Origin of the sequence: Baekduia sp. (assembly GCF_035685985.1) — a bacterium.
Taxonomy (GTDB): Bacteria; Actinomycetota; Thermoleophilia; order Solirubrobacterales; family Solirubrobacteraceae; genus Baekduia.
The window spans coordinates 1-222,100 of record NZ_DASRZV010000017.1 but is presented as its reverse complement, the minus strand read 5'-3'; the positions used below and the strand labels follow the sequence as shown (position 1 = coordinate 222,100).

Annotated in this window: 217 protein-coding genes, 3 tRNA genes and 2 pseudogenes (1 of these 222 cut by a window edge); 80 read left to right on the top strand and 142 right to left on the bottom strand. The window is 74.0% G+C overall.

Going from position 1 to position 222,100, the window contains the following annotated elements:
* A protein-coding gene (locus tag VFG42_RS10040) for a YhgE/Pip family protein (RefSeq protein ID WP_324907890.1) crosses the window boundary here: on the top strand, positions 1–1,437 show its 3' portion. 303 nt of this gene lie to the left of the window's left edge; 1,437 of the gene's 1,740 nt are visible here — the last part of the coding sequence; the start codon falls outside the window, past its left edge; the stop codon is at positions 1,435–1,437.
* A 108-nt stretch (positions 1,438–1,545) separates the two neighbouring features.
* Positions 1,546–1,812: a MerR family transcriptional regulator gene (locus VFG42_RS10035; protein WP_324907887.1), complete on the top strand. Its 267-nt coding sequence runs from the start codon at positions 1,546–1,548 to the stop codon at positions 1,810–1,812.
* Here the strand turns inward: VFG42_RS10035 and VFG42_RS10030 are convergent.
* Positions 1,809–2,927 carry a chromate transporter gene (locus tag VFG42_RS10030; RefSeq protein ID WP_349260409.1) on the bottom strand — a complete coding sequence of 373 codons (1,119 nt, stop codon included), beginning with the start codon at positions 2,925–2,927 and terminating at the stop codon, positions 1,809–1,811. The two genes, VFG42_RS10035 and VFG42_RS10030, sit on opposite strands and share 4 nt — an antisense overlap.
* Before the next feature lie 44 nt (positions 2,928–2,971).
* Between VFG42_RS10030 and VFG42_RS10025 the strand changes: the two genes are divergently transcribed.
* The gene (locus VFG42_RS10025) at positions 2,972–3,175 is read left to right on the top strand and encodes a hypothetical protein (protein ID WP_324907885.1); all 204 of its coding nucleotides are present in this window, start codon (positions 2,972–2,974) and stop codon (positions 3,173–3,175) included.
* Positions 3,176–3,209: 34 nt separating this feature from the next.
* On the opposite strand, the gene VFG42_RS10020 is transcribed toward VFG42_RS10025, so the two are convergent.
* Positions 3,210–3,512 (bottom strand): hypothetical protein, encoded by a 303-nt coding sequence (locus VFG42_RS10020; RefSeq protein ID WP_324907883.1) that lies wholly within the window; start codon positions 3,510–3,512, stop codon positions 3,210–3,212.
* A 151-nt stretch (positions 3,513–3,663) separates the two neighbouring features.
* On the opposite strand from VFG42_RS10020, the gene VFG42_RS10015 reads away from it, so the two are divergent.
* Together VFG42_RS10015 and VFG42_RS10010 are read left to right on the top strand one after the other, a co-directional pair.
* The gene (locus VFG42_RS10015; RefSeq protein WP_324907881.1) at positions 3,664–4,113 is read left to right on the top strand and encodes a very short patch repair endonuclease; all 450 of its coding nucleotides are present in this window, start codon (positions 3,664–3,666) and stop codon (positions 4,111–4,113) included.
* Between the two features lie 14 nt (positions 4,114–4,127).
* Positions 4,128–5,183 (top strand): DNA cytosine methyltransferase, encoded by a 1,056-nt coding sequence (locus VFG42_RS10010; protein ID WP_324907879.1) that lies wholly within the window; start codon positions 4,128–4,130, stop codon positions 5,181–5,183.
* A gap of 6 nt (positions 5,184–5,189) precedes the next feature.
* Here VFG42_RS10010 and VFG42_RS10005 read toward each other — a convergent pair whose 3' ends face one another.
* Positions 5,190–6,110 carry an HNH endonuclease signature motif containing protein gene (locus tag VFG42_RS10005; protein ID WP_324907877.1) on the bottom strand — a complete coding sequence of 307 codons (921 nt, stop codon included), beginning with the start codon at positions 6,108–6,110 and terminating at the stop codon, positions 5,190–5,192.
* 232 nt (positions 6,111–6,342) lie between these two features.
* On the opposite strand from VFG42_RS10005, the gene VFG42_RS10000 reads away from it, so the two are divergent.
* The 6 genes from VFG42_RS10000 (at position 6,343) to nrfD (ending at position 16,041) form a co-directional block, all read left to right on the top strand.
* Positions 6,343–7,557, top strand: a complete 1,215-nt coding sequence (locus VFG42_RS10000; RefSeq protein ID WP_324907875.1) for a DNA (cytosine-5-)-methyltransferase — start codon at positions 6,343–6,345, stop codon at positions 7,555–7,557.
* A complete protein-coding gene (locus VFG42_RS09995) occupies positions 7,554–9,074 on the top strand; it encodes an AAA family ATPase (protein ID WP_324907873.1) in 1,521 nt (506 codons plus the stop codon). The genes VFG42_RS10000 and VFG42_RS09995 overlap by 4 nt, the downstream gene beginning before the upstream one ends.
* Positions 9,035–10,303, top strand: coding sequence for a hypothetical protein (locus tag VFG42_RS09990; protein WP_324907974.1), 1,269 nt, complete (start codon positions 9,035–9,037; stop codon positions 10,301–10,303). Before VFG42_RS09995 ends, VFG42_RS09990 begins: the two co-directional genes overlap by 40 nt.
* 157 nt (positions 10,304–10,460) lie before the next feature.
* The gene (fdh, locus tag VFG42_RS09985) at positions 10,461–13,667 is read left to right on the top strand and encodes a formate dehydrogenase (RefSeq protein ID WP_324907970.1); all 3,207 of its coding nucleotides are present in this window, start codon (positions 10,461–10,463) and stop codon (positions 13,665–13,667) included.
* Positions 13,664–14,776: a 4Fe-4S dicluster domain-containing protein gene (locus VFG42_RS09980; protein WP_324907871.1), complete on the top strand. Its 1,113-nt coding sequence runs from the start codon at positions 13,664–13,666 to the stop codon at positions 14,774–14,776. Before fdh ends, VFG42_RS09980 begins: the two co-directional genes overlap by 4 nt.
* Positions 14,773–16,041, top strand: coding sequence for an NrfD/PsrC family molybdoenzyme membrane anchor subunit (gene nrfD / locus VFG42_RS09975; RefSeq protein ID WP_324907869.1), 1,269 nt, complete (start codon positions 14,773–14,775; stop codon positions 16,039–16,041). The genes VFG42_RS09980 and nrfD overlap by 4 nt, the downstream gene beginning before the upstream one ends.
* On the opposite strand, the gene selA is transcribed toward nrfD, so the two are convergent.
* The 8 genes from selA to VFG42_RS09935 all read right to left on the bottom strand — a co-directional run bounded on the left by selA (position 16,038) and on the right by VFG42_RS09935 (position 25,977).
* Positions 16,038–17,351, bottom strand: a complete 1,314-nt coding sequence (gene selA / locus VFG42_RS09970) for an L-seryl-tRNA(Sec) selenium transferase (RefSeq protein WP_324907866.1) — start codon at positions 17,349–17,351, stop codon at positions 16,038–16,040. The genes nrfD and selA overlap by 4 nt on opposite strands.
* Positions 17,348–18,895, bottom strand: coding sequence for a selenocysteine-specific translation elongation factor (selB, locus tag VFG42_RS09965; RefSeq protein ID WP_324907864.1), 1,548 nt, complete (start codon positions 18,893–18,895; stop codon positions 17,348–17,350). Before selB ends, selA begins: the two co-directional genes overlap by 4 nt.
* Positions 18,895–18,991, bottom strand: a tRNA-Sec gene (locus VFG42_RS09960). Before VFG42_RS09960 ends, selB begins: the two co-directional genes overlap by 1 nt.
* Before the next feature lie 19 nt (positions 18,992–19,010).
* Entirely contained in the window at positions 19,011–20,036 is a 1,026-nt protein-coding gene (gene selD / locus VFG42_RS09955; RefSeq protein WP_324907862.1) for a selenide, water dikinase SelD, read from the bottom strand.
* A 10-nt stretch (positions 20,037–20,046) separates the two neighbouring features.
* Positions 20,047–21,306, bottom strand: a complete 1,260-nt coding sequence (locus tag VFG42_RS09950; protein ID WP_324907860.1) for a cytochrome d ubiquinol oxidase subunit II — start codon at positions 21,304–21,306, stop codon at positions 20,047–20,049.
* 3 nt (positions 21,307–21,309) lie between these two features.
* A complete protein-coding gene (locus VFG42_RS09945; protein WP_324907857.1) occupies positions 21,310–22,674 on the bottom strand; it encodes a cytochrome ubiquinol oxidase subunit I in 1,365 nt (454 codons plus the stop codon).
* Between the two features lie 286 nt (positions 22,675–22,960).
* Positions 22,961–24,469: a hypothetical protein gene (locus VFG42_RS09940; RefSeq protein WP_324907855.1), complete on the bottom strand. Its 1,509-nt coding sequence runs from the start codon at positions 24,467–24,469 to the stop codon at positions 22,961–22,963.
* Positions 24,470–24,843: 374 nt separating this feature from the next.
* Entirely contained in the window at positions 24,844–25,977 is a 1,134-nt protein-coding gene (locus VFG42_RS09935) for a helix-turn-helix domain-containing protein (RefSeq protein WP_324907853.1), read from the bottom strand.
* Positions 25,978–26,128: 151 nt separating this feature from the next.
* Here VFG42_RS09935 and VFG42_RS09930 point away from each other — a divergent pair, with 151 nt between their 5' ends.
* Positions 26,129–28,681 (top strand): hypothetical protein, encoded by a 2,553-nt coding sequence (locus VFG42_RS09930; RefSeq protein WP_324907852.1) that lies wholly within the window; start codon positions 26,129–26,131, stop codon positions 28,679–28,681.
* 87 nt (positions 28,682–28,768) lie between these two features.
* Here the strand turns inward: VFG42_RS09930 and VFG42_RS09925 are convergent, their stop codons facing one another.
* Positions 28,769–29,521: a Crp/Fnr family transcriptional regulator gene (locus tag VFG42_RS09925; protein WP_324907850.1), complete on the bottom strand. Its 753-nt coding sequence runs from the start codon at positions 29,519–29,521 to the stop codon at positions 28,769–28,771.
* Positions 29,522–29,609: 88 nt separating this feature from the next.
* Here VFG42_RS09925 and VFG42_RS09920 point away from each other — a divergent pair, with 88 nt between their 5' ends.
* On the top strand, positions 29,610–30,563 hold the full coding sequence (locus VFG42_RS09920) for a sensor histidine kinase (protein WP_324907848.1): 954 nt from the start codon (positions 29,610–29,612) through the stop codon (positions 30,561–30,563).
* Positions 30,560–31,207: a response regulator transcription factor gene (locus VFG42_RS09915; RefSeq protein WP_349260407.1), complete on the top strand. Its 648-nt coding sequence runs from the start codon at positions 30,560–30,562 to the stop codon at positions 31,205–31,207. The genes VFG42_RS09920 and VFG42_RS09915 overlap by 4 nt, the downstream gene beginning before the upstream one ends.
* Here VFG42_RS09915 and VFG42_RS09910 read toward each other — a convergent pair.
* From VFG42_RS09910 to VFG42_RS09895, 4 genes are read right to left on the bottom strand one after another with little or no spacing between them, the layout of a single operon-like run.
* Positions 31,204–32,337 carry a sn-glycerol-3-phosphate ABC transporter ATP-binding protein UgpC gene (locus tag VFG42_RS09910; protein WP_324907844.1) on the bottom strand — a complete coding sequence of 378 codons (1,134 nt, stop codon included), beginning with the start codon at positions 32,335–32,337 and terminating at the stop codon, positions 31,204–31,206. The two genes, VFG42_RS09915 and VFG42_RS09910, sit on opposite strands and share 4 nt — an antisense overlap.
* Before the next feature lie 8 nt (positions 32,338–32,345).
* Complete coding sequence (locus VFG42_RS09905) at positions 32,346–33,170, bottom strand: carbohydrate ABC transporter permease (RefSeq protein WP_324907842.1); 825 nt, start codon at positions 33,168–33,170, stop codon at positions 32,346–32,348.
* Complete coding sequence (locus VFG42_RS09900; RefSeq protein WP_324907839.1) at positions 33,167–34,156, bottom strand: sugar ABC transporter permease; 990 nt, start codon at positions 34,154–34,156, stop codon at positions 33,167–33,169. The genes VFG42_RS09905 and VFG42_RS09900 overlap by 4 nt, the downstream gene beginning before the upstream one ends.
* Before the next feature lie 12 nt (positions 34,157–34,168).
* Positions 34,169–35,530, bottom strand: coding sequence for an extracellular solute-binding protein (locus tag VFG42_RS09895; RefSeq protein WP_324907837.1), 1,362 nt, complete (start codon positions 35,528–35,530; stop codon positions 34,169–34,171).
* Positions 35,531–35,844: 314 nt separating this feature from the next.
* Here VFG42_RS09895 and VFG42_RS09890 point away from each other — a divergent pair, with 314 nt between their 5' ends.
* Positions 35,845–36,543 (top strand): GntR family transcriptional regulator, encoded by a 699-nt coding sequence (locus VFG42_RS09890; RefSeq protein ID WP_324907835.1) that lies wholly within the window; start codon positions 35,845–35,847, stop codon positions 36,541–36,543.
* On the opposite strand, the gene VFG42_RS09885 is transcribed toward VFG42_RS09890, so the two are convergent.
* From VFG42_RS09885 to VFG42_RS09845, 9 genes are all read right to left on the bottom strand, one after another.
* On the bottom strand, positions 36,529–38,790 hold the full coding sequence (locus VFG42_RS09885) for an alpha-amylase family glycosyl hydrolase (protein ID WP_324907833.1): 2,262 nt from the start codon (positions 38,788–38,790) through the stop codon (positions 36,529–36,531). The two genes, VFG42_RS09890 and VFG42_RS09885, sit on opposite strands and share 15 nt — an antisense overlap.
* A complete protein-coding gene (locus VFG42_RS09880; RefSeq protein ID WP_324907831.1) occupies positions 38,790–39,926 on the bottom strand; it encodes a mandelate racemase/muconate lactonizing enzyme family protein in 1,137 nt (378 codons plus the stop codon). Before VFG42_RS09880 ends, VFG42_RS09885 begins: the two co-directional genes overlap by 1 nt.
* 189 nt (positions 39,927–40,115) lie before the next feature.
* A complete protein-coding gene (locus VFG42_RS09875) occupies positions 40,116–41,759 on the bottom strand; it encodes an alpha-amylase family glycosyl hydrolase (protein WP_324907829.1) in 1,644 nt (547 codons plus the stop codon).
* Positions 41,760–41,873: 114 nt separating this feature from the next.
* The gene (locus tag VFG42_RS09870; RefSeq protein WP_324907827.1) at positions 41,874–43,040 is read right to left on the bottom strand and encodes a Gfo/Idh/MocA family oxidoreductase; all 1,167 of its coding nucleotides are present in this window, start codon (positions 43,038–43,040) and stop codon (positions 41,874–41,876) included.
* Positions 43,041–43,155: 115 nt separating this feature from the next.
* Entirely contained in the window at positions 43,156–44,406 is a 1,251-nt protein-coding gene (locus VFG42_RS09865; RefSeq protein WP_324907825.1) for an MFS transporter, read from the bottom strand.
* 91 nt (positions 44,407–44,497) lie between these two features.
* Positions 44,498–45,868 (bottom strand): DegT/DnrJ/EryC1/StrS family aminotransferase, encoded by a 1,371-nt coding sequence (locus VFG42_RS09860; RefSeq protein ID WP_324907823.1) that lies wholly within the window; start codon positions 45,866–45,868, stop codon positions 44,498–44,500.
* 151 nt (positions 45,869–46,019) lie between these two features.
* Complete coding sequence (locus VFG42_RS09855; RefSeq protein WP_324907821.1) at positions 46,020–46,436, bottom strand: hypothetical protein; 417 nt, start codon at positions 46,434–46,436, stop codon at positions 46,020–46,022.
* Between the two features lie 181 nt (positions 46,437–46,617).
* Entirely contained in the window at positions 46,618–47,271 is a 654-nt protein-coding gene (locus VFG42_RS09850; RefSeq protein WP_324907819.1) for an HAD family phosphatase, read from the bottom strand.
* A complete protein-coding gene (locus tag VFG42_RS09845) occupies positions 47,268–47,945 on the bottom strand; it encodes a GntR family transcriptional regulator (protein ID WP_324907817.1) in 678 nt (225 codons plus the stop codon). The genes VFG42_RS09850 and VFG42_RS09845 overlap by 4 nt, the downstream gene beginning before the upstream one ends.
* Before the next feature lie 79 nt (positions 47,946–48,024).
* Here VFG42_RS09845 and VFG42_RS09840 point away from each other — a divergent pair, with 79 nt between their 5' ends.
* On the top strand, positions 48,025–48,390 hold the full coding sequence (locus VFG42_RS09840; protein WP_324907815.1) for a sensory rhodopsin transducer: 366 nt from the start codon (positions 48,025–48,027) through the stop codon (positions 48,388–48,390).
* An 8-nt stretch (positions 48,391–48,398) separates the two neighbouring features.
* Here the strand turns inward: VFG42_RS09840 and VFG42_RS09835 are convergent, their stop codons facing one another.
* Entirely contained in the window at positions 48,399–49,187 is a 789-nt protein-coding gene (locus tag VFG42_RS09835) for an SDR family NAD(P)-dependent oxidoreductase (protein ID WP_324907813.1), read from the bottom strand.
* 40 nt (positions 49,188–49,227) lie between these two features.
* On the opposite strand from VFG42_RS09835, the gene VFG42_RS09830 reads away from it, so the two are divergent.
* Positions 49,228–50,142 carry a PfkB family carbohydrate kinase gene (locus VFG42_RS09830; RefSeq protein ID WP_324907811.1) on the top strand — a complete coding sequence of 305 codons (915 nt, stop codon included), beginning with the start codon at positions 49,228–49,230 and terminating at the stop codon, positions 50,140–50,142.
* A complete protein-coding gene (locus VFG42_RS09825; RefSeq protein WP_324907809.1) occupies positions 50,139–50,765 on the top strand; it encodes a bifunctional 4-hydroxy-2-oxoglutarate aldolase/2-dehydro-3-deoxy-phosphogluconate aldolase in 627 nt (208 codons plus the stop codon). The genes VFG42_RS09830 and VFG42_RS09825 overlap by 4 nt, the downstream gene beginning before the upstream one ends.
* Positions 50,766–50,775: 10 nt before the next feature.
* On the opposite strand, the gene VFG42_RS09820 is transcribed toward VFG42_RS09825, so the two are convergent.
* The 18 genes from VFG42_RS09820 to VFG42_RS09735 form a co-directional block, all read right to left on the bottom strand.
* Entirely contained in the window at positions 50,776–51,465 is a 690-nt protein-coding gene (locus tag VFG42_RS09820; protein WP_324907807.1) for a hypothetical protein, read from the bottom strand.
* Positions 51,466–51,514: 49 nt separating this feature from the next.
* Positions 51,515–52,564: a hypothetical protein gene (locus tag VFG42_RS09815; RefSeq protein ID WP_324907805.1), complete on the bottom strand. Its 1,050-nt coding sequence runs from the start codon at positions 52,562–52,564 to the stop codon at positions 51,515–51,517.
* Positions 52,565–52,632: 68 nt separating this feature from the next.
* Positions 52,633–53,283, bottom strand: coding sequence for a hypothetical protein (locus tag VFG42_RS09810; RefSeq protein ID WP_324907803.1), 651 nt, complete (start codon positions 53,281–53,283; stop codon positions 52,633–52,635).
* A gap of 247 nt (positions 53,284–53,530) precedes the next feature.
* On the bottom strand, positions 53,531–57,097 hold the full coding sequence (locus VFG42_RS09805) for a replication-relaxation family protein (protein ID WP_324907801.1): 3,567 nt from the start codon (positions 57,095–57,097) through the stop codon (positions 53,531–53,533).
* The gene (locus VFG42_RS09800; RefSeq protein ID WP_324907799.1) at positions 57,094–57,411 is read right to left on the bottom strand and encodes a hypothetical protein; all 318 of its coding nucleotides are present in this window, start codon (positions 57,409–57,411) and stop codon (positions 57,094–57,096) included. Before VFG42_RS09800 ends, VFG42_RS09805 begins: the two co-directional genes overlap by 4 nt.
* Before the next feature lie 104 nt (positions 57,412–57,515).
* Positions 57,516–58,940 (bottom strand): hypothetical protein, encoded by a 1,425-nt coding sequence (locus VFG42_RS09795; protein WP_324907797.1) that lies wholly within the window; start codon positions 58,938–58,940, stop codon positions 57,516–57,518.
* A gap of 23 nt (positions 58,941–58,963) precedes the next feature.
* Complete coding sequence (locus tag VFG42_RS09790) at positions 58,964–59,692, bottom strand: L,D-transpeptidase (RefSeq protein ID WP_324907795.1); 729 nt, start codon at positions 59,690–59,692, stop codon at positions 58,964–58,966.
* Positions 59,689–60,591 (bottom strand): hypothetical protein, encoded by a 903-nt coding sequence (locus tag VFG42_RS09785; RefSeq protein ID WP_324907793.1) that lies wholly within the window; start codon positions 60,589–60,591, stop codon positions 59,689–59,691. The genes VFG42_RS09790 and VFG42_RS09785 overlap by 4 nt, the downstream gene beginning before the upstream one ends.
* A gap of 37 nt (positions 60,592–60,628) precedes the next feature.
* The gene (locus tag VFG42_RS09780) at positions 60,629–62,884 is read right to left on the bottom strand and encodes a hypothetical protein (protein WP_324907791.1); all 2,256 of its coding nucleotides are present in this window, start codon (positions 62,882–62,884) and stop codon (positions 60,629–60,631) included.
* Between the two features lie 20 nt (positions 62,885–62,904).
* Positions 62,905–63,429 carry a hypothetical protein gene (locus VFG42_RS09775; RefSeq protein ID WP_324907789.1) on the bottom strand — a complete coding sequence of 175 codons (525 nt, stop codon included), beginning with the start codon at positions 63,427–63,429 and terminating at the stop codon, positions 62,905–62,907.
* Positions 63,426–64,205 (bottom strand): hypothetical protein, encoded by a 780-nt coding sequence (locus VFG42_RS09770; protein ID WP_324907787.1) that lies wholly within the window; start codon positions 64,203–64,205, stop codon positions 63,426–63,428. The genes VFG42_RS09775 and VFG42_RS09770 overlap by 4 nt, the downstream gene beginning before the upstream one ends.
* Positions 64,202–64,744, bottom strand: a complete 543-nt coding sequence (locus tag VFG42_RS09765) for a hypothetical protein (RefSeq protein ID WP_324907785.1) — start codon at positions 64,742–64,744, stop codon at positions 64,202–64,204. The genes VFG42_RS09770 and VFG42_RS09765 overlap by 4 nt, the downstream gene beginning before the upstream one ends.
* Entirely contained in the window at positions 64,744–66,063 is a 1,320-nt protein-coding gene (locus VFG42_RS09760; RefSeq protein ID WP_324907783.1) for an NlpC/P60 family protein, read from the bottom strand. The genes VFG42_RS09765 and VFG42_RS09760 overlap by 1 nt, the downstream gene beginning before the upstream one ends.
* Positions 66,064–66,066: 3 nt before the next feature.
* Positions 66,067–68,781, bottom strand: a complete 2,715-nt coding sequence (locus tag VFG42_RS09755; RefSeq protein ID WP_324907781.1) for a hypothetical protein — start codon at positions 68,779–68,781, stop codon at positions 66,067–66,069.
* Between the two features lie 4 nt (positions 68,782–68,785).
* Positions 68,786–69,178 carry a hypothetical protein gene (locus tag VFG42_RS09750; protein WP_324907779.1) on the bottom strand — a complete coding sequence of 131 codons (393 nt, stop codon included), beginning with the start codon at positions 69,176–69,178 and terminating at the stop codon, positions 68,786–68,788.
* Between the two features lie 6 nt (positions 69,179–69,184).
* Entirely contained in the window at positions 69,185–71,392 is a 2,208-nt protein-coding gene (locus VFG42_RS09745) for a hypothetical protein (RefSeq protein ID WP_324907777.1), read from the bottom strand.
* Positions 71,393–71,401: 9 nt separating this feature from the next.
* Entirely contained in the window at positions 71,402–71,785 is a 384-nt protein-coding gene (locus VFG42_RS09740; RefSeq protein ID WP_324907775.1) for a hypothetical protein, read from the bottom strand.
* Between the two features lie 38 nt (positions 71,786–71,823).
* Positions 71,824–72,528: a hypothetical protein gene (locus VFG42_RS09735; protein ID WP_324907773.1), complete on the bottom strand. Its 705-nt coding sequence runs from the start codon at positions 72,526–72,528 to the stop codon at positions 71,824–71,826.
* Positions 72,529–72,594: 66 nt separating this feature from the next.
* Between VFG42_RS09735 and VFG42_RS09730 the strand changes: the two genes are divergently transcribed.
* Positions 72,595–73,299 (top strand): winged helix-turn-helix domain-containing protein, encoded by a 705-nt coding sequence (locus VFG42_RS09730; protein WP_324907771.1) that lies wholly within the window; start codon positions 72,595–72,597, stop codon positions 73,297–73,299.
* Here the strand turns inward: VFG42_RS09730 and VFG42_RS09725 are convergent.
* The 4 genes from VFG42_RS09725 to VFG42_RS09710 form a co-directional block, all read right to left on the bottom strand.
* Positions 73,296–74,978, bottom strand: a complete 1,683-nt coding sequence (locus VFG42_RS09725) for a hypothetical protein (RefSeq protein ID WP_324907768.1) — start codon at positions 74,976–74,978, stop codon at positions 73,296–73,298. The genes VFG42_RS09730 and VFG42_RS09725 overlap by 4 nt on opposite strands.
* Positions 74,979–75,049: 71 nt before the next feature.
* Positions 75,050–76,393 carry a sigma-70 family RNA polymerase sigma factor gene (locus VFG42_RS09720; RefSeq protein WP_324907766.1) on the bottom strand — a complete coding sequence of 448 codons (1,344 nt, stop codon included), beginning with the start codon at positions 76,391–76,393 and terminating at the stop codon, positions 75,050–75,052.
* A gap of 85 nt (positions 76,394–76,478) precedes the next feature.
* Positions 76,479–76,952 carry a hypothetical protein gene (locus VFG42_RS09715; RefSeq protein ID WP_324907764.1) on the bottom strand — a complete coding sequence of 158 codons (474 nt, stop codon included), beginning with the start codon at positions 76,950–76,952 and terminating at the stop codon, positions 76,479–76,481.
* Between the two features lie 92 nt (positions 76,953–77,044).
* Positions 77,045–77,248: a hypothetical protein gene (locus VFG42_RS09710; protein ID WP_324907762.1), complete on the bottom strand. Its 204-nt coding sequence runs from the start codon at positions 77,246–77,248 to the stop codon at positions 77,045–77,047.
* A 129-nt stretch (positions 77,249–77,377) separates the two neighbouring features.
* Here VFG42_RS09710 and VFG42_RS09705 point away from each other — a divergent pair, with 129 nt between their 5' ends.
* The 3 genes from VFG42_RS09705 to VFG42_RS09695 all read left to right on the top strand — a co-directional run bounded on the left by VFG42_RS09705 (position 77,378) and on the right by VFG42_RS09695 (position 80,359).
* The gene (locus VFG42_RS09705) at positions 77,378–78,322 is read left to right on the top strand and encodes a LysR family transcriptional regulator (protein ID WP_324907760.1); all 945 of its coding nucleotides are present in this window, start codon (positions 77,378–77,380) and stop codon (positions 78,320–78,322) included.
* Positions 78,319–79,314, top strand: coding sequence for a LysR family transcriptional regulator (locus tag VFG42_RS09700; protein WP_324907758.1), 996 nt, complete (start codon positions 78,319–78,321; stop codon positions 79,312–79,314). The genes VFG42_RS09705 and VFG42_RS09700 overlap by 4 nt, the downstream gene beginning before the upstream one ends.
* Positions 79,315–79,444: 130 nt before the next feature.
* Entirely contained in the window at positions 79,445–80,359 is a 915-nt protein-coding gene (locus tag VFG42_RS09695) for a LysR family transcriptional regulator (protein WP_324907756.1), read from the top strand.
* 10 nt (positions 80,360–80,369) lie between these two features.
* Here the strand turns inward: VFG42_RS09695 and VFG42_RS09690 are convergent, their stop codons facing one another.
* Positions 80,370–83,777, bottom strand: a complete 3,408-nt coding sequence (locus VFG42_RS09690) for an Ig-like domain-containing protein (protein ID WP_324907754.1) — start codon at positions 83,775–83,777, stop codon at positions 80,370–80,372.
* Between the two features lie 96 nt (positions 83,778–83,873).
* On the opposite strand from VFG42_RS09690, the gene VFG42_RS09685 reads away from it, so the two are divergent.
* A complete protein-coding gene (locus VFG42_RS09685) occupies positions 83,874–84,338 on the top strand; it encodes an adenylate/guanylate cyclase domain-containing protein (RefSeq protein ID WP_324907752.1) in 465 nt (154 codons plus the stop codon).
* A gap of 12 nt (positions 84,339–84,350) precedes the next feature.
* Here the strand turns inward: VFG42_RS09685 and VFG42_RS09680 are convergent, their stop codons facing one another.
* The 3 genes from VFG42_RS09680 to VFG42_RS09670 are packed head-to-tail and all read right to left on the bottom strand — an operon-like array spanning position 84,351 to position 86,952.
* On the bottom strand, positions 84,351–84,860 hold the full coding sequence (locus VFG42_RS09680) for a MarR family transcriptional regulator (RefSeq protein ID WP_324907750.1): 510 nt from the start codon (positions 84,858–84,860) through the stop codon (positions 84,351–84,353).
* Between the two features lie 44 nt (positions 84,861–84,904).
* Positions 84,905–86,068 (bottom strand): acyl-CoA dehydrogenase family protein, encoded by a 1,164-nt coding sequence (locus tag VFG42_RS09675; RefSeq protein WP_324907748.1) that lies wholly within the window; start codon positions 86,066–86,068, stop codon positions 84,905–84,907.
* A complete protein-coding gene (locus VFG42_RS09670; RefSeq protein ID WP_324907746.1) occupies positions 86,065–86,952 on the bottom strand; it encodes a 3-hydroxybutyryl-CoA dehydrogenase in 888 nt (295 codons plus the stop codon). Before VFG42_RS09670 ends, VFG42_RS09675 begins: the two co-directional genes overlap by 4 nt.
* Before the next feature lie 317 nt (positions 86,953–87,269).
* Here VFG42_RS09670 and VFG42_RS09665 point away from each other — a divergent pair, with 317 nt between their 5' ends.
* Complete coding sequence (locus VFG42_RS09665; protein ID WP_324907744.1) at positions 87,270–90,644, top strand: methylmalonyl-CoA mutase family protein; 3,375 nt, start codon at positions 87,270–87,272, stop codon at positions 90,642–90,644.
* A 10-nt stretch (positions 90,645–90,654) separates the two neighbouring features.
* On the top strand, positions 90,655–91,419 hold the full coding sequence (locus VFG42_RS09660; RefSeq protein WP_324907742.1) for a helical backbone metal receptor: 765 nt from the start codon (positions 90,655–90,657) through the stop codon (positions 91,417–91,419).
* On the opposite strand, the gene VFG42_RS09655 is transcribed toward VFG42_RS09660, so the two are convergent.
* The gene (locus VFG42_RS09655) at positions 91,416–92,393 is read right to left on the bottom strand and encodes a zinc-binding dehydrogenase (RefSeq protein WP_324907740.1); all 978 of its coding nucleotides are present in this window, start codon (positions 92,391–92,393) and stop codon (positions 91,416–91,418) included. The two genes, VFG42_RS09660 and VFG42_RS09655, sit on opposite strands and share 4 nt — an antisense overlap.
* Positions 92,394–92,444: 51 nt before the next feature.
* Here VFG42_RS09655 and VFG42_RS09650 point away from each other — a divergent pair, with 51 nt between their 5' ends.
* Positions 92,445–92,846, top strand: a complete 402-nt coding sequence (locus tag VFG42_RS09650) for a hypothetical protein (protein WP_324907738.1) — start codon at positions 92,445–92,447, stop codon at positions 92,844–92,846.
* The gene (locus tag VFG42_RS09645; protein ID WP_324907736.1) at positions 92,843–93,247 is read left to right on the top strand and encodes a hypothetical protein; all 405 of its coding nucleotides are present in this window, start codon (positions 92,843–92,845) and stop codon (positions 93,245–93,247) included. Before VFG42_RS09650 ends, VFG42_RS09645 begins: the two co-directional genes overlap by 4 nt.
* Here the strand turns inward: VFG42_RS09645 and VFG42_RS09640 are convergent.
* Together VFG42_RS09640 and VFG42_RS09635 are read right to left on the bottom strand one after the other, a co-directional pair.
* Positions 93,237–94,037 (bottom strand): SDR family NAD(P)-dependent oxidoreductase, encoded by an 801-nt coding sequence (locus VFG42_RS09640; RefSeq protein WP_324907734.1) that lies wholly within the window; start codon positions 94,035–94,037, stop codon positions 93,237–93,239. The genes VFG42_RS09645 and VFG42_RS09640 overlap by 11 nt on opposite strands.
* A 25-nt stretch (positions 94,038–94,062) precedes the next feature.
* Positions 94,063–95,130, bottom strand: a complete 1,068-nt coding sequence (locus VFG42_RS09635) for an MBL fold metallo-hydrolase (protein WP_324907732.1) — start codon at positions 95,128–95,130, stop codon at positions 94,063–94,065.
* 45 nt (positions 95,131–95,175) lie between these two features.
* On the opposite strand from VFG42_RS09635, the gene VFG42_RS09630 reads away from it, so the two are divergent.
* Genes VFG42_RS09630 through VFG42_RS09620 form a run of 3 tightly spaced genes read left to right on the top strand, consistent with a single transcriptional unit; the run spans position 95,176 to position 97,171 of the window.
* Positions 95,176–95,661: a VOC family protein gene (locus VFG42_RS09630; RefSeq protein ID WP_324907730.1), complete on the top strand. Its 486-nt coding sequence runs from the start codon at positions 95,176–95,178 to the stop codon at positions 95,659–95,661.
* The gene (locus VFG42_RS09625) at positions 95,658–96,689 is read left to right on the top strand and encodes an MBL fold metallo-hydrolase (protein WP_324907728.1); all 1,032 of its coding nucleotides are present in this window, start codon (positions 95,658–95,660) and stop codon (positions 96,687–96,689) included. Before VFG42_RS09630 ends, VFG42_RS09625 begins: the two co-directional genes overlap by 4 nt.
* The gene (locus tag VFG42_RS09620; RefSeq protein WP_324907726.1) at positions 96,689–97,171 is read left to right on the top strand and encodes a VOC family protein; all 483 of its coding nucleotides are present in this window, start codon (positions 96,689–96,691) and stop codon (positions 97,169–97,171) included. Before VFG42_RS09625 ends, VFG42_RS09620 begins: the two co-directional genes overlap by 1 nt.
* Here VFG42_RS09620 and VFG42_RS09615 read toward each other — a convergent pair.
* The 4 genes from VFG42_RS09615 to VFG42_RS09600 are packed head-to-tail and all read right to left on the bottom strand — an operon-like array spanning position 97,168 to position 102,489.
* Positions 97,168–98,406 carry a cytochrome P450 gene (locus tag VFG42_RS09615; RefSeq protein WP_324907724.1) on the bottom strand — a complete coding sequence of 413 codons (1,239 nt, stop codon included), beginning with the start codon at positions 98,404–98,406 and terminating at the stop codon, positions 97,168–97,170. The two genes, VFG42_RS09620 and VFG42_RS09615, sit on opposite strands and share 4 nt — an antisense overlap.
* A gap of 12 nt (positions 98,407–98,418) precedes the next feature.
* The gene (locus VFG42_RS09610) at positions 98,419–99,642 is read right to left on the bottom strand and encodes a CaiB/BaiF CoA-transferase family protein (protein WP_324907721.1); all 1,224 of its coding nucleotides are present in this window, start codon (positions 99,640–99,642) and stop codon (positions 98,419–98,421) included.
* The gene (locus VFG42_RS09605; RefSeq protein WP_324907719.1) at positions 99,642–101,573 is read right to left on the bottom strand and encodes an FAD-dependent oxidoreductase; all 1,932 of its coding nucleotides are present in this window, start codon (positions 101,571–101,573) and stop codon (positions 99,642–99,644) included. The genes VFG42_RS09610 and VFG42_RS09605 overlap by 1 nt, the downstream gene beginning before the upstream one ends.
* A gap of 49 nt (positions 101,574–101,622) precedes the next feature.
* A complete protein-coding gene (locus tag VFG42_RS09600; RefSeq protein ID WP_324907717.1) occupies positions 101,623–102,489 on the bottom strand; it encodes an SDR family oxidoreductase in 867 nt (288 codons plus the stop codon).
* A gap of 138 nt (positions 102,490–102,627) precedes the next feature.
* Between VFG42_RS09600 and VFG42_RS09595 the strand changes: the two genes are divergently transcribed.
* Together VFG42_RS09595 and VFG42_RS09590 are read left to right on the top strand one after the other, a co-directional pair.
* Positions 102,628–103,776, top strand: a complete 1,149-nt coding sequence (locus VFG42_RS09595; protein ID WP_324907715.1) for an LLM class flavin-dependent oxidoreductase — start codon at positions 102,628–102,630, stop codon at positions 103,774–103,776.
* Complete coding sequence (locus VFG42_RS09590) at positions 103,769–104,557, top strand: SDR family NAD(P)-dependent oxidoreductase (RefSeq protein ID WP_324907713.1); 789 nt, start codon at positions 103,769–103,771, stop codon at positions 104,555–104,557. Before VFG42_RS09595 ends, VFG42_RS09590 begins: the two co-directional genes overlap by 8 nt.
* Here the strand turns inward: VFG42_RS09590 and VFG42_RS09585 are convergent.
* A complete protein-coding gene (locus VFG42_RS09585; RefSeq protein WP_324907711.1) occupies positions 104,523–106,157 on the bottom strand; it encodes a class I adenylate-forming enzyme family protein in 1,635 nt (544 codons plus the stop codon). The two genes, VFG42_RS09590 and VFG42_RS09585, sit on opposite strands and share 35 nt — an antisense overlap.
* A gap of 117 nt (positions 106,158–106,274) precedes the next feature.
* Between VFG42_RS09585 and VFG42_RS09580 the strand changes: the two genes are divergently transcribed.
* Both VFG42_RS09580 and VFG42_RS09575 read left to right on the top strand, forming a co-directional pair.
* Entirely contained in the window at positions 106,275–107,765 is a 1,491-nt protein-coding gene (locus VFG42_RS09580) for an FAD-dependent oxidoreductase (RefSeq protein WP_324907710.1), read from the top strand.
* A complete protein-coding gene (locus VFG42_RS09575) occupies positions 107,765–108,397 on the top strand; it encodes a TetR/AcrR family transcriptional regulator (protein ID WP_324907708.1) in 633 nt (210 codons plus the stop codon). The genes VFG42_RS09580 and VFG42_RS09575 overlap by 1 nt, the downstream gene beginning before the upstream one ends.
* Here the strand turns inward: VFG42_RS09575 and VFG42_RS09570 are convergent.
* From VFG42_RS09570 to VFG42_RS09470, 21 genes are all read right to left on the bottom strand, one after another.
* The gene (locus VFG42_RS09570; protein WP_324907968.1) at positions 108,355–109,110 is read right to left on the bottom strand and encodes an SDR family oxidoreductase; all 756 of its coding nucleotides are present in this window, start codon (positions 109,108–109,110) and stop codon (positions 108,355–108,357) included. The genes VFG42_RS09575 and VFG42_RS09570 overlap by 43 nt on opposite strands.
* Positions 109,104–110,183 carry an LLM class flavin-dependent oxidoreductase gene (locus VFG42_RS09565; RefSeq protein ID WP_324907706.1) on the bottom strand — a complete coding sequence of 360 codons (1,080 nt, stop codon included), beginning with the start codon at positions 110,181–110,183 and terminating at the stop codon, positions 109,104–109,106. Before VFG42_RS09565 ends, VFG42_RS09570 begins: the two co-directional genes overlap by 7 nt.
* Before the next feature lie 4 nt (positions 110,184–110,187).
* Positions 110,188–111,942: an AMP-binding protein gene (locus VFG42_RS09560; RefSeq protein WP_324907704.1), complete on the bottom strand. Its 1,755-nt coding sequence runs from the start codon at positions 111,940–111,942 to the stop codon at positions 110,188–110,190.
* The gene (locus tag VFG42_RS09555) at positions 111,939–112,757 is read right to left on the bottom strand and encodes an ABC transporter ATP-binding protein (protein ID WP_324907702.1); all 819 of its coding nucleotides are present in this window, start codon (positions 112,755–112,757) and stop codon (positions 111,939–111,941) included. The genes VFG42_RS09560 and VFG42_RS09555 overlap by 4 nt, the downstream gene beginning before the upstream one ends.
* Positions 112,754–113,599, bottom strand: a complete 846-nt coding sequence (locus VFG42_RS09550) for an ABC transporter ATP-binding protein (protein WP_324907700.1) — start codon at positions 113,597–113,599, stop codon at positions 112,754–112,756. Before VFG42_RS09550 ends, VFG42_RS09555 begins: the two co-directional genes overlap by 4 nt.
* On the bottom strand, positions 113,581–114,675 hold the full coding sequence (locus VFG42_RS09545; protein ID WP_324907698.1) for a branched-chain amino acid ABC transporter permease: 1,095 nt from the start codon (positions 114,673–114,675) through the stop codon (positions 113,581–113,583). Before VFG42_RS09545 ends, VFG42_RS09550 begins: the two co-directional genes overlap by 19 nt.
* A gap of 4 nt (positions 114,676–114,679) precedes the next feature.
* A complete protein-coding gene (locus VFG42_RS09540; RefSeq protein ID WP_324907696.1) occupies positions 114,680–115,552 on the bottom strand; it encodes a branched-chain amino acid ABC transporter permease in 873 nt (290 codons plus the stop codon).
* A 43-nt stretch (positions 115,553–115,595) separates the two neighbouring features.
* On the bottom strand, positions 115,596–116,873 hold the full coding sequence (locus VFG42_RS09535) for an ABC transporter substrate-binding protein (RefSeq protein WP_324907694.1): 1,278 nt from the start codon (positions 116,871–116,873) through the stop codon (positions 115,596–115,598).
* Between the two features lie 105 nt (positions 116,874–116,978).
* Positions 116,979–117,191 (bottom strand): acetyl-CoA carboxylase biotin carboxyl carrier protein subunit, encoded by a 213-nt coding sequence (locus tag VFG42_RS09530; protein ID WP_324907692.1) that lies wholly within the window; start codon positions 117,189–117,191, stop codon positions 116,979–116,981.
* Positions 117,188–118,753 carry an acyl-CoA carboxylase subunit beta gene (locus VFG42_RS09525; RefSeq protein WP_324907690.1) on the bottom strand — a complete coding sequence of 522 codons (1,566 nt, stop codon included), beginning with the start codon at positions 118,751–118,753 and terminating at the stop codon, positions 117,188–117,190. Before VFG42_RS09525 ends, VFG42_RS09530 begins: the two co-directional genes overlap by 4 nt.
* A 25-nt stretch (positions 118,754–118,778) precedes the next feature.
* Entirely contained in the window at positions 118,779–119,561 is a 783-nt protein-coding gene (locus VFG42_RS09520) for an enoyl-CoA hydratase/isomerase family protein (protein WP_324907688.1), read from the bottom strand.
* A gap of 39 nt (positions 119,562–119,600) precedes the next feature.
* Positions 119,601–121,283 carry a class I adenylate-forming enzyme family protein gene (locus VFG42_RS09515; protein WP_324907686.1) on the bottom strand — a complete coding sequence of 561 codons (1,683 nt, stop codon included), beginning with the start codon at positions 121,281–121,283 and terminating at the stop codon, positions 119,601–119,603.
* 37 nt (positions 121,284–121,320) lie between these two features.
* Positions 121,321–122,337, bottom strand: coding sequence for an LLM class flavin-dependent oxidoreductase (locus VFG42_RS09510; RefSeq protein WP_324907683.1), 1,017 nt, complete (start codon positions 122,335–122,337; stop codon positions 121,321–121,323).
* A gap of 3 nt (positions 122,338–122,340) precedes the next feature.
* Positions 122,341–123,216, bottom strand: coding sequence for a 3-hydroxyacyl-CoA dehydrogenase family protein (locus VFG42_RS09505; RefSeq protein ID WP_324907681.1), 876 nt, complete (start codon positions 123,214–123,216; stop codon positions 122,341–122,343).
* 5 nt (positions 123,217–123,221) lie between these two features.
* Positions 123,222–124,361 (bottom strand): acyl-CoA dehydrogenase family protein, encoded by a 1,140-nt coding sequence (locus VFG42_RS09500; protein ID WP_324907679.1) that lies wholly within the window; start codon positions 124,359–124,361, stop codon positions 123,222–123,224.
* A gap of 5 nt (positions 124,362–124,366) precedes the next feature.
* Positions 124,367–125,539, bottom strand: coding sequence for a thiolase family protein (locus tag VFG42_RS09495; RefSeq protein WP_324907677.1), 1,173 nt, complete (start codon positions 125,537–125,539; stop codon positions 124,367–124,369).
* Positions 125,540–125,585: 46 nt separating this feature from the next.
* Positions 125,586–126,776, bottom strand: a complete 1,191-nt coding sequence (locus VFG42_RS09490; RefSeq protein ID WP_324907675.1) for an acyl-CoA dehydrogenase family protein — start codon at positions 126,774–126,776, stop codon at positions 125,586–125,588.
* Positions 126,773–128,404, bottom strand: coding sequence for a class I adenylate-forming enzyme family protein (locus VFG42_RS09485; RefSeq protein WP_324907673.1), 1,632 nt, complete (start codon positions 128,402–128,404; stop codon positions 126,773–126,775). Before VFG42_RS09485 ends, VFG42_RS09490 begins: the two co-directional genes overlap by 4 nt.
* A gap of 3 nt (positions 128,405–128,407) precedes the next feature.
* On the bottom strand, positions 128,408–130,084 hold the full coding sequence (locus VFG42_RS09480) for a class I adenylate-forming enzyme family protein (RefSeq protein WP_324907671.1): 1,677 nt from the start codon (positions 130,082–130,084) through the stop codon (positions 128,408–128,410).
* Between the two features lie 29 nt (positions 130,085–130,113).
* A complete protein-coding gene (locus VFG42_RS09475; RefSeq protein ID WP_324907669.1) occupies positions 130,114–130,872 on the bottom strand; it encodes an enoyl-CoA hydratase/isomerase family protein in 759 nt (252 codons plus the stop codon).
* A complete protein-coding gene (locus VFG42_RS09470; RefSeq protein WP_324907667.1) occupies positions 130,866–131,300 on the bottom strand; it encodes a nuclear transport factor 2 family protein in 435 nt (144 codons plus the stop codon). The genes VFG42_RS09475 and VFG42_RS09470 overlap by 7 nt, the downstream gene beginning before the upstream one ends.
* A gap of 87 nt (positions 131,301–131,387) precedes the next feature.
* Here VFG42_RS09470 and VFG42_RS09465 point away from each other — a divergent pair, with 87 nt between their 5' ends.
* A complete protein-coding gene (locus VFG42_RS09465; protein WP_324907665.1) occupies positions 131,388–132,134 on the top strand; it encodes an enoyl-CoA hydratase/isomerase family protein in 747 nt (248 codons plus the stop codon).
* On the opposite strand, the gene VFG42_RS09460 is transcribed toward VFG42_RS09465, so the two are convergent.
* Together VFG42_RS09460 and VFG42_RS09455 are read right to left on the bottom strand one after the other, a co-directional pair.
* A complete protein-coding gene (locus VFG42_RS09460; protein ID WP_324907663.1) occupies positions 132,118–132,990 on the bottom strand; it encodes an alpha/beta hydrolase in 873 nt (290 codons plus the stop codon). The genes VFG42_RS09465 and VFG42_RS09460 overlap by 17 nt on opposite strands.
* Positions 132,987–134,624 (bottom strand): class I adenylate-forming enzyme family protein, encoded by a 1,638-nt coding sequence (locus VFG42_RS09455; RefSeq protein WP_324907661.1) that lies wholly within the window; start codon positions 134,622–134,624, stop codon positions 132,987–132,989. The genes VFG42_RS09460 and VFG42_RS09455 overlap by 4 nt, the downstream gene beginning before the upstream one ends.
* A 56-nt stretch (positions 134,625–134,680) precedes the next feature.
* Here VFG42_RS09455 and VFG42_RS09450 point away from each other — a divergent pair, with 56 nt between their 5' ends.
* Positions 134,681–135,052 carry an alpha/beta hydrolase gene (locus VFG42_RS09450; protein WP_324907659.1) on the top strand — a complete coding sequence of 124 codons (372 nt, stop codon included), beginning with the start codon at positions 134,681–134,683 and terminating at the stop codon, positions 135,050–135,052.
* Here the strand turns inward: VFG42_RS09450 and VFG42_RS09445 are convergent.
* The 11 genes from VFG42_RS09445 to VFG42_RS09395 all read right to left on the bottom strand — a co-directional run bounded on the left by VFG42_RS09445 (position 135,042) and on the right by VFG42_RS09395 (position 144,502).
* The gene (locus VFG42_RS09445) at positions 135,042–135,863 is read right to left on the bottom strand and encodes an LLM class flavin-dependent oxidoreductase (RefSeq protein ID WP_324907657.1); all 822 of its coding nucleotides are present in this window, start codon (positions 135,861–135,863) and stop codon (positions 135,042–135,044) included. The two genes, VFG42_RS09450 and VFG42_RS09445, sit on opposite strands and share 11 nt — an antisense overlap.
* Positions 135,860–136,807 carry an LLM class flavin-dependent oxidoreductase gene (locus VFG42_RS09440; RefSeq protein ID WP_324907655.1) on the bottom strand — a complete coding sequence of 316 codons (948 nt, stop codon included), beginning with the start codon at positions 136,805–136,807 and terminating at the stop codon, positions 135,860–135,862. The genes VFG42_RS09445 and VFG42_RS09440 overlap by 4 nt, the downstream gene beginning before the upstream one ends.
* A 4-nt stretch (positions 136,808–136,811) precedes the next feature.
* Positions 136,812–137,288: a VOC family protein gene (locus VFG42_RS09435; protein ID WP_324907653.1), complete on the bottom strand. Its 477-nt coding sequence runs from the start codon at positions 137,286–137,288 to the stop codon at positions 136,812–136,814.
* A gap of 19 nt (positions 137,289–137,307) precedes the next feature.
* Positions 137,308–137,724 (bottom strand): MaoC family dehydratase, encoded by a 417-nt coding sequence (locus VFG42_RS09430; protein WP_324907651.1) that lies wholly within the window; start codon positions 137,722–137,724, stop codon positions 137,308–137,310.
* Positions 137,724–138,143, bottom strand: a complete 420-nt coding sequence (locus tag VFG42_RS09425) for a hypothetical protein (RefSeq protein WP_324907649.1) — start codon at positions 138,141–138,143, stop codon at positions 137,724–137,726. Before VFG42_RS09425 ends, VFG42_RS09430 begins: the two co-directional genes overlap by 1 nt.
* A gap of 29 nt (positions 138,144–138,172) precedes the next feature.
* Positions 138,173–138,985: a hypothetical protein gene (locus VFG42_RS09420; protein WP_324907647.1), complete on the bottom strand. Its 813-nt coding sequence runs from the start codon at positions 138,983–138,985 to the stop codon at positions 138,173–138,175.
* Positions 138,982–139,959 (bottom strand): LLM class flavin-dependent oxidoreductase, encoded by a 978-nt coding sequence (locus VFG42_RS09415; protein ID WP_324907645.1) that lies wholly within the window; start codon positions 139,957–139,959, stop codon positions 138,982–138,984. The genes VFG42_RS09420 and VFG42_RS09415 overlap by 4 nt, the downstream gene beginning before the upstream one ends.
* 55 nt (positions 139,960–140,014) lie before the next feature.
* The gene (locus VFG42_RS09410) at positions 140,015–140,638 is read right to left on the bottom strand and encodes a TetR/AcrR family transcriptional regulator (protein ID WP_324907642.1); all 624 of its coding nucleotides are present in this window, start codon (positions 140,636–140,638) and stop codon (positions 140,015–140,017) included.
* A gap of 3 nt (positions 140,639–140,641) precedes the next feature.
* Positions 140,642–141,334, bottom strand: coding sequence for a TetR/AcrR family transcriptional regulator (locus VFG42_RS09405; protein ID WP_324907640.1), 693 nt, complete (start codon positions 141,332–141,334; stop codon positions 140,642–140,644).
* A gap of 139 nt (positions 141,335–141,473) precedes the next feature.
* Entirely contained in the window at positions 141,474–143,117 is a 1,644-nt protein-coding gene (locus tag VFG42_RS09400; RefSeq protein WP_324907638.1) for a class I adenylate-forming enzyme family protein, read from the bottom strand.
* Positions 143,117–144,502 carry a phytoene desaturase family protein gene (locus VFG42_RS09395; RefSeq protein WP_324907636.1) on the bottom strand — a complete coding sequence of 462 codons (1,386 nt, stop codon included), beginning with the start codon at positions 144,500–144,502 and terminating at the stop codon, positions 143,117–143,119. The genes VFG42_RS09400 and VFG42_RS09395 overlap by 1 nt, the downstream gene beginning before the upstream one ends.
* A gap of 65 nt (positions 144,503–144,567) precedes the next feature.
* On the opposite strand from VFG42_RS09395, the gene VFG42_RS09390 reads away from it, so the two are divergent.
* From VFG42_RS09390 to VFG42_RS09380, 3 genes are read left to right on the top strand one after another with little or no spacing between them, the layout of a single operon-like run.
* On the top strand, positions 144,568–145,938 hold the full coding sequence (locus VFG42_RS09390; RefSeq protein WP_324907635.1) for a phytoene desaturase family protein: 1,371 nt from the start codon (positions 144,568–144,570) through the stop codon (positions 145,936–145,938).
* A 1-nt stretch (position 145,939) separates the two neighbouring features.
* Positions 145,940–147,043: a hypothetical protein gene (locus tag VFG42_RS09385; protein ID WP_324907633.1), complete on the top strand. Its 1,104-nt coding sequence runs from the start codon at positions 145,940–145,942 to the stop codon at positions 147,041–147,043.
* Positions 147,040–147,582, top strand: a complete 543-nt coding sequence (locus VFG42_RS09380) for a UGSC family (seleno)protein (RefSeq protein ID WP_324907631.1) — start codon at positions 147,040–147,042, stop codon at positions 147,580–147,582. The genes VFG42_RS09385 and VFG42_RS09380 overlap by 4 nt, the downstream gene beginning before the upstream one ends.
* Here the strand turns inward: VFG42_RS09380 and VFG42_RS09375 are convergent.
* The 6 genes from VFG42_RS09375 to VFG42_RS09350 are packed head-to-tail and all read right to left on the bottom strand — an operon-like array spanning position 147,569 to position 155,832.
* Positions 147,569–149,767, bottom strand: a complete 2,199-nt coding sequence (locus VFG42_RS09375) for a (Fe-S)-binding protein (protein ID WP_324907629.1) — start codon at positions 149,765–149,767, stop codon at positions 147,569–147,571. The two genes, VFG42_RS09380 and VFG42_RS09375, sit on opposite strands and share 14 nt — an antisense overlap.
* A 3-nt stretch (positions 149,768–149,770) precedes the next feature.
* On the bottom strand, positions 149,771–150,745 hold the full coding sequence (locus VFG42_RS09370) for an electron transfer flavoprotein subunit alpha/FixB family protein (protein WP_324907626.1): 975 nt from the start codon (positions 150,743–150,745) through the stop codon (positions 149,771–149,773).
* Between the two features lie 3 nt (positions 150,746–150,748).
* Positions 150,749–151,540, bottom strand: a complete 792-nt coding sequence (locus tag VFG42_RS09365; RefSeq protein WP_324907624.1) for an electron transfer flavoprotein subunit beta/FixA family protein — start codon at positions 151,538–151,540, stop codon at positions 150,749–150,751.
* Positions 151,541–151,567: 27 nt separating this feature from the next.
* On the bottom strand, positions 151,568–152,734 hold the full coding sequence (locus VFG42_RS09360) for an acyl-CoA dehydrogenase family protein (protein ID WP_324907622.1): 1,167 nt from the start codon (positions 152,732–152,734) through the stop codon (positions 151,568–151,570).
* A 58-nt stretch (positions 152,735–152,792) separates the two neighbouring features.
* Positions 152,793–154,481 (bottom strand): AMP-binding protein, encoded by a 1,689-nt coding sequence (locus VFG42_RS09355; protein WP_324907620.1) that lies wholly within the window; start codon positions 154,479–154,481, stop codon positions 152,793–152,795.
* A gap of 13 nt (positions 154,482–154,494) precedes the next feature.
* Complete coding sequence (locus VFG42_RS09350) at positions 154,495–155,832, bottom strand: SDR family oxidoreductase (protein WP_324907617.1); 1,338 nt, start codon at positions 155,830–155,832, stop codon at positions 154,495–154,497.
* A gap of 65 nt (positions 155,833–155,897) precedes the next feature.
* On the opposite strand from VFG42_RS09350, the gene VFG42_RS09345 reads away from it, so the two are divergent.
* Genes VFG42_RS09345 through VFG42_RS09335 form a run of 3 tightly spaced genes read left to right on the top strand, consistent with a single transcriptional unit; the run spans position 155,898 to position 158,161 of the window.
* The gene (locus VFG42_RS09345; RefSeq protein WP_324907615.1) at positions 155,898–156,725 is read left to right on the top strand and encodes a sugar phosphate isomerase/epimerase family protein; all 828 of its coding nucleotides are present in this window, start codon (positions 155,898–155,900) and stop codon (positions 156,723–156,725) included.
* A 3-nt stretch (positions 156,726–156,728) separates the two neighbouring features.
* Positions 156,729–157,142, top strand: coding sequence for a nuclear transport factor 2 family protein (locus VFG42_RS09340; protein ID WP_324907613.1), 414 nt, complete (start codon positions 156,729–156,731; stop codon positions 157,140–157,142).
* Positions 157,139–158,161, top strand: coding sequence for an MBL fold metallo-hydrolase (locus tag VFG42_RS09335; protein ID WP_324907611.1), 1,023 nt, complete (start codon positions 157,139–157,141; stop codon positions 158,159–158,161). The genes VFG42_RS09340 and VFG42_RS09335 overlap by 4 nt, the downstream gene beginning before the upstream one ends.
* Here the strand turns inward: VFG42_RS09335 and VFG42_RS09330 are convergent.
* The gene (locus tag VFG42_RS09330) at positions 158,158–158,361 is read right to left on the bottom strand and encodes a hypothetical protein (protein ID WP_324907609.1); all 204 of its coding nucleotides are present in this window, start codon (positions 158,359–158,361) and stop codon (positions 158,158–158,160) included. The two genes, VFG42_RS09335 and VFG42_RS09330, sit on opposite strands and share 4 nt — an antisense overlap.
* Positions 158,362–158,487: 126 nt before the next feature.
* Here VFG42_RS09330 and VFG42_RS09325 point away from each other — a divergent pair, with 126 nt between their 5' ends.
* Positions 158,488–159,096, top strand: coding sequence for a biotin transporter BioY (locus VFG42_RS09325; protein ID WP_324907607.1), 609 nt, complete (start codon positions 158,488–158,490; stop codon positions 159,094–159,096).
* A gap of 21 nt (positions 159,097–159,117) precedes the next feature.
* Here the strand turns inward: VFG42_RS09325 and VFG42_RS09320 are convergent, their stop codons facing one another.
* Positions 159,118–160,035 carry a nuclease-related domain-containing protein gene (locus VFG42_RS09320; RefSeq protein ID WP_324907605.1) on the bottom strand — a complete coding sequence of 306 codons (918 nt, stop codon included), beginning with the start codon at positions 160,033–160,035 and terminating at the stop codon, positions 159,118–159,120.
* Positions 160,036–160,135: 100 nt separating this feature from the next.
* Entirely contained in the window at positions 160,136–160,744 is a 609-nt protein-coding gene (locus tag VFG42_RS09315) for a helix-turn-helix domain-containing protein (RefSeq protein ID WP_324907603.1), read from the bottom strand.
* A gap of 96 nt (positions 160,745–160,840) precedes the next feature.
* Between VFG42_RS09315 and VFG42_RS09310 the strand changes: the two genes are divergently transcribed.
* A complete protein-coding gene (locus tag VFG42_RS09310) occupies positions 160,841–162,187 on the top strand; it encodes a hypothetical protein (RefSeq protein WP_324907601.1) in 1,347 nt (448 codons plus the stop codon).
* Positions 162,188–162,211: 24 nt separating this feature from the next.
* Here VFG42_RS09310 and VFG42_RS09305 read toward each other — a convergent pair whose 3' ends face one another.
* The 5 genes from VFG42_RS09305 to VFG42_RS09285 all read right to left on the bottom strand — a co-directional run bounded on the left by VFG42_RS09305 (position 162,212) and on the right by VFG42_RS09285 (position 167,313).
* Entirely contained in the window at positions 162,212–163,639 is a 1,428-nt protein-coding gene (locus VFG42_RS09305) for a sigma-70 family RNA polymerase sigma factor (protein WP_324907599.1), read from the bottom strand.
* Positions 163,636–163,965, bottom strand: a complete 330-nt coding sequence (locus VFG42_RS09300; protein WP_324907597.1) for a hypothetical protein — start codon at positions 163,963–163,965, stop codon at positions 163,636–163,638. Before VFG42_RS09300 ends, VFG42_RS09305 begins: the two co-directional genes overlap by 4 nt.
* Before the next feature lie 7 nt (positions 163,966–163,972).
* On the bottom strand, positions 163,973–164,770 hold the full coding sequence (locus VFG42_RS09295; RefSeq protein WP_324907595.1) for a hypothetical protein: 798 nt from the start codon (positions 164,768–164,770) through the stop codon (positions 163,973–163,975).
* A gap of 87 nt (positions 164,771–164,857) precedes the next feature.
* Positions 164,858–167,014: a DUF11 domain-containing protein gene (locus VFG42_RS09290; RefSeq protein WP_324907593.1), complete on the bottom strand. Its 2,157-nt coding sequence runs from the start codon at positions 167,012–167,014 to the stop codon at positions 164,858–164,860.
* A gap of 68 nt (positions 167,015–167,082) precedes the next feature.
* Positions 167,083–167,313 (bottom strand): NAD(P)-binding domain-containing protein, encoded by a 231-nt coding sequence (locus tag VFG42_RS09285; RefSeq protein WP_324907591.1) that lies wholly within the window; start codon positions 167,311–167,313, stop codon positions 167,083–167,085.
* A 132-nt stretch (positions 167,314–167,445) separates the two neighbouring features.
* On the opposite strand from VFG42_RS09285, the gene VFG42_RS09280 reads away from it, so the two are divergent.
* Complete coding sequence (locus tag VFG42_RS09280; protein ID WP_324907589.1) at positions 167,446–168,372, top strand: VOC family protein; 927 nt, start codon at positions 167,446–167,448, stop codon at positions 168,370–168,372.
* A 625-nt stretch (positions 168,373–168,997) separates the two neighbouring features.
* Here the strand turns inward: VFG42_RS09280 and mftD are convergent.
* From mftD to mftA, 4 genes are read right to left on the bottom strand one after another with little or no spacing between them, the layout of a single operon-like run.
* The gene (gene mftD / locus VFG42_RS09275; protein ID WP_324907587.1) at positions 168,998–170,179 is read right to left on the bottom strand and encodes a pre-mycofactocin synthase MftD; all 1,182 of its coding nucleotides are present in this window, start codon (positions 170,177–170,179) and stop codon (positions 168,998–169,000) included.
* Positions 170,180–170,182: 3 nt separating this feature from the next.
* Positions 170,183–171,325, bottom strand: a complete 1,143-nt coding sequence (gene mftC, locus VFG42_RS09270; protein ID WP_324907585.1) for a mycofactocin radical SAM maturase — start codon at positions 171,323–171,325, stop codon at positions 170,183–170,185.
* The gene (mftB, locus tag VFG42_RS09265) at positions 171,322–171,609 is read right to left on the bottom strand and encodes a mycofactocin biosynthesis chaperone MftB (protein WP_324907583.1); all 288 of its coding nucleotides are present in this window, start codon (positions 171,607–171,609) and stop codon (positions 171,322–171,324) included. Before mftB ends, mftC begins: the two co-directional genes overlap by 4 nt.
* A gap of 10 nt (positions 171,610–171,619) precedes the next feature.
* The gene (mftA, locus tag VFG42_RS09260; RefSeq protein ID WP_414642359.1) at positions 171,620–171,739 is read right to left on the bottom strand and encodes a mycofactocin precursor MftA; all 120 of its coding nucleotides are present in this window, start codon (positions 171,737–171,739) and stop codon (positions 171,620–171,622) included.
* A 79-nt stretch (positions 171,740–171,818) separates the two neighbouring features.
* On the opposite strand from mftA, the gene mftR reads away from it, so the two are divergent.
* The 4 genes from mftR to mftF are packed head-to-tail and all read left to right on the top strand — an operon-like array spanning position 171,819 to position 175,516.
* A complete protein-coding gene (gene mftR, locus VFG42_RS09255; protein ID WP_349260404.1) occupies positions 171,819–172,442 on the top strand; it encodes a mycofactocin system transcriptional regulator in 624 nt (207 codons plus the stop codon).
* Between the two features lie 25 nt (positions 172,443–172,467).
* Complete coding sequence (gene mftE, locus VFG42_RS09250) at positions 172,468–173,181, top strand: mycofactocin biosynthesis peptidyl-dipeptidase MftE (RefSeq protein ID WP_324907577.1); 714 nt, start codon at positions 172,468–172,470, stop codon at positions 173,179–173,181.
* Positions 173,178–173,984 (top strand): mycofactocin-coupled SDR family oxidoreductase, encoded by an 807-nt coding sequence (locus tag VFG42_RS09245; protein ID WP_324907575.1) that lies wholly within the window; start codon positions 173,178–173,180, stop codon positions 173,982–173,984. Before mftE ends, VFG42_RS09245 begins: the two co-directional genes overlap by 4 nt.
* A gap of 8 nt (positions 173,985–173,992) precedes the next feature.
* Positions 173,993–175,516 (top strand): mycofactocin biosynthesis glycosyltransferase MftF, encoded by a 1,524-nt coding sequence (gene mftF, locus VFG42_RS09240; RefSeq protein WP_324907573.1) that lies wholly within the window; start codon positions 173,993–173,995, stop codon positions 175,514–175,516.
* On the opposite strand, the gene VFG42_RS09235 is transcribed toward mftF, so the two are convergent.
* The gene (locus tag VFG42_RS09235) at positions 175,440–175,760 is read right to left on the bottom strand and encodes a carboxymuconolactone decarboxylase family protein (RefSeq protein ID WP_324907571.1); all 321 of its coding nucleotides are present in this window, start codon (positions 175,758–175,760) and stop codon (positions 175,440–175,442) included. The genes mftF and VFG42_RS09235 overlap by 77 nt on opposite strands.
* A 17-nt stretch (positions 175,761–175,777) precedes the next feature.
* On the bottom strand, positions 175,778–176,665 hold the full coding sequence (locus VFG42_RS09230; RefSeq protein WP_324907569.1) for a helix-turn-helix transcriptional regulator: 888 nt from the start codon (positions 176,663–176,665) through the stop codon (positions 175,778–175,780).
* 201 nt (positions 176,666–176,866) lie between these two features.
* Between VFG42_RS09230 and VFG42_RS27425 the strand changes: the two are divergent.
* The 5 genes and pseudogenes from VFG42_RS27425 to VFG42_RS09205 form a co-directional block, all read left to right on the top strand.
* Positions 176,867–177,019: pseudogene (locus tag VFG42_RS27425) on the top strand (IMP dehydrogenase); the annotation flags it as partial.
* Positions 177,016–177,399 carry a DUF2255 family protein gene (locus tag VFG42_RS09220; RefSeq protein WP_324907565.1) on the top strand — a complete coding sequence of 128 codons (384 nt, stop codon included), beginning with the start codon at positions 177,016–177,018 and terminating at the stop codon, positions 177,397–177,399. The pseudogene VFG42_RS27425 and the gene VFG42_RS09220, both read left to right, overlap by 4 nt.
* Positions 177,396–177,608, top strand: a complete 213-nt coding sequence (locus VFG42_RS09215; RefSeq protein WP_324907563.1) for a hypothetical protein — start codon at positions 177,396–177,398, stop codon at positions 177,606–177,608. The genes VFG42_RS09220 and VFG42_RS09215 overlap by 4 nt, the downstream gene beginning before the upstream one ends.
* Positions 177,609–177,630: 22 nt before the next feature.
* Positions 177,631–178,026, top strand: coding sequence for a (R)-mandelonitrile lyase (locus VFG42_RS09210; RefSeq protein ID WP_324907561.1), 396 nt, complete (start codon positions 177,631–177,633; stop codon positions 178,024–178,026).
* A gap of 28 nt (positions 178,027–178,054) precedes the next feature.
* Positions 178,055–178,912 carry an aldo/keto reductase gene (locus VFG42_RS09205; RefSeq protein WP_324907559.1) on the top strand — a complete coding sequence of 286 codons (858 nt, stop codon included), beginning with the start codon at positions 178,055–178,057 and terminating at the stop codon, positions 178,910–178,912.
* 262 nt (positions 178,913–179,174) lie between these two features.
* On the opposite strand, the gene VFG42_RS09200 is transcribed toward VFG42_RS09205, so the two are convergent.
* The 3 genes from VFG42_RS09200 to eno form a co-directional block, all read right to left on the bottom strand.
* Entirely contained in the window at positions 179,175–179,903 is a 729-nt protein-coding gene (locus VFG42_RS09200) for a phosphatase PAP2 family protein (RefSeq protein WP_324907557.1), read from the bottom strand.
* Positions 179,900–180,322: an NUDIX hydrolase gene (locus tag VFG42_RS09195; RefSeq protein WP_324907555.1), complete on the bottom strand. Its 423-nt coding sequence runs from the start codon at positions 180,320–180,322 to the stop codon at positions 179,900–179,902. Before VFG42_RS09195 ends, VFG42_RS09200 begins: the two co-directional genes overlap by 4 nt.
* A 212-nt stretch (positions 180,323–180,534) precedes the next feature.
* Positions 180,535–181,824, bottom strand: a complete 1,290-nt coding sequence (eno, locus tag VFG42_RS09190) for a phosphopyruvate hydratase (protein WP_324907553.1) — start codon at positions 181,822–181,824, stop codon at positions 180,535–180,537.
* Between the two features lie 485 nt (positions 181,825–182,309).
* Between eno and crcB (VFG42_RS09185) the strand changes: the two genes are divergently transcribed.
* The 10 genes from crcB (VFG42_RS09185) to VFG42_RS09140 all read left to right on the top strand — a co-directional run bounded on the left by crcB (VFG42_RS09185) (position 182,310) and on the right by VFG42_RS09140 (position 190,317).
* Positions 182,310–182,708, top strand: a complete 399-nt coding sequence (gene crcB, locus VFG42_RS09185; protein ID WP_324907551.1) for a fluoride efflux transporter CrcB — start codon at positions 182,310–182,312, stop codon at positions 182,706–182,708.
* Between the two features lie 8 nt (positions 182,709–182,716).
* Positions 182,717–183,070 carry a fluoride efflux transporter CrcB gene (crcB, locus tag VFG42_RS09180; RefSeq protein ID WP_349260406.1) on the top strand — a complete coding sequence of 118 codons (354 nt, stop codon included), beginning with the start codon at positions 182,717–182,719 and terminating at the stop codon, positions 183,068–183,070.
* Entirely contained in the window at positions 183,067–184,158 is a 1,092-nt protein-coding gene (locus VFG42_RS09175; RefSeq protein WP_324907547.1) for a DUF190 domain-containing protein, read from the top strand. Before crcB (VFG42_RS09180) ends, VFG42_RS09175 begins: the two co-directional genes overlap by 4 nt.
* A 141-nt stretch (positions 184,159–184,299) precedes the next feature.
* Complete coding sequence (locus tag VFG42_RS09170) at positions 184,300–184,674, top strand: hypothetical protein (protein ID WP_324907545.1); 375 nt, start codon at positions 184,300–184,302, stop codon at positions 184,672–184,674.
* Between the two features lie 723 nt (positions 184,675–185,397).
* The gene (locus VFG42_RS09165) at positions 185,398–185,739 is read left to right on the top strand and encodes an AAA family ATPase (protein ID WP_324907543.1); all 342 of its coding nucleotides are present in this window, start codon (positions 185,398–185,400) and stop codon (positions 185,737–185,739) included.
* A gap of 577 nt (positions 185,740–186,316) precedes the next feature.
* Positions 186,317–186,664, top strand: coding sequence for an MIP/aquaporin family protein (locus tag VFG42_RS09160; RefSeq protein WP_324907541.1), 348 nt, complete (start codon positions 186,317–186,319; stop codon positions 186,662–186,664).
* A complete protein-coding gene (locus VFG42_RS09155) occupies positions 186,664–186,846 on the top strand; it encodes a hypothetical protein (protein WP_324907539.1) in 183 nt (60 codons plus the stop codon). The genes VFG42_RS09160 and VFG42_RS09155 overlap by 1 nt, the downstream gene beginning before the upstream one ends.
* Positions 186,847–186,879: 33 nt before the next feature.
* Positions 186,880–187,881: a dihydroxyacetone kinase subunit DhaK gene (dhaK, locus tag VFG42_RS09150; protein ID WP_349260405.1), complete on the top strand. Its 1,002-nt coding sequence runs from the start codon at positions 186,880–186,882 to the stop codon at positions 187,879–187,881.
* Positions 187,882–187,888: 7 nt separating this feature from the next.
* Positions 187,889–188,533 carry a dihydroxyacetone kinase subunit DhaL gene (dhaL, locus tag VFG42_RS09145; protein ID WP_324907535.1) on the top strand — a complete coding sequence of 215 codons (645 nt, stop codon included), beginning with the start codon at positions 187,889–187,891 and terminating at the stop codon, positions 188,531–188,533.
* The gene (locus VFG42_RS09140) at positions 188,533–190,317 is read left to right on the top strand and encodes a putative PEP-binding protein (RefSeq protein ID WP_324907533.1); all 1,785 of its coding nucleotides are present in this window, start codon (positions 188,533–188,535) and stop codon (positions 190,315–190,317) included. Before dhaL ends, VFG42_RS09140 begins: the two co-directional genes overlap by 1 nt.
* Here the strand turns inward: VFG42_RS09140 and VFG42_RS09135 are convergent.
* Together VFG42_RS09135 and dhaM are read right to left on the bottom strand one after the other, a co-directional pair.
* A complete protein-coding gene (locus VFG42_RS09135; protein WP_324907531.1) occupies positions 190,234–190,518 on the bottom strand; it encodes an HPr family phosphocarrier protein in 285 nt (94 codons plus the stop codon). The genes VFG42_RS09140 and VFG42_RS09135 overlap by 84 nt on opposite strands.
* Positions 190,502–190,888 (bottom strand): dihydroxyacetone kinase phosphoryl donor subunit DhaM, encoded by a 387-nt coding sequence (gene dhaM, locus VFG42_RS09130; RefSeq protein WP_324907529.1) that lies wholly within the window; start codon positions 190,886–190,888, stop codon positions 190,502–190,504. Before dhaM ends, VFG42_RS09135 begins: the two co-directional genes overlap by 17 nt.
* A 47-nt stretch (positions 190,889–190,935) precedes the next feature.
* On the opposite strand from dhaM, the gene VFG42_RS09125 reads away from it, so the two are divergent.
* From VFG42_RS09125 to VFG42_RS09100, 6 genes are all read left to right on the top strand, one after another.
* Entirely contained in the window at positions 190,936–191,757 is an 822-nt protein-coding gene (locus tag VFG42_RS09125; RefSeq protein WP_324907527.1) for an IclR family transcriptional regulator, read from the top strand.
* Between the two features lie 470 nt (positions 191,758–192,227).
* Positions 192,228–193,946 carry a PKD domain-containing protein gene (locus VFG42_RS09120; protein WP_324907525.1) on the top strand — a complete coding sequence of 573 codons (1,719 nt, stop codon included), beginning with the start codon at positions 192,228–192,230 and terminating at the stop codon, positions 193,944–193,946.
* Positions 193,947–194,118: 172 nt separating this feature from the next.
* Positions 194,119–194,637, top strand: a complete 519-nt coding sequence (locus tag VFG42_RS09115) for a MarR family transcriptional regulator (RefSeq protein ID WP_324907523.1) — start codon at positions 194,119–194,121, stop codon at positions 194,635–194,637.
* Positions 194,634–194,858 (top strand): hypothetical protein, encoded by a 225-nt coding sequence (locus VFG42_RS09110; protein WP_324907521.1) that lies wholly within the window; start codon positions 194,634–194,636, stop codon positions 194,856–194,858. Before VFG42_RS09115 ends, VFG42_RS09110 begins: the two co-directional genes overlap by 4 nt.
* 298 nt (positions 194,859–195,156) lie before the next feature.
* Complete coding sequence (locus tag VFG42_RS09105) at positions 195,157–195,741, top strand: DUF6036 family nucleotidyltransferase (RefSeq protein ID WP_324907520.1); 585 nt, start codon at positions 195,157–195,159, stop codon at positions 195,739–195,741.
* Entirely contained in the window at positions 195,722–196,735 is a 1,014-nt protein-coding gene (locus VFG42_RS09100; RefSeq protein WP_324907518.1) for a hypothetical protein, read from the top strand. Before VFG42_RS09105 ends, VFG42_RS09100 begins: the two co-directional genes overlap by 20 nt.
* A gap of 95 nt (positions 196,736–196,830) precedes the next feature.
* Here VFG42_RS09100 and VFG42_RS09095 read toward each other — a convergent pair whose 3' ends face one another.
* From VFG42_RS09095 to VFG42_RS09060, 8 genes are all read right to left on the bottom strand, one after another.
* Positions 196,831–197,601 carry a hypothetical protein gene (locus VFG42_RS09095; protein WP_324907516.1) on the bottom strand — a complete coding sequence of 257 codons (771 nt, stop codon included), beginning with the start codon at positions 197,599–197,601 and terminating at the stop codon, positions 196,831–196,833.
* 12 nt (positions 197,602–197,613) lie between these two features.
* Complete coding sequence (locus tag VFG42_RS09090) at positions 197,614–198,186, bottom strand: sigma-70 family RNA polymerase sigma factor (protein WP_324907514.1); 573 nt, start codon at positions 198,184–198,186, stop codon at positions 197,614–197,616.
* A 144-nt stretch (positions 198,187–198,330) separates the two neighbouring features.
* Positions 198,331–199,080, bottom strand: a complete 750-nt coding sequence (locus VFG42_RS09085) for a hypothetical protein (protein ID WP_324907512.1) — start codon at positions 199,078–199,080, stop codon at positions 198,331–198,333.
* Positions 199,081–199,629: 549 nt separating this feature from the next.
* Entirely contained in the window at positions 199,630–200,067 is a 438-nt protein-coding gene (locus VFG42_RS09080; protein ID WP_324907510.1) for a hypothetical protein, read from the bottom strand.
* A complete protein-coding gene (locus VFG42_RS09075) occupies positions 200,064–200,444 on the bottom strand; it encodes a hypothetical protein (protein ID WP_324907508.1) in 381 nt (126 codons plus the stop codon). The genes VFG42_RS09080 and VFG42_RS09075 overlap by 4 nt, the downstream gene beginning before the upstream one ends.
* A gap of 250 nt (positions 200,445–200,694) precedes the next feature.
* Positions 200,695–200,768 (bottom strand) — tRNA-Met (locus VFG42_RS09070).
* Between the two features lie 60 nt (positions 200,769–200,828).
* Positions 200,829–201,137: a hypothetical protein gene (locus VFG42_RS09065; protein WP_324907505.1), complete on the bottom strand. Its 309-nt coding sequence runs from the start codon at positions 201,135–201,137 to the stop codon at positions 200,829–200,831.
* 25 nt (positions 201,138–201,162) lie between these two features.
* Positions 201,163–201,402 carry a hypothetical protein gene (locus VFG42_RS09060; RefSeq protein WP_324907503.1) on the bottom strand — a complete coding sequence of 80 codons (240 nt, stop codon included), beginning with the start codon at positions 201,400–201,402 and terminating at the stop codon, positions 201,163–201,165.
* A gap of 41 nt (positions 201,403–201,443) precedes the next feature.
* Between VFG42_RS09060 and VFG42_RS09055 the strand changes: the two genes are divergently transcribed.
* Together VFG42_RS09055 and VFG42_RS09050 are read left to right on the top strand one after the other, a co-directional pair.
* Positions 201,444–202,373: a D-glycerate dehydrogenase gene (locus tag VFG42_RS09055; protein WP_324907501.1), complete on the top strand. Its 930-nt coding sequence runs from the start codon at positions 201,444–201,446 to the stop codon at positions 202,371–202,373.
* Positions 202,370–203,314: a Ppx/GppA family phosphatase gene (locus tag VFG42_RS09050; RefSeq protein WP_324907499.1), complete on the top strand. Its 945-nt coding sequence runs from the start codon at positions 202,370–202,372 to the stop codon at positions 203,312–203,314. The genes VFG42_RS09055 and VFG42_RS09050 overlap by 4 nt, the downstream gene beginning before the upstream one ends.
* A gap of 567 nt (positions 203,315–203,881) precedes the next feature.
* Here VFG42_RS09050 and VFG42_RS09045 read toward each other — a convergent pair.
* Positions 203,882–205,528, bottom strand: a complete 1,647-nt coding sequence (locus VFG42_RS09045) for an acetolactate synthase (RefSeq protein ID WP_324907497.1) — start codon at positions 205,526–205,528, stop codon at positions 203,882–203,884.
* Positions 205,529–205,681: 153 nt separating this feature from the next.
* Here VFG42_RS09045 and VFG42_RS09040 point away from each other — a divergent pair, with 153 nt between their 5' ends.
* Complete coding sequence (locus tag VFG42_RS09040) at positions 205,682–205,870, top strand: hypothetical protein (RefSeq protein ID WP_324907494.1); 189 nt, start codon at positions 205,682–205,684, stop codon at positions 205,868–205,870.
* A gap of 20 nt (positions 205,871–205,890) precedes the next feature.
* Here VFG42_RS09040 and VFG42_RS09035 read toward each other — a convergent pair whose 3' ends face one another.
* On the bottom strand, positions 205,891–207,447 hold the full coding sequence (locus VFG42_RS09035; protein WP_324907492.1) for an adenylate/guanylate cyclase domain-containing protein: 1,557 nt from the start codon (positions 207,445–207,447) through the stop codon (positions 205,891–205,893).
* A gap of 349 nt (positions 207,448–207,796) precedes the next feature.
* Between VFG42_RS09035 and VFG42_RS09030 the strand changes: the two genes are divergently transcribed.
* Positions 207,797–208,405 carry a helix-turn-helix domain-containing protein gene (locus tag VFG42_RS09030; RefSeq protein ID WP_324907490.1) on the top strand — a complete coding sequence of 203 codons (609 nt, stop codon included), beginning with the start codon at positions 207,797–207,799 and terminating at the stop codon, positions 208,403–208,405.
* Here VFG42_RS09030 and VFG42_RS09025 read toward each other — a convergent pair.
* A complete protein-coding gene (locus VFG42_RS09025; protein WP_324907488.1) occupies positions 208,402–208,680 on the bottom strand; it encodes a DUF167 domain-containing protein in 279 nt (92 codons plus the stop codon). The two genes, VFG42_RS09030 and VFG42_RS09025, sit on opposite strands and share 4 nt — an antisense overlap.
* Position 208,681: 1 nt before the next feature.
* A tRNA-Leu gene (locus tag VFG42_RS09020) sits at positions 208,682–208,766 on the bottom strand.
* A 113-nt stretch (positions 208,767–208,879) separates the two neighbouring features.
* Between VFG42_RS09020 and VFG42_RS09015 the strand changes: the two genes are divergently transcribed.
* Complete coding sequence (locus VFG42_RS09015) at positions 208,880–210,436, top strand: RNA polymerase sigma factor (RefSeq protein ID WP_324907486.1); 1,557 nt, start codon at positions 208,880–208,882, stop codon at positions 210,434–210,436.
* Positions 210,437–210,451: 15 nt separating this feature from the next.
* Here VFG42_RS09015 and VFG42_RS09010 read toward each other — a convergent pair whose 3' ends face one another.
* Both VFG42_RS09010 and VFG42_RS09005 read right to left on the bottom strand, forming a co-directional pair.
* Entirely contained in the window at positions 210,452–210,808 is a 357-nt protein-coding gene (locus tag VFG42_RS09010; protein ID WP_324907484.1) for a tRNA-binding protein, read from the bottom strand.
* Entirely contained in the window at positions 210,805–211,458 is a 654-nt protein-coding gene (locus VFG42_RS09005) for a hypothetical protein (RefSeq protein ID WP_324907482.1), read from the bottom strand. The genes VFG42_RS09010 and VFG42_RS09005 overlap by 4 nt, the downstream gene beginning before the upstream one ends.
* A 25-nt stretch (positions 211,459–211,483) precedes the next feature.
* On the opposite strand from VFG42_RS09005, the pseudogene VFG42_RS27420 reads away from it, so the two are divergent.
* The 3 genes and pseudogenes from VFG42_RS27420 to VFG42_RS08990 all read left to right on the top strand — a co-directional run.
* A pseudogene (locus VFG42_RS27420) lies at positions 211,484–211,633 on the top strand (sigma factor); the annotation flags it as partial.
* Positions 211,634–211,905: 272 nt separating this feature from the next.
* Positions 211,906–212,100: an NAD-dependent epimerase/dehydratase family protein gene (locus VFG42_RS08995; protein ID WP_324907478.1), complete on the top strand. Its 195-nt coding sequence runs from the start codon at positions 211,906–211,908 to the stop codon at positions 212,098–212,100.
* Entirely contained in the window at positions 212,087–212,230 is a 144-nt protein-coding gene (locus VFG42_RS08990; RefSeq protein ID WP_324907476.1) for a hypothetical protein, read from the top strand. The genes VFG42_RS08995 and VFG42_RS08990 overlap by 14 nt, the downstream gene beginning before the upstream one ends.
* On the opposite strand, the gene VFG42_RS08985 is transcribed toward VFG42_RS08990, so the two are convergent.
* The 4 genes from VFG42_RS08985 to hutU are packed head-to-tail and all read right to left on the bottom strand — an operon-like array spanning position 212,207 to position 217,330.
* A complete protein-coding gene (locus VFG42_RS08985; RefSeq protein ID WP_324907474.1) occupies positions 212,207–213,325 on the bottom strand; it encodes a formimidoylglutamate deiminase in 1,119 nt (372 codons plus the stop codon). The two genes, VFG42_RS08990 and VFG42_RS08985, sit on opposite strands and share 24 nt — an antisense overlap.
* Positions 213,322–214,473: a Zn-dependent hydrolase gene (locus VFG42_RS08980; protein WP_324907473.1), complete on the bottom strand. Its 1,152-nt coding sequence runs from the start codon at positions 214,471–214,473 to the stop codon at positions 213,322–213,324. The genes VFG42_RS08985 and VFG42_RS08980 overlap by 4 nt, the downstream gene beginning before the upstream one ends.
* A complete protein-coding gene (gene hutI, locus VFG42_RS08975; RefSeq protein WP_324907471.1) occupies positions 214,470–215,696 on the bottom strand; it encodes an imidazolonepropionase in 1,227 nt (408 codons plus the stop codon). The genes VFG42_RS08980 and hutI overlap by 4 nt, the downstream gene beginning before the upstream one ends.
* A complete protein-coding gene (gene hutU, locus VFG42_RS08970) occupies positions 215,693–217,330 on the bottom strand; it encodes a urocanate hydratase (RefSeq protein WP_324907469.1) in 1,638 nt (545 codons plus the stop codon). Before hutU ends, hutI begins: the two co-directional genes overlap by 4 nt.
* Before the next feature lie 66 nt (positions 217,331–217,396).
* On the opposite strand from hutU, the gene VFG42_RS08965 reads away from it, so the two are divergent.
* On the top strand, positions 217,397–218,194 hold the full coding sequence (locus VFG42_RS08965) for an IclR family transcriptional regulator (protein ID WP_324907467.1): 798 nt from the start codon (positions 217,397–217,399) through the stop codon (positions 218,192–218,194).
* Here the strand turns inward: VFG42_RS08965 and VFG42_RS08960 are convergent.
* The 5 genes from VFG42_RS08960 to VFG42_RS08940 are packed head-to-tail and all read right to left on the bottom strand — an operon-like array spanning position 218,169 to position 220,829.
* Positions 218,169–218,687 carry a hypothetical protein gene (locus tag VFG42_RS08960; RefSeq protein WP_324907465.1) on the bottom strand — a complete coding sequence of 173 codons (519 nt, stop codon included), beginning with the start codon at positions 218,685–218,687 and terminating at the stop codon, positions 218,169–218,171. The genes VFG42_RS08965 and VFG42_RS08960 overlap by 26 nt on opposite strands.
* Before the next feature lie 29 nt (positions 218,688–218,716).
* On the bottom strand, positions 218,717–218,992 hold the full coding sequence (locus VFG42_RS08955; protein WP_324907463.1) for an Lrp/AsnC ligand binding domain-containing protein: 276 nt from the start codon (positions 218,990–218,992) through the stop codon (positions 218,717–218,719).
* Positions 218,989–219,672, bottom strand: a complete 684-nt coding sequence (locus tag VFG42_RS08950; protein ID WP_324907461.1) for a metal-dependent hydrolase — start codon at positions 219,670–219,672, stop codon at positions 218,989–218,991. The genes VFG42_RS08955 and VFG42_RS08950 overlap by 4 nt, the downstream gene beginning before the upstream one ends.
* A gap of 3 nt (positions 219,673–219,675) precedes the next feature.
* Positions 219,676–220,038: a hypothetical protein gene (locus VFG42_RS08945; protein WP_324907459.1), complete on the bottom strand. Its 363-nt coding sequence runs from the start codon at positions 220,036–220,038 to the stop codon at positions 219,676–219,678.
* Positions 220,039–220,064: 26 nt separating this feature from the next.
* Positions 220,065–220,829: a rhomboid family intramembrane serine protease gene (locus tag VFG42_RS08940; RefSeq protein WP_324907457.1), complete on the bottom strand. Its 765-nt coding sequence runs from the start codon at positions 220,827–220,829 to the stop codon at positions 220,065–220,067.
* 61 nt (positions 220,830–220,890) lie between these two features.
* On the opposite strand from VFG42_RS08940, the gene VFG42_RS08935 reads away from it, so the two are divergent.
* On the top strand, positions 220,891–221,520 hold the full coding sequence (locus tag VFG42_RS08935) for a PilZ domain-containing protein (protein ID WP_324907455.1): 630 nt from the start codon (positions 220,891–220,893) through the stop codon (positions 221,518–221,520).
* Positions 221,521–222,100 lie beyond the last annotated feature (580 nt).

The window sequence follows — 222,100 nt, the reverse complement described above, 5'->3', positions numbered from 1 at the left end:
GGCGACTACCTGTTCACGATCACGGTGCCGGAGGACTTCTCCTCGCGGCTGTCCAGCGTGGCGTCCGGCCCCCCGGAGCGGGCGCGGCTGGACATCGAGCTGGACGACGCCAACAACTACATCGTGGGCATCATCGCCGCCACCGCGCGCAGCGAGCTGCAGTCGCAGGTCAACGCGGCGGCGCAGAGCGCGTACGTCGAGGCGACGCTCGGATCGCTGACCGAGCTGCGCTCGCAGCTCAAGGAGGCGGCCGACGGCGCGGGGCAGCTGCGCGACGGCGCCAAGGAGCTGCACACGGGAGCGCGCAAGCTGTCGTCCGGGCTGGCGACGCTGCAATCCGGCGCGGGCGACCTGACCGACGGCGCCGACCAGGTCGCGGGCGGCACGCAGGAGCTGGCCGACACCGCCGACGCCGCGTCGCGGGCGGCCGCCGACGTGCGCTCGCGCGCGAAGGCCGCGGTCGCCGCGCTGCTGGCCGCGCATCCCGACCTGGCCGACGACCCGGCGGTCAGGCGGCTGCGGTCCTCGTCGCAGGCGACCAACCAGCAGCTCGACGCCGCGGTCAAGAAGATCGACCAGCTGAACACGGGCGCCCACCAGGTCGCGAGCGGCGCCAAGAAGCTCGAGTCCGGGATCGGCGACGCGCACGACGGCGCCAAGTCGTTGTCCTCGGGCGCGAGCAGGCTCCAGTCGGGCGCCGGCACGTTGGCCACCAAGTTGCGGCAGGGCTACAAGAAGATCCCGTCGCCGAGCGCCGCGGACCGCTCGCGCGACGCCGACGTGCTCGCCAACCCGGTGACCGTCGCGACCTCCAACCTGCACCCGGCGGGCGTCTACGGGCGCGGCGTCGCGCCGTTCTTCCTGTCGATCGGACTGTGGGTCTTCGGCCTCGTGGCCTACATCCTGCTGCGGCCGGTGGGCGGCGAGGCGCTGGCCTCGACGCTGCCGTCGCGCACGGTGGCGGTCGGCGCGTGGCTGCCGGCGGCGCTGGTCGGCGCCGGCGCGGCGACCGTCATGTTCGGGGTCCTGGAGGCGCTGCTGGGGCTGCACGCCGACCGGCCGCTGCTGTTGTTGGGGTTGCTGTGGCTGACCGTGCTCGCGTTCACCGCGATCGTGCACGCGCTGCGGCTGGCGCTCGGCGCGGTCGGCGAGGTGGTGGTGTTGATCCTGCTGGTGCTCCAGCTCGGCGGCGCGGGCGGCCTGTACCCGCTGCAGATCGCGCCCGGCTTCTTCGACGTCATCCACCCGATCCTGCCGATGACCTACACCATCGACGCCTTCCGCCACGCGATCTCCGGCGGCGAGCCCGGCGTCCTGACGCGCGACCTGGTCGTGACCGTCGCGTTCCTGCTCGGCGCGCTGGCCGTGGCGACGTGGGCGGTCTCGCGCCAACGGGTGTGGACGATCGGGCGCCTGCGGCCCGAGCTGGAGGTCTAGCGCGCCGTTCGACCCGCGCGTCGGGCTCATGCCGGCCGGCCGTATCCACGTCCAGGACCGCGTCGGCGCGCACTATCATGCGCAAGCTTCGCACACGATAAGGGTCCCTTGAGCAGAATCACGGAGGAGCAGCTGACGGTGGCCGAGATCGCCCGCCGCGCGGGCGTCGCGGTCTCGCACGTCCGGTACTACGAGCGCGCCGGGCTCCTGCCCGTGGGCGTGCGGCGGCCCGGGCGGCCGACGCGCTACCCGGCGTGCGTGGTCGAGCGCATCCGCGTGATCGGCGAGGTGCGCGAGGCCGGGCTGACGCTGGCCGAGATCCGGGAGCTGTGGGAGCTGCCGGCGCTGCGCGTCGACCGGCCCCACGACGGCTAGGCGAGGGCGTGGACCAGCGCGCCCGCGATGCCGGCGGCCACCAGCACCCCGACGACGCCGCGCCGGAGCGCCAGCAGCGCGACCGCCGCGGCGGCCAGGATCGCCGCCTGCCAGCCGTGGTCGAGCGCGAGCGCGAGCGGGACCGCCGAGCCGAGGATCGCGCCGAGCGCCGCGGGCGCGGCGCCGTCGATGAACGCGCGGACGTCGCGGTTGGCCAGCAGCCCGTGAAAGCGGTCGGCGCCGACCAGGATGAACAGGAACGACGGCGAGAACGCGACGAGCGCGGCGAGCAGCCCGGCGCCGACGCCGCCGACCGCGTAGCCGACGACCGCGATCGTCTGGACGACCGGCCCGGGCGTGACCTGGCCGAGCGCGACCGCGTTGAGAAACTGGGCGTCGGTCATCCAGTGGTGGGCGTCGACCGCGTCGCCCCGCATGAGCGGGATGATCACGAAGCCGCCGCCGTAGGAGAGCGCGCCGACCTTCAGCGCGGTCCACGACAGGCCGCTGCCGAGGACCGCGGCCGCCGGCAGGACGGCGACCAGCGCGGTCCGGCGGCGCGCCGCCAGCGACACCGCGCCGCACCCGAGCAGCACGAGGACCAGCCACGGGCCGATCGTCGCGGCGGCCAGCCCGCCGATGGCGACGAGCAGCAGCAGCGTCGGGCGCCGTCCTTCCTCCCCGCCGCGCCGCCAGCTCGGGCCGATGAGGTCCAGGCCCGCGCGGACCGCGACCGCCGCGACCGCGGCCCCCGCGCCGAGGCCCGCGCCCTTCAGCGCCCGCGGCGGGTCGTCGGCGAGGAAGAGCGCGGCGAGCGCCAGGATCAGGATCAGGCCGGGGACGATGAAGCAGAGGCCGCCGACCAGCGCGCCGAGGCGGCCGCGCAGGCGGTTGGCGCAGTAGATCGACAGCTGCGTCGAGGCCGGGCCGGGCAGCAGGTTGACGGCCGCGATCGCGTCCTCGAAGTCCTGGGCCGGGATCCACGCGCGCCGGTCCACGCACAGCTCGCGCAGCAGCGCGATGTGGGCCGGCGGGCCGCCGAACCCGACGCACCCGATCCGTCCCCACTCGCGGGCGATGGTCGTCAGGGGGACAGATGTTGAGGAAGTCTTCAGGCTGCGCCCATCAGGTCTTGAGCAACGCGGTCGATGATCCTTGCATGGACTCGGAGCTCACCCTCGACCAGGCACGAGAGATTCACAGCCTGCGCCTGCGCCATCCCGGCGCCGAGGTCCGCGTCCACGAGCGCCCGTGGGGCGTGCTCGTCGAGGTGCGACGCCGCGGCCACGTCGTGACGCTGGAGCGCTTCGAGTTCGGGACCGGCGCGGTCGTCCACGACGCGCCGATCCGGATGGCGGCCTGAGGCCGCCGCGACCGCCGCGGCCGCGGGGTTCGCCCTACTGCTCCAGCCGCTCGATCGCGCGGATCAGCAGCCAGGCGCAGACCTCCTGGGAGGACATGGCGAACCCGTCGCGCGGCAGCAGCGCGACGACCTCGCGCTCGAACGCCGCCGCCGTCGCCTCCCGCGGACGGTGACCGGTCGCGTCCGACAGCAGCGCGACCGCCAGCGCCGCGTCGCTGCCGCACTCCCAATGCGCGGTCAGGGTCCCCGCGGGGTCGACGACGTCGACGCTCACCGGCCCACCCGGCACGTCCCAGCCGGCGATGTACATCCGCCCCGGCTCGTCCAGCGCCGTCACGCGCGGACGGCACGCCGTCCGGCGCGCGGGCACCCTCAGCTTCACCGGCCTCTGGCACGCGCTCCGTCGTCTGGTCATGGACGCAGCTTGCGCCGCGTTCCTGAAGGGGATCGAAGGCGTGCCTGAGCGATCCCTGAGAGGCTTGTCGACGATGTCCTCCGAGCGCCCCACCCCGGCGGATGAGAGCGTGCGCCGCCGGATGTCGCGACAGGCGCGACGCGACACGGGGCCCGAGCTCGCGCTGCGGCGCGAGCTGCACCGCCGCGGGCTGCGCTACCGCGTGGCGGTCCGGCCGATCCGCGAGCTGCGCGGGTCGGCGGACATCGTGTTCTCCCGCGCGCGCGTGGCCGTCTACGTGGACGGGTGCTTCTGGCACATGTGCCCGCGGCACTCGACGATGCCCGCCAACAACGCCTGCTGGTGGCGCGCCAAGCTGGAGGGCAACCGCGACCGGGACCGCCGCACGGACGCCCTCCTGGAGGCCAACGGCTGGCACGTCGTCCGGGTCTGGGAGCACGAGGACGCGATCGAGGCGGCCGACCGCGTGGAGATCGCGGTCCGGACCGCGCTCGCGAGCGCCGGCGTCCGACGCCACCCGTAGCTTTCCGGGCCCACATGTCGCGCTTCCGTCCCTCGCCGTTCACCCTGATGGACCTCTTCGCCGGCTGCGGCGGGATGACGCGCGGCTTCGAGGACACCGGCCGGTTCCGCTCGGTCTTCGCCGTCGAGTGGGACGCCGCGGCCGCCGAGACCTACCGCCGCAACTTCGGCGACCACGTCCTGGCCGGGGACATCAAGGACGTCGAGGAGTTCCCGAGCGCCGACGTCGTCATCGGCGGCCCGCCGTGCCAGGGCTTCTCGCCGCTGAACATGGCGGGCGTGGGCCTGGAGCGGCGCGAGCTGTGGCGCGAGTACCTGCGCGCGCTGGACGAGGCGCAGCCGTCGATGTTCGTGATGGAGAACGTGCCGGAGCTGCTGCGCTCGGCCGAGTACCAGGAGTTCGCCGACGCGGCGCGCGAGCGCGGGTACGAGGTCGACGCCCGGATCCTCAACGCGGCGGACTACGGCGTGCCGCAGCGCCGTCGGCGGGCCATCGCGATCGGCAGCCGCATCGGCGCCCCGGCCTTCCCGGAGCGGACGCACTTCCCGCCGGACGCGGTCGGCCTCGGCGGCACGGCGTGGCGCACGTTCCGCGACGCGGTCGAGGGCCTGCCCCTGACGCCCGACGAGAAGAACTGGCACAACTCGCGCAACCCGCGCCCGGTCAGCCTGGAGCGCTACCGGACGATCCCGGGCGAGGGCGAGGGCCGCTTCCACCTCGCCGAGCGCCGGCCCGACATCACGCCCAACTGCTGGCTGCGCAAGAAGACCGGCTCGACCGACGTCTTCGGCCGCCTGTGGTGGGACCGTCCGGCGTTCACGATCCGGACCGAGTTCTTCAAGCCCGAGAAGGGCCGCTACCTGCACCCCAGCGAGCACCGCCCGATCACCGTGCGCGAGGCCGCCCGCTGCATGACGTTCCCCGACGACTTCGAGCTTCCCGCCGACCAGCCGATGACGACGGTCGCCAAGCAGGTCGGCAACGCGGTCCCGCCGCTGCTGGCCCAGCGCATCGCCGAGACGCTGCTCGTCCAGCTCGAGGCGGCCGACCGCGAGCTGATCGCGGCGTAGGCCCGCTCAGGCCCCGCGGGCGCGGCGCTTGCGCTCCTGGAGGGCGGCGCTCTCGCGCAGGTGGTCGCTGTGGCAGAGCGTGATCAGGTTGTCCATGTCGTGCCGCGCGGCGACGGGCACGTCGGAGAGGTCGTCGGCGATGGCGACCTTGTGGTGGACCTCGAGGTAGAAGCGCAGGTCGCCGGCGGCCTCGGCCTTGGCGCGGTCGCGGCGGCAGATCTGGCAGGTGTAGGCGTCGCGGACGAAGACGCGGTGGCGCAGGTCCTCCGGGTACATGCGCTGGGAGGCGTCGCGGCGGTCGGCGGGATCGGTCGACAGCAGCCGGTACTCGCCGGGCGCCAGCGTCGGGTCGTCGACGTGCGACAGGATCGGCCAGCCGTGCTCGTCGCGCAGCTCGCGGACGCGGCGGCTGCCCTCGGCGATCTTGGCGACGAGGTCGATCTGCTTGCGCGTGACGACCGTGCCGACGGTGGCCTCGAGGTACCTCTCGATGCGGCTGCGCGCCGACCCCGGCAGGTTGCTGATCGTGTTGGCCAGCGCCCACTGCTCGGCGCGCTCCCTGTTCGGCACGGCGCTCCGCAGGCGGTACGCGCTGTCGCCGACCTCGACGATGTCGTAGCCGTCCTCGACCCGCAGCTCGCGGACGCGGCGCGCCCACTCCTGGATGCCGCCGATCGCCTTCAGCTCCGCGCCGGTGACGACCTCGTCGACGTGCGCGAGCAGGAAGTCGCGGATCTTGACCTTGGCCCCCGCGCCCCGCGCCGCCCGCCGCTTGGGCCCGAAGAGGTCGAGCTTGACGCGCGCGAGCATCGCGGCGACCTCGTCGAGGTCCCGCGCGGCCGCGCTGCCCTGGCGCACGTCGTCGGCCAGCGCGCCGACCCGCGCCGCGATCGTGTCGAGCCGAGCAGCCGTCTCCTCCGGCGCCATGTCGGAAGCGTACAAGAACGCTCACCAAGAAAGCGACGTACCGTCCCGGAAGGACCCGGCCGCTCGGCCCCGCGTCCGCCGGCGGACGCGCCGCGACGGACGCGCCGCGCCGCCCATGTCGGTCATCTGGCCGACAGCACCGCGAACGCCAACCGGACGCCAGTACTCGCCGGAAATGATGCAAAGGCGGTCTTCGAACTGTCCGCCCGCTCTGCCACCCTCATTCATCCCGATGGACGCCGCCCAGACCGCATTGCCGATCCCTGCCGAACCGCGACGCCTGCGTCTCCGCACCGCTGGGCTGTTCGCAGGTATCGGAGGCATCGAGCTGGGATTGAGCCGGGTCGGCCACGCCACCGTCCTGCTGTGCGAGAATTTCGAACCCGCACAACGAGTCCTTGCGGAGCGTTTCCCTGAGTCCCCGCTGGTGGACGACGTCCGCGACATCGAACGCCTGCCCGAGGTCGATCTCGTTGCAGCCGGATTCCCTTGCCAGGATCTGAGTCAGGCGGGCCGCACGGCGGGTATCACGGGCGAACGCTCGGGGTTGGTCGGTGAGGTCTTCCGCCTGCTCGACAGCGCGCCGAAAGATCCTGACTGGCTTCTGCTGGAGAACGTGCCGTTCATGCTCCAGCTGGAGCGCGGCGAGGCAATGCGCTTCCTCACCAGCGAGCTGAGCCGTCGCGGGTTCTCATGGGCATACCGCATCGTGGACACCCGCGCGTTCGGTCTACCGCAACGGCGGCAACGTGTCCTGGTCCTGGCGAGCCGGACGAAGGACCCCAGGCCGGTGTTGCTGACCGAGGACCACGGCGTGGTCAATACTGAAGGAACGCCCGGAGAGGTCGCCTGTGGCTTCTACTGGACCGAGGGTGTACGAGGGCTCGGATGGGCCATCGATGCGATCCCGACATTGAAGGGCGGTTCCACCGTCGGGATCCCGTCGCCGCCCGCCATCTGGATGCCCGACGGGAGGATCGTCCTACCAGACATCCGTGACGCGGAGCGATTGCAGGGCTTCCCGTCCGGTTGGACGGCGTCGTCCGTCGACGATCCCTCGCGCAGGAACGGTCCGCGATGGAAGCTCGTCGGCAACGCGGTCAGCGTCCCGGTGGCCGAGTGGCTTGGCAGACGGCTCGTTGCTCCGACTACGGTTTATGACGAGACCGCCGACGCGCCGCTCGAGGGCGGCCACCGGTGGCCCTCGGCCGCCTGGGGCGGCCCCGACACGCGTGTTCACGGATCGCCGGTCTCCACGTGGCCGCGACACGTGCCCGCCACATCCCTGGCGGACTTTCTGGAGTACCCCACCACGCCGCTGTCGGAGCGGGCCACCGCCGGTTTCCTCCGGCGCACCCAGCAGGGCCGGCTGCGGTTTGCCGAGGGATTCATCGCGGCTCTGCGTCGGCATCACGAAAGCCTGACGGCGCAGCTGGAGACCGTATGACGACGTGGCAGGATCGGCTCGACGAGTCGGTCGTCGATCTCGATCCCAGCCAGCCAAGCACGAAACAGCTCCGCCCACTGGAGCAATGGGCCGCTGACCTCCTCCGCCTGCCCATGGGCGAGGTCTACGCCATCTATGTCTCTAAGCCCGGGAACCTCAAGAAGCAGGCCGACCAGTCGCACCGTGGGCGCGCCGCCCGCCTGCTGGTGGTCCTGCACACGGATGCCTCGTTGTTGACGTCCAGCGTGCGTAGTCTTCCGCAGCTCATCGGGTACGGACGTCTCGAAGCCGCTCTGATCGTGCATTCGAACGGCGACGGCGCCGAGGTTCTCGCAGCTGTGGAACCCGTCGGTGCGCAACGACTTCAGCCGCTCCGCACGGCATTCCCCGCGGCGGAGATCACGGCGATCCAACCGGCGTACAGCGGCCAGGCCATGTCCTCATATCTGATGAATCCGTCTATCGGTCTGCAGTTCGACCGCGGGGACGAATACGTTCCGCCGGGCACGACCGATCTGCACGTCGACGACCGCGTCCAGCGCATGGTGCGTACGGCCGTCGCTTCGCATCGCGCGGTGCTCCTCGTCGGGCCTCCCGGAACCGGGAAGACGACGCTCGTGAACAACCTCCTCGCTGAGGTGTACGAGACGCCGACGAGGTTCGGCCTGGTAGCTCCACCCTCACGCGTGGACTCGACCACCCCGGACGAAGGATGGGATACAAGAACGCTCGTCGGCGGCGAGACCGTCGATGACGAGGGGCGCCTGCGCTTTCGCCCGGGCCGGTTGCTCGATGCTCTGCGCCGCGACGCATGGCTTGTCTTGGACGAGGCCAATCGCGCCGACCTGGACCGGATCCTCGGTCCGGTGCTCACGTGGCTCACCGGCGGCTCCGTCTCACTCGGGCGGGCAAGCAACCAACTCGACGCTGCGGAGGTGTTGCTCGACTGGGACCTCGACGCCGACCACAGCTATTGCGACGGCTGGGAGCGGCTCGAGTCGGGCGTCGGCGAACCCATCCGCTTCGTCGCGAACCGCGACTGGCGCCTGCTCGGGACCTACAACGCGCTTGACGCCCAGCGGGTCTTCCGGTTCGGCCAGGCCCTCGGCCGCCGTTTCCACCGCGTACCGGTGCCGCCCATCGACGACCTGTTGTTCGCGACAGCCCTCGACAAGAGGCTGGATGACCTGCCGGCAGGGATCGACATCACGCACACCGCACGTGTCATCAACGGCCTCTACAACCTGCACCGAGTCTCCGATCTTCCTCTTGGGCCAGCGGTCTTCCTCTCGATCCCCAACTACCTGCGCGCCGGTGCGGCAGGACTCAGTGCCGAGCATGTGACCGCGCTGACCCCGGAGCTGACCGCAGAGGCTTACGTCCTGGCCGCCGGGAACGCTCTGGCGCAGTACGACGAAGACGAGTTGGCGTCCTTCGGCGCTCGGTTGATGGGGCAAGGCCTCTTTTCGTCAGAGCAATGGACCTGGGTGACGGCGACGATCGCGGTCCTGAGCTGAGCCGCGAGCCGACGGACTTTCCCCACGCCCTCGGGGACGTTCCGCCGATTCCTCGACGCGGACTTGCTGAGACCTGCGCGATGTGGACGGGCGCAGGCCAACTCTGGCGCGCCTTGGCCACCGACCATGAACAGATCGCCGAGCGCCGATGGAATGAGCGAGACGTCGAGCACCGCGCGATGCGTGTTCTCTTCGAGATGCTCGAGCCGCTGTTGCGTCGATGGCCCCGGCGGACACGCGCATGGATCGATGCGCTGCCCGCCGTAACCGCACATTCGACGGCCGTTACGGCCACACCGACGACCGGAGTCTCATGGCCGCTCACCCGGCGGGCCGGCTGGCCGCCGCAAGACTTCGTGGCCAGACATCGGCGACGCACGCCCGCGACGACCCTGGCGACCACCGTCAGGTGGTGCCTCGACGAGCTGGCGGCGCTCGCTCCTCACGCGGCCGTGGCCGAACGCCCCGAGCAGAAGGAGGCGCGCGCACGGCTTGCGGCAGCGATGGCCTTGCTGGACACGACGGCCTTGGCCGAAGTCTCCGGAGACCCTCCGGGCCATGCGGAACTACGTGCGATTCGAGCGGAAGGTTCACCCTGGAGATCGCTCGTCCCGGTGTGCGAACGGCTGCTCTGGCGCCACCGCACGCCGCTCGATCAACTGGCGATGGAATTGGTGGCGCCGGACCCGGCGCTCGGTGGACGCCTGTTCCACCTCGCGGTTCTCGGGGAGGTGCTCCACGCCTTGCGGTCGAGCGGCGCCACCGTCACCAACGTCGTACCGCTCGGCGCCGGAGCGAAGGGGCCGCACTTCCTGGTCGAGGACTACGCCCACCGGCCATGGCGACTTTGGTTCGAGAGCGCGGGATCGTGGAGCTCCGACCCACCGGAGCCATATCTGACGGCGGCGAAGGCCTTATTTCCGCACCCACAGCCGCTCGGTGCTGATCTCATGTTGGAGGGTCCCGACGGAAGGGTCCTCTTGTTCGAGTGCAAGTACTCGTCGAATCGGTCGACCGTCGCCGCCGGATACCACCAGGCGGTCTGCTATGCCGTTGAAGCGTTTGCCCGGGCAGACCACGTGACGAGCGTCGTCGTTGGTCCGACAAGCGTCATCCGGTCCGCCGAGTACACGCAGGTGGACACCGCCCTGATCGGCTTCGTCTCCCCTGACGACGTTCCATCCGTGGTCGAAGCGGCGTTGCGACAGGACGCCTTCGACGAGGCGTAACACGATCAGTTCGCCGTGACGGTATTGCACCGACAGACTCCCGCACCGGGTTTCCTCCGCGCGACGAAAGGGGCATGATCCTGTGGAGGTGGCACGTCCGAAGCCCTTCCGCACGCTGCGCGATCTGCCCGTCATCGGCCGGGCGGCCGATTGGGGCATGGGGCCACACGCGGTCTCCAGGCAGACGCGGGAGGCGGGCGCCAGGATCGCGGGGCTGAAGGCCACCGAGTCCGTCTGCCCGTACTGCGCGGTCGGGTGCGCGCAGGCGGTGTACACGCGGGAGGGCGAGCTGGTCGGGATCGAGGGCCATCCGGGCTCGCCGGTCAACCAGGGCGCGCTGTGCCCGAAGGGGTCGGCGTCGCGCCAGCTCGTGCAGCAGCCCGGCCGGCTGACGAAGGTCCTCTACCGGCGTCCGCGCGGCACCGAGTGGGAGGAGATCCCGCTGGAGCGCGCGATGGACATGATCGCCGAGCGCGTGATCGCCGCCCGCGAGGCAGGCTGGCAGACCGTCGACCCGGACACCGGCACGCGCGTCGACCGCACGCTCGGGTTCGCGCACCTCGGCGGCGCCACGCTGGACAACGAGGAGAACTACCTCATCCGCAAGTCCTTCACGGCGATGGGCGCGGTCCAGATCGAGAACCAGGCCCGCATATGACACTCCTCCACGGTCCCCGGTCTGGGGACCTCGTTCGGTCGCGGAGGGGCGACCACCTTCCTGCAGGACCTCGCCAACAGCGACTGCATCCTGATCCAGGGCTCCAACTTCGCCGAGGCGCACCCGGTGGGCTTCCGCTGGGTCATGCGCGCCAAGGAGCGCGGGGCCAAGGTCATCCACGTCGACCCGCGCTTCGGGCGCACCGGCGCGTCGGCGGACACGCACGTCCCGATTCGCGCGGGGACCGACATCGCGTTCCTCGGCGGGCTCATCTCCTACATCCTGGAGACCGAGTCCTACTTCAAGGAGTACGTCCTCCACTACACGAACGCGTCGACGATCATCAACGACAAGTTCCAGGACACCGAGGACCTCGGCGGCGTCTTCTCCGGCTTCGACCCCGAGACCGGGATGTACGACCGCAGCTCGTGGATGTACGAGGGCGGCGAGATCGCCTCGGCCGCCGGCATGCGCGAGCACGCCAGCCAGGCCTTCGACGAGCACACCGGCGCCGGCCTCAACGAGGGCCCGATCCCACGCGACGAGACGCTGCAGGACCCGCGCTGCGTCTTCCAGGTCGTCAAGCGCCACTACGCGCGCTACACGCCGGAGATGGTCGCCCAGATCTGCGGCATCCCCGAGGAGCGGTTCCGCGAGGTCGCCGACGCGCTGATCGCCAACTCCGGCCGCGAGCGCACCACCGCGCTCTGCTACGCGGTCGGCTGGACCCAGCACGCCAACGGCGTCCAGATCATCCGCGCCGGCGCGATCCTCCAGCTGCTGCTCGGCAACGTCGGCCGCCCCGGCGGCGGCGTCATGGCACTGCGCGGCCACGCGACGATCCAGGGCTCGTCGGACATCCCCACGCTGTACGACCTGCTCCCCGGCTACCTCCACATGCCGCGCGCGCACGAGGAGGAGCTCACGCTCGACACCTACATCAAGACCGGCGGCGCGCGTCGCGGCTGGTGGGCGAACTTCGACAAGTACATCATCTCGCTGCTGAAGGCCTGGTTCGGCGACGCCGCCACCGCGGAGAACGACTACGGCTTCGGGCGCCTGCCGAAGATCACCGGCAACCACGCGCACTTCCCGACGATGATGCGCGCGGTCGACGGCGGCCTCGACGGGCTCTTCGTGATGGGGCAGAACCCGGCGGTCGGCTCGCAGAACGGCGGCCTGCAGCGCCGCGCGCTGCGCCACATGAAGTGGTTGGTCGTCCGCGACTTCGCCGAGATCGAGACCGCGACGTTCTGGCGCGACGCGCCCGAGGTCCAGGCCGGCGAGGTCCGCCCCGAGGACATCGAGACCGAGGTCTTCCTGATGCCCGCCGCCACGCACGTCGAGAAGGAGGGGTCCTTCACCCAGACCCAGCGGATGGTGCAGTGGCGCGACAAGGCGCTGGAGCCGCCCGGCGACGCGCGCAGCGAGCTGTGGTTCATGCACCACCTGACCAAGCGCGTGATCGACCACTACAAGAGCTCACAGGACCCCAAGGACTGGCCGATCGTCAACCTCAGCTGGCCCTACGAGGAGCACGGGCCGCTGCACGAGCCGCACGCCGAGGACGTCCTGCGCGAGATCAACGGCTATGACATGGCCAGCGGCGCGCCCGTCCCCGGCTTCGCGCAGCTCAAGGCCGACGGCTCCACCGCGTGCGGCTGCTGGATCTACGCGGGGATCATGGCCGACGGCGTCAACCAGGCCCGCCGCCGCACCGCCGGCGACACGTCCAAGCCCGGCGGCTACGTCTCGCCCGAGTGGGGCTGGGTCTGGCCGGCCAACCGCCGCCTGCTCTACAACCGCGCCTCCGCCGACCCCGAGGGCAGGCCGTGGTCGGAGCGCAAGAAGTACGTCTGGTGGGACGCGGAGGCCGAGCGGTGGACCGGCTACGACGTCCCCGACTTCCCGGTCGACAAGCGCCCCGACTACCGCCCGCCGGAGAACGGCGGCGAGGGCATGGACGCGATCGCGGGCGACGACCCCTTCATCATGATGGCCGACGGCCGCGGCTGGCTGTACTCGCCGGCGGGCCTGCTCGACGGCCCGCTGCCCACGCACTACGAGCCGGTCGAGTCGCCCGTGCCCAACCTCCTCTACCCCGCGATCGGCGCCAACCCGGTGGCGATCCGCTGGGAGCGCCCGGACAACCCCATCAACAAGACCGCGGACCCGCGCTTCCCCTGCGTCCTGACGACGTTCCGGCTGACCGAGCACCACACCGCCGGCGGCATGAGCCGCACGCTGCCGTGGCTGTCGGAGCTGCAGCCGGAGATGTTCGCCGAGATCGACCCCGTCCTGGCCGCCCAGCGCGGCATCGAGGACGGCGGCTGGCTGGTGCTGAGCACCGAGCGCGGCGAGATCGAGGCGCGCGCGAAGGTCACCGAGCGCATGCGCCCGCTGCGGATCGCCGACCGCGTCATCCACCAGGTCGCGGTGCCGTGGCACTGGGGCTACAACGGCATCAGCCTCGGCGACAGCGCCAACGACATCCTGCACCTCAGCGGCGACCCCAACGTCAACATCGAGACGACCAAGGCGCTGACCTGCGACGTGCGCGCGGGGCGGCGCTCGACGGTCGGGACCTCGCGGGTCACGCTCGCGCCGCGCGGCGACGCGCGGGTCAACCGCGACCACGCCGCCGAGCGCCCCAAGCTCGGCCCACAGCCCAAGTCCTTCGAGACGGGAGGCGACACGCAGACATGAGCACCGCCGTCCCCCACGCGCCCCGCTCCGAGATCTCCGTGCGCCGCCCCGAGGCGGAGCGCATGGGGTTCTTCACCGACACCACCGTCTGCATCGGCTGCAAGGCCTGCGAGGTCGCCTGCAAGCAGTGGAACGACCTGCCGGCCGACGGCTCGACGTTCCGCAAGGGCGGCTCCTACGACCACACCGGCGAGCTCGGCGCCGCGACGTGGCGCCACGTCCGCTTCGTCGAGCAGCTGGAGCCCTCGCCGCTGTCGGTCTCCGAGGCCCACGACCTCGACCTCGTCGCGATGGCCTCCGAGCGCGCGCCGGCCGAGGTCGACGTCGCGGCCGCCGTGGCCGACATGTCGCGCTGGATCTTCATGTCGGACGTGTGCAAGCACTGCACGAACGCCGGCTGCATGGACGCGTGCCCGACCGGCGCGTTGGTCCGCACGGAGTTCGAGACCGTGATCGTCCAGCAGGACGTGTGCAACGGCTGCGGCTATTGCGTGCCGTCGTGCCCGTTCGGCGTGATCGACCGAGATCATCAAGATGGTCGCGCCGCCAAGTGCACGCTCTGCTACGACCGCCTCCAGGACGGCCTGGAGCCCGCGTGCGCGAAGGCGTGCCCGACCGACTCGATCCAGTTCGGCCCCTACGACGAGCTGCTCGACGTCGCGGAGCGCCGCGTCGCGACCCTGCACGATCGCGGCCGGACCGACGCCTACCTCTACGGCGCGGGCGACGCGCCCGGCGAGGAGGTCGCGGGCGGCCTCGGCGCGTTCTTCCTGCTGACCGACCCGCCCGAGCGCTACGGGCTGCCGGCGCAGGCCGACTCGCCGATCCAGGAGAACGTGGTGACCGCGACGGCCGCGGCGGTCGCGGCCGGCCTGGCCGCGGCGACCGGCGTGGCGGTGGCCTTCGGCGCGGCCAAGCGCGGGTGGACGGGCGCGCGGCCCGGCGGCCTCCTGACGCTGGCGGCGGCGGCCGCGGGCGCCGTGGAGGTCGTGCGCGACCTGCGCGAGGGCGGCCGGCGCCGCGATCGCGCCCACGGCCACGCGGCGGTGCCCCGGGCCCAGGGGCGCGCCGACCAGGGCGAGACGCGCAGCGAGGGGCACCCGCGATGAGCGGCGGCCCGCGCGGCGGCGACCGCGACATGGGCGAGGGCCAGAAGGCCGCGTCGGCCGCGGGCGCCGAGGAGTCGCGGGCCGCCGAGCGCGCCCGCACCGCCGACGCGGCGGCCGCTGACGACCGCGACATGACGCCGGCGCTCGGCGTCCCGGGCCGCCCGGGCAGCTGGCGCCGCGCGGTGGCCGGCGCGGCGGTCGGCCTGCACCAGCGCGCCTGGGCGGACGCGCGGTGGTCGTTCCTCTTCCGCGACGGGTCCCGGTACGCGCGGGCGCCGCGGCCTGAGCCCGAGCGGATCGCGGAGGCCAACCGGCGCGGGCGCGGCGGCGAGCCGCCGGAGATCGTCCAGGGGCCGATGATGAAGGCGCCGGTGTGGACGTGGGAGGTGCCGCTGTACTTCTGGTTCGGCGGGATGGCGGCGGGCGCGTCGTTCGTCGCGCTGGCCTGCGACCTGGCCGGCGACGAGCGCTCGGCGCGCGTGGCGCGCAAGGTCGCGCTCGGCGCGCTGATGCCGTCGCCGCCGCTGCTCATCATGGACCTGGGCCGGTCCGAGCGCTTCTACAACATGTTGCGCATCTTCAAGCCGCGCTCCCCCATGTCGATGGGGTCGTGGTGCCTGTCGGTCTTCGGCGCGCTGGGCGCGGGCGCGGTCGGCGCCGACCTGCTGGGCCGCGATCGCGAGGCGAAGGCGCTCGGCGCGGCCAACGCGGTCGTCGGCGGGTACTTGGGGTCCTACACCGGCGTGCTGCTGGCGTCGACGGCGGTGCCGGTGTGGTCGCGCTCGAAGTGGCTGCTGGGCCCGATCTTCGTCTCGACCGCGACGCTGACCGGCGCGGCGACCGTGCGGCTGACGCTGGCCGCGCTCGGCCAGGACGAGGACCACCCCAGCCAGCGCGCGCTGCTGGTCACCGAGAGCGGCGCGATGGCGGCCGAGCTGATCCTGTCGGAGATCAACCACCATCGCCTGGGGCGGTTGGCCAACGTCCTGGAGACCGGCGCCGGCGCGCGCTGGTTCTCGGGCGCGAAGTGGCTGGCCCGGCTGGGCCTCGGCCTGCGGCTCGCGCGGCGCCGTCCGGGCGTCGGGCGCTGGGCCGACCACGTCGCCAGCGGGGCGTTCATGGGCGCCGCGCTGTGCTTCCGCTTCGCCTGGGTGCGGGCGGGCCGCTCGTCGGCGCACGACGACGAGGCCGTCGCGCTCAACCACCGCGGCCGCGCCACCCGCGCCGAGCCCGAGCACGACATGGAGGTCGTCGAGCACCGCTAGCTTCGGGTGCCGAGGACCGCGATCAGCGCGGCGATGGCCGCGTCGAGGTCGCCGTCGTCGTGCAGCGTGCGCGGGTCGATCAGCGTGCGGTCGTCGGCGACGCGGGCCAGCAGCGGCGTCGGCTCGTGGGCGCGCAGGCGCGCGGCCAGCGCGGGCGGCCCGACCGCGACCGCGGGCCCGCGCAGCTCCAGCAGCGGCAGCGCGCCGCCGCCGACGCGGCCGGTGGAGGCGACGACCTCGCCGCCGGTGGCCAGCGCGATCCGCTCGGCGCGCTCCCGGAGGACGTGGTCGGGCACGTCGAGCATCGCCAGGACCGGGATCTCGCGCCGGGCGCGCTCGGGGTCGCGGTAGAGCGCGAGCGTCGCGGCCAGCGCGGCCATCGGCAGGCGGCCGACGCGCAGCGCGCGGGCCAGCGGATGGGCACGGGCGGCGGCGACGGCCGCGCGCGTGCCGACGACCAGGCCGGCCTGCGGCCCGCCGAGCAGCTTGTCGCCGCTGAAGGTCACGAGCGCGGCGCCGGCGGCGATCGCGTCGCGGGCCGAGGGCTCGTCGGCGTGGTGCAGCAGGACGCCGGAGCCGAGGTCGTCGATGACCGGGACGCCGAGCGACGTGAGCTGGTCGATCGGCACGTCGGCGGTGAAGCCGACCGTGCGGAAGTTCGACTGGTGGACGCGCAGGACGACGTCAGCGCCGTCGGCGACCGCGCGCTCGTAGTCGGCCAGGTTGGTGCGGTTGGTCGTGCCGACCTCGACGAGCCGGGCCCCGGCCTGCGCGACGACGTCGGGGATCCGGAAGCCGCCGCCGATCTCCACGAGCTGGCCGCGGGAGACGACGATCGACCGGTCGCGCCCCGCCAGCGCGGCGGCCGCGAGCAGCACGGCGGCCGCGCCGTTGTTGACGACCAGCGCGTCCTGCGCGCCGGTCAGCTCGGCCAGCAGCGCCGCGACGTGCGCGTCGCGGGCGCCGCGGCGGCCGGAGTCCAGGTCCAGCTCGAGGTTGACGTAGCCGCGCGCGGCGTCGGCGACGGCCTCCGCCGCCGCGTCGGCGAGCGGCGCCCGACCCAAGTTGGTGTGGATGACCACGCCGGTCCCGTTGAGCACGCGCCGCAGCGACGGGCGCAGGTGCGCGCGGGCGCGCGCGACGAGGTCGGGGTCGTCGGTCGCGCCCGCGAGGATCTCGGCACGGCGACGGTCCAGGACGGCGCGCGCGGCGGCGATCGCCGCGGCGGGCGTGGTCTCGCCGTTCGGCGCGACGGCGGCGGCCAGGCGGTCGACGGCGGGCAGCGCGCGCAGGCGGTCGCGCTCGGTCACCGGGGAACCTCCGCGGCGGCGGGGCGGCGCGCGCGCAGCACGCGGCGGTCGTCGGGGAGGCGGCGCGTGACGCGCCGGGCGTCGAGGTGCTCGAGGAAGGCCTGGGCGGGCTTGCGCGAGGTCTGGAGCGCGTCGCGGACCTCGGCCAGCGACGTCGAGCCGCGCTCCTCGATCAAGGCGATGATCTTGGCGGTCACGTCGTCGGCGACGGTCGCGTCGGCGTAGAGCGGGCCGGACACGCGGACCGCGCGGCCCTCGTCGCGCAGCAGCGCCAGCGCGGCGCGGTCGTCGATCTGGGCCTCGCTCAGCAGCGCGAGGCCCGCGGCGCGGAGGCGGGCGGCGAGCGCGTCGGCGGCGGCGCGCCGCGCGGGCGACGGGGCGTCGGCCGGCGACGACGACGGCGACGCCGGAGGCGCGGCGGCGGCGGGCGCGTGCGGCTCGGGCCGTCCGTCGCGCCGCGCCGCCAGCCGCGCCAGCACGTCGGCCCGGCGCCCGTGGCGGCGCGCGGCCGCGTCGAGCACCACGCCGCCGCCGAGCGTGTCGGGCGGCGAGAGGCGCCGGACGACGATCCGGTCCCCGTCGGCGGCCATCACCGGCGCCTCCAGCCGCACCTGCCAGAGGTCGTCGCCGAGGTCGCTCAGCCGGCCCGGCGCCTCGCGCGTGCCGTGGTGGACGTGGACGCGCTCGCCGTGGCGGGCGTCGCCGCGCAGGCGCAGCGCGCAGTCGAGCACCCGGCGCTCGCCCCGCGAGCCCGGCCGCGCGACGACGTCCCCGCGCGCGACGTCGCGCGCCCGCACGCCCGCGAGGTTGACCGCGACGCGCTGGCCGGCCTCCGCCGCCTCCACGTCGACGTCGTGCACCTGCACCGACCGCACCCGCGCCGTGCGCTCGCCCGGCAGCAGGGCCACCACATCGCCCCGCGCCAGGCGCCCCGCCCACAGCGTGCCGGTCACGACCGTCCCGATCCCGGCGACGGTGAACGCGCGGTCCACGTGGAGGACCGCGGCGGCGTCGGCGCCGCCCGCCCCCGCGCGGCCCGGCAGCGCCGCCGCCACCGCGTCCAGCGCCGCCGCCACGTCGGCCACGCCCTCCCCCGTCGTCCCGCTGCACGGCACGAACGCGCTCGCGCCCGGCAGCAGCTCGCGCGCCTCCGCGACCGCCCGCGCCGGGTCGGCGACGTCGGCCTTGGTCACCGCCACCACGCCCGCCGCCACGCCGAGCGCGCCCAGCACGGTCGCGTGCTCGACGGTCTGCGGCATCACGCCGTCGTCGGCGGCGACGACCATCAGGTACAGGTCGATCCCGGTCGCGCCCGCGACCATCGTCCGCACGAAGCGCTCGTGGCCCGGCACGTCGACCACCGACAGCCGCCGGCCCGACGGCAGCGCCAGCGGCGCGTAGCCCAACACGATCGAGATGCCCCGGCGGCGCTCCTCCTCCAGGCGGTCGGTGTCGATCCCGGTCAGCGCGCGCACGAGCGCGGTCTTGCCGTGATCGATGTGCCCGGCCGTCCCGAGCGTGAGCGGCGCCGCCGACGCGGTCATGGGACGGAGCGGCGAAGGAGTCGAACCTTCCCGGCGCGGTCGAGGCGCCGCCAACGGCTTTGAAGGCCGTTCGGGGCACCGGCCCCGGGCCGCTCCACGGGAGGCCTCAGGGACCTCATCGCACGGAGATCGTGCCACGTGGGCCGTCGACCAGGCGGCCCACGACGACGCCGCCGGGGATCGCGGCCACGTCGGCGCCGGAGGGCAAGGCCATCAACAGCCCGCCCGAGGTGGTGGCGTCGGTCACCAGCCGCGCGCGCCACGGATCCACGCCGGGAGCGATCGTCGCGAAGCCCGCGGCCCACTCGGCGTTGCGGGCGCTGCCGCCGGAGACCGCGCCCGCGTCGGCCAGCAGCTCGGCCACGCCGTCGATCGCCGGGACCGCCGCCGCGTCGACCTCGGCGGCCAGCCCGCTCTCGCGCGCGAGGTTGTGCAGGTGCCCCAACAACCCGAAGCCGGTGACGTCGGTCATCCCGCGCACGCCGGCGGCGACCGCCGCGCGCGAGGCCGCGGCGTTCAGCTCCACCATGATCTCGACCGCGCGCGCCACGAGCCCGGAGCCCGCGGCCCCGCGCTTGGCCGCCGTGACGATCGCGCCGACGCCCAGCGGCTTGGTCAGCACCAACCGGTCGCCCGGCCGCCCGCCCGCGTTGGACGTGATCCGGTCCGGATGCACGGTGCCGGTCACCGCCAGCCCGTACTTCGGCTCGTCGTCCTTGATCGAGTGCCCGCCGACGACCGACGCGCCCGCCGCGCCGACCACGTCGGCGCCGCCGCGCAGGATCGCCGCCAGCACGTCGCCGCCCAGCCGCTCCAGCGGGAAGGCCACCACGTTCATCGCGGTCAGCGGCGTGCCGCCCATGGCGTACACGTCGCTCAGCGCGTTGGCGGCGGCGACCCGGCCGAAGTCATAGGGGTCGTCGACCAAGGGCGTGAAGAAGTCGATCGTCTGGACCAGCGCGAGGTCGTCGGACAGCCGGAAGACCGCGGCGTCGTCGCCGGTGGGCGTGCCGACCAGCAGCCGCGGGTCGGTGGCGACCGGGAGGTCCTTGACGATCGGGAGCACGTCGGCGGCGGGCAGCTTGCAGCCGCAGCCCGCGCCCGAGGACAGGGAGGTGAGCGGGATCGCGCTCGTGGCCATGGCCGCGAGACTACCCCCCTTCGGGCGCCAGCCACGCGGGCACGGCCGCCAGGAAGCCCACGACCACCGCCCCGATCAGGCAGACCACGCCGATCGCGTGCGCCCAGCGGGCGTCGGCGACGTTGAGCAGCCCGAAGCCCGCGACCAGCAGCGCGACCGCCACCCGTGCCGCCGACGGCGTCGGGAACGGCGGGGCCACGCGACCGGGCCTGAGCGCCGCGACGGCCCCCTCCGCGCCCGCGGGCCCGTGGTCCATCTCGCCGTGGTGGCCCAGCGTGCCGCCGAGCGTCAACCGCAACAACAACCCGAGCGCGGGGAACAGCAGGATCCCGCCGCCGACCACGGCGACGATCACCGCCACCAGCGTGTCGTGCGACGCCGCCGCCTCGCTGACCGTCAGCCCCGGCAGGAACCGCGGCTCCTGGGCCAGCGCCCAGCCGACCACGATCGCCGTGACCGCCAGCGCCGCGGTGAACCGCGCGGGCTCATAGCGGCCGGCGACGACCAGCCCGAGCGTCCCCGCGCCCGCGACCACCGAGACGATCAGCGCCGGCAGCCCGCGGCCGGACACGAGCTGGTGGTAGAGCGCGTGCGCGTCGGAGTGCAGGACGATCAGCCCGGCCAGCGCCAGCGCGCCCGCCACCAGGCCCGCGCCGATCGCCCGCCGCTGGAACGGCGCGACCAGCTCGTCGTGGCCGCGCCGGTGCGCGTCGGCGCACAGGTAGACCGCGGCCAGGTACGCGCTGAAGACGACCGCCAGCACGCCGATCAGGATCGACGTCGGGTTCAGCCACGACGTCCACAGGTTGCCGCGCGCGTTGCCGTACGGCACCCGCCCGGAGGCGATCGCGCCGACGCACGCGCCCAGCGCGAACGGCGCGAGCACCGAGGCGATCGCCGACAGCGTGTCGATGCGCACCAGCTCGCGCGGATCCGACGTCCCGCTCGACGTCGCGTAGGCCGCGCCGCGCGTGATGATCCCGAAGGCCGCGACCGACAGCGCGATCGACAGCGTCGAGGCGATCGAGCCCAGCGCGCCCGGGTACGCCGTCCAGGTCACGGTCAGCACGAAGATCAACCACACGTGGTTGGCCTCCCAGACCGGGCTCATCACGTCGTGGGCCAGCGTGCGCAGCGCGCGGGTGCGTGGGTCCGACTTCCGCGGCGCGCTGATCTGCCACAGCGCCGCGCCGAAGTCCGCGCCGCCCAGCACCACGTAGAAGATCAGGCCGGCCAGGATGAACAGCATCGGCACGGTCGACAGCGGCATGGCCTAGACCTCCTCGGCCGCCGTGGTGGTCGGCAGGCTCAGCGGCGCGCGCGCCAGCCGGCGCAGGATCCACACGACCGCGATCGCGACCAGGATGTAGACCACCCACAACGCCGCGTAGCCGACCGGGACGCCGCCCGCGCCCGTCACCGCCTGGTTGGTGCGCATGACGTGGTAGACGACCCACGGCTGGCGGCCGACCTCGGTCGTCACCCAGCCGGCGATCAGCGCCACGACCGACAGCGGGGCGGCGGCGACCAACGCCATGTAGATCCACTTGCTCTCGGGCAGCCGTCGCTTGCGGACGCGCACGATCAGCACGATCACGCCGAGGATGGCCATCAACGTGCCGATCCCCACCATCGTCTGGAACGCGAAGCGCACGACGTTGACCGGCGGCTGGTCGCGCTCGGGCACCGCGTCGAGCCCCTCGACCCGCGCGTTGAAGTTGTGGAACGACAAGAACGACAACAACCTCGGGATGCGCACGCCCCACTTGACCCGGCCGTCCTGGTACCAGCCCAGCAGGTGCTCGGGCGCGCCGCGCTCGGTCTGCCCCAGCCCCTCCAGCGCGGCGAGCTTCGTCGGCTGGTTGGCGGCGACGTCGCGGGCCGCCCAGTCGCCGACCAGCACCTGGACCGGCGAGGCGAGCACGGCGATCGTCAGCGGGACGGCGATCGCGGTCCGCTCGTAGCGCGTCCAGCGGCCGCGCAGGCGCGCGAACGCGTAGCAGCCGGCGACCACGAAGCCGGTGACGATGTAGCCCGCGATGTACATGTGCACCAACTCGTGCCACAGGTACGGGTTGGCGAACAGCGCCTTCCACGGGTGGATGTCGACCGCTTGGCCATTGACGATCCGGAAGCCGCCGGGGTGGTTCATCCAGCCGTTGACCGCGATCACCATCCACGAGCCGGTGAAGCCGGTGATGACGATCGGGATCCCGCTCAGCAGGTGCAGACGCGGCGACAGCCGGTCCCAGCCGTAGGCGTAGATCCCGATGAAGATGGCCTCCATGAAGAACGAGAAGCCCTCGATCGCGAAGCCGAGGCCGAAGACCGCGCCGAACGTCGCGGTGAAGTTCGGCCACAGGACGCCCATCTCGAAGCTCAGCACGGTGCCGGTGATCACGCCGACGGCGAACAGCGCGACCATGATCCGGCTCCAGCGGCGCGCGATCGTGCGGTAGAGCGGGTCCCCGGTCCTCATGCCCCACCACTCCATGAAGAGGACCATCGCCGGGAACGCGATGCCGAAGCACACCAGCGGGATGTGCACCGCGAACGACAGGGCCTGCATCTGCCGGGCGACCAGCAGGTGGTGCTGCTCGGTCGGCCCGAGGGCCTGAGCCATCAGCAGCGGATCCACGACGGAGGCCCCTCAGGCCCCTCGGACGGTCGTCGTCACCGACATGACCTGACTCCCGATGCCCACGGGACGGGGCCGCCCAAACGCGGGTCCGGGCGCCAATTCGCGGGTACGTCGTCGGATGCCGCATGTTCGACTGGCTGACGCAGCAGATCTCCGACCGCCCTTGGACCTATCTGCTGGTGTTCGTGGCGGCCGGCGGGGACGTCCTGGTGCCGCTGATCCCGTCCGAGACGGTGGCCGTGGAGCGGTGGCGGCGCTTCCAGCGCCGGCGCGGGCGGGCGCGTCACGCCAGGTCGAACGTCCGATCGGCGTGCAGGCGGACCGGCGCGCCGAGGAAGCCGTCGCCGGTCATCGCGGCCATGACCGCCGGGTCGTCGGTCTTGGCCGCCGCGCGCTCGCCGTCGGCGGTCAGCGCGAACAGGATGCCGTAGCTCGGAGCGCCGTCGCGGTCGTAGATCAGCGTGCAGGTCTCGGCGATCCCGTCGCCCTCGGCGGGCCGCGCGACGGCGCGCGCGGGTGGCGCGTCGACGACGGGCTCCAGCGAGGCGTAGGCCCTGCTCGGCGGCGCGTTGCCGTACAGGCCGAGCGCGTGCTTGGTCGCGTACCAGCCCAGCGCGGTGCTGAGCCCGAGCGTGCCGGCGGGCGCCGCGCGCAGCCGGCGCGCGACGGCGACGATGCCGTGCGTGGCGTAGTTGTTGCCCGGGCCGCCGAAGAACGTCAGGCCGCCGGTGCAGGTGAGCGGGCGGTCGGGGTCGTCCAGCGGCAGGCCCAGCTCGGTCGCCGCGAGCTGGACGGCGGCCGGGAAGCAGGAGTACAGGTCGATCGGGCCGAGGTCGTCCGGGCCGATTCCGGCGTGCGCGAAGAGCGCCTCGCCGCAGGCGCGGATCGCCGGCGAGCGGTGCAGCTCGGCCCGCTCGCTGACGAACCACTCGTCGGTCGCGCGGGCGCCCGCGTGCACGAACACCCAGCGGTCGCGCGGCACGCCGAGCGCCTCGGCGGTCGCGACCGACGTCAGGATGACCGCGGCGCCCTGGTCGACCTGGATGTTGGAGTTCAGCAGCTTGGTGTAGGGGAACGTGACCTGGCGGTTGGCGGCGCTCGGCGTGGCCAGCTCGTCGGCGCCGTAGGCCGTCGGCGACCACGCGGCGGGCTGGGTCGCCGCGACCGCGCTGAAGCGCGACCAGAGGCCCGCGATCGTGCGCAGGTGCGCGGCCGGCGTGGCGCCCGAGGCGGCGCGGATCGCGTTCTCGATCAAGGGATAGGCCATGATCGGCGCGATCATCCCCACGGCGCTCTCGGCCTCGGTGCTCGCGGCCCGCTCGCCCTCCAGGACCTCGTCGGCGGCGCGGTCGGGGTCGGGGGCGGGCCAGTCGGGCGCCGCGCCCTCGCGGGCCAGCCGGGCGACCGTGCTCAGCGCCTCGGCGCCGCCGACGATCGCGGCGTCCAGCGTCCCGGCCTGGATCCGCCCCGCGAGCACGTTGACCAGCAGCTGCGGGCCGTTGCCGCCCTGCAGCGAGGAGCGCAGCGTCGGGACGTCGTCGCCGATCCCGAGCAGCCGCGCGGCGCGGCGCCCCGGGTCGCCGTCCGGCCACGCGGCGGGCGGCACCGCGCCGATCGCGCCCACCCGCTCCAGCAGCGCGTCGCCGGCGGCGGCGCCCGCGTCCTCCAGCGCCGCGCGCACGGCCACGGCCATCAGCGCGGCGGGCTCGGTCGGCCCGGCGTCGCCGGGACGGCGCGTCACCTCCCCGAGGCCGACGAGGACGGGCGCGTGCGGATCGGCGGCGGCGGGCATCGCCGCGGGAGCCTATTCCGCGCGCGAGCCCGAGCCTGACGTCGATCGCGGGCGCCTCGCCGTCCATCCACCGCTCGACGTCGGCTCCTGGAGCGCCCGCAACCGCCCGGCGACCGCGATCGCGCCCGCGACGAGCAGGCCGAGCAGCGCGATCCCGCCGACGACCGGCCCCAGCGCGACCGCGCGCTCATCCCGAGGTCCTCGGCGATCAGCCGCTGCAGCGGCTGCAGCGCCGTGGTCAACACGAGGTAGGGCGTCAGCGCCAGCAGCACGAGCGCCACGGCGGCCGAGTAGCGATCGGCGAGCGGTCCGCGGAAGCTCCGCATCGGTTGGCGCTACCCGACGCCCGCGGACGGGCAACCGGCCGTCGTCGCTCAGGCCGGCGCGCGCAGCGCGAGCACCACCGTCGTCAGGTCCTCGGGCACGTCGAGGCTCAGGCCCGTCAGCTCGCGGACCCGCCGCAGGCGGTGGTCGAGCGTGTTGGGGTGGATGTGCAGCAGCTCGGCGGTGCGCTTGCGGTCGCGGCGCAGCTCGACGTAGGTCGTGACGGTCTCCAGCAGCTCGCCCTCGCCGAGCGGGGCGAGCGCCCGGCGGCGCAGGTCGGCGGCGACGCGCGGCGCGCGCGCCAGCAGGACCTCGAGCGCCAGCTCGGGCAGCGCGATCGCGCCGGTCCGCCCGGCGCGCACCGCGACGTCGAGCCCGAGCCGGACGTCGGCCAGGCTCGCGGCGAGGTCGTCCCGCGCGACGGCGGCGTCGACGACCGCGACCGCCTCCGGCGGCAGCGCGGTCCCGGGCGCGCGACCGACCGCCGCCAGGCCGACGACGCGGTCGCCCTCGGTCAGCGCAAGCGTCCCGCCGCCGCGCAGCCCGGCCGCGACGCGCGCGTGGGCCCGCGCGCCCTCGCCCGGCAGCCCGACCGCGAACACCGCGTGCTCGCCCGCGACGACGAAGCCGAGCCGCTCCGCCGTCGCGTGGTGGCCGGCGGCCGGCGGCTCGCCGGCCAGCAGCACGTCCAGCAGCGCGCGCAGCCCGCGCTCCTCCTCGGAGACCAGGTGCGAGCGCTCCTCCAGGTAGGCCTCGGCGACCGTGCCGGTGGCGCGATCGAGGTACTCCATCACCAGCTCGGCCGCTCGCGGCAGCGCGTCGCGCTCGCCGGCGGCGGCGTCCGCGTCGGCCTCGGCGACCAGGACCTTCCACGCCGCGGTCCCGCCCATGCGGTAGGCGCGCAGCAGGTCCTCCAGCGGCATGCCCTCGGTCGCGCGGTTCTTGGCCGACGCGCGGAACTCGGCGAAGCGCTCGGTCGACGGCGGCGCGCCGCCCGCGACCCAGTCCAGGCAGAGGTCCAGGTTGTCGCGGATGATGTCGAGGATCTGGCCGCGCACGACCGTGTCGGGCAGCCGCTCGTAGCCCGGGATCGCGGTGCGGAACGTCGCGAGCATGCCCTCGGCGAGCGCGGTGCGGTCGATGCGCGCGACGAGCGCCGCCAATGCGGTCGGCGTCTCCTCCATTCCGGGCATTGTGACCGGTCACAACGAGGTTGTGAACGGCCCTCTGGATTCCGGGTCGCGTGGCGGGGGAGGATCGGAGGGTCCCGCCGCTGCGCCACGAACGGCGCGCGCTGTCCCAGGAGGTCCAGTGTCCCAACGTCGTCCCCTCGTCGTGGCCGCCGCCGCGGTCGCGCTCCTCGCCGCGGCCGGTCCGGCCTCGGCCGCCACCGCGCCCAAGGTCAAGCTCGCCACGCCGAGCCAGAGCGCGCTGCTGTCCGCGGGCGCCGCGGTCGCGAGCGTCCACGCCCCCGCCAAGAGCCGCGCGAGCGTCGCGCTCTACGCCGGCGGCCGCCGCGTCAGCGGCACGCGCACCCTGTCGTTCCGCCGCGCGCTGACGCTCAAGGTCGCCGTCGGCCTCACCTCCGGCGGCGCCACGCGGCTGCGCGCGTGCGACGCCCGGACCCTCGAGCTGCGCATGACCGTCCGGCGCAACGGCCGCAAGACCGTGACGATCCGCGACCGCCGCGCCCTCAAGCTCGACACGTCCCGCTGCGCCAAGCCGGGCACCACGCCCGCGCCCGCGCCGCTGCCCTCGGCGCCGGCGCCCGCGCCGGCGGGTCCGGCGGGCGTGCCGACCGACCCCGGGGCGATCAACGGCGGGCCGGTGACGCCGCCGGTCGAGAAGGCGCCGGTCATCGACGTCTCCAAGGCCGACCACTGCGAGATCCTCGTCCCCGGCCGCTGCCTGGGCACGTGGCCGAGCGACTACTTCACCAAGGCCGACGCCGACACGCCGACCGGCCGGCGCGTGAACCTCAAGGCCGCCGCGATGCCGCGCAACGCCGGCGACGTACCGCTCGACCCCACCGACATCGACCGGTCCGACGGCTTCAGCCCGGGCCAGGAGATCCTCGTCCATGTTGATGGCATGGACAACATGGCGGCGGGCGAGAAGACCGGCATCGTGCCGGTCACCGACCTCGCGCGCACCTACGACGACGACCAGCCGGTCGTGCTGATCGACGCCGCGACCGGGCAGCGCCAGCTGATCTGGGCCGAGCTGGACGCCAACGCGACCAGCGACGACCAGCGCGACCTGGCCATCCACCCGGCCAAGAACCTGATCGAGGGCCACCGCTACATCGTCGCCCTGCGCCACCTCGAGAAGGCCGACGGCACGGCGATCCCGGCCCACGACGCGTTCCGGATCTACCGCGACGACCTGCCCTCCGACCAGGCCGAGATCGAGGCGCGCCGCCCGCACTTCGAGTCGTTGTTCAAGTCCTTGGACGCCGCCGGCATCGCCCGCGACGACCTCTACCTCGCGTGGGACTTCACGGTCGCCAGCGTCAAGAACACGACCGGCCGGATGCTGCACATCCGCGACGACGCGTTCGCGCAGCTCGGCGACCACGACCTGGCCGACGGCGACGTGGCGGGCACCTCCCCCACGTTCGCGATCACGTCGGTCACGAACTACACCGCGGTGCAGAACACGCGGTGGGCCCGCCGCATCCGCGGCACGGTCACGGTCCCCTGCTACCTGAACGGCAGCGGGTCCGACCCGTGCGCGCCGGGCGCGACGTTCGACCTCGACGCCGACGGCAACCCGGTCCAGCACGGCACGACCAAGGCGCCGTTCAGCTGCAACATCCCGCGGGTCGTCATGGACGACACGTCGGCGAACGCCCCGAAGGCGCGGCCGACGATGTACGGCCACGGGCTCTTCGGGTCCTACACCCAGACCGACGGCGACAAGCGCGGCGACCTGGCGCAGGCCGGCGGCCTGATGATGTGCGGCACCGACTGGAAGGGCATGGCCAGCGACGACCAGCTCAACGTCGCCACGCACATCCTCACCGACATGTCCAACTTCTCCGAGCTGGCGGACCGCCTCCAGCAGGGGCTGTTGAACTTCCTCTACCTCGGCCGCGCGATGGTCCACCCCGGCGGCTTCGCGGCCGACCCGGCGTTCCGCGCCGACCGCGGGCACGGCGACGAGTCGCTGATCGACACGCGCCGGCTGTACTACACGGGCGTCAGCGAGGGCGGCATCCTCGGCGGCGCGCTGACGGCGATCGCCCCGGACTTCACGCGCGCGGCGCTCGTCGTCCCGGGCATGAACTACAGCGTGCTGCTGCCGCGCAGCACCGACTACCCGGACCCGTTCGGGACGATCCTCAACGCGTCCTACCCGGTGGAGAGCGACCGCCAGCTGATCCTCTCGATGGTCCAGCTGCTGTGGGATCGCGGCGAGCCCAACGGCTACGCCAACCACATGACCGACGACCCGCTGCCCAACACGCCGCGCCACCGCGTCGTGCTGGAGGCGGGCTTCGGCGACCACCAGGTGTCCAACGTGACGGCCGAGACCGAGGCGCGCACGATCGGCGCGTCGGTGCGGACGCCCGCGCTGGACCCGGGCCGCAGCCTCGACGTGACGCCGTTCTACGGCATCCCGGCGATCGCGTCGTGGCTGTTCACCGGCAACGGCCTGGTGATGTGGGACATCGGCCCGGCGCGCGTCGAGGGCGGGGTCAACCTCGGCACGCCGCCGGCGCCGACGACCAACACGCCGCCGGCGACCGGCGTCGACCCGCACGGCTACGCCGGCCAGGAGGCCGCCGCCAACAGCCAGGTCGCGCAGTTCCTCGACAACGGCGGGGCGCTGGTGGACACCTGCGGCGCGGCGCCGTGCTACGCCGCCGGGTACGCCGGCCCGTAGCGCGCGGGGTCGCGTCACCGGGATGACGTCGCGGGCCCGGCCCTGACCGGCCGGGCCCGGCGTCGTCCCTGCTCGACCGCCACGACACTAGGCGACCAAGGACATCACGTCGCTCGCCGGCGCCGGCGCGGGCGGCTCCTGCGTCGGCGGGTCGCCGTGCAGCAGCCAGCCGCCCTCGGGCGCGCGCGAGATCGCGCCGCTCTCGGTGAGCCGGCTGACCGCCGAGCTGACCGTCGGCCGCTGCAGGCACGTGATCTCGCCCAGCAGCTGGTGGGTCAGCGGCACCGGGACGCGCACGCCGGCGGGCGTGACCTTCCCCCAGCGGTCGGCGAGCTGCCACAGCGCCAGCAGCACGCGGGTGTCGGCGTGGCGGACGTAGGCGATCGACGCCTGCTGGACGAGCGTGCGGCAGCGGCGCGTCGCGCGTCCGATGAGCTGCGCGGTGATCGTCGGCCAGCGCGCGACGCGCACGGCGAAGCCCCGGTCGAGCACCGCGAAGGTCACCGGCTGCAGCGCGCGCCACGCGCTCGCGGACGCGACCGAGGCGACGACGTCGTCGCCGTCCCACGGCCGGATCAGGTCGCCGGGCCCCACGACCTCCGAGCACTCCCGGCTTGCCAGCGTCACGGTCCGGATCAGGAGCCCGTCGATCACCAGCAGGCCGAGGTGGCCCGGGATCTCCTCGGGCGCGAAGGACGGCGCCCACGGCCCCGGCTCCACCCACGCGCGCCGGGCGCCCGTGCGGCGGCGCAGGTGCTGGGCGATCTCGGGCTCCAGGCCCGCCAGCAGCTCGGGGTCGTGCTCGAAGACGCGGATCAGGCCGAGGGACGGACGCTCCATGCTCCCGAACTGCCCCGCGCGCGCGGGAGACCAACTGGGGAGCAGCCCCCATAAGGCCGCGGGGCCGCCCCTCGAATACCGTTGAGCCATGGAGCGCCGCTCCGACTCGCTGTTCTGGCGCCTGTTGGTCCCCAACGTGGCGGTCCTGACGACCGCCTGCGTCGTGCTGATCGTCGAGCCGGCCAACGGCCGCATCCCGGCCCTGGCCGGCGGCCTGGCCGTCATGGTCGTGGTCAACGCGCTCGTGCTGCGGCGCGCCACGGCGCCGCTGGCCCGGCTGACCACGCTGATGGGCCGCATCGACCCGATGCGCCCCGGCGAGCGTCTGCCGGTCCCGGCCCAGGAGTCCGAGATCCGCCTGCTGGCCGAGGCGTTCAACGACATGTTGGACCGCCTGGAGGCCGAGCGGCGCGAGGCGGGGATGCGCGCGCTCAACGAGCGCGAGGGCGAGCGGCGGCGCGTCGCGGGCGAGCTGCACGACCAGATCGGCCAGACGCTCACCGCGCTCGGGCTGCAGGCCGACCGCGTCGCGCTGCTGGCCGCCGACGAGGGCCTGCGCCGCGAGCTGCACGACCTGCGCGACGGCGTGCTGGCCAGCGTCGAGGACGTCCGGCGCCTGGCGCGCGAGCTGCGCCCCGAGGCGCTGGACACGCTCGGGCTGATCCCCGCGCTGACGAACCTCAGCGAGCGCATGACGCGCCGCACCGGCATCGAGATCCGCCGCCGCCTGGAGCGCGACCTGCCGCCGCTGGATCCCGACACCGAGATGGTCATCTACCGGATCGCCCAGGAGTCCCTGACCAACGCGGTGCGCCACGCGCGCCCGCGGACGATCGAGCTGACCATGCGCCGCGACGGCGACCGGCTGCTGCTCGACGTCTGCGACGACGGCGTCGGGATCGACGCGGAGCGCCGGCGGGAGAGCGGGATCCGCGGGATGCGCGAGCGCGCGCTGTCGATCGGCGCCGAGCTGCGGGTCGGGCGCCGCGCGAGCGGGAACGGCACCGAGGTGATGCTGGAGGTTCCGACGTGGCGACGCTGACGCGCCCGACGCGCGTGCTGATCGCCGACGACCACGCGATGGTCCGCCACGGCCTGCGGATGATCCTCGACGCCGAGCCGGACTTCGAGGTCGTGGCCGAGGCGGGCGACGGCGCCCAGGCCGTGGAGACCGTGCTGCGCGAGGACGTCGACCTCGCCGTGCTCGACGTGATGATGCCGCGGCTGACCGGCGTGCAGGCGGCGCGCCGGCTGACCGAGCGGCGTCCCGACCTGCGCGTGCTGATCCTGTCGATGCACGACAACGAGCAGTTCTTCTTCGAGGCGCTGCGCGCGGGCGCGTCGGGCTACGTGCTGAAGTCCGCCGCCCACGAGGACCTCGTCACGGCCTGCCGCGCGACGATGCGCGGCGAGCCGTTCCTGCACCCCGCCGGCGTCGCCGCGCTGGTCAGCGACTTCCTGGAGCGCGCGCCCGAGCTCGCCGCCGAGGACCCGCTGTCGGTGCGCGAGTCGGAGATCGTCAAGCTCATCGCCGAGGGCCTGACGAGCCGCGAGATCGGCGCGCTGCTGCACATCAGCGAGAAGACCGTCGAGCGCCACCGCAGCAACATCCTCGACAAGCTCGGCCTGCGCGATCGCGTGGCGCTGACGCGCTACGCGATCCGGCGCGGGCTGGTGGAGCCCTAGGCCGGCGCGGCGGTGCGCAGGCTGTAGCCGGTCTCGGGGTCGAACAGCTCCAGGCCGTGCGGGTCCAGCCAGAGGTCCAGCCGCGTGCCGCGTGCCAGCTCGCCGGTCGCCCCGGTCAGGCGCGCGACCAGCGCGCGGTCGGGGAGGTCGGCCGGCGCCGGCGGCGCGCTGAAGTGCGCCAGGACCTCGGCGCCCAGCTCCTCGGCGAGGTCGACCGTCGCCGCGAACCGCAGCGCCGGCAGCGCCGTGTCGGGCCGCTGCCGCGTGAGGTGCTCGGGCCGGATGCCCGCGACGACCGCGCGGCCGGCCAGCGTCGAGGCCGCCACCGCCTGGCGCAGGTCGTCGGGCAGCGGCGTGAAGCCCAGCGGCGTCGCCAGGCCGTCGTCGGCCAGCTCGCCGGGCAGGAAGTTCATCGGCGGCGAGCCGATGAAGCCCGCGACGAAGACGTTGGCCGGGCGCTGGTACAGGACCTTGGGCGGCCCGACCTGCTGGAGCACGCCGCCGCGCATGACCGCGACGCGGTCGCCGAGCGTCATCGCCTCGACCTGGTCGTGCGTCACGTACAACATGGTCGAGCCGAGGCGGTCCTGCAGGTGCGCGATCGACGCGCGCATCTGGACGCGCAGCTTGGCGTCGAGGTTGGACAGCGGCTCGTCCATCAGGAACGCCTTGGGCGCGCGCACGATCGCGCGGCCCATCGCCACGCGCTGGCGCTGGCCGCCCGACAGCGCGCCCGGCCGGCGGTCGAGGTGCTCGGTGAGGTCGAGCACCTCGGCCGCCTCGCGGACCTTGGCGTCGACCTCCGCCTTGGAGACCTTGGCCAGCTTCAGGGCGAAGCCCATGTTCTGGCGCACGGTCATCTGCGGGTACAACGCGTAGTTCTGGAAGACCATCGCGACGTCGCGGTCCTTGGGCGCGAGGTCGTTGACCACGCGGCCGTCGATCCGCAGCGCGCCGTCGGAGACCTCCTCCAGCCCGGCGACCATCCGCAGCGCGGTCGACTTCCCGCAGCCCGAGGGGCCGACGAGGATCAGCAGCTCGCCGTCGGCCACCTCGAGGTCGAGCCCGGACACCGCCTGGGTGCCGTCCGGGTAGCGCTTGGTCACGTCGTCGAAGACGATGCCGGCCATGGGTTCTCCTATTCCTTGAGAGCGCCGGACAGCATCCCGGCGATGAAGTGCCGCTGGAAGAAGAAGTACAACGCGACCACCGGGGCGGCCACGATCAGCGCGGCGGCCGACAGCAGCGAGTACTCGGTCAGGTGCGCGCCGCGGAAGAACGACAGCCCGAGCGGCGCCGTGCGCACGCTCTCCTTCGTGATCATGACCAAGGCCAACAGGAACTCGTTCCACGTCCACATGAAGGCCAGCGTGGCCATCGTCAGCAGCGCGGGCTTGCCGATCGGCATCAGCACGCGCCACAGCGTCTGCCACGAGTTGGCGCCGTCGACCGCCGCCGCGTCGACCAGCGCGCGCGGCACGCTGCGGAAGAAGTTGCGCATCCAGAACGTCCCGAAGGCCAGGATCCCCGCGGTCTGCGGCAGGATCAGCGACAGGTAGGTGTCGGTCAGGCCGAGGTCGCGCAGCTCGAAGTACTGCGGGACGACGACGGCCTCCGAGGGCACGACGATCCCCATCACCAACAGCGCGAACAGGACGGTGCGCCCGCGGAACTCCATCGTCGCGAACGCGTAGCCCGAGAGGATCGAGACGAAGCAGCACAGCACGGTCGCGCTGGTCGAGACGATCACGCTCGACACCAGGTAGGTGGAGAAGTGCCCCTCCTTCCACGCGTCGGAGAAGTTCGACAGGTGGATGCCGTCGCCGAAGCCGAACTGCGGCGTCGACGAGGACGGGTCGCCCAGCGCCGAGCTGACCAGCCCGATCAGCGGGAAGATCGTCAGCAGCGCGAAGAAGCCGAGGACCGCGTAGTTCATCGCGACCTCGTTGCGGGTCAGCCTCATGAGTCCCTCACGTCCAGTCGGTTGATCGCCGCGACCAGCACGCCGATGATCACCAGCAGGGTGATCCCGATCGCGCTCGCCGAGCCCACCGCGTTGGCCTCGAAGGCCTGGTGGTAGACCTGGAAGGCCGGGACGGTCGTCGCGGTCCCCGGCCCGCCGCGGGTGGTGACGAAGATGACGTCGAAGTTGCGCAGCGCCGCGGTCACCGTCAGCGCCAGCGCGATCACGACCTGGCGGCGCAGCCCGGGCAGCGTGACCGCGAAGAACTCGGCGACGGGCCCGGCGCCGTCCAGCCGCGCCGCCTCGTAGAGCTCGCGCGGGATCTGCCCGATGCCGGCCAGGAACAGCACCAGGCAGAGGCCGATCTCCGTCCACGTGCCGATCAGGCCGACCGCCGGCAGCGCGGTCGAGAAGTCGCCGAGCCAGTCGTTGGTCAGCGACCCCAGGCCGACGGCCGAGAGCACGTCGTTGAGCACGCCCTCGGGCGCCATGATCATCGACCACGTCGTGGCGACCACGACCGACGCGACGACCTGCGGCAGGAACAGCACGACGCGGAACGCCGACAGGAACCGCAGCCGCGGCGCGCGGACGATGACGCCCGCCAGCAGCAGCCCGATCCCCACCGGGATGATCGCGTAGAACACGATCAACACGAGCGAGTGCACGAACGACGCGCGCAGCTGCGGGTCGGTGAACGCGTCGGCGTAGTTGTGCAGCCCGACCCACGTGCCCGGCGACAGGCCGTCCCAGCGGTAGAGCGAGATCCACGCGCTGTGGCCGAGCGGGACGAGCAGGAACAGGGTGTAGATGGCGAGCGCCGGCAGCAGGTAGACGTAGGCGATGCTCTGCTGCCGGCGCCCGGCGCGCCCGCGGCGCCGCGGGATGCCGTAGGCCTCGGCCTCCGCCGCCTCCGGACCGCCCTTGCGGGCGGTCGGGGCGGCGGCCGCGCCGGCGACCGCGTCACGCTGTTCGGCGACCTGCATGGCGCGCTCCACCTACTTGGTCGACTTGAAGCTGTCGACTTCCTTCTGCAGGGCGTCCGCCGCTTGGCTCGCCGACGTCCGCCCGGCGATCACCTGCTGCAGCTGCGCGGTGATCACGTCGTAGAAGTCGGGCGTCGCGTAGTCCAGGTAGGGCGCCATCGTCCCGGCGTCGAGCACCTTGGCGATGTTGGACCCCAACTCGCCCTGCAGCGAGTCCGCCGGCGACTTGAACGCGCCGCCCTGGTTGGCCGGCAGGTCGCCGGACTTGGCGATGATGTCGGCCGCCTCGGGCCCGTTGAGGTAGTCGATGTAGGCCGCCGCGGCGTCGGGGTGCGGGCTCTTGGACGTCACGGCCCACAGGAGCCCGAGGCCGCCGAGCGCCGCCGGGGCCGCGCCGGACGACGGGGCCAACGCGACGAAGCCGACGTCGTCGGAGCTCTTGAACGTGCCGCCCCACCAGGAGCCGCTGACGTAGAACGCCGCCTTGCCCTTCTGGAAGTCCGCGCCGGCCTGCGCCTCGGTCTTGCCGTTGGCGTCCTTGTTGATGTAGCCCTGCTTGGCCCAGTCGCCGAGCGTCGTCAGCGCCTGCACCGCCTTGGGGTCCTTCCACGACGCGCCGTCGCGGCCGAAGACGAGGTCGTTGACGAGCTTCGGGCCCGCGAGGCTGGTGAGGATCGTGCCGAAGAGGTGGATCGTCGGCGACTTCGTCGAGGCGCCGAACTCGATCGGCTGGACCCCCGAGGCCTTCAACTTGGCCAGCTGCTCGACCAGCTCGGGGTAGCTGGTGGGCGGCTGGAGCCCCGCCTTGGCGAGCACGCTCTTGTTGTAGTACACGCCGACCAGCTCGGCGGTGCTGGAGACCCCGTACAGCTTGCCCGTGCCCCAGGTGCCGTCGTCGCCGACGCGGTTCTGGGCCAGCAGCGTGGCCGGGTAGCGCCGTTCCCACCCGTAGGCCTCGGCCCAGGGGTCGAGCGGGCGCACGAGCGCGGCCTTGGTGAAGGCCACCAGGTCGCCGTAGCCCTGGTTGACCTGGACGACGTCGGGCGGGGTGCCGGAGGAGAGCGCGAGCTTGAGCGTCGTCTTGAGGTCCTCGAAGGCCCGCGCGAGGCGCTTGACCTTGATGTTGGGGTACTTCTGCTCGAACCGGGCGTTGATCTCCTTCATCGCCTGGTTGGGGCCCGCGAACGTGTTCTTGTCCCACTCGGTGATCGTGACCTGGCCGAGCTTCGAGGCGTCGGTGACGACCGTCCTGGTCTCGCTCCGCGAGGTGGGCGAGGCGGCGTCGCCGCCGGGCGAGCACCCGGCGCCGACCAGCGCCGCGCCCGCGGCGCAGACCATCGCTGCACATCGCTGCGCAGTGTTCCAGCGAACCATGCGTACTGCTCCTCCGAGAGTTGGCGTTGCCGGAGGCGGCCGAGCGGGGTCGGCCGACCCGGTAATCGGGCCGGGCCGCGAGGGCGGCGCCGGCCGCGGGCGCGTGGGGCGCCCGACGGCCGGGGGAACGCGCGAGCGCCCTCGGCGACCCGGCCGCGCGACGCCTCCCGGCGAGTCGGCCGGCTGCGGCGAAGGGGAGAGAGATCGAGCGACAACATCCATACTTCCTGACGCGCGGCTTGAGCTGAGCGCCGTGTGCGAGCATCATATCGATTGTCGACCATCTGTGCCAGCCGTTTGGAAGGACTCCATCGATGAAGCGTGCCGACACCTCCCCCACCACCCCCCGACTGACGCTCGACCCCACCCCCAGCTCGCGGCGCTCGCAGGTGCTCGACGTCCTGCGCGACGCGATCCTCGACGGCTCCTTCGGCCCCGGCGAGCACCTCAAGCAGGACCGGCTCTGCACCCAGTTCGGGCTCAGCGCCGCCCCGGTGCGCGAGGCGCTGCGCGACCTGGAGAGCGAGGGGCTGGTCACGCACATCCCGCGCCAGGGCGTCGTCGTCTGCGACATCGCGCCCGGCGAGCTGCTCGGCCTGCTCGCGCCGGTCCGCCTCGCGATCGAGGCCTTCGCGCTGCCGCTGGCCGCGCGGCGCATGGACGACGCGACGTGGCAGCGGCTGGAGGGCATCGTCGCCGAGATGGGCGCGCCCGACGCGAGCCTCGCGCGCCTGAACGACCTCGACGTCGCGTTCCACGACACGGCGATCGCCGCCAGCGGCTCCCAGCACTCCGCGCAGCTGTGGCGCTCGGTGCTGCCGCGGATCCGCCTGCAGTTCCGCCGCCTGGCGCCGCTGCACGAGGACCTCGCCGAGATCCAGGACGAGCACCGGCGCCTGCTCGACGCGCTGCGCACGCGCGAGGACGCGACGATCGCCGCCGCGCTGGAGGAGCACATCCTCGGCTCGGCGCGGGAGCTGCTGGAGCGCGAGCCCCCGTCAGGCCAGGCGTAGGACCCGCGGCTGGAAGGGCGCCAGCGCGACCGGCCGCGCGAGGTCCACGTCCTCCCCGCTCCAGAGGTCGGCGACCGGCGCGGGGCCGGCGTCGAGCGCGAGGTGGCAGTCGACCGCGTCGGGGCCGAGGTTGACGACGACCAGCGCCGCGCGGCCGTCCAGCGTCCGGCGCGCGACGAGCACGTCGTCGCACGAGGCGGCCTCGGGCAGGTACTCGCAGCGGCCGGTGGCCAGCTCGGGGTGCTCGCGGCGCAGCCGCAGCGCGCGGGCCAGCTCGTCCTGGATCTGCTCCTCGCCGCCCATGAACGTCATGAACCCGCCGGGCGCGGCGAGCGCGAAGAGCGCGGTCAGCGCGACCGTCGCCTCGCTGCCGAAGCGCTCGCGCCGCCACTGCTGCCCGGGGAGCCGCCACCAGATCGAGTCGTGGGAGTCGACGTGGTGGATGATGCCCGCGCCCGGCGGCAGCGCCCGGTCGCGCTCGCCCAGCCAGCGCGCGAGGTCGCGCGCGTCGCGGACCAGCCGCCACGGCCGCTGCGGGTTGCGCGCGTCGGCGTAGAGCGACTCGACCAGCCAGTGCTCGTCGTAGTTGTAGGTCGCGTCGACCGCGCCGCGGAACAGCGCGCCGGTCGGCTCGGTGTAGACGATCGCGTCGGGCTTGGCGGCGCGCAGGCGCGCGCGCAGCTCCTCCAGCAGGCCCAGCGACGCCATCGCGCCGTAGCTCGCGCGGTGCCCGCGGCCCTCGGCCCAGGTGGCGTAGTTGTTGTAGGTCGGCGCGTCGACGCGGAAGCCGTCGACGTCCAGGCGCGCGACGAGGTCCAGGCACGCGTCCAGGAAGTAGGCCTGCCACGCCGGCGACGCGATGTCGAAGGCCTTGGTGTAGCGGCGCGTGATCGCGCCGGCCGAGTCCTTCATGAACCACTCGGGGTACTCGTCGGCCAGCGCCGCGCGCTCCGGGGACCCGGCGCTCCAGTAGGGCGCGTACTCGACGATGTGCCGGCTCCAGGCGACGTCCTCGGCGGTGTCCAGCAGGTAGGCGATCCGGCCCTCGCCGAGGCGGTCGGCGTACGGCCCCGCGTGCACGCCGGCCAGCGTGTCGGCCATGACCTCCCGGTCGATCAGGCCGTGCAGGATGATGTCCACGATGACGCGCATCCCGCGGCGGTGGCACTCGTCCACCAGCGCCCGCAGTTGCGCCTCGTCCCCATAGGTGGTGGTGACGTCGGCGTAGTCGTGGACGTTGTAGCTGGGGTACGGGTGGCGCGGCATCAGCTGCAGGACGTCGAAGCCGAGCGCCTGCAGGCGGTCGAGGTCGGCGCGCAGGTCGGCGACCTCGGGGTAGCGCTCGTAGCGCACCCCGTCGGCGAAGACCGAGAAGCCGACGTGCGCCTCGTAGACGTGCGCGGCGCCCAGCCACGCGGGGCGGTCGGCGGGCGCGGCGATCCCCAGGCGCGCGTACCAGGCGGGCAGCCGGTCGCGGACCTCCTCCCACGGCGCGCGGGCGACGTCCAGCCAGACCGTCCCCCACGTCAGCCCGGCGGCGTCGTCGAGGCGACCGGCCAGGTTGGTGTTCAACACGAGCGTCGCGGCGTCGTCGTCCACCTCCAGGCGCCCGCCGCCCAGCTCGGTGCGGCACAGCGGCCACAGCGCGATCGTCGCCGGGTCGTCGTGGGCGCTCAGCGCGACCAGGCCCGGCGAGCCGAACGTGTCGGCGGCGCCGAAGATCCGCAGCGGGGCGTCGACCGCGGCCAGCTCGACGCCGGGGCGCTGCTGGTTGCCGGGCGCGTGCAGCGCCCAGGCGGCGCGGTCCTCCACGCCGACGCCGACGGACACGACGACGTCGCGCAGCGCCACCGGCGCGGCGCCGGGCGCGCGGCGCAGCGTGAAGCCGAGCGCGACGTGCGGCGCGCGGTCGTGCAAGGTGTAGGCGAGGTCGAGCTCCCAGGCGTCCTGGCGGGCGGTCGCGACCAGGCGCGCGTGGTCGCCATGGTCCTCGCGGCGGGTGGCGACCAGCCGCAGCGCGTCGAGCGCGAGCCGCTCGGCGCCGGGGTACTCCAGGCCGCCGATCGGGCGCGTCGCCTCCTCCCCGCCCCAGACGACCTCGAGCGCGAGGCTCAGCGGGACCGTGGGCGCGGCGGCGGCGCCCGGGCCCGCGGGCACGAGCGCGACCGGCAGGCCGGTCGCGTCGTCGAGGCGCAGCGCGGTCGGCGCGCCGGGAGCGTGGACGTCGAGGTGGGTCAGGCCGGTCATCAGGCCGCCAGGAGGGTCGGGTGGCCGGTGTAGCGCGCGACGGCGTCGGGGTCCAGCTCGATCCCGAGCCCCGGACGATCGGGGATCGCCAGCAGCCCGTCGTCGTCCAGCGCGAAGCGCGGGCCGGCCAGCTCGTCGATGTACGGCGAGCCGGTCTTGAACTCCACCAGCTCGGTGTTGGGCAGCGCCGCGGCCAGCTGCAGGTCGGCGGCCAGGCCGATCGCCGTGTTCCAGCCGTGGCCGACGAACGCGACGCCGTGGTCGTCGGCGGCCCAGGCGATCCGGCGCTGCTCGCTGAGGCCGCCGACCTTGGTGACGTCGGGCTGGACGACGTCGAACGCGCCCGCGGCCAGCCACGGGTGGAAGGTCTGGCGGCGGGTGAGCGTCTCGCCGCCGGCGATCGGGACCGGCGAGCGGCGGCGCAGCTGCGCGAAGTCCTCCAGCGCGTCGGGGCGCAGCGGCTCCTCGAACCACGCCACGCCGTAGGAGGCGAGCATGCCGGCGGTGCGCAGCGCCCACTTGTAGTGGTTGGGCCAGAAGCCGTCGCTGCCGCCGGCGTCGACCATCAACATGGCCTCGTCGCCGATCGCCGCGCGCGCGGCCGCGACGATCGCCTCGTCCTCGCGCGCGGACTGCCGGCCGAACGGGCCCCAGCCGATCTTGAACGCGCGGAAGCCCTCGTCGACCAAGGCCGCCAACCGCTCGGCCATCGCCTCCGGCGCGTCCATCAGCAGCGAGGCGTAGGGCTTGACGTGGGTGCGGTAGGTGCCGCCGAGCAGGCGGCCGACGGGCTGGCCGGTGACCTGGCCGAGGATGTCCCACAGCGCGACGTCGATGCCGGAGATCGCGTGGGTCAGCGCGCCGCCGCGGCCGAGCCAGAACGTGTGCTGGTGCAGGCGCTCGGCGACGCGCTCGGGCTCCAGCGCGCTCTCCCCCACGCACAGCGGCGCGAGGACGTCGAGCGCCGCGCGGACCAGGTCCTCGCTGGTGTACACGCTGCCGACCCCGACGACGCCCTCGGTCGTGTGCACGACGACGAGCGTGTGCAGGACGTCGTCCGGGCGGCTGTCGACGGTCCAGCCACCCAGCGGCGTCGCCCCTCGCAGCCCGGCGGCCTCGATGCGCGTGATCTCCATGGCCGCGATCCTAGCAGTCGTCGACAATCGATTTGTAGCGGTGAGAGCGTCCGGCGGAAGACGCGGTGCCAAGGACATCATTTGCGCCAGCAAGCGAATCGGGGACAAAAAAAGGGCGTGCCGCGCGGGCACGCGGAGACGGCGGCCGCCGCCCTCCCGAGGGAGGACGACGACCGCCTGGGCCTCACGTCAGACGCCCGGCGGCGCGAGCTCGATCACCTCCCCGCCGTAGGGCCGCAGGCGCACCTCGTGGCGACGACCGACCGGCAGGAACCGCTCCGGGCTCCACGTGGTCCGGTCCGCCTCCGTCGACGGCATCCCGAGCCGGCGGGCGCGCCAGCCGCCCCACCGGCGCAGGTCGAGCTCCGCCGCCTCGTGCTCGCCGGACGCGTTGGCCAGCACGAGCAGCGCCCGCTCGCCGCCGACCCGCGCGAATGCCTCCACCTTGCGCGACGACGACGCGATCCGCACCTGCGGGGTCGCGTCGAAGGCCGGGTGGTGGGACCGCAGGTGGATCAGCTGCGCCAGGCGCGACATCACCGAGCGCTCGTCGATCATCTGGCGCCGGACCGAGCGCCGCCGGTACTCCGGCTCGGGCCGGTAGCCCCGCGCGGTGGCCCGCGTCCAGCCGCCCGCGGCCGCCGAGATCCACGGCACCAGGCACCGGTTCGGGTCGCGGACGTCGTGGGCGTTGGCGTCCGGGTCGCCGCCCCAGCCGCCCATGTCGGTCTGGTAGACCAGCGGCAGCCCGTCGCTGAGGACCGTCAAGGCCATCAACATGACGAACGCCTCCTCGGACGGGACGAGGTTGCGCACCGGCAGCGTCAGGCCGTTGCCGCCGAAGCAGACGTGGTTCCCGCCCGGCCCGCCGTGGCGCGCGATCAGCGCGTCCTTGAACGGGACGTAGCGCAGCTGGCGCTCGTCGTGGCTGCCGAGGAAGCGCAGCAGCCGGCCCTCGGTCGACGGCAGCGACCCCCAGTAGGACCGCAGCGGCGTCCAGTCGCCCTCGTCGAGCGAGTGGACCAGCGTCGGCATCCACGTGAAGTCGTAGGCGGCGTGCGCCAGCCCCGGACCCAGCCAGCGCGCGATGTCGCGCGTGAAGCCGCCGGCCTCGGCGAGCATCAGCGGCGCGTCGCCGCCCGCCCGCGCCTCCAGGTGCGCGCGCACCTGGCGCAGCAGCTCGAACGCGGCCGGCTCGTGCTCGCCGGTCCGCGTCGTCAGCCGCTTGCCGGCGGCGTAGGCGATCGCGTCCCACCGCAGCCCCTGGTAGGCCCACGGGCCGACCATGGTGGCCGCGGCGGACTTCAGGTGCGCGATCACCGCGGGGTGCTCGACGTCCAGCTCCCACTGGGAGCCGTAGAACGTCGAGGCGCGCCACGCCTCCAGGCCCGGCTCCCAGCGCGTGCTGTCCAACCCGAAGATGTTGGTCTTGCCGCGCCAGGTCTCCATGACCTCGCGGTCGCGGGTCACGCGGAACCAGGACCGGTCGACCACGCCGCGGCGCAGCGTGTCCCGGACCTCCTGCGACTGCTCGTCGAGGTGGTTGGGGACGAAGTCGCCGATCGGGGCGATGCCCATCTCCGCGAGGTGGGCGTTGACCTCGACCAGCCGGGCCTCGCCGCCCAGCCCGTGGTCCACGCGCGTGTGGCTGAGCGGGCTGTAGGGACCGTCCTCGCTGTCGCGGCGGTAGGCCGTGACGGGCTGGGTGACCAGGCCGCTGAAGCCCATCCACCGCAGCGCGCCCGAGCGGGTGGTGAGCCCGGCCAGGCCGTTGGGGTCGAACGCCGGCAGGTAGGCCTGCATCAGCGTGCCCGTGTGCGGGTTCAACTTCATGTCCTTCTCCTTCGGACAAAAAAGGGGAACGGCCCCGCGCGGTCGCGCGGGGCCGGTGGAGCGGGCCGGGCCCCGCGCGAGACGCTGCGCGGGGCCCGGCGTGGTGCGACGACCTCAGGCGAGGTCGATCGAGATGCCGCCGGCGTCGGCCGAGCGGCGGATGCCGTCGACGACGCGCTCGACCGCGACGGCCGCGGCGCCGGGCAGGACCAGCTCCTCGCGACCCTGCGCGGCCGCGACCCAGTTGAAGGCCTGGTCGACGACCAGCTCCGTGTAGATCAGCGGGTCGGGGCCGAGCTCGGTGCCCGAGTCCCACCGGCGCAGGACCGGCAGGAAGTCGCCGGACGACGGCACGTAGCCGATGCCCTTCTGCGGGATGAAGGGCACCTCGAGCTTGCCCTCGCTGCCGAAGAGCGTGACGCCGGCCTGCTCGTCGGGCGCCATGCCGGTGGCCCAGCTGACGACGAGCTTGCCGGTGGCGCCGTTGGCCAGCTCCAGCCGCGCGACGACGGTGTCGTCGGCGACGAAGCCCGCGCCGTGCTGGGCGCGACCGGCCGCCCCGCTGCCCTTCGCCGACAGCCGGACGACCCGGTTGTCGGCGCCGAGCAGCACCTGCAGCGGCGCCACCAGGTGGCCGGCGAGGTCCGGCGTGACGCCGCCGTCCTCGCGCGACGCCCAGAAGTGCTCGGCGCCGGGGATGCCGGACTCGCGCGTCCAGTGCAGGGTCAGGCCGCGCAGCTCGCCGATGGCGCCGGCGCGCAGCTGCTCGGCCGCCCAGCGGACCGCGTGGGCGTTCTGGTAGCCGACCCCCAGGACCCGCCGCGTCCGGGCCGCGGCCTGCTCCATCTCGACCGCGTCCGCCAGCGACGTCGCCATCGGCTTCTCGACCAGCACGTGCGCCGCGGGCGCCACCCGGCCGCTGAGGGCCTCCAGCGTGGCGGCCTTGTGGAACGCGTGCGGGACGACGACCACGACGCCGTCGGGGCGCTCGTCGCGCAGCGCCTCGGTCAGCGACGCGTAGGCGCGCGGCGGCTCCTGGCCGTCGCGCACGTCGTAGCCGACCGCGCGCAGCTCGTCGAGCTTGCCCGCGTCGTTGTAGGAGTCGACGACCGCCTGGGCGCGCTCGACCGCGACGTCGACGACGCCGGTGATCGCGACGCCCGGGACCGAGCGCAGCGACGGGATGCGGTGCTCGGTGCCCTGGCGGCCGGTGCCGACCACGACGACCTTGAACGGCTCGGCGGCGGCGGCGTTGGTGGTGGTGTTGGTGTTCTCGTTCACTTCTCGCTCCTCGCGATGAAGAAGGACGGGCCCCGGCGGGAGTGCCGGGGCCCGGTGGAACGGGTGCGGTGGTGCCGGTGGCGCGGCGGGCCGCGACACCGGACGGGCGCGGCGCTCACGCCCGGCGCAGGCGGCCGGCGAGCACGAGCACGACGGCGGGCAGGAGCAGCAGCGCGCCGAGCGCGACGCGCAGCGACTCCGGGCTGTCCTTGGCGCCCAGCAGCGAGGACAGCGGGCCGATCACGACCGGCCCGGCGACCAGCGCCGTGTACATGTAGCGGCTGACCATCCCCGTGGCCCGGCCCTTGTGGTCGGGCCAGATGTGCGGGGCCTCACGCTGGGCCAGGCCCGCGATCGGCGCCATCCCGGCGGCCAGCAGGGCGAAGCCCGCGATCGCCGTCGGGATCGTGGCGGGGACGACGACGAGCGCGAGGCCCGCCAGCGCGACCAGCGCGCCGACCCGCGCCTGGCGGACGACGTCCCGCAGCGCCGCGACGTGCCGCGAGAGCATCCCGAGCGAGAGCCGCACCGCGGTCTCGGCCAGGGTGAACGCCAGCACGCCGAGCGTGGCCACCGTCTCCGACGCGCCCAGGCGCGTCAGGTAGATCGACGACCACAGGTAGCCGACCCCGACCGGCAGCGTCGCGCACGCCGACATCGCCGCGACGGCCCGCAGCCGGCGCGGGGCGCGCGGCCGCGGCGCCCCCTGCGTCCGGTGCGCGGGAGCCGCGGCGCGGCGGTCGACGTCGACCTCGGTCGCGCCGGGGTTGGGCAGGTGGCGCGCCGACCAGGCGAGCACCGCCAGGCCGGCGAGGCCGACCGCCAGCAGGTGCGGCCCGAGCGGCAGCCCGAGCGCGACGACCACCATGCCGGTGATCGCGGCGGCCACCGAGCCGAGCGAGAACAGGCCGTTGAGCACCTGGATGACCAGGCCGGCCTTGTCGCCCTTGACCTGCTCCTGCTGGTGGTCGTGGTGGGCCGACAGCCGCGTCCAGCCGACGTCGAAGAGCCCGTTGCCCAGGCCCACGACGAACAGCACGACGCCCAGGGCCACGATGTTCGGCGCGAAGCCGATCGCCGCGAAGGCCCCGAAATAGAACAGGCCGCCGGCCAGGAGCACCGCGCGGGCGCCGACGCGCTCCAGCAGCCGGCCGCCGACCGTGGAGGCCAGGAACATGCCGATCGGCCAGCCCGCCCAGCCGAGCGAGAGCGTGGCGTCGGAGGTGCGGGTCGACCGCTGGATCTCGGTGGAGCGGGCGCCGGCGTTGGGCTCCATGAACCCGTTGCCGAGCCCGAGGAGGCCGACCGCCAGGCCGACCTTCCGCGGCGGGGCGTCGTGCGGCCCGCCGCCGTTGTTGTCGTTCATGCAGAACTCCGTCTCTGCGTGATGGGATGCGGACGAGGGCCGGGGCCCCGCGCTGGCTGCGCGGGGCCCCGGCGTGCTCACTCAGGCGCGATCAGGAGGACTGACCGGCCGCGGCCACGATGGCCTCCGCGTTGGCGTGCATCCAGCGCAGCGCCTCGACCAGCGCCTGGGCGGCGTCGGCCTCGCGCAGGAACGAGTGCTGGATGGTGATGCCGGTGCGGAAGATCTCGTGCGCGACGGGGAGGTTGGCCCGGCTGGGGTCGATCGCCCGGACGTACTCCTCGGACACGAGGTGGCGCTTCTTGCTGAGCGGGTTGTAGACCGGCGAGCGGTAGCCCGCCTCGCCGCCGCCCAGCGGGTCGTACGTCGGCAGGACCAGCTGGGACTCGCCCTCGCCGAGCAGGGCGTGCAGGACCTCGCGGAACAGCGCGTTGTCCATGCCCGCGAACTGCTGGGGGTCGTAGGCGAAGGCCAGCATGTAGGCCACGGGGTGCGTGACCTCGTCCTGCCTGCGGTACGTGATGCCGGGCACCGTCGGGAGCAGCTCCTCCAGCGCCCGGATCGACGCCTCCCGCAGCGCGTACTGCTGCGGGAACCGCTCGGTCTGGGCGGTGCCCAGCGCGGCGGTGACGCCGTTCATCCGGTAGTTGCCGGACTGCGCCCCGAAGGGGGCCAGGTCCAGCGCGTCGACCCGCCGGCGCCAGTGCGCGGTGAGCGCGTCGGCCTCGGCGGAGGCGGGGATGAGCGGCTGGTCCTCGCGCCCGCAGGAGACCAGCGACCGCAGCCGCTGCTCCAGGAGCGGGACGCCCGTGACCATGACGCCGCCCTCACCGCCGGAGGTGAAGCCCTTGGAGCCCTGCAGGGAGTAGGACCCCGCGACGCCCCAGGTGCCGGCCGGCCGGCCGTCGATCACCGCGCCCACGGCGTGGGCGCAGTCCTCGATGAGGAACACGTTGTAGGCCTTGCAGATCTCGGCCAGCCGCTTGACGTCCGCCGCCCGGTCGTACAGGTGGACGGCGATCACGGCCTTGGGGAACCGCTTGGTCCCGCGCGTCTTGCGCAGGTGCTCCTCGACGAGGTCCGGGTCGATCGTCCAGCTGCCGTTGCCGTCGATCAGCTCCGGGATGGCGTTGACGTCCAGGACGGCGCCGCCGGTGGCCTGCCAGGTCTCGCCCGGGATGAGGATCCGGTCCATCCACCCGATGTTGAGCGCCTCCAGGATGAGCTGGATGGCGTGGGTGCCGTTCGTGGTGGCGACGGCCTCGTGGGTCGCGGGCAGCTGCTGCATCCCGCGGAAGGCCTCCTCGAACGTCCGGACCTCCGGGCTGCCCAGGCCGAGCTGGTTGCCCAGCGACCGGGTGACCAGCTCCGCCTCGCGCTCCCCGTGCTCGGGCCACGACTGGGTCGGGGTCAGGAGCTGCGGGAGGGACAGGGCGGCCTTGACGTTGGAGATGCGCGACATGCGCGTCCCCTTTCTGTGCGTGGCGACGGTCCGTGCCGTCGCCGATGCGAACCGCGCCCCGGCGTTGGTGCCGGGGCGCGGGGGGCTGAAGGCCCCGTGCGGTCGCCCGCCTCGCGCGATGCGAGGCGGGGCGGGCGGCCACACGCGGCTGTCAGTCGGCGGTGAGGGTGTCCGGCGGCTCGACGGCCAGCAGGCGCCTCCCGCTGAGCAGGAAGCGCCAGGGCTGATGGGCGTCGGGGTCGTCGGGGGTGACGAGCAGCTCGATCTCGTGCGTGTCCAACCGGGAGACCGGGATCGGGACGACGATCAGCTCGGTCAGGCCGAAGGTGAGATACGCGGGGACGCCGCGCTCTTCCAGGAGGGCGAGCGGGCGGTGGTCGGCGTCGGTGGTGCGGAGGGCGGCGATGAGGGCGGCGCGGAGGGCGAGCAGGCCGTCGGCGATCGCCTGGGTGTCGTCGGCTCCGAGCTTGGTGCCGAAGTTGGCGACCAGCGGACGGAGGTGCGCGGGCGCCTGGATCACGGCCGCGGCCAGCTCGCGCGGGCTCGGGACGATCCTCTTGTGCTGCATGTCGGTCCTTCCTTGAACCGTTGGGGTGCTGCGGGTGGTGCGGTGGTGCGGGTGCTGCGGTGGTGCGAGAGAGGAAAAGAAGAAGAAGTGGCGGGGACGGTACGCGGGGCGCGCCCGATCGCCAAATCTCGCTTCGCTGGATGGTGTCCAGCATTGGACGAAGCTGTGCGCTTCAGTGCGCTCAGAGCTTCGCCGAATCGCCCTGGAGCCAGGATGCCGCTTCGCCCAAGTCCTTCAGGACGACGTCCGCGATGCCCAGGTCCAGGTCGCGCGTGTGGTCGTTGGGGATCGCGATGACGCCCATGCCCGCCGCCTTGGCCGAGGCCGCGCCGGCGGGCGTGTCCTCGATGGCGATCGCGGTGGCGGGGTCGATCCCGAGGCGCTCGGCGGCCAGGAGGTAGAGGTCGGGGTGCGGCTTGCCGTGGGCGACCTCGTCGCCGGTCGCGCGCACGGCCAGGACGTCGTCGAGGCCCAGCCGGGTCAGCACCGTGTCCACGAACGACCCGCGGCTGGAGCTGGCGAGGCCGACCGTGCGACCGGCGGCGATCGCGCGGACCGCGTCGGGCACGCCGGGCATCGCGGGCAGCTCGCCCGCCAGGTGCGGCGCGACCGCGTCGCGCAGGCCGGCGATGACGTCGTCCTCGTCGCGCGCCAGCAGCTCGGCCAGCTCGGCGACGAAGTCCGCCCGCCGTCGCCCGAGCGTGTTGGGGTACCAGGCGGCCAGCTCGGGGCGCCCGATCCCGTTCATGTAGGACACGAACCCCGCCTCGTACAGCGGCTCGGAGTCCACCAGGACCCCGTCCATGTCGAAGACGACCGGCCGCGGGGCGCTCACGCGTCGCCGGCGGCGCCGCCGGTGGTCGCCGGGTCCGGCAGGTACACGCGGATGTGGCGCTCGACCTCGTCGCCCAGCCGCGGCTCCGCGCCGTCGCGCAGCGCGTCCAGCAGCCGCTGGTGCTGGTCGGCGACGGCGGCCGGGTCGCGGTGGGCCGGCGCGTCGCGGCGGAAGTGGGCGCGGACGCGCGGCTCGATCGTGCGCCAGAGCTGCTCGCAGTGCGGTTGCCCGGCGCGGGTGACGACCAGCTCGTGGAAGCGGACGTCGGCGTCGGCCAACGCGTCGACGTCGCGGTCCTTCCCGGCGACGCGCATGGCGCGGATCAGGCGCTCCAGCTCGTCGAAGTCCTCCGGCGCGAGGTTCGGGCGCGCCTTCCGGAAGGCGAAGCGCTCCAAGGTCACGCGCAGCGGCACGAGCACCTCCTCGATCTCCTCCTGGGTCACGCCCAGGACCTCGGTCGCGCGGTAGGGCCGGGAGACGACCAGGCCCTCCTGCTCGAGCTGGCGCAGGGCCTCGCGGACGGGGGCGCGGCTGGTGCCGAGCTGCTCGGCCAGCTCGGTCTCGACCAGGCGGTGGCCGGGCTGCAGCTCCCCGGCGACGATCGCGCGGCGCAGGGTGGCCACGACCTGGTGGCGGCGGGAGATGGGGTCCAGCGGACCGATCGGGTTGGGCACCGGGGCTCCTTGACGGATGATTGTCGACAATGATACAGGTAGGAGCCCCCGCCCCCTCCCCCAACGAAGCGAGGACATCATGATCGGAGCGACCACCTGGGTGATCGCCGACGGCTACATCCCGCCCGCGAGCACCGGGCCCGAGCCGGCGATGACCAGCCACGACAGCGCCTGCGTCCTCAACGCCAACGACGCCGAGGCCCACGTCGAGATCACCCTGTACTTCACCGACCGCGAGCCGGTCGGCCCGTATCCGCTGACGATCGCTCCGCGGCGCGCGTTCCACCAGCGCTTCAACGACCTCGAGGGCCCCGAGCCGGTGCCGGTCGGCGTCGACTACTGCGCGCTGGTGCGCAGCGACGTCCCGGTGGTCGTCCAGCACACCCGCCTGGACAGCCGCCAGGCGGAGAACGCGCTCATGACCACGATCGCCTATCCGGCATGACCCCGGCGTCAGACCGAGATGGAGGCCTTGGCCAGGACGCCGCCGTCGCAGGCGAGGTTGGTGCCGGTGACGTAGGACGCCGCGCCGGAGAGCAGCCAGAGCGCGGCGCGGGCGGGCTCCTCCGGATCGGCCAGGCGGCCCAGCGGGACCTCGTCTCCGACGATCGCGCGCGTGGCCTCGACCTCGGCGGCTGGGACGTTGGCCCACATCAGCTCGGTCTCGGTCGGCCCGGGCAGGACGCCGTTGACGCGGATGCCGTGCGCGCCGTAGTCGACGGCCAGCGTGCGGACCAGCGCGGCGATGCCGGCCTTCGAGGCGCTGTAGGCGCTGGTGCCGCCCGGCGCGGCGACCGCGCCCAGCGGCGAGCCGACGCAGACGATGGCGCCGCCGACGCCGCCGGCGCCGCCGGCGTCGAGCATCGACCTGAGCGCCGCGCGGCAGGACAGGAAGGTCCCGCGGAGGTTGACGGCGAGGACCGCGTCGAGGTCGGCCAGCGGCAGCTCGTGGGCCAGGCCGCCGCGGTCGATGCCGGCGGAGGCGACGAGGCCGCGCGGCGCGCCGAGCTCCGAGGCGACGGCGGCGTAGGCGGCCTCGACCGAGTGGGCCTCGGAGACGTCGCAGCCGAGCGCGAGCAGCGGGCCGGGCGCGCCCGCGTCGCGCAGCCGGCTCGCGAGCGCGGCGGCCGCGTCGGCGTCGCGGTCCAGGAGCGCCACCGCGGCGCCGGCCCGGGCGGCGAGCGTCGCCGTCGCGGCGCCGATGCCGTGCGCGGCGCCGGTGACCACGATCGGATCGGGCAACTGGTCTACTGGTCTGATGACCTGCACAGCGGACACCCTGATGCCTGACGGGGCCGCTGTCAACCCGAACGCGCTGGCCGCCCTCGGCGAGGGCCTCGTCGAGCTGCGGGCCGGACGCGGCCAGGACCGGCTGGAGATCGGCTTCGGCGGCGACGCGGCGAACGTCTGCGCGATGGCCGCGCGGGCCGGGACGCCGGCGCGGCTCGGGGGCCGGGTCGGGACCGACGCGCTCGGCGACCGCCTGGTCGCGTTCTGGCGCGCGGCCGGGGTCGACACGCATTGGCTGCTCGCGGACGCGGAGGCGCCGACCGGCCTGTACCTCAACGAGCCCGCGCCTGGCGGCGGCCACCGCTTCGCCTACTGGCGCACGTGCTCGGCGGGCAGCCGGCTGGCGCCCGGCGACGTGCCCGGGTCGTTCCTGGCCGGCGCCGGGATGCTGCTGGTGACCGGCGTGACGCTGGCGATCTCGGCGAGCGCGGCGGCGGCCGCCGACGAGCTGGCGGCCCGGGCGCGCGCGGCGGGCCTGCCGGTGGCCTTCGTGGTCAACCACCGGCCCGCGCTGGCGCCCGACGCCGAGCTGCTCCGCCGCTGGGCGGCCGAGTGCGACACCTTGCTCCTGTCCGACGAGGACGCCGCGGCGCTGCCGGGGATCGAGGACGGCGCGCGCGCCGCCGAGGTCGTGCGCACCGCCGGAGGCGCGCCGGCGATCCTGCGCTGGGACGGCGACGAGCACCGCTGCGCCCCGGCGCCGGTGGCGGTCGTGGACGCGGCGGGGGCGGGCGACGCGCTGGCCGGGACCTACCTGGCGTCGCGGCTGGCCGGGATGGCGCCGCCGGACGCGCTGCGCCGCGGCGTGGCGGCCGCGTCCCTGAGCGTCGGGCGCCAGGGCTGCGCGGCGTCCTACCCGTCGGGACCCGAGATCGACGCCGCCCTCGGACGGGCGGTGCGCGCGTGAGCGCCTCGGAGGCCATCGCGATGCTCGACGCGATCGCCGCCCAGCGCGTGGTGCCGGTGATCCGCACCGCCGACGCCGCCGACGCGGTGGCCACGGCCCGCGCCTGCGCGGCGGGCGGGATGCGGATCGTGGAGCTGACCTGCACGACGCCGGACGTCGTCGCCGCGCTGGAGGCGCTGCGCGACGACGACGTCTGCGCGGGGCTCGGCACGGTGACGACGGTCGGCGAGGTGGAGCGCGCCGCCGCCGCGGGCGCCGCGTTCGTCGTCTCCTACACCAAGCCGCCGGGCATGGTGGCGGCGGCCCATGCCGCGGGACTGCCGGCGATCCCGGGGGCGCTGACCCCGACCGAGGTCGCGGCCTGCCTCCGCGACGGCGCCGACGCGGTGAAGCTGTTCCCGGCCCGGGCGGTCTCCCCCGCGCACCTCCGGGACCTGCGCGCGGTGATGCCGTCGCTGCGCGCGATGGCCACCGGCGGTGTGGCCGCCGAGGACATCGGGGCGTGGCTGGCGGCGGGCGCCGACGCCGTCGGGGTCGGGTCCGAGCTGGGGACCGTGGCCCGCGACGGCGCCGACGTCGTGCGGGCCCGGGCCGCGGCGCTGCTGGCCGCGGCCCGGGGCTGAACGCCGCGCCTTACCCGTTGCGTCGCGGCGTGTAGTCCGTCCACGAGACCTCGAGGCGCAGCGGGTCGGCCTCCAGCACCGTCGCCGGGGGCTCGCCCTCGGCCAACGCGACGCGGATCGCCTCGACGCCCGCGACCCCGAGACGGGCGCGAGCGGCAACCTGCAACGCGCGGACCAACTCGGTCGGCCAGCGATCCCCGGGGTCGGCGAACACCGCGCCCCAGAGGTCGCCGCCGTCTCCGGACCAGTCGGCCATCGCCCGAGCGTGCGGGGCGCCGCTCGGGGCGTGGATCGTGACCTGGTCCAGGTCGGCGCGGTCGACCGCGACCGGGACGTAGCGCCCGGGGACGCGGACGAGCGCGTCGGCCAAGCGAGCCAGCGCGCGGTCCAGGTCGTGGTCGTGGACGGAGATCTCGCCGGCGTGCCAGTCCGCCGTCCAGGTGACCCCGGCGACAGCGCCCAGGCCTTCGCGCGTGAGCAGGTCCAGGACCTCGTCGTCCTCCAGGTCGGAGACGACCAGGCCGCTCATCAGGTCGGGCCCGTAGCCGATCGGCTGGTACGCGGCCGGGGAGCCGGTGCCGTCGAGAACCGGCACGTAGTACGTGGTGCCCTGGACGGCCATGAGGCCGGTCTCGGCCGGGCGCGGCTCGTCGAGGTCGGCGATCAGGTAGCCGACGAGGGCTCGCTGGATCCGGTGCATGGTGGTTCCTCCTCCTTGAGGGTGGTGCGACATGATGGGGTTGGTCCGGTCAGCGGTTCTGGCGCAGCGCCGCGGCCAGGTCGGTAGCCATGCGGGCGGCGGTCAAGGCGGTCGGCACCGGTGCCCGCCCGGGTCGGCGCGCCAGGCAGGCGTCCACCCATTCGGTCAGGACCGCGCGGTGGGCCACCGCGAACGTGCGCGGCGGCGGCAGCAGGAGCGGGCCCTGTGCCGGGTGCCAGAGCACGCCGCGCAGGACCCGCGACGTCGGCTCGATGGCAGCGTCCGGAGCCACGAGCGGCAGGTCGGCGCGTGCGCCGCCCGCGCCGAACAGCCTGACCCGCGCCCCGCCGTGCGGCCCGAGCTCCCACCCCAGCCGAACCTCGGCCTCCGCCGAGTGGTGGGCGGCGGTGTCCCACGTGACGCGCGCCGAGCGCCGAGCGCCGCGGCCGGTGACCTCGACGTCCGTGCACTCCACCGAGCGCGCGTCCAGGAGCGTGGCCAGCGGAGCGGTCAGGCCGACCAGCTGCGCGGGAGCCGTGGGCTCCGGCCGAGGCGAGGGCCGGAGGTCCCACGTGGCGCGAGCCCCGGTGACCGCCCCGAGCAGCTGCGGAGCGGCGGCCGTGCCGGTCGGGCGCAGCAGCCCGGTGACGTGCGCGGGCCAGAAGACCTTGTTGTAGCGGTCGACCAGCGCCGACAGTGAGAGCAGCGCCGCCGGGTCGGCGAGGGCGTCCGGCGACAGGAGCAGGACATCGCGGCCGCACCGCAGCGCGCGCTCGGCGACCACCGCGGGACGATCCACGGACCCGATGACGATCGCGTCCAGGTCGTCCTCGGTGACCATCGCCTCGGCGTCCGCGTGGATGGTCACGTCGTCGGCGACGAAGCGCGAGGCGACGACGTGCCCGTCGCTGAGCGCGGCACGGCGCCCGGAGATGCTGTCGAGCAGTCCGAGCTGTGCCTGCGCGGAGCTGGGCGCGGCGTCGGCCACGGCGACCAGCTCGGCGTGGCGCCCGTCGAGCGCCGCGAGCGCGGGCAGCAGGTGCCGGCCGTCGGACGGGGAGAGGCCCGCGAGCCCGACCCGGAGAGTGGGCTTGAACATGATGATGCTCCCTTCGAGAGCGATCGGACCACCGGCCGCCGAGCGGCGGCCGGTGGTCGAGGTCCGGGTCAGCGCCCGGTGGTCTGGGTCTGGTCGATCCGGTAGATGCAGCGGCCGCCGAGCATCCGAACGTTCCACTGGAACTTGATGTCGGTGCCGTCCACGAGGCAGAGCCGGACGTCCATGAAGCGACCCTGCTCGGTGACCGACACCTGGTTGAGGTACAGCGTCGCGCCGGGAGCGAGCAGGTCGTCCGCGTGCTTGGTCAGGCGCGGGAGGTCACCGGCGAGGGCGGCGCGGAGGACGTCGTCGCCGTCGATGACCTCGTACTGACCGATGGCCGTGAAGACCTCCATGACGTCCAGCAGGGCGATCATGGTCGCGGCGCGCTGGTCCTGCGGGACGCGACGCAGGAGGTCGCGGGCCGGGCGCATGTAGGCGTCGAACCCGGCGACCAGCTCGGGGGTGGGACGGTTGCTGACGGTGGGGACGGCGCCCGAGGCGGTGGGCGCGGCGGTCGCGTGGTCGACCTTGGGGCGGACCATGCGAACGATCAGGAGCACGAGGCCGGCGAGGATCGCGAGGTACGTGCTGACGAGCGCGGAGACGACGTAGAGGCCGAACAGGCAGAGCAGCACGAAGACGATCTTGCGCTGGGCCTGCGAGAGGTTCTGAGCGAGGTCGTGACGAGCGAGCAGCTGCTCGAAACGGTCGAACATGGTGTTCCTCCTCACCCGGACGCATTCCGTGGTCCGAGTCTCAGATGCGGTGCCGAGGCGGCGGAAGTGCCGGTCGGCGGGTGCAGCGGTGGAGCGAGAGAACGAGAGAGAAGGGAAGGGGGAAGAAGCGCCCCGAACCCTAGAACCGCGCGCGTATGACGCAGAAATCGAGCTGCGTCGAACGCGCTTCGCCGGATCCGCCGAAGCCCTCGCGGGCCGCGCGCGAATCCGGCGAAGCCGGCGTTCGTCAGCCGCGCGCGGGCAGCAGGCGCGGGTCGACGACGTGCACGCGGCGCGGCGTCAGCGCCTCGGGCTCGCCGAGCCGGGCGCGCGCCTCGGGCGGCAGCGCCGGGAGCGCGAGCGCGGCCAGCGAGCCCTCGTGCACGTCGCGCTCGACCGCGAACAGGATCGAGCGGCGCCCGAGGTACGGCCACTCGCGCTCGTCGGAGCCGGCCTTGGCGATGCGCGTGGTCAGCGCCCGGTCGGCGACCTGGAGCAGCTTCAGGCGGCTGCGCTCGTCCTCGCTGACGAAGACGACCACGGGGACCGTCCCGAGGGACCGGTAGCGACGCAGCATCCGAGCCCACCCGGAGACCAGGCCGTCGTAGCGCCGCAGCCGCTCCTCGGCCGCGCCGGCGCCGCGGTTGCGATCCAGCTCGACGAGCAGGTCGATACGCCGCTGGCGCTCCCCGGCACCCAGCCGGAGCTCGACGGTGGCGTTGGGCATGACCGCCTCGAAGTGCTCGCCCGCGTAGCCCTGGAGGCGATGGTTGGAGCCGAGCACGACCTCGGACGGGCGGACGTCGACCCACTCGCCGTAGACCTTGCGCCGGGGCGGCTCCAGGCGGCCCTGGCCGGGACCGCGCCAGCGACCGACCCGGCGCGAGCCCGCCAGCGCCTCCAGCGCCAGCACCCAGCCGTTGACCTGGAGGTCGCGCAGGATGTGGCGCGGGTCGCCGGTCGAGGGCTGACGCCAGACCTCGTCGTCGCGCAGGAACTGGCCCTTGCGCCCGGACCGCCCGCGCAGCAGCTCGAAGCCCGCCTCGGTGAGGCAGTAGACACGCTGCTGGGCGCCGCGCTCGGCGCGCTGGAACTTGAACCGCCGGACCCAGCCCGCGGCCCACATCCGCTGCAGGCCCTGCTGGCAGGCCCGCTGCGAGCTGCCGTCCCACCACCGCCGCCAGATCTGGGTGGTGAACATGAAGCGCGCGTCCCACAGCGCGCTGAGGATCTCCAGCTCGCGCTCGCTGGGCTCGTGGGGCGTAGCCGACGGGTCGTCCTTGTCCCACACCAACCCGCGGATGTCGTCGAAGTCCAGCTCGGTGTAGGTGTCGGGGGCGCCGACTAGCAGCGGCGCCGGAGCCTCCTCATCGACGACTTCCTCGGGCTCGGGCTGGGGCTCCTCGGCCACCAGCACCGCGACCGGCGACGCATCCTCCTGCAGCTCGTCGTCGGGGTCGCTCCAGTCCAGGTCCGGCATCGGGTCCGGCAGCCGGTCCGGGACGAACCCGCCGCGTTCGCGCTGGGCCTCCAGGTGATGGGCGATGACCTCGTCGTCGGTCTCCAACGGGAGCGTCTGGGCGATGAACGCGCCCTGGCGCGCGCCGCCGCTGATCCACGAGCAGACCGCGTGGTGGTTGGGGAGGTTGAAGATCGTGTCGGGCGTGAGCCGCAGCCGAGACCGCGACTGGGTGTCGTCGCGGATGAGGTCCGTGTAGGCCGCCATCGCGATCCGGCTCATCTCCAGCGCGTCCTGGGACTCGCCCATGGAGAACATGCAGCGCTGGCGCAGGAGGCTGAGCATGCCGCCGCGCAGCTTGGGGTCCTCGATCTGCGCCCCGTACTGCCACGCGGCGACGACCTCGAGGCCGGCCGAGCGCAGCGTCGCGAGCGCGTCCGCGAACGAGTTGTTGATGATCAGGTGGGCCTCGTCGACCTTGACCGCGACGCGCACCCGCTGCTCGTCCGGGAGCTGCTGCTGGCGCTGGAGCGCCCCGTAGAGGCAGGTGAGGATGAACTGCATCATCACCCGGCAGTTGTCGGTGCCGAAGGTCCCCATCTTGCCGTCGACGATCAGCACCTCGCGGCGCGCGATGACGTCGTCGAGGCTCAGCTGGTTGGGATGGCGGAGGACCTTGTCCAGCGAGTCGACCATGAGCCGCAGCAGCTTGTTGCGCGGTGCGTCGAGCTTGGCGTTGGTCTGGGCCGCGGCGTTGGCCAGGTCGCTGGGCAGCTCGCGCCCGAAGAACGTGGCGGTCTCGGTGAAGCGCTGGTCGGGGTAGAGCGCCTCCACCACCTTCTCCCGGAAGCTCACCTCGGGCGGGAGCAACATCCTGTACATGTGCCAGAGCGTCGGCGGGCCGTCGACCACTCCGTGGCGGCTGGCCCCGATCGCCGCCTGGGCCGCCTGCCGGAGGTAGCGGTCCGACGAGCCCTTGATGTCGCCCTCGGCGTGGACGTCGCGGAACGCCTCGACGACCTTGTCGGCGATCATCGCCGGCTCGCCCTCGCCGAGCAGCGGGTTGATCCCCAGCTCGGGGTTCTCCAGGTCCAGGTAGTGGACCGTGCGCCCCTCCGGGACCATCGACAGCGCCTTGAGCGCGTCGCCCGGCTTGGGCATGAGCACGATCATGGCGCAGGACTCGTCGCGCCCGTCGGCCTGCACGGTGCGGCAGAGCACCGAGGTCTTGCCGGTCTTCTGGCCGCCGATGAGGCCGAGGCCGTCGGACTTGTCCTCGGGCCGGATGCCGACCGGGCCGCGCTCGTCGCGCGCCAGGGCGTAGTCGTCGCGGCGGGTGATCTCCGGGGGCGCGAGCAGGCGCGGGACCGGGGTGCGCGCCACGCGCGCGGTCTTGAGCCCCGGGCTCGGCAGCTGCCAGAGCCCGGCCAGCTCGCCGGAGCTGAGCACCTCCCGGCGCCAGCCCGGCAGCGGGTTGCCGACCGCCTCCCGCAGGCGTCCCAGGTACAGCTCGCGGCGCACGCGCATGTGGCGCTCGACCAGCCGGTTCTCGGCCGCGCACGCGCCGCGCAGCGCACCGGCGATCGCCCGGCACGCCCCGTAGCTTCCGGCCGCGATCCGGATCTCGGTGAAGAACAGCGCCCGGTGCTGGACGCGCAGGCCACCCTGCAACTCGGCGGCCAGCACCTCGGAGCGGACGCCGGGGTTGGCCGGGTCGCGGGCCGCGGCCGCGCCCGCGTCGCGCTCGCGGGCGCCGAAGCGCCAGCGCGAGTAGTGGTCCAGCCACGCGGGCGTCGGCGTCAGCGCGTACTGGACCACGGCGGTCTCCCCCACACGGTCCATCTGGCTGAGCACCACGTCGATGACCTTGCCCTCCTCGTCCTCGCCGCCCCGGAGCGCGCGCACGAACGAATAGCGCTTCTTCATCCGGACGACCTCGTGGACCGGCGGCAGCGCCTGCGTCCCGCGCACCAGCCGGCTGTCCGGGTAGCAGGCCAGCAGCGAGCCCTCGATCGTCTCGGCGAACTCCTCCGGGCAGACGACCGACAGGCGCGCGGTCCGGTCGCCCTCGGCGTCGGGCGCCATGACGACCTCCAGGGCGAGCCCCGGCTGGCCGTGCAGGAGCCGCCGCCACCAGCGTTCCTGGAGCTGTTGGTGCCAGGACTCCAGGAGCCGCATCACGGCCTGCGGCTCGGCGTCGTCGGCGCGGAACGGCAGCAGCCACAGCCGCGTCGCGGTCCGGTCCCGGCGCGCGGCGCGCCGGGACCGGACCAGCCAGCCGGCGCCCAGGGCGCCGGCCAGCACGAGCAAGGCCATCAGCTCGAGCAGGTGCCCGAGCGTGCCGGTGGCGATCATCGCGCCGCCGCTCCGGCGCGCGCCGCCACGGGGCCGGCGCCGTCCACCACGAAGCGCACGCCGAGCGCGATCGCGTCGGCCTTCGTCAGCGGGACCTCGTGGCCGTCGGCGTCCAGCTCGGGGTACGGCCGCAGCTCGACCTCGATGCCCTGGGCCTTGGCCCAGCGCTTGACGTTGTAGCGGAACGTCTCGGTGGAGCTCGTGTAGTCCTGCCCCTTGACGAACTTCCACGCCTGGCCGTCGGCCCACTTGGCGAAGTCGAACTTGGAGCGGGCCGCGCGCTCGGGCAGGCCGTCGTTGAGCAATTCGGGCATTGGGAGCCTCCTTGGGTCGGTGAATGGGGTCCCTCATGGACTCCATTGGCCGACCTAGGCTCCGCGCCCCCGGGATTCGCCCCCGGGGGCGTCTGCCCCGGACCTCAGCCCGTGGTGCCGCCACTGCGCACGCGGCGCTTGCGGCAGACCGTCACCGTGCTGGACGCCGACGGCCCGCCGGGGATCGACGCGCGGTTGGCCAGGGGGTGGCAGCCGGAGGCGGTGACGCTGACGCGCGTGGTGATACGCAGCGTGGCGTGGGCCCCGGCGCGCAGCGTGGCAATCCGCCAGCAGACACGGCCACGGTCCGGGGTCGCCCGGGGCGTGGTCGACAGGACGGCCAGCCCGCGGCGCAGCGTGTCGCAGACCCGGACGCCCTTGGCGGTGGCGGTCCCGCGGTTGCGGACCGTGATCGCCCACCGGACCGCGGCGCCGGACCGGACCCGGCGCGCCTCGCCGGCGCGACGCACGCGGCGCTTGGCCAGCGTCAGCCGCGGCGTGGCGGGCGGCGCGCTCTGGGCGGTGACCACCGTCGGCGGCGCGGCGGCGGCCGGCGGGGTGACCGCCGGCGCGACCGGCGTCACCGTCGCGCTGGCCGCCAACCGCGTCCCGCGCGCGGTGACCATCAGCTGGCAGGTGCCCGGCGAGCGCAGCGAGCGGATCACCGTGAGGTCGGACGCCTGCACCCCGGGGGCGGTGGCGTCGAGCCGCGCCGCCGGCGCGGTCGCGCACAGCGGGATCGTCACCGCGCGCGCGTCGGACGTGCCCGGCACGCTCAGCGTCCCGCCGTCCAGCGTCGTCCCGCCGGGCGCGTCCGCGCACGGCTGGACCGGCGCGGTCGCGCCGATCCGGACCTCCGGCAGGTTGGTGGTGAGCTCGAAGCGCGCGCCGCCGTCGTCGCCGGTGGCCCCGCGGACGGTCAGCCGCGGCTGCGTCCGCAGCCCGGCGTCGACCGTCGCCCAGCGCGGGCAGGCGGTGCCGGACGGCAGCGTCACGCCGTGGTCGGCGAAGTACGCGCGCGCGTCGGACAGGATGTCGGCGTCGGAGCGGTGGCGCTGGACGCGGTCGGTCACGCACCACACGCGCGTCTGCGCCACCGCGCGCCCGCCCGCCGTCGAGAGGTCGGCGGTCGCGATCGCCCAGGCGATCTCCGCGCGGGCGCGCGCGTCGAGGTCGGACGCGAGCGCGGCGCCGCCGAGCGCGTCCTGGCCGCAGGCGTACAGCGAGGCCTGCGTGCAGAAGATCCACTGCGGGTCGCCGGACGTCGCCGTGCCGGTCGAGCGCACCGCGCACAGCGGCACGCCGGTGAAGTTCGTGGTCGTGCCGTACTGCGGCGCGCGCTGGCCGGCGTTGTTCTCCAGGACGACCCACTGGCCGGAGGCCGCGAAGCCGCCGGGGATCGCGGCCGTCGCGCCGGTGCAGGTGCGCGCGGAGATCGTGCCGGCCCGGGCCGTGCCGGTCAGCGCGGCCGCGAGCAGGATCGTCAGGACGAGCGGGCCGAGGACGGCCCGGGGGAAGGTGGAGGACATGAGGCTCCGAGGGGTCGAGGGGTCTACGGGTGGATCGCGACCGGCGAGCCGTCCGGCACGTGCCGGGCGATCCGCGCGATCGCGCGATTGGTGAGACGAATGCAGCCGTGGGAGCGGGCGCTGCCGAGCGGGTCGCGCAGGCTCGCGCCGCCGCGCCCGTGGATCCCGACCTGCCCGTCGTTGCCGTCGAACCAGCGGACGACCGGCGAGTAGGCGGTGAGGAACAGGACCCAGGCGCCCGGGAAGGTGGTGGGGTCGGTCTGGCGGACGCGCTCGAGGACCGAGAACGTGCCGGTCGGCGTCGGCGTGCCGGGCGCGCCGACGACCGCGCGCAGCCGCCAGCGCACCCGCCCGTGGTGGCGGACGACCACGCGGCGGCGACGCAGCGAGACCTCGACGCGCCACGTCGTCGTGCCGAGCACCGCGTCGTCGGCGCGGATCCAGCCGGTCCGCCGCCGCGCGCGGTGCAGCAGGCCGACGCGCAGCCAGCGCCGCCCGGCGGCGTCGCGCCGGACGCCGTGGACCAGCAGCGTGACCGGCGCGCCGCCCCAGCTCGTGGTGACCGGCACGCGCTCCAGGACGCGCCCGCCGCCGGGCCGCGCGCGGGCGTCGGTGGCGACGACGATCCGCGCGGTCGAGGCCGACGCGCGCGTCGGCGCGCCCGCGGCGTGCGCGCTGCCGGCCGCCGCGCTCCCGGCGACCAGCGCCACGACCAGCGCCGCGAGCAGGGCCACCGCCCCGGCGGGCCTCACGCCGCCTCCCACCACACCGCGCGCGAGGCGCCCATGCGGCGGCGCAGGTCGCACGGCACCGGCGCGTCGAGCGCGCGCGGCTCGGCGGCGCAGACCAGCGTCACGCCGTGGGGCAGCGACCGGACCGAGATCAGCTCCAGGTAGCGCGCGATCTCCCCCGCGCCCGGCTCCGCCAGGTACACGCGCGCGCCCGCGCGCAGGCGCAGGCGGTCCAAGGCGTACAGCTCGCGCCGCCCGCCGACGACCGGCGCGGCGGTCTCCAGGTCGCCGCCGGCCAGCTCGAAGACGACGCCGCCGGGCCCGTCGTCGCGGGCCCCGCGGCCGCCGTCGTCGAGCGAGGTGGAGGTGATCTCCGGCAGCGTCCCGGCGCGCGGCGCGGTGGCCGCGACGCCGAGCACGTCGAGCTGGAGCTTGGCCGGCGCGGCGGCGCCGAGGTCGGCGGCGACGTCGACCCAGTCGCCCTCCCCCGCCCCGCGCAGCAGCCCCGCGGGCAGCCGCACCGGGTGGCCGGGATGCCACTCGGGGACGATCAGCGTCGCGACCGCGCCCCGCACCGCGACCACGCGCGCGAGCGTCCGGTAGCGGCGCCCGGGCGCGAAGCCGGTGAACGCGAAGTGCCGGCCGCGGCCCTCGGCGTCGACGGCCAGCAGCCGCGAGACCGCGTAGCGCGCGGGCTTCGGGTCGCCGTCCTCGCGGCGGCCGTGCGCGTGCGTGCCGGCGACGCGCGTGAGGACGAACCCGCGCCGCCGGTCGCCCGCGCGCGGCCAGAACCGCTGGCCGACGCGCAGCGCGACCGGATGCGGTCGCGGCCCGTGGATGGAGTCCTTGATCGACGGGGCGGGCGAGAACGCCTTGCGGCGCGCTCCGTGCCCCGGCAGCTTCTTTCCTGATGCGCCCATGTCGATGCCATTGGGCGAGCACGTCCGGGCGCCCCCTTCAGTTCGCGCGGGCGACGAACGTCGCGCGCGCGCCGCCGTCCGGGACCCAGCTGCACACCATGTAGGCCTCGGGCAGGGCGAGCGCGCCGAGCGCGGTCAGCCGCTCGTCGCCGTCCAGCACGGTCGCGCACAGCGCCTCGGCGGCGGCGAGGTCGTCGGCCGCCGGGTCGGCGCCGAGCAGGCAGCGGTGGCGGTGCAGGCGCAGCGCAGCGTCGTGGCCGCCCGCGTAGCGCCAGGACGCCGCGACCTCCAGGCCCGCGTCGCCGAGCGCGACGAGCGCGTCGGCCGACGCCGCGTCGACCACGGCGTCGGCGCCGTCGATCAGCAGCGCGGCGCGGACGGAGGCCGAGCGGCCGGGCGGCGCGGCGGCCCGCAGCGCGGGCCCGAGCCCGGCGAGCGCCAGCCGCCCGACGCGCCCGCGCGCGTCCTCGTCGTCCAACGCGGCGAGGTCGACGACCAGCGCGCCGCGCCGGCGCAGGACGTCGGCGAACGCGATCGGCGGCGGCGCGTCGGCGCCCAGGCCGAGCGCCCGCGCGCGCGGTCCGTCGAGCGCGGCCTGCGCGGCGGCGCCCGCCGCGCCGTCGAGGTGCGCGGGCAGCTCGTGGCCGACGAACGAGCCGAGGTCGGCCGCGCCGGGCCGGCGGTACAGCTCGCGCGCCAGGCCCTCGCGCAGCGCGCTGTCGTCGGGACGCAGGAGCCGGCGCGCGCCGTCGGGGACCGGCGGCCCGTCGAGCGCGCCGCTCCGCGCGGCGGCGATCGCCACCGCGACCGTCAGGCCGAGCACGCGCCGGGCCTCGTCGCCGGCGCCGGCGTCCAGCAGCGCGTCGGCCACGGCCGCGCCAAGCGCGTCGGGAGCGGCGGGCTCGGCGAGCACGTCGAGCCGTCCGGGCGCGACGACCGTCACGTCGCGGTGCCCGTCCAGCGCCCCGCGCGCCGCGGCGGCCGCGCCCGGCGCGGCCGCCAGCACGACGACCGGCACCGCCTCGTCGCCCGCGGCGCGGCGCGCCAGCCAGCGACCGGCGAGCGCCGCGCGCGTCGCCGCGGAGCCGCCGAAGATCCCCAGCCCGGCGCGGCGGTCGGACTCGGCCAGCCCGACCGGGCCGCGCTCGTCGCGCACCAGCGCGTCCTCCGGCGCGCGCGAGACGCGCGGCGGCGCGGGCCTGCGCGGCACCGAGGTGCGCGGCACGCGCGGGCCGGGATCCTCCGCGCCGGGCAGGTGCCAGCCCGCGGCCAGCGCGACCGACGTCGTCGTCGCGCGCGGGCGCCGCCGCAGCGGCGCGAGCAGCCCGCCGCGCACCGCGGTCAGCGCGGCGGGCGCCAGGCCCGCGCCCGCCGCGGCGGCCGGGGCGATCGCCGCGCACGCCGCGCGCGTCGGCCCGGCGACGCGGACCTCGACGTGGAAGGCGACCGGCAGCGGCCGCGGCGCCTCCAGGCCCACGGCGGGGCCGACGAGGTCCGGTCGCGTCGGCTCGAACGCGCCGCCGGCGTCAGAGCGGGCGTCGAGCCAGCCGACGTCGGCCAGCCCGCGCCCGCGCCCGGCCGGACGGCGCGCGGCGGCCAGCGCGTAGTGCACGCGGACCGGCGCGCCGGTGGCGGCCATCGCCTCCAACGAGGCCGGCAGCCGATCGCCGTCCGAGGCGCCCCGCCGCGGGCGGCGCAGCCGCAGGACGACCGGCGGCGGCGCGGCCTCGGCCTCGGCCGGCTCGGCGACCAGGCGCGTGTCGGGGCAGCGGTCGTGCAGCGCGCCCTCGACCTCGGGCACGAGGTCGGCCGGGCAGACGAGCGCCAGCGACGCGACGGTCGCGCCGCCCGCGCCGGGCGCGGTCGCGACCTCCAGGCCGAGCGTCGGCGCGCCGAGCAGCGCGGCGCGCAGCGGCGTCTCGCGCAGCAGCTCGCGGCAGGCCGACAGCAGGTCCTCGACCGCGCGGCGGTCCAGGGTCTCGTCGCGGTGCGGCAGCAGCGCCAGGCGCACGCGCGCCTCGCTCCGCCGGCCCAGCCGACGGACGACCACGAGCGCGAGCACGCCGAGCAGCGCGAGCAGGAACATGGTCTTGCTCACGCCCCAGACCGTGCCCAGCAGCGAGCCGCCGTGGTCGGCGACGCCGTGGACGTTCGGCGCGTCCGGGACGTGGTCGGCGACCGCGCGGCGCGCGGGCCCGACCGCCTGCTCGCCGTCGTCGCCGAGCATCGAGTTGGTGGTCAGGACCCAGATGGCCACCACCACCCAGGCGATGGCGCCGAAGAACGTGAGCACGACTGTGCGAGGTCGCGGGATCATGCGCCGGTGAACACCTCCAGGCCCGCCGCGACGGCGAGCAGCGCGATGGCCAGGACGACGGGACCGACCGCCGCGCGCGCGGTCAGCCGTCCGACGCGCGCCTCGGCGTAGAGCGCGAGGCCGATCGAGAAGCCCGCCAGCTCGACCGGCCCGTGGGGCAGGATGTAGGCCAAGGCCTTGGCGCCGTAGCCGCCGAGCGCCGCGCCGACCAGCAGGACGTGCAGCGCGCAGCCCAGCGCGAGCGCGAGGTCGCACAGCGCCACCGGGACGCGGCCCGCCCACCCCGTGCCGCGCAGCAGCGTCGCGACCGCCGCCGCGATCGCCGTCACGCCGAGCAGCCGCGCGTTGGCGGCGAAGACCTCCTCCGCGGAGCCCAGCGTGCGCGGCAGGCCGGGGAACGTCAGCCCGAGCGCCTCGCGCGCGGCGTCCGCGCCGGCGAGGGCCACGACGAGCGCCACGCACCCGATCGCGACGAGCACGCCGCCGCCGATCGCCGACGCCCGCGCCGTGAGCGCGGTCATCGCAGCACCTCCGCCACCAGCGCGTCGAGCGCCTCGCCCGCCAGCTCCAGCGCCGCGTCGGGCGGCTGCTCGGCCAGGTCGGGGACGTGGGGCACGAGCAGCAGCGGGGCGCGCCGCTCGGCGGCCAGCTCCTTCAACATCGCCGTCGGCGCGGTCGCGCCCGCGGCGTCGTGGCGAGCGACCACCAGCTCGCGCCGGTCCGGGCGCGGCGCGAACAGCTCCAGCGTGCGCCGCGCGCGACGGGCGCCGCCGAGCGTCGCGGGCAGCACCCACGCGACGTGCGTGGCCACCTCCAGCACCTGCGCGCTCAACGCGCCGCCGGGCACGCCGCAGTCGACGACCGTCAGCCGGTGCGCGCCGCGCGCGTCGCCGAGCACCCGCGCGGCGGCGTCGGCGGCGACGTCGAGCGGCGGCTCCGGGGCGCTGGCCATCACGCGCAGGCCGCCGCCGGCCTCGGCGAAGAGCCCCGCGCCGAGCGGCTCGTGCGCCGCGATCGCGGCGGCCGCCCGCGGCAGCGACCGCGCGACCGCCACCCGCGCGCACGCGGCCAGCCCGCCGCTCGGCCCGCCGGTGTCGGCGACGAGGACCGGCCGATCGCCCTCGCGCGCCGCGTGGCGCGCGGCAAGGAACGCGAGCGTGCTCGCCCCCGCCCCGCCGCACAGCCCGGCGACGGCCAGCAGCGGCGCGGCCGCCCGGGTCGACGCGGGCGCGGGCGCGGGCGCCGCGGCGTCCGCGGGCGCGCGCCCCTCCGGCGCCACGGTCGTCGCGCCGCTCACGACTGCCGCTCCCAGCGCGTCACGATCCACCCGTCCGCGCGCCGCCGCACGGTCACGAGCGTCACCACGTACTCGTTCTCCGAGCCCAGCGGCCCGAGCCCCAGCAGCTTCTCGCGCGTGACCAGGACCGCGTCGCGCCGGTCGGCGCCCGGCCGCAGCGCCAGCGCCTCGACGGTCCCGCGCGAGCGCAGGTCGTCGGGCGAGGAGACCACGCCGTCCTCCAGCTGCGCGCTCTCGGTCTTGAGCAGCTTCGCCGCGTGCCCGGTGGTCAGCGCGATCGCGCGGCGGTGCTGGGCGTGCAGCGTCGCCGGCGTCCAGTTCGCCCACGCCAGCGCGACCGTCCGGATCGCGGCGTCGGGCGTCGCCGCCGCGCTCGCGCTCGGCGGCGCGGTCGTCGACGCGGGCGCCGCCACCGAGGCGGCCGCCGCCGTCGTCGCGGTCGTCGCCGGCCGGTCGTTGTAGGGGTCGTGCACGCCGCAGCCCGCCGTCGCGCCGGCCCCGGCGACCAACCCCATCACCATCACAACGCGTACCCGCATCACTTCGCCCCCTCGATGACGCGGACGCCGCCGACGATCGTGCCCTCGAGCTCGGAGCGGCGGTGCACCCCGTTGCTCGTGTTGCCCTCGATCGTCGCCAGCCGCCCGGTGCCGGGCCAGTCCTGGGTGGCCAACCCCATGTGGTCGACCTTGCCCGTGTCCCATTGGAAGATCACGATGTCCCCTCGCTTGATCTGGTTCTTCGGAACGGCCTTCAGCCCGCCCCGTCCCGCCCGCGCCTGCGACAGCGTCGTCGGGACCGAGGCGATCCAGCTCGGGAGGTCGATCCCGGCGTGCAGGAACGCCTCGTGGACGAAGACGCCGCACCACGCGGTCCCGCACGTCGTCCCGGTCCGCCGCTGCCAGGCGGTGATCGGGCCGCCGCAGTTGCTGCCCGGCGGCGACTCCTCGACGCCGTCCTGCGTGAGCGCCCACCGGACCGCGCCCTCGGCGCCCGCGCCCGGCGCGGTCTCCACCGGCCCGGCCTCCAGCTCCCACCTCCGCGCGCGCGGGATCACCTCGCAGTACTGGTTCTTCGACCCCGTGCAGTCGTCGACCTCGCCGCAGGACCCGATGTAGGCGCAGACCGCGCGCCGCGTCCCGGCCGACGTCAGGCTCATGTTCGCGCCGTCGGCCGCGAGCTTGTGCGCCGCGCCCGCGATCGCGTCGAAGTCGTCGTAGACGCAGCCGAGGTCGTCGGGCACCGGATAGCAGCTCTTCAGGGTCTTGCGGTTCAAGGGATAGGACTTGGGCCGCGCGCGCTCGATCGCCTTGTAGGCCTTGTCGTGCGCGACCCACGTCGACAGCAGGAACTGCATCGGCCCGGCGGCGCCCGACGAGTTCGTCCCCAGCCGCGCCGCGGGGTTCCGCGAGAAGCCGGTCTCCTGCTCGTGGATCGAGGCCAACAGGAACTGGTTGACGTGGTAGCGCTGCGAGGCGGCCTCGTACATCGGCTTGTAGACCGCCGGGATCGGGCTCGACGTCGGCCAGCGCCCGAGCAGCGCGGTGTTGCCGTCGTCGCCGCTCAGCGGGTTCAGCCACGCCAGGAACCCGACGAGCACGGCGACGCCGAGCATGATCGTGATCAGCGGCAGCAGCGCGAGCCCGATCAGCGCGAGCGCCCCGCCCGCCGCGGCCTTGGTGCCCTCGTCGGCCAGGTCGCCGCCCGGCAGGCCCGGCGCCGCGCCGCCGTCGCCGCCCCACGGGATGTCGCCGGGCGACGAGAAGTCGGGCAGCCCGGGCGCGCCGGCGTCGAGGCCCGCGCCGCCGCCCGCCGCGCCGCCCCGCTCCAACAGCCCCGTGTCGCCGCCCGCCTCCACGGCCTAGCCCCGGTCGCGCGCCGCGTCGCCGGTCGTGCTCGTCGAGGCCGCCAGCTCCACGATCCCGCGCCACACGTCGCCGTCGGCGCGCGCGACCGCCGCGTCGCGCAGGGGCACGTCGCGCAGCGGGTCCGACGTGTAGGCCCAGTACTCGCGCGGCCCGATCCGCAGCGACACGCGGCCCTTGCCGCGCGCGCCGTTGACCCAGAAGACCTGCGCGTGCGAGCCCTTGACGGTCTTCAGCCGCGCGATCAGCGCCGCCTCCTCGTCCGACAGCCGCAGCGCGTCCTGCACGAACGGGATCTCGTCCGGGTGCTGGGACAGGAACAGCTGCATCGTCGAGTTGCGGATCAGCGCCAGCCCGTGCTCGGTGGCGAAGTCCGACATGTGCTGGGACATGACGATCAGGAACAGCCCGAGGTGCCGCGCGCGGCGCGCCAGGTCGTTGGCGAACTCGCCGGTCTCGCGCCGGCCGACCAGGTGCCAGGCCTCGTCGATCAGCATCACCGTGCGCCCGGTGAACATCGGCGCGTCGGGCTGGTGGCTGAGCGTCCGCGACTGGTCGCGGTGGCGCTCGATCGCGCGCGTGACGTACTCGACCAGCGCGAACATCACCGACCGCAGCACGATCTCCGGGCAGCGCCGCGTGTCGAAGACGACCAGCGGCGAGTCGACGGGCACCGTCGTCTCGCGGTCCAGCAGGTAGGCGTAGGAGCCCTCGCCGCAGTACTCGCCCAGCCGCTCGGCGAGGTTGCGCAGCACGGCCGCGACGTCGGCCGAGCCCTCGGCCTGCTCGCCGCGCGAGCGCTCGCGCAGCTCGTCGCGCAGCATCGACTCGCGCGGGGTCTGCCCGGTCTGCGCGGCGCGCGCGTAGACCGTCCGGATCGCGGCGCCGAGGTGCGCGCGCTCCAGCGTCGTCAGCCCCTCGTCGCCCATCATCACGCCGTGCAGCGAGACGAGGAACGCGATCTTCTCGAGGCTGACGTCGCCCGGGTCCGGCACGTCCCACGGGTTGATCGCATAGGGGCTGTCGTCGGCGCCGATCTCGATCTGCCGCGCGCCCGCCACCAGCGCGGTGAGCACGCCGTAGTGGCCGGCGCGGTCGATCACGAACGCCCGCGCGCCGTGCGCGATGCAGCGCGAGATCATGATGTTGGCCGCCATCGTCTTGCCCGACCCCGAGCGCCCGTTGACCAACATGGTGTAGTTGGAGTGCGTGCGGTCGTAGGGGTTGAGCAGCTCCAGCGTGCGCCCCGGGTCGCTGAACGCGAACGGGATGCCGGTCGGCGACCCGCAGCTGGTGCCGATCAGCGGGATCGTGTCGCCGACGTTGCGCGTCGCGTAGCGGCGCGTGCGCGACGCGACGTCGCGCCCCAGCGGCAGCGTCGACTGCCACAGCTCGTACTGCTGGAACTCGCCTCGGCTGACGCGGCAGTCCGACGCCGACTCGATCTGGTCGACGCAGTAGTCCACCGCCTCGTTGAGCGACGCGACGTCGGGGTCCGGACCGCGCGAGCGCAGGGACTGGTAGATCGAGACGCGGTAGAGGCTCGCGCGCTCGTGGCCGGCCATCTCCTGCAGCAGCCGCTGGGCCTCGGTCTCCTGCGCGTAGCGGTCGAAGTCCGGCACGCGGCCCTTGGCCTCGGCGACGCGGTTGATCGCGAAGATCCGCCGGTAGCCCATCTTCATCCGCCGCCGCTCGCGCCGGCGGTCCAACGCTCCGGCGAAGACGCTCAAGGTGTAGGGCTGGCGCGTCATCATCGCGCCCATCAGCCAGCCCATCGTCGTCGCGTCGGCGGTGGTCGCCGTGTAGATCGTCTGCTCCAGGTCCTGGTCGATCTCCGCGTGGCGCTTGGACGAGGAGAAGTCCAGCGTCGAGCGCGCGATCGCGCCGCGCAGCTTCTCGGCGGCGCGCCGGGACTCGTCGCGGTCGCGCGCGGCGTCGAGCGTGCCGAGCACCTCGTTGCGGATCGGCACGCGGCGCTTGGCGGCGTCGGCGCTCGTCGGGTTGAAGCGGCCCCACAGCAGCTCGGCGACCTCCTCGCCGTCCAGCAGCCGCGTCGGGACCGACAGCGCGTCCAGCTCGGCGCGCACCGAGTCGGTCAGCGCGAGGCTCTCGCGGACCGCCCGGCGGTGCGCGGTGAGGTCGCGGCCCAGCGGCGCGCCCGCGGGCTTGGAGGACGCGCGCGGCTTCAGCGCGGCGAGCAGCTGGCGGGCCGAGCGCTCGTCGGGCACGTGCGGGACCACCACGTAGGCGTCGGTCCGCACCGCCGCCTGGTGGTCGGCGTGCAGGCGCAGCGACTCCTCCATCGCCGCGTACAGGCGCCAGCGCGAGAGCGACAGCGGGTCCTGCGCGGGCTTGCCCTTGGCGGGCGGCTCGCCGGCCCACGCCGCGACCTCGCGGCGCGACTCCAGCAGCACGTCGTCGAGGTTGACCGGCCGCGCCTGGACGTAGAACTGCAGCGTCTGGCCCGGTCGCAGCCGTGCGACGATCGCGCAGAACGACGCGGCGACCCGCGCGCGGTCGGGCGCCGACAGGATCAGCGGGTTGGGCGGGATCACGTGCAGGATGCGCACGAGCGCGCCGTCGCTGGTGATCGCCAGCCCGGTGCGGTCCAGCGCCTCGACCGGCAGCAGCTCGCCGCTCTCGGGCAGGCCGTCGTCGGACGTCCGCTTCGGGGTCGGCGCGCCGCGTCGGCGGCGGTTGCGGATCTTCATCGGTTCATTCCTCCCAGAGGGCAGCGGTGTCGAGGACGGGGACGGGCTCGCGGCGCGGCCCGCGCGGGGCGTCGGCGTGGTCGACGCGCAGCTCGTAGCCGCGCAGGCGGGCGCCGGGGCCCGGGACGTAGCGGCGCCGGCGGCGGCGCCAGCGCACCGCCGAGGCCAACAGCAACATGAGGTTGAACTCCGACGAGCTGGCCATCAGCGCGGCGCCCGCGGGCAGCGCGCCGAGGTAGACGGCGGTGACCGCGGTCAGCGTCGCGCCGATCGGCGGGTGGACGTAGAGCGCCCAGCCGCCGGCGATCCCGACGCCCAGGGCGACGGCCAGCCACTGGCCGATCGTCAGCTCGCCGATGCGCAGCTTCGTGTCGAGGTGCTTGTAGGCGACGTTCATGTCGGGCTAGCCCTCCAGGCCGTCGTCGCCGGGGCTGGGGATGTCGCCGCCGCGCGGGGCGGGCGACGACGAGCCCGACGGCAGCGCCAGCGGCATCGAGTCGTCGGGGACGGTCACGCCGGGGTCCTCGGGGACGGCGCCGTCGTCGGACGGCGGGCCCCACGAGGAGGACATGCCGATGTCCTCGGCGCGGACGTGGTCGCGCGCGGGCGTGGCGGCGCTGCCGGACGGCGCGCCGCCGTCGTCGCCGGGCTCGCCGTCGAAGCCGCTGCCGCCGGCGGGGGACGGCGGCGTGGCGGTGCCGTCGCCGGCGACCGTGAAGGCGCCGCCGTCGGAGCCGCCGTCCGAGCCGCCGCCGCCCGTCGCGCCGCCGCCGCCCGTCGCGCCGCCGCCGCCGTCGAAGCCCGCGCCGGCGGACCCGCCGCCGGCCTCGGCGACGAGGTCGCCGCGCGTGGCGGAGTCCATGGCGCCCCAGGTGATGAACGCCGCGGCGTCGTCGCCGGAGACGCCCTCGCTCGCGGCCGCGGCGGTCATTCGGTCGGTGACCTCCTCGGGCGTGTGCGACGCGGTGTAGTCGACGACCGGGCCGGCCACGCCGGACTGCCCGAGCTGCTCGAGCGCGGCGCGGCCCGCGTCCAGGCGCTGCGCGGGGTTCATCGCCGACAGCTCGGCGCCGCGCTCGCGCAGCATGTTGCCCGCCTCGGCCATGCCCGGCGCGCCGGGCAGGCCCCCGCCGGCGCCCCCGCTGCTGCTGCCGGCCTTCGACGCCACCGCGCCGATCGCCGCGCCCGCGGCCATGCCGGGCGGCCCGCCGGCCGCGCCGGTCGCGGCGCCCGTGGCCGCGCCGGTGCCCGCGCCGGCCGCCGCGCCGGTCCCGGCGCCCGCGGCCGCCGTGCCCGCGCCGGCCTCGGCCGCGCTCGCGCCCCCGGCCTCCAGCGCCGGCGTCGCCGACGGGAGCGCGGGCGCGCCGCCGCCACCGGTGCCGCCGCCGGGAGGCGCGCCCGGCGTCGGCGTCCCCGGCGTCGGCCGCTGGCCCTGGCCGGGGTCCTGCCCGCCGCCGGGCGGCGTCGCCGCGCCGTCCTGCTGGTTCCAGGGCATCTGCTGGCTCAGGTACTGGAACCCGAACCGCTCGCCCATGCGCATGACGATCCCGCCGCCCCCGCGCCGTCCGCCACCGCCGCCGGGCATGATCGCCCCCAGCGAGGCGATCCGCATCAGCGTCCGCGGCAGCGAGAACATCAAGTACAACAACGCCAGCGCGGTGAGCGGCTTGATCAGCTTGTCGACGAACGAGCCGCCGCCGCCGAAGGTCAGCGAGTCAACGCCGACGCCGATGAACGTCCCGAGGCAGAGCGCCCAGATGACCGGGATGATCAGCACCGCGACGAAGCTGCGGATCGCCAGCCGCGGCACCCACGCCGTCTGGTCGATCGGCGAGAGCACGAAGGCCAGCGGCATCGCCGCGTAGAGGATCGCCAGCGTGGCGCCGATGACGATCTTCATCGCGATCAGCCCGAGCAGCACGCTCGCGGTCGCGAACCCGAGGATGACCACGAAGATCAGGCCGAGGCCGATGCTGGCGATCGTCGTGACCGCCAGCGCCCCGGTGATGAGGCTCGCGATCTTGTCGAGGTCCTTGCCGTTGACGAGCACGGCGGTGACCTGGTTGGAGACCGCGATCGCGTTCTCGAAGATGAACGGCCACGCGGTGATCAGCAGCGCCACGCCGATCCCGCGCGTGATGCCCTGCAGCAGCTCGCTGCCGTCGCCGCTGAGGTCGGCGATCCCGGCCAGCCAGTACTGCAGGACCGAGAAGGTGATGACGACGCCGACCAGCGCGAAGGCGACGCCCTGGCTGACGTGGCCGAAGGCCTCCAACTTTCCGTCTAGGTGGCCGTTGGCCTTCCCGGCGAAGTTGGGGGCGTTGACCAGCCACGTGAAGAACGTGCCGTTGAAGCCGTCGAGGCTGACCCCGAAGAACTTCTGGGAGATCTTGTCGATCGCCTTGTTGATGATGTCGTCGACCGACGGCAGCGCCGAGGCCGAGTCGGGCCAGACGAGGCAGAGCAGCAGCGAGGCGGCGAACGCCGTGACGAAGACGCGCCGCCGCCCCCAGCCGCGCGGCGCCGTGAGCGTGCGCCGGACCGCGCGCGCCACGGACCGCGCGCCGGGCACGGCCGCGCCGCGCGCGGTCGGGTGGTCGAGCGTCGGCACGCCGCGCCCCTAGTAGGCCAGGCCCTTGGCGCCGGCGACGACCACGACGGCCCCGATGGCGCCGCCGATCAGCTTCACGCCGCCGCTGCCCTGCCGTCCGCCGCCGCCCATCATCAGCGCGAACGCGCCGGCGACCGCCGCCAGCGGCGCGATCGCGATCGTCGGGATCATCGCCGCGTCGGTCAGGTGGTTGGCGACCTTGATCAGGTCCTTGAAGTCCGTCCCGGAGCTGAGGTCGTGCTCCTTGCCGCCCACCCCCGCCGCCTTGGCGAGGACGAGCGCGTGCGGGCCCAGCAGGACGAGCGCCGCGCCCAGGCCCGTCAGGGCCGCCGCCGCGGCGGCGACGTAGAGCCCCTGGGCGCGACGGCGCAGGGACATGGTGGCTGCCTTCATGGTGTTGCTCCTTGTGATGGTGGTTGGGTTGGTTGCGGTCATCGCTCGAAGCTGAACTCGTTGTTGGTGGTCCCGGAGGAGGAGGGGGAGGACGACGGCGGCGGGGCGGGCGCCGGACGCGCGGGCGCGGGCGCCGGGGTGGACGCGGGCCTCGGGGTCGCCGCGGCGGGCGGCGGCGCGCCGCGCCGGGCGACCGCGCGCCGGTGGCGGCGCGCGGCGCGGCGCCGGGCCACCGCGCGCGCCCGCGCCGCCGCTCGCGCTCGCGCCGCCCGCGCCCGCTCGACCGCCGGGACGACGTCGCCACGCCGCGCCGCGGTCCGCGTGACCGCGAGGGCCGCCACGTCGGGCACCGGCGCGGGTCGCGCCGGGGCCGCGGTCGTGGCCGTGCGCGGCGCGCTCGGGGCGCGCGCGGCGCCCCCGCCCCCACCGCCGCCGCCCGGCCGCAGGACCACGACCGCCACCAGCAGCCCGACCAGCGCCAGCGCCGCCGGCGCCACCCAGCGCCCGCCCGCCGGCACGCCCACCCGGTGGGCGGCGTCGGCCGCGCGCGCGAGGACGTCCCGCGCCCGCGCCGCCCAGTCCTCCAGCACCGCCCGCCGCTCCCGCCGCGGCACCGCCGTCGCGGCGGCGTCGTCGTCCCACGAGTACGGCCGCGCCGCCGGCTCGGGTGCCGGGGCGGCCGCGCCGTGGGCCTCGAAGAGGTTGTCCACGGGGTCGGTGGTGCGGGGGTCGTGGTCGGTCACCACCCCTTCCATTGGGCGAGCCCGAGATCCCGCCCCCTCGAATCGAGCGCGGATAGCATCGGCCGGGTGAGCGCCGACCCGACCGCCGGACTGGAGCTGTCCCGCGCCCCGCGCAGCAAGCTCGCCGACGTCGTGGCGCGTCAGCTGCTGGAGGAGATCGAGGCCAAGCGCCTGGCGCCCGGCACCCGGCTGCCCTCCGAGCGCGACCTCCAGGTCGCCCTCGGCGTCGGCCGCTCGACGATCCGCGAGGCGATCAACGGCCTCAGCATGATGGGGTTGGTCGAGATCCGCCACGGCAGCGGGGCGTTCGTCGCCGACCGCGCCGCGCGGCCCGGGGCCGAGCGGCTCGTCGCCGAGCTGTGCCGCGCCGCCGACCCCGAGCTGCTGGAGGCGCGCCGGGTCGCCGCGGTCGAGGCCGCCCGCCTGGCCGCCGCGCGCGCCACCGCGGCCGACCGGCGCGCGCTCCAGGACGCGCTGGACCGGCACGCCCGCCTGGTCGCGGCCGGCGAGCCCGCCGCCGCGGCGTCCGCCGCGTTCCGCCAGGCGCTGGCCGACGCCGCGGGCAACGCCGTCCTGGCCTCACTGCTGGCCGCGCTGGGCGACGCGCTGGCGCCCGCGCTCGCGCGCCTGGACGCCACCGCGGGCTTCGGCGCCTGGGAGGCCGCCCAGCACCGCGGCCTGCTGGACGCCGTCGCGGGCGGCGACGCCACCGCCGCCGCCCGCCGCATGCGCGCCTACGCCGACGCCGTCACCTCGCGCCTGGGCGCCTAGCCACGCACGCGCACGTGGATGCGCTTGGACACGCCGCCCACGTAGGGATAGGCGGCCTGGGCGACGACGTGGAAGCGCAGCGTGTAGCGCTGCGAGCCGGTCGTCCCGACGAAGCGGTACCGCACGCGGAAGCTGCCCTTCGAGCCCTTCGCGCGCGTGTCCCGGAACGGCTGCCAGTGCGTGCCGCGCCACGCCTCGGCGCGCACGAGCACGCCGCGGCTGGGGATCGGCCCGCCCGACAGCCGGCCACGCAGCGTCAGGAGCTGCCCGTTGCGCAGGCTGCGTCGCGACGCCGCGATCGTCACCTTCGGGATCACCCGCAGCACCGTCCGCCCGACGACCGCGCCCGCGGGCGTCCGATGGATCGCGTAGATCTCGCGCGACGAGCCGCGCGGGATCATGATGCTGAACCGCCCGTCGGCCTTGGTCGTCACGCGCCGCAGCACCTCCAGCGGCCCGGTCGTCCCGGCCGGGCGCCAGACCAGGCAGACCGGCTGACCGCCCAGCGGCGTGCCGTCGGCCGCGCGCAGCAGGCCGCGCGCCTTGGCCTTGGCCTTGGTCGCGTAGTGGATGGTGATCGCCGCCGTGCCGACGCCCTTGGACGCCTTGCCGGGACGCAGCAGGCCCGGCTTCATGCTCATGCCCGCCGTCGTGAGGTCGAGCGCGGGCTCGGGGTTGCAGGACTCGTCGGGCGGCGCGTTGTGCGTGGTCAACGACACCGGGCCCCAGGCCGTCGTGTTGCCGCCCGCGTCCTGGATCAGGACGCGCACCTTGTGGGCGCCGTCGGCCAGCGTCGCCGTGTCGAGCGACAGCGTCCCGCTGGCGGTCAGCGGGCACGGCACGCGGTAGGCGTAGGGCTGGGTGCAGTTGGCGCCGCCGAAGGCCTGCGTGGCGACGACCTTGCCGTCGACCTCGACCATCGCCTGCGCGACCCCGCCGCCCTTGTCGGTGGCCAGGACCGACACGGTGGAGATGCCCGACACCGGGGCGGTCGCGTCGACGAGCCCGCCGGCGGGCGCGGTGGAGAACGACGGCTTGATGTCGTCGGCCAGCGTGATGTCGGCGCGGTGCAGCCACGTCTCGGCGGCCACGCCGCTGGTCGACGGGCACGCCGTGGTGCCGCTGTTGGGCTCGCCGCAGGACACGTACAGCGCCACGCCGTTGACCGGCACCGGCGGCGTGCGCGAGAACTTGTTGGCGTCCGACAGCGGCGTCGCCGGGTCGCCGACTCCCGAGCAGTTGTTGGTGGTGCCCTTGCACCCGGTCCCGGCCCAGCGGTAGTCGTCGCCGGTCGTCCCGAACTTCTCCATCGCGCTGAAGAAGTACGCGGTCCCGGCCGCGACCCGGGCGCTGCGCCAGAGCGTGTACTTGGTGATGACCGTGTTGTCGGGCGCCCAGAAGTACATGCGCGCCTCGGCGTCGGCGGGGTGCGTCATCCCGGGCGTCAGCCGGACGTGGACGCCGCCGCGCGGGCAGGTGTCGTCGTGGGTGTCGACGGTCGGGGCCGAGAACCGGAACGACCACGAGGACGTCGACGCCAGGTTGCCGTTGGGGTCCTGGCAGGAGTAGACGACGTAGGTTCCGGCGTGCGCCTCCCGGACGGCGGGCCCGGCGAACACCAGGGCCAGCGCGGAGAACGCGAGCAGCAAAGCAGCGGGGAGAGCGGGTCTGGGGAGCATGGGGTCCATTCTGCGTGGGCGTCGTCCGGCGCCCAATCGGGATTCGTGAAGGGTGTGGGACGCGGATGCGATCAGGGGCCGAACTCCTGGCCCCACCCGCCGTTGGCGGCGGAGGTGGAGCCGGAGGACGATCCGGACGACGCCGAGGACGCCGCTGGGGAGGCGGCGGGTGGCGTCGCGGTGCCCGTGCCCTCGACGCCGAACTCCGGCGCGGTGGCGCGGGCGACCTTCCGGGCCTTGGCCCGCTGTCGCTGCTTCTTGGTGGTCTTGGTCGACGTCGAGGCCGACTTGGTGGTGGTCTTGGTCTTGGCCGTCGACGCGGGACGCTCGGCGGCCGAGACCGCGGCGGGCACCGTGACCGCCGCGGTCGTGGCGACCTTGGCCGCCGGCTTGGCCTTCGGCTCCTTGGCCTCCGCCTTCGCGGCCGGCGCGCGATGGCCGGCCAGCGGCGCGGGGAGCCCCTCGAAGACGCAGTAGGTCGCGGTCGAGCCGACGCCGAGGCAGCCCGCGACGACCGCGGCGACCGTGCCCGGCCGCAGCGCGCCGAGCAGCGAGCCGGTCGCGGGGTCGGCGCGCGTCGCCAGGCCCGTCGCGTGCTCGCGCCCGCCGCTGAGCAGGTCGGCCAACCGATCGCGCAGCCCGCGCGTGCCGTGGCCGAGCGCGACGAGCCGGTCGCCGCCGTCGTCGACCAGCCCGCCACCGACGATGACCGGCAGCGGCACGACCGCGCCCGCCTCGCGCGCCGCGTGGCGCAGCTCGAAGGCCCAGGCCGCGCAGCCGGTGCAGCTCTGCAGGTGGCGGCGCGCGTCGCGCATGCGGTTGGGTCCGGCGATCCCGGAGACGTAGGCGAGGATCAGGCTGCGGCGGCTCTCGCAGAACGAGCCGTCGCGGACCTCGGCCATGCGCGCGCTGAGCGTCCGCATCGCGCGCTCCATCTCGCGCCGGTACACACGCTCGGTGATCCCGAGGTAGTGCTGGATCTCGTCGGGCGCGCGGTCGAAGAAGTAGCGCAGGGCGATCACGACCTGCTGGCGCTCGGGCAGCTCGGCGACGATCTCGCGCAGGCGCGCGCTGTCCCAGTCGCGGGCGAGCGCGTCGTCGGCGGCGAGCGCGCCGTCGGGCGCCTCCAGCCCGCCCTCCTCCAGCGCGACCGACGTCCTGCGGTACGCGCGGCTGCCCTCGCTGAGCGCCTTGTTGAGCGCGGTCTGCGTCAGGTACGCGCGGACCTGGTGCTCGTTCATCGCCTCGACGTCGAGCACGCCGTCCCGCTGCTTCTCCAGCAGGACGGCGTACGCGTCGTGCAGCGCGGCCTCGCGATCCTCCGCGCCCAGCCACCGACAGCGCCGCGCCAGGACGCCGAGCACGTAGGCCCGGTGATCCTCGTAGCTGGCTTTGGCGATTGTCGACGATGACACGAGAACCGACATCATCCCTCACGACGGGGACACGCGTGATCCAGATGTCTGAACCACGCGTGCACGGACCGCGCTTGCCCGCGTCTCACGGCATCGGCTTGTTCCGCCACGGCACGCAGCTCGCGTACTCGTCGTCGCTCTGGCCGCCGGCCAGCGTGACGGTGCCGCGCGCCGAGAAGCAGCCCTTGTCGGGCAGGCGGATCCGGCCGGCGTAGAGGCTGAACTGGCCCTGATCGGTCTGGGTCTTGCCGCCGACGGAGAGCGTCACGCGCATGAACTTCCGGACGCCCTCGTACTTCGTGCCGACCGACGTGGTCACCGCGCACAGGTTGCGGCCCTCGTCGAAGACGTACAGCTTGCCGATCAGCACGCTGCGGCCGTGGATCTTCGCGTGCAGCGGCTGCAGGGCCAGCTGGTAGCTCGTGTCGCACGGCGCGTCGCTGACCTGCGCGGTCGCCGCGGTCGGGCCGGCCAGCGCGGCGACCGCGCAGACGCCGGAGACCGCCAGGGTGGCGGCCGCGGCGGCGGCGGGGTGGGCGCGGAACGGGGTGGCGATCATCTCGGGGAGGCTCCTTGGGTCGGTTGACGATGACGTTGCATCGCTTCCATCCGGCGAGCCCGCGTCTCCGCCCCCCTCGATCTCTGGCGGTGTCAGATCCCGGCGCGATGGAAGCTCGCCAGCGCGCGCGCCGCCGCCTCCTCGCGGTCCAGCGCGGCGAGGACGGGGCCCGCGCCGCCGGTGCCGCCGAGCCAGCCGCGCCACGCCGCGTCCTGCGCGGCGCAGGCCCGCCGCCAGACGCCGACGAGGTCGTCGCGGACGACCAGCCGCGGGGTCGATGCCGGCTCGGAGGTCACGGGGCGCGATCCTCGCGCTCGCGCGAGCGGGAAGGCAACGCGAGCTCGTGGAGGACCCGATTGCCGATCGGCATTGCGCCCGCCAGGGCGAGGGAGACACCGCAGTACCATGCCTCGGATGACGCGGCCGTGCGGGGAGCCAGCGTGACGGCGCCGGCGCTGGCGGGCGTCGAGCCACGACATCTCGCGACCCTGTCCGCCGTCGAGCAGGTGCGCTCCTACAAGGTCGCGGCCGAGCGCCTGGGCTACGCGCTCTCGGCGGTCAGCCAGCAGATGGCGCAGCTGGAGCGCGCGCTGGGGACGCCGGTCTTCGTCCGGACGCCCGGCCAGCGGCTGGAGCTGACCGAGGTCGGCGCGGTGGTCGCCCGCCACGCGCGCGGGATCCTCGCCCAGCTCGACGCGGCCGGCGCCGACCTGCGCGGCGCCGAGGCCGCGCTGCGCGTCGGCGTGCACGACCCGGCGATCATGGACGCGATCCCGCGCGCGATCGAGCTGCTCGCCGCGCGGGCGCCGGAGGTCGCGGTGACGATCCGCGACCGCGACGTCAGCCCGGCGGCGCGCGCCGAGGCGCTGCGCCGCGGCGAGCTCGACGCCGCGCTGGACGACCTGCCGCTGCCCGACGGGCCGTTCGACGCCGTCGAGGTGCTGGTCGACCCCATCGTGTTGGTCGTCGAGCGCGAGGCGCCGCTGGCCCGGCGCGGCGAGTTGGGGTCCTTGGACGAGCTGGACGGCCTCCCGCTGATCGCCGACGAGCGCTGGCCGATGCTCGAGCTGGTCGAGGGCCAGCTGCGCGCGGCGGGCGTCGCGCCGCGGATGGCGCTGCGCTCGCGGATGGCGGCCGGTCTGCTGCCGCTGGTCGCCGCCGGGATGGGCAGCGCGCTGATGCCGCGCACGGCGGTCGACGAGCACCGCGCGTGCGTGGCGGTCGTCGGCCTGGGCGACCTGCTCCCGGCGCGGCGGGTCGCGCTGTACTGGCACCGCGACCGGCGTCGGATCCCGGCGCTCTGCGCGTTCCGCGAGGCGCTGGGCCGCGCGATGCGCGCGACGACGGCGGCGGCCGAGGCCCGCCGATGAGCGACGAGCGCCCGTCGGCGGGGACCGGAGCGGCGCCGCCCGGCGTCACCCGCGACGCCTGGCTCGGCGTCGAGGTGCGCCACCTGCAGGCGCTGGCGGCGATCGCGCGCGAGGGGTCGTTCCGCGAGGCGGCCGAGAGCCTCGGCTACGTGCAGTCGGCCATCAGCCAGCAGATCGCGCAGTTGGAGCGGTTGGTCGACACGCGGCTGATCGAGCGCTCGCGCGGCAGCGCGGCGGTGGATCTGACGCCCGCCGGGCGGCTGCTGCTGGAGCACGTCGAGGAGATCCTGGCCCGTTACGCGCGGGCCGGGTCCGAGCTGGCCGCGCTGTCGGCGGGGCGCGCCGGACGGCTGCGCGTCGGGGTGCTGCCGAGCGTCGCGGGCCGCGTCCTGCCGCGGGTGCTGCTGCGCTTCGCCGAGGAGTGCCCGGACGTCCAGGTCGTGCCGTCGGAGAGCGCGGCCGACGCCGAGCTGCTGGACGAGCTGGCGGCCGGCGAGCTGGACCTGGCGTTCTGCGAGCTGCCGCTGCCCGAGGGCGAGCTGGCCTGCACGGAGCTGCTGGAGGACCCGCTGCTGCTGCTGGTGCCCGCGGACCATCCGCTGGCGCGGCGCGGCGGCGCGGCCACGGCGGCCGACCTCGCCGGGCTCGAGTTGGTGGCCTACGGGCGCTGGCGCGGGCAGCGGACGGCGCTGGACTGGCTGGCGGCGCGGGGCGTCGAGCCCACGGTCGCGTTCTCCTCCGACCACAACGAGTCGGTGCAGACGCTCGTCGCCGCCGGGACCGGCGTCGCGCTGGCGCCGTACCTGGCGGTCGACGCCGCCCATCCCGGGACGGCGCTCGTCCCGCTGGAGGGCGCGCCGGCGCGGATCGTCGCGCTGGCGTGGCGGTCGGGCGAGGACGCCGAGCTGTCGCCGGCGGCCAACGCGTTCCGCGTGGTGGCGCGGGCGGTCTGCCACGAGCTGGCCGGCGCGATGCTCCCGCCGCCGCGCTGAGCCCGACCGATCGCCGGGTCCCCCTACGTGTCCGCACGCGGACACGCTGATCGAACGCCCACGGGCGCCCCCGCGCGCCCGCCGGATGGCACGGGTGTCCCCGCACACCCCGTGGCCCCGGAGCGTTTCGATGAGCGCAGCAGCACCATCCTGGATCGGCGTCGAGCAGCGGCACCTCGCGGCCTACGCGGCGGTCGCGCGCAACCGGTCGTTCCGCGCCGCGGCGCAGGAGCTGGGGTACTCGCAGCCCGCGGTCTCGCAGCTCGTGCGCAAGTTGGAGGAGTTGGTCGGCACCGCGCTGGTCGTCCGCCGCTCCGGCTCGGGGCGCGTGCGGCTGACGCCCGCCGGAACGCTGATGCTGCACCACGCCGACCGCCTCCTGGACGGCTTCGCCGCCGCCCGCGCCGACCTCGCGGTGCTGGCCGGACGGCCGTCGCGGATCGGCGTGCTGGGCGGCCTCGGCGCGCGGGTGCTGGCGCCGATGCTGCGCCGCGCGCGGGCCGACGACGTCGAGGTCGTGGAGGTCGACGACGACCCCGCGCTGGCCCGCGCCGTCGCCCGCGGCGAGATCGACGTCGCCGTCGGCGGCCTGCCCCACGGCGCCGACCGCCTGAACGTCCGCCGCGTCGGGACCGACCCCTACATCCTGGCCGTCCCCGCCGCCTCGCCTCTGGGCCGCTTCGACGGCCGCCCGCCCTCCGAGCTGATCGAGCGCCAGCCGCTGATCGTCTGCGGCGACGCCGACGAGGCCCGCCGCATCGACCGCGAGCTGCGCGTCCGCGGCACGGCGCCGCGCTGGTCGTCGAAGGCCTCCAGCGTGCCCGCGGCGCTGGGCGCGGTCCGCGCGGGCGCCGGCGGGGCGATCGTCGCGGCCGCCGCCGTCGAGCCCTGGGACGCCGCGATCGTCCGCGTCCCGCTCGACGGCCTCGTGTCGCCCCGCTGCATCTGCCGCTACGCCCACCGCGACCGCCGCCTGCCCGACGAGGTGTGCGAGGTCGTCGCGGCCGGGGTCCAGGCGCTGGAGCGGACGTCGCTGGTGGCCTGAGCGGCCGGCCCTAGCCCGTGACCGCCACCTCGGTGCTGTAGCTGTGCCCGCCGCCGACCTTGGCCGAGACGCGGTAGAGCGCGTAGGGCGAGCCGCTGTCGGGCGTGCGCATGGTGAAGGAGAACGTGCCGTTCTTGGACACCTTGGTCGTGCTCAGCGCGCGGGCGCCGGTGCAGACGTTCTCGCGCGAGATCGTGACGCGGCTCGGGGGACGCTTCAGCGCCAGCCGGCCGCTGACCTTCAGGCCGCTGCGGCCGGTGATGCGCAGCAGGCGGTCGTAGCGGAACGCGCGGCTGCGGTCGGCGCCGAGCATCACGGTGTACTTGACCGGGGCGGCGTCGGCCTTCGCCGGGCCGCCCACCAGCGCCGAGAACGCGCCGTCGACGCCGACGGTCGCGGTGCCCACCGGCGCGGTGCCGCGCAGGATCGTCACCGCCTGGCCGGCCAGCGCGCGGTGCGCGACGCCGCTCACGCGCGCGCGGGTCCCGACGGGCGAGACGTCGAGCAGCGTCACGGGCGTGCCGCACTCCCGAGCCGGGGCCGGGACGGGCGGCCGCGGCGCGGGCGGATCGTAGGCCGGGGGCATCGGCGCCGCGATCACCTGCGCCTCGCAGGCGCTCGTCGCCGGCAGGTTGTTGGCGTCGCCGCTGTAGCGCGACTGCCAGCCGTAGCTGCCCGGCTCCGTCGGCGTGTAGTCGATCGAGACCGCGCCGGAGGCGTCCGGCACCACCGTCTCGGCGTGGACGACCGTGCCGGTGCACGACGCGTCGGCGTAGACGCGAACCTCGATCGTCGCCCCCGCCACCGGGTCGAAGCGCCCGTCGACCACGGCGTGCCCGCGCGTCCCGGACAGCGTCGGGCGCGCCTTGACGTCGAGCGTGACGGTCGCGACGTCGGCGGCGCCGGTCGCGTTCGTCGACCGGTAGGTGAACGTGTCGGTCCCGGCGTAGTCGTCGTCGGCCGTGTAGGTGACCTTGCCGTCGCCGCCGATCGCGCCCAGCGTGCCGTGCGCCGGCCCGGCGACGATCGCGTGGGTCTGGGCGATCTCGCTGGCGCAGTCCAGCGCGACCACGCGCCCGATGCCCGCGCTCGCGACGGCCGTGACGTCGGAGCAGACCGGCTTGAGCGCCTGGACGGTCACCGTGGCCGTCGCGACGTTCGACGCGCCGCCCTCGTTCGTCGACGTGTAGGTGAACGTGTCGTCGCCGAAGAAGCCCGGGTCCGGCGTGTACCGCAGATGCCCGCCGACGGCGGTCGCGGTGCCGTGCGCGGGCGCGCCGACGACCGCGATCGTCGCGGGCCCGTCGCCGCCGCAGTCCGGCGCCACGGAGACCGCGTCGCCCTCGAGCGTCTGCCCCGTCACGTCGGCGCAGACCTGCGGCGCCTGGAGCACGTGCAGCGTCTCGGTGCCGCTGCCGGCCGCGAAGCCCGGCGCGGCCGCCGCGCTCGCGGTGATCGTGTAGTCGCCGGGCGCCGTGCCGCCGGCGAGGCCGATCGCCTTGGAGGCCGTGCCGCCGGAGATCGCCCCGGACCCCGAGCCCAGGCCGCCGCCGAGCGTGAACGTGACGTTCCCGGCGCCGGTCGCGCCGCGTGCCGGAGCGACCGTCGCCCCGAACGTCACGTTGCGCGCCGCGCCCGCGTACGGCGTGTCGACGTGGTCGGCGGTCACCGTCGTCGCCACCGTCTGCACCGCGCCGACGTCGAACGGCGCGGCGCGCGTGAAGCCGCGCTGGTCGGTCGTGACGAGGTTCTGCGCGGTGGCCCCGCCGATGACCCCGCTGCCCGGGTTGGGCGGCATCGTCCGCGTCGGCCCGCCGTAGTCGCCCAGCGGCGCGAGGTTCGGGTCGGTGGTGCCGACGTAGGTGGCGTTGGACAGGATGCTGGAGAACACCGCGCTGTTGGCCGTGCCGTCGGCGACGGTCGACGGCGCCGCGCCGAACACCGCGCTGCTCCCGACCGCCGTGACGATCGACTGCCGGGCGGTGGAGCCGGCCGTCGCGGGGCCCGAGGTGTCGTAGCCGACGGTCGCGACCGCGCCGGACGCGAGCCCCGTCGTCACGCCGACGCCGGCGGTCGCGCTGTTGCCGGCGATCGTGACGTGGGTCAGCGTGACCGTGCCGTTGAGGTTGAACAGCGCGGCGCCGTACGCGGCGCCGCCGCCACCCGCGTTGACGGTGCCGCCGACGAACGCGGCCGTGCTGCCGCCGCCGACGACCGCGTTGCCGGCGAACGTGCTGTTGGTGGCCGTGACCGTGCCGCGGTCGTTGAAGACCGCCCCGCCCATCCCGGCGCCGCCGCCGCCGACGCTGACCGAGTTGGCGATGAACGCCCCGCCGTCGCCGCCGCCGAAGCCGCCGTGCCCGGGGACCGCGCCGCTGTTGCGGCCGTCGGTGCCCGCGCCGCCGGCGCCGAAGCCGCCGTCGCCGCCGTCGAGGTTCGACCAGCCACCGCCGCCGCCGAAGCCGCCGCCACCACCGCCGTCGCCCGGGCCGGCCCCCGCGCCGCCGCCGCCCACGCCGCCACCGCCGCCACCGCCGCGGTTGGAGGCGGCGTTGTCGGGAGCGAGGCCGCCGCCGTGGCCGAACCCGCCGCCGGAGCCGCCCGGCCCCGCGCCCACGATCGAGCTCCCGCCCGCGCCCGACCCGTTGCCGCCCCGCGTGCGGTCCGAGTTCGCGCCGCCGAGGCCGTTGGGGACGCCCCCGCCCGCGCCGCCCACCGGACCGACGCCGGGCTGGCCGACGTCGCCGGACGCGTAGCCGCCGCCTCCGCCTCCACCGCCGCCGTAGGTCGTCGCCGCGCCGCCGGCGCCGCCCGCGCCGCCGCCGGGCACCGTGCCGCCGAAGCCCCCGCCGCCGCCGCTGGCCACCGCGTCCTCGCCGAGGCCGCCGCCGCTCGTCGAGTTGACGGCCCCGGCGGTGCCGCCGGTGGCGCGGTTGCCCTGCAGCGTCACGCCGTCGAGGCGCAGCGTGCCCTGGTTGTAGATCGCGCCGCCCAGGCCGGCGCCGCCGCCGCCGAACGACGAGTTGCCGCCGCGGGCGCTGCCGCCCGTGACCTCGAGGTCGCGCAGGGTCAGCGTGCCGGCCGACAGGCCGGAGCGCGTGTCCGCGACGTAGAACAGCCGCAGCCGGGTCGCGTTGGTGGACGCGATCACCGCGCCGTGGTCGGCGTCGCCCTCGATCGTGACGTCCGAGGTGATCGCGGGCAGCGCGTTGGGGCCGTACCAGAAGTTGTTGGCGGCGGAGAACGTGTAGGTGCCCGAGACCTCGACCGTGTCGGCGCCGGGCGTGGCGTTGGCGGTGGCGATCGCCGAGACGAGCGCGGCGGTGTCCCCGGCCGGGACGGTGATCGTGGCGGCGGAGGCGCCGGAGGCCGCCAGGATCGTGAGCATCGTGCCCAGGACGAAGGTGCGTGGGAGCATGGCGCGGAGACGCTATAGACGTTTGGACCGGGTTCCAAGCCCTGGACTCGTACGCCTTTCCGATAGTTGGAACGCCGTGTATCTTGGACGTGCCCGATGTCCTACGCCGCGCGTCCACACGTCACGACCAAGGCCATCGCCTTCCTGGACTGCTGCGGCTTCACGAACTTCACGGCCGAGCGCGGCGACGCGGCGGCCACGCGGCTCTTCCTCGCGCTGCGCGACGACGTCACCCGCGAGGCGACGCCGGCCGGCGTGGAGGTCGTCAAGTGGCTGGGCGACGGCGCGATGCTCGCGGCCGACGACGTCACCTCGGCGCTGACCTGCCTCTACCGCACGATGGTCCGCACGCGCGACGCGGCCGGGCCCGCGCTGCCGCTGCGCGCGGGCATCACCTACGGGCCGGTCGTCCGCGTCGTGCTCGCGGACACCGGCCTCGACTACCTCGGGATGTCGGTCAACCGCGCCGCGCGGCTGTGCGCCGTGGCGCAGCCGTGGCAGGTCCGCTCGGGCGCCGAGGTCGAGGCCGTGCGCTTCACCCTGCGCCCCGCGCTCGTCTGAGCGCGCCGCGCGTCAGCCCGCGTCGAACGCGTCCTCGTCGGCGCGCAGGTCGCGCAGGATCTCGAACAGGTCCTGCAGCTGAGCGCGTCTGAGCGGCTGGGTCCCGAAGCGGGCGTTGTTGATGACCTCGGTCGCCTCGACCGCGACCTCGCGCCCGCGCTCGGTGATCGACGCCAGCCACTTGCGGCGGTCGTCCTCGTGGCGCGTGCGCTCGACGTAGCCGAGCTTCTGGAGCCCGTCGATCGTGTTGGTGATGCTCGTCGGGTGCACCTGCAGGCGCGCGCCCATCTTGCCCAGCGGCAGCGAGCCGTTGCGCGAGTAGTACAGGAGCATCAGCGCCTCGTAGCGCGGAAACGTCAGGTCCCAGGGCTTCAGCAGCGCGTTCAGCCGCGCGGTGAGGATCTGCTCCACGCGCATGATCGACGTGACCGCCACCATCGACGGCGTCGGCGACGCGCCCCAGTGCTTCTGCCACTGGCGGCGCGCCTCGTCGATCGGGTCGAAGGGCAGAGAGCCTGACACCGGGGCAGCGTGGCACATCGGTCGGATTCACCGCGCTCCGGCGCTCAGCGGAGGCTGCGACCGACCACGACGCGCTGGATCTCGTTGGTGCCCTCGTAGATCTGGGTGAGCTTGGCGTCGCGCATCATCCGCTCGACCGGGTACTCGGTCACGTAGCCGTAGCCGCCGAGCACCTGCACGGCCTCGACGGTGACGTCCATCGCGGTGTCCGAGCAGAACAGCTTGGCCATCGCGGAGTACTTGCCCAGGTCGGGCTCGTCGTGGTCGGCCTTGGCCGCGGCGCGGTAGAGCAGCTCGCGCGCGGCGGCGGTGCGCGTCTCCATGTCGGCGAGCTTGAACTGGATCGCCTGGAGCTGGTTGATGGGCTTGCCGAACGCGGTGCGCTCGCGCGCGTAGGCGGCCGCGTAGTCGGTGGCGCCCTGCGCGATGCCCAGCGCCTGCGCGGCGATCCCCAGGCGCGAGCGGTCCAGCGTGCGCATCGCGACCTTGAAGCCGTCGCCGACCGACCCGATGACGTTGCCATCGGGCACGAAGACGTCGTCGAAGGTCAGCTGGCCGGTCGGCGAGCCGCGCATGCCCATCTTGTGCTCCAACTTGGCCACGGCGAAGCCCGGCGCGTCGGCCTCGACGAGGAACGCGGTCATCCCGCGCGAGGGCGGCGCGGCGCCGTCGGTGACCGCGAAGACGACGTAGGCGCCCGCGACGCCGGCGTTGGTGATCCAGTTCTTGGCGCCGTTCAGCCGCCAGCCGCCGTCGACCGCGACGGCGTTGGTGCGCAGCGCGCCCGCGTCCGAGCCGGCGTCGGGCTCGCTCAGCGCGAAGGCCGCCAGCCACTCGCCCGCGGCGTACTTCGGCAGCACGCGCGCCTTCAGCTCGTCGGAGCCGTCGATGCGGATCGGCAGCGTGCCGAGGTCGTGGACGGCGAGGATCAGCGCGCTGGACGCGCACGCCTTGGCGATCTCCTCGATCGCCACGACCGTCATCAGCGTGCCGGTGCCCGTGCCGCCGTAGGCCTCGGCGAACGGCAGCGCGAGGACGTCGTGCTCGGCCAGCAGCTGCCGGACGTCCTGCGGGAACTCGCCGGCGGCGTCGATGGCCGCCGCGCGCGGCGCGATCCGGCCGACGGCCAGCTCGCGCACCATGTCGCGCAGATCCCGCTGCTCCTGGGTCAGCCCGTACCGGACCGGCCCGTCGGCGAGCGCGCTCATGCCGCGGCGCCTACTCGCGCGCGGGAGTACTCGTAGAAGCCACGACCGGACTTGCGGCCGTGGTGGCCGGAGACGACCATCCGCTTCAACAACGGCGGCGGCGCGTACTCGGGCCGCTTGAACTCCTCGTAGAGCGAGTCGCAGACGGCGTAGAGCACGTCGAGCCCGATGAAGTCGCACAGCGTCAGCGGACCCATCGGGTGCGCGGCGCCGAGCTTCATCCCCGTGTCGATGTCCTCGCGCGAGGCGAAGCCCTCCTCGTACATCCGCACCGCGGCCATCAGGTACGGGACGAGCAGCATGTTGACGATGAACCCGGAGCGGTCCTTGGTGCGGATCGCGGTCTTGCCGATCGCCTCGGCGAAGGCCTGCGCGCGCAGGACGGCGTCGGCGCCGGTGTCCAGCGCGACGACGACCTCGACGAGCTTCATCACCGGCACCGGCGAGAAGAAGTGCAGGCCGAGCACGCGCTCGCGGTGCTGGGTCCACGACGCGAGCTGGGCGATCGGGATCGACGAGGTGTTGGACGCCAGCAGCGAGTCGGGCGACAGCCAGGCGTCGATGTCGCGGAAGACCTTGCCCTTGACCTTGACGTCCTCGACGATCGCCTCGACGACGACGTCGCTGCCGTCCAAGGCCATCAGGTCGGTGGTCCAGGCGATCCGGTCGCGCAGCTCGCCCGCGGCGGCCGCGTCGAGCTTGCCGCCCGCGACCGCCCGCTCCAGCGACGTGTCGATGCGATCCCGCGAGCGCCGCAGGGCCGCCTCCTCGGGCTCGTAGAGGATCACGGGGATGCCGGCGCGCGCGGTCGACTCGGCGATGCCGGAACCCATGAACCCGGCGCCGACCACTCCGACCTGCGTGAAGACGTCCTGTTCCTGCATGTGGGCTCCTTGTGGACTTCGACGAAAGGCTTCTTGCGGCCACGCTACCAGGTGTGCGATAGTCCGATCGTTGGACCTCCTACTATTTATCTTCCGACCAACCGATGGTCGACCATCCTTGTCGCGCCCGCGGGACGTGGAACGCGACAGGACCCGCCACCGGCGGACACCAGGTCAATGAGGCCGCGGCGCGGTGATGGACTGAGACCGTCCACGCCCCGCCGAGTTCCCTGCAGCAGGCCGGAGCGCCCTTTCTCCTCTCATCCCGCTCCGGCCTGCCGTTGGCCTAGTCTGCTTTCGCCCCCAGGAGCACCCCGATGACGATCCAGACCGACCTTCCCGACACGCCGCCCGCCGACGCCCGCCCCGCCTTCCCGCTGCGCTTCGTCACGGCCGCCTCGCTCTTCGACGGCCACGACGCCGCGATCAACGTCATGCGCCGCCTGATCCAGGACAGCGGCGCTGAGGTCGTGCACCTCGGCCACAACCGCAGCGTGCGCGACGTCGTCAGCGCCGCGATCCAGGAGGACGCCGACGCGATCGCGCTGTCCTCCTACCAGGGCGGCCACGTCGAGTACCTGCGCTACGTCGTCGACATGCTCGCCGAGCACGACGCGAGCCACATCCGCGTCTTCGGCGGCGGCGGCGGCACGATCACGCCCGACGAGATCGCCGGGCTGCAGGACTACGGCGTCGAGCGGATCTACCACCCCAACGACGGCATGGCGCTCGGCCTGACCGGCATGATCGGCGACCTCGTCGAGCGCGCCCGTGCGGCGCAGCAGCCCTCCGAGGTCCCGGCCGACCCGATCGCGCGCACCGACCGCGACATCGCCCGGATGCTCTCGGCGCTGGAGGACGAGGCGCTGGACGACGAGCGCCTGGCCGCGCTGCGCGAGCAGTGGCAGGCCGCGGGCGAGGGCGTCCCGGTCGTCGGCATCACCGGCACCGGCGGCGCCGGCAAGTCGACGGTCACCGACGAGCTGCTCTCGCGCTTCATGCAGCGCTTCCCGGAGCTGCGGGTCGCCGTCCTGGCCGTCGACCCGACGCGCCGGCGCACCGGCGGCGCGCTGCTCGGCGACCGCATCCGCATGAACAGCCTGCGCCACGACCGCATCTACATGCGCTCGATGGCCACGCGCCGCCACCACCGCGCGACGAGCGCGATCCTCGAGGACGCGGTCGCCTGCCTGCGCGCGTCGGGCTTCGGGCTGGTCATCGTCGAGACCGCCGGCATCGGCCAGAGCGACTCGGAGATCGTCGACCTCGTCGACCTCCCGATGTACGTCATGACCAGCGAGTTCGGCGCGGCCAGCCAGCTGGAGAAGATCGACATGCTCGACCTCGCCGAGCTGGTCGTCATCAACAAGTTCGACAAGAAGGGCGCGCCCGACGCGCTGCGCGACGTGCGCAAGCAGTGGCGGCGCAACCGCGTCGCGTTCGGCCTGGCCGACGACGAGGTCCCGGTCTTCCCCACGATCGCCAGCCAGTTCAACGACCCGGGCCTGACCTGGATGTTCACCGCGCTGTGCCGGCGCATCGACCTGGACCCGGGCGCGGATCCGGACGAGCGCGAGCCGCTGGGCCACGCGCTGATCCCGGGCGCGCGCGTGCGCTACCTGGCCGAGATCGCCGAGCAGGGGCGCTCGGTCAACGCCGAGGTCGAGCGGCTGGCCGCCGTGGCGGCCACCGCCCAGCACTACGACGCCGCCGCCGAGGCGCTGGGCGAGAGCGACCCCGCCGTCGCCCAGACGCTGCGCGACCGCCGCGACGAGGCGCTGGACCAGCTCGGCCCGGAGGCCCGCGCGCTGCTGGAGGGCTGGGACGCCAAGCTGGAGGGGATCACCGGCGACACCTACACCTACACGGTGCGCGGCCGGGAGATCAGCGGTGACAACTACCGGACCTCGCTGAGCGGCTCGAAGATCGCCAAGATCGCGCCGCCGCGCCTGGACGGCTGGGGCGACCGCCTGCGCTTCCTCATGAAGGAGAACCTGCCGGGCTCCTACCCCTACACCGGCGGCGTCTTCCCCTACCGGCGCGAGGGCGAGGACCCGACGCGCATGTTCGCCGGCGAGGGCACGCCGGAGCGCACCAACCGGCGCTTCCACTACCTGTCCGAGGGCCAGCCCGCGGCGCGCCTGTCGACCGCGTTCGACTCGGTGACGCTCTACGGCGAGGACCCCGACGAGCGGCCCGACATCTACGGCAAGGTCGGCAACTCCGGCGTGTCGATCGCCACGCTGGACGACGCCAAGAAGCTCTACTCGGGCTTCGACCTGTGCGCGCCGACGACCTCGGTCTCGATGACGATCAACGGCCCCGCGCCGATCGTGCTGGCGTTCTTCATGAACGCGGCGATCGACCAGCAGGTCGAGCGCCACCTGCGCGAGACCGGCCGCTGGGACGCGGCGCAGGCCAAGATCGACGCGCTGTTCGCGCAGCGCGGCGTGGAGCGCCCGCGCTACGCGGGCGAGCTGCCGGCGGGCAACGACGGCCTCGGCCTGGGGCTGCTGGGCGTCAGCGGCGACGAGGTGCTGGACCGCGAGACCTACGAGCGGATCAAGGCCGAGACGCTGACCCGCGTGCGCGGCACGGTGCAGGCCGACATCCTCAAGGAGGACCAGGCCCAGAACACCTGCATCTTCTCGACGGAGTTCGCCATGAAGATGATGGGCGACGTCCAGCAGTCGTTCATCGACCACGGCGTGCGCAACTTCTACTCCGTGTCGATCAGCGGGTACCACATCGCCGAGGCCGGGGCCAACCCGATCTCGCAGCTGGCCTTCACGCTGGCCAACGGCTTCACGATCGTCGAGTACTACCTGGCGCGCGGGATGGAGATCGACGACTTCGCGCCCAACCTGTCGTTCTTCTTCTCCAACGGGATGGACCCCGAGTACGCGGTCATCGGCCGCGTCGCGCGGCGGATCTGGGCGCGGGCGATGCGCGAGCGCTACGGCGCGTCGGCGCGCTCGCAGATGCTCAAGTACCACATCCAGACGTCCGGCCGGTCGCTGCACGCGCAGGAGATGCAGTTCAACGACATCCGCACGACGCTGCAGGCGCTCTACGCGATCTTCGACAACACCAACTCGCTGCACACCAACGCCTACGACGAGGCGATCACCACGCCGACCGAGGAGTCGGTGCGCCGCGCGGTCGCGATCCAGCTCATCATCAACCGCGAGCTGGGCCTGAACTTCTGCGAGAACCCGTGGCAGGGGTCGTTCGTCGTCAACGAGCTGACCGACCTCGTCGAGGAGGCGGTCTACGAGGAGTTCGAGCGGATCTCCGAGCGCGGCGGCGTGCTCGGCGCGATGGACACCATGTACCAGCGCGGCCGCATCCAGGACGAGTCGCTGTACTACGAGCGCCTCAAGCACGACGGGACGCTGCCGCTGATCGGGGTCAACACGTTCCTGCCGCGCGAGGGCGCGGGCGAGGTCGACGTCGAGCCCGAGCTGGCGCGCTCGACCGAGTCCGAGAAGCTCGCCCAGATCGCCAGCGTGCGCGCGTTCAACGCCGCCGGCGCGGAGGACGCCCCGGCCGCGCTGGCCCGCCTGCGCGAGGTCGCGCTGGAGCGCGGCAACGTCTTCGAGGCGCTGCTGGAGGCCGTCAAGCACGCGTCGCTGGGCGAGATCTCCGCCGCGCTGTACGGCGTCGGCGGCGAGTACCGGCGCAACATGTAGCGTTCGGTCGATGCCGGACGACGTCCGCATCGTCTGCCTCGTCCCGTCGATCACCGAGCTGCTCTGCGACCTCGGCCTGGCGCCGCGGCTCGTCGGCCGGACCGGCTTCTGCGTGCACCCGTGGCAGACCGTCCGCCACGTCCCGAAGGTCGGCGGGACCAAGGACCTCAAGATGGACCGGATCCGCGCGCTGGCGCCGACGCACGCGATCGTCAACGTCGACGAGAACCGCCGCGAGGATGCCGAGGAGCTGCGGACGTTCGTCGAGCACGTCGTCGTCACGCACCCGTGCGCGCCGCGCGACAACCTCGCGCTCTACCGGCAGCTCGGCGCGGTCTTCGGGCGCGAGGCGGAGGCCGAGGCGCTGTGCGCGCGGTTCGAGGCGGCCTACGCGGCGGCCGTCGCCGCGGCGGCCGACCGCCCGCGCCGCCGCGTGCTGTACCTCATCTGGCGCGAGCCGTGGATGAGCGTCGCGCCCGACACCTACATCTCACGGACGCTGGCCGCGTTCGGGTGGGACACGGTCCCGGACGCGCCGGACGCGCGCTATCCCGAGGTCGCGCTGAAGGAGCACGCGGGCGCCGTCGACCACGTCCTGCTCAGCAGCGAGCCCTACCACTTCAAGGACCGGCACCTCGCCGAGGTGGAGGCCTTGGTGCCCGGCGCGCGGGCGGCGCTGATCGACGGCGAGATGACGTCCTGGTACGGCAGCCGCGCGATCGCGGGGCTGCGCTACCTGGTGGACTTCACGCGCGACGCCGACGCCCAGGCCTAGCTCGCGCAGTCGAAGACGACCTTGCCGAAGAGGTCGCCGTCGACCATCCGGCGGATGCCGTCCCGCGCCGCGCTGAGCGCGTGGGTGGAGTCGATCGTCGGCGCGACGCCCGCGCTGGCGCACATCTGGGCGAGGCGACGCAGCTCGTCGACCGTGCCCATCGCCACGCCCTGGATGCGGATCTGGTTGAGGAACAGGCGCGTCAGCTCGGGGTCGACCGCCACGCCCGTGGTCGCGCCGATGCTGACCAGCGTGCCGCCGGGGCGCAGCGAGCGCAGCGAGTGCTTGAACGTCGCCTGGCCCGCGGTGTCCATCGCGGCGTCGACCCGCTCGGGCAGGCGCGCGCCGCTCTCGAAGGCCGCGTGCGCGCCGAGCTCCTCGACGGCGCGGCGGCGCTTCTCCGCGTCGCGGCTGGTGACCCAGACGCGCAGGCCGGCGGCGCGGCCGAGCGCGATCAGCGCGGTGGCGACGCCGCCGCCCGCGCCCTGGACGAGGATCGTGCTGCCCGGCGGCAGGTCGCCGCGGCCGAAGATCATGCGGTAGGCCGTCAGCCACGCGGTGCCCAGGCAGGCCGCGGCCTCCCAGGACAGCTCGGCGGGCTTGGGCACGAGGTTGCGGCGCGGGACGGTCACGACCTCGGCGAACGTGCCGTCGATGCCGTCGGAGATCATGCGGCGCTTGGGGTCCAGCGTCTCGTCGCCGCCGCCCGCGTCGGGGTCGGCGATCAGCGGGTGGACGATGACCTCGTTGCCGTCGGCGTCCACGCCGGCGCCGTCGGAGCCCACGACGACCGGCAGCCACGACGGGTCGACGCCGACGCCGCGCATGTTCCACACGTCGTGGTGGTTCAGCGACGCGGCCTTCAGCGTGACGGTCGTCCAGCCCTCGGGCGGCGTGGGCGCGTCGCGCTCGCCGATCGTGACGGCGGAGACCGGGTCGTCGGCGGACGGGGACGTGAGGGTGACGGCGCGCATGGCGGTCACCCTACCAATCGTTCGGTTGTGCGGTGGTGGTAGGTTCGGCCCATGCTCCCGGCGGGGACCTTCACGCTCAGCGCCGACGACCACCGGGCGTTCGCCCGCCACGTCGGCGGCGACCCCGACGGCGACCCGACGGTCACCGCGCTGTGGCTGATCGTCAGCGACCTGCGCGGCCTGGGGATCGGCCTCGGCGAGCTGTTCGCCCGGCACGGGATCGACCTCGCCCACGACGGCCCGATGCTCGGCGGCGTCGCGATGGCCTTCGACGGGCCCCCGCTCGCGCTCGACCGCCCCTACCCGATCACCGGCGAGGTGCTCGACCGCACGCGCAAGTCCGGGCGCCGCGGCGCCTTCGACGTCCTGCGCGTGCGCGTCGCGCTGGCCGATGTCGCCGCGGTGACCATCTCCTACATCCTGCCCCGCCGCGACGAGGAGGCAGCGGCATGAGGCCCGGCGACGTGCTGCCCGAGCACGTGGTCGAGTCGGTCAGCGCCGCGGCGATGGCCGGCCTGGCCGTGGTGCTGCGCGACCCCAACCCGATCCACCTCGACCGCACCGCCGTGCGCGCGCTCGGCCTGGGCGACCGCGAGATCAACCAGGGCCCGGCGAACGGCAGCTACATCGTCACGATGCTGCGGGCGGCGTTCCCCGCCGGCCGGCTGCGCGCGCTGGAGCTGCGCCTGCTGGGCAACGTGCGCGTGGAGGACCGCGTGATCGCCGGCGGCACGGTGCTCGCGGTCGACGACGACGGCACCCGCCTCTGCGAGGTCTGGCTGGACGTCGACGGCGGCGCCCGCGCGATCGCGGGCACCGCGCGCGTCGACGTCGGCGTCGGCGTCAGAGGCTGAAGCCGCCGTCGACGACGAGCGCCGTGCCCGTCGTCCACGAGGAGCCGTCCCCGGCGAGGTGGAGGACGGCCTGCGCGATCTCCTCGACCGTGCCGAGGCGGCCGATCGGGTAGCGCGCCGTGCTGCGCTCGCGCGCCTCCTCCATCGAGACCTTCGCGCCGTCCGGGCCGACGCCGGTGCCGCCGCCCAGCTCGTAGGTGGCCTCGACCAGCGGCGTCCACGCCGTGCCCGGGCAGATCGCGTTGACGCGGATGCCCTGCGCCGCGTAGTCGACGGCCATCGAGCGCATCAGCCCGAGCACGCCGGCCTTCGCGGCCGAGTAGCCGGCCAGCGCGCGGACGCCCTTGATCCCGCCGACGCTCGCGGTCAGCACGAGCGCACCCTGGCCGCGCGCGAGCATCGCCGGGAGCACCGCCCGCGACGACAGCCACACGCCGGTCAGGTTGACGTCGATGAGCCGCGCCCATCCCGCCGGCGTCTCCTCGTGCGCCTGGCCGACGCCGGGGATGCCGGCGTTGGCGTGCAGCACGTCGATCTGGCCGTAGGCGTCCAGCGCCGCCTGAGCCATCCGCTCCATGTCGGCCTCGACGGTCACGTCCGCCGCCACCGCGATGGCCGTGCCGCCCGCGGCCGCGATCGCGTCGACCACGTCATCCGCCGGGCCCCGCTCGAGGTCGACGCAGACCACGCGCGCGCCCTCGCTCGCCAGCAGCAGCGCCGTCGCGCGGCCGATCCCCGACGCGGCCCCGGTCACGATCGCGACCTTGCCCGCCATCCGTCCGTCTGCCATCTCCACTCCCCTTCTCGCCTCGGTGTCAGGCGCGGGCGAACCGCCGCCGCCCGTCCGCCCCGATCTCCTGCGCCGCCTCGTGGCGGCCCACCAGCTCCTCCAGGACGCACAACGCCACCGACAGCACCGAGCCGCGCTCGTCGGGGTTGGGCTCGTCGCCGGCGAGCGCGCAGGTCAGCGCGTAGGCCGTGCGCGGCTCCTCGGTCAGCGCGCCCCGCACCCACGCGACGGTCTCGGCCAGCGTGGCCTCGGCGCCTGCGAGGCGGGCCGCCGGGTCGCGGTCCGGGCGGCCGTGGCCGGGCAGCAGCAGCTCCGGCGCCAGCGCGCGCACGCGCGCAAGCGACGCGCGGTAGTCGGCCAGCGGCGTCGCGCTGGTCCCCCACTCCAGGTACGGGCGCACGCCGGCGTAGGCCGCGTCGGCGGCGATCAACCAGCGGCGCGTCGGCTCGTAGAGCGCCATCTGGCTCGGCGAGTGGCCGGGCACCGGGACCGCGTGCCAGGTGCCGGAGGCCGAGGCCAGCGCGTCGCCGGGATGCAGCACGTGGTCGGCGGCCGGGCGCGGCTGGCGGCCGTCGCCGGCGATCGGGACGTCGGTCAGGACCTCCAGCTCGTCCTCGCCGACGCCCTCGCGCCGGGCGGCCGCCTCGCGCCGCGCCAGCGGCAGGCGCGGGTCGCGCAGGCGGTCCATCGTCGACGTCGGCCCGGCGTGGCGGACGACCCGGCAGCCGAGGCGGTCGACCAGCTCGGCGGCCAGCGTGGAGTGGTCGGGGTGCGGGTGGGTGAGCACGAGCGTGCCGACGGCCGCGGGCTCGACGCCCGCCAGGCGCAGCGCGCCGCGCAGCGCCTCCCAGCCGCCGTCCAGCCCGGAGCCCGAGTCGACCAGCGTCCACCCTCCGCCCCGCGCGTCGGCCAGCAGGAAGCAGTTGATCGCCGAGGTCGTCGGGTAGCGCAGCGGCAGCCGCAGCACCCACAGCCCGTCGGCGAGGCGGTCGGCCCGCTCGGCGCCGGGACGCGGCGGCCCGGGCGCGACGAGCCGGGCGTCGAGCGGGACCGGCGCGGGGACCGGCGGCGGGTGGGGCGCGCGGGAGGGCACGAGCCTCGCGACCCTACCAAACGACCGATTGGTTATAGTGGGTCGATGTCGCCCGTGGCGTTGCACCACCAAGGCCTTCAGGTGTCCGACATCGACCGCGCGGGCGCGTTCTACGTCGACGCGCTGGGCGGCGAGTGGCTGGCGCGGCCGGTGACGTTCGAGGGCGCCGGCGCCGAGCAGGCGATGGGCCACGACGGCGTCCGGATGAAGCTGGCGCTGATCGGCTTCCCCGGCGGCGGCGCGGTCGAGCTGTTCCAGCTGCTGGAGCCCGCGCTGCCCGACTGGGCGCGCCGCCCGCGCGACGCGCGACTGCCCCACCTCGGCCTCCAGGTCGACGACGTCGACGCGACGCTGGCGCGCGTCGAGGCCGCCGGCGGCCGCCGCCTGTGGCCCGCCGTCGACCGCTGGGGCCGCGCCCGCGTCGTCTACGTCGCCGACCCCGACGGCAACGTCGTCGAGCTGCTCGACCACCCGCCGTCGGACATCGCCGCGGCGCTGATCCGCTGGTTCCCCGAGGCCGCGCCGCGATGACCGGCCCGCCGCCGGCCGGCTGGGCGGTCGCCCCCGAGACGGCGGGCGCGCGCGAGATCGTGCCCGGGCTGTGGCGGCTGCGGCTGCCGACCGGCTGGCCGGGCATCGACCACGTCAATGCCTATGCGATCGATCGCGCCCAAGGCGACGGCATCGTGTTGGTCGACTGCGGCACCGCGGGCGACCCGAGCTGCGTCGCGGCGCTGGAGGTCGCGCTGGAGGCGGCCGGCGGCCGCACGCTGGAGGACGTCCGCCTGCTCGTCGCCACCCACGCGCACTCCGACCACATCGGCACCGCGCCGGTGGTCGTGGCCCGCGGCGGCGCGGAGCTGTGGGCCCATCCCGACAGCACGCACTTCACCGCGGCGTTCCGCGAGCCCGAGCGGATCGCCGCCGCGCGCGAGCGCCGCGCCAGGCGCGAGGGCGTGCCCGAGGCGCGCCTGGAGGCCTACCGCACCACGCGCGAGGAGCAGGAGGGCGTGCTCGACCTCGTGACGCCCGGCCGCGCGCTGCGCGACGGCGACGTCGTCGACTCCGCGCTGGGCCCGTGGGAGGTCCTGGAGACGCCGGGCCACTGCCCGTCGCACGTCTGCCTGGTCCAGCGCGAGCGGCGCCTGCTGCTCGCGGGCGACCTGCTCTGCGCCGCGTTCGTGCCGTGGCTGGACTACGGCTGCTCGCCGGATCCCGTCGCCGAGGCGCTGGCCTCGCTGGACCGCGTCGAGGGGCTCGGCGAGATCACGCACGCGCTGCCCGGCCACGGCCGCCCGATCACCGACGTCCCCGCGACGATCGCGCTCACCCGCGCCGGCTTCGCGCGGCGGCTGGACGCCACCCGCGCCGCGGTGGCGCAGGGCCCGGCCGGCGCCTACGCGATCGCCACGCGGATGTTCGGCGAGGAGGACGACATCGAGGCGACCGGGCACCTGACCGAGGTCCTCGGCTACCTGCGCCACCTGCGGCTGCGCGGCGAGGTCGTCCGCGACCGGGCCGACGACGACGACACCTACATCTACCGCGGAGGTTCGTGATGCCCCGAGTCACCGGCATGTTCCACGCCGGCGTGACCGTCTCCGACATGGAGACCGCGCTGCGCTTCTACCGCGACGGCCTCGGCCTCGAGGTCGTGCTGGACGGCGAGAGCACGCCGGGCAGCGCGCGCCGGATCTGGCAGATCGCGCCCGAGCACGTCCGCGTCGTCTTCCTGCGCGTCCCCGGCAGCGACACGATGGTCGAGCTGTTCGAGTTCATGGGGATCGAGCGCCACCCGGCCTCCGCGCGCCCGTGCGACTACGGCGCCGGGCACTTCTGCGTGTTCGTCGACGACGCCGAGGCGATCCTCGCCCGGATCAAGGAGCTGGGCTTCCGCTCGCGCGCCGACGAGGTCGTGGAGATCACCGCGGGCCCGCACGCCGGGGCCAAGGTGGTGTACCTGATCGACCCCGACGGCTACCACGTCGAGCTGTACGAGCAGCCCGCGGGCGTCGCGGACGTCCGCACGCGGCTGGGCTAGTCGTGGCGCAGCGGCAGCGCGCGCATCGCCCGCGAGGCGATGCTCGGCTGCCACTGCGGCCGGAAGCCCTCGTCGGCCAGCCGCAGGTTCGGCAGGCGCTGCACCAGCCGCCCGACGGCCATCCGCATCTCCAGCCGCGCGAGCATCGCGCCGATGCACGTGTGCATGCCCTTGCCGAACGCGACGTGCGGGTTGGGGCTGCGGGTGATGTCGAAGCGATCCGGGTCCGCGAAGCGCTCGGGGTCGCGGTTGGCCGCGGCCAGCAGCAGGAACACGCGGTCGCCGGCGCGGATCCGCTTGCCGCGCAGCTCGAGGTCCTCGGTCACCCAGCGCTGCAGCACCTTGATCGCGCCCTCGGTGCGCAGCCCCTCCTCGACGGCCTTGCCCGCCAGCTTCGGGTCGGCGCGCAGCAGCGCGAGCTGATCGGGATGGCGGAGGAGCTGGTAGACGGTCGAGGCGATCGTGTTCATCGACGTCTCGTGGCCGGCGAAGAGCATCAGCGCGCACATGCCCAGCAGCTCGTCGTCGGTCAGGCGCTCGCCGGACGCGTCGCCCTCCAGCAGGCTCGAGATCATGTCGTCGCCCCCGGGCGGCCGCTCGCGCGCCCGCGCGACCAGCTCCGAGAAGTAGGCCAGCATCTCCTCCAGGCCCGCCAGCGCGCGGGCGTGGCGGTCGGCGCGCGCGTCGCCGCCGGTCCCGAACGCCACCAGCGCCAGCTCCTGCGACCACGCCTTCATGCGGTCGGCGTCCTGGACCGGCGCGCCGATCAGCTCGCAGATGACGGTGGCCGGCAGCGGGAACGCGAAGTTCGCGATCAGGTCCTGCTCGCCGCTCTGCACGTACTCGTCGATGTAGGTGTCGACGAGGGCGCGGATGCGGTCCTCCATCGCCACGAACTTCTTGGGGTGGAACGCGTGGGTGGCCAGGCGGCGCAGGCGCGTGTGGGCCGGCGGGTCGCTGACGACCATCCAGTCGGCGATCATCTCGAAGACCGGCCCGACCGTCGCGCGGCGCTCCTCCGGCATCCTGGCCAGGAGCGGGCGCACGCGATCCGAGGACAGGTTGGGGTGGTTGGACGCGGCGACGACGTCGTCGTGGCGGGTGAGCATCCACGCGCGGTGGCGGTCGCTCCAGTGGACCGGGTCCTCGGCGCGCAGCCGCGCGAACGCGGGGTACGGGTCCTCGTTGACCTCGTCGGACAGCAGGTCGTCGTGCAGCGGGCTGGTCGTGCCCATCGGTGTGCCCCCCTACGCCGCGGCCTCCGCCGGGGCGGCGGCGACGCCGTCCTCCAGGAGGCTCTCGATCTCCGCGGCCTCGTAGCCGAGGCCGCCCAGCACGTCGCGCGTGGCGTCGCCGAGCACCGGCGCCGGGGTCCGGATGCTCGCCGGGTGCTCGCGCAGGCGGATCGGCGAGGCGACCTGGCGCAGCGGGCCCAGGTCGGGGTGCTCGGTGCTCGTGACCATTCCGCGCTGGGACAGCTGCGGGTCGGCGATCGCCTCGGCGAGGTCGTTGACCGGTCCGACGCAGACGTCGTGGCCGGCGAGGAGCGCGAGCCACTCGTCGCGCGGCCGGGTCGCCCACAGCGCGCGCCACGTGGCGATGGCGTCGGGGTCGAGCTTGGTCGCGATCAGGTCGGTCCGCTCGACGCGCGCGCAGAGCGTCTCCCAGAACGGGTCCTCCAGCGCGCCGACCGTCAGGCGCCGGCCGTCGGCGCACGCGTAGACGTTGTAACAGGGGTAGGCGCCGTTGAGCAGCTCGGTGCCCGCGCCGGGGACGACGCCGTCGGCGAAATGCGCGCCGAGGTGGATCGACAGCAGCGCGAACGCGCCGTCGGTCATCGAGATGTCGACGTGGTCGCCCTCGCCGGTGCGCTGGGCGCGCAGCAGCGCGGCGAGCAGGCCCGCGACGGCCATCAGCGACCCGCCGGCCAGGTCGGCGACCTGGACGCCGGGGATCGCCGGCGTGCCCTCGACGCCGGTGATGCTCAGCACGCCGGAGCGGCCGAGGTAGTTGAGGTCGTGGCCGGCCTCGGCGACCAGCGGCCCGGACGCGCCGTAGCCGGTGAGCGACACGTACACCAACGCCGGGTTGACGGCCTTGAGCGCGTCGTAGCCCACGCCCAGCCGGTCGGAGACGCCGGGGCGGAAGCCCTCGATCACGACGTCGACCTCGGCCGCCAGGCGGTGGACGACCTCCACCCCGCGCGGGTCGCGCAGGTTCAGCGCGACCGAGCGCTTGTTGCGGTCGGTGATCCAGGTGAAGGCCGAGCTGTCGCCGACGCGCGGCGCGTAGGCGCGCATCGGGTCGCCGATGCCCGGCTGCTCGACCTTGAGCACGTCGGCCCCGAGGTCGCCGAGCAGCGCGGTGGCGAACGCCCCCGGCAGCAGCCGCGTCAGGTCCAGCACGCGGATGCCCGCCAGCGGGCCGCCGTCGTTGTCCACCATGTCGGTCATCTCCTCGTTCGCGGCCATCAGAGCCGCAGTCCGGCGTCGGCGCCCGCGTTGATCGCGGCCACGAAGTCCGCGGGCGTGGCGGCGTCGCCGAGGACGACGACCTCCGCGCCCGCCAGGCGATCGGCCAGCCGGTCGCCGGACGGCCGCCAGCCCAGCGCGAGCGCGACGAGGTCGGCGTCGACGGCGTGCCGCTCGCCGTCCGGCGTCTCGTAGAGCACGTCGTCGGGCTCGATCATCACGACCTTGGCCTCGGTCAGGATCCGCACGCCGATCTCGCGCAGGTGGCGGATCAGGTGCCGGCGCGTGATCGCCTCGATGCCCTGGCCGACGCCGCGGCGCATCTCGAGGATCGTCACCTCGGCGCCCAGGCCCGCGGCGTGCTCGGCGGTCTCGCAGCCGGTCGCGCTGCCGCCGACGACGACCACGCGGTCGCCCCGCGCGATCGGCACGTCGCCGCGCAGCAGCCGCTGCGCGTCGTGCACGATCGCGGAGCCGATGCCGGGGATCGGCGGGATCAGCGGCTCGGCGCCGGTGGCGACGACGACCGCGTCGGGCGCGTGGGCGGCCACCGCCGCCTCGTCGACCTCGACGCCGGTGTGGATCTCGACCCCCAGCTCGGCCAGCCGCCGCGCCTGGAAGTCGCGGAACCGCAGCACCTCGCGCTTGCTCGGCGCCAGGCCGGCGACCTCGAGCTTGCCGCCGAGCTGGGCGTCGCGCTCCCACACCGAGACCGCGTGGCCGCGCAGGCGCGCGATCCGCGCGGCCTCCATGCCCGCCGGGCCGCTGCCGACGACCATGACCTTGCGCGCGCGCCGCGCCGGCTCGACGCGCCACGAGATCTCGCGGCCCGCCTCCGGGTTGACCGAGCAGCGCGCGACCTCGCCGCGGCCGACGAGGTCGACGCACGCGTTGCAGGCGATGCACGGCCGCAGATCGCCGAGCCGGCCTTCCTGGACCTTGACGGGCCAGTCCGGCTCGGCGATCAGAACGCGGCCGAGGAGGATCAGATCGGCGTCGCCGGAGGCGACGACGTCGGCGGCCAGCGCCGGGTCGTCCAGGCGACCGACGGCGATGACCGGGACGGCGACGGCGGCCTTGACGGCGGCCGCGAGGGCGCGCATCTGGCCGCGCGGGACGAACATCGGCGCGAGCGTCAGGTGCAGCGTGTGCCAGGTGCCGGAGCTGACGCTGATCGCGGCGGCGCCGTCGTCCTCCAGCCACCGCGCGACCCGCGCCGCGTCGTCGATCGCGAAGCCGCCGGGCACGCCGTCGTCGCCGTTGACGCGCCAGACCAAGGGCATGTCCTCGCCGACCGCCGCGACGATCGCGCGCGCGACCTCGCGGCTGAAGCGGGCGCGGCCGGCGAGGTCGCCGCCGTAGCCGTCGGTCCGGCGGTTGTCCAGCGGCGAGAGGAAGTTCGAGGGCAGGTAGCCGTGCGCGCCGTGGACCTCGACGAAGTCGAAGCCGGCCTCCTGGGCCAGGCGCGCGGCGCGCGCGTAGTCGGCGACGATCGCGGCGATCTCGGGCGGCGTCAGCGCGTGCGGCGTCGGCGCGTGCGCGTTGAGCGGCACCGGCGACGGCGCGACGCTCGGCCCGGCGACGACCTGGCGGCCGGGGTGCATGAGCTGCACGCCGACCGTGATGTCATAGGCCTTGAGCGTCTCGACCAGGCGGCGCATGCCCGGGAGGTGCTCGGGACCGGTCAGCTTGGGCTCGGGGCCGACGGTCTCCTCGGAGACCAGGACGCCCTCGACGGTGATCGTGCCGATGCCGCCCTCGGCGCGCCGCCGGTAGTAGGCGATCGTCTCGTCGGTGATCATCCCCGACTCGTCCAGGCAGGTGCCCATCGGAGCCATGATCAGCCGGTTCTTCAGGCGCAGCGGGCCCAGCTGAAACGGCTCGAAGAGCGTCTGCAGGGTGGGATCGACGACGGGGGCGGACGAGCTCACGTGCGCTCACCGTAACCCCGTCGTCTCACAAAATCAACCAACCGTTAGGTCACTCGGTCGGCGCGCCGTAGTCCGCCGCGTTCCAGACGTCGCGGTCGGCGGGGTCGGCGTGGTGCAGCGTGTGCGCGACGACACCGCCGTCGACGAGGATGTCGCAGCCGGTGACGTAGGCCGCGTCGTCGGAGACCAGGAACGCGACGACGCCCGCGATGTCCTTGGCGTAGCCGGCGCGCCCCAGCGCCGAGCTCTCCGCGTAGGCGCCGGCGTGGATCGACGCGGCGCCCTCGCCGATCGCGGTGTCGACGACCAGGCCCGGCGAGATCGAGACCAGGCGGGCGCCCTTCGCGCCCCACGCCGCCGCGCGCCTGCGGACCTCGAGGATCACGCCGTGCTTGGACACCGAGTAGGTCACCAGCACGGAGTCGCGCGTGGCGCCCGCCGCGTCGAGGCGGTCGTAGAGGTCGGGCGCCAGCGGGTCGGCCAGCAGCTCGTCGTACTCGCTCGCGAAGGACCGGTAGCCGGCCAGCGACGCGATGCAGACGGCGACCGTGCCGGTCGTCGCGTGCGGCAGGAACGCGTCGAGCACGTGCGCGGTGCCGGCGAGGTTGACGTCGAGCACGCGCCGCGGCGCGTGGTCGCCGGGCGGCGCGAGGCCCGCGGTGTGGACGATCGCGCCCAGCGGGCCCAGCCCGGCGGCCCGGTCGGCCAGGGCCCGGACCGACGCGGGGTCGGCGACGTCGCAGATCGCGGTGTGCACGTCGGCGCCCTCGGCGCCCAGCTCCGCCGCCGCGGCCCGAAGCGCCGCGTCGGAGACGTCGGCGAGCAGCAGCGGGCCGCGCTGGGCCAGCCGCCGGGCCGACACCTTGCCGATGCCGCCGGCGCCGCCGGTGATCACCGACACCCGTGGATCCGACATGGATCCCTCCTCCTGGTTCGTGGACAACGCGTAGGCTAACGCCTCGCACAAACGGTTGGTTGGTTGGATAGCATCCGGCGCGACGCGACCCTCAGGAGGAGAACCGATGCGGACGTCCCACCACGATCGGCGGCGCGCATGCGCGTGACGCTCGGCGCCCCCGGGCGCATCATGCCGCCGGCCGCCAAGGCCATCGAGCTCGCCCAGCGCGCGGAGGCCGACGGCTTCGACGCGATCTGGTGGCCGTGCCACCTGATGGGCTGGATCCCCGACTCGGCGTGGACCGAGGACATGACGGAGCTGGCCAAGTACCAGGACAACCCGCACGTCCACTTCGACCCCTTGATGATGATGGGCGCGGCCGGCGCCGCGACGTCCTCGATCAAGGTCGGCGTCTGCGTCACCGACACGATCCGCCGCCACCCCGCGATGCTCGCCCAGGCGGCGCTGACCGCCGACCACCTCTCCCAGGGCCGCGCGATCCTCGGCCTCGGCTCCGGCGAGCGCATGAACGTCACGCCCTACGGCCTGGACTTCTCCAAGCCGGTCGGCCGGCTGGAGGAGGCGATCGAGGTCATGCGGCTGCTGTGGTCGACCGACAAGCCGGTGAGCTACGACGGCACGTTCCACCAGCTCCACGACGCGGTCCTCGGCCTGGAGCCCTACGAGGGCGTGCCGCCGCAGGTCTGGCTGGCCGCGCACGGGCCGCGCATGCTGAAGATCACCGGGCGCCTGGCCGACGGCTGGCTGCCCACGAACATCAAGCCCGAGGCCTACGCCGAGAAGCTCGCCGCGATCCGCGAGAGCGCCGAGGCCAACGACCGCGACCCCGACGCGATCACGCCGTCGATGCTGGCCTACGTGATGTGCGCGCCCGACGAGGAGACGCTGGAGCGCCTCTGCGCGGCGCCGATGTCGCGGCTGCTGTTCGCCGCCGTCGACCTGCCCGCCGAGACCTACGCGCGCCACGGCTCCACCTCCCCGTTCGAGGGCGGCACGGGCTTCCACTCGTTCCTGCCCACGACGGTCTCCCGCGCGGAGGTCGAGCGGATCGTCGAGCACATCCCCGCGGGCATCGTCCGCGAGCACACGCTGTGCGGGACGCCGGAGCAGCTCGCCGAGCAGATCCGCGCCTACCAGCAGGCCGGCCTGCGCGACGTGATCCTGTGGAACATCACCCCGTTCGCCGACCCGGCGTTGTCGGGGTACTCGTTCAAGGCGATGACCGAGCTGCGGCGGCTGCTCGACGCCGACGCCGTTCTCGAAGGGAGCGCCACCGATGGCTGACGCCACCAAGCAGCTGGCGGGCCGCGTCGCCCTGGTCACCGGCGCCGGTCGCGGGATCGGGCGCGGCATCGCGCTGGAGCTGGCCGCCCACGGCGCCGCGGTGGTCGTCAACTACCGGCGCGACGCCGACGCGGCCGCCGAGGTCGTCGAGACGATCGCCGCCGGCGGCGGCCGCGCGACCGCCGTCCAGGCCTCGATCTCCGAGCAGGAGGAGGTCGACCGCCTGGCCGACGAGGCGCTGGCCGCCTACGGCGGCGTCGACCTGCTGGTCGCCAACGCGGGCATCGCCAGCCGCGGCCTGGCGATCGCCGACACCGACCCGGCCGAGGTCCTGCGGGTCATGGCCACGCACACGTTCTCCACCCACCGGCTCGTCCAGCGGCTGCTGCCGAGCATGCGCGAGCGCGGGCGCTCCGACGTCATCCTCGTCTCCAGCAGCGAGCTGGACCAGATGCGCGCCAACGGCGCCCCCTACAACATGGCCAAGGCGGCGCTGGAGGCGTTCGGCTACACGCTGGCCCATGAGGAGGTCGCACGCGGCGTGCACGTCAACATCGTCGCGCCGGGCCTGATCGTCACCGACATGGGCGCGCGCCTGGTCAAGGCCAAGCTCGGGCTGGACAACATGGAGGACCTGGACGCCGACCAGCCGATGGGCCGGCTGGGCCGCCCGGAGGACGTCGCGCGCGTCGTGCGCTTCCTGGCCTCCGAGGACGCCGGGTTCGTCACCGGCCAGCGGATCGTCGTCAGCGGCGGGGTGGACTCGGCGCCGACGGGATGACCGGTCCCAGCTCCGCGGCGATCCGCTCGCGGAGCACGTACTTCTGGATCTTGGTCCCGGACATCGGCCACTCCGAGACGAAGCGGACGTAGCGCGGGACCTTGAAGCGGGCCACGCGGCCGACGCAGTGCGCGACGAGCGCGTCCGCGTCGGCCGTCTCGCCCTCGCGCAGCTGCACGTAGGCGCACGGGACCTCCCGCAGGCGCGCGTCGGGCGCGGCGACGACCTGGGCCATCGCGACGGCCGGGTGCGAGGACAGCAGGCCCTCGATCTCGGCCGCGGCGACGTTCTCGCCGCCGACCTTCAACATGTCCTTGAGGCGGCCGAGGAACGTCAGGCGCCCGTCGGCGTCGACGCTGCCCAGGTCGCCGGAGCGGAAGTAGCCGTCGGCGTCGAAGGCGGCCGCGGTCGCCTCGGGGTCGTCGTGGTAGCCCTCGAAGAGCGACCAGCCGCGGTAGGTGATCTCGCCGCGCTCGCCGGGCGCGACCTCGGCGCCGGTCTCGGGGTCGGAGATCCGGACCTCGATGCCGTGAAACGGCCGGCCGGCCGAGGACACGCGCAGCTCCAGCGGGTCGTCGGCGTGGCTGAGCGCGATCACGCCCCCGCCCTCGGTCGCGCCGTAGGGCGAGATCAGCGTCAGCCACGGCGTGCGCGCCGCCATCGCCGTCAGCCGCTCGCGGTCGCCGTTGACGTTGATGAGCCGCAGCGCCGACAGGTCGGCCGCGTCGAACTCGGGCAGGTCGAGCATCGCCGCCCAGATCAGGTCGAAGGCCGGGAAGGCGACCGTGCAGCGCTCCCGCGCCAGCAGCTCCAGCGCCGGGCCGGGCTCGAAGTGCTCCATGCCGACGAACGTCGCGCCCGCCGCCAGGCAGGCGTTGAACGGCAGCAGCGTCGCCATGTGGAAGAGCGGCAGCGGGTTGAACTGCCGGTCGCCCGCGGCCATCGGGAAGCGCTCCTGCGCGAACACGCGCCCCAGGCGCACCAGCGGCTCGTGGGCCATGCGGCAGCCCTTGGGGTGGGCGGTCGTCCCCGACGTGTACATCAACATCGCGGTGTCGGTCACCGCGACGCGGCGGCGCCGGCGCTCGACCTCCGCGTCCGGCACCGCGTCGCCGCGGGCGAGGAACGCGTCCCACGGCAGCATGCCGTCGCGGCGCCCGTCGCCGTGCAGGACCACGTGGCGCAGCGCGGGCGCCCCGGCGAGGTCCAGCGCCTCGGACACCTCGTCCACGTAACCGGTGGCGTGCCCGCGCCCCGACGAGACGACGAGCGCGCGCAGGCCGGCGTGCGGGATGATGTAGGTCAACTCGCGCGCCCTCAGCCGGCCGTTGACCGGCACGGGGACCGCGCCGATCCGCGCGGCGCCGTAGATCGCCACGAGCATGTCCACGCCGTTGGGCATGAGCACGCCGACCGCGTCGCCGTGGTCGACGCCCAGCGCGCACAGCGCCCGCGCGAAGGCGACGGTCCGGTCGGCGAACGCCGCGAACGTCACGCGGTCGTCGCCGAAGACCAGCGCCTCGGCGTCGGGCCAGCGGCGGGCGGCCTGGTCGACGTGGTCGGGCAGCGTCCAGCAGGCGCTGGGAGGAAGCTCGCTCACAGGGTGATGGTCGCTCGTCGCGCCCTCTCGTGTCAACCAAACGATCGTTCTTTCAAGCACCTGCTTGAAATCTGCGCTACGGTCCGTCGCCACAAGCGGAAGACGAGGAGGAACGGCATGCGGGACGTCGCGGTGATCGGATCGGGAGCGGCGGGGCTGACCGCCGCACTGGCGGCCCGAAAGGCGGGCGCCAAGGTCACGGTCCACGAGCGCTGGGACCGCGTCGGCGGCACGACCGCGCTGTCGGGCGGCAACGCCTGGCTGCCCGCCAACCGCTTCCTGCCCGACGACACGCCGGAGCTGGCGTTGGCCTACCTGCGGGCCGTCTCGCTGGGCGACGCCAACGACGAGCTGTTGGAGGTCTTCGCCCACGACGCCGCGCGCGCCGCGTCCTGGCTGGAGGAGCACACGCCGATCGCCTGGCAGCCGATCCCCTACACCGACTACCACGCGGAGCTCGAGGGCGGACGCGAGCAGGGCGGTCGGACGCTCGAGCCCCAGCCGCTGGACACCACCGCGGAGGTCCGCGCGCTCGTCTGCGACGCCCCGAACGTCACCGCGCCGATCACCTACGCCGAGCTGGCCGGCGCCGAGATCGACCGCGAGGCGCTCAGGGCCCGCGCCGAGCGGGGCACGCTGACGCTCGGCCGCGGCCTGGTCGCCGGCCTGCTGGAGGCGTGCCTGGACGCGGGCGTCGAGGTCGTCACCGGCACGCGGCTGCGCGCGCTGCCCACGGCCGACGCGGTCGTCCTGGCCACCGGCGGCTTCGAGCGCGACGCGCAGCTGTGCCGCGCGTTCCTGCGCGGGCCGCTGCTGGCGCCGGTCGGCGCGCCGACCGCCGAGGGCGACGGCCTGCGGATGGCGATGACCGCCGGCGCCGCGCTGGGCAACATGAGCGAGGCGTGGTGGTGCCCGGCCTTCCAGCTGCCCGGCGAGGAGATCGACGGCGCGCCGATGTCGCGGCTGATCCTCACCGAGCGCGCGCGCAAGGGCTGCCTGATCGTGGACGGCAGCGGCCGGCGGTTCATCGACGAGGCGCAGAACTACAGTGACTTCGGACGCACGATGCTGAACTTCGAGGCCACCTCGTTCTCCTTCCCCCACCTCCCGGCGTGGCTGATCTTCGACGCCGAGTACCGGTCGAAGTACCGCGTCGGCCCGCTCGGCCGCCGCGACCCCGATCCGGACTGGCTGGCCAAGGGCGCGGACCTCGGCGAGCTGGCGGACGCGATCGGCGTGCCCGCCGACGCGCTGGAGGCGACCGTCGCGCGCTTCAGCGAGCACGCGGCGCGCGGCGAGGACCCGGACTTCGGGCGCGGGACCTACCCCTACGACAAGTTCATCGGCGAGCTGGGCCCGCTCGGCGACGGCCCGTACTACGCGCTGAAGCTGCTGCCCGGCGCGCTGTCGACCAAGGGCGGCCCGCGCACCGACGCCGACGGCCGCGTGCTCTCGGCGGCCGACGGCACGCCGATCGACGGCCTCTTCGCGGCCGGCAACGTCGCGGCCAGCCTGTTCGGCTTCGCCTACCCCGGCGCGGGCGGCACGCTCGGCCCGATCCTGACCTTCGGGCTGCGCGCGGGCGCCGCGGCGGGCGCCGGAGCGTGATGGCCGGCGGCGAGCGCACGTTCCCCCGCAAGCGCCGCGAGGAGATGCTGCGCGTCGCCGCCGAGCTGTTCCACGAGCGCGGCTACGCCGCCACCTCGACGGCCGACCTCGCCGAGCGCATGGGCATCCAGCGGGGCAGCGTGTACTACTACTTCGAGACCAAGGAAGGGCTCCTGCTGGAGCTGATCCAGGACGTCTACGGCCGGGCGCGCGCGTCGCTGGCGCGCGTCCAGGCCGGCGACGGCGACCCGGTGGCAAAGCTCCGCGCGCTGATCGAGGACCACGTGATCAGCTTCACCACCAACCTGATCCCCGGCGCGCTGGTCATCAACGAGTCCGGGTCGCTCGCGCCCGAGCACCGCGACCGCGTGCGCGCCGACGCCGCGGCCTACGAGGCCGGGATGCGCGAGCTGATCGAGGAGGGCCGACGCGCCGGCGCGCTGCGCGCCGACGTCGACGCGCGCCTGGCCTGCATGGTCGTGCTCGGCGCGACCAACTGGGTGCACCGCTGGTACCGCGAGGACGACGAGCGGACGCCGGAGGAGATCGCGCGCGCGTTCTCCGATGTGCTGATCGCCGGGCTGCGGCCTCAGACCGGCACCTCGAGCCCGCCGCTCAGCTCCAGCACCTGACCGGTCATGTAGTCCGCGTCGGCCGAGGCCAGGAACGCGACCGCCGCGCCGACGTCGGCCGGCGTCCCCGCGCGGCCGAGCGGCACCTGCTCGGCGACGCGCGCGATCAGCTCGGCGGGCTTGGCCGCCGTGAGGCCCGTGCCCTCGATCAGGCCCGGCGCGAGCGCGTTGACGTTGACGCGCCGCGAGGCCCACTCGCGGGCCAGCGCCCGCGTCAACCCGATCAGCCCGGCCTTGGCCGCCGAGTAGTTCGCGGTCCCAGGCGCGCCGTGCAGCGCGACGTTCGAGCTGATGTTGATGACCTTGCGATGGTGGTCGGCGGGCGCGCGCAGCAGCGGCGCGGCGGCGCGGCAGAGGTTGAAGGCGCCGCGCAGGCCGACGTCGTGGACGACGCGCCAGTCCTCGTCGCTCATGCGGTGCAGCGGGCCGTCGCGGGTGACGCCCGCGTTGTTGACCAGGATGTCCAGGCGCCCGTGGTCGGCGCCGACGCGCGCCAGGACGGCGGTCGCCGACGCGGGGTCGGTCACGTCGCCGGGCGCCGCGACGGCGCCCGCGCCGAGGTCGGCCACGGCGACCGCGCAGGCGTCGGGATCGAGGTCGTTGACCACGACCACGGCGCCCTCGGCCAGCAGCCGCGCCGCGATCCCGCGGCCGATGCCGCCGGCGGCGCCGGTGACCAGCGCGACGCGGTCGGCCAGGCGGTCGCTCACCATCGGCACGCCGCCGGGATCGCGGGGTGGTCGGGCGCGGGGTAGCGGGCGTGGATCGGCGCCACGACCTCCTCTCCCATGCGCAGGATCTGCTCGCGCGTGGCCTGAAGCGACGGGCCGGTCGTCAGGCGGCAGCACAACACCACGTAGTCCACCCCGAGGTCTTCATGAAGCTCTTGCAACCGCTCGACGCACTGCTCCGGCGTGCCCATCACCAGGTGCGGCGCGACGCTCTGGGGCGTGATGTCCTCCGGCGCGCGCAGCCCCGGGTGGCGCGTGAGGTTGCCGGTCTTCAGGTAGAAGCGCGCGACCCGGACGAAGTGCTCGCCGAACGTCCGCGCCGCCTCGTCGAACGAGTCCGCCACCCACCCGTCGCGCATGAGCACGACGAACGGGCGCTTGCCCTGCTCGCGCGCGCTGTCGCGGTAGAGGCCCGCGTGCTCGTCCCACGCCGCGCGCGCCATCGGCATCGGGTCGCAGGTCCAGGCGTCGGCGTAGCGCGCCGAGCGCGCGACCGCCGCCGGCGACGCGTTGCCCCCGCCCCAGATCGGCCACCCGCCGTCCTGAAACGGCGGCGGCGCCAGGCGCCCGCGGTCGACCGTCCAGAACTCGCCGTCGAAGACGACCTCCTCGCCGGAGGTCGCCGCGCGCCAGATCTTCAGCGCCTCCTGGAAGCGCCCCAGCAAGCGCTCCCGCGGGATGCCGAACTGCTCCCAGAACGCGGGCAGGAAGCCGCGCGAGACCGTGGTCACCAGCCGCCCGCCCGAGAGGTTGTCGATGACCGAGAACTGCTCGGCCGACTTCATCGGGTGGGTGAGCGTCGCGACGTGCGTGAAGCTGCCGAGCATCACGCGCTCGGTCTCGCGCGCGAGGATCGTCAGCAGCTGCTCGGGCGCCGGGAAGCAGCACTCGGGCCGGGCGTGGCGGTCGGGGACCTGGACGGAGTGAAAGCCCGCGCGCTCGGCGAGCAGGCCCTCCTCCACCATCGCGTCCATCGTGGCGGCCATCGACGCGCCGGTCGGCGGCGCCGAGCCGTCGAGCACCGCGTTGGTGTCGATGAGGTACCCGACGCGCACCGCGCTACGGCCGGCTCGGCGCCGTCGCCTCCGCGCCCGCGGTCGCCGCCTCGTCGCCGGCGAAGCGCTCGATCACCTGGGTGCGGCGGACGGTCAGCAGCGACGTCAGCTCGCCTTCGGCCACCGACAGCGGCCGCGGCAGCAGGCGGAAGTCGGCGATCCGCTCGGCCGCGCCGATGCGCTCGTTGGCCGCGGCCACCTCGGCGGCGACCAGCTCGCGGACCTCGGGCAGCGACGCCAGCGAGCTGTAGGTGCTGAACACCAGCCCGCGGTCGTTGGCCCACGGCGCGGTCTCGTCGAGGTCCAGCTCGACCAGCGCGGTCAGCGCGCCGCCGGCGTGCGCGACGACCGCGCGGCGCACGTAGACGCTGTCGCGCAGCGCGGCCTCCAGCCCGGCGACGACGACCTCGCCGCCGGCGGTGGCGACGACGTCCTCGCGGCGGCCGCGCACGCGCACCCGCTCGTCCCCGGCGTCCTCGGCCAGGTCGCCGGTCGCGTGCCAGCGCCCGGGCGCGGCGACGGTCGCGACGGCCAGCGTGCCGTCGTCCTCGATGCGGGTGCCGACGCCCGGCAGCGGGCCGCCGATCGTGCCCATGTCGTCCAGCGACCGGTGCGCGAACGCCAGGCCCCCGGTCTCGGCGTGGCCGTAGCTCTCCAGCACCGGCACGCCCAGGCTCCAGAAGAAGCGCGCGTCGCGCAGCGGCAGGGCCCCGCCGGTGACGACGATCCGGCGCGCCCGCCGGACGCCGAGCGCGGCGGCGACGAAGCGGCCGACGAGCAGGTACGCGGGACCGCGGCGACGGCGGGCGCCGTCCGGCGTCCGCGCGGCCGGCTGACGGTCCAGGCGCGTGTCGAGCTGGCCCATCGCCCAGCGGTAGACCCGGCGCTTCATCCGCGAGGACTCGCCCGCGCGCCGCTGGGAGGCCTGGCGCAGCAGCTCGACGCCGCGCGGCGAGAGGCACAGGACCGTCGGCTCGACCTCCAGGAGGTCGACGGCGACGGTGGCCGGCGACTCGGGCAGCGTCACCTCGGCGCCCGCCTGCAGCATCGCGTACAGGTCGAGCAGGCGCGCGGCGGGCGTGGCCAGCGACAGCACCGCGAGGTTGCGGTCCTTCGGGGTCAGCTCCAGCCACGCCGCGGCGCTCGCGGCCAGCTCGGCGAGGTCGCCGCCGCCGTGCGGGGCGATCCGCGGGTCGCCGGTGGTGCCGGGGCTGCAGACGCCCACGGCGACGGTCTCGGGACGCGGGGCGTCCAGCGCGGCGGAGCCGTCGGCGCCCTGCGCCTCCAGCTCGGCCAGCGTGTGCAGGCGCGCCTCGGAGTAGTGCGTGGTGCCGGTCGCGTCGATGACGACGATCGCCGCCACCGCGGGCAGCGCGCCCTCGGCGTCCAGGACGACGTCGACCTGCTCCTGGTCGCCGCAGACCACCAGCGTGGCGCCGGAGGCCGCCAGCACGCGGACCACGGTCGCGGGCGGCGTCTGCGGGGCCAGCGCGACCGAGCGGGCGCCGAGCGCCTGCACGGCGAGGTCGGTCACGACCCAGCTCGGGCTGTTCTCGGCGATCAGCGCGACCGTCGCGCCCGGCGTCACGCCGGCGGCGCGCAGGCCGGCCGACAGCGCGGCGACGCGGCGCTGCAGCTCGGCGTAGGACGTGGCCTGCCAGAGGCCGCGGCGCTTGCTGCGCAGCGCCACCGCGTCGGGGCGCTCGCTCGCGTGCCGCGCCAGGAGCGCCGGGATCGTCGTCTGCTCTGCCACGCTCATCGGTCGCCGCCCTGCAGCACGGTCTCGGTCTCCTCGGGTACCGCCTCGGCGCCGAGGTAGGCCGCGACGACCGCCTCGTTGCCGCGGACCTCGTCGGGCGTGCCGTCGCCGATCTTGCGGCCGAAGTCCAGCACGACGACGTGCTCGGCCAGGTCCATGACGACGCCCATGTCGTGCTCGATCAACAGCACCGTGTTGCCCAGCTCCTCGCGCGAGGCCAGGATGAAGGCCGACATGTCCTCCTTCTCGTCGACGGTCATGCCGGCCATCGGCTCGTCGAGCAGCAGGATGCTCGGGTCGGCGGCCAGCGCGCGGCCCAGCTCGACCCGCTTCTGGAAGCCGTAGGAGAGGTCGTCGACCGCCGCGTTGCGCAGGTGCGAGATCTCCAGCAGCTCGAGGATCGCCTCGACGCGCTCGCGCTGGCGGACCTCGTCCTTGATGACGTTGGGCAGCCGCAGCATCCCGGCGACCATGCCGCCGCGCCCGTGGCGGAAGCGGCCGGTCATCAGGTTCTCCAGCACCGTCAGCCCGCCGAACAGCGCCGGCGACTGGAACGTGCGCGACAGCCCCAGCCGCGCGATGCGGTGCTGGCTCAGGCCGGTCACGTCGCGGCCCGCGACGCTGATGGCGCCCGCGGTCGGCCGGTAGATCCCCGACAGGCAGTTGAAGCAGCTGGTCTTGCCGGCGCCGTTGGGGCCGATCAGGGCGGTCAGGCTCCCGGCGGCGACCGAGAACGACACGTCGTCCAGCGCGGTCACGCCGCCGAACTTGATCGTCAGCCCGTCGATGACGAGCGCGTCGGGCCGCGTGCTCATGCCAGCCACCTCCTCCTGCGCCGGTAGCGCTTGGCTCTCGCGAAGGACCGCTCGCCCTCGCCGACCGCGCCGCCCAGGTACAGCTCCTGCACGTGCGGGTCGTTGCTGAGCGCGTCGGCCGGGCCCTCGAGGACGACGCGGCCCGAGTCCAACACGTAGGCGTAGTCGCAGAACTCCAGCGCCAGGCGGGCGTTCTGCTCGACCACGAGCATCGACGTCCCCGCCTCGGCGCGCACGTCGCGCAGCCGCTCGAAGATCGTGCGCGTGATCATCGGCGCGAGGCCGAGCGAGACCTCGTCGAGCAGCAGCAGCCGCGGCGCCGCCATCAGGCCGCGCCCGATGGCCACCATCTGCTGCTCGCCGCCCGACAGCCAGCCCGCCTGGTCGCCGCGTCGGCGCTCGATCTGCGGGAACAGGTCGTAGATGCGCGCCATGTCGCCGTCCTGGTCGCCGCCCTTGCGCGCGGTGGCGCCGATGCGCAGGTTCTCCTCGACGGTCAGCTCCGCGAAGACCATGCGGCCCTCGGGGACCTGCGCCACGCCGCGCGCGACGATCTGGTTGGCCTTCAGGCGCGTGACGTCGCCGCCCTCGACCTCGACGCTGCCCGAGACCACGCGCCCGCTGTGGTGCTTGAGCAGGCCCGAGATCGCGCGGATCGTCGTCGTCTTGCCGGCGCCGTTGGCGCCGATCAACGCGACGGCCGCGCCCTCGGGCACCTCGATCGTCACGCCGCGCAGCGCCGGGGCGCTGGGGCCGTAGGCGACCTCCAGGCCCGCGACGCTGAGGACCGCGCGACGGGCCACGACGTCGTCGGCGGCACCGCTCACGAGCTGTACGGCCACCGGACCACCCCGCGCTTGATGCCGAGCCAGATCCCGCTGAGCCCGGTCGGTTTGAACAACATGATGGCGATGATCAGCAGGCCGAGGACGATGTTCGCGGTCTGGCCCTGGTAGTTGTTCAACAGGTTGCCGACCACGAACGTGTCGGGGCTCACCGAGCCCGACAGCGTCTGCAGCGCCTGCGGCAGGAGCGTCCACAGCAGCGCGCCGAAGACCGACCCGCTGAGGGAGCCCAGGCCGCCGATGATGATGATGGCGAAGTAGTTGATGACGAAGTCCAGCGAGTACGCGTCCGAGCTGGTGTTGCCCAGGTAGTAGACGTACAGGGCGCCGACCGCGCTCGTGATGAACGAGGTCATCGCGAAGGCCTTGATCCGCTGGCGCCCGACCGGGATGCCGAGCGAGCCCGCCGCGACGTCGTGGTCGCGGATCGCGACCAGCGCGCGGCCCTCGCGCATCGCCAGCAGGTTGCGGGCCAGCAGCAGCACGACGCCCGCGAGGATCACCAGCAGCGTGTACCAGCGGTCGTCGTTGTCGACCGTCCAGCCGAAGATGCTCGGCGCGTCGTAGGTGATGCCCGCCGGACCGTAGTTGTGGGTCTGGTAGGTCAGGAACACGTACAGCGCGATGAAGTGCAGCGCCAGCGTCGAGAGCAGCAGGTAGAGGCCACGCAGGCGCAGGCTCGGCAGGCCGAAGAACGCGCCGACCACCGCGCCGGCGCACCCCGACGCGAGGATCACCAGCGGGAACGGCAGGTCGTGCTGGACGCCGAGCACCGCCGAGGTGATCGCGCCGACCGAGAAGAACGCGGCGTGCCCCAGCGACAGCAGGCCGGTGTAGCCGACCAGCAGGTTCAGCGCGACCGCCGCCATGACGGCGATCAGCGCGAAGTTGACCTGCGGCAGCCCGACGCCCAGCAGCTGGGTGTCGGTCAGGCCGTAGCCGAAGATCATGCGGTTGTTGAGGACCGACGGCAGGTACCACAGCGCCGCGACGAGGACGAGCAGCCAGAACACGCGCGAGCGCGACGACAGCAGCCGCATGTTCTGCCGGTAGTTGGTGTGCATGCGTGACATCAGGTCAGACCCTCGCGACGGTCGGGCGGCCGAAGATGCCCCACGGCCGGATCAGCAGGACGGCGAGCAGGACGCCGTAGACGAAGACGTTGGCCGACTGGCCGGAGACGTAGCCGGTGGCCAGCTGCTGGATCACCCCGATCAGCAGGCCGCCGACGATCGCGCCGGGGATGCTGGTCAGGCCGCCCAGCACCGCGGCCGGGAAGGCCAGCAGGCCGAGCGCGCTGAGCTGCGGCGTGACGGTCTGCAGGTTGGCCATCAACACGCCGCCGAGCGCGGCGATCGCGGTGCCCAGCCCGAAGGCCACCATGAACACGCGGTTGGCGTCGATGCCCGAGAGCATCGACGCCTCCACGTTCTCCGCCGTGGCCCGCATCTGCAGGCCGAGCTTGGACCGGCGGAAGAAGAGGGCGAACGCGAGCACGCACAGCGCGGTCACCCCCATCGTGATCAGCTCCAGCTCCGAGACCTTCAGCCCGAGGATGTGGACCGGGTCGTTGGGCAGCTGGTGCGGCAGGGTCTTCTCGGTGGTGCCGAAGATGACCTGGATCAAGGCCTTGATGATCAGCGAGAGCGCGATCGTGACCATGACCACGGTCAACAGCGGCTTGCCGATCATCGGCCGGAACACGATGACCTGCATCGCCACCCCGATGACCAGCGCGATCACGAGCGAGACCAGGATCGCGGGGATCATCGGGAGCTTCCAGTTCGCCACGCCGGCGAACAGGAGGTAGGCGCCGAGCGTGAGCAGGTCGCCCTGGGCGAAGTTGAACACGTCCGTGGACTTGAAGATCAACACGAAGCCCAGGGCGACGAGCCCGTAGATCGAGCCGACCGCCAGGCCTCCGATCACATATTGGAAGAAAGCAGCCATGTGGGAATCAGCCTCCTGGCGGCGGCGCGATCAGGAGCGTCGATCAGCCGCCGTAGGCGTGCGTGATGTAGCTCGTGTAGTCCGAGAACTCGCCGATGGCCTCGAACTTCTTGGTCGAGTAGTTGTACTTGTACGGACGCGTCGCCGAGAGGCCGACGTGGTCCGTCGCGCTGTAGGAGACCGGCTCCGAGATGCCGCCGGTGTCCAGGTTGTCGATCTTCTCCAGGCCGGAGATCAGCGACTCGCGCGTCAGGTCCTTGCCCGCGTTCTCGAGCGCGTTGACGACCGTCAGACCCGAGATGTAGCCGATGGCGTAGGCCGAGTCGGTCACGTCCTTGCTGTAGCCGTACTTGGAGGCGTCGGCCTCCATCTGCGCCTGACCATCGGTCTTGATGTCGCTGGGCGACGTCGGCGCGGTGTACTGGAACGTGCTGCCGACCGAGGCCGGGACCGCCGCGTAGGGCAGCGGGCCGCCGCCGGCGAACGTGGAGATCAGCGGGATCTTCGAGCCGAGCTTCTGCATCGACTTCAGCAGGGCCGCGGACTGCGTCGGCGCGGAGTGCACGACGATGAAGTCCGGGTGCGCGGAGACGAGCTTCTGCGCCTGCGCGTCGGCCGACGTCGCCGTCACGTCCATCTGCTGGTCGGCGACGACCGAGCCGCCCTCCTTCTTGACGGCTGCCTTGACGAGGTCGCCGACCTCGATGCCGGAGGACGCCGTGAGGCGGAAGATGCCGACCTTCGGCTTGGGCTTGTTGAGAGCCTTCTGCTCGTAGCCGAGCAGGACGTCGACCTGGTCCGCGTAGGGCGGGACGATGTAGAAGACGCTCTTGTGGACGGGCACGAGGCCCTCCTTGACCGTCGACTGCGGACCGACGAAGGGCATGTTGTCCTTCTCGATCAGCGGCAGCGCGGCTTCCTGGATCGACGAGCTGTTGATGCCCGTGATGCCGACCACCGGGGTCTGGCTGACCATCTTCTTGTAGGCCGCGATGCCGTCGGGCACCTGGCCCTTCTCGTCGCCCAGGACGAGCTTGATCTTGCGACCGTTGATGCCGCCGGCGTCGTTGGCCTTGTCGATCTGGGTCATGAACCCATGGGCGAACGGCGTCTGCGACGCGGTCTGCGGACCGGTCTGGTCGTAGATCAGGCCGTAGTTGATGGTGTTGGAGGTCACGCCCTCCTTGGGCGACGACTTGCCGCCCCCACCACCACTCGACCCCGACGCGTTCGACGAGCTGTCGCTCGAACCGCACGCCGCCGCTCCGAGCGCCAGCGATGCGATGGACAACGCGATCCCGATGCGGGACGCACTCTGCATTGCGAATCTCCTCCTTGGTTACCGGGGTGACAAGCCCGGCTCGCCCGACTCTAACGACCGTTTGGACGAAAAATCAAGCAACCGTTTGGTTCGGTAATCGTCCAACTAGCCCAGCCGGACGAGCGGCTGGCCCTCCGTGACGGGATCACCGGGCTTGCAGAGGACCTCGGCGACGGTCCCCGCCGCCTCGGCCTCGACGGGCATCTCCATCTTCATCGACTCGAGGACGGCGACGACGTCGCCCTCCTGGACCGGATCGCCGACCTCCACGTCGACGGTCCAGACCGTGCCCGTGATGTGCGCGTCGACGGTGCTCACGAGAGCCCCCGTCGGCTGACACGTTCGCGCGACCCCCACGCCAGCGTGATCGCCTGCGCGATCACCGCCCGCGTCTGCCTGGGGTCGATCACATCGTCCAAGATGATGTTCGCCGCGGCCTCCCAGGGCTGCGACTCGGCCGCCCACTCGGCCTCCAGCTCGGCGGCCAGCGCGTCGCGCGCCTCCAGGCCCTCCTCGGCCTCCAGCGCGTCCAGGCGCCGCCGGTACACCGTCCTGACGCCCGTCTCGGGCGCCATGAACCCCATCTCGGCTCCCGGCCAGGCGACCAGCATGTCCGGGTTGACGGGGCGGCCGCCCATGGCGATGTGGCCGCCGCCGAAGGCCTTGCGCACGATGACCGCGACCTTCGGCACCGTGGTCTGGGCCAGCGCCGCGGCCAGCCGCTCGTAGCAGGCGAGGATGCCGCCGCGCTCGGCCTCGGTGCCGATCATCAGCCCCGGCACGTCCTGCAGGAACGCGAGCGGGATGTTGAAGGTGTCGCACAGCTCGACGAACCGCTGCTCCTTGGTCAGGGCCGGGACGTCGAGCACGCCCGCGCGCTGCATCGGCTGGCTGGCGACGATGCCGACCGGGTGGCCGTCGATGCGCGCCAGCGCGGTGATGAGGCTGCGGCCGAAGCGGTCGCCCCAGGCAAACAGCGAGCCCTCGTCGACGATCGCCTGCAGGACCTTGTTCATGTCGTACCCGCGCCGGGGGTTGGCGGGGACGAGCGTCAGCAGGTCCTCGGGGTCGCGGGCGGGCGGCGCGGGCGGCGCCACCGGCGCCGGGAGGTCCGCCGCGTCGGGCATGTAGGACAGGAACCGCTTGACGGTCGCGATCGCCTCCTCCTCGGCGTCGACCACGACGTGCGCGCTGCCGCTGGTCTCGTGCGCGACCGCCGGGCCGCCCAGCTCCTCGGCGCTGACGTCCTCGCCGATGGCGCCCTTGATGACCGGCGGGCCGGAGAGCGCCAGCGACGCGTCGCGCTTCATGACCACCAGGTCGGCGATCGCCGCGTGCAGCGCCGCGTCGCCGAAGCTCGGGCCGACGACCGCGGTCATCCGCGGCGTCTTGGGGTGGCCCGCCGGCGACTGCAGGAACGAGCTGAAGTCGAACGGCACGCCGGCGAAGCGCCAGCCCAGCAGGTCCGGCAGGCGGCCGCCGTCGTTGTCGCTCAGGAAGATCAGCGGCAGCCCGCGCTTGCCCGCCCACTCGGCGACGCGGTTCTGCTTGCGCATGTTGACCGGCGCGGTGGTGCCGGCCAGGACGGTGGCGTCGATCGCGACGATCCCGACCATGCGCCCGCCGACACGGCCGAAGCCGGTGACGATCGCGTCGCCCGGCGAGGGCTCCTCGCGGCGGTGCTCGGGCAGCGCGTGCAGCCCGATCTCGGTCCACGACCCGTCGTCGATCAGCAGCGCGATCCGCTCGCGCGCGGTCAGCCGGCCGCTGGCGTGGTGGCGCGCGATGCGCTCCTCCCCGCCCATCGCCAGCGCGGAGGCGCGGCGGCGCTCCAGCTCCTCCATCGGCGTCCGCGCCTCGGTGTGGGTGTCTTGCGTCATGTCAGGTCTCTCCAAACCCGGTGGCCTACGCGTGGACGAACCGCGGTGAGCGCTTGTCGAGGAACGCCGCGGCGCCCTCGCGGGCGTCGTCGGAGGCCGCGACCTCGAGGAACAGCCGCCGCTCGGCGACCAACCCGTCGGGCAGGCGCTGCGTGCCGGCGGCCAACAGCGCTGCCTTGGCGGCCTGGACCGCGCGCGCCGGCAGCCCCGCCATCCGCTCGGCGACGGCCCGCGCCTCGGCGAGCGCCTCGCCCTCGGCGCTGACCACGTCCACCAGGCCGGCCGCCAGCGCGGCCTCGGCGCGCAGCAGCTCGCCGGTCATCAGCAGGCGCCGGGCCAGGCCGAGCCCGACCCGCCGCGGCAGCCGCTGGGTGCCGCCGGCGCCGGGGATCAGGCCCAGGCCGACCTCGGGCAGGCCGAGGCGCGCGCGGGGGTCGGCGACGATCAGGTCGCAGACCAGCGCGACCTCCAGGCCGCCGCCGACCGCGTGGCCGCCGACGGCGGCGATGACCGGCTGGGGCAGCTCGGCCCAGGCGGTGAAGGTCTCGTTGGTGAGCGCGACGTGGTCGCGCATGCCCTCGGCGTCGCCCAGCAGGGCGCTCAGCTCGCGCAGGTCCGCGCCCGCCAGGAACGTGCGCTCGCCGGCGCCGGCCAGCACGATCGCGCGGACGTCGGGGTCGCGGCCCAGCGTCGCGGCGGCCGAGGTGAGCCCGGCGAGCGTCTCGTCGCCCAGGGTGTTCACCGGCGGGTTGTCCACCACGACGGTCGCGACGCCGCCCGCGCGCTCGATGATCACGGTCTCGCTCATCGTGCGCGCACCATACACGAAAAACAACCGGCCGTTTGGTCAGTGTGAACCGGCGGCCGGAGCGACGTCGCGCTCGGCGGCCAGCTCGGCCACCAGCCGCTCGCGCAGCGGGGCCTTCTGGATCTTGGTGGCCGACATCGGCCACTCCGACACGAAGCGGACGTGGCGCGGCACCTTGAAGCGCGCGATCCGCTCGGCGCAGAACGCCGCCAGCTCGTCGGCCGTGGCGGCCTCGCCGGCCCGCAGCTCGACGAACGCCGCCGGGACCTCCTCCAGCCGCGCGTCCGGGACGCCGACGACCTGCACGAGCTTGATCGCCGGGTGGGCGCTCAGCACGGCCTCGATCTCGGCGGCCGCGACGTTCTCGCCGCCGACCTTCAACATGTCCTTGAGCCGCCCGGCGAAGCGCAGCCGGCCGCCGGCGTCCAGCGCGCCGCGGTCGCCGGTGCGATACCAGCGCCCGGGGGCGAACGCGGCCGCGGTCTTCTCCGGATCGTTGTGATAGGCGTCGAAGAGGCCGGGGCTGCGGACGAGGATCTCGCCCTCGGCGTCGACGGGCAGGTCCTCGCCGGTCTCGGGGTCGACGACCCGCGCCTCCATGCCGGGCAGCGGCAGGCCGGTGGTCGTCACGCGGCTCTCGAGGTCGTCGTCGAGCTGCGAGTAGGTGATCGCGCCGCCGCCCTCGGTCGACCCGTAGAGCGTGAGCTGCACGGTCTGGGGCAGCGCGGCCTGCATCGAGCGCAGCAGGTCGGCCGGGCCGACGTTGAGCATCACGCGGGCGCTGGACAGGTCCGCGGCCGCGAAGTTGGGGTGGTCGATCACGCCCTGGGTGATCGGCGGGTAGGCCGGGTAGAGGTGCGTCGCGCGCTCGCGCTCGATCAGCTCCAGCGCCGTGCCCGGCTCGAAGTAGGTGTCGGAGACGAACGCCGCGCCGGCGCCCACGGCGGCGATCAGCGGCCCGATCGCGCCGAGGTGGAAGAGCGGGCACGGCGCCCACAGGCGGTCGCCGGCACCGAGTTGGAGGACTTGGGCGACGACCGTCCAGTTGCGCACGATCGCCTCGTGCGTCAGGCGGCAGCCGCGCGGCAGCGAGGTCGTCCCGGAGGTGTAGAGCAGCAGCGCGTCGTCGCGCAGCCGGACGGCCGACCGGCGGTGCTCCAGCTCGGCGGCGTCGACGCCGGCCGCCAGCTCCAGCAGCTCGCCCTCGGCGACCGTGCCCGCGCGCGGCGTGCGGCCCAGCACCGCGACGGCGCGCAGGTCCGGCGCGACGTCGAGGGCGAGGTCGCGCGGCGACGGCGCGTCGGCCAGGCCGGGCAGCGCCTCGGCCAGCAGCCCGAGCAGGTCGACGTAGTCGTCGATCCGGTCGCTGGTGACCACGACGCGCACGCCGGCGTCGGCGACCACGAACGGCAGCTCGACGGCGCGGTAGCGCGTGTTGATCGGGACGACCACGCCGCCCGCCAGCGCGATGGCGAAGATCGTGGCGATCGTGTCCGGGCCGTTGGCCATCAGGACGCCGACGCGGTCGCCGGGCTCGACGCCCAGGCCGATCAGCCCGCGCGCCAACGTCCGGGAGCGCCCCTCCAGGTCCGCGTAGCTCAGGCGCTCGTCCGGGAAGACGACGCCGTCGCCCTCGGGCCGCGTGGCGGCCGTGCGCAGCAGCAGGTCGCCGAGGGTGATCGCCTGACCCCAGGCCTGGACGTCGGTCCGGACGCTCCTCATGGACGGATGCTAACACCGAAACCAACCGGTTGGTCGGTTAAGTCCGCGTGTGCCCGATGACCTCGCGCCCGAGGCGCTCGATGGCCTCCAGGGCCTCGGCGTGCGACGGCCCGGTCGGCTGGCGCATGCGCACCGCGATCATGCTCGCGCCGGTCTGGGCGAACCACGCGTCGGCCGTCCCGCGCACCTCGGCCGGCGACCCGTAGAGCAGCCGTCCCGGCGCCAGGCGCTCCAGCGTGAAGTCCTCGCGCGCGCGGACCTCGTCCACCCACGGCTCGAACTCCGGCAGGTAGGTGCCCAAGTTGTAGTACAGACGATGGACCTTCATCGCGTGCGGCGCCCAGCGCCGCTCGCAGTCCTCGCGGCTCTCCCCCACCCAGCCGTCGCGGAACAGCACGACCTCCGACGGACGCCCGGCGGCGTCCGCCGCGGCACGGTAGGTCTCGGCCAGCCGCGCCGCGGTGGTCACGTCGCGCTGGGGGTCGCACACCCAGGCGTTCCCGCGCGCGCCCGCGCGCGCGAGGCCGCGCGGGCCGTGCGCGGCGATCCACACCGGCGGGCGGCCCGCGAACGGCGGCGCGGTGACGTGCCCGGCGCGCTGGAAGAAGCGGCCCCGGTGGTCGAAGGCCGCGTCGGCCCACGCGAGGTCCAGCAGGTCCAGCAGCTCGTCGAGGATCGCGCCGCGGTGGCGGCGCTCCACGCCGTACAGCTTGAAGTCGGGCTCCACGTGCGCGACGCCCAGGCCGAGGATCACGCGGCCGCCGGTGGCCTGGTCGAGCATCGCCGCGTCCTCGGCCAGCCGCACGGGGTCGTGCAGCGGGCCGGAGAGGACGAGCGTGCCGAGGCGGATCCGGGACGTGCGCGCGCCGAGCCAGGCCAGGAGCAGCAGCGGCGAGACGAGCGCGCCGCCGTGCGCCTGGTGGAACTCGGGCAGGAAGACCGCGTCGAACCCGGCCCGCTCGGCGGCCAGCACCTCCTCCCCCAACTCCGCCAGGAGCGTGTGGAGGTCGGTGCCCGGCCCCTGGATCGGCAGGACGAGCCCGAACGCGCCCATCGGCTAGCTGCGCGCCGGGAACTCGCTGAAGCCGCGGCCGGTCTTGGCGCCGAGGTGGCCGCCGTTGACCAGCGAGCGCAGGTTCTGCGGGGCCAGGAAGCGCTCGCCGTACTGGTCGCGCATCGCGTCGGCGACGTGCATCGCGGTGTCCAGCCCGGAGAAGTCCATCGTGTCGAGCGGGCCCATCGCGTGGTTGAAGGCCAGGCGGCAGGCCTTGTTGACGTCCTCGACCGACGCGATGCCCTCCTCGACGATCCGCATCGCCTCCAGGCCGAGCAGCACGATCAGCCGCGAGGTGATGAAGCCCGGCGTGTCCTTCTCGCAGACGACCGTCTGGCGGCCGTAGCGCTCGGCCAGCGCGAGCGTCGTCTCAAGCGTCGCGTCGGAGGTCTCGACGCCGCGGATGATCTCGATCAGGTCCATGACCGGCGGCGGGTTGAACCAGTGCGAGCCGATCACGCGGTCCGGCCGGCCGGTCCCGGCGGCCAGCGTCGAGATCGAGAACTGCGAGGTGTTGGAGGCGAGGATGACGTCCTCGCGGCACAGCGCGTCCAGGCGGCTCAGCACCTCGCGCTTGACGTCGAGGATCTCGACGACGGTCTCGATCGCGTGGTCGGCCTCGGCCGCGACGGCCTCGAGGTCGGTCGACGTCGCGATCCGCGCGGAGGTCGCGTCGGCGTCCTCCTGGGCGAGGCGCCCGGCCTTGACCGCGCGCGCCAGGCTCTTGTCGATCCGGGCGCGGGCGCGGTCCAGCGCGTCCTGGGCCACGTCGACGATCGTGACGTCGAGGCCGGCCTGCGCGATGACCTGCGCGATGCCGTTGCCCATGATCCCGCCGCCGACGACGACGACCTTCTGGATGCTCTCTGCTGCAGGCATGGTGCTTAGAGGCCGAGCGAGCGGCCGACGATCTCCTTCATGATCTCCGTGGTCCCGCCGTAGATGCGCTGGACGCGGGCGTCCCGCCACATCCGGGCGATCTCGTACTCCTCCATGTAGCCGTAGCCGCCGTGCATCTGGAGGCCCAGGTCGATGACCTTGAACTGCAGCTCGGTCGTCCAGAACTTCGCGGCGGCGGCCTCGTCGGCGGTCAGCTCGCCCTCGGCCTGCGCCAGGATGCAGCGGTCGACGTAGATGCGCGCGACCGCGACCTCGGTGGCGGCGGTCGCCAGCCGGTGGCGGTTGGCCTGGAAGCTGCCGACGGGCTGCCCGAAGGCGTTGCGCGTGCGGACGTACTCCAGCGTGATCTCCAGCGCGCGCTCGCTGCTGGCCACGGCGGTGACCGCCATCGCCAGCCGCTCCTGCGGGAGGTTGCGCATCAACATCTGCAGCCCGCGGTCCGTCTCGCCGAGCACGTTCTCGGGCGTCACGACGACGTCCTCGAAGAACAGCTCGGCGGTGTCCTGCGCGCGGCGGCCGATCTTGTCCAGCTTGCGCCCGCGGGTGAAGCCCTCGGCGCCGTCCTCGACGACGAACAGGCCCATGCCCTTCATCCCGTCGCGCCTGATCCGCGCGGCGACGATGACGAGGTCGGCCTGGATGCCGCTGGTGACGAACGTCTTGGAGCCGCTGAGCTTCCAGTGGTCGCCGTCCCACGTGGCGGTCGAGGCGATCGCGCGCAGGTCGGAGCCGGTGCCCGGCTCGGACATCGCGATCGCCGGCACGACGTCGCCGGTGGTCACGCCCGGCACCCAGCGGCGGCGCTGCTCCTCGCTGGTCAGCTCCAGCAGGTAGGGCGTGAGGATGTCGTTGACGAGCTGGAAGTTGTCGCCGACCGTGCCGGTGTAGGCGACCTCCTCGTCGATGATCGCGTTGAAGCGGAAGTCGTCGACGCCCGCGCCGCCCAGCTCCTCGGGCGCCGTGAAGCCGACGTAGCCCTGGGCCGCCGCCTTGCGCCAGAAGGCGCGGTCCACCATGCCCGACGCCTCCCACTCCTCGCCGCGGGGCACGGCCTCCTTCTTCAGGAAGCCGCGCACCGCCGCGCGGAAGTCCTCGTGCTCGGGGGCGAAGATCGTCCGCCGCATCGAGGTCAGACGCGCTTGATCAGCGTGGCCGTGCCGAGGCCGCCACCGCAGCACATCGTGACCAGGCCGACCTCCTTGTCGTCGTCCTCCAGCTCGTGCAGGAGCGTGGTGACGAGGCGGGCGCCGGTCGAGCCGAGCGGGTGGCCGAGGGCCATCGCGCCGCCGCGCGGGTTGACGCGGTCCATGTCGGGGTCCAGCTCGCGGCGCCAGGCGGCGACGACCGGGGCGAAGGCCTCGTTGATCTCGACGTAGTCGATGTCCGAGATCTTCATGTTGTTGCGCTGCAGGATGCGGCGCGTGGCCGGGATCGGGCCCTCCAGCATCTTCACCGGGTCGCAGCCGACGCTGGTCTGGTCGACGATCACCGCGCGCGGCTCGAGGCCGAGGGCCTGCGCCTTCTCGCGCGTCATGACCAGCACGGCGGCGGCGCCGTCGGAGATCTGCGAGGAGTTGCCCGCGGTGATGCGCCCGTCGGGGCGGAACGCCGGCTTCAACGTGGCCAGCGTCTCCAGGTTGGTGCCCGGGCGGATGCCCTGGTCGGCGGTGACCTCGGCGCCGTCGACGGAGATCGGCACGATCTCGCGGGCGAACTGGCCGGCCTCGGTGGCGGCGGCGGCCTTGGCGTGCGACTGCACGGCCAGCTCGTCCAGCTCGTCGCGGCCGATCTCGTACTCGTCGGCGATCAGCTCGGCGCCGATGCCCTGGCCGCGCACGTTGTGGCGGTCGAAGAACTTCTTGGTCCACGGGCTGCCCAGCTCGCGCTGAACCTGCTCGCCCGCGCCGAACGAGATGCGGCCCATGTGCTCGACGCCCGAGCCGATGGCCACGTCGTGGATGCCCGCCGCCACCAGCGCGGTGGCGAAGCCGACGGCCTGCTGGGCCGAGCCGCACTGCAGGTCGACGGTGCTCGCCGAAGCCTCGATCGGGAGGCCCTCCTGCAGCCACGCGTTGCGGGCGACGTTCATCGACTGCTCGCCCAGCTGCTGGACGCACCCCGCGATGACGTTCTCGACCTCGTGCGGGTCCAGGCCGGTGCGGCGCAGCAGCTCGGCGTACGTCGCGCCGAGCAGGTCGGCCGGGTGCTTGTCCTTGAAGACGCCCTTCTCGATGTGGCCGCGCCCGATCGGCGTGCGAACGGCCTCGACGATGACGACTTCACGTCCCTGCTGTGCGGGCATGCTTCCCCTCAACCAATCGATCGTTTGGTTTGTGACTGTACCAGGCTCAGAACGAGCGCGGCAGACCCAGGCTCTCGCCGATGTAGTTGCGCGCCATCTCGCTCGTGATCGGCCCGATCTGCAGCAGGCGCACGTCGCGCCAGTAGCGCTGCATGTCGTACTCGGCGGCGTAGCCGTTGCCGCCGAGGATCTGGATGCCCTCGTTCGCGCCGGCGGTCGCCAGCTCGGAGGCCAGGACCTTGGCCGTCGTCGCCTCCACCCCGCACGGCCGGCCCTCGCGCTCCATCCACGCCGCCCGGTAGGTGTGCAGGCGGCAGGTCTCCAGGTTCATGGCCATCTCGGCGATCTTGTGCTGGATGGCCTGCATCTGGCCGATCGGCTTGCCGAACGCCCGCCGCTCGGAGGCGTAGGCGATCGCGTCCTCCAGCACGCCGGCCAGGATGCCGGTGCACATCGCCGCGACCATGATGCGCTCGCTGTTGAGCGAGTCCGTCACCCCGCGCCAGCCCTGGTCGACCTCGCCGAGCACGTCGTCGTCGGAGACGAAGACGTCGCGCAGCGTGACCTGGCAGGAGCCCAGCGCGCGCATGCCGAGCTTCGGGATCGGCGTCGCGGAGAAGCCCTCGGCCTTGCCGTCGACCAAGAACATGGTCAACCCGCGCGAGGGCTTCTCGTGGTCGCTGGTGCGGGCCAGGACCAGCACGCGGTCGGCGATGTGCGAGAGCGTCGACCAGATCTTGTTGCCGTTGATGACCCAGCCGCCGTCGGCGCGCGTCGCCCGCGTGGTCATCGCGCGCAGCACGTCGGTGCCGCCGCCCGGCTCGGTCATCGCGAAGGCGAACAGCAGCTCGCCGGACGCCAGCTCGGGCAGCAGCTCCGCCTTCTGGGCGTCGCTGCCGTGGTTGATGATGGCCTTGCCGCCCGACCACACGTTGATGCCCCACATCCACGCCAGGCCGGCCAGCGAGCGCGACAGCTCCTCCTGGACGATGACCTGGTCGATGAGGTCGCCGCCCTCGCCCCCGTGCTCCTCGGGGATGCCGATGCCGTAGAGCCCGGCCTTGGCGAGGCTGTCGACGATCGCGCGCGGGAACTCCTCGCGCCGCTCGGCCTCGCGGGAGACCGACTTGGGGATCTCGCGCTCGACGAAGTCGTGCACGGTCTTGCGCAGCATCCGCTGCTCCTGGTTGAAGTCGAACCAGAGCCCGGCGGGGGCGTTCGCGGCGGTCGTGCTCATGGGGTGGCTCCCTCTTGGGTCAGCTCCTCCAGCAGCCGGGCGCGCAGCGCGGTCCGCTGGATCTTGGTGGTGGACATGGGCCAGTCGGCGCCGTCGATGAACCGGATCAGCCGCGGGACCTTGAAGCGGGCGACGCGCCCGCGGACGTGGTCGATCAGCTCCTGCGCGGTGACCTCGGCGCCGGGGACCAGCTCGACGAACGCGGCCGGGACCTCGATCAGGCGCTCGTCGGGCAGGCCGACGACCTGGGCGAGCTTGACCGCCGGATGCGTGCACAGCTGCGCCTCGACCTCCTGGGGCGCGACGTTCTCGCCGCCGACCTTCAGCGTCTCCTTGGCGCGGCCCAGGAACAGCGCGTAGCCGCGCTCGTCGACGACGCCGAGGTCCGACATCGTCACCCAGCCGCCGTCGAGCATCGACTCGGCGGTCTTCTCGGGCGACCTGTGGTACCCCGACAACGTGTTGAACCCGCGGAACTGGATGATGCCCGGCGTGCCCGGCGGGACCGGCTCGCCGGTGACGTCGTCGCAGACGCGCAGCTCCAGGCCGGCCTGCGGGCGCCCGCACGTGTTCAGCCGGTCCTCGAGCGCGTCGTCGGGGCGCGCCAGCGCCACCGGCCCGCCCTCGGTCCCGCCGTAGGTCGTCAACTGCGTCGCGTGCGGGAGCAGGGCCTGGAACTTGGCCAGCACCTCCGGCGGCGCGACGTTGAGGAACGTGCGGATCGCGCCGAGGTCGGCCGACGCGAAGTTGGGGTGGTTGACGAAGTCCTCCATGATCGGCTGGTAGGCCGGGTAGAACTCGGTCGCCCGCTCGCGCTGCACGGCCTCCAGGGCGCGGCCGGCGTCCCAGTGGTAGTCGGTGATGAACGTCGCGCCGGCGGCCAGCACCCACGTCAGGCACCCCAGCGCGGTGACGTGGAAGAGCGGCAGCGCCGTCCAGTGGCGGTCGGCGGCGGTCGTGCCCCACGTGGCGCCGGTCGTCAGCCACGTCCGGACGTGGGCCTCCTGGGTCAGGATCGCGCCGCGCGGCGTCGAGGTCGTGCCCGAGGTGTAGAGGATGAGCGCGGGATCGCGCATCCGCTGGCCCTCCACGCGGCGGGTCAGCTCGCGGCCGGCCTCCTCGTCGGCCTCGCCGGCCGCCAGGAAGCGCGCGCGGCCGACCATGCCCTCGGGCTCGCGCGCGCCCATCATCACGACGTCGCGCAGCTGGGGCGGGCGGTCGGCCAGCGCGTCGGCCAGCAGCGCGGTGAAGTCGACGTGGTCGTCGGCGCTGTCGTGGGTCAGCAACGCCACCAGGTCGGCGTCCCGCACCAAGAACTCCAGCTCGCTCGCGCGGTAGCGCGCGTTGATCGGGACGACGACCGCCCCGGCCAGCGACACCCCGAAGAAGCTCGCGACCAGGTCGGGGTGGTTGGTCATCAGCAGGCCGACGTGCTCGCCCGGCTGGACGCCCAGCGCGACCAGCGCGCGCCCGACCTCCCACGACCGGGCGACCAGGTCGGCGTAGGTCCAGCGCACGTCGGGGAACACCAGCGCCTCGTCTCGCGGCGCGCGCCGCGCCGAGCGCAGCAGCAGGTGGCCGAGGGGCATCACGTCCTCGGCCAACGCCAGGTCGTCGTAGGCGGCCATCGCCTACGCCAACTCGGCCAGCAGGCGCTCGCGCAGGCGGAAGCGCTGGATCTTGGTCGCCGACATCGGCCAGTCGTCGCCGTCGATGAAGCGGATCAGCCGCGGCACCTTGAACGAGGCGATGCGCGGGCGCAGGTAGGCGATCAGCTCCTCCTCGGTGACCTCCGCCCCGCCGTGCAGCTCGACGTAGGCGGCGACGACCTCCAGCAACCGCTCGTCGGGGATGCCGACGGCCTGCGCGAGCTTGACCGCCGGGTGCGTGCAGAGCTGCTCCTCGACCTCCTGGGGCGCGACGTTCTCGCCGCCGACCTTCAGCGTCTCCTTCGCGCGCCCGAGGAACAGCACGTTGCCGCGCTCGTCGAGCTTGCCGAGGTCCGACATCGTCACCCAGCCGCCCTCGAGCATCGTCTCGGCGGTCTTCTCGGGCGACTTGTAGTACCCCGACAACGTGTTGAACCCGCGGAACTGGATGATGCCCGGCGTGCCGACCGGCACCGGGTGGCCGTCCTCGTCGCAGATCCGCAGCTCCAGGCCCGGCTGGCAGCGGCCGGAGGTGTTGATCCGGTCCTCCAGCGGGTCGTCGGGCGAGGTGACCGCGAGCGCCCCGCCCTCGGTGCCGCCGTACATCGTCAGCCCCTTGGCGTGCGGCAGCCGCGCCTGGAACTCGGCCAGCATCTCCGGCGGCGCCGTGTTGTTGAAGATGCGCAGCGCGCTGAGGTCGGTCTCCGGGAAGCGCGGGTGGCTGAGGAAGGCCTCCATGATCGGCTGGTAGGCGGGGTAGAACTCGGTCACCCGCTCGCGCTCCATGACCTCCAGCGTGCGACCCGGGTCCCAGTGGTAGTCGCTGAGGAAGGTGGCGCCGTGGCCGAGCACGCCGGTCATCGCGCCGAGCGCGGCGACGTGGAAGAGCGGCAGCCCGTTCCAGTGGCGGTCCTCGGCCGTCGTCTGGAAGACCCGGGCGACGCCCATCCACACGCGCACGAACGCCTCGTGCGTGAGGATCGCGCCGCGCGGCGCCGAGGTCGTGCCCGACGTGTACAGGATGAGCGCGGGGTCGCGCAGGCGCAGGCCCTCGACGCGCGTCCGCAGCGTCGCGTCGTCGGCGTCGGTCGCGTGGCCGAGGAACGCCTCGCGGCTCACCATCCCCGCCGAGTCGCGACCGCCCATCATCACGACCGTGCGCAGCTTGGGGTGGTCGGGCAACCGCGGCGACCACGGGTCCTCGGCCGCGGCCAGGCCCGGAACCGAGTCATGCAACAACGCGGTGAAGTCCACGTGGTCGTCGGCGCTGTCGTGGGTGACCAAGGCCACCAGGTCGGCGTCGTCGATCAGGAAGTTCAGCTCGGCGGCCTTGTAGCGCGCGTTGATCGGCACCACCGTCGCGCCGGTCAGCGAGATCCCGAAGAACGTCGCGACGATGTCCGGGTGGTTGGTCATCAGGATCCCGACGTGCTCGCGCGGCTGGACGCCGGCGGCCACCAGCGACCGCGCGACCGCCCACGCCCGGTCGGTCAGGTCCCGGTAGGTCAGCCGGGCGTCGGGGAACAGCAGCGCCTCGTGGTCGGGATCGCGCCGCGTGGACCGCAGCAGCAGGTGCGGCAGCGGCATGACGTCCCGCGCGAGGGCTACGTCGTCGGCGGCGGCAGCGGAGCGGGCCGGCGATGCGAGGTGCTGGGACATGCGACTCCTCTGCGGCGTGGGGCCGCGGTTCAGGGCTGGGGGAACGACGGCGGGCGACGCTCGGTGAACGCGGCGATGCCCTCGGCGAAGTCCTCCGCGCCCTGCAGCAGCGCGATCGACTCCGCGACGTAGGGCTGGCGCTCCCAGCCACCCTGGTTGAGCATGGACTTGCCGACCGCGACGGCCAGCGGCGAGCGCGACGCGACGGCCTCGGCCAGGCGCTCCGCCTCGGCCAGGTGCTCGCCCGCGGGCACGACCGTGTTGACCAGGCCGGCCAGGCGGGCGTCCTGCGCGCCGATTGGCAGGCCGGTCAACACCAGGTACTTCATCCAGTGGACGTTGACGTGCGACAGCCCGCGGACCATGCCGGGCCCGGGCACCAGGCCGACGCCGGCCTCGGGCGTGCCGAAGCGCGCGGTCTCGTCGGCGACCACGATGTCGCAGACCATCGTCAGCTCGCAGCCGCCGCCGAGCGCGTGGCCGTGGACGGCGGCGATCACCGGCTTGGCGATCTCGTCCACCGCGCGGAAGCCGGTCAGCGCCTCGCGCATGTAGGCGCGGCGGCCGGCGACGCCGCCGCCGATCTGGCCGAAGTCCTCGATGTCGCCGCCGACCGAGAAGCACTTCCCCGCGCCGTGGAAGACGACGACGCGGACCTCGGGGTCGGCGTCCAGCGCGGCGGCGGTCTCGCGCAGCTCGGTGTAGAAGCTGCGCGGCATCGCGTTGAGCTTCTCCGGGCGGTCCAGCGTGACCCACGCGATCGCGTCGCGCTTCTCGACGGTCAGCATGCCGCGGCCTCGCGCGCGGCGCGCAGCCGCTTGCGGACGTCGTGGGAGTCGTACCAGCTGCTGAGCTTGACGATCCGGCCATCGGCGTCGAGGTCGAAGACGTCGACGGCGTCGAAGGTCAGCGGCGCGCCGGAGGCCAGCGCGCCGGTGAAGGTGATCTCCACGGTGACGGTCCGCCCCGCGTGGATGGCGCGCGTCGGGCCGTCGTGGTGGACCGGGTAGGGCTTGAGCGCCGCGGCGAAGTAGGTGGCGATCGCGTCGCCGCCGACGCGGGGCGCGGTGCCCGGCGCGAGCAGCCGACCGTCGGGCGCGAACAGCGCCGCGACGTCGCCGTAGCGCTCCTCGTTGATGCCGTCGAAGTACGCCGCGATCGTCTGCTCCGGCGTCCGCGCCGTCGACCCGCCGCGCTCGGTCTCGTCCTCGTCCACAGGTCTCCTCCAGGGATCGGTACGGGCGGCAGCATAACACCAAACGATCGGTTGGTGGATGGGTCCGCGAGGCTCTAAGGTCGGCCCATGGAGACCATCACCATCGATCGCCGCGACGACGGCACCGCGCTCGTGACGATGAACCGGCCGGACAAGATGAACGCCATGAGCCAGGCGTTCTTCCGCGAGCTGCCGGCGGCGCTGGACGCGCTGGACGCCGACCCCGGCGTGCGCGCCTGCGTGCTGACCGGCGCGGGCCGGGCGTTCTCGGCCGGCGGCGACATCGGGGACTTCCACGCGCTGGACGGCGTGGCCGACTACCGCCTCCAGGTCAAGCTCGCGCTGGAGTGCTTCTTGGCCGTCGAGCGCGCCGAGACCGTCGTCATCGCCGCGGTCAACGGCCTGGCCTTCGGCGGCGGGACCGAGCTGACGCTGGCCTGCGACATGGCCTTCGCTTCCACGCAGGCGCGCTTCGCGTTCAAGGAGATCACGCTCGGCCTGATGCCCGGCTACGGGATCGTGCGCGGCCCGGACGTGATGGGCCGGGCGTGGACGCACCGCATGGCGCTGACCGGCGACGTCGTCGCGGCCGAGCAGGCGCTGGCGATCGGCCTGGTCCAGGAGGTCAGCGAGCCCGACGCGCTGGTCGGCGACGCGCTCGCGCTCGCCGCGCGGATCGCCGCCAACCCGCCGGACGCCGTGGCCGTCGCCAAGCGCTTCACCAACCGTCACGCGCCCGCGGGCATCGCCGAGTCGATCGAGGCGACCGCGTTCCTGCAGGCCAACCCGGAGACCCGGGAGCGCGTGCGGACGTTCGTCAGCCGGAAGGGCTGAGCCCGTCCAGGAACTGCTCCAGCGCGGCGCCGAAGACGTCGTTGTCGTCGCCGGCCACCATGTGGCCGGCGGCCTTGACGTCGACCGACCGCGCGGTCGGCACCAAGGCCAACATGTCGGCCATCCCGGCCTCGCTGACCACGTCGGAGTTCGCGCCGCGGACGATCAGCGTCGGGATGTCGAGGTGCTCGGCGGCGGCGCGAAGCTTCGCGGGGTCGAAGCGGCGCGCGGGCTCGTCGTCGATGCGCATGAACGCCGGGTCCCAGTGCCAGCGCCAGCGCCCGTCGGCGCCCTGGCGGACGTTCTTGCGCAGGCCGTCGAGGTTGCGCGGCCGCGGCCGGTTGGGGTTGTAGGCGGCGATCGCGTCGGCGACCTCGTCCAGCGAGGCGAAGCCGTCGGGCGCCGCCGTCATGAAGTCCTTGATCCGCTGGACGCCGCGCGGCTCGGTGCGCACGACGACGTCGACGAGCACGAGGCCGCGCGCCAGGCCGGAGTGCTCCCCCGCCGCCACCAGCGCGGTCATGCCACCCAGCGACGCGCCGACCAGCACCGGCGGCGCCGGGAGCGTCCCGACGACCGCCAGCAGGTCGGCGACGAACGCCTCCAGGCCGTAGTCGCCGTCCGGGTCCCACGCGCTGTCGCCGTGGCCGCGCGCGTCGAGGGCCAGCGCCGTGCGCCCGGCGCGCGCCAGGCGCTCGGCGGTCCGGCCCCACGAGTGGCGCGTCTGCCCGCCGCCGTGCAGGAGCAGGACGACGTCGTCCGGATCCGCCCCCGCCCAGCGCTCGCCCGCCAGGCGCACGCCGCCCGCGCCGTCGAACTCGACGCGCTCGGGCGTGGGCGGCGGCGGGGCGCTCATCGCGGCGCGGCCGCCCGCGGGTCGTAGGTCCTGACCTCCGGCCGGTCGACGCCGGCGTCGACGAGCTTGTTCTTCTGGATCTTGGCGCTCGCGCTCTTGGGCAGCTCGGCGTGCACCTCGAGGTAGAGCGGGACCATGAAGCGCGGCAGGCGCTCCTTCAGCCACGCGTGGAAGCCGTCGGCGTCGAAGCCCGGGTCGGCCGTGGCGACGTCGAGCTTGACCTCGTGCTCGCCGAACTCGCCGGGCACGCCGAACGCGGCGGCCTCCAGCACGGACTCGTGGCCCATCGCGATGAACTCCAGCTCGGCCGCGGAGACGTTCTCGCCGCGGCGGCGGATGCGGTCCTGCACGCGACCGCTGTAGTGCACCAACCCCTGCTCGTCGACGAAGCCGAGGTCGCCCGTGTGGAACATGAAGTTGCGAAACGCGTCGACGGTCGCCTGCGGCTCGTCGTAGTAGCCGCGCGCCATCGCGTCGGGCAGCCGCGGGCGGTAGACGAGCTGGCCGATCTCGTTGGGCGGCAGGAGGCGGTCGTGCTCGTCGACCGCGCCGTAGTCGATCCACGCCGCGGCGTGCCCGACCGTGTCGTAGGGGACGCCTTCGATCATCTCGTTCTGCATCGGGTGCGGGTAGACCTCGGTCATGCCGTACCCCTGCCACAGCAGCCTCACGCCGAACCGGCGCTCGAACTCCTCGCCGTCGGCGGGGAACGGCAGGCAGAAGAGCTTCTTCAGGCGGTGCTCGGGGACCTCGGTGACCGTCCGCAGCAGGATCGCGGCCAGCGGGCCGAGGATGATCGCGAACGTCGCCTCGCACTCGGCGATCTCCTGCCAGAACGTCGACGCGGAGAACTTCGCGCGCAGGTGGGCGCGGCAGCCGGCGTGCAGCGCGGAGTTGGAGACGATGTGCAGCGCGGCCACGTGGAAGAGCGGCAGCGGCGTCGTCAGCACGTCGTCCTCGGTGTGGCCCTGGCCGTCGGAGACGATCGCCGAGTAGAGGTACAGGAAGTGGTGCGGGTAGACCACGCCCTTGGCGTTGCCGGTCGTCCCGGAGGTGAACTGGATCAGCGCCGGCCGCGAGCTGTCGGGCAGCTCGCCGACCGGATCCTCGGAGCGCCCCTCCAGCCACTCGTCCCACGACACGACGCGCACGCCGTGCAGGGAGCTGGGCCGCGGGCCGTCGCCGGCGACCACGACGAGGCGCACGGCGCCGAGCGAGTCCAGGCGCTCCAGGACGTCGAGCAGGTCGGCGCGCGCGACCAGGACCTCGATGTCGGACTTCTCGATCACGCGCTGCAGCAGCACGCCGCGCGAGTCGGCGTTGAGCGGGACGGTCACGCCGCCGGCGGCCATCGCGCCGTAGAAGGCGGGGAAGAACTCGACCTGGTTGCGCAGGAACAGGCCGACGTGGCAGGGGCCGCCGACGTCGGCGTGCAGCGCGTTGGCGACCCGGTTGACCGCGCGCTGGGCGCCGCCGAAGGTCAGGCTCGCGCCGTCGTCGAAGACCAGCCACGTCCGGTCCGGGCGCTCGGCCGCGCGGCCGGCGAGGACGTGGAGCATCGTGCGCTGTGGCAGCGGGAAGCGCGCGCCGTACGGCCCGAGGTCGGGCCCCTTGCCTTGGAGTAGCTCTCCCATGCCTCCGAGCCTATCCGACCAACCGACTGTTTGGGAACCGGTGGTAGGGTCGGCCCGTGCAAGCGCGTGCGTCGTCGGGCGAGGTCGTCGTCGACGGGTGCCCGATCCGCTGGTCGGCGACCGGCGCGGGCGCGCCCGAGATCCTGCTGGTCCACGGCGGCAGCGCCCACGCGGGCTGGTGGGCACCGATGCTGCGCGCCCGCTCCGGCGGGCAGCGGTTCATCACGATGGACTTGAGCGGCCACGGCGACAGCGGCCACCGGGAGCGCTACCCGACGACCACCTGGGCCGACGAGGTCGCGGCGGTGATCCGAGCGGCGGCGTCCGGGCCGGTCGCGATCGTCGGCCACAGCATGGGCGGGCGCGTCAGCGCGGTGACGGCCGCGCTGCTGGCCTGGCTGCCCGAGACGCGGCCGCTCAGTCGCTGAGCGCCGCGATCCGCGCGTCCAGCTCGGCGGCCCAGTCGGCTTCGAGGCCGTCGGGCAGCGGGACCTGGACGACGCGCGGCTTCACCCGCGTCGCGAGCCGCTCGATCGCGCGCAGGCGCGCGGCGAGCGGGAGCGCGGGCGGCGGGACGAGGACGGTGACGTCGCACCCCCACGCCGCCTGGTCGGCGCGCAGCGCGGCGACGAGCGCGTCGGCGTCGAAGTCGGGCTCCAGCGCGCGCAGCGCGGGGCGCACCCGACCTGTAGGCGTTGGTGACGTGGCGGCGGTCTCGACGACGTGCGGCAGCCCGCGCGCGGGCGCGACCGCCGGCGCCGCCGAGCCCGCGAGCCAGAGCGGCAGCTCGGCCTGCACGGGCGGCGGCGTGACGACGATCCGCTCGGTCGCGCCGTCGTTCTCGGGCCGCAGCGCCGGGATCGTCCAGCGCTCGCCCTCGTGGCGGAACGGCCGCGCGGCCAGCGCGGCGACCAGCGCGTCGGCGCTCTCCCCCAGCACGGCGGCGTCGTCGCCCCGCACGGCCAGCACGAGCCGGCCGTTGGTGATGGTGTCGGCCACCGCGGCGGCCTCGGCGACGGCCAGCGGATGCTCGGACGCCGCGACGCACGCGACCGGCCGCAGCGTGGTCGTGGCCGGGCCCAGCGCCGCGGCGGTCAGCAGCGGCGGGCCGCCGCCCTCCGCCTCGCGCAGCCACGCGAAGTCCAAGCCCGCGCGCTCGGCGGCTTGAGCCTGCGCCACGAGATCGTGCAGCGGCGCGTCGGCGCCGGGCGCCGGGTCCAGGACGACGCCGAGCCTCACGCCGCCACCGCCAGCGCGGGCACGACGTGCTCGGCGATCCGCGCCATCGTCTCGGCGCGTCGCGGCCGGCGGCCGTCGCCGGCGAGATGCAGGACCGCGAGGTCGACGCCCAGCGCCGCGAAGCCCGCCAGCTGCTCGGCGACCTCCTCGGCGCCGCCGAACAGGCCGGTGTCGACGGTCCGCCGGGCCTGGGCCTCCAGCAGGTCGGGGGCCGAGAAGCCCGGCCGGCCGCGCAGCGGGAACCAGGAGCCGGTGTACTCGCGCGTGAACGCGCGGTTGGCGGCCACGGCGCGGTCGCGGTCGGCGGCCGTGCCGTCGGTGACCCACGTGTACTTCATGATCCCGATCCGTCCCGGTGTCCGCCCGGCCCGCTCGGCGTGCTCGCGCACCGTGGCGATCGCCTCGGCCGCCTGCTCCAGGCGCAGCGTCGAGGGCAACATGATGTTCAAGCCCCGGCGCCCGGCGCGCTGCAGCGCGGGCGCCGCCATCCCGCCGACCCAGATCGGCGCGGGCGCGCCGTCGCCCGCGGCGAGGACGTCCAGCCCCGCGTCCATCCGGCGGCCGCGGACCGTGCGCGACAGGCCGAAGCCGTCGTACTCCGCGGCCCGGTAGCCGAGGCCGACGCCGTGCTCGAAGCGCCCGCCCGACAGCCGCGCCAGCCACGCCACCTCGGCCCGCGCGCGGACGGGGTCGTAGAGCGGCAGCAGGTGGATGCCGGTGCCGACATGGAGGCGTCGGGTCGCCGCCAGCACCGCGGCGGCCGCGACCAGCGGCGCCGGGCACCAGCCGTCGTACCAGAAGTGGTGCTCGGCCAGCCACAGCGAGTGGAAGCCGAGCGCCTCGGCCGCCCGCGCGTCGTCCAGCAGGTCGGCGTAGAGCGTGGCGTGGGCCGCCGGCGCCGCGGCGGTCGACCGCATCGTCCAGAGGCCCAGGCCGACGTCCATCGCGCTAGTCCTGGGACCCGTTCTCCCAGCGGCCCTCGACCGCCTGGTACGGCCGCGCGACCTCGACCAGCGTGCCGTGCGCGCTGCGCGGCAGCACCCAGGTCCAGCGCTGCCAGGGCATCGACGGGTCCTGGTTCTCCTCGGGGCTGGTCTCCAGGCCCTCCTCGGCCAGCCGCCGGGCGACCGCGCCGGGGTCGTCGGTCGTGAAGCAGATGTGGTGCACGTGCTCGCCGACCTTCTCCAGCCGACGGCCCAGCGGCGTGTCGGGCGCGGGCTGCATCAGCTGGATCTCGGCGCCGTGGTGGGAGACGAACGTCGCCCAGCGCATCTGGTCCTCGCCGCCCTCGAACTCCTCGTAGCGGACGACCGGCTCCTCGAGCTGGCCGGGGTCGAGCGCGCCGAGGATCTTCGTCCAGTCGGCGACGGCCTGGTCGAGGTCCTTGACGAGCAGGCACACATGGGCGAGAGGTCCGCTGGGCACGAGCAGCTCCTTGGATCGTTCAGGGGTTCTGGGACAGGATGAGCGAAGCGGTGCCGGCGATGGCGCGGGCGCCGCCGTCGACGTCGAGCCACACCGCGCAGTTCAGGATGCGGGTGCCGTGCTCGCCGTCGGCGACGGACTCCACGACGCCGGCGGCGATCACGCGGTCGCCACCGAAGACGTTGGCCTGCAGGCGGACGCGCAGGTCGACGACCGTCGCGCCGGGCACCGCGGCCTTGAGCATCTCCAGCACGTAGCCGAAGTTCGCCGGACCCTGGTTGACCACGCGGTCGCCCAACCCCATCGCCTTGACCGCCTCGGGGTCGAGGTGGATCGGGTTGGGGTCGGCGAGCACCTCGGCGAAGTCGGCCATCGCCGCCGGGCTGACGGACTCGACGACCCAGGGGCCCAGCGCGGCGCCGGCCTCCGGCGTCATCACGCGGCCCGCCGGGGCAGGATGAAGGTGTTGGTCGTCGACACGACCTCGGCGCCGTCGCCGTCCAGCAGGCGCTCGCGGTAGGTCATGATGTCGAACGGGCCGGTCTTGCGGCCCTCCTTGCGCACGATGCTCAGCACCTCGCCGGTCACGCGGTACTCGACGCCGACGGCCAGCGGCGCGCGCAGCTCCATGTCGACCGAGCCGAGCATCGGGCCGTCGGCGACGTCGAAGTCCGCCAGCGCGCAGAGGTCGGCGACGCCGATGCCGATCCCGCGCTGCGTGGCGACGTAGGCCCACAGCGGATGGGCGGTCGTGTCCTCGGGGTCCGCGCCGAGGACGCCGGCCAGCCGCCGGTTCTCCTCGGGGGTGATCGTGAACGTGCCGGGCGGCAGCGGGGTGCCGGATGCGACGGCCATGTCGATAAACCTACCGAACGGTTGGTGGTTCATGCAAGGCCGTCGGCCCAGTGCGCCTCCAGGCCCGGCGGCAGCGCGTCGAGCTGGACGTGCGGGCGCACCTCGCGGCCGAGCGCGGCGGCGTCGCCGGCCTCGGCGCGGACGATCGCCCAGTCCTGGCCGAACGCCTCGCGGCCCGCGCGCAGCGCCGCCCGCAGCGCGGCCGGATCGCCGTCCCACGTGTGGTGCCGGGCGCGCGGCGCGCCGATCAGCGCGGGCCCGGCCTCGGCCTCCGCGGCCGACCAGGCCGCGGCCAGCGCGCCGAGGTCGTCGTCGGCGTCCGCGACGTGGCCCAGCGCGCGCCGCCCGTCGGGGCCCGCCGCCGCGCCGGCGGTCCAGACCTCCACGCGCGGCCGGCTCGGCGTGGGCGTCACGCGCACCCGGCGCTCGACGCCGTGCACGTTCTGCTCCAGGTTGGCGGGCACCGTCCAGCGCCGCCCCGCGAAGCGGAACGGCCGCGCGGCCAGCGCCGTGCGCAGGAGGTCCAGCGCCTCCTCGTAGTCGGCGCGCGCGACGCCGGCTCCGGGCACGGCGACGACGACCAGCCGGCCCGCGCAGACCAGGTCGGTGACCGCGACCTCCTCGGCGACCTCGACCGGATGGCGGTCGCCCAGCGCGACGTGCGCGGCGAGCAGGACGTCGTCGACCGCGGGCGCGAGCGCCGCGGCGGCGATCAGCGGCGCGGGCAGCTCCGCGCTCGGCGCCAGCAGCAGCCCGTCCAGGCCGGCGGCGCGCGCCGCCCGCGCGGCGGCCACCGCGCCGGCGAGGTCGTCGAGCCGCGGGGGCCGCAGCAGGAACCTCACGCGACGACCCGCCCCGCGGGCAGCAGCGGCGCGACCTCGTCGGCGACGCGCGCGATCTGCTCCTCCAGCGCCGCCGGCTCGACGAAGTCGAAGGCCAACCGCACCACGACGAGGTCGACGCCCGCGTCGAACAGCGCGGTCAGCCCGGCGGCGACGTGCTCGGCGCCGCCGACCAGCGCGCACGCGCGCACCCGGGCCATCTGGCGGTCCAGGTGCTCGGGCGCGGTGAAGCCGACCTCGCCGCGCAGCACCCACCACGCGCCGGCCTCCTCGCGGTAGTGGCGGACCATGGCCTCCATGAACCGCTCGGCGCGCGCGGGGTCCGGCTCGACCCAGACGTCGCGCATCGCGCCGACGACGCCCGCGCCACCGTCGCCGCCCTCGCTCTGCTCGCGGAACGGCTCCGCGTGCTGGGCCAGCTCGTGCGCCAGCACGGTCTGGGGCAGCATGATCCGGTGGCCGCCGCGGGCCGCGCGGGCGATCGCCGCCGGCGCCAGCCCGCCGATCCACACCGGCGGACGGTCGTCGCCGTCCCACGCCGCGTCCCAGGTCTGAAGCGCCGCGTCCATCAGCCGCCCACGCCGGTCGCGGCGCAGCCCCAGCGCGTCGAACTCCGCGTCGCGGTGGCCGAGGCCGACCCCGAGGTCGAAGCGCCCGCCGGACAGCCGGTGCAGCGTCCGCGCGTTGGCCACCACGCCGCCGGGGTCGTGCTGGGGCAGCAGCATCATCGCGCTGGAGAAGCGCAGGCGCTCGGTCGCCGCCAGGCCCGCGGCGGTCGCGTGCGCGAGCGCCGGGCACCAGCCGTCGTACCAGAGGCGATGCTCGGCGGTCCACGCCGAGTGGAAGCCGTGGCGGTCCAGCAGCGCGGCCTGCGCGGCGAAGCGCCGGTACTGCTCGGGGATGCTCGCCGGCCGCGTGGCCGAGGACTGGAACGTCCACAGCCCCACCCCCAAGCGCGACGTCCCGTGCGACACGGGACAAACCTACCGTTCGGTTGGTAGCGGGCGCAAGCCCGCCGGCGTCAGGCGCTCAGAAGCCGCCGGAGATCCCGCGCATGATGTAGGCCACGCACGCGTCGGCCACGTCGTCGGCCTGGCGGCCGCTGCCGCCGCGGTACCAGCGGTAGGGCCAGATGATCGTGGCGAACACGCAGTTGGCGACCATCGCCGCCGGCATGCCGTCGTCGGCCAGCCCGGCCTTCTGCGCCTCCTCGATCAGCCCGGTCAGGTAGCGGTCGTGGACGCGGCGCCACTTGACGACCGACGCCCGGCGCTCCGGGCCCAGGCGGTCCAGCTCGTGGTAGTAGATCGCCATGCGCTGCAGGTCGCGCAGGTTGTGGGACACCTGCAGGCGGACGTACAGCGCGATGCGCTCCAGCGCGTCGATGTCCTCGGCCGCCGAGACCTTCTCCAGGAGGCGCTCGACGTCGGCGTGCACGTCCTCGAAGACCCAGAACAGCAGGTCTTCCTTGGTGTCGATGTAGTGGTACAGGCTGCCCTTGAGGATGCCCAGCTCGTCGGCGACGGCCTGGACGGTCGCGTTGGCGTAGCCGCGCTCGTAGAAGACCTTGGCGGCCGCGACGACGACCTCCTGGTCGCGCTTGCGCGAGGAGCGGGCGGGCTCGGCCTGGGCGCGGGCGGCGGTGCGGGGCATGGCTCAGGCCGCCTTCGTCGCGCGGCCGCGGGCCGGGGCCTTCGGCTTGGCCTTGGCCTTGGCGGCGGTCGCCGTCGCGGCCTTGGCCTTCGGCGCCGCCTTGGCGCGAGCGGGCGCCTTGCCCCCGCGCGCGGGCTTCCTGGCCACGTCGCCGACGATCCCGCGGATCGCGAACTTCGAGCACACCGCGGCGACCTGCTCGCGGTCGTCGCGCCCCTCGCGGTACCAGCGGTAGGTCCAGATGATCGTGGCGAAGATGCAGCGGCCGAGCGTCGTCGCGTCGACGTCCGGGTCGGCCTGGCCGTTGGCCTGGGCCTCCTCGATCAGCGCCCGCACGTACTGCTCGTGCTCGCGCCGGCGGGAGACGATCCGCTTGCGCCGCTCGACGCTCAGCCGGTCGAGGTCGTGGTAGTAGACCGAGACGCGCAGCAGGTTGTCGATGTTGTACTCGACCTGCCGGCGCACGTACAGCTCCAGGCGCGCCAGCGGGTCGAGGCCCTCGATCGCCGCGACCTCCCCGAGGACCTGGAAGATCTCGTCGTGGGTCTCCTCGAGCAGCCGGAAGAGCAGATCTTCCTTGGTCTTGATGTAGTGGTACAGGCTGCCCTTGAGGATGCCCAGCTCATCGGCCACGTCCTGCACCGAGGCGTCGGCGTACCCGCGCTCGTAGAAGACCCGGGCGGCCGCGTCGAGCACCTCCCGGTCGCGCTTCTTGGGGGCGTTCCGGGCGCGTGTTCCGGCAGGCTCACGCTTCGCCGACGTTCGACTCATGCGCGAATTGTACGGGCCGGGAGGACAGCATCGATGTCAGATCGAGCAAACATCTGGTTGATTCTCACTCGCTCAGCCCCAGCTCAGCCATCATGGTCTCCCGAAGCTTGAACTTCTGCACCTTTGTGGCGGACATCGGCCATTCGGTGACGAAGCGGACGTGGCGCGGGACCTTGAAGCGCGCGATCGCCCCGCGGCAGTGCTCGAGGATCTCCTCCTCGGTGGCCGACGCGCCCGCGCGCAGCTCGACGAAGACCACCGGCACCTCGTCCAGGCGCTGGTCCGGAATGCCCACCGCCTGCGCGATCTGGACCGCCGGGTGGGTCATCACGTGCGCCTCGATCTCGGCGGGTGAGAGGTTCTCACCCCCGACGCGGATGATCTCCTTGATCCGCCCGAGGTAGCGGATGCGGCCGGACGCGTCGGCCGACCCCAGGTCGCCGGTGCGCATCCAGCCGCCGGGCAGGAACGTCGCGGCGGTCTTGGCCGCGTCGCGGTGGTAGCCGCCGAACAGCAGCGGCCCGCGCAGCTGGATCTCGCCGCGCTCGTCGGGCCCGACCTCGGCGTCGGTCATCGGGTCGGCGATCCGCGCCTCCAGGCCCGGGACCGGCAGCCCGACCGTCCCCGTGCGGACCTCGACCGGGTCGTCGAGGTCGTGCTGGGTGCTGCACCCGCAGCTCTCGGTCATGCCGAACGTCGAGACCAGCACGCAGCCGGGGCCGACGCGGTCCTGCAGGTCGCGCAGCGTCCGCGGCGGCCCGACGACCAGCACGCGCGTGGCGGCGGCCATGTCGACCTCGCCGAAGCGCGAGTGGTTGAGGATCCCGAGCAGGATGTTGGCGTACGCGGGGTACAGCGCGGTCGGCCGCTCGCGGATCAGCAGGTCGATGCTCTCGTCGGGCTCGTAGAAGCGCGCGGTGACGATCGTCGCCCCGATCGCCACGCACGCGATCGAGACGCCGAAGGCGGCGATGTGGAACATCGGGCACGGGTTCCACACGCGGTCCTCGGGCGTGAGGCGCAGCGCGCGCCCGACGCCGTTGTGCCACACGCGCACGACCGACTCGTGGCTGATGATCGCTCCGCGCGGCTCCGCGGTGGTGCCCGACGTGTACAGCACGAGCGCGGGCTGCCCGAGGCTCACGCCGAGGCGGCGCCGGTGCACGGCGGCCTCCGCGACGTCCTCGCCGAGCGCGTCGAAGGCCGCCTCGTCCAGCACGCCCTCGCGCTCGCGCCGGCCGAGCACCACCAGCGACCGCAGCCGCGGCGCGTGCCGGACCGCCAGCGCGTGCGCGTCGGGCGCGTCGCCGAGGCCGCCGATGCTGTCGATGACCAGGTCGAGGTAGTTGACGTAGTCGTCGTTGGCGTCGTTGGTGATCAGGCACACCAGGTCGGCGTTCTCGACGATGTAGCCCATCTCGCGGGCGCGGAAGCGCGCGTTGACCGGGACGATCGTCGCGCCCGCCAGCGACACGCCGAAGTAGGCGGCCAGGATGTCGAAGCCGTTGGGCATCAGCACGCCGACGTGGTCGCCGGGCCGGACGCCCATGCCGATCAGGTTGCGGGCGATCCGCGTCGCGCGCGCCGCCAGCTCGCCGTAGGACCACGTGCCCTCGGGCATCGCGATCGCCGGATGGTCCGGTCGGTCGCGCGCCGCGCGCAGCAGCGCGTCGCCGAGCGTGACCGCGTCGACGCGGGCGTCATCCATCAGTAGCGCCATCCAAAGCCTCCATCGAGGCGCCGGCCCAGGTAGTCCTCGACGACCGTCAGCCCGGCGCGTGCCGCACGGTCGACGCCGATGCCCCGAGAGCGGAACGTCTCGGAGGCGAAGTACAGGCCCTCGACGTTGGGCGCCCGCCAGTGCGGGCGGAACGTCCCGACCAGCCCCGGCTTCTGGATCACGCCGAAGGACGGGTCGTGGACCAGGTGGCGCCGCCGCCAGTAGGTCGCTTCCAGGCCGGGGTACATCGTCTTCAGATCATCCTCGAACAGCGCGAACGTGCGCTCGAGGTAGTCGAGGTCGCGCGCGCGGCCGCCGGGGATGATCCCGCCGGCCACGATCAGGTTGACGCCCTCGGGCGCGGTGGACGGGTCCATCGCCGCCTGGTTGAAGCAGAAGCCCGAGATCCGGCTCGTGGGCGCGTGCAGCCAGGTCGCGATCTCGCGCGGGTCCAGCGCGTGGACCTCCTCGCGCGTGGCCATGTAGAGCCCGACCCACGAGATCCGCAGGTGGTCCTGGGCCAGGTGCTTGATCTGGCCGGCGTACCAGTCCGGCAGCGCGGACTCGGGCACGACGCGCAGCACGTTCCACACCGGCAGCGTCGAGATCACGCAGTCGGCCTCCAGGACCTCGCCCTCGAAGATCTCGTTGGGCAGGACCTTGTCGCGCCCGAGCCGCACGCCGCGCACGACGCCGTCCTCGATGATCACCTGCTCGGCGGGCGTGTTCATCAGCACCTCGCCCCCGTGCTCGACGACCGCGTCGCGCAGGTCGGCGAAGAGCCCGTCCCAGCCCTGCTCGGGCCAGAACGAGTACCCGGCCCGGCGCGTCTCGCCGTAGTGCATCTTGCGCACGTACAGGTTGTCGGAGGCGGAGTGGTCGTACCAGTCGTCGGTCATGCACTCCAGGACCGAGAGCAGCTCCCACAGCTCGATGACGCCGCGGTCGGACGTGTGCTGGGCCATCCAGTCGCGCAGCGGGCGGTCGTCCCACGCGTCCAGCTCCTCGTAGGGCGTCTCCTCCAGCGCGGCGATGACCTTCTTCAGCTCGCGCTTGTCGCTGGCGTAGCGCTCGCGGATCGACCCCCAGCGGTTGGTCTCGTGGTCCCAGACCGGCATGTCGGAGGAGACCGCGCCGTGCTCCAGCGTCTTGCCAACGTAGGACATCACCTTGGTGATGCCGCTGCCGGGATCCTCCAGGAGGTGGCCGCCGAGGTTGAGCTTGAAGCCCTCCTCGGGCACGGCCATGCCGCGTCCGCCGAGGTGTGCCCCGGCCTCCACGACCGTGACCCTCTTGCCCTCCTTCGCGAGCAGCGCGGCGGCGCTGAGCCCAGCGGCGCCCGCTCCGATGACGATCACGTCGACCTTGGCCACCGACGACCCCCTCCCCTCGGACGAAACCTACCAACCGTTTGCTTCGTCAGTATACGATTCCCGCCATGGAGCATGACGTGATCGTGGTGGGGGCCGGGACCGCGGGCCTGGTGGCCGGCGCGCTGCTGGCCAAGGAGGGCAAGAAGGTCGCCATCGTCGAGAAGCACCCGTACCTCGGCGGCCGCGCGATGGAGCATCGCTTCCGCGGACACCAGATCGGGCTCAGCTCCCATCTCGTCGAGGACCCCGGCGACTCGCTCACGCGCGCCTGCGAGCTGATCGGCGTCGAGCTGACCCACTCGCCCCGCTCGGACTCGATGCCGTTCTGGGACCAGGACCACTGGCTGCCGATCCAGGAGTTCTACGGCGACGCCTCCAAGACCGGGATCAAGCGCTGCATCGAGGCGCTGAAGGAGACGTCGTTCGAGGAGATCGACACGCTCGACCACCTCTCGCTGCGCGAGTGGATGGCGCGCCACACCTCCGACGAAGGCGTCTACCAGGTGTGGGAGGCGATCTCGGTCCTGGAGCAGATCACGCTGGAGCCGTGGGAGCACTCGGCCTCCGAGAACCTCTTCATCCGCAAGCTGCACTACGAGCGCAAGCGCACCGCGGGCTACTCGTTCTGGCCGATGGGCGGCTGGGAGTCGCTGTGGGACCGGATGGCCCGCGCCTTCGAGGCGCTGGGCGGCACGATCGTCCAGCCCGCCACCGTCGAGCGCGTCCTGGTGCGCGAGGGCAAGGTCGCGGGCGTCGAGCTGCGCAACGGCGAGGACCCCGACGCGCCCGGCGAGGTCCTGCACGCCGACGAGGTCATCGTCAACGCGCCGGTCTGGGACCTGCTGCGCCTGTTCGACGACGGCGTGCTGCCGTGGGACATCCAGGAGCGCATCCGGCTGCTGGCCGACAACCGCAACAAGGCCTGCTGGTTCGGCTACTGGATCGCCGCCGAGGAGCCGGTCATCGCGTCCAGCACGCTGGAGATGGCCTCGTTCTTCTCGACCCCGCGCACCGGCCTGCCCGGCTACACGCTCTGCTTCACCGGCTACGACGCGTCGGTCTCGCCGCCCGGCGAGTACCTGACCTGCGTCGGCGCGGCGTTCGACGCCACCAAGCACTACGGCGACCGCGCGTACTACGACAAGATGTTCGCGGACCTCTGGCTCGACATCGAGGACATGATGCCGGCGGCCAAGGGCGCGCTCTGGAAGAAGCCCCATCTCGTCTCGACCTACGGGGTCATCTGCAAGCCCGGGCAGGTCGGCGCCGCCCGACCCGACGCCCTCGTGCGCGGCATCGACGGTCTGTACCTGACCGGCGACACCACCCGCGCCCGCGGCATCGGGATCGACAAGGCGGCGCGCTCGGGCATCACGACGGCCGAGACGGTCCTCGGCCGGCGCCTTGAGTTCTTCTCCGACACCGTGAGGTACTGACATGACGCTGCGCGAGCCGACCGTCGAGGTCGATGCGCTCGACGCGCACGAGGAGCTGTACCGGCTGGGCTGGACCGACGGGCTGCCCGTCGTCCCGCCCCGGCCGGAGCTGGTGGAGGCGATGCTGGCGGGCGGCGGCGTGGAGGCCGACGAGGTCGTCGGCGTCCTGGCGCGCCGCCACCGCACGATCACCGGCCGGCAGGCCGCCGTCAACGCCGTGATGGCCGGCTGCCGGCCCGAGTACTTCCCGATCGTGCTCGCCGCGCTCGGGGCGCTGACCGACCCGGCCCACAACGCCGACACGATGCTGGCCAGCACCGGCGGCAGCGCGACGTGCGTGATCGTCTCCGGCCCGCTGGCCGCCGAGGTCGGGATGAACGCGCGCCACAACGCGCTGGGGTCCGGCAACCGCGCCAACGCGACGATCGGCCGCGCGGTCCGGCTGGTGGCGATGAACGTGCTCGGCGCGCGCTCCGGGAAGCTGGACGCCGCGTCGATCGGCCACCCCGGCCGCTACTCGTTCTGCTTCGCCGAGGACGATCCGCCGGCGCCGTGGGCGCCGCTGCGCGTGCGCCTGGGCTACGAGCGCGAGGACACGACGGTGACGGTCATGGGCTGCGAGGCCCCGCGCCAGATCGGCAACGCGCTCAACGAGGACCCGGCGGGCGTGCTGCGCACGTTCGCCTCGGCGATGAAGATGGCCGCGACGTTCTCGGTCGGCAAGGGCGGCCAGGGCGTCATGGTCATGGGCCCCGAGCACGCGCTGGCCGTGCGCCAGGCGGGCTGGTCGACACGGCGGGCGCTGAAGTTCCTGGTGGAGGAGACCCGCGTCACGCCGCGGCATCTCGAGGACGGCGGCGTCCTGCTGGAGGTCGGCGCCCAGCACGAGATGGAGCTGGGAGACGACGGCAAGCTGCCGACGTTCCAGGATCCCGAGGACATCATCTTGGTCACCGCCGGTGGCGAGGGGGCGGGCTGGTCGGCCTACATGCCGGCCGCCGCGCCGAGGTTGCACAGCCGCCACGCCACCCGGCGCGTCCGCACGCCCGGCGAGGCCCTGCCCGACTGCGGACCCGACAGCTGCGAGGTGACGTTCACGTCATGACCACCACCATCACCGTCTGCCGTCCCGACGCCGAGGAGGCGCCGGAGCGGCCCGCCCAGCGGGCCGAGCGCACGGCGCCGCCCGGCCCCGACGGCTACCGCGTCGCGTTGATCGACAACGGCAAGCCGCAGGCGCGCCTGCTGCTGGAGAGCCTGGCCGAGGAGCTGCGGGCGCGCATCGACGTCGGCTCGGTCGAGGTCGTCTCCAAGGCCGGCGCGGGCGAGCCGATCGACGACGCGCTGGCCGCCGAGATCGCCCAGCGGGCCGACGTGGCGATCGCCGCGCTGGGCGACTGCGGCGCGTGCAGCGCCTGCAGCCTGCGCGACGCGATCGCCTTCGAGCGCCTCGACGTGCCGGCGACCGTCGTGATCACCGACGCGTTCGTCGGCCACGTCGGGCACTTCGCCGACACGCTCGGGATGCCCGGCTACCCGACGCTCGTCGTCCCGCACCCGGTGTCCTCCAAGGACGCCGAGCACGTGCGGCGGTTGGCCGAGGGCTTGGCCGACGCGGCCGTGGCCCAGGTCACGCCGGGCTGAGCGCCGCGGGCGCGGGCGTCAGCGCCTCCTCCAGCAACTCGGTCAGCTCGCGCAACGCGAGGCTGTCCGAGTTGTTGGTGGTCTTGATCGCGTCCTCGAACATCGTCACGTCCTTGGGGCAGGACACGACGAAGTAGTCCAGCTCGCCGAGGCTCGTCGCCTCGCGGATGCGGTTCTCCGACGGGCGCTCGGCGCCCGGCTCGTCGCGGATCCAGATCCGCCCGCCGCCCGCGCCGCAGCAGAACGAGTTGTCGCGGTTGCGCGGCATCTCCACCAACTCGCAGCCGAGGTGCTCGAGGATCCTGCGCGGCGCGTCGTACTCGCCGTTGTGGCGACCCAGATAACACGGGTCGTGGTAGGTGACGCGGTAGTCCAGCGACCGCCGGAGGTCCAACCGCCCGGCGTCCAGCAACTCCAACAGGAACGTCGTGTGGTGGCTGATCGGCCACGTGCCGCCGAGGTCGGGGTACTCGTTGCGCAGCGTGTTGAGCGAGTGCGGGTCGGAGGTGACGATGCGGTTGAACTCCAACTCGTTGAGGTTGGCGATGTTCTCCTCCGCCAAGGCCTCCCACAGCCCCTCCTCCCCCACGCGGCGCACGTCGTTGCCCGCGTTGCGCTCGGAGTCGTACAGGATCCCGAAGTCCACGCCGGCCGCGTGGTAGAGCCGCGCGATCGCCTGGGTGACCTTCTGCGAGCGCGGGTCGAACGACGCGTAGTCGCCGACGAACCACAGCACGTCGACGGCCTGCTTGCGCGCGTCGGGCACCTCGAAGTCCAGCTCGGCCGTCCACTTGCCGCGGCGGCGCTTGTTCTCGCCGAACGAGTTGCCGGACTTCTGGATCGTGCGCAGCGTGGTCTGCAGCTCGGCGGGCAGCTCGCCGTCCTCGACCATCCGGCGGCGCAGCTGGTTGATGATCGGCGCCTGCTCGATCCCGACCGGGCAGGCCTCCACGCAGGCGTTGCACTGCATGCACGACCAGACGGTCTCGGGTTTGACGCGCTGCTCGCCGACGACCTCGACGCCGCAGAGCGGGTCCGTGCCCATCGGCTCGCCGGAGCGCGCGGCCAGCAGCGTGCCGAGCACGCCGCCGACGCCGGTGGGCGCGAACGCCGCGTTGGCCTCCTCGCGCAGCTCCAGGATCACGTCGCGCGGCGACAGCGGCTTGCCCGTCGCGTTGGCCGGGCAGGCCTCGTGGCACTTGCCGCACTTCGTGCAGGCGTCGAGCTGGAGCAGGTGCGTCGGCGAGAAGTCGGCCAGCACGCCGTAGCCGGCGGGCCGCTCGGCGTCGGCCTCGGCGATCGGCTTCAGGCGCTTGCCCGCCTTCTCGTCGCGCAGCACGAGCGAGGCGAAGCTCGTGAGCATGTGCGTGGCCTTGGTGTAGGGGATCGCCGAGACGAGCGTGAGCGCCACCAGCCCGTGCGCCCACCACAGGCCCATCCGCAGGACCTCCAGCGTCCCGTGGTCGACGCCGGTGAACAGCCGCGACACGAGCCACCCGGCCGGGCTGTAGCCGTTGTCGGCGGGGTGGTCCATCGCGATCCGCACGCCCTCGACGACGTAGCCGGTGACCACCAGGTACAACAACCCGCCGACGAAGACCCAGTCGCCCCAGCGGTAACGGCGGCGGTCGTACTGCGGCTCGCCCGCGGCGCGGTCGGGCCGCGCGTAGTCGAGCTTGCGCGGCTTGAGCACCGCGCGCCGGACCATCATCGCCAGCACGCCCGCGAGCAGGGCAATGCCCATGACGTCCAGGACGACCGAGTAGATCTTGTAGAAGTCGCCGGTGAAGAAGCGCCAGCCGAAGAGGCGCTCGGTCACGTCGGTGTTGATCGCCAGGACGACCGTCCCGACGAACAACGTGACGAACCCGTAGAACATCGCCGCGTGGGCGACGCCCGCGTAGCGGTCGCGGCGGCGGACGGTCGCCTGCGAGGCGACGAGGCGCAGCGCCGCGCGGAAGCGGCCCGGCAGCTCGGCCCGCGGCGTCCATCCGCCCCGGTGCCCGCTGAGGTACTTGGCCAGCGGCTTGGCGATCCCGTACAGGAACACGACGACCGAGGCGACGGCCAAGACGTACCAGAACGCCTCCAGCCACCCGGGGAAGTGCCAGAAGGTCTGGCGCGTGTCCCCGTCCTCGATCAGCCTGCGGCTGACCTCCGCGCTCGCGAGCACCGCCCCGCTCATGGCCTAGGCGAAGTGGCCGGGCAGCGCGCGGGCGACGTCGAACAGGTCGGCCACCGCGCCGTAGTGGGCGACCTGGAAGATCGGCGCCTCCGGGTCCGTGTTGATGGCGATGATCGTGTCGGCCTTGCGCATGCCGGCGAGGTGCTGCACCGCGCCGGAGATGCCCAGCGCGAGGTAGACCTTCGGCTTGACGGTCAGGCCCGACTGCCCGACCTGGCGCGAGGACGCGGCCAGCCCGGAGTCCACCAGCGGGCGCGAGACCGAGAGCGTCGCGTGGAGGCGGTCGGCGATCTGCTCCAGCTCGCTCACGCCGTCCTCGTCCTCGACCCCGCGGCCGATCGACAGCAGGAACGGCGCCTTGGTGATGTCGACGTCGCCGGCCTCGGCCTCGCGGTAGCCGAGGTGCTCGGTGCGCGCGGCGGACGCGTCGAGCGCGATCCCGGCGTCGCGGACGGTCGCCGCGCCGTCGCCGTCGCCGCCGGGCGCCGCGGCCTCGTAGGCGCCGGCGCGCAGCATGACCAAGGTGGTGCCCTTGCCCGGGAAGGCCAGCGAGGCGACCAGGCGGTCGCCGTAGGCGCCGCGGCGCACGGCGGGCGCGCCGTCCTCGATCGCCACGCCGAACGCGTCGGAGGCGAAGCCGAGCCCGAGCTTGGCGGCCACGGCGGGCGCGTAGCCCATCGCGTCGACCGTGTGCCCGGTCAGCACCACCGCGGGCTCCAGCGCCGCGATCGCGGCGGAGACCGCCTCGGCCTGCAGGTGCGGCTCGAACTCCGCGCGCGGCGAGGTCACGGTCAGGACCTCCTCGACGCCCTCGGCGCCCAGGCCGCCCGCCACCGCCGACGGATCACCGTCGACGACCAGGACGCGCACCGGGCCGCCGCCCTGCTCGGCGAGCGCCCGCGCCGCGGTGATCAACTCATAGGAGATGTCGCGGACCTCACCCTTGCGGGTCTCGGCGACGACCAGCACTCCGCTCATGGCTCAGGCCACCTTGCTCTTGATGATGGTCGCGATGCGCTCGGCGATCGCCGCGGCGTCGCCGTCGAGCATCTCGGCGCCCTCGCCCTTCTCGGGCGGGGCAAGGCCGACAAGTCGCGCCCCGGTCGCGGCGGCCAGCGCGGCGTCGTCGACGCCGGCGTCGGCGATCGAGACCACGTCCATCGGCTTGGACGACGCCTGGCGGATCCCGCGCAGCGTCGCGTAGCGCGGCTCGTTGGCCCCGGTCTGCACGGTCAGCAGCGCGGGCAGCGACGTGCGGACGTGCTCGATCACGCCGCCCTCCAGCTCGCGCTCGACGGTCGCCGTCCCGGCGCCCGCGTCGACCTCGACCTTGCGGACGACCGCGACGTGCGGCAGGTCGAGGTGGCCGGCCAGCGCGACGCCGGTGGCGCCGTTGACCGCGTCGGACGACTGCACGCCGCACAGCACGAGGTCGGGCGACTCCTTGCCCACCACCGCCGCCAGCACCTTGGCGATCGCCAGCGGGTCGAGGTCCTCCAGCGCCTCGTGCTCGACGTGGACGCCGCGGTCGGCGCCCATCGCCAGCGCGGTCAGCATGCCCTCGCGCGCCTCCTCGTTGCCGACGGTCACGACGACGACCTCGCCGTCGTCGCCCGCGGCCTCGCGGATCCGCAGCGCGGCCTCCAGCGAGAACGTGTCCCACTCGTTGAGGTCCCACTCCAGCGCGTCGGCCTCGATCGCGCGGCCGTCGTCGGCCAGGTCGAAGTCCTCGTCCGGCGTGGCCACCTGCTTGATCGGCACGACGATCTTCATCGGGTCAGCTCCGTTGGGTTGCGGGACTCAGAAGGACCGCGGCAGGCCGAGGTTCTCGGCGATCGCGTTGCGGGCCATCTCGTTGGTGATCGGGCCGATGCGCCAGAGGCGGGCGTCGCGCCAGTAGCGCTGCATGTCGGTCTCGGCCGAGTAGCCCATGCCGCCGAGGATCTGGATCCCGAGATCGGCGGCCTTGACCGCGTAGTCGGAGGCCACGACCTTGGCCATGCTGGCCTCCAGGTGGCAGGGCTTGCCCTCGTTGAGCAGCGTCGCGGCCTGGTAGACCATCAACTCGGCCTGGCGCTGCATCATCGCGATGTCGGCGATGTAGTGCTGGAGGATCTGGAACTCGCCGATCGTGCGGCCGAAGGCCTCGCGCTGCTTGACGTAGTCCAACGCGTCCTCGAGGACGGCGTCGAGGATGCCGACGCAGAACGAGCCGACCATCACGCGCTCGTTGTTGAGCGTCGGCAGGAGCATGTACCAGGCCTGGCCCGGCTCGCCCAGCACCAGCTCGTCGGGCACGAAGGCGTTCTTGAGGTTGACCTGGCAGGAGCCGATCGCGCGCATGCCGAGCTTGGGCAGCTCGGTGATCTCGACGCCCTCGGTCGTCTTGGCGGGCAGCAGGAAGAGCGTGACGCCCTGGTGGCGCTTGGCGACGTCGTCGTCGGTGCGGGCCAGCAGCAGGATGTAGTCGGCGACGTGCGCGGAGCTGCACCAGACCTTCGTGCCGCTGATGCTCCAGCCGCCGTCGACCTTCTCGGCCTTGGTCTTCATCGCGCCGAGCACGTCGGTGCCGCCGCCGGGCTCGGTGAAGCCGATCGAGAAGCGCAGCTCGCCGCGCGCGATCGCGGGCAGGAAGCGCTCCTTCTGCTCGTCGTTGCCGTAGATCCCGATCGACTTGGACCCGGCGAACGACGTCAGCCCCCACACCCAGCTCAGGCCGCCCAGCGACCGGCACAGCTCGCGGGCCAGCACCATCTGGGTGATGATGTCGCCGCCCTCGCCGCCGTACTCCTCGGGGACGCTGAGGCCGTGGTAGCCGGCCTTCGTGAACTTGTCCCAGAGGTCGAACGGGTAGTCGTGCTCGTGGCGCTCCAGCTCCCGCGCGTAGTCCTTCGGCGTCTCCTTGTCGACCCACTTGCGCACCTGGCGCCGGAAGACGCGCATCTCTTCGCTGAGCTCGAAGTCCATCCCTCGTCCGTCCCGTTCTTCGGTTAAAACCAAACGTCTGGTTGGTTGATATCACATGCTAGCGCGCGGCCGCGTCGGTGAGGGCCTCGACGCGGGGCGCCTGCGCGATCCCGGCGGCGCGCAGCTCCTCGGCGATCCGCTCGCGCAGCACGAACTTCTGGATCTTGGTCCCGGACATCGGCCAGTCGTCGACGACGCGGACGTAGCGCGGGACCTTGTAGGTGGCGATCTGGCCGACGCAGAAGCCGATCAGCTCGGCCTCGGTCAGCGTCGCCCCCGGCTTGAGCTGCACGAACGCCGCGGGGACCTCGTCGTAGCGCGCGTCGGGCGCCGCGACGACCTGGGCGATGTTCACCGCCGGGTGGCCGAGCAGGTAGCCCTCCAGCTCCAGCGCCGAGACGTTCTCGCCGCCGACCTTGAGCATGTCCTTGAGGCGGCCGGCGTAGACCAGCCGCCCGTCGGCGTCCAGCAGCGCGAGGTCCTGGGAGTGGAAGAAGCCGTCGGCGTCGAAGCTCGCCGCGGTCAGCTCCGGGTCCTTGTGGTAGCCCTCGAAGAGCGAATAGCCGCGGAAGCACAGCTCCCCCACCTCGCCGGCGGGTCGCACCGCGCCGGTCGCGGGATCGACGATCTTGATCTCCAGGCCCGGCAGCGGATGGCCGAGCGTGCCGATGCGCGCCTCGTACGGGTCGTCGGCGCGGCTCAGCGTGAGGTTGCTCGAGCACTCGGTCGCGCCGTAGGAGGACACCTGCGCGGCCCACGGCATCCGCTCCTCCAGCTGCGCGAGGCGCTCGGGCACCGCGATGCTCTGGATGAGCTCGATCGCGCCGAGGTCGGTGGTGGCGAAGCGCGGGTGGTCGAGCACCGCCAGCCAGATCGTCTCGAACGCCGGGTAGATGACGCGGCAGCGCCGCTCCTGGAGCGTGCGCAGCGCGACCTCGGGGTCGAAGTGGCCGGCGTGGCAGTACGTCGCGCCGGTCGCCAGGCAGCCGAGCATCGGGACGATGCCGCCGATGTGGAACAGCGGCAGCGGGTCCCAGAAGCTGTCGGCCTCGGTCAGCTCGAAGCGCGTCCGCGCGACGTTGGCGCCGTGGCGGACGAGCGCCTCGTGCGTGAGCAGGCAGCCCTTCGGGCGCGCGCTGGTGCCCGAGGTGTACATGAGGATCGCGACGTCGCGGACGCGGACGCGCTCCTGCCGGCGGCGGACCTCCTCGGCGGGCACCGCCGCGGCGGCCGCCTCGAAGTCGGCGCGCGCGAGGAAGCCGGGATGCGCGGGCACCCGGTCGGCGTCCACGTCGACGATGCAGCGCAGCTCCGGGAGGCCGTCGAGCGCGAGCGCGCGTGGGTCCTGCCCGGCCAGCTCGGGGAGCATCTGGGCGATGAGGGCGACGTAGTCGGTGGCGCCGCGCCCGTCGCCGGCCGCGGTGAGCAGCACGCGCACGTCGCCGTGGCCGACGACGTGGCTCAGCTCATGGGCCTTGAAGCGCCCGTTGATCGGCACGACGACCGCGCCGAGCTTGGCGGCGCCGAAGACCGCCAGCACGAACTCGGCGCGGTTGGCCATCAGGATGCCGACCTTGTCGCCGGCGCCGACGCCGAGGCCGGCCAGCGAGCGGGCGTAGGCCTCGCTGCGCTCGCGCAGCTGCGCGGACGTGAGCGCGACGTCGGGGAAGACGATCGCGTCGCGGTCCGGCGAGCGCTCCGCGCCGCGGTCGGCGAGGTCGCCGATGGTGGTGACGTCGATGGCCATCGCGGCGACCGCCCTAGTAGCTCGGCCGGTGCCAGCCGGCGGTGACCTCGGCCGACGCGTGGTGCTCCAGCTCGGCGACCGTGCCGCCGTCGACGCGGATGTCGGCGCCGGTGACGTAGGAGGCGGCGTCGCTGGCCAGGAACTCGGCGACGGCGGCGACCTCGTCGGGCTCGGCGCCGCGGTCCAGCGCCGACAGGCCCGCGAGCTGGCGCCCGTTGCCGTCGCCGGCCCCGGCCTCCAGGTGGCCCATCGGCGTGAGGATCAGGCCGGGCGAGATCGAGACGATGCGCGCGCCGCGCTCGCCCCACGGACGCGCCAGGCGCTCGACCAGCGCGATCACGCCGCGCTTGGAGACCGCGTAGGCCAGCCCGGGCTTCCAGGCGTCGCCCTCGGCGGCGGCGACCGCGTCGTAGACGCCGTCGGCCAGCGGGTCGACCATCGTCTCGTCGTGCTCGCGCACGCCGCCGCGGTGGCCGGAGATCGAGGCGATGCAGACGGCGACCGTGCCCTCGCCCACGTGGCGGTCCAGCGCGTCGAGCACCTGCGTGGTCCCGATCAGGTTGACGGTGAAGATGTCCTCCGAGTCGGCCATGTGCGGGCTCAGCCCGGCGGCGCAGACGATCGCGGCGAGGCGGTCGCCCTCGCCGATCGCGTCGGCCAGCCGGCCCGCGACGGCAGGGTCGCGGACGTCGCCCGGGACGCTCGTGGCGGCGATGCCGTCGGCGGCCAGCTCGGCCACCTCGGCGTCCAGGCGCTCGGGCGAGACGTCGGTCAGGACCAGCGCGTGCCGGCGCCCCAGCCGGCGCGCGCAGGCGCGCCCGAGGCCGCCCGCCGCGCCGGTGATGACCGCGACCGTGCGCGCCTGCGTGCTGCTGTCGGTGCTCATGCTCCGCGACGTTACCTTTTCTGCCGACCGGTTGGTTGAAAAATCTCGCTCCAGATGGAGCCGCGTCAGCACCAGGTGCGCGATCCGCCAGCGCCCGTCCGCGCCCTTGACGTAGCGCTCGTGATAGTGGCCGTAGCCGTGGCAGCGGGCCAGGCCGGACGGGTGGCCGGCGTCGTAGACCAGCAGGTCCTCCATCGCCCAGATGCCCTCGGCGTGCGTCGCGTCGAGCACGTCGATCTCGGGCATGTGGCCGTGGTGCACGGTGGTCACGCCCTCCAGGCCGGCGCTCACCTGGGCCACGATCTCGGCGCGCCCGACCAGCGGCTCGGGCCGGTTGGCGCGGTGGTCGAGGACCGCGTCCTCGGTGAACAGCTCGCCCCACGCCTCCCAGCGCTTGGTGTCGACGAGCCGGAAGTAGCTCGCCTTGAGGCGCCTCAGCGCCTCGATCTCGCGCAGCGTCTCCATGGCGCGGACGATACCGACCAATCGTTTGCTTGACGCCGGTGCGGCCGCCGCCATACGGTGGGCGCATGTCCCTCGATGAGCTGCGTCCCCATCCGCGCCTCGTCACCAACATGGTGTCGTTGCCGCGCGACCTCCCGCTGGACGAGGGGCTGGACCGCCTGCTCGCGGCCGGGCTGCGCCGCGTGGGCGTGTCGAGCGACGCGATCCACGCGCTCGGGTGGGAGCGCGGCGTCGAGCTGCTGGCGGCGTCCGACGCGGAGGTCGTCTACGTCCTGCACCGGGCGATGTTCACGCTGGAGGACCCCGACCGCTGGCCGACCCAGCAGGCGCGTGTGCGGCGCACGCTCGACGCGGCCGCGACGCTCGGCGTCGGGATCGTCTACGCGACCACCGGGCCCGGCGGCGCGCTGGACTTCGACGAGGCGGCGCGGCGGCTGTGCCGCGCGATCGCGCCGGTGGTCGAGCACGCCGAGGCGCTCGGCGTGCGGCTGCTGCTGGAGACGACCAACCCGCAGTTCGCCGACATCGACCTGCTGCACACCGTCCGCGACACGGTCGCCGCCGCGCGCGCCACCGGCACGGGCGTGTGCCTCGACGTGCACGCGGGCTGGACCGACTCGTCGCTGGAGGACCTGATCCGCGAGGCGCTGCCGTCGATCGGCCTCGTCCAGCTCAGCGACTACGTCCCGGGCACGCGCACGCTGGACCGCGCGGTGCCGGGCGACGGGATCATCCCGCTGGAGCGGATCGTCGGCCGGCTGCTGGAGGCCGGCTACGACGGGCCGTTCGACCTGGAGCTGTTCGGCGACCAGGGCGAGGACGACGTGGACGCGCTGCGGCGCGCCGCGCGGTACATGACCGAGATCCTCGACCGGCTCCCGGCGGCGGTGTGAGCGATGGCGAGCGCCGCGATCGCCGAGCTGCTGCATCGCTACGCGTGGACGTATGACGCGGGCGACGTCGCGGGCGCGGTGGCGTGCTTCGTCGAGGAGGGGACGCTGACGACGGTGGTCGCCGGCGAGGAGGCCGCGGTGCGCGGGCAGGCGGAGCTGGAGGCGTTCCTGGGCGCGGCGCGGGGCGCGCGGGCGGAGCGCGGCGAGCAGCCGCGGCATCTGGTGACCAACGTGGTGGTGTCGCTCGAGGACGACGGCGCGGCCCCGCGCGTCGAGGCGTACATGACGCTGATCCTCACGGGCGCCGACGGCGCGCGGGTCGAGTGCACCGGCGTCTACGAGGACCGCGTGGTCGAGACCCCCGACGGGTGGCGGTTCCGCTCCCGGCATCTGCGCTTCGACCGGGCCGGCGCATGACCGGCGTGCCCCCGGCCAACTGGGCGGTCGACGTCGCGGCGACGACGACGCACCCGATCGCCGACGGCGTGTGGGCCCTGCGGCTGCCGAGCCCATGGCACCACATCAGCCATGCCAATGCCTATGTGATCGAGGACGCCGAGGGCATCGCGCTGATCGACACCGGCTCGGGCGGACACCCCACCGCGCTGGACGCGCTGGAGCGCGCGCTGGAAGCGGTCGAGTGGCGGCTGTCCGACGTCCACGACCTGTTGATCACGCACTACCACACCGACCACATGGGGTTGGCCGGGACCGTGCACGCGGCGTCGGGCTGCACGATCTGGGGGCACCCGCGCCACGACGTCTTCTTCGAGGTCCTGGAGCGCCCGGACGAGGTCCACGCGCGGCGGCTGGCGCACGCGCGGCGCGAGGGCGCCGGCGGCACGGTGCTGGAGGCGTGCGCGTCGACGCGGGAGGAGCACGAGGGCGCGGTCCCCCAGCCGCGCCCGCACCGGGCGCTGGCGGCCGGCACGCGGGTGCCGACCGGGATCGGCGAGCTGGTCGTCGTCGAGACCACGGGCCACTGCCCGTCGCAGGTCGCCCTGTGGGAACCCGCGCGGCGCATGGTGTTCAGCGCCGACCTGCTGATGCGGGACTTCGTGAGCTTCTGCGACGTCGTCGAGGGCGAGGACGTCCTGGGCGCGTTCCGGGCCTCGGTCGAGCGCGTCGCCGCGCTGGACGCCGCCGTCGCCCTGCCCGGCCACGGGCGTCCGATCACCGACGTCCCGGCGCTCATCGGGCGCTACCGCGAGGGCCTCGCCGCGCGAATGGCGCTGGTGGAGGCCACGCTGGACGACGAGCCGCGCAGCACGATGGACGTCGCGCGCCGCGTCTTCGCCGCCGACGTGCCGGCCTCGGCGGTGTGGCACTTCCTGGAGACCTGCTGCTACCTGGAGCACCTCGCGACGCTCGGCCGGGCCGTGCGGGACGAGGCGCTGCCGGGGTGGCGACGCGCCGGCGCCGCCGCCGGCCGCTAGGCGACCGCGCGGGCGCCGAGGTCGACCGCGGGGACGCGCCAGGGCGTGGGCGTGGGCGCCGCGTCGCGGGCCGATGGCACGCCGCGCACCGCCGCCGCGACCGCGCCGGGCAGCGCGACCGTCTCGGTCTGGACGTGCGCGCGCACGACGACCTCATCCCCCGCCGGCTCATCCGGCAGCCCGTCTGACCCGAGCCACATGGCACATACCTACCAGTTGGTTGGTTCGGGATGCAAGGGCAATTTGCCGGTGCGTCGTATTCAAACAATCGGTTGGTAGCTATACTGACGCCGCCGGTCGTCAACCACATGGACTCGAGGAGCCCGATGTCGCACGCTGCCGCTCTGCCCCGCCCGACCGCCGCCGCCACCGCGGGCGGCGTGCTCGCCGACGCCTTCGGCGGGACCCGCGTCCGCGACGCCGCGCTCGTCGCCGGCGGCGCCGGCCTGACCGCCGCGCTCGCGCAGGTCTCGATCCCGATCCCGCCGTCGCCCGTGCCCGTCACCGGCCAGACGCTCGCGGTCGTGCTCGCCGGCGCGGCGCTCGGCGCCCGCCGCGGCGCCGCGTCGCAGCTGCTCTACCTGCTCGTCGGGCTCTTCCTGCCGGTCTACGCCGGGGGCGACTCGGGCGCCCACGTCGTCTGGGGCTCCTCGGGCGGCTACCTCTTCGGCTTCGTCCTCGCGGCCGGCCTCGTCGGCTGGGCCGCCCAGCGCGGCGCCGACCGCCGCCCGCTCCTCGCCGCGCTGACCTTCGCCGGCGGTCAGCTCGCGGTCTTCGGCATCGGCGTCCCGTGGCTGAAGGTCTCCGCCGACCTCGGCTGGGGCACCGCGGTGCACTACGGCTTCACGGTGTTCGTCGTGGGCGGGATCGTCAAGGCCGTCGTCGCCGCCGGCCTGCTGCCCAGCGCCTGGCGGCTGGCGCGCCGCGTTCGCTGAGCCGCGGCGCGCACGGCGGCCTCAGCCGCAGCGCGCGCCCTTCGCGACCCTGGCCCCGGCGACGACGTCCGCGGCGTGACGCGGGACGCGGACGACGACCCGGCAGCGGCCACGCCGGAACGTCAGCCGCAGATGCCCCGCGGTCGAGGAGACGGCCGGGCCACGCACCCGCCCACCCGCGGCCCGCGCCGCCATGGCGCGCAGGTCGGGCAGCGCCCGTCGCAGGTCGGCGGCCCGCGGGGTCGACGACGGCGTCGAGGGCGTGCCACCGATGCGGACCCCCGCGAGGTGCAGCGCGAGCGCCAGGGACAACAGCGCCAGGATCGCGCGCGGGATCGCGCCGCGCCGGCGTCGTGCCGCGCGACGCCCCGGCCCGGACGGCGCGGACGGCGGCGCGGCGGGCGCCCGCGGGATGAGCCCGTGCATCGTGAACGCCGCGCACAGCGCCGTGACCGCGCGATCGACGTCGACGGCCGTCAGCGGCCCGGCGCCGCCGATCGCCCGGGCCACCTCGTCCGGCGCGCCGACCGCCACCGACCCGAGCGGCACCAGGCCACGCTCGGGCAGGCCCTCGTTGGCGTTGGCCATGCACAACATCCCCCGGACGGGCAGCACCAGGCCGGCGGCGGCCAGCGCGGCGGTGACCTGCTCGACCTGGCGCTCGACGCCCTCGACGTCCTTGCTCTTGCCGTGCCGGCCGATCCACAGCACGTCGTCCTGGAACCGCAGGCGGCCGGTCCACGCCTTGACGTCGATGACCACGACGCCGGCGCGCCCCACCGCGATGAAGTCGACGTTCGCGATCCGCCCCCGCGGCGTCGCGTCGATCAGGAGGGCGAAGCCCTCGGTCGCGGCCCACGCCCGCAGCACCTCGCCGACGCGCGCCTCGCCGTCGGCGCCGAGCAGCCACGCGGTCTCGTGCGCGGGCGCGTTCTCCATCTCGGCCTCGATCTCGGACGCGCTGCGCCCCGCCTCCCGCAGGCGCCGCAGCCGAGCCCCTCGCCTCCGCGCGTGGACGGCGCGCGCGCCGGCTCAGGCCTCAGCCCGTCCGGCGCAGCAGCGCCGGCGTGAGGCGGGCGACGTGGGCCAGGAGCCGCTCGTGGGTCGCGTGCTCCGGATCGGTGAGGCGCAGGCACAGCAGCTCGCGCCCCGCGCCGTGGATGACGTGCGCGGTGTACTCGGGGTCGGCGAGGTCGGGGTTGACCTCGACGAGGCCGGCGGCGAGGTAGGCGCGCACCCGGTCCTGGCTCTCGGCCAGGCGCTCGTGCAGCTCCGGCGGCGCGCCCTCGGGCGGGATCAGGAACAGGCGCCAGGTCGCGGGATGGGCGTCGATCGCGCGCAGGATCCCGGCGAAGGCGCGGCCGAAGACGCCGAGGCTCTCGCTCGCGCGCTCGTCGTCCTCGCCCTCCCCTTCGCCGTCGTTGCTCGGCGCGACCGCCGCGGCGAACTGCGCGCCCGCGCGCGCCGCCTCGCGGTCGATCAGCGCGACGAACAGCCCGGAGAGGTCGCCGAACCGGTGGTAGAGGATCGTCCGGGTGACGCCCGCCTCGGCGGCGATCCGGTTGAGCGTCGCGGCGTGGAACCCGTCGGCGTCGACGATCGCGTGGGCGACGTCGAGGATCTGCTCGCGCCGATCCTCGGCGGGCATCCGGCGGCGGGGTCGAGGGGCCGTGGCCATGCTTGACGACTCAAGTTACACCACGTAACTTAGAGCCGCGGCCTACCGCCCGGGCCGGAGATCGCGATGCCCCAGAGCACCCACTTCCCCGCGCTCGCCGAGCGCGTCCACCGCCAGCGCACCCTGCAGCCGGGGCTCTACGGCGACGTCGACTTCACCGCCCGGCCCTACCGCCTGGCCACCGGGGCGACGGACGAGACCGCGCTGCCCGCGTGGGTCGACGACCGTGCCGCGATCCTCGCCGACGAGCGCCTCGTCGAGCTGATGAGCACGGCCACGATGCTCGGCGACGTCGTCGCCGACCCCTACGCCTCGCTGATGGCCACGCGCTCGTTCAAGAGCCTGATCGACATGCTCCTGCGCGCCTGCCGCGAGGGGCTGGACGCCGTCCCCGACGCCCCGCCGGAGCTGCGCGCGTTCGTCGCCGCGATGGAGGCGACGCCGAGCTGGCTCGACATGGGGCTCGTCGAGGAGGGCGCGCGCCACGCCCGCATCCCCGGCGCGTTCCTGTCGCCGTTCGTCACGCGCGGCGCGTTCGTCGCGACGTTCATGAACACCTACGCCGCGCTGCCGATGGCGCTCACCGGCGCGCTCGGCGGCCGCAAGGCGGCGCGCCGCGTCAACGAGACCTCGAGCTTCTTCGCGGTGACGACGCTGCCCGGCGCGCTGAACCGCTTCGGACCCGGCTTCGAGGCCGCGGCGATGGTCCGGCTGATGCACTCGATGGTCCGCTACAACGCGCTCAAGCGCTCTGATCGATGGGACCTCGACGTCTACGGCATCCCGATCCCGCAGCTCGACCAGATGCCCGCCGGCCTGATCAACGTCTACCTCGTCGCGGCGAAGGCCCGCCGCGAGGGCCGCACGGAGTTCACCTCCGGCGAGCGGGCGCTGGTCGAGTTCGGCCGCTACCGCTGCTTCCTGCTCGGCCTGCCCGAGGAGCTGCTGCCGACGACCGTCGACGGGGTCCTGCGCGCGCTGCACGCGCGTGCGGCCGTGCTGCGCGAGGGCTTCGACGACGACACCTGCGGCGCGCTGGTCCGCGCGACGATGGAGGCCTACCTGCCGGTCGGGCGGACGCCGCGCGACCGCGCGTTCGACGCCGTCGAGCGCAGCTACAGCAAGGCCTTCTTCCTGCGCACGTTCGGCCGCGGCGGGCGCGCCGCGCAGATGGGCGTGCGCTTCACCAAGGCCGACGCCGCGCGCGTCGCGGTGACCGCGCCGTTCGTCCTCGGGCGGTTCGTCGCCGTCCAGGCCGCCGCCCGCCTCCCCCTGCTACGCGGCCCGGTCGACGCCTACGCGATCCGCGTCCTCAAGCGCCGTCTGAAGACCTACGGCACCGCGGAGTTCACGACCGACGCCACCACCTACGCGCCCGTCGACCGCACCGCGACGGCCGGCGCGACCGCCTGAGGGCGGCGCCGCGCCGACGTGGGCCTAGCAGGCCACGCCGGCGCGGATCCAGCCGCGGGCGCCCGCGTCGGTCCGGACGCGCAGCCAGCCGCGCGTCCCGGCCAGCACGGCCAGCGGCTCGCCCGCGGTCACGGTCCCGGCGGCGCGGCCGCCGCGGGTCGCGCTCAGCGTCGCGCGGCGCCGACAGGCGTGGACGACCAGCCGCCCGCGCGTCCGGCCCACCCCGCCCGCCGCCGCGCGGACCGACCCGCGCGCGTCGGGCACGCGGCAGAAGATCGCGACCTCCGCCGTCCGGGCGCGCCCGCCCGCGGCGAAGACGATCCGGGCCGTCGTGCTCGCGCCGACGACCGTCGTCGCGTCGAACCCGTGCGAGCCGGTGCCGCCCGGCACGGGAACGAGCCCCGCAACCCGCATCCCGGCCGGGCAGCTCAGCGTCGCCGAAGCGGCGGGCAGCCGCACGCGTCGGGTGACCAGCGCGGTGCGCGGCGGCAGCGGCGCGCCCTTGGCCAGGTGGCCGCCGGGCAGCGCGACGCCGGTGAGCGCGATCGGCGCCGGGTCGCCGGTCCGGAAGACGTGGGCGTCCAGCGCGTAGGCCCCGCCCGCCGCCAGCACGGCGGCCGTGCCGAGCGCCGCGGTCTTGACCGCGACCGGCTTGGACGCGCCGAGCACCGCCCCGCCGAGCACGCCGCCGCCGAGCAGCAGGGGCAGCGGGACGAGCACGCCGAGCGCGCGGCGCCCGCTCTTCAGCCCGGTCCGGAACGCGCGGCAGTCCGCGCAGGTCGCGGCGTGGCGCAGCGCGCCCATCGGCGCGCGGCGCTTGTCGTCATGGGCGCGCAGGAGCGCGAAGCGGACGTCCTCGCAGCGGGCGTCGCGGGCCGCCTCCGCGCGCGTCAGCGCCTCCCGCGCGCGGTAGACGAGGCTCTTGCTCGCGCCCGCGGTGATCCCCAGCTCGGCGGCGACCTGCTCGTGGGTGAGGCCGTCGATCTCGCGGCGCACGAGCGCGTGGCGTTGGGACTCGGGCAGCGCGGCGAGGTCGGCGAGCGTCGCGCCGAGCCGGTCGCGGCGCTCGAGCCGGTCGTGCGCGGTGTCGTCGGCGCCGCCGGTCGCGGGCTCCTCACCGGGCTGCAGGAGGTGCAGCGGGACCGAGTCGGTCCGCACCCGCGCCAGCTCGTCCAGGCAGCAGTTGCGGACGAGGCGGTAGAGGTAGGGCCGGACCTCGATGTGGCGGTCGTCGCGACGCAGCGCGTGGTGGGCGCGCAGCAGCGACTCCTGGACGACGTCGTCGACGATCGCCGGCCGGGCGCGCAGGATGTGGCGGGCGTAGCGGCGCAGCGGCGGCTCGTGGCGCGCGCAGAGCGCGGCGAACGCGTCCGGGTCGCCGGCGCGCAGCGCGGCGACCAGCTCGGTGTCGCTCATCCGGTCCAGCGGACGCATCGTCGGATGGGCGCTCATCGGTGACGCCCGCAGACCGAGGTTCCGCGCAGCCAGCCGCGGGTGCCGAAGCTCGCCACGACGCGCCACCAGGTGCCGTGCGGGCCCTTGCCGACGACGCGGATCCGGTCGCCGCGGTGCAGGATGCCGACCATCGCGCCACCCGGCGTCTCGTAGAGGGTCGCCTGCTGGACGCAGACCGTCGCGGTGACCGCCCGGGCGGCCTGGGCCACCCCGGCCGTCGTCGCGGCGACGGCCAGGGCCCCGCACGTCAGCGCGATCCCGAGCACGACGCGAGCCCGGCGACGAAGGCCGGGCTCGCGGATCGCGATGGACGTGGTCGACAACGAAGTCCTACTTCTTGTGCTTCTTCTTGTTGGCCTTGGCCTTCGCCACCTTGGCCTTCCAGCTCTTGACCGTCCGGGCGAACGACTCCTTGGTCAGGCGCACGCTCGCCTGCGCGGTCGGCGTGGTCTCGCGCGAGACGAGCGTCTCGCGCTGGTCGATCCGGCCGTAGCGGCCGTTGGGCGCGCTGGCGTCGGTCATCAGCGGCTGGTAGGTGCCGTCCTGCAGCACGACGATCGTGTGCGAGTCCGGGATCGGCCCGTGGCCGACCGCCACCTGCCCCGGCTGCCCGTTGGAGAGCTGCTCGTAGCGCGTGCCCGCGAAGCCCGCGATCGTCTGCGGCCCGATCGGCTGCAGCGTGACCATGATGGGGTACTTGGCCGTGCCGCCCATGACCCCCGTCTCGGCCAGCACGCGGTTGTAGGGCGCCGGGAGGCCGGGGCCCGGGACCGAGTCGTTGCCGCTGAAGTGCAGGACGCGCGGGTCGCCGTTGACCGGCTTGTACTGCAGCCAGGTCGTCCCGCCGGCGTCGTGCAGCCGGCCGCCCAGCAGCTCGCCGGTCCGGGCGTCGGTGGTCTGCTCGCGCCAGCGGTCGGCGCTGACCCAGTACTCGATGCGGTGGTTCCATGCCGACGGCGCGCCGGTCAGCACGCTGGAGACCACGCCGTGCTCGACCATCCCGGGCGGGATGCCCGCGTCGTAGGAGGACGGCGTCGGGGCCGCCGCGGCGACGGCCGGGACGCCGAGGACGGCCGCGACCACCGCCGCGGCCGCCCTGCGTCGGAAGGGGTTGTGCGATGCGCTCATGCTGCGTATGACCGGAGGGCGCGCGCGAGGTGACGGCCTTCCGGAGACGAGAGTGTCCTCCACCGCCCGGCGTGGGCGGCCGGCCGCTCATCCCGTCACCGCCGGCGGACGCGGGGCGCGCCGCACCACGACGGTCGCCTTCGCCTCGTTGTCGCTCAGCCGCGTCTCCGACGTCGACGTCACCACCGCCACGCGGTTGGGGCTCGGGCCGAGCTTGCGCGGCGCGGTCGTCACCGCGGTCAGGACCACGCGCCGGCCGGCCGCCAGCGAGCTCAGATGGCAGCGGACGGGCCGGACCGCCCGGCAGCTGCCGCGCGTGACGTGGATGCGCACCGGCTTGCGGACCGTCAGCCCGATCTCGGTGCCGACGACGTCATAGGCCGTGTCGGGCCCGCGGTTGGTCACGACGATCCGGTACACGATCCGCTGCCCCGGCCGCGCGACGCGGGGCGAGACCGACTTGGTGATGTGCAGGTCGGCCCGCGGGCGGCTCGCGGCCGCCTGGCCCTGGACGCCGCCTCCCGGGGTCGGCGTCTCGGGCTGCGGGTTCGCCGGCTCGGGCCCGCGCGCGAAGCGGTTGATGAACGTGCAGTCGACGGCCGGGTGGTCGCTGGTCAGCGTCACCCGCGCGCGGCCCTGCGCCGCCCCCACCGGACGGCCGTCGCAGACCACGGACTCCAGCGTCCACGCGCCGCCGACCGTCGTCGGGCCGGTCTCGACGATGTCGTAGGTGCCCAGCGGCAGGGCCGAGGTGTCGTCGCCGGTCGCCCGGACCGGGACGCCGGGCTGGGTCGTCGTCGCCGTGAGCGCGTAGCTCGCCGCCGCGACGCGCGAGAGCGGCGCGATCACGAACCCGGCGCGGCCCGTCCCGCCGTCGGTGCGTTTGCGGACGACGATCGAGCCCGCCGGCGTGAAGCGGTTGGTGAACACGCACGCCGCGCCCGCGCCCGGCGCGATGTCGACGGCCGCGGCCTCCTCGCGCAGGCGCGGCTGGATCCCGTCGCATTCGACGGCGTCCAGGGACCAGCGCCCGGCCGCGGTCTCGGCCGGCAGGTCCTCGGCCACCGTGTAGTGGCCGGGCTGCAGCGTGAGCGGATCGGCCACGGCGGCCACGCCCTGGTCGTCGGTCGTCGTCAGCGACAGCGAGCGGGCCTCGGGGCCGCTGACGCCGAAGCCGAACGTCCCGGTCGCGCCGAACGTCCGCTTGGCGATCACCAGCGCGGCCGGCGGCGGGGGCGCGATCGCGTTGGTGTAGGTGCAGGTCACGGTGTCCCCGGCGGCCAGGGCGACCGACGCCGCGCCGGTCGCCACGTCGGTCGTCGTCGCGCTCGCGCCGGTCGCCGAGGCGCAGGTCAGGTTCGTGCGCGCGTAGCCGGGCAGGTCGTCCTCGGTGAACGACCACGTCTGGCCGCCGGCGCGGTAGAACGTCTCCGACCCCGCCTGGCCCGGTCCCGCGGTCAGCGAGAACGTGTGGTCGGACGTGTAGGAGATGTTCCCCCGGTAGGTGAAGGTCTGCGGCGCGCTGCCCGCGGGGACGTCGAGGTCCTTCCGGACGACGATCGTCCCGCTCGTCGGCGGCGGCGTGACGTAGTAGGCGTAGCAGAACACGTGACGAGCGCCGGCCGGGTACGAGACGTACTCGACGTTGTCGCCGTTGAGCGAGTCCAGCGCGCAGCGCAGCGCGCCGAACCCGAAGGCCCCGGGGTACTGGAGGTCGAGCACGGGATCCCCCGGCAGGCCGCCCTCCGCCCACAGCGTGTTCGGCGTCGCCGCGAGCACCGCCTGCTGGGCGGTGAGCGCGACGGTCACCGCGCCGGCGATCGTCGTGCCGGTCGGGTCGCCGTTGCGGTCGAGCAGCGGCACGGAGTCCTTGGTCACGATCGTGGGGGTGTCGAACGGCCCGGTGACCTTCGACAGCGAGCCCCACGGCCCGACGTCGGCGCGCGTCAGGTAGCCGTTGCCGAGCTTGAACGACCAGCCCGGCAGCGGCCGGCAGTTGGGGTTCTGCTGGTTCTCGATCTCCGGCGAGACGGCCACGCCGCCCGTGTAGGCGCTGTCGACGCCGAGATCCTCCAGGCTCTCCTGGATGTCGTTGCGCGCGCGGTTGGCCGCGATGTCGGTGTAGGCCGGGCATTGGCGCGCGACGAACGTCACCAGACGCTCGGGCGTGCTCTGAGCGCGGGCCAGAGCCGGGACCGACAGAGCACCGCAGACCGCGATGACCAGGACGCGAAGCGGACGCACGGCGAGCCTTCTTCCTGTTCGACCGCACGATCCTACGTAGCTCAGGAAATCGGATCGAACAACGGATGTCAGTGACCGGACGCTACGAGCGGTAACATCGTGATCACCGCCCGCGCGCCGCGCACCGCCTCGGCCGCCGTCGCGACGACCTCCGCACCGCGCCCGGCCAACGGCCGCGCATGATCGATCGCGCGGTCCCAGACGACGACCGCCAGACCCTGATCCAGCATCCGATGGGCCATCGCCGTTCCCATCAAGCCCGTGCCCAACACGGCGACCGACCGGTCCGATCCACCCATGACGACCTCCTCGTCAGCTCGCTCCCGGCGTCCTCGCGACCATGGTTCCCCATCGCCGGCACACGCAGACGCGACCGATGCCCGAACGGCGTGGACGCCGGCACGCCGGCGTGCGACGATCGGGCCCTCACGATGACCGAGCCCAACGCGCCCAGCACCGGTCCGGCCGACCCCGAGGAGCTCGAGGCCGCGGGCACCGCGGTCCCCTCGGCGATCTCGCCGGCCACGACCATGGGCCCCGTGCACCTCACGGTGGCCGACCTCGACCGCTCGCTGGCCTACTACCGCGACGCGATCGGCCTGACGGCACTGGAGCGGGGCGCCGGACGCGCCACGCTCGGCGTCGGCGACCGGGAGCTGCTGAGGCTCGTCGAGCATCCGGCGGCGCGGCCCGCGCCCGGCCACACCGGCCTCTACCACTTCGCGCTGTTGGTCCCCGAGCGCCGGGACCTCGCCACCTGGCTGGCCCACGCCGCCCGCGACCGAGTGCCGCTCGTCGGGCTCTCCGACCACTTCGTCAGCGAGGCGCTCTACCTCAGCGACCCCGACGCCCACGGCATCGAGATCTACTGGGACCGACCGCGCGCGACCTGGGAGGGCCAGGTCGCCGCCCGGATGACGACGCTGCCGCTCGACGTCGACGACCTGATCGGCGAACTCGCCGACCCCAACGCCACGCCCTTCGACGGCCTGCCCACGGGGACGACGATGGGCCACGTCCACCTCAAGGTCGCCGACGTCGGCACCACCGTCGCCTTCTACCAGGAGGCCCTCGGCTTCGGCCTGATGGCCGCCCTCGGTGCCCAGGCCGCCTTCCTCGGCGCCGGCGGCTACCACCATCACATCGGCGCCAACACCTGGGAGAGCCCAGGCGCCTCGCCACCCCCCGCCGACGCCGCCGCCCTACGCCAGGTCACGATCACCCTGCCCGACGACGCCGAGCGCACCCGCGTCCTCCAGCGCCTCGACGCCCACGGCCACCTGCCGACCGTCGAGGGCGCCGACGTGGTGGTGGTCGACCCATCGGGCACCCGACTCGCGCTGACGGTCGCGGCCTGACGGGCAGGTCGAGGCTCGGCGCGGCGCTGGGGGGGGTGCGGGGTCTCACGAGCGAGGAGATCGCGTCATGTCGAGACCACGATCGAGCCGCGCCCTCTCGTCGACCGAGGGACGCCATGTCCGCTCCGCCCGACCGATACGAGTCCGAGTCGTCGACGACGAAGCTGATGACCAGGCAGCAGGTCGCCGAGCCGCTGGAGGTCGACCAAGCTAGGTCAATGCCGAGACACGCGCCGGCCCCGTCCACCACGACCGCTTCTCCGTCGCCCGAGGTCAGGTCAAGCGCAAGCTTGGCGAGAAGCGCCGCGCGGGCGAGTCGACCGGGCTGACGAGGACGCGGCGCCGAAGCCGACCACGCTCCAGGGCTACACCATCATGTTGTTCTTCGCGGGCCGCTCGCTCCAGCGCGTCGACGAGGATGGTCGGTCGGCGAGTCATCGGTGTCAGCCAGACAGCGGGCGACGAACGGCAGGCCCAGCCCTGTGACCACCACGCGCAGATGACCTCACCGAACCGCCGTCGTACGACGTCAGACGTCCGCGCTCGGCGCCCACGGCCACGAGGTCCGGGCCGAGGCAAGCCTGGACGACGCCGGCTCCCGCCGCCTGAGCTCCGTCGCCGACGTTCAGCGCCCGGGTCGACGGGCGAAGCCGTCGGGCACGAGGACGTCCTCCGGCACGACGTCGTCGATCCGCTCGCGGCCGAGCCCGACGAGCGTCTCGTCGATGCCGGCACGGAGGATCTCGAGGACGTTGGCGACGCCGGCCTCGCCGTTGGCGGCCAGGCCCCACAGCGCGGCGCGGCCGACCATCACGGCGCGGGCGCCCAAGGCAATGGCCTTGACGACGTCGCTGCCTCGGCGGACCCCGCCGTCCAGCAGGACCTCGAGCCGGCCGTCGACCGCCTCGACCACCGCGGGCAGCAGCCGGATCGACGCCGGCGTGGTGTCGAGGTTGTTGCCGCCGTGGTTGGACACCGAGATGGCGTCGGCGCCGATCTCGACGGCCCGCCGGGCGTCGTCGGGATGGCCGACGCCCTTGAGCATCAACGTGCCGTCCCACTGCTCGCGCAGCCACGCGAGGTCGTCCCAGCTCGGCTTGGGCGTGAACATCCACTCGCCGTAGGCGCCGAAGAACGTCGGCGCCGCGCCGCCCGGCGGCGCCATGTTCGGCGCGCCGAGGTCGGGCGGGCCTCCGGCGCGAGCGAACGACGCGAGCCAGCGCGGCCGGACGATCACCTCGGGCGCCAGCTTGGCCATCGCCTTGAGGTCGAGCTTCTCCGGGATCGCCGGGCTGCCCCAGTCGCGCCGGTGCGCGAACGACCAGTCGAGCGTCACGATGATGCCCACCGCGCCCGCCCCGCGCGCGCGGTCGAGGATCTGCGCGATGCGCTCCCGCGAGCCCATCCAGTAGACCTGGAAGAACGTCCTGGGGTTGGCGGCCACGACGTCCTCGATCGCCTTGGAGGCGAAGGAGCTCAGCCCCAGCGCCGTGCCGGCCCCGGCGGCGGCGCGCGCCACGGCGACCTCGCCCTCGGGATGGACGGCCTGGACCCCGGTCGGGGAGATCAGCACCGGGAACGCCAGCTCCTGGCCGAGGACGGTCCGTCCCAGCGCGCGCCGCTCGGGGAGGTCGACGCCGATCCGCGGGATGAAGCCGAGCTCGCGGAACGCGCCGAGGTTGTCGTCCACGGTCGCCCCGCTCTCGGCCCCGGCGATCAACGCGCCGTACACGGAGCGCGGCAGCCGCTTCTTCGCGCGGCGCTGCGCTTCGGCGACCGACTCGAACCACTCCTTGGTGCTCGCCATCGCTCAGCTCCTCGCCAGGCCCGCGACCGGGCTCTCGTCGCACGGGCGCGGCCGCGGCGTACGACGCGAGTGGTCCTGGGTCGGCTTGGGCGGCGCGGCCGCGCCGTCGCGCGCCGCGAGCGCCGCCTCGCCGTGCCCCAGCACGCACTCGGGATCGGGCCCGTCGAGGGGCAGCCCGGTGAAGAACTTGGCCGCCATGCAGCCGCCGCGACACTTGTCGAAGAACGTGCAGCTCGCGCACGCGCCGGCGGACTGCGGGCGGCGCAGCTCGGTGAAGAGCTCGCTCCCGCGCCAGACGCCGGCGAAGCCGCCGGGCTCGCGGACGTTGCCCGCGAGGAACTCGTCGTGGATCGCGAACGGACAGGCGTACACGTCGCCGATCGGGTCGATCAGGCAGACCACGCGCCCGGCGCCGCAGAGGTTCAACCCCGGAAGCCCGTCGCCGAACGGCGCCAGGTGGAAGAACGAGTCGCCGGTCAGGACCTCGTCGGGCCGCCGCGCCAGCCAGTCGTACAGCTCGCGCTGCTGACGCGCCGTCGGGTGCAGCTCGTCCCAGACGTCCGCCCCGCGGCCCGACGGGCGCAGGCGCGTGATCCGCAGCTGCGCGCCGTAGCGCTGGGCGATGGCCTCGAAGTCGTCGAGCTGCCCGGCGTTCTGGCGCGTGACGACGACCGACAGCTTGAAGCCGGCCATCCCCGCGGCGTGGAGGTTCTCCATCGCCTTGATCGCGGTCGCGTACGAGCCGATGCCGCGCACCGCGTCGTTGACGGCCGCCGTCGCGCCGTCGAGCGAGATCTGCACGTCGACGTAGTCCGACGCGGCCAGCCACGCCGCGCGCTCAGGCGTGATGCGGCTGCCGTTGGTGGAGAACTTGACGCCGACGCGATGCGCGGTCGCGTACTCGACCAGCTCCCAGAAGTCCTTGCGCACCGTCGGCTCGCCGCCGCCGATGTTGACGTAGAACACCTGCATCGCCTCGAGCTCGTCGATGACCGCCTTGGCCTCGGCGGTCGTCAGCTCGCGCGGGTCGCGCCGGCCCGAGCTGGACAGGCAATGGGTGCACGCCAGGTTGCACGCGTACGTGAGCTCCCACGTCAGGCAGATCGGAGCGTCCAACCCCTCCATGAACCGATCGACGAGCTTCATGCCGCCTCCCCTTCCCTGTGAACGATCATCCCGGTGTCGGCCAGCGTGCCGAGCGCCGCGTGGATCTGCGCCCGGCGTGCCGCGGGCACCCCGACGGCGTCGCACGCGGCCGACGCGCTCGGGTGCTGCCCCAGCTGCTCGACGACCGCGACCAACATGGGGTGCTTGAGGAACGACAGCCGCCGCGTTCCGAAGTGATAGGCCAATGCCCCGAAGGACTCGGCCCGCAGGGCCACGCGCGGGTCCATCGCCCACGCGCGGCTTTCATCAAAGACGTCAAGCATGAGCGAAGGCTCAGTAGACGCCGCACATGCCGTCGATCGAGACGTCCTCGACGAGCAGCTCCTCCTCGACGAACGGCACCTCCGCCTCGTCGTGCGTGCCGACGGGCTCGTCGTCCTGGACAGGGGCGATCGCCGCGCTGGGCTCAGCCACGATCTCTCTCCTTTGGAATAGTGGGTCCGACGCTTCCCGCCAACTATTATCGCATCCAGTGCCACAAGGCAAACCAGAGACCCGAGGACGTCCACCGTCGACCACCGCCGAGGAGGTCGGCAAGGTGGCGCTGCGCCTGTTCGAGGAGCGCGGCTTCGACGAGACGACGATGGACGACATCGCCAAGGAGCTCGGCGTCGGCCGCCGCACGCTCTTCCGGTACTACGCCTCCAAGAACGACATGGTCTGGGGCAACTTCGACTGGGTGCTCGGCCGCCTGCGCTCGGAGCTCTCGGCGACCGGAGCCCGCACCCCGCTGATGACCGCGCTGCGCGAGGCCGTCGTGGTGTCCAACACCTATCCCGCCGACGCCCTGCCCGACCTGCGCAGCCGGATGGCGCTGATCACGACGGTGCCCGCCCTGCAGGCCCACTCGGTGCTGCGCTACGCCGAGTGGCGCGCCGTCGTCGCCGAGTTCGTCGCCCGCCGCCTGCGCCGCGACGTGGACAACCTCGAGGTCGGCGCGCTGGCCTACGCGGCGCTCGCCGCCTCCATCTCGGCGTTCTCGCACTGGGTCGCGCACCCGGAGAAGGACCTGCTGATCCTGCTCGACCGGAGCTACCGCATGCTCGAGGCCGGCTACGACCGCAGCGCCCTGCGTCGCCTGACACGCGATATTTGACACCCGGTGTTATATTCGTCCGATCGTGGAGGAGCGAGGGGACACGACGTTGGGCGACCTGACCTCGCCGCGGGCGGGCGCACGATCCTTGGCGGTGCTCGTCGTGCCCGTCGGCGCGACCGAGCAGCATGGCCCGCACCTCCCCGTCGGCACCGACACCAACATCGCGCGGGCGATCGCGGTGCGGGCGGCCGAGCGCCGGAGCGACGTCCTCGTCGCCCCGGCGATCGCCTACGGCTCCAGCGGCGAGCACCAGTCCTTCCCCGGGACGCTGTCGATCGGCGCCGAGGTGACCGAGCAGCTGCTCGTGGAGCTCGGGCGATCGGCCACCGCGACGTGGTCGCGCGTCCTGCTGCTCTGCGCGCACGGCGGCAACGCGGCCCCGGTGCGGCGCGCGGTGACGCGCCTGCGGCGCGAAGGGCGCGACGTCCGCGACTGGTGGCCGTGCTACCCCGACGGCGACCTGCACGCGGGCGACACCGAGACCTCGCTGATGCTCGCGCTCGACCCCGCCACCGTCGACGCCGACCACGTGGCGACGGCGGTCGGGCCCACGGCCTCGCTGGCGCAGCTGATCTCGCCGATGCAACGCGGCGGCGTCGCGGCCGTCAGCGTCAACGGCGTGCTCGGCGACGCGCGACAGGCCGAAGCCAGCAAGGGCACCAACATGCTCGAGGCCGCGGTCGCCGACCTGGTGGACACCCTCGACGCGTGGGCGGGCGGCGCCGGTCCCACGTGATCGCGCGCCGCGTCAGCCTCGTGATCGGGGGCGCCCGCGGCATCGGCGCCGCCACGGCGGTCGCGCTCGCGGCCCGCGGCGACGCCGTCGTCGTCGCCGACCGGGCCGCCGACGATCCACGCCTGCCCTACGCGCTGGCCGGGCCGGCCGACCTCGACGCCGCGGTCGCCGGCGCGCGCGCCGCGCACGCGACGCCGGAGCTGGTGACCGGGGTCGCGGTCGACGCCACCGACGAGGACGCCCTGCGCGCGGTCGTCGCGGCGACGGAGGCGGAACATGGTGGACTCGACGCCGTCGTCGTCACGGCCGGCGCGGTCGCCGGCGGCGTGCCGCTGTGGGAGATGCCGCGCGACGAGCTCGACGCGGTGCTCGACGTCGACCTGCGCGCGGCGGTGGCCGCCGCGCGCGCGGGCATCCCCGCGCTGCTGCGCCGCGCCCCTCCCCGCAGCGGGCGCTTCGTCGTCGTGGCCTCGGCGGCCGCCTCGCGCGGCCTGCCCATGCTCGCCGCCTACTGCGCGGCCAAGGCCGGCGTGGTCGGCCTCGTTCGCGCCCTCGGCGCCGAGCTGCGCGGCAGCGGCGTCACCGCCAACGCGGTCAGCCCCGGCTCGACGGACACCGCGATCCTGGCCGAGAGCGCCAGGTTGTACGACTTGCGGTCCGCCACGGACTTCGCCGCCCAGCAGCCGCTGGAGCGGCTCATCGACCCGCGCGAGGTCGCCGCCGTCCTCGCCTTCCTGGCCGGCCCCGAGTCGGCGGCGGTGACCGGCAGCGACTACGCGGTCGACGGCGGCCTCTCGATCTGAGGGGCCGCATGGCCGCCGACCCGCCAGCCGCCCTCCGCGTTCGCGTCGCCGCGGGGGTGCTCGTGCGCGACGACGGCCGTCTGCTCGTCGGCGGCGTGCCACTGCGCCTCGTGCGGCTCAGCCCGCGCGGCGGCGAGCTGGCCCGCGCGTGGCGCTCCGGTGCGCCGGTGGGCGGCGCCGGGGGCCTGGCCCGGCGGCTGCTCGACGCGGGGATCCTCGACGCCTGCCCCGACCCCGCCGACGCGGCGACGTCGTCGGACGTCGCCGTGGTCATCCCCGTGCGCGATCGCGCCGACCGGCTGGCCCGCTGCCTGGCCGCGCTGCGCGCGAGCGTCCCGGCGATCCCGGTCACCGTCGTCGACGACGGCTCCGCCGACGGCGGCGGCGCCGTCGCGGCCGTCGCCGCGGCGCACGGCGCGGCGATCGTGCGCCACGCGGTCAGCCGCGGCCCGGCGGCCGCGCGCAACACGGGGCTCGGCGCGACCCGGACGCCGCTGGTCGCGTTCGTGGACTCGGACGTCGTCGTCGACGCCGACGACCGCTGGCTGCGCGTGCTCGCCGCCCACTTCCGCGACCCGCGCATCGGCGCGGTCGCGCCGCGCGTGCGGGCGCTGGACGAGACGTCCAGCGGCCTGCTGGCCGGCTACGAGCGCCGGCACGCGAGCCTCGACATGGGCGCGGTCGGGGGGCTCGTCGCGCCGGGACGGCCGTTGTCCTACGTCCCGGCCACGACGCTGATCGTGCGGCGCGCCGCGATGCCCGCCGGCGGCTTCGCCGAGGCGCTGCACCTCGGCGAGGACGTCGACCTGTGCTGGCGGATGGACGACGCCGGGGTCCTGGTGCGCTACGAGCCCGCGGTCTCGGTGCGTCACGACCACCGCGTCACGCCGGTCGCGTTCGCCACCCGCCGTCTCGCCTACGCCGGCTCGATCGGCCCGCTGGCCCAGCGCCACCCGCGCGCCCTCCCCGCGCTGCGCGCGGACCCGGCGATGGCGGCGGCGGTCGGCCTGCTCGCCGCGCGCCGCCCGGTCGGCGCGGCAACGGCCGCCGCCGTCGCGCTCGCGCGCGTGACCCGCTGGGTCGCCGGCGCGTCCGACCGCCCCGTGCCGCTCGCCGCCGAGCTGACCGGGCGCGGCCTGCTCGGCACCGCGCACGGCTTCGGCCACGCGCTGCGGCGCGTGTGGTCCCCGCTGCTGCTCGTGCCCGGCCCGCACCGACGCGCCGGATGGCCGCTGCTCGCCGCCGCCTACGCGCTGCGGCTCACGCGGCCCGGCGCCCCACGTCGGCCGGCCGACGTCGCGATGACGGTCGTCGACGACCTCCTCGCCACGGCCGGCACGTGGCACGGCGCGTTGCGGGCGCGGACCGCCACGCCGCTGCTGCCCGCGATCGCCCGTCCGTCGATCAGGCGGCGACCGGCTCGGCGGGAGCGACCGTCTCGCGAGGTACGTCGCCCTAGCCGAACAGCTGCTTGGCGACGGCCATCGCCGACATGGCCTTGGGCCAGCCGGCGTAGAAGGCCAGGTGGGTGATGGCCTCGATCAGCTCGTCTTCGGTGGCGCCGTTGTCCTTGGCGAGGCCGAGGTGGTAGGTCAGCTGCTCGGTGCTGCCGCTGGTGACCAGGCTGGCGACGGTGAGCAGGCTGCGCTCCTTGGGCGTGAGCTGGTCGCGGGGCCAGACCTCGCCGAACAGGACGTCGTCGGTGAGGTGCACGAAGGTCGGCGCGAAGTCGCCGAAGGCCTTCTGCGCGCCGGAGGGCTGGGAGTCGTCTGCCATGTTGTCGTCCTTGGTGTCTAGGTGGTGGATCGGTCGCCGGCGTCGGCCGGTTCGGCGGCGTCGGTCGCTGCCCAGCTGCCGAGCAGTTGAAGGGCCTCGGCGTCGCGGCCGGCGGGCTCGGCGGTGTAGGTGAAGATCGTCAGACCGCTGTCGGCGGCGAGGTCCATGCGTTCGAAGTTCAGGGCGAGGTCGCCGACGACGGGGTGGTGGAAGCGCTTGACGCCGTTGACGTGGAAGCGGACGTTGTGTGAGGCCCAATGCGTCCGGAACAGGTCGCTCTGGGTCGACAGCTCACCGACGAGATCGGAGAGCTGGCGGTCGTACGGGTCGCGACCGGCTGCTGAGCGCAGGACGGCGACGACGTCGCGCGCGGCGCGTTCCCAATCGACGTAGAAGTCTCGGGCGCGCGGGTCGAGGAACACGAAGCGAGCCGTGTTGACCGGTCGCGCGGGGCCGTGGAACATCTCGGAGTACAGCGCGAAGCCGAGCTGGTTTCCGCCGAGGATGTCCAAGCGGTCGTTGCGGACGAAGGCCGCGGCGCCGGTCATCGTGTCGAGGATCTGCTGAACCTCCGGACGCACGGCCTGCCGTTGCGGGCGGCGGCGCGGCGCGGCGGTGCCGAAGGGTTGCGCGGCGCGCGCGAGGTCGAAGAGGTGCGCTCGCTCGGCGTCGTCGAGGTTCAGCGCGCGGACCAAGGCCATCAACACGCCCTCGGACGCGCCGCTGAGGTCGCCTCGCTCGAGCCGCGTGTAGTACGGGACGCTGACCCCGGCCAGAACGGCGACCTCTTCGCGACGCAGACCCGGCACGCGGCGCGGGCCGTGGTCAGGCAGCCCGGCCTCGGCCGGCTTGATCCGCGCCCGGCGCGAGGTCAGGAACTCGCGGATCTCGTTCCTGGTGTCCATGACCGATCAGGCTAGAGCCGCCGCCGGGCTTCCGAGAGACCCTGTTGTTAACCCCTTGACAGGGTCTCGCAGCCCGGACGGATCGGTGCTTTCGTGTAGGCCATGAAAGCCACCGTCACGTTCTCCGCCGGTGACGTCGAGTTCTGCCACGAGGGCCTCAACGCTGCCTGCGTGCACGTCGGGGCGTCTCACAGGGCGGTGCGCGCCAACATCGAGGAGCTGCTGCCCGACGTCCTCGAGGGCCGCATCGGGCCCGGCCGCGTCGTCGGTCGCACCGTCGGCCTCGACGGCGTCCCGGACGGCCGCCGCGCGATGGCCGACCGCCAGCCCGTCAAGGTCATGGTCAAGCCGTGACCGCATCCGGCTGGACGCACGGGGAGCTTGACGCCATCGGCGGCGCCGACGAGCTGCGCATCGCGCCGCTGGACGCCGATGGCGCGCCGCGCCGCGCTGTCCCGATCTGGGTCGTGCGCGTCGGCGACGACCTCTACGTGCGCTCCTACCGAGGCACCGACGGAGCCTGGTACCGGGCCGCGCGCAAGCGCCGCGCCGGCCGGGTGCAGGCCGGCGGCGTCAGCAAGGACGTCACGTTCCGGGACGCCGCGCCCGACGTGACGCAGGACATCGATGCCGCCTACCGCGACAAGTACGCCCGCTTTGCCGGCTACTTGCCGCCGATGCTCACCGACCAGGCACGGGCAACGACGCTGCGCCTCGTCCCGACCGACCGATGACGCCGACCGCCGACAAGCCACGCCGCGCGGTGCTGGCGGTCATCCTGGCCGGCTACCTCACCTTCTTCGACGCTGCCGGGCCAGACCTGGCCGGCCGCGTCTCCGCCGCGCTCAGCGGCGCCACCGTTCTTCTGGCTCTCGCCCTCGCGGTCACGCTCCTCACCGCGCTCCCGGCCCGACGCCGCGCACCCGCACCGGCCCGGACCTAGAACAAGAACAAGGAACGACATCATGCAGATCACGCGCAACACCAACGCCACCAACAAAGGATCCGCCGACTGGTTCACCGGCGACGTCTGGGTCGACGCCATCGCCGCTCCCGCCGAGCCCGCACGTCTCCAGGGCGGCATGGTCCACTTCGCCCCCAGCGCCCGCACCGCCTGGCACACCCACCCCCTCGGGCAGACCATCTACGTCACCGAAGGCGTCGGCCTCTGCCAACGCGAGGGCGGACCGATCGAGACGCTCCAGCCCGGCGACCGCGTGTTCTTCGAGCCGGGCGAGAACCACTGGCACGGCGCCGCGCCCGACCGCTTCATGGTGCACATCGCCGTCCTGGAGAACGACGAGCACGGCGTCAGCACCACCTGGGGCGAGCACGTCACCGACGAGCAGTACGGCGCCTAGCGGAACCAGCGCACGAGAGAAGAGGACCATGACCATTCTGAACGAGAACTACACCCTGTCCAACGACGTCCAGATCCCAAAGCTGGGTCTCGGCACGTGGTTCATCGACGACGACAAGGCAGCGGACGCGGTCCGGACCGCCATCGAGATCGGCTACCGCAACATCGACACCGCCCAGGCCTACGGCAACGAGCGCGGCGTTGGTGAGGGCGTGCGCACGTCCGGCGTGCCCCGGGAGGACCTGTTCGTCTCGACCAAGCTGGCCGCCGAGATCAAGGACTACGACGGCGCGGCCGCCGCGATCGACGGATCGCTGGAGAAGCTCGGCCTGGGCCACGTCGACCTCATGCTCATCCACAGCCCGCAGCCGTGGGACGACTTCCGCGGCGGCGACTACGCCGAGGGCAACCGCGAAGCCTGGCGGGCGCTGGAGGACGCGCACAAGACCGGCCGCATCCGGTCGATCGGGGTGTCGAACTTCCAGCAGCAGGATCTCGAGAACATCCTGTCGAGCGCGACCGTGGTCCCCCACGTCAACCAGCTGCTCGTGCACGCCGGCAACACCCCCTCCGAGCTCTTGGCCTACTGCGCGGACAAGCACATCCTCGTCGAGGCGTACTCGCCGATCGCCCACGGCGCGATCCTGGAGAACGCCGACGTGCAGAGGATGGCCGAGAGGTACGACGTCTCCGTGCCGCGGCTGTGCATCCGCTACACCCTGCAGCTCGGCACCGTATCGCTGCCCAAGACCGCGAACCCCGAGCACATGCGGTCCAACGCCCAGGTCGACTTCGAGATCTCCAGCGACGACATGGCCACGCTGCAGGACCTACGCGACGTGGACTACGGCGAGCACAGCGCCTTCCCGGTCTACAGCGGGAAGTGATACGAGCGCCGTCCCCGCGTCGCTCGGCCCGGCGATGGTCAGGCGACTCCACACCCGCCCTCCGACGCGGTCCGCGAAGACGCCGCAAACCGCCTCCCAGAGTACACCTACAAGTTCCTCTGGAAATCGTGATGTCCCTCGTTCGAGCCCGGGACTCGCCATGCGCGAAAGTTGAGTGCCGCGCGCGAACTGCCGGTCGTCGCGGAGCGACGAGAGCAGGTGACAAGGTCCAAGAGGCGATCAGGAATGCCTGGTCCGAAGCCTAGAAGGACGACAACAAGGTACGAGGGGTGTCGTCTTCGAGGACGTCACGTGCATCGTGCCGACGGAGACCGAGGTCCCCGCGATCAGCCTTCCCGATTTGGGCGACGTGTGGTCGTTCAGGGTGCTCGCGCAAACGCCTCGACGTCTCGTAGCTCGAGGTCCTCCGTGCCACGGCGCGCGTCAGCTCCCCGCCGGGGCACGCGAAGCGGTCGACGGACCGCCGGTCGACGCCGGCCGCGCACCGTGCCAGCCGGCCGAGTGCCTCGCCCAGCGCCCATCCGGCGACGACGTCGGACGGATAGTGGACGCCCAGATACGGCCGCGACGCCGCGGTGATCCCGGCGAAGGCCCACAGCGGCGCGGCGGGAAGCAGCGGCGGGAGGACCAGCGCCGCCGCGACCGCGTTGGCCGTGTGCGAGCTCGGGAAGCTCAGCGGCCCCGGCGTCGGCGCCAGCGGCCGCAATCCCGCGAGCCGCGGGCGTCGCCGACCGGTCACATGCTTGATCGCTCGGCCGGCCCGCTCGGTTCCGGCCAGCACGGCCAGCGCGCGCAGCCAACGCCATCGACGACGCCGATCGATCAGCGCTCCGGCGGCGGTCAGCGCGACCCACCCGTGGCCGTGGTCGGTCGCCTGTGACGACCACCGCAGCAGACGATCTCCGAGCGGCGCGTGCGGCAGCGTGCGCATCCAGCGCAACAGCCTCAGGTCGACGGCCTGCACGCTCATCGCCGCCCCGCGCCGGCGACGTGGATGTTGCCCAGGAACCTCGGGCACCGCGCGAAGCCGTCCTCAGCGTCCTCGAAGAGGAGGTCGACGATCGGCGGATGCACCTCCTGGGCTTCAGCCTCGCCGAGCCCGACCGTGGTGACGCCCGTCGCGTCGCCCTGAACGACCTCGGCGCCGAAGACCAGCGTCAGCTCCTGCATCGTCGTGCCCGAGATCACCTCGGCGACGTAGAGCAGAGGCCCGGCCACGACGGTCAGGCCGGTCTCCTCGCGGGTCTCGCGGCACGCCGTCGCGTGCAGCGTCTCGCCGCGGTCCGGGCGTCCTCCCGGAAGCGTCAGATGACGTCGACCGATCCGTCGTTCGTCGGCCACGAGGAGTCGCCCGTCGATCAGCACCGCGGCGCGGACCTTGACCTGCATCACGACCACGCTCGATGGTCGTCCAGCGCTCGCTCTCGTTGGCCCAGCATGGCTCTCCTCTGCGTCGGTTCGCATGGGAGAAGCCATCAGCCGAACGTGCCGGCGGTTCGAGACGCCGCGATCAGCGGCGCCTACGCCAGAGCTTCATCTGGACTGACCGAGAGGGTAGCAGTCAGCGGTCCGAGCAAGCGATGGACGACCGCGCACACCACTCAGCCGGACTTGGAGGTGCGTTGGCGCCCGAAGGGCGCGCGGCCCGCGAACAGCGCGCCATCGCCGAGCTCCTCCTCGATGCGCATCAACCGGTTGTACTTGGCCACGCGCTCGCCGCGACAGGGCGCACCGGCCTTGATCTGGCCCACCTGCGCACCGACGGCCAGGTCGGCGATCGTCGTGTCGGTCGTCTCGCCCGAGCGATGGGACACGACGGTCGCCCAGCCGGCGGCGTGGGCGATCTCGATCGTCGCCAGCGTCTCGCTGAGCGTGCCGATCTGGTTGGGCTTGACGAGCACGGCGTTGGCCATGTCCGCGGCGATCCCCTCCGACACGAGCTCGGGGTCGGTGACGAACACGTCGTCGCCGATCAGCTGGACCCGGTCGCCCAGCCGCTCGTGCAGGAGCGACCAGCCCTCGCGGTCGTCCTCGGCCATCGGATCCTCCAGCGCGACGATCGGATAGCCCTCGACGAGCTGCTCCCAGAAGTCGATCAGCCCGTCGCGCGAGAGCGTCCGGCCCGCGCGCCGCAGCCGGTAGCCGGCGTCGTGGCGCCAGCCGCTGGCGGCGGCGTCCAGCGCGAGCGCCACGTCGACGCCGGGCTCCAGCCCCGCGCGCTCGACGGCCGACATCAGCATGTCCAGCGCGTCCTCGGTCGACCCGACGCGCGGGGCGTAGCCGCCCTCGTCGCCCACCGACGTGGGGATGCCGGCCTCGGCCAGCAGGTCGCCCAAGGTCCAATAGATCTGGACGGCGATGCGCAGCGCGTCGGCGAAGCTCTCGGCGCCCCAGGGCACGAGCATCAGCTCCTGGACGTCCATCCCGCCGCGAGCATGCGCGCCGCCGTTGAGCACGTTGAGCATCGGGACCGGCAGGACGTGACCCGGGTCCGGCGTGAGGTGGCGCCACAGCGGGACGCCGCAGTGCGCCGCCGCGGCGTGCGCGGTGGCCAGCGACGCGCCGAGGATCGCGTTGGCGCCGAGGCGGCTCTTGTCCGGCGTGCCGTCGAGGTCGCGCAGGCGGGCGTCGACGGCGGCCTGGTGCAGCGCGTCCATCCCGTGCAGCGCGTCGGCGACCTCGGTCCGGACCACCCGCGCGGCGTGGCGCACGCCGCGGCCGCGATAGCGGCGCTCGCCGTCGCGCGACTCCTTGCGCTCCTTGGAGCCCGTCGACAGCCCGGCCGGGACGGCGACGGCGCCGCGCGCGCCGGACGCCAGCCGCACCTCGACCTCCAGCGTGGGCGCGCCGCGGCTGTCGAGCACCTCGTAGGCCCAGACCCTGTGGATCACCGGACTGATGGACCTTCCCCAGTGATCGGGTGCGGCGTAGCGCGACGGCGTGGACATGGCGACTCCCCTACGTGGCGTGGTCGGGAAGAAGCCATCAGCCGAACGGCCGGCGGTTCGCGCGACCGGAGGGCCGCGGCGCCAGAGCTTCATCTGGCGCCTCCGACGCTAGCACCGCGCGCGCCTCCGGGCCAAGGCCGCCGCCGCGACACGTTCGGCGGCGGGGCCCCCATCAGCCTGGTGGGCCGTCCCGCCCGATCGACCGGTCGTCCGGGCCTCGGATGTGACTTGGCGCCGCGCGGTGGGTATGGTCCCTCGCAGCCAGATGAAGCTCTGGCGTGGAGGCCCGGCCTCCCGAACCGCCGCACGTGACGGCTGATGGCTTCTCCTTCTTCGTCCTTGACCGAAAGGGAGCCACGCCAACGCCATGCTGACGCTGTCGGACCGGATCGCGGTGCTCGTCGTCGGCGACGCCGGGAGCAGACCTGATGGGCGGTCGTGATCGTCGCGAGCTGGCCGCGATCTTCGCCGGTGGCGCGGTCGGCGCGGTGGCCCGTGTGGAGCTCACCCTCCTGGGCGGGCCCGGCGCGCCGCAGTGGCCGTGGGGCACGTTCGCCGCCAACGTCATCGCCTGCCTGCTGCTCGGCTACTTCTCCTCGCGGCTGCTGGAGCGGCTCCCGCTGTCGGCCTACCGGCGGCCGCTGCTGGGTACGGGCCTGTGCGGCGCGCTGTCGACGTTCTCGACGGTGCAGGTCGAGGTGCTCAAGATGCTCGACGCGCACGCCTACGGCCTGGCGGTCGGCTACGGCACCGCCACGCTCGCCGCCGGGTACGGCGCGACGCATCTGTCCAGCGCGTTCGCGCGCCGCGTGAAGGTGATCGCGTGAGCGCCGGCATGTGGATCGCCGTCGCGCTGATCGGCGGCGCAGGCGCGATCGCGCGCTTCGTGGTCGACGGCACCGTCGCCGCTCGCGCCGGCCGCTCCTGGCCGTTCGGAACCCTGGCCATCAACCTCACCGGCTCCTTCGTCCTCGGTCTCCTCGTCGGCCGCGCGGTCGATGGCGACGCCTACATCTTGGCGGGCACCGCCGCCATCGGGACCTACACCACGCTGTCGACCTGGATGTACGAGACCCAGCGCCTGGTCGAGGACGGCGCCAACCGCGCCGCGGCGGCCAACATCGTCGTCAGCTTCGCGCTCGGCGTCGGCATCGCCGAGGCCGGCCGGCTGATCGGAGGGCTGCTGTGATCGACGACTGCCTCAAGCTCACCACCTACTTCGGCGAGCGCGACCGCACCGACCACGCCTTCGTCGCCGACGCCATCCTCGACGTCTACGGCCGCCGGCGCGTCGAGACCAGCACGCTGCTGCGCGGCGCCGCCGGCTTCGGCGTCAAGCACCACCTGCGCACCGACCGGCTGCTGACGCTCTCGGAGGACCTCCCGCTCGTCTCGATCGCCGTCGACCGCCGCGAGCGCATCGAGGCCGTCCTCGAGGAGGTCAAGGCGATCAGGCGCCGCGGCCTGATCACGCTCGAGCGCGCGCGGATGCTGTCCGGCGCCCTCCGCCCCGCCGACCTGGCCGCCGAGCCTTCGCTCCCGGCCAAGCTCACGATCTACGTCGGGCGCCAGCAGAAGGTGTACGGGATGCCCGCGCACCTCGCCGTCTGCGACCTGCTCCACCGGCGCGGCATCGCCGGCGCCACCGTGCTGCTCGGCGTCGACGGCACCGCGCGTGGCGAGCGGAAGCGCGCACGCTTCTTCGGCCGCAACGCCGACGTCCCGATGATGATCGTCGCCGTCGGCGACGGCCCGCGGATCGCCCGCGTCCTGCCCGAGCTCGGCGGGCTCCTGCGCCACCCGCTGCTCTCGCTGGAGCGCGTCACGGTCTGCAAGCGCGACGGCGAGCTGCTGGCGCGTCCCCCGTCGCTGCCCGGCCCGGACGCCGAGGGGTTGCGCCAATGGCAGAAGTTGATGGTCTTCGGCTCCGAGGGCACCGTGGTCGACGGCGCCGCCCAGCACCTGACGCTGATCCGGCGGCTGCGCGAGAGCGGCGCCCGCGGCGCCACGGTCCTGCGCGGCATCTGGGGCTTCCACGGCGACCACCCACCCCACGGCGACCGGCTCCTCCAGCTCCGCCGACACGTCCCCGTCGTCACGATCGTCATCGACCGCCCCGAAGCCATCGACGAGAGCTTCGCCATCATCGACGACGTGACCCGCGAGCGCGGCCTGGTCACCAGCGAGATCGTCCCGGCCCTGGAAGCGATCACCGAGGAGCGCCGCTTCGGCGGGCTGCACCTCGCCCGGCACACCTCCGACGCCGACATCCGTTGAGCCCAGAGCAAGAGCACGGGGTTGCGCGCCTACGCGCCACTCCCGCGTTCCATGACCTATTGGCCTGTTGGGACCGTTGGGACCGCTCCGAGCGTCCGACACGCCGCCCATGCGCGCCAGCGTCGATGTGGCAGGCGACCGTTGCGCCGGTTCGTCCTTTGCGGTTGCGCCCTGGTCGCCGCGATGCCGGCCCAAAGCCGGATCACCAGCAGCCTCGGCGACCTGGGCACCGCCTGCCTCGGCTGGCAGCAGGCCGGGATGACCTCCGCCCAGATCGCCACCCGCGTCGCCTACTACGGATCAGCCGCCGCGCTGGCCTGGCTGCTGACCAACGCGACCGCCGTCCACGACGGCCTGGTCCCACCCCCGGCCACCCCGACCGATCCGGTCAACCCCGGCGGCACCGCCACCGTCCAACCGACCGCCGAACCACCGAGATCGCCCGCCGCTGCCTCTGGCTGGCCGCCCAAGACCAACAAGGCCTCGAGATCTGCCGACGCGACAAGCTTCGTCTGAAGCATCCACCGCCAGCTCAGCGACCCCACGGGCCGCGCGAACGCGAGCCCCGTGACCGCGGCCCGCGCGCAATCCCGAAGTCGATGACCTCATGCCGGCGCCGTCGGATCGCTCGTTCGGCAAGTTGTCGTTCAACTGCCCATCGGGCCATGGGTGACCGCTCCATGGCCTAAACCCGCAGGAATCCGCGCGAAATCACGGGTACTGGGCTCCGGGCACGGTCCGCGCACGCGCCGCAAACCGCCTCCCAGAGTACACCTACAAGTTCCTCTGCAAATCGTGGTGTCCCCGGTTCGAGTCAGGCGCCCAGCGACCTACCCGCGGCACTCGATCGACCGACCGCGCCAGCAGCAGCATCGGCGCCGGATGACCGCCCGGTGTTTCCGCCACGGCGTCGGTGCGCCCAGCGCCTTCGACAGACGCGCTCCCGGCGACTCCACTCCGTCGTGCCGTCGTGCCGGCTCGAGTTCCTCAGCCGCCGCCAGGGCGCGCACGTGGTAGGCCGTCGAGCCCGGTGTGGCGCCGATGATGCACGCCGGCTCACGGTTTGCTCTCGAGGTCGAAAGGCAGCCCCGCCGCGCGCAGCGCGCGGTCGCGCACCTTTGCTCAGCTCCCGCACCTCACCCAGCGCCCCATCGTCGTCGGGCGATCGGCGGGCGACTCGATCCAACGCAGCGCGTTGTCCGCCAGCTCGACGCCCCGGAAGGCCAACGGTCTGCCAAGGTGGAGGACGTCGACCATGCGCGCGGCGTTGAGGACCTGGGCGCGGACGCGCGCACCGCAGACGAGTCCCAGCTCGTACCGGTCGAGGAGCCCGAGAACCGCCTCTCCCCCGGGTCCCTCAATGCATTGGTCCATCGCATCTCGGAGCGGTGTGAGGGCAAGCAGGTCCTGGTGTCGACCCACAGCTCCTACGTGCTCGACAAGCTGGGCCTCGACGGCCTGATGCTGCGTCACGAGGGCAACAACATGCGGTTGAAGGACCTACCCGCAGACACGTTGGACTACTTCAAGAAGCCTGAGACCTCGACTGGACCGGCGAGTGGCCGGACCTGCGCCACCTGATCAAGTCCTTCATGTACTTGGCGCCGCTGCCGAAGACCAAGCTGGAGTCGCCGCGCCCGGACGTCCGGAACAGCGGGCGCGTCCGGTCGGCACCGAGACCATCATGTTGGACAACTGACGCGTGCCCGTCGGCCCGCTGCTGACGCCGTGGATCGCCAACGGCGTCGTCTCGCTGAACGGTGCGCGCCTGCGCGTCGGCGGCCCGGCCGCGCGCCCGCGTCATCGACCGCCGGACCTCCCTGGACCTCCGCGTCGGCGGTCCCGACGCCAGTGCGCCTGACCGTGCACGGCAACCGCGCCATATCGTCGTCTGGCGCCACGCCGACCCCGACGGCTCCGAGCAGCACGTCGCCAACCGCCCGATGGGCGATGCGGCGCCCGCGACCGTCCTGCGCACGGCGCACGGCGCACGGCGCACGGCGCCGCCTACGAGCTCGGCGCGCGCGAGGCGCCCGCCGCGCTCGCGGTGCGGCCGTTCGCCGACCCTTGACGCGCGGCTGTCAGGAGGAGTACGGTCGCGTCGAATTGCGTTCGACATTGTCGAACTCGGGCCAACATCCTCCAAGGAGCAGCAGCGATGGAGCATTCCATCCCGCAGCGCGCGATCACCGAGGCCCTCGGGACCGCGCTGTTGGTGCTCGTAGGTCCCGGCTCGGTCGTGGCGACGCTCGTCCTCTCGGGCGACAAGACGCCGGCGATCGCGGGCGCGGACCTGCTGGGCATCTCGTTCGCCTTCGGCCTGGTCATCACGGCGCTCGTCTGTGCGATCGGCAAGGTCTCCGGCTGCCACGTCAACCCGGCGGTGACCTTCGCGCTCCCGGCGACCAAGCGCTTCCCGTGGCGCGAAGTCCCGGCCTACGTCGTCGGCCAGCTCGTCGGCGCCGTGGTCGGCGCGTCTCCGAGGCCCTCGGGACCGCGCTGCTGATGTTCGCGATCCTCGGGATCGTCGGCTCGCGCTCGCCCGGCGCCTTCGCCGGCCTGGTCGGCGCCGCCGCCGGCGTCGCCGCGGTGACCTACGACTACCTCGCGACGCCGCGACGGCGGATGATGCCCATAGAGCAGACCGTCACCCATCCAGACCCCGACGACGTCGCGGTCGCCAAGTAGGAGGTGTTCCGAATGGCCATCTCATCGCATCCGATGCGCAAGCTGCTCAACGACCCCGCGGACCTGGTCAAGGAGTCCCTGGCCGGCCTCGCGGCCGCCCACGGCGACCTGCTGCGCTACGACGCCGCCGCGCAGTTCGTCGCCCGCGTCGACGCGCCGCGGCAGGGCAAGGTCGCGCTGATCTCGGGCGGGGGCTCGGGGCACGAGCCGATGCACGGCGGGTTCGTGGGGCTCGGGATGCTCGACGCCGCGTGCCCGGGCGAGGTGTTCACCTCGCCGGTGCCCGACCAGATGCTCGCCGCGACCAAGGCGGTCGACGGCGGCGCCGGCGTCGTGCACATCGTCAAGAACTACACCGGCGACGTGATGAACTTCAAGATGGCGGCCGAGGACGCCGCCGACGAGGGCATCACGGTGGAGTCGGTGCTCATCGACGACGATGTCGCCGTGCAGGACTCGCTGTACACGGCGGGCCGGCGCGGCGTCGGCGCGACGGTGCTCGCCGAGAAGCTCGCGGGCGCGTCGGCCGAGCGCGGCGACGACGTCGCGACGGTCGCCGGGATCGCGCGGCGCGTCGACGACCAGGCGCGCTCGTTCGGCATCGCGCTGTCGTCGTGCACGCCGCCGGCCGCGGGCAAGCCGATCTTCGACCTGCCCGAGGGCGAGATGGAGATCGGCATCGGCATCCACGGCGAGCCGGGGCGCCGCCGCGCGCCGCTCGGGACGCTCAACGAGATCGCCGAGCTGCTCGTCGACGCGGTCGTCTCCGACCTCAAGCCGGACTCCGGGACCAAGGTCCTGCCGTTCGTCAACGGCATGGGTGGCACGCCGCAGATCGAGTTGTACGCGTTGTACGGGGAGGTCGACCGGCTGCTGCGCGCCCGCGGGCTGGAGCCGATCCGGCGCCTGATCGGCAGCTACATCACGTCGCTGGAGATGGCCGGCGCGTCCTTGACGCTGCTGGCGCTCGACGACGAGCTGACCGAGTTGTGGGACGCTCCCGTGCACACCCCGGCACTCCGTTGGGGAGCGTGACGCGAGGATGTCGACCGTGACCGTCGTCGAGTCGAAGACCATCGTCGATTGGCTGCAGGGCCTGGCCGCGGACGTCCGCGGCCAGGCCGACCACCTCACCCAGCTCGACGCGGCCATCGGCGACGGCGACCACGGGATCAACATGAACCGCGGCTGCGAGGCCGTCGTCGCGGCGCTGGACGAGCAGGGCGCCGACCTGCCACCGGGCAAGTTGTTGGTGTTGGCGGGGCGGACGCTGGTCTCGAAGGTCGGCGGCGCGAGCGGGCCGTTGTACGGCTCGCTGCTGCGCGGCGCCGGCCGCGCGCTCGGCGACGACGCGCAGCCTGAAGGCCCGGCGCTGGCCGAGGCGCTGGCGGCGGGCGTGAAGGCCGTCCAGGAGCTCGGCGCCGCGGTGCCGGGCGACAAGACCATGGTCGACGCGCTCGTGCCGGCGGTCGGGGCGTTGCGGTCGGCGCTGGAGCGCGGCGACGCCCTGGGTGCCGCGACGGCCGCGGCGGCCGACGCCGCCGCGGAGGCCGCGCGGGCGACCGTGCCGCTGCAGGCCCGCAAGGGCCGCGCGTCGTACCTCGGCGAGCGCTCGGTCGGCCACGAGGATCCGGGCGCGGCGTCGACCGCGCTGGTCTTCGCGGCGCTCGCGCGCGCGGTCGGCTGATGCGCGGCCTGCCGGCGTCTCCGGGCGTGGCGATCGGGGCCGCCCGCGTGATGGCGGGCACGGCCGCGACGGCGCGGCGTCCCGACCACGTTGGGGTGGAAGGGGAGCTGGCGCGGGCGCGCGGCGCGCTGGCCGCCGCCGGCGCGGAGCTGGCGGCGACCGCCGAGCGCCTGCGTGCCGGCGGGCACGGCGCGGAGGCCGACATCGTCGACGCCGGCACGCTCATGGCCGTCGACCCCGCGCTGGAGCAGGCGGTCGAACGCCATGTGCGCGACGGCGACCTCACCGCGGCCGCCGCGATCGCCGCGGCGGCGGAGGACCATGCCCACTTGATCGCCTCGCTGCCGGACCCACACCTGGCCGCGCGGGCCGACGACGTGCGGTCCTTCGGCCGCCGCGCCGCGCGGCTGGCGGAACGGGGAGAGGGCGGCGTGACCGCGGGCGGCGCTGCCGCGCCGGCGCCGGCGCCCACGGCCGCGGCTGCCGCGACCCCGATCGTGCCCATGGTGATCGTCGCCGACGACCTCGGCCCCGCCGACGTCGCGGAGCTCGAGCACGCCGCCGCGGTGGCGCTCGCCGGCGGCGGACCGACGGCCCACGCGGCGATCGTCGCCCGGTCGCTCGGCGTGCCGATGGTCGTGGGCCTCGGCGCCGAGGCGCTCGCCATCGCGGAAGGCGCGCGAGTCATCGTCGATGGCACCACCGGCGAGCTCGTCGTCGACCCCGACGCCGACACCGCCGCGCAGGCGCAGCAGCGCATGGAGGCCGCGGCCGCCCGGCGCGCCGCCGACGACGCCCGGGCCCTGCTTCCCGCCGTCACCCGGGACGGCGTCCGCGTCCGCGTCCTCACCAACGCCGCCGGGCCCGCCGAGGTGCAGGTCGGCCTCGCCGCCGGCGCCGAGGGCGTGGGGCTCCTGCGCACCGAGCTCGCGTTCCTCGAAGCCGACGCGTGGCCGACCGTCGCGCAGCACCGGGCGCTCCTCGACGCCGTCGCGCAGGCGCTCCCGCACGGCGCCCGCCCCGACCACGTCCTCACGATCCGGCTGCTCGACTTCGGCGGCGACAAGACCCCGCCGTTCCTGCGCGGCCGCCCCGAGCGCGGCATCGCGATGCTCCTCGCACACCCGCAGGCGCTCGCCGACCAACTGAAGGCCATTGCCTCGTTCGCGCAGGACACGCCCGAGCTGCCGCTTCGCGTGCTGATCCCGCTGGTCGAGCACCCCGACCAGGTCGACGCCGTCGCGGCGGCCCTGCCGCATCCGCAGGCCGTCGCGCTCGGCGCGATGGTCGAGACGCCCGGCGCCGCCGCGGCCGCGACGGAGCTGGCGCGGCGCTGCGCGTTCCTGTCGATCGGCACCAACGACCTCGCCAGCTCCACGCTCGCGCACGAGCGCTTCGCCGCGGCCGGCACGACCGCGCCCGCGCACCATCCTCGAGTCCTGGCGAACGTCGACCGCTCCGCACGCGCCGCGCACCACGCCCAGATCCCGATCGAGGTCTGCGGCGAGGCCGCGTCGGACCCGACCGCGATGCCGCTGCTCGTCGGCCTCGGCGTCGACGAGCTCAGCGTCGGCGCCGCGCGCGCCGGCACGGTCCGCGGCTGGGTCCGCGCGCTCGATGCCCAGACGGCGCGGCGACTCGCGTCGCGAGCGCTCGCGGCCCGCGACGCGGGGGAGGTCGCCGCGCTGGTGGAGGAGGAGCTAGCCGGGCGTCTCGACGAGGCCGGCGATCAGCTCGCCGAGCGTGTCAACCGCCCGGGCCGCGTCGGGGCCGTCGGCCCGTAGCGTCACCGAGGTCCCCGCCTTGGCCCCGAGCGCCAGGACCGACAGCAGGCTCTTGGCGTCCGCCTCCCGATCGTCGGCGGCGATCGTCACGGACGCCTCGAACGCCATCGCGGCGCGCACGAACGCGGCGGCCGGCCGCGCGTGCAGGTCGACATCCGACGGCAGCGTGGCGGTGGTCTGCGCCTCAGAGCTTGCGGGCATCGCGGGTCTCCTCGGCCGCCTGCACGACGGCCTCCAGGTCGGCGCCGGCGCTGGCGGTGACCGCCGCGGTGACGGCGCCCTCGACGACCGGGGCGTCGGCCAGCTTGACGTGGCCGTCGGGCTGCTCGGCGAGCAGCGAGCGAACGGTGAGGATCGAGGACCCGAGGTCGCCGAGGACGACGACGCCGTCGCCGTCGCGGCCGGCGCGTTCGATCGCCGCGGCCACCCCGGCCTCGTCGGTGCCGAGCCGGCCGTCGGCGGTGCCGCCCGCGGCCTCGATCGCGACGTCGGGGCCGGCCATCTGGGCCGCGAGCGCCGACAGGCCGGAGGCAAGCTCCGCGCTGTGCGATACAACCACGATCCCGACCATGGCGGCCAGTCTACAGTTCCGAAAGCGATTCGACAATGTCGAATGACGTGACCGAATCCGAGCGCGAGACCGCGCCCGCCCGGGCGGGCGCGCGGCGCGGCACGATCCAATCCGTCGACCGCGCCGCGCGCATCCTCAAGCTGCTGGCGTCCGGCCCGCGGCGCCTCGGCGTCAGCGAGATCGCCGACCGGCTCGAGCTCGCGCGCCCCACGGTCCACGGCCTGCTCCAGACGCTCCAGGCGCACGGCTTCGTCGAGCAGGACCGCGACTCCGACAAGTACCAACTCGGCGCCGGCCTGCTGCACCTGGGCAACTCGTTCCTGGACCTCAACGAGCTGCGCGGGCGCTCGATCGTCCACGCCGAGCGGCTGGCGCAGCGCGCTCGCGCCGCCGTCCGCGTCGGCGTCCTGCACGGCCCGGTCGTGGTCGTCGTCCACCACGTCTTCCGGCCCGACGACGCGTTTCAAGTCCTAGAAGTCGGTGCGCAGCTGCCCGCGCACGCCACCGCGCTGGGCAAGGCGATCCTCGCCTTCGGCCCGCCGCAGGCGGTCGACGACCTCACCGCCGAGCCTCTGTCCAAGTTGACGCACAAGACGCTGGCGGCCGCCGCGCTGCGCCGCGAGCTGGGCGAGGCGCGAGAGCGCGGGATCGCTCGCGAGCGCGACGAGGCGGTGCTCGGCGAGGCCAGCGTCGCCGCGCCGATCTTCGACCACGCCGGCCTGGCGGTCGGCGCGATCGCGCTCGTGGGCGAGACCACCACCCTGCTGCCGCGCACGACGCCGAGCAAGGCCCTCACCGCCGCGGTCGTCGACGCGGCGCGCGGCATCTCCCGCGAGCTCGGCGCGCCGCGCTGGCCGCCGGCCGGCTAGGCCGCGTCGCCGGCCCGCAGCCCGGCGAGCACCGCGAGCACCCACAGGTCCCCCGCCCTCGGCCGCGTGCAGGCCGAGCTTGCCGAAGATGCTGAGTAGCGAGGGCGGGATTCGAACTGCCCGCACGACTCGAGTCCTGGGCCCGGACAGCACGATGCGATTCGATGCCCTTCAGCACCGAGCCTCCCCAAGCGGGGAGACGCGGCCCGCGGCCCGCTTTGGCTCTGGCGGAAGCCGTGGGCGCGACACCAGGCGCAGGGCGTCGCCCGCCTTGAGCGGGAAGTGCCTCGCCTTGCCCGCGGCGACGTCCCGACCAGGCTCGGGACGTCGGATGGGTCGATGGAGGTCGTCGTAGCGGGCGAGCTCCGAAGCCGCCGCCACGGCTGACCTGGCGGCCGCCCTCGACCCGAGGCTCTCCTACCGGTGGTTTCACCGATGCGGATGCGGCGGACGCGTCGCAGGATGGGGTGATGCGATGGATCACCGCGCTGGTCGCCAGCGCCTGCATGCTCGGGCTGGCGCCCGCGGTGGCGCCGGCGAGCATCCAGGCCTACAACGAGCCCGCCTACACGAAGACGGCGGCCAACAACGCGTTCTTCTGGCACTGGGTGGCGGTCAACGGCACCGACGAGAGCGCCAACACGAACTACACGTACTACCTCTGCTTCTTCACCTACCGCGACAACGTCACGGTCGAGTCCAGCAACGGCACGACCGGCGGGCCGGGGTCGTCGAACTGCACCGGGAGCGTGCGGTCCGGGCCGAGCCCGTCCAGCGGGGACTTCGGCGGGACGCCGTTCACCACCAACACGGTGCTCGACGACGGCCACACCTACCAGATGTGCGCCAGCGCCTTCTACCGCTGGCCCTACCTGCCGTGGAAGCTCGACGCGGCCAACATCGGCAACTGCGCGGCGACGACGATCGACCGCACCAAGCCGGCGATCGGCGTGTGGGTGGACGGCACCGCCGACTACACCAACAACCCCGTCCTGCAGATCCAGATCGACTACCAGGACGCGACGAGCCCGCCGTGGCAGGGGACCGGCGGCGTCGCCTCCAACTGGGTCTGCGTCAACCGCGGTGGTACCTGCACGCCGGGCGGCAGCCCCGCGGAGCCGTGCAGCCACGCGGCCAACCCGTCGAGCCGCACGACGTCCTTCACGTGCACCTCAGACGTGACGGCGCAGCCCGACGGGGACTGGAACGTCTGCGCGATGTCCGCCGACTCCGCGGTGCCCGACAACCCGTCGGGAACCAACCAGTTCGCCCAGGCGACGTCCAACAACGCCAACATCTCGACGCCCCTCTGCGGCCATGTCGTCCTCGACCGCGTCGCGCCGGTCGTGACCGCGAGCGCCTCCAAGACGACGGTGGGCGTCGGCGAGCTGGTGACGTTCAACGCGGGCGCGACCGACGCGACCTCCGGCGTCGGCAACGCCTATGACTGGGACTTCGGCGACAACACCGCCCACGGGAGCGGGACCGCGCCGACCCACACCTACACGCAGGCGGGAACCTACGTCGCCAAGGCGTCCACCAGCGACGGCGCGGGCAACGCCGGCCAGGGAACCGTGACGATCACGGTCACAGCGCCGCCACCGGGCGGCACGACACCAGGCGGGACGACCACCACGCCCGGAGGCGGCACGCCCGGAGGCAGCACCCCCGGAGGCGGCACGCCCGAGGGCAGCACCCCCGGGGGCAGCACCCCCGGCGCCACCACGACCACCACCCCACCGCCGACCACGGCGTCCGGGGGCGCCACCGTGACGGCCGCACCGTCGGCGGCGACCGTCAGCCAGCAGGCGGGCGGCGGCGGTACACAGCGCACCCGCGCCGGCGGGCTCAGCGTCGTCGCCCCCAAGCGGCTGACGCTGACCAAGACCCGCACCAAGCTGCCGATGGTGCTCACCGTCGACACGGCGGGCACGGTCGAGGTCTCGCTCCTGCGCGGAGCGAAGATCGCCGCCAAGGGCAGCGTCAAGATCGCCCGGGCCGGAACGCTCGGCTTCTCGCTGAAGCTGCCCAAGCGACCCAAGGCCGGGGCCTACACGCTGAAGCTCGTCTTCCGCCCCAAGAGCGGACGGGCGGCGACCAAGACGCTGGGCGTGACGTTCGTCAAGCCGAAGGCGACGCGCAGCGCCGCCCTGCCCTTGCGCGGGATCCCGCTGGCACGCGTTCGGTGATCTCACCGATGCGAAGCCGCCCGCCCGCCGTGGTGGTGGTGTGCGTCGCCTCATCGAGGTGCTTCTCCTCATCTGCTGCCCCTGCTCTCGGCGATGCCCAGCGCAAGAGTCGTGAGGACGAAGGCGCTTGTCCCCAGTCCCGGGACTAGGGACAAGCTGCTATCCCGCGGCCATGTTCAAGGGCGAGGACATCGTCCTGTTGCTGAAGCTCAGCGCAAGCGGGCCGGACTGGACGGTCCGGACGCTGGCCGAGGAAACGGGCATCCCGCGCAGCGTGGTCCACCGGGCGCTGAAACGCCTGTCCGCCGCCGGCCTCCTGGACGAGCGACGGCATCGGATCAACGGCAGCCAGGCCGAGGAGTTCCTGATCCACGCCGTTAAGTACATCTTCCCCGCCGTCTTGGCGGGCGAGAGCCGCGGGGTCCCGACGGCGTGGGCCGCCGAGCCGCTGGTCGATCACATCGCCTCGTCGCCCAGCGAGCTCGCTCCCGTCTGGCCCGACCCCAAGGGCCGGTCGCGCGGGCTGGCCCTGCGCCCGCTGCAGGACGCCGTGCCCGAGGCCGCACGACGCGACCCCGCCCTCGGCGAGAGCTTGGCCCGCGTCGATGCCCTCCGCCTCGGCGACGCCCGCATCCGGGGCGTCGCCGCCGAGCTGCTCGCCAAACGCCTCGCGGAGCCCGCGCTCTCGTGAGTATCCACCTGCTCGAGGCACGGCGGCGAGGCAAGCGGATCTCGTTCTGGCTCGCACAAGACGTCAGCGGTCGTCAAGGCAATGCCATGGACTTCGCCCAGGAGATCCAGACCTTCCCCACCACCGGCCAGTTCTCAGACGCCGACGACCTCGTACGTCGGCCGCTTCAGCGCCTGGCCGAGATCGCCGCTGACGACGAGAAGCCGTCGGCGGACTTCTGATCTCGGAGCAGCTGCTGGCTTCGGGCAAGGCCTCCTACATCTCCCGGTTCGCGCTCGGCCCGGCCCACCTCGGTCGCCGACGCGTCGAGCTGACGTACGGCGACCCGCGGCGGTACACGAACGTCGAGCCAGGCGAGCGCCACATCGAGGGAATGCGCACCGCGACCAGCTGAGCGGGCGCTGCGCACCCATCGACGGAGTGCCGCACACAGCTAGCTCGGCGACTCCCGCCGCGTCGGGCGCCAAATGTTTTGCTACATGTCATCCGCACTGCGGATGTATATCATCCGTAGCACGAATGCAGGACATCGATACATATCGGCTCGACGCGGCCCTATCCGCGCTCGGCGAGCAGCTTGCCCTCGCCGGGAACTCGGCTCACCTCGTGGTGATCGGCGGCAGCGGCCTGCTGGCCATCGACGCCATCTCGCGCAGCACGCAGGACGTGGACGTCGTCGCTTTGGAACGGCACGGAAAGCTGGTGTCCCCCCAGCCGCTGCCGGCGCCGATTGCCGACGCGGCTGCGCTGGTCGCCCGCGATCTCGGCCTGGAGCCCAACTGGCTAAATCCCGGGCCGACCAGCCTGCTCGACCTCGGGCTGCCCGACGGCTTTGCCGACCGGCTCAGCAGCCGCGACTACGGCTCGGCGCTGCGCGTGTCGTTCGCTTCGCGCATCGATCAGATCTATCTCAAGCTCTATGCCGCCGCCGACCGGCGCGAGCCGCGGGACTTCGCCGACCTCCGCCGGCTCGCGCCGACCGACCAGGAGCTTCGTGCCGGCGCGCGCTGGGCGCGAACCCACAGGAGGCCCGGGCCATTCGACGACGCGGTCGCCCGAGCCCTTGCCGATCTCGGAGTCCAAGATGACGGTCGCGACGCTTAGAGCCCAGACCACCGACGCCCTGCTGGAGCTGGCGTGGGAGCAGTGGTCGCAGATAGGCCTCTCTGGCGCCCCGCCCAAGCGCCGCGAAGAGCGGGCCGCCGATCCCGAGGCCCTGCTGCTGTTCACCCTGCACGTCGCGCGCCACGATCCGCGGCTCTTTGACGAGGTTCTCGACTGGCTGGCGCTCAACACCCCGCTGATCAGCACCCACCGGCTGCGCAACCTCTGCACCGATGCCGCCGACCGCGCGCTCGCCGAAGCCGCGCTGGCCTGGGCCGCCACCGCACGCCGCCGCCAACCACCCGCACAAGGCGATCCCCTCCTTCCGGACGGCGACGCGCTCGAGCCGCTCTTCCCCGCGCTCCCTGCGCCGAGCGGCTCGCTCGACCCGGCGTTCTCGCGCCACGGCTTCGCGCGACCGCCCCTGAGCGCCTCCGGCAAGTCCCAGCTGCCTCGCCTGCACGACCCCATCAACTTCGCCTTCCGGCTGCGCCGCCTGCTGGGCCTCGGCGTCCGCGCCGAAGCGATCCGCACCCTGCTGACGATCCGCGCCCCACGCCTCTCCAGCGGCGTCATCCACGCCAACGCCGCCTTCGCCCAACGCAACGTCCGCGAAGGCCTCACCCAACTGCACGAAGCCGGGGTCATCGACGTCGTCCGCGTCGCCGACGACCGCCACTACTCCATCAACCACGCCGACTGGGCCACGTTGCTACGTCTGCCCTCGGCCCCGAGCCTGCCCTTGCACTTCGACTGGATCCCCGCCTACCGCGCCCTGACCCGGATCCACCGCTGGCTCCAACAACCCCAACTCGAAGCGCTCTCCCCCTACCTGCTCGCCAGCCAAGCCCACACCCTCACCGACGACATCGCCGACGACCTCAGCTACATCGGCATCCCCGCCAGCCTCCACACCGCCCACGGCACCGACTCCTGGGACCGGTTCGTCTCCATCACCCACGCAGCGATCGCCAACGTGCGCGGCAACCCTTAGCCCACGTCGAAGCCGGTCCGCCATGGGCCAGCAGGTGCGAAGTTCTCGCCGAGGCCCGCCCACGCGGGACTTGTGAGGTCATCAACTGTGGAGCACTACGGGGTGTTGGCGTAGTCGCAGACCGCGCTGCGGCGGTCCTGTGCGGTGTCGGCTTGCGCGGGAACCTTGACGATCCGGCCATTGCCGCAGTCGACCGCGAACTCGCCCTGGGGCTCGAAGGCCCGCAGGCGCAGCGTCTGGGTCGCGTCGCCGGAACCGACGGTGAGGACGCCGGAGGCTCGGACGGTGGCGGTGGCCACGCCGTGGTCGATGTGGACGACCTCGGTCGAGCCGTCGTCGTAGCGCAGTACGGGGGTCGGCGCGTCGTTCGGAAGGACGATGGCAACGCGGGACGGGCCCGCATCGGGGGAAGGCGAGATCGATTGTCCGACGAGTCCGTGCTCGCGGACTCGCGCGATCGGCGCGCAGGTGCTGCCGTAACCGGCCGCGTCGGCGAGGACGAGACACACTGAGTCGCCGTCGTCGGAGGGCAGGACGAATCCGCTAGCCGCTGAGCTCTTGAAGGAACGCGCCTGGGCGAGGTTCACACTGCGCACCAAGGCGTCGGGGAGTCGGCCGCGCATGGACTCGGCGCCGTGAGCCGGATAGCGGAGTGCGGGAAGCGTCTGCGCGTCGGCCACATGATCGCTGCCACCGAGCCGGGCACTGCCGCCGGCGACGACGACAAGGACCACCGCCGCGGTCGCGACGAGGATCCGTCCGGGTCGGCGCCGACGCGACCCGTCCCGCGTCCGGAGGCCCTGCGCGCTCTGATCTCTGGCGACGTCGACCAGGACGGCTTCCAGCTTGCTGATGAAGTGCTCCATGATCTTGCTCCCCTAGTCCGTCAGCCTGCGTCGAAGCGCCCGCAACCCACGGCTGAGGTGCTGGCGCACAGCTGGTTCGGTCGTATCCATCGAGTCGGCGATCGCGACATACGGCTCTTCACGGACGACGCGCGCCAAAACGACATCGCGCTGCGGCTCTGACAGGGCCGCGATCGCCGCGGTCACTCGTACCTCGGCCAGCGGCTCGGCATCGCTCTGGTGCAAGAGCGCCTCGTAGCCGTCCATGTCCGCAGCGGTCAGCGTCGGCAACTCGGCCCCGAGGCGTTCGACCAGCCGGCGCGAGCGGCGGGTCTGCCGCCAGTGGTCGCTCAGCTTGTTGGCCATGATCCCGCGCAGCCACTGACGACCGGACCCGCGTCCGCTGTTGAACGACTCACGATGCTGTAAGGCGCTGAGGAAGGTCTCGGCGACGACATCGGCCGCAACGGACGCCTCGACGCCGCTGCGCGCGAGCGTCGCGAACAGCTCACGGACATGCCGCTGGTAGAACGCCGCAAACCGCGCGCCATCGGGATCGCTGCCATAGAGCAGCGCCTCGTCGGACAGCCCTTCGTACTGGCTCATCACAAACTATTCGCAAGCAACCGGTTCGATTGTGACACTCACCGGCCAGACACTGCCAACAGCGACGCACGAGCAGGGGCCTGCGGACAGGGTACGCGGCCCCGTCCGCAGGTCCCGCACGCTCAACCGATCACCGGTCTGACATCAGGGAAGGGCCAGAACCGCGGGCGTGATGTCCCAATTCAGTGCTTCCTCGCCGCCCTGGAGCGCGACCTGGACGAAGCCGGCCTTCACCGGGACGCGGACCTTCGTGCCACTCGCCCCGCTGATGGTGGCGGACGTTGCTCCCACCGGCGCCAATGCGAACAGCCGTTTGTTGGACGTCAGCTCTGCTCCGGTCTTGTCGGCACCGTCGACCAGCACGCCCATCACGCCGCGCTGCGCGGCTACAGCCTTGGGCACGCAGGTGATCCCCTCGCCGACGGTCCCGTCCGGAACGCTCAAGCACGTCTTCGAGCCCGAGGCGTAGCTTCGAAGGGGCGCCCCGGTGACGGCATCCGTGGCCGACGCACTGCCGGCGGCCCGGGAGACCGGGCCACCGCGGGGGCAGGAACCGGCCCAGGACCCGTTGGTAAAGCCATAGATCGTTTGCCCGAAGCCCTCATGGTTGTGGGCCAACGGCGTCAGGCTGCCCCCGCCGTAGGTGTGGCATGAGAAGTCAGACGCGCAGAAGTACTGGCCGTAGAAGGCCCCACCGGATCCTTGCGCACCAGCGCAGGTGGTCCAACTGCTCGTCTGCGCGACCACCGCGTTGACAGACAACGCCGCGTACGGCCCGTAGCACGTCCCGTAGGACCCGGCCGCATACGGATCGCAGTACTGCACCGCGCCTGCTGTTTGGGCCCCGAACAGCAGCGCCAGCCCAAGCGACAGCACCGCGCCCAGCGATGCCAAGCGGAGTCTGGCGTTCCTATACCTGTTCATCTCCGTCTCCCGTCTCTATAGCTTTCAGCGTCCCGGATCGAACTACGACGCTAAACGTGCAGTTCACACCCGCGAGCACAAGCGGCGATCGGGGAACCACCAGATCATTTTGCTATCCATAGCCGAGATCGGTGTCGCCAGATATGGAGATTTCCATCGCTAAGCTCCACTCATGGGGAGCAGCCCGTCACAAGGTCGCTTGCCCCTTTCGCAGTTGCAGCAGCTCAAACAGAGCCATCTTTGCCGCGAGTTCCGTTCGACGCTCGATGAACGCCCGGCGGGGGTCGCGCGTACCGGCGAGCGTAGGACGAGGAACGCCGCACGTGGGCCGCGCGGTAGGACATGTTCATCTCTACGCGGATCACAGGCCACGCGGGTTGCGGCCGTATAGGCGCCGGATGACCGCCCAGCGCTTGCAGGAGGCTCCGCTCCTCCTGGCTCACGCCGAGCACCGCGCGCTGCACGCGCATGTTGGTCGCCAACGTCTGAAGCGGATCGATCGGGCCGGGACATGACCGCTCAGCCCCGCCAGCGGCGGACACGGGCGGTGGACGCCGCAGCGATCTGCAGCACCTGCAAGCGCAGCCGGTCCAGAAGCGCTTCGAGCTCCGCGCGAGCGTCGTCGTCGAGCCGGCTCGGGATGGGGTAGCGGCCTTCGGGATCGGACACCATCGTGGCGCCGCAGAGGCTGAGCAGCCGCTGGACCGAGTGGGTCGGCGTCGGGTCGTCGGCGATCAACATGTACAAGTGCTCGGGCAGGCCGCGCACGCCGGGCCGCTCCCCGGCCGACTCGATCACCTCCGCGACCAGCAGCGCCTGCACGTGGTAGGCCGTGGAGCCCAGGGTGGCGCCAGTGATGCGCGCCAGCTCGGCCGGGCTCATCGGCTCGCCGTACCGGCGCATCGCGTCGAGGATCAGGTCGCGCGCGGGATGGGGCCGCAGCACACGCGGGCTCATCGTTCGACCCCAACATCCAGGGGAAGCTCGGACGCACGCAACGCGCGGTCGCGCACCTTGATCAGCTCGCGCACCTCGCCCAGCGCGACGAAGTGCTCGCCCAGCGCCTCGAGTGTGGTCGCGCGCTCGTCGGGCGGCTCACGCCAGCGCAGCGCGTTGTCGGCCAGCTCGACGACCCGGAACGCCGACGGCGTCCCGAGGTGGAAGACGTCGACCATTCGCGCGGCGTGCAGCACGCGGGCGCGGACGTCCTCGTCCCAGTCGCCGCCGAAGTCGCAGGCCAACTCCAACCCGTGATCGGCCGCCCGGCGCAGCAGCCGCAGCACCTCGTCCGGCATCTCGAACTCGCCGCAGCAAGTACGGTCCTTCTCGTCCATGGAGTCCAAGCTCCTTGGGCCATGCCCCCGGGCCGCGCCAACGGTCGCGGGGGCGATTTTCAGGTCACGCCACGCGCCACCGGACCCGGTCGCCACGCAGCCTGACCGACGCTAGCTCGCCGGCGTCGAAGTCCCAAGCGGCTGACGGCACCCCGCGGGGCAACGGCGTGTTGCCCCACCGGCCAATTCTGTCCGACCACGGACACGCTCCCGAACGACGAAAGGCCTGCATTTGCAGGCCTTTCGGGAGTAGCGGGGGCGGGATTCGAACCCGCGACCTTCGGGTTATGAGCCCGACGAGCTACCAGACTGCTCCACCCCGCGGCGGACGAAGAAGTATAGCCGAATCGGCTACGGGTCGGGCCCGAAGGGTTGTCGGGTGGGTTACCGGGGGCGGTCGCCGCGGCGGAGGCAGGTGGTGGCGAGGAAGCGGCCGGTCTCGGCGGTCTCGACGAGGGGGAAGGCGAGGTCGGAGGTCACGGCCCAGAGCGCGGTGGATCGGTCGCTCACGGCCCAGGCGGGCGGCCAGCGGGTGATCACGGCGTCCTCGAGGGTGGCGATCAGCGCGCGCACGACCTCGTCCAGGCCCGGGGTCCGGATCGGCATGCGCTCGCGGTAGCGCGCGACGCAGTGGTCGCTCGGAACGATCTCGGGCGCCTGTGGGTCGCCGGTGCGCGCGGTGCCGGTGAGCATCTCGCGCGCGGACGCTACCGGGCCGCTAGCGGCGTCGCGCGATCGACTCGAAGGGCGGCCGGCCGCGGTCGCGGAACTCGCCGGGGCGTGGCTCCACGCCGCCGCGGGAGCGGCTCGACAGCAGGTGGAAGGCGAAGAAGATCGCCGCGAAGAGGACGATCACGCCGACGACGACCAGTGCGATGAGCAGCGCGCTCAGGCCGGCTCCCGGGTCCTGGCCGCCCCGCCCGGCGTCCGCCGCGAGGATGAGGGCCGTGGTGGTCATGCTTTCGAGCTACCCCGGCGCCTGGCACCATCACCCCCGACATGTCACGGGTGTTCGTCGCACGAGCCATCGCCGGCAACGCGCTCCAGCGCCTGACCGCCGCCGGCCACGAGGTCGAGGTCTGGCCGGGGAACCTGCCGCCCCACCCCATCGAGCTGCGCGACGCGGTCGCCGACGCGGACGGGCTGCTCTCGATGCTGACCGAGCGCCTCGACGCCGCGCTGCTCGACGCCGCACCGCAACTCAAGGTCATTGCCAACTACGCGGTCGGCTTCGACAACGTCGACCTCGCCGCGACGGCCGCCCGCGGCATCGCCGTCGGCGTCACGCCCGACGTCCTCACCGACGCCACCGCCGACCTCACCTTCGCCCTCCTGCTCGCCGCCGCGCGGCGGCTGCCCGAGGCCCAGCAGGCGGTCATCCAAGGCCGCTGGCGCACCTTCGAGCCGCGCGGCTGGCTCGGCGCGTCCGTCCACGGCGCGTCGATCGCCATCGTCGGCGCGCGCGGGCGCATCGGCGGCGCCGTTGCCCGGCGGGCGCGCGGCTTCGACATGGAGGTCATCCCGGTCAACCGCGGCGACGACCTCCACGCCGCCCTCGCGCGCGCGGACTTCGTCTCGCTCCACACGCCGCTCACCCCGCGGACGCGTCACCTCATCGACGACGACGCGCTCGCGGCGACGAAGCCCGGCGCGATCCTCGTCAACACCGGCCGCGGCGGCCTCGTCGACCAGGACGCGCTCGCGCGCGCCCTACGAGAAGGCCGCCTCCGCGCCGCCGCGCTGGACGTCACCGACCCCGAGCCGCTCCCGCCCGACGACCCGCTCCTCGCCGCGCCGAACCTCATCGTCCTGCCCCACATCGGCTCCGCCACCCACCAGGCGCGCGAGGCCATGGCCGAGATGGCGGTCGACAACCTCCTCGCGGGCCTCGCCGACGAGCCGCTCCCCTACCCCGCGCCCCAGCGATGAGCACCCGCCGCGTCGCCGTCGTCGACATCGGGACCAACTCCACGCGGTTGCTCATCGCCGATGTCGACCCCGCCACCAAGCGGGTCACCGAGCGCGACCGCCGGACCACCGTCACGCGCCTCGGCCAGGGCGTCGACCACACCGGCGTGCTCGCCGACGAGGCGATGGAGCGCGTCCGCCGAGCGCTCACCGACTACAAGAAGGCGATCGACGACAACAACGTGGACGTGACCACCGGCGTCCTCACCTCCGCCGTCCGCGACGCGCGCAACGGCGCCGAGTTCACCGCCGCGATCAACGACACCTACAACATCAACGCGCGCACGATCACCGGCGACGAGGAGGCGCGCCTCACCTACCTCGGCGCCACCGACGGACGCGCCGGCGCCGAAGACGCCAAGCGGGTCGTCGTCGACGTCGGCGGCGGCTCCACCGAACTGGTCGTCGGCCACGGCGCGCGGGTCGACTTCCACGTCTCCACCCAGGCGGGCGTCGTCCGCCAGACCGAGCGCTTCCTGCGCACCGACCCGCCGCGCCCCGAAGAGCTTCAACAACTCCAGGCCGAGGCCAACGAGATCTTCACCGCCGCCGTCCCGCACGCCACGCGCCAAGCGGTACAACAAGGCATCGCCGTCGCCGGCACCGCCACGTCCTGCGCCGCGATCCTCCAGGACCTCGACCCCTACGACCCCACCAAGGTCCACGGCTTCCGGCTGCTGCGCGCCCAGTGCGAGATGCTGCTCCCGCGCCTGGCCGCGATGACCACCGAGCAGCGCCGCCACGTCACCGGCCTGCACCCCGACCGCGCGCCCGCGATCGTCGCCGGCGTCATCCTGCTGATCGAGGCGATGCGCTGCTTCGACCTGACCGAGGTCGAGGTCTCCGAGCACGACATCCTGCGCGGGGCGGCGCTGGACCGGGCCGCCGCCTCCGCGGAGTGAGCGGACGCCCCACGCCATCCGCTCCGAGCACGCACCTCCCCAGGCACGCGTCGCACCTTTCGCGACGGGACGGGCGAGGGCTGAGGAACACGCCCGCCCCGGCCGCTTCAGCGACGGGGTCGAGCGAGGCCGAAGCCCCACCTCCCGTGGATCGCCGCGAACCGGTTGTACCTCGCATCCCCACTTCTCGGAACGTGCCTGGACGGGTGTCTGATTGTCCACCTTCCACGGCGGCGGGATAGTCCGGGCTGTCGGGTCAACGGGTGTACGTGCCGAACAGGCTCGCTCTTCCGCCGTCCCGACGCATAGGTCCGAGCGAAGCCGCATCGAATCGGCGCCTCCCGCCGTTCGGGCCAGACAATCAGGCCCCCGCATGGCACGTACCCCTGCCCGTCCTGTCGGGGCCGAGTTTGGAAGCCGCCCTCTCGGGCGGCTTCCGACTTTCGGCGTCTCGCAGCGCACCGGAAAGACTGCACGTTCTTCGGACCGGAGAACGGTGCGTCGACCCGCCGCGGCCACGCCCCGCCGCAGCGAGCGGCGGGCGGCGGGCCGGCGGGCTCGACTCCCTCAGGCCAGGTTCGACTTGCGCGGGTAGACGACGTCGGGGTCGGTCAGCACGTTCACCAGCGCCGGCTTGCCCGACGACAGCGCCCGCGCGAAGGCCGGCTTGAACGCGTCCGGCGTGCGCACCAGCTCGCCGTGGCCGCCGAGCGCCTCGACCATCCGGTCGTAGCGCGTCTCCGGCGTCAGCTCCGCCGCGACTGAGTACCCGTACAAGAACTCCATCGGGTGCTTCTCCAGCGCCCAGATGCCGTTGTTGCCCATCACCGCGACCACGTTGACGCCGTGGCGCGCGAGCGTGTCGAACTCCATGCCGCTGAAGCCGAACGCGCCGTCGCCGACCAGCAGCACGACCTGGCGGTCCGGGTGCGCGAGCTTGGCCGCCAGCGCGTAGCCGGGGCCGGTGCCCAGGCAGCCGAACGGGCCCGGGTCCAGCCAGCAGCCCGGCTCGTAGGTCTCGATCATGCGGCCGGCGTAGGACACGAAGTCGCCGCCGTCGCCGATGACGATGGCATTGCGATCGAGCACCTCGCCCAGCTCGCGGTAGAGCCGCATCGGGTGCAGCGGCGCGCGGCCGTCGTCCAGCTCGGCGCGCTCGGCCGCCCGCTTCTCCTCCTCCTTGCCGCGCAGGTGCGCGACCCAGTCCCGCGTGCGATCGGGCGTGGCCGAGCCGCCGACCAGCGCGCGCAGCGTGGCGTCGATCCCGCCGTACAGCGACACCTCGACCGGCCGCGGGTGCGCGCGGACCGGCTCGGCGCGGTCGATCACGACCAACTTGGTGTCCTCGCCGAACGAGCCGCCGAAGCCGAGGCGGAAGTCCATCGGCACGCCGATCACCAGCGCCAGGTCGGCGCCCTTCAGGCCGTCGCCGCGCGCACGCGAGAAGAACAGCTCGTGGTCGGCCGGCAGGCAGCCGCGGGCCTGGCCGTTCAAGTACACCGGGATGCCACGCGCCTCGGCCAGCGCGCGCAGCGCGTGCTCGCCACGCCCCCAGTACAGGTTGGTCCCGGCCATGATCACCGGGCGCTCCGCCTGGTCGAGCAAGGCGATGACCTTGTCGACGTCGCCGCCCGCGATCGGCTCGGCGAGCACGTCGTGCAACGCCCCTTCGATCCCGATGTCCTCCCCCTCCGAGAACACGTGATCCATCGGGAAGTCCAGGAACGTGGGACCGGAGTGCGGCGCCATCGCGGTCGCCAGCGCGTCGTCGACCAGGCCCGGGATCGCGTCCGGCGAGTCCGCCGTGGCGGCGCTCTTGGTCAGCGGCGCCACGAACGGCACGTGGTCGATCTCCTGCAGCGAGCCCATCCCCCAGCGCAGCGCGGGGGCGCGTCCGCCGAGCACGAGGATCGGCGACGCCGACTGCTGAGCGCTGGCGATCGCGCTCATCCCGTTCGTCACGCCCGGGCCGGCGGTCAGCGCCGCGACGCCCGGGGTGCGTGTGACCTTCGCCCAGCCCTCGGCGGCGAACGTCGCGGCCTGCTCGTGGCGGACGTCGACGATGTCGATGCCCTCGGCCCGGCAGCCGTCGTAGATGGAGAAGATGTGGCCGCCCGACAGCGTGAACAGCTTCGTCACGCCGTGCGCCTTCAGCCGCCGCGCGATCAGCCGTCCGCCGTGGACGCGGGTCCCCTGCTCGATGTCGGTGCTCATGTCGACGCCATGATCGCGCCCCGGCCACCCGGTTGGTTCATAGGTTTCCCACAAAGCACCCCCCAAGCGGGTGCGGCGATCGAACAGCCGCCTTGCATCGCTGCCCCAGGGGCGTAGAACCGGCAGCGACCCCGAGGAGAGAGGAGCCACACGATGGACCCCCGCTTCGAGAAGGACCTCCCGCGCGAGCCGCGCGAGGAGACCGTGGCCACCCGACGCTTCGCGGCGATCGCCGCCGAGCAGGATGCGACCTACCCCATGCTGGCGCCCGCGATGGCGACCCACATGGACGCCGAGGAGGTCTTCGACGAGGAGATCCTCGCCGGCCTGGTCAACATGTAGACGTTGACGGTGGCCTCCGCCTAGATCGCGCGCAGCTCGACCGCGGGGCGGTCCACCGCCGCCGCGGTCGCGGGCGCGTGCAGCCGCACGCGTTCGGTCTTGCCCTTCAGCTCGGCGTCCCCGCGGCCGACGAAGCCGCCGTGGTCGCCCCGCAGCAGCACGCGCGTGGCCTCGGTCAGCAGCACGTCGTCGCCGGTGATCCGCGTCGCCTCCTCGACCCGCGCCGCGGTGTTGACCGCGTCGCCGATCACGGTGAACTCGACGCGCCCGCCGCCGCCGATCGTGCCCGCCACGACCGTCCCGGAGTTCAGCCCGACCCCGAGCCGCAGGCGGTCGCCGTAGCGCTCGCGGCAGACCGCGACGATCTCCAGCGCCGCCGCCAGCGCGCGGTCGGCGTGATCGGGCAGCCGCTCCGGCGCGCCGAAGACGCCCAGCAGGCCGTCGCCGATGAACTTGTTGGCGTGCCCGCCGTGCCGGATCAGCACCGGCACGATCAACTCATACAGGTCGTTCAGCCGCGCGACCGCCTCGCGCGCGCCCTCGCGCTCGGCGAACGCGGTGAAGTCGCGGATGTCGAGGAAGAGGATCGTCACCTCGGCCTCCTGGCCCTCGAGGATCGTCCCCTCCTCCAGCACGCGCTCGGCCACGCCCGGGTCGACGAACGCGCCGAACGCCTCCCGCAGGCGCTCGCGCTCCTCCAGCCCCGACACCATCGTGTTGAACGAGCCCGCGAGGCGCCCGGTCTCGTCGGTGCCCAGCACCGGCACGCGCGCCGAGAGGTCGCCCGACGCCACGCGCGCGGTGCCCTCCTGGAGGTCCTGGATCGGCTGCAGGATCGACCGCAACAACAACAGCGACAGCTCCAGCGACACGGTGAACGCGACGCCGATCGTCACGAGCACGCCGACGCCGAGCTGGCCGAGGCCGGCGCTGTCGGGCGCCGCGATCCCGACGACGATCACGCCCGAGACGATGTTGATCGCCGGCAGCGCGAGCAGCAGCTTCCACTTCACGGGCACCGACACCGACGCGACGCCGGGGCCGTCGGGCAGGTCGCGCGACGCCGCCTCCAGCACCGGGCGCAGCCACAGCTCCAGGCCGAAGAAGCGGACGAAGACGCCGTAGAGCAGGACGACCGAGACGCCCGCGCCGAGGATGAAGAACGACGGGAAGAACGGGGCGTCGAGCTCGATCGTCAGGAAGATCGAGATCGGGACGACGTTGAGGACGAACGGCACCGCGCGGCCCCAGCGCACGAACGCCAGCGGCGCGCCGGCCAGCGCGCGCCACGCCTTCAGCGCCGCGCGCGGCGAGCGGTCGCCGCGCAGCCACGGGTCGGCCGGGGACAGCAGCCGCCACACGACCGCGATCGCCAGCGTGTTCTCGACCGCCACCGCGACCTCGGACACCACGAGGATCCGCACGAACTGCGCGGCGGTGATGTTCACGTACAGGTCGAGCAGCCAGACGCCGCCGCCGACGATCAGGAACGCGACCTGGAACAGCACCGCGACGGCGATGCGCGGATAGCGGGCGCCGAAGCGCTGAAATGCCCAGGTGAGGAAGGCGCGGAACATCTGCTCGTGATCGTGACGGACCGAACACCTGTACGCCACCGTTCGGGCGCGCCGGTCCTTCTCGACGGCGGTCGATCGACGCACAGGTTTCGTGATGTTCGAGCAATGTTCCGATTCCCGGACCGGCGTGGGGTCCCCGGGAGCGCACGGTTCACCACTCGATCGTCAAACGGACGTCCACGTCCGCTGAAAAACAGCGCGTCCGCGAGCGGACGTGGGTATCCTGGTCCCTGGCTGAGGGGTCCGTCCTATCTACGCGGTCTCAAGGGAGGCAGCCATTCCCTCCGTTCCACCCCCCAAGCGGCACCCGTACAACCAGTGGGCTCCCGACGCTCGGGCGCTCGATCTGGTGGGCGACAAGTGGACATTGCTCATCGTGCGCGACCTCGTCGCGGGTCCACGCCGCTTCGTCGAATTGCAGCGCGTCCTCCCGGGCATCAGCACCGAGCAGCTGCGGTCGCGGCTGAACCGGATGGTTGCTGATGGCCTCCTCACGCGGCAGCGGTATCGAGAGGTGCCGCCGCGGGTGGACTACGAGCTGACCGAGCGGGCGCGTGACCTGCTGCCCGTCGTCGGCGCCCTGGCCCGCTGGGGCGCCCGCTGGGCGTGGTCGCCGCCCCGCCCCGACGAGTCCGTCGACGTCGGCGCCATCCTGCGCTCCGTTCCGGGGCTGGCGCTGCCGGACGGGCTCGACGGCATGGTCGAGGTCACGGTCGTCCGCCGCGCGGGCGACATGAAGCGCTACGTGCTCACCGCGCGCCGCGGCCGGGTCGACCTGGCCGAGCGCTCCGCGCCCGAGGCCGACGCCCGCATCGCGGGCCCGGAGCGGGCGTGGGTCGAGGCGCTCGGACCCGACGCGTCCCGCACCGAGCTGGAGATCACCGGCGACCAGGAGATCGCCGAGGCGCTCCTGGAGGCGCTGGCGCCCGGCGCGGTGCGCGAGGCCGAGGTCGCCTAAGAACCCAAGCGTGCGTGCGCGTCGGCGGCCGTGAGGCCGTCGACGCGCACCACCTTGTCGCGCGCGGTCTCGCCGCGCACGACGCGCAGCCGGGACTTCGGCACGCGCAGGCGCTTGGCCAGCAGCTTGATCAGCGCCGCGTTGGCCTGCCCGCCGACCGGCGGCGCAACGACGCGTGCACGGATGAGCGGCGGCGGGCCGGCTTCGAAGACCACCGCCTCACGGTCGGCGCGCGGGGTCAGCCGGACGGTCAGATCACACGAGAAGTCCTGCAAATACCCGGGGAGGGACTCGAACCCCCATGCCCTTGCGGGCAGCCGGGTTTAAGCCGGCCGTGTCTGACCAGTTCCACCACCCGGGCGCGGTCTTAGGTGAGCGTAACGTCGGCGTTGTCACAATGGGGCCGAACCGCAACTTCCCATGCCCCCGTCTGTTTCAGTCGGTGCGGGCGTGGAAAGGCCCGTTCGAACGCGCGTGGAAGTCTCCGCCCTCCGACATTCGCCAGCCGCCGGCCTGCGCGGCCCCACCCCGCTCCTGCGTCTGCAGGGCGACGAGCGCCTGGTCGTCCTGACCCGGCGCGGGAACCAGGCGGCCTACGAGGCGCTGGTCTCCCGCTACCAGGCGCGGCTGCTGGCGTTCTGCCGGCACATGCTCGCGTCGCGCGAGGACGCGGAGGACGTCCTGCAGGAGGTCTTCGCCGCCGCGTTCAACGCGATGATGGCCGACGACCGGCCGATCAACGTGCGCCCGTGGCTGTACCGGATCGCGCGCAACCGCTGCCTGAACCACCTGCGCAAGCAGACGGCGATCGGCATGGACTCGATGGACGTCCACCTCGCCGAGCACGGCACGACGACCGCCGACAAGGTCCACGACCGCGAGGACTTCCGCCAGCTCGTCGCCGACGTGCAGACGCTGGCCGAGACGCAGCGCACCGCGCTGCTGCTGCGCGAGATCGACGCGCTCTCCTACGAGCAGATCGCCGAGGCGATGGAGACGACGGTCCCCTCGGTCAAGTCGCTGCTGGTGCGCGCGCGGGTCTCGCTGGCCGAGGCGGCCGAGGCGCGCAAGCTGACGTGCACCGAGGTGCGCGAGGAGCTCGGCGAGTGGGCCGAGGGCCTGACGAAGGTCAGCGCGCCGGTGCGCCGCCACGTGCGCGGGTGCCAGCGCTGCGCGGACTTCAAGAAGCAGCTGAAGTCCAACAACAAGGCGTTGGCGGCGGTCTTCCCGATCGGCCCGCTGCTGCTGTTCAAGAAGTTCCTGCTCGCGCAGGGCGCCGGAAGCGCGGCCGCCGGCGCGGGCAGCGCCGCCGCGGGCGCCGGCGGCGTCGCGGCGTCCGGCGTCACCACCGGCGGCGCGCTCAGCGCGGGCGTCGGCGCGGTGGCGACCAAGGCGGCGGCCGGCCTGGCCGCCGTGGCGATCGTCACCACCGGCGCGGTCGAGGTCGACCACGCCAAGAAGCACCGCCTGCAGCAGCCCGCCGCGGAGGCCGCCAAGCCCGTGACGCGCGCCGCCGCCCCGGTCGTCCCGGCGACGCCCGCGCCGGTCGCGGTGAAGTCGGTCCCGCAGACCGCCCCCGCGCACACGTCCGTCAAGCACGGCGGCGCCGAGAAGGTCGAGCATCGCGCCAAGCCCACCGACGCCGCGCCGGCCACCACGAGCGCCGCGCCGTCGACGGCCGCCCCGGCCTCGACGCAGACCGCCACCGCGAGCGTGCCCGCCTCGACCACCGCGCCGGCCGGCACCCAGCAGGGCTACGACAACACGCGCCTGCCCGACCAGACCGCGACGGCGCCCGCCGCGCCCACGACGGTCACGCCCGCCGCCACCACCCCGGCCGAGCAGCCGACCGCCACCTCGACGCCGCCCGCCGACACGACGACGACCACGCCGCCGGCTTCCACGACGACGCCGGCGCCCGCCGACCCCGCGCCGCCCGCCGACGATCCGACGACCACCACGCCGGACGCCGACGACACGACGACGACCACGCCGTCCGGCGGCGCGTCGTCGACGACGCCCGCGGGCTGAGCGGCAGCGCCGGGCTCAGCCCAGCTTGTCGCCCGGCCGCGCGTCGGCGCCCGGGTTGACCAGCAGCACGACGTCGCCGCGGTAGGTCCCGAGGGTCAGGACCTCGGAGCGGAAGGGGCCGATCTGGCGCGGTGGGAAGTTGACGACGGCCAGGACCAGGCGGCCGGTCAGCTCCTCGCGCGAGTAGTTCGTGATCTGCGCGGAGGAGCGCTTCTCGCCGATCTCGGGTCCGAAGTCGATGCGCAGCTTCCAGGCGGGCTTGCGGGCCTCGGGGAAGTCGTCGACCGCGACGATGCGCCCGACGCGGACGTCGACCTTGACGAAGTCGTCGAAGGTGATGAGGCCGTCGGCCCGGCCGTCGGCGTCGCTCACGGCCGCTCCGTCCCGAAGCGGAACGAGCGCAGCGCCGTCTTGAGCCCGCCGTTGTGGCCGACGTCGTCGGCGCGCACGATCGCGGGCGAGCGCGGTGCGGCGACCCAGATGTCGGCGCCCTGGCGGGAGGTCACGCTGGGCAGCAGCAGGATGCGGCGGCCGTACATGAGCGTGCCGTCGCCGCGGCGGAACTGGAAGACGATCTCGAAGCCCTGCTGCTTGTTGATGTTCGCGCGGCCGTCGGAGCGCCAGACGAAGCCCGGCAGGTCCTTGGCCATCTGCTTCTCCAGCGTCGCCGCGTAGAGCGGCAGGAACCCGGCCGCGTCGCCGCCGTAGGCCGGCAGCGCCAGCTCGCGGACGCTGAACGACTGCTCCTTGCTGCCCACGCGCGCCAGCTCGCCGGCCAGCGGCGCCTGCTTGCGGAACGGGTGGCGGTAGACGAAGTTGAACGCGACCGGCCGGCGCACGATCACCGCGCGCTTCTTGACGGTCTCGCCCTCGCCGCGCAGGAACAGCGCCCACAGGAGCAGCAGGACGACCAGCGCGCCGACCGCCGCCAGCGCAAGGCGCGCGGCGCGCGGGAGGACCCGGATCCGCGGCCCCAGCAGCTCGGGCAGCGTCGGGCCGAACTCGGGGCGGACGGCGGACATCCGCGCCCATTCTAGAGTCCCCGCCGTGACGACCGACGTCAGCGACGAGCACGCCGAGGCCTTCGCGGCGGTGCGCCCGCGCCTGCTCGGGATCGCCTACCGGATGCTCGGCAGCGTCGCCGAGGCCGACGACGTCGTCCAGGACGCCTGGATCCGCTGGCAGGGCGCCGAGCGCGTGGTCCACGCCTCGCGCGTGCCGCTGCACGGGCGCGAGCGGGTCGTCCGCGCGATCGACGCCAACGGCGTCCCCGCGATCCTCGCGACCGCGCCGGGCGGCGCGCCGATCGCCATGCTGACCAGCGAGACCACGGACGACGGCATCGCCGAGATCCTGTGGCAGGTCAACCCGCGCAAGCTCGCGCGATTCGCTGTCACGTCCTGACGGGGTGGGCGGCCCTCGCTGCGAACCCCCTCTCACCCGCAGCGAAGGAAGGCAAGGACATCATCATGAAGATCGTGGTCATCGGCGGCAACGGACAGGTCGGCTCGCGGCTCGTTCCCCACCTGGCGGCGGCCGGCCATGAGGTCTCGGTCGCGTCGCGCGCGCAAGGCGTCGACGCGGTCACCGGCGCGGGCCTGGACGCCGCGCCGGCCGGGGCGCGGGAACATGGACGACCTCGTCCGCCGCGTGACCGACCATGAGGTCGTCACCGACCCGGACGCCGGCTACTTCGGCACGCCGTGGTCGGAGGACCTCCTGGTCCCGATCGGCGACGTCCTGCTGGGCACGATGACGCTGGCGGCGTGGCTAGACGCGCACGACCGCGGCTGACGCGGCGGTGACCAGCGCCCGCGGCAGGTCGACGTCGGCGACGCCGGCCAGCTGCGGGTGGTCGCGGTCGATCGCGATCGACGTCGGCGGGATCTCGTCCAGCCCCAGCGACGCGCGGCCGTTGGCCACCAACTCGGCCCACAGGTCGCCGTAGTGCGACAACAACGCGGCGCGCGTCTGGCGCTCGCGCCGGGCCAGCGTCTCCAGCTCGCGCGCCTCCTCGAAGGGGTCGACGCGGACCTGGGAGTCGCTGCCGACCGCCAGCCGGACGCCCGCGTCGCGGTAGACCATCGCGGGCAGGTGGCCGTCGCCGAGGTTGCCCTCGGTCGTCGGGCAGGAGACGACGATCGTGTCGGTGTCGGCCAGCCGCGCGACGTCGTCGGCGCTGACGTGGATGCCGTGCACCAGCGACGTGCGCGCGCCGAGGAAGCCGGTGTCGTGCAGCAGCGCGATCGGCGTGGCGCCGTCGTGCTCGGCCGCGCACTCCTCAAGCTCGCGGCGCTGCTCGTGGGCGTGGACGTGGCGGACCAGGCCGTGCGCGTCGGCGTACTCGGCCAGCGCGCGCAGCCACGACGCGGGCACCGCGCGGACCGAGTGCGCGGCGACACCGACGTGAACGCCCTCGCGGTCCGCCGCCCACGCGCGCAGCGCGTCGACCCGCTCGAGGTAGGCGTCCACCGACGGGTCGCAGAACCGGCGCTGCCCGGGCCGCGGCGGCCGGTCGCCGCCGTCCCAGCCGTTGCGGTGGTAGGCGGCGGGCAGCAGGACGATCTCCAGGCCGGCCGCGCGCGCCGCCTCGGCCACCGTCATGGCCATCACGTTGGGTTGCTCGTACGGCGTGCCGTCGGGCCGGTGGTGGACGTAGTGGAACTCCCCCACCGCGCCGTAGCCCGCGGCGCGCATCTCGCGGTACACGCGCGTCGCGACGTCGGCCATCGTGTCCGGGTCCAGCGCGCCCGCCAGCCGGAACATCTCGGTGCGCCAGGTCCAGAAGTCGTCGGCGGGGTCCGACGGCCGCTCGCCGATCCCGCGCAGGTCGCGCTGGAACGCGTGGCTGTGGGCGTTGGGCATGGCGTCGACCAAGGTGGTGGTCATGCGCTGAGGGCCTCCAGGATCGCGGTGGCGCCGGCGGCGGCGTCCTCCAGCTCGACGTGCTCGACGGGCGAGTGGCTGATGCCGGTCGCGTTGCGGACGAGCACCATCGCGGCCGGGACGTGCGGCGCGAGCAGGCCCGCGTCGTGGCCCGCCCAGCAGACGACCTCGGGCGCGCCGGCGCCGCGCAGCAGCGCGCGCAGGCCGTCGTCGAACGTCACGGCGGGCGAGCGCGACTCGATCGCGAGGTCCGCGCCCGGCGCCGCGGCGGTCACGCGCGCCAGCCACGCGTCGAGCACGGCGCTGTCGGGCGAGCGCGCGTCCAGCCAGGCCGTCGTGCCCGCGGCGATCGCGGTCAGCGCGTTGGGCTCGACGAGGATGCGGCCGACCGTGGCGCGCATCTCGCCGGCGGCCTGCTCGTTGGCGGCGACGATCAGGCGCGCGGCGGCCAGCAGCGCGTCCTGGCGGCCCTCCATCGGCGTCGTGCCCGCGTGGTCGGCGACGCCGCGCAGCGTCGCGCGCACGCGCAGCCGCGCCGCCAGCGACGAGACGACGCCGTAGGGCGCGCCGCGCTCCGCCAGGTCGGTCGACTGGTCGATGTGCAGCTCGTAGAAGCCCCGGAGCTTGTCGAGGTTGTCGGTCGCCCGGGGCAGCCCCGCGGGGTCGACCCCGGCCGCGCGCATCGCCTCGGCCAGCGTGGTCCCGTCGTCGTCGGCGCGGTCCAGGACGCCGTCGGCCAGCGCGCCGGTCAGCGCCCGCGAGCCGAACGTCGGCGTGTTGAAGCGCGCGCCCTCCTCGTCCTCGAACGAGATGACCGCCAGCGGCCGGTCGTCCGGCGCGACCGCCGCGATCGCGAACGCCGCCGCGACACCGAGCGCGCCGTCGAACGCGCCGCCGTCGCGGACCGAGTCGGTGTGCGAGCCGACCGCCCACCACGGGCCGTCGGTCCCGCGCGGCGTCGCCCAGCGGTTGCCCGCCGCGTCGCGCCAGGCCTCCAGCCCGCACGCCGCGGCCTGCTCCTCGAACCACGCGCCCGCCGCCGCGTCCTCGGGCGTCCACGCGAGGCGGTTGGTGCCGCGCCGCGCGTCGAAGCCGATCGCGCGCAGCGGCGCCAGGCGCGCGTCGAGGTCCCGCGCGGTGATCGGGCTCACGCCAGCCGCCATGCCTGGTCCTCCCGGACGTGGACGATCTCGCCGCCGACGATGACGATCGCCACCGGGTTGTGGCCGAAGCGGTAGGGCACGTGCTCCAGCGGCGCGTCGAGGACGACGACGTCGGCGCGCTTGCCGGCCTCCAGCGACCCGAGGTCCTCATGCCGGCGCAGCACCCACGCCGCGTTGAGCGTCATCGCGACGAGCGCCTCGCGCGGCGTCCAGCCGTAGCGGCGGACGGCGAGGCCGGCGATCAGCGGCAGCGAGGCGACCGGCGAGGTGCCGGGGTTGAGGTCGGTGGCCAGGACGCCGATGGCGCCCGCGTCGGCCAGCGCGCGACCGGGCGCGACGTGCTCGTCGCCAAGGACCTCCGCGCCGGGCAGCAGGACCGCCGCGCACTCGGCGGCGGCCAGCGGGCCGAGGTCGTCGGGATGCAGGCACGCGAGGTGGTCGACCGAGCGCGCGCCGTGCTCCAGCGCGACGGGCACCGAGCGCATGGTCGAGAACTGCTCGACGTGGGCGCGGAGGTCGCGGCCGTTGGCCCGCGCCAGCTCGCCCATGCGCGCGAGGTCGTCGAGGCCGAAGGCCACCGACTCGACGTAGATGTCCAGCGCGGTCGCCGCGTCGTGCGCGGCCAGCGGCGCGACCGCGTCGAGCCAGGCGCCCGCGCCCGCGTAGTCCGCCGGGATCGCGTGGGCGAGCAGCGCGGTGCTGCGCACCGTCTGCGGCACCTCGCGCGCCAGCCGCGCCGCGAGGTCCAGCGCGCGCCGCTCGGCGTCCACGCTCAGCCCGTAGCCCGACTTCGTCTCGAAGCTCGTCGTGCCGTGCCGGAGCATCTCGCGGGTCAGCGCGGTGGCCTGCGCCAGCACCGCGTCGTCGCCGGACTCCGCGAAGGCCCGCGCCGACGACGCGATCCCGCCGCCCGCGCGCGCGATCTCCTCGTAGGGGCGGCCCGCGACCTTCATCGCGTACTCCTCCGCGCGCCAGCCCGCGAACGGCAGGTGCGTGTGGCAGTCGACCAGCCCCGGGATCACCGCGCAGCCGGTGCAGTCGATCCGGCGCGCGGTGGCGTCGGCCGCGAAGCCCGCGATGCGGTCGCCGTCGGTGGCCAGCGCGCCGCCGTCGAGCACGACGTCGGCGGCGCGGTCCAGCCGCACGTAGGGCAGTCCGTCCCGCGGCGGGCGCGCGACCTGCGCGGCGTTCTCCAGGCTGAGCGGCGTCACGCGTCCATCATGGGGATGTCGATGTCCAGCCGCTTGGCCGCGGCCTCGGCCTCGGGGTAGCCCGCGTCGACGTGGCGCACGACGCCCATGCCCGGGTCGATCGTCAGCACCGCGCGGACACGCTCGGCGCCCAGCTCGGTGCCGTCGGCGACGACGACCTGGCCGGCGTGGATCGACTTGCCCATGCCGACGCCGCCGCCGTGGTGGATCGACACCCACGACGCGCCCGCCGCGACGTTCACCATCGCGTTGAGCAGCGGCCAGTCGGCCACCGCGTCGGTGCCGTCGCGCATCGCCTCGGTCTCGCGCTCGGGCGAGGCGACCGAGCCCGCGTCGAGGTGGTCGCGGCCGATGACGATCGGCGCGCGCAGCTCGCCGGAGGCGACCATCTCGTTGAACTTGAGCCCCGCGAGGTGGCGCTCGCCGGCGCCCAGCCAGCAGATGCGCGCGGGCAACCCCTGGAACTTGACGTGCTCCTGGGCCAGCTCGATCCAGCGGCGGATGTGGGGCTGGTCGCCGAAGAGGTCGAGGATCGCGGCGTCGGTGGCGGCGATGTCGGCCGGGTCGCCGCTGAGCGCCGCCCACCGGAACGGGCCCTTGCCCTCGCAGAACAGCGGGCGGATGTAGGCGGGGACGAAGCCCGGGTAGGAGAACGCGTCCTCGTCGCCGTGCTTGGCGGCCAGCCCGCGCAGCGCGTTGCCGTAGTCGAAGGCCTCGGCGCCGGCGGCGGCCAGCGCGCGGATCGCGCCGACGTGCGTCTTGGCGCTCTCCCCCACGCGGCGCAGGTACTCGTCGGGGTCGGACTCGCGCAGCGCCTCGCCCTGCTCGATCGTCATCCCCGCGGGCAGGTAGCCGACCAGCGGGTCGTGGGCGCTGGTCTGGTCGGTGACGACGTCGACGTGCACGCCGCGCGCGACCAGCTCGGGCAGGACCTCGGCGGCGTTGCCGAGCAACCCGATGGACAACGGACGGCGCTCGGCGACGGCGGCGGCCGCGCGCTCCAGCGCGTCGTCGAGCGAGCCCGCGCGCTCGTCCAGGTACCCCGTCTCGATCCGGCGCTCGATGCGCGTGCGGTCGACCTCGACGCACAGCGCGACGCCGCCGTTCATCGTGACCGCCAGCGGCTGCGCGCCGCCCATCCCGCCGAGGCCGGCGGTGACGACCAGGCGCCCTTCGAGCGAGCCGCCGAAGCGCTTGCGGGCGACCGCGGCGAACGTCTCGTAGGTGCCCTGCAGGATGCCCTGGGACCCGATGTAGATCCACGACCCGGCGGTCATCTGGCCGTACATCATCAGGCCCTTGCGCTCGAGCTCGCGGAAGTGGTCCCAGTCGGCCCAGTCGCCGACGAGGTTGGAGTTGGCGATCAGCACCCGCGGCGCGCGCTCGTGCGTGGTGAAGACCGCGACGGGCTTGCCGGACTGCACCAGCAGCGTCTCGGTGTCCTCCAGGCGCATCAGCACGTCCTTGATCGCCGCCAGCGACGCGTGGTCGCGCGCGGCCTTGCCGATGCCGCCGTAGACCACCAGGTCGTCCGGGTTCTCGGCGACGTCCGGGTGCAGGTTGTTCTCCAACATGCGCAGGGCGGCCTCCTGCTGCCACCCACGGCAGCGGAGCTGGTCGGGTGCGGCGCTCATGGGGCCGAGTCTCGGGCGGTGGCGGTCGCGTGGCAAGGCACGTCTGGGATCTGAGACACTGGGATCGTGGCCAATGTCCCCGCCGCGACCTCCGCGCTCGACGTCCTGGAGCTGTTGGCCCGTCACGCCGCGCCGCTGCCCGCCGCGGCGATCGCGCGCGACCTCGGGCTGCCCCGGTCCACGACCTACCACCTGCTGGCGGCGCTGCGCGAGCGCGGCTTCGTCGCACACCTGGAGGACGAGCGCCGCTGGGGCCTGGGCGTCGCGGCCTTCGCGCTCGGCGCGGCCTACACGCGCCAGGAGCCGCTGCGCTGGATCGCGCAGAACGTGCTGCAGGACCTGGTCGCGCAGACCACGCACAACGGCCATCTCGCGATGCTGCACGGCGCCGACGTGTTGTACGTGATCGAGGAGCGCGCGCCGCGACGGCCGTCGCTGGTCACCGACGTCGGCGTCCGCCTGCCCGCGCATCTGACCGCCAGCGGCCTGGCGATGCTCGCCGCGCTGCCCGCCCCGCAGCTGCGCGCGCTGTTCCCCAACCGCGACGCGCTGGTCGTCCGCGAGGGCGGGCGCGGCCCGCGCACGCTGGTCGAGCTGCGCCGCGCGCTGGCCGAGACCCGCCGCGCCGGCCACGCGACCGAGGACGGCTATGTCACGACCGGCTTCGCGTCGGTCGCCGCGCCGGTCCTAGACCACACCGGCCATCCGGTCGCGGCGATCGCGCTGACGTTCCCCGCGCGCGAGGTGAAGCTCGGCCGTCCGCGCGCGGCGCTGGCCAGCGCTGTGATCGACGCGGCGGGCGAGGTGGCGCGACGGATCCGCGGACGGGTGCCGGCCCCTACGGGCCCGGATCCCCGCCGTTGACGACGTCCAGCGTCGCCCTGCCGCCGTCGGCGGTCGAGATGGTGTACTTGCCGGGCTTCAGCCCGACGATGGTCTTCGTTCCGGGCACGGCGAGCGTGGCGCCGCCGGGCAGCGTGGCGGTGGACGACGCGCCGGAGATCTTGATCTCCAGCGAGAGGAAGGCCGGGACGGTGACGGTCGTCGGCGACAGCGCGCCGCCGGAGTGCGTGAGCATGACCGGCACGCGCGCGGGCTCCTCGTCGCCGGCCCCGCCCTCGCCGGACTCGCCGGTGGTCGTCGGCGTCGTCTCCCCCGTCGTCACGCCGCCCTTGGGCACGCCGGTCGTGGCGGTCGGCGGGACGGTCACGGTCTTGGCGGTGGTCGTCTCGTCGGTCGCCGTCGGGGTCGGGGTCGTCGCGACGACCGTGCCGGTGCCCGCCGGGTCGGCGCCGTCACCCGAGTTGGTGGACTTGGCGTCGTCGCCGCACGCCGCCAGGACGACGGCGGCGGCCACGCCGGCCAGCAGAGCGGCGGCCCGCGCCCTCACTGGCCGATCGAGAACATCGCCTCGAGGTCGTGCTCGGAGAACACCTCGAAGGCGACCATCGTCTGGGTGCGGCTGACGCCGGGGAGCTTGACGAGCTTCCCGGTGATGACGTCGGCAAGCTGGTCGTGACGGGGCACGCGGACGATCGCCACGAAGTCCCACTCACCGGTGACGCTGTAGGCCTCGGCCACGCCGTCGAGGCCGGCGAGCTCGCCGCCGAGCGTCGTCAGCGCATCCCGCTCGGCCTCGATCAGCACGACCGCGTGGGTCATCGGACCGTGTGGCTCTCGCCCGGCTCCAGCACGACGACCTCGGCGTAGCCGGCGTTCTGCACGTCGGACTTGAACGCCTGCACGTCGGTCTGGATCGGCGGGAACGTGTCGTAGTGGCACGGGATGACCTGGTCGGCCTTGACGAACTCGGCCGCGGTCACCGCGTCGAAGCGGTCCATCGTGAAGTGGCCGCCGATCGGGATCAGCGCGACGTCGATGTGGCCGCGCCGCGACGGCAGCGCCAGGTCGCTGAACAGGCCGGTGTCGCCGAGGTGGTAGATCCGCTTGCCGCCGATCTCGATCACCAGGCCGGCGGGCGTGGCGGTCGTGCCGCCGGACGGCGAGGTGCCGGTGTGCCACGCGGGCGTCAGGCGGACGCTCACCCAGCCGAGGTCGACCGTGCCGCCGATGTTGGGGTTGTGGACCTTGTCGAGCCCGGCCCCCTCCAGCTCCGCGGCCAGCTCGACGATCGCCACGACGTCGGCGCCCGTGCGCTGGGCGATGTCCACCGTGTCGCCCAGGTGGTCGCCGTGGCCGTGGGTCAGGAAGATCGCGTCGGCCTCGACCTCGTCGGCGCCGGCCGCGGCCTTGGGGTTGCCGGTCAGGAACGGGTCGACGAGCACGGTCTTGCCGTCGTGCGACAGCGCGAACGCGGCGTGGCCCAGGAACTTGATCTCCATCGACTACTCCTCTGACTCGGACTCGGACTCGGGTTCGTTGAACGCCTCGGGCTCGTACATCGCGCGCGCCAGCTCGAGCCCGACGGCGACGCCGACGAGCATGCTCAGCCGGGTCTCCTCGGCGATCAGCGTGCGGATGGCGATCTCGCGCTCGGCCTCGCCCTCGATGGAGGCCGCGCCGGTGATCTGCTTCTCGTGCGCCTCGCCGAACCAGCCGCCGGCGTGCAGGGCCTCGTTGAGCACGCGCTGCAGCCCGGGGGCCGCGTGCGTGACGATCTCCTGGGCGTGGGCGAAGCGCCCGGGGTCGGTCGAGAGCGCCGCGACGGCGGCGTCGACCTGCTCGGCGGTGAAGCGGCGGGCGGGCACTGGGATCCACCCTAGCGCGGGGTTCGCTACCGGGTGGTGTCCTGCGTGCGCAGGAGCATCAGGCCCGCGAGCGCTCCCAGGACCAGGCCCGAGAACGTCGCGATCGCGCTCGCGCCCCAGGCGACCGCGGGCATCACCGCGACGACGATGCCGAGGACCGCGGTGCCGATGAGGTCGCCGTCGTAGTCCACGCCGCGGCGGGCGCGGACGAGGTCGGGCAGGACCCAGGCGGCGAGCATGCCCAGCGCGGCGCCGGGCGCGCCGAAGATGAAGTCGTCGAGGTTGACGGCCGCCGCGATCGCGTTGCCGCCCAACCCGCAGGCGACGAACAGCGCCAGCACGAGCAGCGGCCCGTGGCGCAGCTCCAGCCGCCAGCCGAAGATCCCGATCGTGAACAGGACCGCCAGCTGGTACCAGGCGTTCGGGTAGACGAAGGCCGGGACCACGTACTTCCACGCGGCGCCGTGGAGGTCGACGAGGCCGAGGTCGCGGTCGGCGACGAACGGCAGGATCAGGTAGCCGACGAGCGACAGGACGATCAGCGCGATCGTCATGTTCGGACGGCCGAACGCGTCGGCGCGAATGCCCGGGATCTCGTCGCGACGCAGCGGCGTCAGCATCGGCCGGGGCAGCTTGCGGGCGCTGCGCGGGGACGCGTCGCCGGTGCGGCGGTCGATCTTGGGCGCGCGCTTGCGCAACCGCGTTCCGCAGTACGGGCACTCGGTGATGTACGGGCTGACCTCAGACCCGCACTTCTTGCAAACGACGAAGAGGTCAGGCGTCCCGGCCATCTCGAATCGATTCTAGGCCCCCAGGACTCCAGTCGGAGCCAACGAGGTCGATCATTCGATCGTGCGGCGGCTCAGGGACTTCCAGATCGTCGGTTTGGACGCCTTGGGCGAGGATTCGACCTGGCGCGTTGTCGCGGTCGACGGCGGCGAAGCCGTGCTGGAGCCCCGCGACGCGGCGACGCTCGCGCTGCTCGATCCGCTGCCCGCGCCCGCGACCCTGTCGTTCGAGACGCCGCGCCATCCGGTGCTGCTGACCGGCACCGTCGAGCGCGGACCGATCGACGGGACCGTCGGCTTCCGGGTGACCGACGACGTCGGCGTCCGACCGCTGCGCCTCCGTCCCCGGCTGAAGGCCGAGCTGGCCGTCCGCGTCACCCCGCTGGACGGCGACGGCCGCCGCGTCGGCGGCGCCCAGGACTTCTCGACCACCGACGTCTCTGCCGGCGGCCTCCGGATCGACGCCGTGGCCTCCGCGATGCCGGGCACGCATGTCGGCCTGGAGGTCGCGGTCCCCGGCCTGCCGTCGCCCCTGGTCTGCCGCGGGCGCGTCGTACGCCGCGACGCCGACGGCGCCGCGGCGGTGGAGTTCACGGACCTGGACGCCGAGGTGGCGGGCACGCTGGACCAGCTGATCTTCGCGGTGCGCCAGAGGGTGGCGCGGCAGGCGTTCCTGCTGCGGGAGGGCGGGTAGGGGGCCCGTGCTGGTGCTGGCGCTTGTGGCGTCCGGCGCGGGGCTGTGGTTGGTGGTGCGAGGCGCTGGTGGGGTTTGGCATTGAGAGCGGCGAGCAGGGGTTGGCGGTGCCGGCGCTCGCTCGTCTGCCGTGGGCGTGGGGCGGCGGGTGCCTGCGCCGAGGCGAAGCCGCCTTCAGGGACTCGCATCCAGACCTGACCCCGGGCCAGGGTGGCGCACCCTCCACCCCGCATCGATGGCAGCTCGGGGCGCCCGGCGCCCTCGGAGTGCCATCGATCTGCCGATGCGGGCGCCCCTGGGCGACCAACGGCGCCTTCGTGTTCCTCGGCGACACGAAGACGCCGTCGGTGGGATCGAAGGCGAGGCCGACGCTTCCCCGGAGATCGATGGCAGCTCGGGGGCGCCCGGCGCCCCCGAAGTGCCATCGATCCGCCGAGGCCGGCGCCCCCGGGCGACCAACGGCGCCTTCGTGTTCCTCGGCAACACGAAGGCGCCGTCGGTCGGCCCACGACGGGGCTCGATGGCCGCCGGACGCCTGCGGCGACCCCGAGGGGCGTCGCCGGTCGACGGTTCGCAGGGA

Bases quoted from the DNA above. Each gene is read 5' to 3' on its own strand.
- VFG42_RS10025 (WP_324907885.1), top strand. From the start codon at position 2,972: ATGGACTCGGAGCTCACCCTCGACCAGGCACGAGAGATTCACAGCCTG.
- VFG42_RS10015 (WP_324907881.1), top strand. From the start codon at position 3,664: ATGTCCTCCGAGCGCCCCACCCCGGCGGATGAGAGCGTGCGCCGCCGG.
- VFG42_RS10010 (WP_324907879.1), top strand. From the start codon at position 4,128: ATGTCGCGCTTCCGTCCCTCGCCGTTCACCCTGATGGACCTCTTCGCC.
- VFG42_RS10005 (WP_324907877.1), bottom strand. From the start codon at position 6,110: ATGGCGCCGGAGGAGACGGCTGCTCGGCTCGACACGATCGCGGCGCGG.
- VFG42_RS10000 (WP_324907875.1), top strand. From the start codon at position 6,343: ATGGACGCCGCCCAGACCGCATTGCCGATCCCTGCCGAACCGCGACGC.
- VFG42_RS09995 (WP_324907873.1), top strand. From the start codon at position 7,554: ATGACGACGTGGCAGGATCGGCTCGACGAGTCGGTCGTCGATCTCGAT.
- VFG42_RS09990 (WP_324907974.1), top strand. From the start codon at position 9,035: ATGGACCTGGGTGACGGCGACGATCGCGGTCCTGAGCTGAGCCGCGAG.
- VFG42_RS09980 (WP_324907871.1), top strand. From the start codon at position 13,664: ATGAGCACCGCCGTCCCCCACGCGCCCCGCTCCGAGATCTCCGTGCGC.
- nrfD (WP_324907869.1), top strand. From the start codon at position 14,773: ATGAGCGGCGGCCCGCGCGGCGGCGACCGCGACATGGGCGAGGGCCAG.
- selB (WP_324907864.1), bottom strand. From the start codon at position 18,895: ATGACCGCGTCGGCGGCGCCGCTCACGCTCGGGACGGCCGGGCACATC.
- selD (WP_324907862.1), bottom strand. From the start codon at position 20,036: ATGGCCACGAGCGCGATCCCGCTCACCTCCCTGTCCTCGGGCGCGGGC.
- VFG42_RS09950 (WP_324907860.1), bottom strand. From the start codon at position 21,306: ATGCCGCTGTCGACCGTGCCGATGCTGTTCATCCTGGCCGGCCTGATC.
- VFG42_RS09940 (WP_324907855.1), bottom strand. From the start codon at position 24,469: ATGCCCGCCGCCGCCGATCCGCACGCGCCCGTCCTCGTCGGCCTCGGG.
- VFG42_RS09935 (WP_324907853.1), bottom strand. From the start codon at position 25,977: ATGGAGGAGACGCCGACCGCATTGGCGGCGCTCGTCGCGCGCATCGAC.
- VFG42_RS09925 (WP_324907850.1), bottom strand. From the start codon at position 29,521: ATGGAGCGTCCGTCCCTCGGCCTGATCCGCGTCTTCGAGCACGACCCC.
- VFG42_RS09920 (WP_324907848.1), top strand. From the start codon at position 29,610: ATGGAGCGCCGCTCCGACTCGCTGTTCTGGCGCCTGTTGGTCCCCAAC.
- VFG42_RS09910 (WP_324907844.1), bottom strand. From the start codon at position 32,337: ATGGCCGGCATCGTCTTCGACGACGTGACCAAGCGCTACCCGGACGGC.
- VFG42_RS09905 (WP_324907842.1), bottom strand. From the start codon at position 33,170: ATGAGGCTGACCCGCAACGAGGTCGCGATGAACTACGCGGTCCTCGGC.
- VFG42_RS09900 (WP_324907839.1), bottom strand. From the start codon at position 34,156: ATGCAGGTCGCCGAACAGCGTGACGCGGTCGCCGGCGCGGCCGCCGCC.
- VFG42_RS09895 (WP_324907837.1), bottom strand. From the start codon at position 35,530: ATGGTTCGCTGGAACACTGCGCAGCGATGTGCAGCGATGGTCTGCGCC.
- VFG42_RS09890 (WP_324907835.1), top strand. From the start codon at position 35,845: ATGAAGCGTGCCGACACCTCCCCCACCACCCCCCGACTGACGCTCGAC.
- VFG42_RS09885 (WP_324907833.1), bottom strand. From the start codon at position 38,790: ATGACCGGCCTGACCCACCTCGACGTCCACGCTCCCGGCGCGCCGACC.
- VFG42_RS09880 (WP_324907831.1), bottom strand. From the start codon at position 39,926: ATGGAGATCACGCGCATCGAGGCCGCCGGGCTGCGAGGGGCGACGCCG.
- VFG42_RS09875 (WP_324907829.1), bottom strand. From the start codon at position 41,759: ATGAAGTTGAACCCGCACACGGGCACGCTGATGCAGGCCTACCTGCCG.
- VFG42_RS09865 (WP_324907825.1), bottom strand. From the start codon at position 44,406: ATGAACGACAACAACGGCGGCGGGCCGCACGACGCCCCGCCGCGGAAG.
- VFG42_RS09860 (WP_324907823.1), bottom strand. From the start codon at position 45,868: ATGTCGCGCATCTCCAACGTCAAGGCCGCCCTGTCCCTCCCGCAGCTC.
- VFG42_RS09855 (WP_324907821.1), bottom strand. From the start codon at position 46,436: ATGCAGCACAAGAGGATCGTCCCGAGCCCGCGCGAGCTGGCCGCGGCC.
- VFG42_RS09840 (WP_324907815.1), top strand. From the start codon at position 48,025: ATGATCGGAGCGACCACCTGGGTGATCGCCGACGGCTACATCCCGCCC.
- VFG42_RS09830 (WP_324907811.1), top strand. From the start codon at position 49,228: ATGCCTGACGGGGCCGCTGTCAACCCGAACGCGCTGGCCGCCCTCGGC.
- VFG42_RS09820 (WP_324907807.1), bottom strand. From the start codon at position 51,465: ATGCACCGGATCCAGCGAGCCCTCGTCGGCTACCTGATCGCCGACCTC.
- VFG42_RS09815 (WP_324907805.1), bottom strand. From the start codon at position 52,564: ATGTTCAAGCCCACTCTCCGGGTCGGGCTCGCGGGCCTCTCCCCGTCC.
- VFG42_RS09810 (WP_324907803.1), bottom strand. From the start codon at position 53,283: ATGTTCGACCGTTTCGAGCAGCTGCTCGCTCGTCACGACCTCGCTCAG.
- VFG42_RS09805 (WP_324907801.1), bottom strand. From the start codon at position 57,097: ATGATCGCCACCGGCACGCTCGGGCACCTGCTCGAGCTGATGGCCTTG.
- VFG42_RS09800 (WP_324907799.1), bottom strand. From the start codon at position 57,411: ATGCCCGAATTGCTCAACGACGGCCTGCCCGAGCGCGCGGCCCGCTCC.
- VFG42_RS09795 (WP_324907797.1), bottom strand. From the start codon at position 58,940: ATGTCCTCCACCTTCCCCCGGGCCGTCCTCGGCCCGCTCGTCCTGACG.
- VFG42_RS09785 (WP_324907793.1), bottom strand. From the start codon at position 60,591: ATGGGCGCATCAGGAAAGAAGCTGCCGGGGCACGGAGCGCGCCGCAAG.
- VFG42_RS09775 (WP_324907789.1), bottom strand. From the start codon at position 63,429: ATGACCGCGCTCACGGCGCGGGCGTCGGCGATCGGCGGCGGCGTGCTC.
- VFG42_RS09765 (WP_324907785.1), bottom strand. From the start codon at position 64,744: ATGCGGGTACGCGTTGTGATGGTGATGGGGTTGGTCGCCGGGGCCGGC.
- VFG42_RS09755 (WP_324907781.1), bottom strand. From the start codon at position 68,781: ATGAAGATCCGCAACCGCCGCCGACGCGGCGCGCCGACCCCGAAGCGG.
- VFG42_RS09750 (WP_324907779.1), bottom strand. From the start codon at position 69,178: ATGAACGTCGCCTACAAGCACCTCGACACGAAGCTGCGCATCGGCGAG.
- VFG42_RS09740 (WP_324907775.1), bottom strand. From the start codon at position 71,785: ATGAAGGCAGCCACCATGTCCCTGCGCCGTCGCGCCCAGGGGCTCTAC.
- VFG42_RS09725 (WP_324907768.1), bottom strand. From the start codon at position 74,978: ATGCTCCCCAGACCCGCTCTCCCCGCTGCTTTGCTGCTCGCGTTCTCC.
- VFG42_RS09715 (WP_324907764.1), bottom strand. From the start codon at position 76,952: ATGATCGCCACCCCGTTCCGCGCCCACCCCGCCGCCGCCGCGGCCGCC.
- VFG42_RS09700 (WP_324907758.1), top strand. From the start codon at position 78,319: ATGAGCGACGAGCGCCCGTCGGCGGGGACCGGAGCGGCGCCGCCCGGC.
- VFG42_RS09695 (WP_324907756.1), top strand. From the start codon at position 79,445: ATGAGCGCAGCAGCACCATCCTGGATCGGCGTCGAGCAGCGGCACCTC.
- VFG42_RS09690 (WP_324907754.1), bottom strand. From the start codon at position 83,777: ATGCTCCCACGCACCTTCGTCCTGGGCACGATGCTCACGATCCTGGCG.
- VFG42_RS09685 (WP_324907752.1), top strand. From the start codon at position 83,874: ATGTCCTACGCCGCGCGTCCACACGTCACGACCAAGGCCATCGCCTTC.
- VFG42_RS09675 (WP_324907748.1), bottom strand. From the start codon at position 86,068: ATGAGCGCGCTCGCCGACGGGCCGGTCCGGTACGGGCTGACCCAGGAG.
- VFG42_RS09670 (WP_324907746.1), bottom strand. From the start codon at position 86,952: ATGCAGGAACAGGACGTCTTCACGCAGGTCGGAGTGGTCGGCGCCGGG.
- VFG42_RS09665 (WP_324907744.1), top strand. From the start codon at position 87,270: ATGACGATCCAGACCGACCTTCCCGACACGCCGCCCGCCGACGCCCGC.
- VFG42_RS09660 (WP_324907742.1), top strand. From the start codon at position 90,655: ATGCCGGACGACGTCCGCATCGTCTGCCTCGTCCCGTCGATCACCGAG.
- VFG42_RS09655 (WP_324907740.1), bottom strand. From the start codon at position 92,393: ATGCGCGCCGTCACCCTCACGTCCCCGTCCGCCGACGACCCGGTCTCC.
- VFG42_RS09650 (WP_324907738.1), top strand. From the start codon at position 92,445: ATGCTCCCGGCGGGGACCTTCACGCTCAGCGCCGACGACCACCGGGCG.
- VFG42_RS09645 (WP_324907736.1), top strand. From the start codon at position 92,843: ATGAGGCCCGGCGACGTGCTGCCCGAGCACGTGGTCGAGTCGGTCAGC.
- VFG42_RS09640 (WP_324907734.1), bottom strand. From the start codon at position 94,037: ATGGCAGACGGACGGATGGCGGGCAAGGTCGCGATCGTGACCGGGGCC.
- VFG42_RS09630 (WP_324907730.1), top strand. From the start codon at position 95,176: ATGTCGCCCGTGGCGTTGCACCACCAAGGCCTTCAGGTGTCCGACATC.
- VFG42_RS09625 (WP_324907728.1), top strand. From the start codon at position 95,658: ATGACCGGCCCGCCGCCGGCCGGCTGGGCGGTCGCCCCCGAGACGGCG.
- VFG42_RS09620 (WP_324907726.1), top strand. From the start codon at position 96,689: ATGCCCCGAGTCACCGGCATGTTCCACGCCGGCGTGACCGTCTCCGAC.
- VFG42_RS09615 (WP_324907724.1), bottom strand. From the start codon at position 98,406: ATGGGCACGACCAGCCCGCTGCACGACGACCTGCTGTCCGACGAGGTC.
- VFG42_RS09610 (WP_324907721.1), bottom strand. From the start codon at position 99,642: ATGGCCGCGAACGAGGAGATGACCGACATGGTGGACAACGACGGCGGC.
- VFG42_RS09600 (WP_324907717.1), bottom strand. From the start codon at position 102,489: ATGTCGGATCCACGGGTGTCGGTGATCACCGGCGGCGCCGGCGGCATC.
- VFG42_RS09595 (WP_324907715.1), top strand. From the start codon at position 102,628: ATGCGCGTGACGCTCGGCGCCCCCGGGCGCATCATGCCGCCGGCCGCC.
- VFG42_RS09590 (WP_324907713.1), top strand. From the start codon at position 103,769: ATGGCTGACGCCACCAAGCAGCTGGCGGGCCGCGTCGCCCTGGTCACC.
- VFG42_RS09580 (WP_324907710.1), top strand. From the start codon at position 106,275: ATGCGGGACGTCGCGGTGATCGGATCGGGAGCGGCGGGGCTGACCGCC.
- VFG42_RS09575 (WP_324907708.1), top strand. From the start codon at position 107,765: ATGGCCGGCGGCGAGCGCACGTTCCCCCGCAAGCGCCGCGAGGAGATG.
- VFG42_RS09570 (WP_324907968.1), bottom strand. From the start codon at position 109,110: ATGGTGAGCGACCGCCTGGCCGACCGCGTCGCGCTGGTCACCGGCGCC.
- VFG42_RS09560 (WP_324907704.1), bottom strand. From the start codon at position 111,942: ATGAGCGTGGCAGAGCAGACGACGATCCCGGCGCTCCTGGCGCGGCAC.
- VFG42_RS09555 (WP_324907702.1), bottom strand. From the start codon at position 112,757: ATGAGCACGCGGCCCGACGCGCTCGTCATCGACGGGCTGACGATCAAG.
- VFG42_RS09545 (WP_324907698.1), bottom strand. From the start codon at position 114,675: ATGTCACGCATGCACACCAACTACCGGCAGAACATGCGGCTGCTGTCG.
- VFG42_RS09540 (WP_324907696.1), bottom strand. From the start codon at position 115,552: ATGGCTGCTTTCTTCCAATATGTGATCGGAGGCCTGGCGGTCGGCTCG.
- VFG42_RS09535 (WP_324907694.1), bottom strand. From the start codon at position 116,873: ATGCAGAGTGCGTCCCGCATCGGGATCGCGTTGTCCATCGCATCGCTG.
- VFG42_RS09525 (WP_324907690.1), bottom strand. From the start codon at position 118,753: ATGACGCAAGACACCCACACCGAGGCGCGGACGCCGATGGAGGAGCTG.
- VFG42_RS09520 (WP_324907688.1), bottom strand. From the start codon at position 119,561: ATGAGCGAGACCGTGATCATCGAGCGCGCGGGCGGCGTCGCGACCGTC.
- VFG42_RS09515 (WP_324907686.1), bottom strand. From the start codon at position 121,283: ATGAGGAGCGTCCGGACCGACGTCCAGGCCTGGGGTCAGGCGATCACC.
- VFG42_RS09510 (WP_324907683.1), bottom strand. From the start codon at position 122,337: ATGGGCGCGTTCGGGCTCGTCCTGCCGATCCAGGGGCCGGGCACCGAC.
- VFG42_RS09505 (WP_324907681.1), bottom strand. From the start codon at position 123,216: ATGCCTGCAGCAGAGAGCATCCAGAAGGTCGTCGTCGTCGGCGGCGGG.
- VFG42_RS09500 (WP_324907679.1), bottom strand. From the start codon at position 124,361: ATGCGGCGGACGATCTTCGCCCCCGAGCACGAGGACTTCCGCGCGGCG.
- VFG42_RS09495 (WP_324907677.1), bottom strand. From the start codon at position 125,539: ATGCCCGCACAGCAGGGACGTGAAGTCGTCATCGTCGAGGCCGTTCGC.
- VFG42_RS09490 (WP_324907675.1), bottom strand. From the start codon at position 126,776: ATGAGCACGACCGCCGCGAACGCCCCCGCCGGGCTCTGGTTCGACTTC.
- VFG42_RS09485 (WP_324907673.1), bottom strand. From the start codon at position 128,404: ATGGCCGCCTACGACGACCTGGCGTTGGCCGAGGACGTGATGCCCCTC.
- VFG42_RS09480 (WP_324907671.1), bottom strand. From the start codon at position 130,084: ATGTCCCAGCACCTCGCATCGCCGGCCCGCTCCGCTGCCGCCGCCGAC.
- VFG42_RS09475 (WP_324907669.1), bottom strand. From the start codon at position 130,872: ATGCTGACCGTCGAGAAGCGCGACGCGATCGCGTGGGTCACGCTGGAC.
- VFG42_RS09465 (WP_324907665.1), top strand. From the start codon at position 131,388: ATGGAGACCATCACCATCGATCGCCGCGACGACGGCACCGCGCTCGTG.
- VFG42_RS09460 (WP_324907663.1), bottom strand. From the start codon at position 132,990: ATGAGCGCCCCGCCGCCGCCCACGCCCGAGCGCGTCGAGTTCGACGGC.
- VFG42_RS09455 (WP_324907661.1), bottom strand. From the start codon at position 134,624: ATGGGAGAGCTACTCCAAGGCAAGGGGCCCGACCTCGGGCCGTACGGC.
- VFG42_RS09440 (WP_324907655.1), bottom strand. From the start codon at position 136,807: ATGGACGTCGGCCTGGGCCTCTGGACGATGCGGTCGACCGCCGCGGCG.
- VFG42_RS09430 (WP_324907651.1), bottom strand. From the start codon at position 137,724: ATGACGCCGGAGGCCGGCGCCGCGCTGGGCCCCTGGGTCGTCGAGTCC.
- VFG42_RS09425 (WP_324907649.1), bottom strand. From the start codon at position 138,143: ATGGCCGTCGCATCCGGCACCCCGCTGCCGCCCGGCACGTTCACGATC.
- VFG42_RS09410 (WP_324907642.1), bottom strand. From the start codon at position 140,638: ATGCCCCGCACCGCCGCCCGCGCCCAGGCCGAGCCCGCCCGCTCCTCG.
- VFG42_RS09400 (WP_324907638.1), bottom strand. From the start codon at position 143,117: ATGGATGACGCCCGCGTCGACGCGGTCACGCTCGGCGACGCGCTGCTG.
- VFG42_RS09390 (WP_324907635.1), top strand. From the start codon at position 144,568: ATGGAGCATGACGTGATCGTGGTGGGGGCCGGGACCGCGGGCCTGGTG.
- VFG42_RS09385 (WP_324907633.1), top strand. From the start codon at position 145,940: ATGACGCTGCGCGAGCCGACCGTCGAGGTCGATGCGCTCGACGCGCAC.
- VFG42_RS09380 (WP_324907631.1), top strand. From the start codon at position 147,040: ATGACCACCACCATCACCGTCTGCCGTCCCGACGCCGAGGAGGCGCCG.
- VFG42_RS09375 (WP_324907629.1), bottom strand. From the start codon at position 149,767: ATGAGCGGGGCGGTGCTCGCGAGCGCGGAGGTCAGCCGCAGGCTGATC.
- VFG42_RS09370 (WP_324907626.1), bottom strand. From the start codon at position 150,745: ATGAGCGGAGTGCTGGTCGTCGCCGAGACCCGCAAGGGTGAGGTCCGC.
- VFG42_RS09365 (WP_324907624.1), bottom strand. From the start codon at position 151,540: ATGAAGATCGTCGTGCCGATCAAGCAGGTGGCCACGCCGGACGAGGAC.
- VFG42_RS09360 (WP_324907622.1), bottom strand. From the start codon at position 152,734: ATGGACTTCGAGCTCAGCGAAGAGATGCGCGTCTTCCGGCGCCAGGTG.
- VFG42_RS09355 (WP_324907620.1), bottom strand. From the start codon at position 154,481: ATGGCCATCGACGTCACCACCATCGGCGACCTCGCCGACCGCGGCGCG.
- VFG42_RS09350 (WP_324907617.1), bottom strand. From the start codon at position 155,832: ATGGAGACGCTGCGCGAGATCGAGGCGCTGAGGCGCCTCAAGGCGAGC.
- VFG42_RS09345 (WP_324907615.1), top strand. From the start codon at position 155,898: ATGTCCCTCGATGAGCTGCGTCCCCATCCGCGCCTCGTCACCAACATG.
- VFG42_RS09340 (WP_324907613.1), top strand. From the start codon at position 156,729: ATGGCGAGCGCCGCGATCGCCGAGCTGCTGCATCGCTACGCGTGGACG.
- VFG42_RS09335 (WP_324907611.1), top strand. From the start codon at position 157,139: ATGACCGGCGTGCCCCCGGCCAACTGGGCGGTCGACGTCGCGGCGACG.
- VFG42_RS09330 (WP_324907609.1), bottom strand. From the start codon at position 158,361: ATGTGGCTCGGGTCAGACGGGCTGCCGGATGAGCCGGCGGGGGATGAG.
- VFG42_RS09325 (WP_324907607.1), top strand. From the start codon at position 158,488: ATGTCGCACGCTGCCGCTCTGCCCCGCCCGACCGCCGCCGCCACCGCG.
- VFG42_RS09320 (WP_324907605.1), bottom strand. From the start codon at position 160,035: ATGGAGAACGCGCCCGCGCACGAGACCGCGTGGCTGCTCGGCGCCGAC.
- VFG42_RS09315 (WP_324907603.1), bottom strand. From the start codon at position 160,744: ATGCCCGCCGAGGATCGGCGCGAGCAGATCCTCGACGTCGCCCACGCG.
- VFG42_RS09310 (WP_324907601.1), top strand. From the start codon at position 160,841: ATGCCCCAGAGCACCCACTTCCCCGCGCTCGCCGAGCGCGTCCACCGC.
- VFG42_RS09305 (WP_324907599.1), bottom strand. From the start codon at position 163,639: ATGAGCGCCCATCCGACGATGCGTCCGCTGGACCGGATGAGCGACACC.
- VFG42_RS09295 (WP_324907595.1), bottom strand. From the start codon at position 164,770: ATGAGCGCATCGCACAACCCCTTCCGACGCAGGGCGGCCGCGGCGGTG.
- VFG42_RS09285 (WP_324907591.1), bottom strand. From the start codon at position 167,313: ATGGGTGGATCGGACCGGTCGGTCGCCGTGTTGGGCACGGGCTTGATG.
- VFG42_RS09280 (WP_324907589.1), top strand. From the start codon at position 167,446: ATGACCGAGCCCAACGCGCCCAGCACCGGTCCGGCCGACCCCGAGGAG.
- mftD (WP_324907587.1), bottom strand. From the start codon at position 170,179: ATGGCGAGCACCAAGGAGTGGTTCGAGTCGGTCGCCGAAGCGCAGCGC.
- mftC (WP_324907585.1), bottom strand. From the start codon at position 171,325: ATGAAGCTCGTCGATCGGTTCATGGAGGGGTTGGACGCTCCGATCTGC.
- mftB (WP_324907583.1), bottom strand. From the start codon at position 171,609: ATGCTTGACGTCTTTGATGAAAGCCGCGCGTGGGCGATGGACCCGCGC.
- mftF (WP_324907573.1), top strand. From the start codon at position 173,993: ATGGCCGCCGACCCGCCAGCCGCCCTCCGCGTTCGCGTCGCCGCGGGG.
- VFG42_RS09235 (WP_324907571.1), bottom strand. From the start codon at position 175,760: ATGGCAGACGACTCCCAGCCCTCCGGCGCGCAGAAGGCCTTCGGCGAC.
- VFG42_RS09230 (WP_324907569.1), bottom strand. From the start codon at position 176,665: ATGGACACCAGGAACGAGATCCGCGAGTTCCTGACCTCGCGCCGGGCG.
- VFG42_RS09215 (WP_324907563.1), top strand. From the start codon at position 177,396: ATGACGCCGACCGCCGACAAGCCACGCCGCGCGGTGCTGGCGGTCATC.
- VFG42_RS09210 (WP_324907561.1), top strand. From the start codon at position 177,631: ATGCAGATCACGCGCAACACCAACGCCACCAACAAAGGATCCGCCGAC.
- VFG42_RS09205 (WP_324907559.1), top strand. From the start codon at position 178,055: ATGACCATTCTGAACGAGAACTACACCCTGTCCAACGACGTCCAGATC.
- VFG42_RS09200 (WP_324907557.1), bottom strand. From the start codon at position 179,903: ATGAGCGTGCAGGCCGTCGACCTGAGGCTGTTGCGCTGGATGCGCACG.
- VFG42_RS09195 (WP_324907555.1), bottom strand. From the start codon at position 180,322: ATGCAGGTCAAGGTCCGCGCCGCGGTGCTGATCGACGGGCGACTCCTC.
- crcB (WP_324907551.1), top strand. From the start codon at position 182,310: ATGGGCGGTCGTGATCGTCGCGAGCTGGCCGCGATCTTCGCCGGTGGC.
- crcB (WP_349260406.1), top strand. From the start codon at position 182,717: ATGTGGATCGCCGTCGCGCTGATCGGCGGCGCAGGCGCGATCGCGCGC.
- VFG42_RS09160 (WP_324907541.1), top strand. From the start codon at position 186,317: ATGGAGCATTCCATCCCGCAGCGCGCGATCACCGAGGCCCTCGGGACC.
- VFG42_RS09155 (WP_324907539.1), top strand. From the start codon at position 186,664: ATGTTCGCGATCCTCGGGATCGTCGGCTCGCGCTCGCCCGGCGCCTTC.
- dhaK (WP_349260405.1), top strand. From the start codon at position 186,880: ATGCGCAAGCTGCTCAACGACCCCGCGGACCTGGTCAAGGAGTCCCTG.
- dhaL (WP_324907535.1), top strand. From the start codon at position 187,889: ATGTCGACCGTGACCGTCGTCGAGTCGAAGACCATCGTCGATTGGCTG.
- VFG42_RS09140 (WP_324907533.1), top strand. From the start codon at position 188,533: ATGCGCGGCCTGCCGGCGTCTCCGGGCGTGGCGATCGGGGCCGCCCGC.
- VFG42_RS09135 (WP_324907531.1), bottom strand. From the start codon at position 190,518: ATGCCCGCAAGCTCTGAGGCGCAGACCACCGCCACGCTGCCGTCGGAT.
- dhaM (WP_324907529.1), bottom strand. From the start codon at position 190,888: ATGGTCGGGATCGTGGTTGTATCGCACAGCGCGGAGCTTGCCTCCGGC.
- VFG42_RS09120 (WP_324907525.1), top strand. From the start codon at position 192,228: ATGCGATGGATCACCGCGCTGGTCGCCAGCGCCTGCATGCTCGGGCTG.
- VFG42_RS09115 (WP_324907523.1), top strand. From the start codon at position 194,119: ATGTTCAAGGGCGAGGACATCGTCCTGTTGCTGAAGCTCAGCGCAAGC.
- VFG42_RS09105 (WP_324907520.1), top strand. From the start codon at position 195,157: ATGCAGGACATCGATACATATCGGCTCGACGCGGCCCTATCCGCGCTC.
- VFG42_RS09100 (WP_324907518.1), top strand. From the start codon at position 195,722: ATGACGGTCGCGACGCTTAGAGCCCAGACCACCGACGCCCTGCTGGAG.
- VFG42_RS09095 (WP_324907516.1), bottom strand. From the start codon at position 197,601: ATGGAGCACTTCATCAGCAAGCTGGAAGCCGTCCTGGTCGACGTCGCC.
- VFG42_RS09090 (WP_324907514.1), bottom strand. From the start codon at position 198,186: ATGAGCCAGTACGAAGGGCTGTCCGACGAGGCGCTGCTCTATGGCAGC.
- VFG42_RS09080 (WP_324907510.1), bottom strand. From the start codon at position 200,067: ATGAGCCCGCGTGTGCTGCGGCCCCATCCCGCGCGCGACCTGATCCTC.
- VFG42_RS09075 (WP_324907508.1), bottom strand. From the start codon at position 200,444: ATGGACGAGAAGGACCGTACTTGCTGCGGCGAGTTCGAGATGCCGGAC.
- VFG42_RS09065 (WP_324907505.1), bottom strand. From the start codon at position 201,137: ATGCTCACCGGCACCGCGCGCACCGGCGACCCACAGGCGCCCGAGATC.
- VFG42_RS09060 (WP_324907503.1), bottom strand. From the start codon at position 201,402: ATGACCACCACGGCCCTCATCCTCGCGGCGGACGCCGGGCGGGGCGGC.
- VFG42_RS09055 (WP_324907501.1), top strand. From the start codon at position 201,444: ATGTCACGGGTGTTCGTCGCACGAGCCATCGCCGGCAACGCGCTCCAG.
- VFG42_RS09050 (WP_324907499.1), top strand. From the start codon at position 202,370: ATGAGCACCCGCCGCGTCGCCGTCGTCGACATCGGGACCAACTCCACG.
- VFG42_RS09045 (WP_324907497.1), bottom strand. From the start codon at position 205,528: ATGAGCACCGACATCGAGCAGGGGACCCGCGTCCACGGCGGACGGCTG.
- VFG42_RS09040 (WP_324907494.1), top strand. From the start codon at position 205,682: ATGGACCCCCGCTTCGAGAAGGACCTCCCGCGCGAGCCGCGCGAGGAG.
- VFG42_RS09035 (WP_324907492.1), bottom strand. From the start codon at position 207,447: ATGTTCCGCGCCTTCCTCACCTGGGCATTTCAGCGCTTCGGCGCCCGC.
- VFG42_RS09005 (WP_324907482.1), bottom strand. From the start codon at position 211,458: ATGTCCGCCGTCCGCCCCGAGTTCGGCCCGACGCTGCCCGAGCTGCTG.
- VFG42_RS08995 (WP_324907478.1), top strand. From the start codon at position 211,906: ATGAAGATCGTGGTCATCGGCGGCAACGGACAGGTCGGCTCGCGGCTC.
- VFG42_RS08985 (WP_324907474.1), bottom strand. From the start codon at position 213,325: ATGACCACCACCTTGGTCGACGCCATGCCCAACGCCCACAGCCACGCG.
- hutU (WP_324907469.1), bottom strand. From the start codon at position 217,330: ATGAGCGCCGCACCCGACCAGCTCCGCTGCCGTGGGTGGCAGCAGGAG.
- VFG42_RS08955 (WP_324907463.1), bottom strand. From the start codon at position 218,992: ATGACCCACGCGGTCGTGCTGATCGAGGCCGAGCGGGATGCGCTGACG.
- VFG42_RS08950 (WP_324907461.1), bottom strand. From the start codon at position 219,672: ATGGAGATCAAGTTCCTGGGCCACGCCGCGTTCGCGCTGTCGCACGAC.
- VFG42_RS08940 (WP_324907457.1), bottom strand. From the start codon at position 220,829: ATGGCCGGGACGCCTGACCTCTTCGTCGTTTGCAAGAAGTGCGGGTCT.